This window comes from Pseudomonas sp. PDM09 (assembly GCF_014852305.1).
Lineage (GTDB): Bacteria > Pseudomonadota > Gammaproteobacteria > Pseudomonadales > Pseudomonadaceae > Aquipseudomonas.
Window position 1 is genome coordinate 1 of sequence record NZ_JACVBI010000005.1, and the last position, 230,686, is coordinate 230,686.

Consider the following 230,686-nt stretch of genomic DNA (forward strand, 5'->3'; position numbering starts at 1 on the left):
TCCGCATTTGCTAGCGCAAGGGCCAGATCCATGCCTCGTTGCTTAGCGCTATATAGAGCTTCATGCACCAGTGAGATTGACGTTGTTCCTTTGTCCAGGATGTTCGTCATAAGTTCTCCGTGGATGTCTGACCGTTACTCACTGTATTGCTTGCGCAGTTATCTCGCCAGCGAGACGATTTTTTGGCCCAAACGCTCATGCAAGCTGATGGCTTTGACCATTGCTCGTCACGTACCAGAAAGCGTCAACTACTCGCTGGTGACTTTAAAATCAGAGGCAATGGGGTCGATGTAAGCCGACTGCAGGTCCCGCTCCGGGATCTCCCAGATGATTTGCTTTGGCGGCGTTTCTTTGTAGGCCGGGTTGTTGAGGTAGCTGTTTGCCGCGCCAGAGAACGCTCCGCCGTCTTTGGCGAAGTTACCCACGGGGGCGCCCAGTGCCTGCTGCAGAAACCCTGCGAAGTTGGAGTTGCGCGAGAATGAGGTGCCGATGAGCGCGGTGTTGGGGAGGTCGGCATTGCCAAAGAGGTCTACCTCTGTATCAGGGCTGTCGGCTGACGCAGCGGGACGTTCGTGGGTGCTGGTTTGGGCGACCATTTCGGGTGCGGGTTGCCATTTGAGCGGCAGCCAGTCGATGCCCGCCAGATGGACCAGATCGCCAGGTCGCACCGCGAGCGGGGCATGACTTTCGTTGAACGACCTGCGTGGCGTTGCGCTGATGCCCAGGGTCTTCAGGCGCTGGGTGATGGCATCGGCCGCCGCCTTCGCGCCGGATTCGCTCCAGTGCGTATCGGTGCGCAACCAGGCACTGGCCCCCAGTGGCATTAGCGCACCGGTGAGGTCCAGATTCGGCACGCCGCCCACATCTAATTTCGAGGCCCAGGTCTGTATGCGCCCTTCGAGAACGGCTGGACGGTGCAGTGCGCAACGCTGCTCAGAAGCGATGCGGCTCTTGTCTGGAACGATGACCACCAGCAGGCTGATGTCACGTCGGGAGAGCTGCTGCTTCAGATCAATCACTGCCTGGACTTTGGCATCGGCATTGCGCTGCGCTTGATCATTGACCTTGAGCTCATCGGCCAAAAACAACCAGTCAGGACAACCCGAGCGAACCCTCGGCCCGGTGTCACCGAGGAGCAGCCAACTGGCACCGCGCTCCAGCTCGGCGAAGGTCGTGGGGAGTTGAGCGTTCGACAGTTCCTTGGCGATCCGATGCGTGATATCGCCGTCAAGAATCTGCGGGGTCAGCACTTTATCGGGTAACAGCGAGATCTGCCCTGAAACGATCAGACGACCAGAGGACAGCAGTCCGACGAACAGGAATATCAGCAGCGCCACGCCTGCCAACCGACTGCTGCGTGTCGCCAGATCATCTGGCGGAGTGGGGGGCAGGGTGTGCTTTAGGTTCGTCATCAGAATTGGAAGTACAGGAAGGGGACGGTTTCGCGACTGGCGATCAGTGCGAACGACAGCATTAAACCGGCGATGGGCCAAAGGGCGGCGGTGTAAAACGCAATGCCGCCCAGTTGTTTCTCACAGTAAGGGCGCAGCAGCGGTGCGACGATTCCGAACACACCCAGCAAGCCAGCAAGGCCGTGTACCGGGCGCAGGGTCGCGGACAGTTCATCACCGAGGGCGATGCCCTGCAGGCCGAATTGCCCGGCATACAGGCTCAGCGCGCTGTGAAAGTCGGGGGCACGGAACAGTGTCCAGGCGAGGCAGACGAACAGCAGTGTCAGCCCATGGGAAAGCACCGGCGGTACCGGGGGTAGGGTAGAGCTGTTCCAGGCACGATTTACACACAACGCAACGCCATGGGCGCTGCCCCACAGCAGATAATTCCAGCTATCGCCACCGTGCCAGAGGCCGGCGATGGCCATGATCAGGAACAGGTTGCGATAGGTTTTCCAAGTGCCGTTGCGATTGCCACCCAGCGAAATATACAAATAGTCACGTAACCAGCTGGACAGCGACAGGTGCCAACGACGCCAGAAGTCCTGGATGCTGTTGGCCAGATACGGACGGTCGAAGTTCTCGGGAAAGTGAAATCCCAGCATCAGTCCTAGCCCAATCGCCATGGCACTGTAGCCGGCGAAGTCGAAGAACAGTTGCAGGGAGTAGGCAAGGCAGCCAACCCAGGCGTCGGAGAAGCTGGGGTTTGGCAAACTGAACGCCACATCGACCACCGGCGACAGGGTGTCGGCCACCAGCACCTTCATGCTCATCCCGACCATGAACCGGCGTGCGCCCAGCGAGAAATTCTGCAAGTTGAAGTGACGCTGATTCAGCTCACGCCGAACCCAGTCATAGCGAATGATAGGGCCGGCGACCGAATGGCCGAACATCGAGATATAGGTGGCGTAATTGATGAAGCTGCGTTCGACCGGCACGGTGCGGCGGTGGACATCCACCAGATAGGAAATCGCCTGCAATACGATAAACGATAGCCCGGCCGGCATGATGACCCGCTGCCAGTCCAGCGGCATGGCGCCATACCAGGTGACGGCATCGATCAACGTGCCGGCGACGATGTTGGCGTACTTGTACCAGCACAGCACCGCCGTGTTGAGCACGATCAGCATCACGAGTAGCCGCACGCGGCCCGTGCCTTTTTCCCGCGAGGCGTCAATCAGCAAACCGCCGGCCCACGCCGTGATCGTCAGCACCACATGCACGGCGAGGAACCGGGGGCTCAACCAGCCATAAAACAGCCAGCTGCCGATCAGTAGCGTGACGTTGCGCCAGGCGGCTGGGCACACTGCATAAGTGCACAAGAACAGCGGCAGGAACAACGTCAGAAACTCGAGAGAGGCAAAAACCATGGTGTTGGCGCGATCCGATCAGTGGGCCAGGACGTCAGTCGCGAGCAACAGGTGCGGACCCGTTGCGCCAGGTAGCAGCACAACGCTGTAGCGCTCGCCGGCCTTGAGCTGGCCCAGGTCAAGCGGGGCACCGACGTTGGTTTGGGCGCAGACCAATTGAACCGACAGGCTGACCGGGTTGATCGCACGACGTTGTACGCTGCCGTCGGCCACCTCCTTGAACAGGTCGGCGTTCTTCCCCGTAGCGCGCAAACCAGCCTGGGCGCACGCTGGGTCGGCGCTGATAAACGCCAGCGAGGCTCTCAGGCTATTGAAGTCGTCGGGTTGCTCACGGATGACGACCTGACGGATACCTTGAGCGTTGTCTGGCAAAGCGATCACGCTGGCGAATTCGCCTGCTGCCACCTGGATGTCCAGCGGCTGGCTTTTGCCGTTGCGTTCCAGGGTGCCCTTGATCGGCTGGTTGGCGGGGACGGGCAGATAGTCAGACACGGCATTCGAACCCTCGAGTCTTAGGCTGGCCTGTGAGCCTTCGGCCAGCAGCTGCAACGGTTGGTCAGCAGCGTTGATAAAGCGCAGGAAGGCTGAGTCCTGATCCGGGCCCGTCGGGTACAGGGCAATGTCGGCGGCCTGGGCGTGCAGGCTCAGCATCAAGGGCGCCAACAACGCCCAGCCATATGCGGATCGGTTCATTTTCCGGCTCCTGTACTGCTGACGGTGTTGGCGGGCAGTTTGGCCAACGCACCGCCAATCGCAGTGCCCCATGCTTGATAACCGGCGACGGTGAAGTGCTGCCCGTCGGTGGTGATCCATTGCCCGGGTTTGGAGAGCGTCAGCGAATCGATGTAGGTGCAAGGCGCCACGTTCGCGGCCAAAAACTGCGACATCAACTGGGTGCGGGCATCATTCTTCTGGTACATGCCACCGGCTTTGCCCCAGGCCGGGCCCACCCAGGCGCAACGGGTCCCGGTGGCCGCGATGGCCTTGGCCAGGCCGGTGACGCTTTGCCATGCCCAGGCCTTCGGAAACACTGGTTTGTCATAGGACGCCATGGTGTCGCCGATGACCAGTACCACCAGATCGGGTTTGTCGGCGGCGATCAGGTCCTGGATCGGTGTGGTGGTTGCCTCGCGTCCTTTGATCACGATCTTGTCGTTGCCTTTGCGCTCGGCGCCGCAGTCGACCTTTTTGCTGATCAGCCAGTCGCCGGCGCTGGCACCGCAGGCACCGATGGAATGAACCTGGGCGCCTTGGCGAGTCAGGTTGTCATGCAGCGGCTCCAGCAAATGGTCCGCGAGGCTCATATGGCTCTCCCCAAGAACAAGGAGGGACAGGCCGGCAAGGGCAGAAGTGGGCATCGAAAGCTCCAGAATGATCAGTTGGAATAAGGCGAGGTGTACGGGCTGACCGGCAGGCTCATGGGGGCGCTGATGTCTTCGAACTGGTAGCGCAAAGACAGGGCACCGCTGAGTTGTTGGTAATCGTGGGCATTGTCCAGGCCCAGATTGGCGCCCAGCAGGAAGTTCGAAGCGACCTTGTATTCAGCCGCCGCGGCGACGCTGTAGCCGATCCCGGTTTTGTTTTGCCCTTCGTAGCGCAGCCCCGAGGCCGCTTGCAGGGCTTTGTCGTTGGGGAAATAGTCGGCGCTGTCCTGCTCGAAATGCTGCACGCCGACCGAGCCCTTGACTTGATACGTCAAGCGCCCGGTGCGTTGTGCCCAGGTCACCGGAATGCCCAGGGCAAAGAACGTCTGCGGGCTGAAATAGCCGCCGTGGCCATAGGTGAAATAGTCCTGATTGTTGGCGTAGCTGATGCCGGTCATGCTCAGGCCGACGGTCAGCTTGCTGTCCGTTGCATTTTGCAGGTACCAGTAGACGCCGCTGCCCAGTTCACTGCGGCTGTTGGACTCGACATGGTTGCCCAACAGCTGGTGCCAGGAGGCGTAGCCATAGGCGCCGACTTCGTTGTCGTCAAAGCTCAACTGGCCACGCCCGCCATTGGCGGTCACGCCGCCCCAGGACTGCCCGCTGCGTTTGTCCGTGGTGCCGGCAAACGAGGTGACGCTGTCAGTCACCGGACGCCGGGAAACGCTCACGCCGTAACGGACATTAGAGGAGTCGCTCACGGGGCGATCAATGCTGATGCCGCCAGTGGCGGTGGTGTATTTGAAGCCGAGCGGGGTGGTGCCCAGATCAGCTTTGAACCCATCCGCGGGCCGTTGAATAGCGACGGAAAGGCCGACACCCTCGGCTTTTTGCGAGCCGACACCGTCGCTCTGCGCACCGCTGCCAAAGCGCGACAGTGCATTGCCGCTGACACTGCCGGCGTTCAGCGAGACCGGCGTCACGCGCAGGGCGACGCGGCTTTCATCCAGCGGGATATTGATTTCCAACGGTGTTTCAATATCGGTCAGTTTGCTCAACCCCGACTCACTGTTGTTGCTGCGAATGCTCACCCCCTGGGTGACGTAGGCACTGCGCTCCTGAAGGATTTTATTCAGCGCCAGTTGCGCGGGGCTGATGTCCTCGCTCACCAGTGCTGCGCGCGGCAGCTGCGACTCGAATCGATTGCTTGCCTGCTGTGGCCGTGGCGGGGCGTCGATGCCAAAAGGGGTGTGAGACCTCACGCTGCCCGGCATCTCCTGAACCGGTGGCGGGATCGCCGCCAGCAAGGTGTCGCGACTGACCTCGTTACGCGGACCTGACACCCCGGCAAAAGGGTTGGGCGCCACCGTCGAGCCGGCCAGTTGGCCTCCCTGGTTCCTGCGTTTCTCGCTCTGTTCAATGGCCACCGCTTTGCGCAGCAGATCGGTCGCCGTGCCGGTCTGGCCCATGTTCTGGTAGCGGCGGGCGGCCTCTGTCAGCGTTTGAGGGTTGCCGGATTCAGTCTTGAGCAGCTGTTGCAGTGCCTGTTCGGCAAAGGCCGTGTCCTGTGCCAACACCGCCGCGTCGGCGGCACCCAACAGCAGTTGTGGGTCGTTTGGCTGACGTTGTAATAGCGGTTTGTAGAGTTCGAGGGCTTTTGCCGTGTCACCGTTGGCCGAGTACATCCGCGCCAGGGCCGCGACGGCAGCGCTATCACCGGGACGTTGCGCCAGTGCGGGCGCTAGCGTGTCATAAGCGCTGGCCAGATTGCCTCGTTCACGCAGTTGGTCAGCCTGGCGGATGCGATAGAGATAGAGCAGGTCGTCGAAACGCTTGCGAGCCGGTGCGTTCAAGGGCCTGTTCTGAAGGTCGCGCAGAATCTCGTTGACCTGTGCGTCTTCTCCGGTTTTAAGCAGGACCGCCGCGTATTGCAGGATGAAGTCCGCCGAGGGCGCCGTGGTGTTTTGCAACTGGCCGCGCATGAGGGCCAGCGCACGGGTTGGCTCGCCGATGTCGACATACGCCGAGGCCAGGCTCGCCATGCGATCGGGACTGTTGTTGGCCGTCGGCAGAATACGATCGAGCAAGGTCAGGGCTTCCTGGCGCTGTCCGCGCTTGCCCAACTCGATCGCCTGGCGCAGTTGCAGGTTGAGGCTGACATCAGCGGCCAGCGCGTCCATGTCCGGGGTGCGCTGGTCAGGGCGCAAGCGTCCCAATGTTGTCTGGGCGGCTTTCCACTCACCCATCTGCACCGACAGCAAGGCGCTGACGTAAAGCGCATCGGCATTGTCGGGGCGGGCCTGGAGCATGGCGTTGATCAGGTCCCGAGCCTTTTGCGGTTCGCCCATCGCCAGGTTCAGGCGGGCCAGGGCGAAACGTGTCCAGATGTTGTCCGGCTCAACGCGCAGCGCGTCTTGCAAGGCATTGCGCGCAGCGGGCAGGTCGTTGCGTTGTTCGGCGAGGGCGGCCAGTTGCGTCGCGCGCAAGGCTTGCAGGCGCGCGGACTGGCCGATCTTTGCCTGTCCGGTGGCGGGCAGGCTGTTGATCAGTTGCAGGGCTTCATCGTTCTTGCCGCTCTTGAGCAGCACATTGACCAGTCCTTCCTGTGCTTGAGGGTCGTCGCGGCGCTGGTTCAAAATCTGCCGATAGTTGCGCTGAGCGTCATCGAACTGGCCCGCGCTGGCCTGAATATCTGCCAGGGCGAGGCGAGCATCTACCCCGTTTGGATTGAGCCGCAGTGCCTGGTTGACCAAGACCTGTGCCTGGGCTGTCTGGCCTTTGGCCTGGGCGTCGCGGGCCTGCTGCAATGCTGACCAGTAGCGCACTTCGTTCAGCGCAACTTGCCAGCGGCTGCCGTCGTTTTGTCGTGTGGCCTGACTCAAGAGCTTTTCCGCTTCGGCCAGTCGGTGTTGCTGCTGGCGAATAACCCCAAGGCCACCCAGTGCGTCAGCATCATCGGGCCGGGTTTTCAAGCGTGCTTGAAAAGCCTGTTCGGCGGAGGCCTGATCGCCTTCTTTGAGCGCCTTCAGGCCGCGCGCGACTTCGGCAGGCGGTTGCCATTCCTTGCTGGCCGTCGTTGCCACCTGTTGCTTGCTCTTGTTCATCTGCGCCCGGATTTCCACGTCATCCGGATGCGTCTTGAGGTACGCCTCGAACAACGGCACTTGTGTCGGATTGGGCGGACCGATCCAGGTTAGCGCCAGGCGCCAGCTTTCGTCGGCATCACCGGCAATGTCGGCACGCTGGGTCAGCGCGGCCAGGGCGCGAATACCCTCGGCACGGCTGTCTTCACGGCGCACCAGATGCTTGGCGTAAAACAGCGCGACGATCGAGTCGTTGGGCATCTCACGTTGCAGGCGCTCAAGTCCGCTGCGTGCCTCAGCCCAGTCAGCCTGATTGAAGGCAAGGTTGTTGTAATACTCGCGGCCGATCGTACCTTGAGGTGGACGGCCATCGAACAGCGAGCGAAACACGACGGTCGCCTTGTCACGCTCACCGGCATCGACGAGGCGCCGAGCCTCTTCCAGACGCTGCTGGTTCTGCGGTTGGGCCACGCTGATGTCCTGCGCCAATTGCAGTGCCTGCCGAGGCGGTGGCTGGATGGCCTGCAAGCGGGCGAGGTATTGCTGCGCCTGTTGTGGCTTGCCCTGTTGCACGCCAATCAAGCCCAGGCCATACAGTGCGTCAACCTGGGCCGGGTCCAACAGCAGGACTTTCAGCCAGACTTCCGCCGCGCGTTGAGGGTTTTTGTGCAACTGCCAGTACTGCCCTTGCTCGACGAGTAATGCCTGTGGTGTCGGACTTTGAGCGTGTGCAGCAGCCGTCCATGCGCTCATGACGGCGATGGCTAGCGTGCGGTGGTGCGCGTGCATGCGGTCTCCCAGGAGAGTTTCAGCGTTCCGTCTTCCCGGAATCGGTAATGTTTATCTGCCCATCCGAGGGCGAACAGGCTGAGCATGAAGTTGTAGTAACGCGGTGGACCGGCTTCGCCATCAGGCCTGGCCAGTGCCTCGTGCAAGGCGAGCTCCACGCGGCGTCGTTGCTGATCGGCCAACCCGGGTTGGCCCTTGGCCTCAAGGTAGGGAATCAGTGCCGCCCAGAATCCGAACGGGCTCTGACCCTGAACAGTGCCGTGGAGAACCTGGACTGTTTCCGGGGGAGAACCCGTTGCGACAGTGCTGCGGGCCATGCCGTCCAGCCGTTTGAGCAGGCGCGCTGCCAGCGGTCCAGAGGTATCGCTCATGCCCAGCCAGAGGTACACGCGAATGGCATCGTAGCTGCCCGTGTCGCCGTGGATCGGGTCGCTTGTGAAGGCACCCGATTGCGCTGAAGTGCCTTGATAACCGACCCAGTCAGCGACGAAACCGTGGCGGCTTGATTGGGCAATCATCGTCGCGGTGTTGTTGGCAATCGCTTGCCAGGGCCCGGAGGGGGCTTCCTTGGCCAGCCGTCGTAACAGTGGCAGTGGCAGGTAGCTGGGATTCAAGCGCCAGAGAGCGTCCGGCTGGACGAAGCCCTGTGGTCCAGGCAACACCATCGGGCCCAGACCGGGGAGCTTGACAACCAATTGCGCTTCAATCGTCGCCATCAGGTGCAGGGCGTTCTGGTGATAGTCCGGCCGATGCCACAGGCGTGCGGCTTCGAGCAAGGCGTAGGCGATCCACAGGTCGGCGTCGGCGGCCGAATTGGCGTCTTGCAGGCGCCACTGACCGTCCGTGCCTTGCCCCCATAACCAGCCCGGCAGGCGTGTGGCGGTGGCGGAGCCTACGAGGTTGGCTGAGGTCCAGCGCCAGAGTTTGTCAAAGCGTGGCTGATCGTTGCCGATCAGTGCGAAGAGCATGCCGTAGGACTGCCCTTCAGAGGTGCTGTGATTGTTCTCCTGGCTCGATTCCAGAACCCGGCCGTCGGCCTGGACGAAGCGCGCTGCATAGGTTTGCCACAGTGGCCAGGCTGGCGACTCACAGGATTTCCCGGCCGCTATCGCAGGCGCCAGCAGGGCAAGCGCAAGCACGGCGCCCAACCTGCGCGTGTTACCGCGCAGGCACTGGCGAAGTGAAATACCCCCGCTGCTCATGGACGACACAGGCATGCGCGGCTCATTGACCAAGACGACGTTTGGCCCGTAAGCGCAGGGCCAGGTAGGCCATCGAAGCAAGCAGCAGGATCCCGAGGAGCGTGAACAGCATGAGCGCCATTACGTTTTGCGAGAGGTACCACTGCAGATAGCGCAATGGGCCCAAGCTCCCGACGTAGTAATCCTGCTCGGCGACCAGTGACTCGACATGCTTGCCCCTGACCACCACCAGACTGCCTTGCAACTCGCGGGCGTTTTCTTCGCTGCTGAGCAGGGCGTTGGTTACGTCGGCCAAGCCGTTGGGCCTTGCGCTGGCGATAAACACCACACTGCGGCCACTCTTGAGCGGCGATTCGAATCCAGTCAGATAAGCACTGCCGTCGTCAGCGGTGAACCTGAAGCTGCTGCGCGCTTCACGCAGATTGGTTTTCGTATCCGGGCTGATCCAGTTGCGCAGACGCAAGGGCAGGTCAGACAGTTCAAAGTACTGCGCAGCCTCTTCGCCCTTGGCTGGCAGCAGGTTTTGCCATTGCGCAAGCAGCGGCTGATTGTTGCCCGAGGCGAGCACCAGCAAATCCCGCTCGCTTTGCTCGGCCACCTGGTCGGCGTGGACCACCTTCACGCCGGTGGCCGGATAACCGGTGGAGTCGCCGAAGCGGCCCAGCAGGGTCAGATAGGCGCTCAGATCGGCCGGGCCTGGGTCGTTGGGCAGGATCACCGAGGTTTCAGAAAGGTCGGCCATGCGAGTGAACGGGAAGCCACTGTCCTTGAACACCCCAAGGTTGGGCATAGCCATGAAATGTTCGTATTGGCTGAGGTCCAGGGTCGAGTCCGGGTCGATCACACCGCGCATGTTGTCGATGATGATGTCGCGGCATTCGCCCTGTTTGATGTAGTCATACATGAAGCGAAATTGCAGGCGTGATTGCAGCGCTACGGAATTGAGCGGCAACAGCATGCGTGACGTACGGGCCAGACTGTCATCGGTTTTGAGCATCGCAAGCAGGCTGTCGCTGTTGCCGAGTTTCTCGATAGAAGGCAGATCGATCGACTTGATGAAGGTGTCGTTGAAGTTGACCAGCAACGAGGAATTGGTGGAGACCGGTTGCGGCGTATAGCGGTATTTCAGGTCAAGTTGCGCACCGGGCTCACGCCAGTTGAACAGGTCGGGCGGCAAGCGCAGCGCAACCGTCATTTGTCCCGGGTTATAACCCGACACATTGAGCTCTGCGGGCGTCGCCAGTTCACCCAGGCGAACCGGCCGATCGGAGGGCAGCCAGTTAGGCGCGTCATACGGTCGGCGTGGCTTGAGCGAGTCGATCCGGTCGATCACTACGCTCTGCCCGGAAAAGGCCGAGCTACCGAGGGCCAGCGCTGTGGCGGCGACCTTGAGATCGGCGCCATCGCGCCCGGAGACAATCAGCAGTTTGCCCTGAGCATCATTGGGGTTGCTAACGAGTGTCAATGTCGGCCCCGTGGTCTCTTTGATCGGTAAGCCACTCATGGTCGTTGATTCGCTGCCGCTGACGAACACCACGGCGTTGCCGTTGGCCGGCAGGCTGGTGAGGCTGGCGGGGAAGGTGGCGCCGCGGTAGCTGGCCAGGGCGCCAAACCAGGACGACAGGATACCGGCGGCCTCAAGCTCAGGGCCGCCCGGGCGCGCGGCGAACACGAAGGGCAACTTCAGGGGCGAGGCGTCTCGACGATCGAACAAGGGCAGCGGCAGGGCGGACAGGTCGTTGGGCTGTTTAATCGAGGACACCTGGAGGCTCAGCTGGCTCTCGTTGCCGATCCTGGCCCACAGACTGGAGTGCAAAGGGTCTTCACATTGCATCGTGTAATGACCGATGAACTGCAGGCTGAGCCGGTTGAATTCGGTGATGGTCTGCGGCGGAATCTGCACGGTCCGGGTCTGCAATTTACCGGCCTCTTCCTTCGGCAGAGGCAGGCTGGCGGCCACTTGATCGTTGACCAGCACATTGATCTGCGAAAGGTCGGCCAGCAGCGCCGGTGAGTAGCTGTACTGCAGCGTGACCTGCGCCGCCGTGACGACTTCATCGGCGCGCACATCGAAGTTCACACTGTCGGTAGCCTCCACGCCTTTAAGGGTCATCGAATAGCTTTTGCCCAGCTCCTTGAGGGTGCGGGTGTAGCTGTTGCTCGGGGCATCGGGCCCGGGCAACGCTGTGACCGGCATCATCGCCGGCTCTGTGGCGTTGATTTGGGCGGCAGCACTCAATGCCCAGCTGCTCCAGCCCACTAGCGAGCAGGTGATCAGCATGAGTGAGCGACGAGGAAGAAAGGTCCGGCGAGTGGAAGGCTTCAAGATCGTTGCGTGTCCGCGGTGGAGTCGATAGGTGATGGAGTGTCCGGGCGTTTGCGTAGCAGCGCCTGGCCGTCCTTTAGGGTTGCAATGAACAAGCGCAGGATGGCGCGCAAGCCAATGCTGCTGACCTCGCGCAACGCCGACATGGGCGCGTCGAGGCGGCCGTTACCCCACGTATTGGCCCAGGTGTCGGCCCGTGAAAAGGTCAGTCGCACCAGCTCACTTTGCTGGCGCAGGGTCAAACCCTCGAATTTCACGCCTGCCACGTTGTCGTTGCTGAAGATCGTTGTTGCGGGAAAGAGGCTTGAGGGAGGTGTGCGCAGAATGCAGAGCCGCAGCTTCTCTTTGGCGCTGAGCTGAACCTGCGGTGGCAGTGTCAGACCCACGCCGTTTTGTGAGAAGTCCCGGGTTATGCAATCGAACGATGTGCCGTCTTCGCGATAGACGCGCACGGGCAGATCCGCGGGCACCCTGGGCTCGTTGCGCACCTGAGAGGACTCAGTGGCCACCGCCACGGCGGTGCTGACGATGATGATGTTGTACACGGTCCAGGCCAGGTTGATCAGCAGGGTAGTGACCTCGGCCGAATCACTTCCGACCAGTTTCACCACGCCGATCGCCAGACCGATCATGTTCAAGGTCAGCAGGACGATGTAAGGCCGCGCGAGCTTCCAGTTGAAATAGTCCTTTTCGACGGTGCCGCCCTTGTCGGTTACGTTGAATTTGCCCAGCGAAGGGCTGATCAGGGCCAACAGTACCGGTCGCATAATGTGCCAGGCCAACACCGACTCATACACTTCGTTCCAGAAGGAATGGCGGAAGCGCCCCTGGATGCTGGAGTTGGTCAGGCTGGAGTGGAAAATATGCGGCAGTACATAGACCGTGACCATCAACGCCGAGGCATGGAAAATCTGCGCGTCGAAAAACAGGTAGGCCAAGGGTGCGGTCAAGAACACCAGACGGGGCAGGCTGTAGAAAAAGTGCATCATGGCGTTGAGGTAGCAGATGCGCTGCCCCAGGTTCAGTCCTTTGCCAAATAACGGATTGTCGGTCCGAAAAATCTGCACCATGCCCCGCGCCCAGCGTATGCGCTGGCTGATGTGTCGGGAAAGGCTTTCGGTGGCCAGTCCCGCCGCTTGTGGAATGGCGAGGTAAGCAGTGTTGAAACCGCGGCGATTGAGCTTGAGTGCCGTGTGCGCATCCTCCGTCACGGTTTCGGTGGCGATGCCGCCGACTTCCAGCAAATGAGTCCGCCGGATGACCGCGCAGGAGCCACAGAAGAATGCTGCGTTCCACAGGTCGTTGCCGTCCTGCACCAGGCCGTAGAACAGCTCACCTTCATTGGGTACCGAGCGAAAGGTATCGAGGTTTTTTTCGAATGGATCGGGTGAATAGAAAAAGTGCGGCGTTTGCAGCAACGCCAGGTTCGGGTCCTTTAAAAACCAGCCCATGGTGATCTGCAGGAAGGAGCGGGTGGGCACGTGGTCGGCGTCGAATATGGCAATGAACTCGCCATCGGTGACTTTGAGTGCCTCGTTGAGGTTGCCGGCCTTGGCATGTTGATTGTTGTCGCGGGTGATGTAGTTGACACCAATCTGCTGACAGAAAACCTTGAATTCCTCGCGGCGTCCGTCATCGAGCATGTGCACCCGCAATTTGCCCTCGGGCCAGTCCATGGCTTGAGCGGCGAGCACCACCAGTTTGACGATACCCAATGCTTCGTTATAGGTGGGAATGAAGACATCTACTGTCGGCCATTCAGCGGGCGGCTGTTGCAGAAACTGCGGTTTGCGGTGCAGCGGCCAGGCGGTCTGTACATAGCCGAAGACCAGGACGAGCAGGGCATACAGTTCGGCCAGCACCAGCCCGTAGCCAAATACGGCATCCTGCCAGTTGTCGAAATTCAGGGTGTCGGACAGGCGCCAGTACATGTAACGCAACGAAGCGATCAGCGAGAGGGTGATCAGGGTCAGGATCGCCAGACGCCCGGCTTGCTTGCGGATGACCAGGCTGGCGGCAAAACAGACGGCGGCAAACGCAGCCTGGGAATACAGATTCAGCGGCGCAGTGAGGATGCCCAGCACCAACAATGCCGCGATCAGCCCGGCTGAGATCTTCAGGCTTTGGCGCCAACGCACGGGCCATCGACTGACGCGATCCTGGAAAGTATCCAGTAGCTCCTGCAACCGCCACGTCTTTGGAGGTAGCTGATTCAGCTGGGCGGTCATGGCGTGCCCTGCTGGCTGGTAGCATCCGCGAAAAGCAGGGCATGGACCGCGCCTGACAGCGAAAGAATGTCCTGACAGCCAATGCTCAAAGGCGCGTACTGGAGGAGGTCCCGACCATAGGCCAGCGACTCGTTGAACTGGTGATCGAGATGAATCGTCCCGATCAGTTCAGCGCCGAGCCGCCGCACAAACAGCACGCCCATGTCCCTGCTGAACGAACGTGAGTCATCCCGTTGGTTGAGCACATACCGGTGCCGTTGCGCGCGTCGTCGGGTGGTTTCCAGCCACTGGGTCATGGTGTCCAGTGCCAGGTAGGAAGCCGCGTCGGCCACCGTCATCACCAGCACCAGGTCCGCAGCGTCGAGTGCCTGTTGCGAATAGACGGTCGCACCCGAAGGCGTGTCCAGGATCACGGTATCGTTTTCGCTGAGGTCCATTGACGCAAGGTGCTGATTCAACCAGTCAGAATCTTCAAGCATCAACTGCCTGAGCAAGCGCCGATCGTTCATCTCGCCAGTGCCGAAGGGCAGGCACTCACTCTCGCTAAAGCCCGGCAGGCGATGAGCGCCCCAGTTTGCGCCTTGCTCTTTGAGCTGGATCAGCCCGGGAACCTGCCTGGTGATACCCAAGTGGCTGGACAGCGCGTTCTGAGGGTCCAGATCAATCGCGATGGTGCGCCCGCCGGGGTGCCGAAGTGTTTTCGCGAGGCCAGCGGCGACGGTGCTTTTACCCACCCCACCGTTCGCCGAAACAATAGCAATGACCTTCGCCTTGGTCCGCTTGCGAGTCGTTTCTGGCAGACCGTCTCGACGAAACTGATTGAGTTCACGCAACAGGTCGCTCAATCGCTGACGGTCACCCGTAGCAGAACTCGCAGGTGGCTCGGTCAGGGGATAGGACTTGGGCGCGCCAATCAATAAAGAAGGCTGTGGCTCGTCCAGTAAAAACACAGGGGGCGTTGGCGTTGATGTTGGGAGAGGCAAGGCTACCGACGGTTCTGGCTCAGCCAGTACAGGTGTAACCGGGTCGTCTTTGAAATCTTTATAGTTCGGTTGTATTTCCTGGTAACTTTGCGCAGTGGCGCCAAAACGTGTGAAGAGTTTCGTAATATCGTCAACATATTTCATGCGTTGTACCAGGAATGAAATAACTCAGAAACTCAGCATTCCATTAACTTAACAAAGTTTATGCGTCGTCTTGGCGTTGGCAGAGTGCCATTAATCTAGGATGCCGGCGTCTGGGTGTCAATGATTGTTATAAAAAGTCAGCGATGCCTGTTAATGTTAATTTGAGTGTTATTAAGATGTTATGTTATTCGTGGGAAGTGTGGAATGTTAGATTGCGCCTGATAATTACGGTTCGTTGGCTGTGTGATGTGGTGATGGGTAATGGGCGTGTTTGTTCGGGGGCGGCGCGATGGAGTGTTGACTTCCTTCAATGATTTGATGCAGGGTTATGCGTTAAATAAGTTGGCTGATGTATTTGAAAGGGGTAGTGACGATTTCAATAATCTTTATATACCTTGAAAACAAATCCATTCTGCTTCAGGAATAAAAGAAGCCCTTGGGTTTCAATATGTCGGACGCTAGATGGGAGTTTCGTTTCCCGCTCCAGGCATTAAAAAATGGATCTCTGAAAAGAGGTCAGTGGAAAGCTTGGCAGTGGGAATGGCTGACAACAAAAAGCCCGCGCATGGCGGGCTCTCTGTATGGGGTCAAATCCTTTTGTCCGTTCAATCTGCGCTCCGTAATGTGAGGACTTCGTGAAAAGCATGTCGCTGGAACGAAAAAAAACTCGCATCAATCTCCTCGCGATGGCGTTTCCTCCAGCGCAACGACCTCCAGCATCACGCCCGTGCGCGCCACTACCCGGACCTGCTGGCCCAGGTGCAGGGGCGAGCGGCTCTGTACTTGCCATCTTTCGCCCTGCAATTGCACCCAGCCGCTCATCGGCAGACCCGGCAGCAGTCCCGTCACCGTGGCCTGACTGCCGACCAAGCCCGCATCGCCGCTGACCAAGACACGGCGTCTGGCCTTGAGCGCCACGCCGACCAGCGTCATCAGCAACAGGGCGCTGATCAGTGCCATGCCGATGATCAGCGTCAACGGAATGCCGAAGCCCGGTACATCGGTGTCCATCAAAATCACCGCGCCCACTACAAAAGCAACCACCCCACCGAAGCCGATTACACCGAAACTCGGTAGAAACGCCTCGGCGATCATGAAGGCGATCCCTAGCAGGATCAGTCCGACCCCGGCGTAATTCACGGGCAACAATTGCAGGGCATACAGCCCCAGCAACAGGCAGATGCCACCGAGCACCCCACCAACACCCGACCCTGGGTTCATGAATTCGAAGATCAAGCCATAGACCCCGAACATGATCAGCAGCAACGCTACGCTGGGGTTAGTGATCACCGCCAGCAGTTGTGTGCGCCAATCAGGCGCATGGTCGATGAGTGCAGCCCCGGCGGTGTTCAGCTTCAAGTTTTGACCAGAGACATTCAGGCTCTTGCCGTCCAGTTGCTTGAGCAGGTCTGCCACGTCATTGGCCACATAATCGACCACCTTGAGTTTGAGCGCTTCGTGGGCCGACAGGCTAAGCGATTCACGTACCGCTTGTTCGGCCCAGTCGGCATTGCGTCCGCGGAGTTGCGCAAGGCCACGGATGTAAGCCGCCGCGTCGTTGATCTGTTTTCGAGTCAAGGCATCTTGCGGTTCACGCGCAGAATCCTTGTCGGTGGTGGGTGAGCCCGGCGATTCGGGCGCGGTCCCGGGCAGGCCGCCGATCTGCACCGGTGTAGCAGCGCCCAGGTTGGTGCCGGGGGTCATCGCGGCAATGTGGCTGGCATACAAAATATAGGTGCCGGCGCTGGCCGCACGTGCGCCACTGGGAGCGACGAAACTTGCCACTGGCAAGGGGCTGGCCAGAATCGCCTTAATGATCAAGCGCATCGAGGTATCCAGCCCCCCGGGGGTGTCGAGGCGGATGACCACCAACTGCGCGCCCTCGGTCACCGCACGCGCCAAGCCGCGCTCCACGTAGTCGGCACTGGCCGGACCGATAGCATCGTTGACGGTCAGTACCACGACACTGCCTGCCGCCATCGTCGAACCCGTCGGTAACCCCATCAGTATGATTAGCAAGAACAGGCGGCACCACCAGTGACTGTTCACGGGACCTCCAGTTGCGGGTATGACAGCCTACAATCCTCACTCAAAGCGTAGTTGAGTCAGTCATGGGTGATGCGGGCGCGGAGGTTAGTCCATTGCCTATGGAGATAGGGACGATTCTGAACATTTCGAACGTTTGGCGTTGAGTCGCGTATCAGGCCCGACCGTGTTGTCGGGCCTGAGCTTACGGTTGCCTGACAATATCGACCGAGATCTCCACCGCCGCAATCGTGCCTCTGTTCTCAAGCCAGTGTGTGGTGTTCCTATCCTCGGGCCAGCCCACTCCCGGCCCATAGTCCGTGGCGACTCCATTTCGATGGTCAGTGATCGTTCCTTGCAGTATGTAGACGGTGCCTGGTCTGTCTTTATGGTTGTGAATCGGCCCGAAGACGCCTCCAGGCTCGATGGTCACCATACGCATTCTAAGTTGGCGCCCTGCCATGCCCTCGATCTCAGGGCCGAGGTCTACCGTTGCAAGTAACTTCACCGCAACACCTTTGGTCTCAGGTGCCTCCTGTTCGTTGCTCATCGTGCTCTCCTCTCTGCCTGACTAGAAGTACACATCCTAAAAGGTGTAATCGGTTGCCTTTGACGTTGGCCAGGTTCGCGGTTGGTTGTTCGCCTTGGCCGAGGAGGTTGCCTACCGGGCCATGGACGAAGCTTTCCGGGGTGGTGCCACGGACGTTGATCAGGCGGTCGAGCGGATCGTAGTGATAGCTGCGGTTGCCTTTGCGGCTGTCGTCGATACCGGCAAGGTTGCCGTTGGCGTCGTAAGTATAGCGGCGCTGGGGGCTAATACCTTGAAGGCTCAAAGCGATCCCAGCTTGAGCGGGTACTCAATAACCACATAAACCCGATCGATGTCATCGCCGGCCTGAGCGTTATTTGCTCGATGCGTCACATGGGACAGCTGCACGGACAAGTCCTTGGCCGGGCCTGACTGCACGATGTAGCGCAGGTCTATATCGCGTTCCCAATGCCGGCCGCCATCCCCTTGTTGAGGTTGGTAATCGCCAGTGCGCGGGTCGAACGGGTTACAAGCGCCGCCCTTGGGTGCCTGGGTACCGTCGATGCCACGCCCGGTCACGTAGCGGGCCATGAATTTCAAGCCGGGCAGGCCGAAAGTGCCGAGGTCGAAGTCATAGCGCACCTGCCAGGAGCGTTCATGAGGGCCGTTGAAATCAGCGTACTTGATCGAGTTGGCCAGGTAGATGGAATCATCACCGACGAAGTCGAAGGGTGTGTCGCCGTTGATTTTTTGATAGGCGAGGGTGAAGGCTTGGGCTCCGGTGGTGTATTTGCCCGACAGGCTGTAGGCGCTGTTATTGATCGCTCCTGCTACGGCCTCGCCATAATCCTGAGTGTGGTAAAGATTGCCGTCGAGGCCAGGATGGTGCGAGAGGCTCGCAACTTCAGGGTTCCACCACCACTGGAGTAGTTGTCTTCGCTGCGTCCGTCATGATCCAGAGGCAACAACCCCGTTCCGGAATGCCCCTTGCCGCCGTCCAGTTTCAAGCCGAGAAATCCATGGGCGTCGATACCCACTCCAATCATGCCAGGGGCGAACCCGGATTCGAACGAGGTGACGAAACCCTGAGCCCATTCCTGTTTGTAACTCTTGTCTGCCGGCGAGGGCGATCGATAGTCATTGTTGAGGTAAAAGTTTCGGCTGAGCACCTCAAGCGTCGACCCTGCCAGCAAACCTTGTGCGGTGGGTGCGGGCTCAGCGGCTATCGCGGTTCCGGCTGTACTGGTGAGCAACATGCCCAACCATAAGGGCGCCCAAGGTCCGGTCGCGTTGAGATTTTTGGATGCATATATCTGCACTGCACACGGACCTTTATATGCAGGGCGGGAGTGGGAACTCCCGCGGTGAAGTCGGGTTATGTCCAGGGGGGATCACTGGATCAGCGGAACATTTTCGGTCGCTGGTAAGGACCGTATTCGACGGGCACCCAGGCGAAGGCTTTTTCGCGACCGCCGATATGCCCGATACCAGGGAAGGGCAAGTGAGCACCAGCAACCCAGGTACGGTCATGAGCGACCTGTTTGAACAGTTTTTCACGCGTCACGACGGCCTGTTTACCCTGGACATCGAAGCCGATGCTCACTTCTGGATGCTGGAACTGCACGGCGAAGCTGTGGACCAGGTCACCCATGAGCAGAATGCTCTGGCCGTTGGAGCTGAACGTGTAACCACTGCTGCCGGGTGTATGGCCGGGCAGGCTGACCGCGGTCACGCCGGGCACCAGCGACTGCTCGGGGGTGAAGGTTTTGAACCGGTGGACGGCGACATAGGGGGCCACCGATTTACGGGCGACCTCGAAGAAGCCACGGGCGTCTTTTGGGGCCTTGTCCAGATTTTCCTGGCTGAGCCAGTAATCGGCCTCCGGTTTCGCTGCATACACGGTGGCGTTGGCGAACACCGGCTCGTCCTTGGTATTGATCAGGCCGCAGACATGATCGACATGCATGTGGGTTAGCAACACGGTATCCACTTGCTCAGGTTGGTAACCGGCAGCGCGGATGTTGTCGGGCAGCCAGCCCGCGGTTCCGCCGAAACAAGCACCGGCACCGGCATCCACCAGCACCAGGTTTTTACCGGTGTTGATCAGGAATGCGTTGAACGCGGTCGGCATGCCTGGGGTAAAAATGAACTTGCGTTCGAGCATGGCGCGAATGTCTTTCTGCGAAAGGCCTTTGAGCAGCGTCGGCCCGAGGTCGCTGTAGCCATCGAACAACGCGGTAACTTCGTATTCACCCACCGCCAGGCGCTGATAGCCGGGGGCCTGGGTTTGCAGTGGCGGCGGTGGCGCCGCCTGGGCTTGATTGCCTGCAAACGTGAGACCCAGGGCCATCAGTGAGCCCTTGAAGTAGGAGGGGAGGTGTTTGAGAAGACTCATGGCTTGCGTCCTGGTTGCAATGAGAAAGGCGTGAAAAAGCGGCTACGCCTGTGCGCAGCCGCTGTCATTGCTCAATGGCCTTCAGAGGCCTGGAACATGGTTTTGGCGTAGATCAGCCCCAGGCCGTAGGCGCCGCCATTGGCGATCGAAGTCTTGACGGTTTCCTCGTAGGTTTCGCTGCGAGCCCAGTCACGTTGCAGCTCCAGCAGATATTGCAGTGCTGTCATTGGGCGGGCGCCGATTTGGATCATGCGTTGCACGGCCATTTCATGGGCTTCAATGGAGACATCGCCACAGGCATCGGCGATGAAGTACACCTCAAAGCCTTGATCGATAGCTGACAGCGCCGGGCCGACGATGCACACGGAGGTCCACAGACCGGCGAGGACGATTTTCTGTTTGCCGAAGGCGTTGACTTCTACGGCGATGCGTTCGTCTTCCCAGGTGTTCATGCTGGTGCGGTCGATCACTTTATGGTCCGGAAACACTGACTTGATTTCGTCGAAGATCGGGCCGGAAAAGCTTTTTTCGGCAACGGTGGTGAGGATGGTCGACACTTCGAAGCCCCGGGCGGCCTTGGCTACCAGCGCGGCGTTGTTACGCAGGGTCACAGCATCAATCGACTTGGTCGCGAAGGACATTTGCGACTGATGGTCGATCATGATCAAGGTATGGTCAGTTGGGGTAAGAAGGGTTTTGCCTGGAGCTGCTTTTGCTAGGGCCATGATATTTTTCCTTAAGTATTGGCGAGGGTTTTTTGGGTTGCTCGACGACAAGTGCCGTTGAGCTGATGAAAAAGTCATCGGGTCTTTCGTGGGGAGATGGTCACACATTCCACAAGACCGAGATTGAACAGGTGTGCTGTGGTTTGGGATGTTTGTGCGCGTGCGGTTTCTTGATAAGACAGCGGAACGCTTATCGGGTGACGGCAGCGATGGGCATCACTTGACGACTGCAGGTGAGGGGAAATGATTCACGCCCAGAGATGTGAACCTGTAGCGGCCTGAATGGCGGTGCTGTCGAGTGGTTCCGGCACAGGTGAGGGCGCGAGCACTGGCGGTGTTTATCCTGATGACTCTAGTGCCGGGGTTGAAGCGCCATCTTTCATGGCTTGCACCGACATTGGGATGGTGCCGAAACCGGTCATGAAAATGACCGGCCACGGATGCCCGCATTGTCCGAGCGTCGATTGCAGTTCCAGCCCTGTCGCCTCGGGCAGGCTTATGTCCAGCAACAGGTAAGCGGGGCCGATGTTGAGATCAGCGTCAAGCAACTCCTATCTCGGCGCTCACCCCTTCAGAATTTCCTGCCGGTGACGACAAACTCCGCACATTCCTTTGGGTCGTGAGTTGTTCATGAAGAAGATTGCTGTCCTGATGTTTGCCGTTCTTTTCCTTGCCGGATGTGCCAACCAGAAATTCAAGCCCGAATACCGTACCCAGATCCACACGGTAAAGATTCTCCCGGTTGCATGGAAGCCCAAGGAAATGAGTTACATGGGACGTGAACAGGCATGGGGCGCTGCATTGGGCGCAGGTGTCGGTGCTGGCGTAGGGATGGCAGCTGGTGCATCGAACCTGACCAAGGCTGCTTTGGGAGGGGCTGGATTTGCCGCAGGTCTGAAGGCAGGTGACCTGGCTTCGATGTCGACGGTTGATGCGATTCTGTACAACATGGAAACAGCGGATATCGATCTGGGCGAGTTGGTCAAAAAGAGTTTCGAGGAGCAATTGACCGCCACCGGCCGTTTCAAGATCGTGGGTGAAAACGAACCGGCCGATGCGCAGATCGAATTGACCGTCCTGAACTGGGGTTTCGCACTGACTCAAGGCTTCAGCAGTGTGGTCTACCCGACGATTGCCGTGAGCGCTGTCATGAAACGCGGCGAGGAACTAATCTGGCAGCGCAATGAACCGATCACCGCATTCAACGGCGCCAATACCTATGGCTATACGCCGTTGCGCTATCGCACTGAACCGGAGTTGCTGCGTACTGCGTTGACGGGCGTTTCGCAAATCGTAGATAGCTATCTGGTCAAAAACTTGAACGAGTGATCGCCGGTCTGATTGCATCCATGTTCAAGTGTTTTATCGCCTGACGGAATATCGGCAGCTTTAATCGCGTGGAGATAGGGAAGAACCAGTTCGCTCTGAGATACGGATAGCCGTTGCAGGTCAGCCAGTGTCATCGGGATATCCTTGTGTCATGCGTTCATTGTTGCGTGTGGAGCCTGAGTAGTTCATGAGGTAAAGGCCTACTCGACTGAGCGCGCATACAGGCTATCAATGCATCACAGTCTGGCCGAATGCTGCCGCTCACAATCTTTAATGCATCGATGCGGGCAGCTAGCATCTACTCTGGACTGTCAGACAGTACTTCCTGTGTAACCCTGTGGAGCATTGCAATGTTCAAAAACTGGAGTGGTCAGGTCGCATTGGTCAGTGGAGCTGGCAGCGAACATGGGGTTGGTCTCGCCATCGCGCGACGGCTTGGGGACTCGGGCGCAAAGCTGATCATCACCGGCAGCAGTGCCCGTATCCATGATCGCGTCGCGCAACTGACCGCGGCAGGTTACGAGGTGCAAGGACGCGCTGCAGATCTCACTCAGCCGGCTCAGGTCGTCGAACTAGTGACTTGGGCTGAGTCGCTATGGGGGCGAATCGATGTACTCGTGAACAACGCCGGTATGGCGATTCAGGGTGAAGCCGAAACATTTTCTGAAGTGGCCAATATGAGCGTCGATGTGTGGAACACTTCGATTTGCCCGTAATCTGACCACTGTATTTTTGCTGACCCGCGCTGTGTTGCCGGGTATGCAGAATCGTCGTTACGGACGCATCGTCCATATCAGTTCTACGACCGGCACCCGCGTCAGCAACCCTGGCGAGGCCGCGTATGCGGCGGCGAAAGCGGGGATTGTGGGGATGAACATGAGCTTGGCGCTGGAAGTCGCACCATACGGCATCACCGTGAACTCTGTTGCCCCTGGGTGGATCGCAACGCAGTCAAGCACACCTGAGGAAGTGATCGCAGCGCAGTATGTTCCCGTCGGGCGTGCCGGTAGACCAGAGGAGGTCGCTGCGGCGGTAGCTTTTCTTGCTTCTTCAGAGTCCAGCTACATTACGGGCGAGCTTCTCGTGGTCGACGGGGGCAACTGCCTCTCTGAGAACAAAAGCCCCCGTGAGGGCAGGGGAGCTTAAGTCTTTGCAGTTTGAGGAAGCGATATTTGAATACCGGCGCCGCCAAGGAAAGAGACGTGAAAGGCTAGTGTTCCCCCTGGGTATTCAATGGCGCGACGACACCTCGAAGAATTGGTTTCCACGTTTTTCTTCGAGAACAAGGAAGGCGCTGACGCGCCTATACGCTTTGAAAATGAAAATTTTCCGCCTTTATCGGCACGAGTAGCCATTACGGTTTCAAAGCTCGCTGCGTTTGAAGGCTTAGAGCTTATCCCGATATAGGGGGAACGCCATCATATTGGCTTCGACTGACCACTCCTGGCCGATTCTGTTGAAAAAGTCGATCCCTCAAGACTGCCTGCATACGGACTGCTGAAAACGCCTTTATTGCGCGCAGCTACGCGAAATCTGAGCCCGGAGTCCTGTGCTCAAGGCAAAGATTTCAATCTCAAGCACATACTTTTCAGCCGTGGAAACCATGATCGACTTTTTCAACAGAATCGGCCGATTTCTGCCTCTGACGTGGGGCAGCGTGCGACCCAATACGGTCGTTTCGTTGCTTGCTAAGTCATGTCATAGCTCAACGAGCTGCAAACATCCCTGTTGACAGGCTGTGAGAATCTCTTGCGCCAACTGGTCATCGGCCACAGCTCGAGCTAGCGCCAAGCCACCAATCATCCCTACGGCAATTTGCACAGCATGCTGGCGTGTATCCGTCTCTGTCGTCGATTTCAGTCCGGATTCCAGGCGTGTAATGAAAGCTGCGAGCACTTGGGTGTAGCTCTCCTGGATGGTTCCGTCCTGCTGAGCAGCATCATTGACCATGAAAGCTAACGGACAGTGCATACGGCTTGCATCCCGATGGTCCATGCGCAGATAGTCTTTCACTACCTGTTGTAAACCGTCTTTACCAGCCTCTTCCAGTATCGCGCCCCCCGCGTTCGCGGCATTTCTAATAGCTTCGGTGTAAAGCTCCGTTTTGGATGCGAAGTGACTATAGAAGGCCCCCCGGGTCAATCCGGCACTCTCCATAATTGAGTCGATAGTGACTTTTTCGAAACCTTCCAGTGCGAAGAGTCGCGCTGCGCTATCCAGAATCATCTGTCGAGTGGTTGCGCGCTGTGTAGCAGGCCAGGGCATACATCTTCTCCTCAGTAAAGCGTGAGATGGAGTATGACAAAACGGGACTTTATGTTCTTGAACATAAAGTCATACCGACCAGAATTGCCGACTCTTCCCTCAAGGAGCTACTCATGAGATTGCACATACTGGGACCTGGATTTAGCACCTTCGTACGCAGTGTCAGACTTTACTGCGAAGAGAAAGCGCTGGATTACACACACGGGATGCACGTGGATGGTAAAACAATCACGCTCCACAGCCCTGAACACAAAGCACTGCATCCTTTTGGAAAGGTCCCGGTATTGCTGCATGGAGAGCGGAACGTAATCGAAACAACCACCATTTGCCGCTACCTGGATGAAGCCTTTGCGCATACTTCTCTAAGACCCGCAGACTTGGCCCAGAAGGTAAAGGTCGATCAGTGGTCCGCTGCCCTGGCGATGTATGCCGATGATCGACTGATACGTCGTTATCTTTTATTGCTGGTTTCACCTGCGCAGCCGTCGCGCCCTATCGATAGAGAAGCTGTGGCTACCGCCGAGCCAATGGCGATCCAGACACTTGGGCTGCTGGCGAAGCATTTGGACGGGCAGCCATTTTTCTGCGGGGCGGACTACAGCATGGCGGACGCCATCCTGACGCCTATGCTCGATTATTTGGAACGCGTGCCCGAAAGTGCGCAGTGGCTGAAAAAAACATCAAATCTTCGTGATTATCTTTTTCGCATGCGATTGCGCCAGTCAGGGCGCAATGTGTTGACCGAACCGAACTTTAGTTAATGCAGAAAATGATGGACTTATCGTTCGCCCAAGGGCCGCTTCTGGCCCAGAGTGTGTAAAAACGCTCATGGAGCTCATCGTCGTGGAGCAGTGATGTTCGTTCGTTCGTTGGCTGAGCGATCGCACGGTCATGCCGCGGGCCGCATCAGTCGCAGCTTGGAACACGCCAACGCTGTTTTTACAGCCTCTGGGATGGGCCAAAATCAGCCTTTTTCAGGCCGTCAGCGCTTTCATCAAACCGTTGGCACCGATGATTTTCATAACCCGTTTCAAGTTGTAGGCGAGCACATTCAAGCTCATCTCCGCGCTCACCCCCGGCCAGCTTTCGCGTCAGGAAGTGCGTCGCACCCATCCATTGTTTGAGCGTCCCGAAGGGATGCTCAACCGTCCGTTTTCGGACTCGCATCATCTCCGGGGCTTTGCTCAGCCGAAACTGCATCTCCTCCAATACGGCTTCATGCTCCCAGCGTCGAACCCGCCGTTGTGTGCTCGGTGTGCACTGCGGCTTCATTGCGCAGCCCCGGCATTTCGAACTCCAGTAACGATGCAATTTCAGGCCTTTTTCAACGTAGGAGTAGTGCCAGATCAGCGACTCTCCAGCCGGGCAAATGTATTCGTTTTTTCCCGCGTCATAGAGGAAGGCATCGTTATTGAAACGCCCGTCAGCCTTGGCTCCAGAGGTCATCGGCTTGGGCACATAAGCGGTGATGCCGGCATCGTGACAAGCGAGGATCTGTTCGCTTTTGAAGTAACCTCGGTCAGCCACTACCGACAACGTATCTGACGCCATCGCCTCGCGGGCTTGCTTGGCCACCGAGCTGAGTTGATCGCGGTCGGAGCCGACATTGGTCACCTCATGTGCAACGATCAAATGGTGCTGGGTATCGACCGCTGTCTGCACGTTGTACCCGACGATTCCCGTGCCACGAGTCATCATGGAACGGGCGTCTGGATCGGTCAGTGAGACCTGTTTATCCGGTGATTCCTTGAGCTGGATTTCGATCGCCTGAAGCTCTTTCATTTGAGTTTTGAGCTTGGCGATTTTCTCTTCCAGCCGAACGGCACTGGGCTCGGTAGCTGTTGGTTCTTGCCGATCGGCAGCATTGAGTGCCGCCAGATAACGGCTGATGCTCGATTCAATTTCTTCCATTCGCCGCTTCAGTTTGGCGCTGGTGAAGTTGCGGTCGCGGTTGTTGACTGCTTTGAATTTACTGCCATCAATGGCGACCAGATTTTCTCCAAACAATCCCAACTGCTGACACAGCACAACGAACTGGCGACTGACGCCTCGGATGGCCTTGCTGTTGTCTTTTCGGAAGTTGGCGATGGTCTTGAAATCGGGCATCAAACGCCCGGTCAGCCACATCAGCTCGATGTTGCGTTGGGCTTCTCGTTCCAGCTGTCGGCTCGACTGAATGCGGTTGAGATAGCCGTAGATATAGATCTTCAGCAGGATCGCCGGGTGGTAAGCAGGACGGCCTGTGTCAGCGGGAATAGCGTCGTCAAAACCCAAGGAGACCAAGTCGAGTTCGTCGACGAAAACGTCGACTACACGCACTGGATTGGTGTCGCTGACGTAATCGTCGAGGCTCTCGGGAAGCAAGGTGCCTTGACCCCGATGTTCACCTTGAATAAAGCGCTTTATGGGCGATCCTTGCGATGAAATCCTCGGAAATCATAGCAAGGGTTTTCGGGCTGGATAGATACTCAATCATAGACTTATTGAACTAGCTGCCGGATCCCTAGAGACAAAATCAAACCACCGCATAATCGATCAATAGCTTTTTTCCTCCTTCGATACGCTGAAGCGATCTCAGGTTGCGAAAGAGCGATTGCGACCACTCCATACCAAGTCATCGAAACCACCACTACGACTGCCAGCATCGATAAAAACGTGCTTGGTGAAACGTGGATGGGGGCTGCCGCTGAGAAAATAGCGGCATAGAAGGCCATGGATTTAGGGTTGCCAATGTTCGTAACGACCCCCTGAATGAATGACTGCCGAAAGTTTCCAACGACAGCATTATTACAGGGGGAAAGCGCGCTCTTCCCAGCCTTGAGCAGCAGTCGGAATCCAAACCACATCAGATAGGCTGCCCCCAGAACTTTTACGATCAGCGCCGCCCAAGGGAACGCAGCAAATACAACGCCGATACCTGCAATTGCACAGGTGGCCCAGAATAAATTGACCAATACGATGCCTGCTACCAAGGCCAAAGCTTCTGACCGCGTAGCAGCTACCGCTTTGTGGACTACGGCAACGAAATTTGGCCCTGGAATAACGACACCGGCCAGGTAAACCAAAAAGACTGTCAAAACGGCGGGACCATCGATCATGTGCATTCCTTTGCGAGTATTGTGGCCGGGGACGGTCATCATTCAGTTCAGGGCCGCCCGCGGCTTCAACGTACAACGAAATAAAAATTTGATACAGGGCTTTGAGCGTAGTTGTGTTTTTACACACTCTGGGCCGTTTTCTGCCTGTCACAGTCGGCAGAGAACGACCCATAGCAGGTGGTCAACGAGGTGCGAAATCACATGTCATAGAGTCAATGTTGGTTCGTGCACTTTTGATTATGCTTTGATTTTTTTTCATCTCTACGCGGTTTGCGCAGAGTATCCGGCGAGGTTAGAGCGATATGCCTCCGGTTGTCTGTCCACCAGGTCTTGAAACGCACGGTGTCGCACAATCAGTCCGACGCGGTGGCAACAAGTGTTCCGCTTACCAGCAGGCCAGATGTCTCTCGATCAACCTCGCCACTTCGGCTGCGTGAGTAAAGCCCAGATTGTGATCGGCGCCAGGGAAAACGTGTAGTTCAGCACGAGGTAACAGTTGAGAAAGGCGCTGGCCGACGCGAACGGGGCTGATCGGATCAGAATCTCCCCAGAGGAGCAGGACTGGCATGCGCAACTCGATCAACCGGAGCGTGAGGTCGGTGCGGTCGTCGAGAAACCAACTCGGCAGTGTCGGGTTGGTGGCAGCAAAATCCGGGCGCCAGTCATGCGCGCCCAGAGCAGACATATCCACCCCGCCAGAGGTGACGGTCAGCATCAGGTGCGTGATCAGCTCAGGGCGTTCAAGCGCTGCAAGCACAGCGACTATGCCGCCCATGGACTGTGCCACCAGCGCTGTGGGCCGGTCGATCTCGGCCAGCACGCGAGCCACCAGATCATGCATGCCAGTCACGCTAGGCAACGGCGGAGTGTCTCCAAAGCCGGGCCAGCCGATGTGGACCTGCTGCGCCGGGTGGGCCAAGCGCTCAGCAACCGGATGCCAAAACCGGGTGTTACCAGAGGCTCCGGGCAGGAAGAGGAGTTTGGCGGGGGATGCGATCACAGGTTCGGTCCTTGAAAGTGGGATTGAAAGAGTCAGCAGGAGGAAAAAATGGATGCCACGAGGTTCGATGATCACTTCGGAACGAGAGCCGTCGGTAGTGAAGGGCAACCCGCGATCCAAAGGAGACATCATGTGTCTAGCAAATCTGGAGCAATTCACTGATGTGAAAATCAAATCCGGTCATGGGCTTTTGGGCGTTCAAACTGGCTATTCGCCGGCTCCTTACGCAGCGGCAAACGAGCGGCGGCGATCATGAGCTTGATCCAGTCTGCGCGGCTGAATGGTCATGATCCGTACACGTATCTGAAGGATGTTCTCACGCGCCTGCCGACGCAGCGGGCGAATGAGATTACCGACCTACTGCCGCACAGGGGTATGCCCATCTAACGGTACAACCTCTGACGGGGCACCGTATCAAGATTTGCCTAGTCGCCCAAATTAACGGAATTACCGTTAATCCGGACATAATAATTATCGAATTCACCGCTTTCGACGAACACAAAGCCATGGCGAGTGTAAAAACGATTTGAAGCGCTTTCCTTGAGAGCACCAACCTTGATGGGACGCCCGATCTCATCAGCCTCTCTGAAAATCTGAGTAAGAACTTCAGAACCGATTCCTGCTCCTTGAGCACTGGGTATCACATACAAGTGGTCAAGCAGAAGCTCGCTCTGATGGTCTTTGATAACGACAAAACCGACCAGATCACCTGATACTTCTATGCGGCGTGTGCTGTTAGCGTCGAACCCACCAAGAAATCGTTCGCGCGCACGATCTGGGTTAAATCGTCCAAGCCGCTCAAGGCTCTCGCGCATGGCCTCAATCCTGATGGCTACCAGATCTTCCAGGTCGTTATTGGAAGCTGCGCATAAAACGACAGCGGATTTTTGATCAGCGGAGGCTGGCATAACAAGCACCCTAAACATGGCCGGTCAGTCATTATAGAAAACAGAATCCGCATAACCACTACTGCCTCGGTTCAATGGAGGCGAAGGCTCCATATCAGCTTCAGGGGATGTGTTCGCCGGAGGCTTACTGCGTATTTAAGGGGCGTGTTCACGCGACTGCCGATGCGGCGGCCGAGCGAGATTATCGAGTAGCTGCCACGTAGACGGGCGCCCGTTTAACCACGCAAGGTCTTTTGGGCGGACGCTTACTGTCAAGGGCCAGGCCAGAAGGTTTTAGAAAATGCGTAAGGGGGGGCTTGAAACTGGAAGCAGGCTGCAGCTTCCGTTTCCCAGATGCTGACAGTTCAGTTTGAAGAGTTGTTCAGCTGCTGAAGCTCAAGTTGCTTGGCAGCACTGGCTTCGAGGTTTGCACGCTCTTCATCCAGATACCGATAAATGCTTTGGAGGTTGGCGATTTTCTGTTTGATCTCTGCCATCTTCTTTTCAATTAGCTTGGCGCCGTCAGCACAATCGATCAGCTTGCTCCGCTGCGCATCCAGAATCTCGCCTATTTCCCCCAGGGAAAACCCCATGCTTTGCGCACGCTGGATAAAGTCCAGATCCTGCAGAGTTTGCGCTGTGTAAACGCGATAATTGTTAATTTGCCGCAGCGGTGAGATCAGGCCGATTTGCTCGTAGTAACGCAGCGTATGGCGGCTGGCGCCGCTGCGGGCCTCGAGTTCGCCGATTTTCATGAAAACACCGCTTGACTATAGAGTTGGGTCGATAGTTTACGCTTGATTTCTCACCTTAAACAAGGAGCAGGGAAATGAGCGTGGAGTGCTTTGTCACGGGGGGTACCGGCTTCATCGGTCAGCATTTGGTGGCGTACCTGAGTGCAAAAGGTCACACCATTCGGGTGTTGATGCGTCGCCCAGAGCGACTAGCTGCACTGCGGGAGCAAGTCGATAATTTGGGAGGGTGCGCAACCCGGGTATTTGCCGTAGCTGGCGATCTGGAACGGGACAACCTCGGGCTGAGTCATGCTGACCGAGAAGTGCTAAGGCACGCCAGAGTCATATTCCATCTGGGCGCCCACTTCGCATGGGGGCTTTCAGTGGAGCATTCTCGTGCGGTGAATGTGGAAGGGGCAAAGCGCGTGGCGCTGTTGGCGGCTGAGCAAAAAAGCCGTTTAGTGATGATCGGCGGCTACATGCTGAAAAATCATGAACATCTGCAACGCATCGGAATTGATCCTCGTCATCCAGAGTTGACGAATTGGCCTGCCGTCTACCGACAGGTCGGTAGTTATGAGGGAAGCAAGCTGGAGGCGCATTTTGCGACCCTGGAGGTCATGTCCGCCAAGGGCGGGGAGATTACCGTTGTCCACCCTGCGACTGTCTGCGGCCACAGCCGCACGGGGCATATCCTTGACGGTCAGCCGCTGGTGGAGCTGATACGCAACCTTGTGCAGGGAAAGCTGACTGCAGTGCCCGGTACCGCCGAACACTGGCTGCCACTGGTCACCGTGGATTACCTGGTTGAGCTGGTGGCAGTTTGTGCTTTTGATCCTGCCATGTTGGGCCAGGAACTGCTGGCGCTTGATGACCAAACTCCAAACTTGCGAGAACTCCTGATACAGGTGGCACAACCTTTGGGCTTAAAGTCTCCCAAGCATCACATTTCACTCCGATTGCTGAAGTTGCTACTGAGTATTCCTCCCGTTGCGTGGTTTTTGAATACAAAACCCGAAGCCTTGGACTTTATCCAGACCACTCGTTTTGATACAGCGGCGGGCGAGCAATTTGCCAACAGGCATGGAATAGCCAAACCGGATATACGTCAGTCTTTGCAGCACACTGCAACGTTCGTCAACTCATATTGCATAGCCAAGGGCTAGGCCCTCTGACTTCTCCCTTGGCGGCGACAAGACGGCGAATAGCATCCTACTGGGCGATCCAGCTTATGCCACAATAAATACTGGGGTTGGTGAGATCTTCGTATCCTCAAACTTTGCGCCGTCGATACAGGGCGGCATTCTATCGAACGACAATTCAGCGACAGGGATCGTCATCAATGCAATCTACTTTCAGCAAAGGCGTCATATTTGCACTCTCCGCTGCGGCACTGAACGCAACGATCGGTGTACTCAGCAAAATACTCATGAGTAATGGTTTCACCGCTAGCAGTGTCGCTGTCATCAAGACCGTACTTGGTTGCGTGCTGCTCTCGATCTTATTGTTTTTCCTCAAGCGCCCGGCGGCGTCGACCAAATGGACTCAGGCGGCTATCTGCGCATTCCTTGGCATCTTTGTGCTGTTCCATTTCGAAACGTCCGCCTATCGACACTACGCTGCGGCAGGTGTGGTGGTGGTGCTGATGGCCAGTGCCTCAATTTCCTCGATCATTCTGGGGCGCATTTTCCTCAAGGATGCCATCACCGCGAACGCTACCGTTGGTGCCGCACTGGCTATCGCTGGGATCTCGGTGATCTTCGGGGGCGACCTGCAGCAGGGCTTTACCCTGCAAGGTGCTGCGCTCGCCTCCATGGCCGGCTGCGGCTATGGGGCCTTTTCGGTTGCCATGAAGCGTATGCGGGTGTCGGGGGGGCTGCACTTCACCCGACAATTGTTGTTCTTTGGCAGCCTGTACTTGCTGATGCCGGCTGCGGCCGATGGTTTCGCGATGGGCGAGCTATCGCCGCTGGCGATCGCCGCGCTGCTGGCGCTGGCCACGCTGCCGACAATCCTGGGCTTCTTCTGCACCACCAAGGCCATCGAGTATCTCAAGCCATCCCAAGTGCAAGCGCTGGAACTGACCGAGCCACTGTTCGCCGCGCTGCTGGCGTTTGTGGCGCTCAACGAAGTACCGCGCGAAAGCCTGTACGCGGGAGCGGCACTGATCATCGTCGGCCTGTGTTTCTCCAATGAACTAATCCGCTTGGGCAGCAAAGCATCTGTCCCTTCGACCGAGTGAGCTATTTTCCACCACCGGGAGCTATGGGATGAAAGTCACCTCTGACGACTCGACTGCGTCGGCCAAAACCAATTGCTTGCGGCACGGAACCTCTCATCTTTGGCATGACGCATACGTCCATGTTTCAAATGTTTAGCTTCGAAGCAGGAAAGGCGTCACTCTCGCGTCTCGACACGGCGAGACGTGTGAACTGCGGCAAGCGACGTTCCAATAGGCCATTCGTCTCACCAGGGGCTGTTGACGTTTCGCTGCGAACCGTCGCGATCAGGGAAATGCGACCGCCGCCGCGAGATACAGCAGTAACGCCAGCAGCAACACCACGGTGAAGCCCAGGTGGATCGCCAGCAGGGTCGCCAGCACGGCCGCCACCACCGATACGCTGGCGTTGACGCCCCAGGCGATCGGCACCAGTGCTTCGGCGCGCGCGGAGATGCGCGCGAGTCCGAGCGGAAACGGCATGCCCATGGCGAACGCCAGCGGCGCTACCAGCGCGGCGCAGATGCCGAACCTGGCGAGGGTCCGCACCGGCGCCAGCAGCTGGAACAACGGGGGCAGGGCGATCAGGTAGAGCAGGGCGATCACGCAGATCGCCAGGACTGGCCGCGCGAGCGGATGACGGGGCCCCACACCCGTTCCAATGTCCCCCCGCCGGCGGCCGGAGTAACGGCTGCCGAGGCCAGCGAAGATCAGGAAGGCGCTGAGCGTTACCGCCACCGAATACAACGGGTGGCTGAGGAAAAGGGTGAACTTCTGGATGAAGGCGATTTCCACGAACATGAAGGCGAAGCCAATGGCGGCGAAGTAGGACACGACCCTAAGTTCGAACCTGGCCAAAGCCGCATTCTGAGAGCGCCGCTGCGCCACCCATAGCGGCGCCAGGATCAGCAGCACGGCGGCCACGCTGGATTGCAGCAGCGTGGCGATCAGCACCGGATAGCCCCACTCCAGCATTGACAGGCCGCCCTGCTCCTTCAGCGCCAGCAGTTCCTGCAGCGAGCGCCACTTGAAGAAATGGAAGAAATACGGCCGGTCATCCATGGTCGGACGCACGTCGAACTTGTAGCGTGCCAGGAACTCCGCGCGCTCGCCGGACAGCAGGGCCTGCGCCGCTTCGAAGAACCAGGGCCGGTCGAGCAGGTTGTAGCGGTTCGCCTCGGCCACGGTCATCCCGGGGTAGTAGGCCAGGTCGAAGGAGCGCGCTCGGCAGAATTCCCTCAGCACGGCGATGCGAGCGTCGTCGAAATCCCTGTTGCTGACCAGCAGCGTCGCGGTCTTCCAGCCGCGGATCATGACGATGCGGCGCGCCGCGCTGGCCTGCCCGTCGCGCTCGATGGCTGCGGCCGCGGTGGCCAGCAGCCTGGGAACATCGCGGGGCGGCAGGGTGACCCAGCGAGTGATGGCCAACAGGCCACCGGGCGCGAGATGGCGCAGGTACTCGGCGAAGGCGTCCACCGTGTACAGGTAGTTCTCGGACAGCGCATGCAGGCCGCCCGAGGCGGTGCCGAAGGAGTCCAGCAGGGCGATCTGGATCAGCTCGTAGGGTTCGCTGCGCGAAGCAACCAGGCCGCGCGCCTCGCCGATCAGCACACGGACGTTGGGCGCGCTGTACGGCTTGCCGGAGAAGTCGGCGAAGCGGCGCTGGACCAGATCGATCACCTGCGGGTTCAGTTCGATGGCATCCACCGCGCTGGCGCCGTGGTAGATCGCCTGCAGCACATCGGCACCGGCGCCGCTGCCCAGCACCAGCACGCGGGGTTGCCGCAGCAGGTGATAGGGCAGAGCCGAGGTCAGGTAGTCCAAGTAGGCGAGCGGTTCGCGGCGTCCGTCATAGCGGTTCAGCACGGAAAGGCCGTCGCCGTCGGTGAAGATGGCCAGTTGTGCGGGCGGTTCCTGCGTCGCGTTGAGGCTCAGACCCGGCGCGTGGTGCAGGGGAATGGTCGGGCTGTCGACGACCGTGAGCAGGCCCAGCGGACTCCAGGTCTGGGCGATTGCGTACGCATCCTTAATACGCAGCGTCTGGCTCAGTTCCTTGTACTCGGAGGGCGACAGGGCGATCCAGCGCTCTGGCACGCCGGCAGGCACCGCTACTGCCGCCGCCAGCAGCAACGGCGCGAGCCAGTGCCTATGCCCCGTGCAAGCCATGCCGGCCAGCGCCCCGGCGGCGATGCCGGTGCCGCCCAGCAGCCGCAGCGCATCGACGGGCGTCAAGGCGAACAGCGCGGCGACGATTGCCAGGCTGCCCACGCCGGCGCCGAGAATATCGAAGGCGTAGATCCGATGAATATGTTCCTGAAAGCAGGTGAAGGTCAGGCAGATGCACACCGCCGCGCAGAAGAACGGCACGAACAGCAGCAGGTAGATCATCAGCAGGCGCGCCGACTGCCGCGCGTCCCAGAGGATCTCGAGGGGATTGAACGGAACCTGCTGGGCCAGGCTGAAGCAGGCGATGGCGCTCAGCCCGAACAGCACCGCGCCACCAATGAACACTCCGTGGAAGCGCGGCGCCAGGACAGGCCGCGCCAGCGCCACGGCGGTGCCAGCGGCGCCGTAGCCGAGCAGCGTGACGCTGATCATCATGTAGGCGAAATGGTGCCACTGGATGATCGAAAGCAGCCGCAGCAGCAGCACCTCATAGCCGAGCGCGGAGGCAGACAGCAGCGCCAGGGCGAGCAATGGCGGCGAATGCATGCTCAATCGCCTCCGACCAGAGGCACGAAGTGCACAGGCAGCACCTGCCGGGTGGACAAGCTGCCATCGCCGGCCTTCTCGATCAGCAGCAGGTACTGGATCATGAACGGCGCGCCGACCGGGATTACCATTCGTCCGCCGGCCTTGAGCTGGGCGATCAGTGGCGGCGGCACATGGCTGGCGGCGGCAGTGACGAGGATGGCGTCATAAGGTCCGTGCTCGGGCCAGCCGTGGTATCCATCACCCAGCCGGGTCTGCACCTTCGCATATCCCAGCCGGCCCAGGCGCTCACCGGCCTGCACTGCCAGCGGCTCGATGATCTCCATCGTGTAGACCGCCTGCGCCAGCTCGGCGAGGATCGCCGCCTGATAGCCCGAGCCAGTGCCGATCTCGAGTACCACGTCGCCGGGCCCGACCTGCGTCAGGTCGGTCATCAGGGCGACGATGTAAGGCTGGGAGATGGTCTGGCCGTAGCCGATCGGCAGCGGGCGATTCTCGTAGGCGTAGGGCACCTCGTCGGGCGGGACGAACTTATGTCGTGGCACCTTGGCCATCGCGGCCATCACCGGCGCGGCAAACTCGACCCTGCCGGTTTCGTCGCGGGTGACGGACGACATGTTGGTGATCTCCCGCACCATGGCGTCGCGCAACGGCGCGAACGGATCGTCGGCATGCAGGCCGGCGGATGCCAGCGCCAGAGCGATGGCAGGCGCCAGGATGCGCGTCAGGAGCATCACCGGCTTCACAATGACTCCTCCGCCTGAGGAATAGTCGAATCGTATGGCCGGCGGGCTGGCTCGGCAAGCCTGGGGGCGCTGATACAACAGGGTCGATTCAAGTCATACAGCCGCCAATCATCCGCCCCGTGAAAGGCTTCGTTGGAAACCTTTTCTGATAGCGCTGAAGGACGCACGTGTCAGTAAGACGCGTGCACGGGCTTTCCCTTATGGTTTTAAAATGACGTCCGGGCGACCAGCGTCATATTCGTCGAAGATCAGCGCCATCGGCCGGCAGTGCCCAGGGCTGGATGCCTTCCCAGAATTCACAAGTTCGGTATGTGCTGCGGGCAAGATGAGGGCTTAGTTAGCCATCACCTCGTCCAGTGCCTGCTCGAGGGTGCTGACCGTGCGCTCGATATTGTGCAGCTTTTCGAGTCCGAACAGACCGATGCGGAAGGTCTGGAAGTCGGCCGGCTCGTCGCATTGCAACGGCACTCCGGCGGCGATCTGTAGGCCGTGGTTGGCAAATTTCTTACCGCTCTTGATGTCGGCATCATCGGTGTAGCTCACCACTACGCCAGGGGCCTGAAAGCCGGCTGCGGCCACGCTTTTGATGCCTTTGCCGGTCAACATTGCGCGCACCCGATCGCCCAGAGCCTGTTGTTCGCCGCGGACCTTGTCGAAACCGTAGGCTTGCGTCTCTTTCATCACGTCGTTAAATCGTGCGAGGGAATCGCTAGGCATGGTCGCATGGTAGGCATGTCCGCCCTGTTCGTAGGCCTGCATGATCTGAAGCCACTTTTTCAGGTCGCAGGCGAAGCTGCTGCTATGCGTCTGTTCGATGCGCTCGAGGGCCAAAGAACTGAGCATCACCAGGGCGCAGCAAGGGGAGGCGCTCCAGCCTTTCTGCGGTGCGCTGATCAGCAGGTCGACTGCGCATTTCTGCATATCAACCCAAAGCGTGCCTGAGGCGATGCAGTCCAGCACGAACAGGCCACCCACCGCATGCACGGCGTCGCCGACGGCCCGCAGGTACTCGTCGGGCAGGATAATCCCTGATGAGGTTTCAACGTGGGGGGCGAAGACAATCTGCGGCTTCTGCGCGTGAATGGCTGCCAGCACTTCGTCCAGAGGGGGTGGGGCGTAGGCAGCCTGGCGACCCGTGTCGACCGGTCGGGCTTTCAGCACCGTGGTGGCCGCCGGGATGTTGCCCATCTCAAGGATCTGGCTCCAGCGATAACTGAACCAGCCGTTGCGTATCACCAGGCATTGCTGGTCGGTGGCAAACTGTCGCGCCACCGCTTCCATGCCGAATGTGCCGCTGCCCGGGACCACCGCAACAGCCTGGGCGTTGTAGACCTGTTTCAGGGTCCTGGAAATGTTCTTCATCACGCCTTGAAATGACTGCGACATGTGGTTGAGCGAGCGGTCGGTGTAGACCACTGAGTACTCGAGCAACCCCTCGGGATCGATACTGGGATATAGCTTTGACATGGGGTGACTCCTTTGGCAGAGATCTCAGTGGTATCGACCCTGCCCTAAGCCTTGGCAAATGACAAGATTGCTCGGGATTGTATTGCGACTTCTGTCGAGCGGGTTTTTACACACTCTGGGCCGATCGCTGCCTGTCACGACCGGCCAGAAATGATCCAAAGAAACCATTCGCAATCAACAGGGCACTTATCCTGGAATGCCAATGGCAGTCCGCTTGTTCTAGATCAATGGCGACTCAGACATCTCCACCAGCAGTTGTCCAAATGCATTGGCCGCGGGCGTCTTTCCCGTAACACTCCATATAAGTCTGAAATCAGCATTCAGCAGCGGTGGCAGGCCATATTGACCGTCAATCACCACCATACCGGGCTCTAGATCGCCTAGCGGTAGAGCTGTGACGGCAAGCCCCGCCAGTACCGCCGCCCGTAGTCCTTGTTGACTTGGAGAGGTAAAGGCGACCCGCCAATCCACGGTGGAACTCTCCAACGCTTCTACGGCCACCTGGCGGTGCAAGCAGGGCGCTGGTGCAAACGCCAGCGGCAAAGAGGCATCGCCGGTAAAGTCGAAACTTTGCGCAGCGGCCCAGACAAACCGGGTTTCGCGCAGCACGGTACCGCCGGCCTGGCTGCCCGGCAATGCCATGACCACGGCCAGATCGAGCCCATCGGCATCGACCTGCGCGCGCAGATCGAGGTAGGTGCCGACGGTTACATCCAGACGTACGGCGGGAAATTGTCTGGCGAACCGAGTCAGTAACGGTGGCAGGCCGTCGCCGATAAAGTTTTCTGGCACACCGAAACGCACGGCCCCGGATACCGGCGACGCTTCGAAACGCCGGGAGAGGGCGTCTTGTGCTCTGAGGATTTGTTCGGCATGACGCAGAAAATCTTCGCCATCTTCTGTCAGCGTCAAACGTCGAGTGGTGCGTATCAGCAGCGCGGTACCGGCCTGTTCTTCCAAACGCCGGATCTGATGACTGATCGCTGATTGGCTCAAGTGCAGCCGCTCTGCGGCACGAGTGAAACTACCGGTCTCCTTGATCGCGACAAAAGCACGCAATAGAGCTGGGTCGAAGTCCATTAAGTCAACTCATGACGAATATTAATAAAACTTACGAAATTAAATCATTTCTGTCATTTTTTAATTACTTCCAGAATGCGGCCGGTCACTTGGAGTTATGTCTGGTGACGCTGGCGAGGCTATCGGGTCTCCCCCCTGACGATGTTCAGAGCGGTCTTGCCAGTGCCCATCAACTTGATCTGGAAGATCACGATGCAGTTCTCTTCTTCGCAAAAAGATGCTTTCACAATAGCCGCTGTTTGCCTGGCCTCGCTGATGTTCGGCCTGGAAATCTCGAGCGTACCGGCAATCCTGCCCACTCTTGAATCGGTTCTGCGCAGCGATTTCAAAGATATGCAGTGGATCATGAATGCCTACACTATCGCCTGCACCACGGTGCTGATGGCCACCGGCACATTGGCGGATCGGTATGGGCGCAAGCGGGTGTTTGTCATCAGCCTGGTGCTTTTCGGCATTACCTCACTGGGCTGTGGATGGGCGCAAAGCGCTAGCGTGTTGATCGCAAGCCGATTCCTGCAAGGTATGTCCGGTGGTGCCATGCTGATCTGTCAGGCGGCAGTGCTGTCTCACCGATTCCAGTCGGGAGCTGCGCGCGGCAAAGCTTTCAGTGCCTGGGGGATCGTGTTCGGCATCGGTTTGGGGTTCGGTCCGATTATTGGCGCAGTTATCGTGGCGTTGTCGAGTTGGGAATGGGTGTTCCTGGTGCATGCACCCATTGCGGTGCTTGCGCTGGTGCTGGTAATCGCCGGTGTCGACGAATCACGCGATCCGCAGCGTCGCAGGCTGGATGTGTTGGGCATTATTTCGTTATCGCTGGCAGTGTTAGGTCTTTCCTGGTTCATCACTCAGGGAGCGGGCGTGGGTTTCTCCAGCGGTTCGGCCATTGCCAGCCTGGTTGTGGCGATGGTCAGCTTCATCGTCTTTGTCGTCGCGCAGCAACGCTATGTCGATCCGATGTTCGACTTCTCTGTATTCCGGATCCGCCGCTTCTCGGGTGCCTTGCTAGGGTCGGCAGGCATGAACTTCAGCTTCTGGCCATTCATGATTTACCTGCCTCTGTACTTTCAAAATAGCCTGGGCTACGCCAGTGTCGGCACCGGCCTGGCACTGCTGGCCTATACGCTGCCGACGCTGGTTGTCCCCCCGTTAGGCGAACGGCTGGCGCTGCGCTATCGACCTGACGTGGTGATTCCCTCAGGCTTGTTCACCATAGGTCTGGGGTTCCTGCTGATGAAATGGGGCAGCAGTGTCACGCATGCCAGCTGGTTGACAATGCTTCCAGGCTGCCTGATTGCCGGGATCGGACTGGGGTTGACCAATACGCCGGTTACCAATACCACCACCGGATCGGTGCCCAGTGAGCGTGCTGGCATGGCATCGGGCATCGATATCAGCGCTCGTATGATCAGTCTTGCCATCAACATCGCGCTTATGGGATTCATCTTGGTGGAAGGCATCCTGTCTTCCCTGCGCAATCAGTTAAATGGCTCGCCCGATGATGTGCAACTACGGTTGCTGGCGGAGAATATTTCGGCCGGCAACACTGCTGTGTTGGCGCAGACTGGCCAGGGGACTACGATTTCGGTCGATGTCGCCAACGCAGCTTTGGCGCACGGGTTTGGCTGGGTGATGCTGTATGGCGGTATTGCTGCGTGGGTGCTAGTGGCGGCGAGTTGCCTGGTCTTTCGTTCGAGCAAAGCCGTTCATTCTCAGCAGTGACTGTAATTGGAAGGACCGCTTTTGGCCGATTCTGTTGAAAAAGTCGGTTTGCCCAAAATGTTCGAATATTGATGGCTGAAAACACCTCTTTTGCACGCGCTGCTACGTGAAATCCGAGATCTGAAGCCTCTGCTAAAAGCAAGGGTTTCAATCTCAGGCGCGTACATTTCTGCCGTGGAAACCAAGCCGGACTTTTTCAACAGAATCGGCCGTTTGTTGCCTGTCGCGACCGGCTGAAAACGGCCAGAAGCGGTCGGTGATCCAAATCAATAAATCTGCCCCCGTTTTCTTAACCGCATGAGATGAGCGTTGCACCTTTGATTTAGAGATGTATCGAATCGGCGTTGGCAATAAATCAGGACACTTTTGAGAAGCAAGTTCTGCAGTCCGGTGTGACTACTTAAAGCCCCGTTGACGAGCAAGAATGGTGAGTGTGCAGCGATTTTCGCCCAAGGGGCCGCCATGCTGATGGTTCTCCGTTCGCACCCTGGGCGTGGGCTAGGAGGCTATTTAGGGCGCTCATGGAATGCAGCAAAAACATCCGCCATAAAATCCATGAAAACGATGGCTCGCTGGGGCAGCAGCCGATTCGCTAAGTATACGACTTGGATCGGGACGGGTGGCGCCACGTATTCGTTAAGCAGCAATTGAAGATTGCCACTTCTCAGCCCTTCCTCATAAAGCCATTGAGGCCCCTGCGCGATTCCCAATCCTGCATTGACGTACTCACGTATCGCCTCAGGCGAGTTGACACGCAGTCGTCCGGAGATCGGGACATCAGTATCCTTAAACCGCCAGTTGGTTCCAGTGGATAGGAGGGTATAAATGAGGCAGTCGTGTTCCTTCAGGTCATCAGGCGAAGAGGGAGATCCACGTTTCTCTAGGTACGCACGGCTGGCAACGCACACACGCTCGAACCTCGCTAGTGGCCGGGCTCGCATTGCACTGTCCTCAAGGTGGCCAATACGAATCGCGAGTTCTGCCCCCTCGTCGACTAAATTGACGTAGCGATCATTGATTTGAAGATCGAGCGACAGTTCGGGATAGCGCCCTAGAAAGCTCGCGACGTGCGGTACGATGAAGGTGTGAGCCAATGCGGTCGGGCAAGCGACGCGCAGTAACCCAGACGGCGCTACGTTCCCTCTCAGTGAGGACTCTGACTGTTCCACTGAGTCCAGAATACGCCGCGCATCTGCGTAGTACCGTTCACCCTCGGGCGTGAGCATCAGCTTTCGTGTGGATCGGTGAAGCAGCCTGGTTTGCAAATGGTCTTCAAGAGCAGCGACGTAACGACTGACGTTCGGTTGCCCTAGTCCTAGATCACGTCCCGCAGCAGAAAAACTACCTGTCTCGACAGCGCGTACAAAACAGCTCATCAGTAACAACCGGTCCATCACGCCCCTTTTCATGCAGATTTTGCATGAGATCTATTCTATTTGCCCATCTTATCAGCGCGCTGGCATGAATACATAGTTGCTCTCAGAAGGTCAGTCGTCCGGCTGGCCGCCCCAAAAGAGAGGAAATTTACATGTCCCGTTTACAAGGCAAGCGTACCCTCATCACTGGCGGTACAAGCGGCATCGGTCTGGAGACCGCCAAGCAATTTCTCGCCGAAGGCGCACGCGTGATCGTCACAGGTGTTAATCCTGAGTCCATGGCAAATGCTCAAGCTATTTTAGGTAGCGAAGTCCTGGTGCTGCGAGCCGACTCAGCTAGTGTCGCAGCCCAGAAGGAGCTGGCGCAGGCTGTTCAGTCTCATTACGGGCAGCTCGACGTTGCCTTCCTCAATGCTGGCGTATCCGTCTGGATGCCAATCGAAGACTGGAACGAGGAGATGTTTGATCGCTCCTTTGACATCAATGTCAAAGGCCCTTACTTCCTCCTGCAAGCACTGCTGCCGGTCTTCTCCAACCCTGCATCGGTGGTTCTTAACACCTCGGTCAGTGCGCACCTGGGCGCCGCGCGTTCATCCATTTACGCCGCAACAAAGGCGGCGTTTCTGAACATGTCGAAAACGCTCTCTAGCGAGCTTCTCCCGCGTGGTGTTCGAGTAAATGCGGTCAGCCCTGGTCCGATCGACACGCCGCTGTACGACAAGGCGGGTATCCCCGATGCCTACCGCGAGCAGGTCAACAAAGATATTGCTGCGACTATACCCTTTGGCCGTTTTGGCACGCCTGAAGAAGTAGCTAAGGCGGTGCTGTACCTCGCGTCGGACGAGTCTCGTTGGACGGTCGGAACGGAAATTATTGTTGATGGTGGGCGCTCGCTTTAATGGGCTAGTCACAACTTCACTTCTATACAGCCCGCTTCCCGCTCGGAAGCGGGTGTTGTCGAAATAACAGTGGGTATTCAAATGTCGCAATCACGGCTCACGCTTGTTAGCCACGGGCTTTGTCCGTTTGTTCAGCGAGTAGCAATTTTACTCCTCGAAAAAGAGGCTCCATTTCAACGGGTTGATGTGGATTTGAAGGACAGGCCCAACTGGTTTCGGGACATGTCGCCAACGGGCAAAGTCCCGCTTCTAATGGTGCAAAAAGGCGATGAGGAAGCGACCGTACTTTTCGAGAGCGTGGCTATCTGTGAATACATCGAACAGGTGTATCCGGAGCCCGCTTTGCACCCGAAAGATGCAATTTCCCGTGCTCAACACCGTGCTTGGATCGAATTCGCCACTGGCATGCTTGCTGATGCATGGGGATATTTGAACGCAACGGATCAGCAGACAGCGCTTGGTAAGTCTTCAGCGCTGAGGGGAAGGCTGGAGAGACTTGGCGGTAAAAAGATGGAGGGGCCGTACTTCGCTGGCGAGACGTTCAGTATGGTGGATATTGCTGTAGCCCCAGTTTTTCGCTACTTCGACATACTGGGATTCGAACCAAGTCATTCATTGTTTGATGGACTTGGTCGCATTGCCGAGTGGCGTCATGCACTGGCCAATCGCGCTAGCGTTCAGGCTGCTGTCGCCGAGGATTATGCAGACCGGTTACGCAAACATCTGCTGGAGGTGAAGGCCATTTTAGTCAGATGAGTCATAAATATCAGTCCAGTGTCTCGTATGGCGGGACTTAGCCTGGTGTGATCGTGGAGCTGGGTCTCCTTTGCGAATTTGCAGGAGGCCCGCTTTCCTATTCTTCAGGAAAGTGCCTATACAACGGATAGCGATACTGAGCTTTCGTTGGCGCTCCATGTCCGCTTGTGGCCGTTTTCTGCCTAATGCGATGGGCAGCTCTGGGTCGAAAGTAGCCGGTGACAGCTTCATCAATTGACCATACCCCAATCAACCTATTGCAGGTTCCAATTGGGGGCACTGTCGCTGCTATGCTTGGGCTTTCTCGAAAGGAATCGACACCATGCCAAGCGATTATTCACTGTCGGATGTGCTGGAAAGGTTGTTCGAAAATCAGCAGGCCCTGGAGGCGGCCATTATGGAGTTGACCCTGCTGATTGAGGAACAAGGGGCACAGGAAGTGGGCGGAAATGTCCGTGGTGCACTGTAGACCACGGGTGAAAACGCCGGTCATATCAAACAAGGCCTGGCTCGATTGAAGAAATTGGACATCGGCTAGGTGCAACACCTTTGCCGAGGCTGCCTGAATCCGACTCCAAAGTGCCTGGGCGCATCGTTCGAGGGGGCTGACGAGGATCAACGCTTGATGCCAAAAAGAGGCGGAGAGTTGATTCTGGCAAGCGATTAGCAGACATTTTTTTGCGATTTACTCTGATACGCTGCTGAAACACTCGTTTACAGGAGTTGTTCGTATGATTGGCAAGTTAATTTCGACGGGTTTCAGTTTGGCCACCTTGCCCGCCCGCCTGACTTTTCGCAGCGTCCGCGCCTTGGCCATGACGCCTGCCGAAGCCAGCCGCCTGCTGGCGGACATGCGTCAGGCATCGGATCAGGCGGTGCAGGAACTCCAGGGGCTGTTGGCCAACGTCGATGCGGACATGACCCACAAAACGGCGCACCTCAGTGCTGCCGACAAACGCCTGGCAGCCGAACTGGCCCTGCACGCCGCCGAACAACACCTGAACATGGCCGCGATCAACATTCTGCGGGCCGTCTGGCTGACGCTTCACTCGACGCCGAACTTGCCGCCAAGCGAGCTTGATAAGCGGCTTGAACAGAGACGTAACGACTAACAGACCGTCCGGCGGATCGGTCGATCCGAGCGAGAAATGGGAGCTCAGCATCCTTGAATCGGCGCTTCATGTGCAGGTGGGGTTTATGGAGCGCTTACAATTCGGTTAGTCAGTCCGGTTCACCTCACTGGCAGCCATTGGCCACAGTTTAGTTGCGACCATCGCCGAGGAATTACACCTCCGTCTGTTCAGCCATTTCTAGGGCATCATCGACCTCGATACCCAGGTATCTGACAGTGCTTTCAAGCTTCGTATGACCAAGCAGGAGTTGCACAGCTCTCAGGTTCTTCGTCCTGCGATAGATCAGCGATGCCTTGGTTCGTCGGAGCGTGTGAGTACCGTACATGGTTGGGTCAAGGCCAATGGTTGTCACCCATGCTTTGACTATTCGAGCGTATTGCCTGGTGGATAGATGGTCTGAGCCGTGCAACCGGGTCGGAAACAAGAAGTCCTCGCTGCGGGGATGCGCCTGATGCATCCACGCCTCCAAAACCGTTCGAGTTTGCTCAGTGATTTCAAATTGCACAGGGTGCTGAGTTTTCTGCTGCATCACGATGGCACGTGACGATACATGCTCCCCATGGGCGATGTCTCGAACTCGCAGCTTGGTTAAGTCACAAGTACGTAGCTTGCTGTCGATGGCCAAGTTGAAGAGCGCCAAATCACGTGTCTTCTCCGCGAGCTGGAGTCTGACCCGAATAGCCCAGATATCTCTGACTCGGAGCGGGGCTTTCTGCCCGACAAGCTTTCCCTTGTTCCATGGCTGATGACTGTTCTAGCAATAGTGTTCATGGCTCGTCCTCCACGTTGAGGGAGGACAAGGGTGAATCAGTCACGGTGCGTGGTGGTCGCTAACCGACCCATAGCTGCCCGTCGCGGAATGAGCAATCGGCCAGAATCAGACGTTTAGAGTAGGGTAAATAAATCCGTTCCTTTTCTTCCTTTGGTCTCGTTTTTTGCCACCAGATTTCAGGTTGCCCACCGATCACGCCGATAGGATTAGGCAATACTCAAATCCAATCCGGCATAGTCCCCCAGTACTCTCCACCCTAGCATGGCCTCACCTTGTATCTTCAGGAGTGCGCCCCATGAGTGCAGAAAAAACCCTCTTTATCACCGGTGTTAGTAGTGGATTTGGCCAGGCCCTGGCTAAGGAAGCCCTTGCCCTGGGCCATCGAGTGATCGGCACTGTTCGCAGCGAATTCTCTCTGGCAACCTTCGAGGCACTCTCGCCTGAGCGGGCCCATGGTGTGGTGCTGGACGTTACCCACTTTAATGCCATCGACGCGGTGGTCGCCGCTGTTGAGGACAAGCATGGCCCGGTGGATGTGCTGGTAAACAACGCGGGTTATGGCCACGAGGGGATTTTCGAGGAGTCGTCGTTGGCGGAAATGCGTCGCCAGTTCGACGTAAATGTATTCGGTGCGGTGGCAATGACCAAGGCGTTTGTGCCGTATTTTCGCCAGCGGCGGGCGGGGCATATCCTCAATATCACGTCCATGGGCGGCTATATCACCATGCCAGGCATTGCCTATTACTGCGGCAGCAAATTTGCGCTGGAGGGCATCTCTGACACGTTGAGCAAGGAGCTTGCACCCTTCGATATATTTGTCACGGCCGTGGCACCGGGGTCGTTTCGCACGGACTGGGCAGGCCGTTCGATGCAGCGTACGCCGCGCAGTATCAGTGACTACGATGCGAGTTTCGACCCGGTGCGCAAAGCCCGTGAGGAAAAAAGCGGCCATCAACCGGGCGACCCGCAGAAAGCCGCACGCGCCATGCTGACGATTATCGCCAGTCCCAGCCCGCCGGCTCACCTGCTGCTGGGCAGCGACGCCCTGGCTCTGGTGCGTGACAAGCTGCACCGGACGGCGGAGAGTATTAAGCAATGGGAGGCGCTTAGCTGTTCTACGGATGGCTGAGCATAAATGTGGAGAGCGTGCAGTCGATGCCGAAACCCAAGGACCCGAGCACATCGCGTATGGTGCAGTTGATGGGCCAGCTTGCGCCGCTGGAGGGTTACAACCTGAGCCCGCTGGATGATGTGCGTTTTCTGCGTTCCAACCGGCCACTGACGCGCACGCCGGTTTTGTATGAACCGGGCATCGTTATCCTCTGTCAGGGGCAGAAACGCGGCTATTTGGGTGATGAAGTTTACGTTTATGACGCCCTGCATTATCTGGTGGTGTCGGTGCCAGTGCCCTTTACGATGGAGACCGACGCCAGCGAGGCGCAGCCAATGCTGGCGGTGTACCTGCGTCTGGACTTCACCCTGGCCGGCGAGCTGATTGAGCAGGTGGATGAGGTATGGAACTTCCGCTCGGCTCAGCCTATGGGCATGTACGCCTCGCCCATGGATGAACCGCTGCGCCAATCGACCCTGCGTTTTCTGGAAGTCATGGCCGACCGCACCGACGCGCAAATCCTCGGCCCGGCGATGCTGCGCGAACTCTACTACCGCATCCTCACCGGCGAACAAGGCGGCACCCTACGCGCCGCCATCGCCCAGCAGGGCCAGTTCGGCAAGGTGACGCGCGCCATTCACAAAATCCACAGCTGTTACCACGAGCATCTGGATGTAGAAGTCCTGGCCCAGGAAGCGCAGATGAGCGTGCCCAACTTTCATCTGCATTTTCGCAAAGTGACCGATTCCTCGCCTATGCAGTACCTCAAGTCGACACGGTTGCATCAAGCTCGATTACTGATGCTGCGTAACGACCTGACAGCAGCCAAATCGGCATTTCTGGTGGGCTATGAAAGTGCTTCGCAATTTAGCCGCGACTTCAAGCGCCTCTTCGGTCGCACACCGATAGCGGAGGTGGCGTGGATGAAACGGACCTATGCGTTGCCGGCACCGACAACCCCGTCGCCCTTCGTGTCATCACACTGACCTTTAATCAGTCCTGTCTTGCCCGGCGCCAGTAGGCTTCGATCGGCATGCGTGCGGCGGGAACGCCGCGAAGTGCAGCAAATACTCATGCTTAGACGTTGGGCAGGTAAAAAATGATGCTGGTTGCGACGGCCGTTGTTGCAGGAACTTCAGGGTATTGGCCAGGTCAATAGCGGCCCGGTATTGGATTGCCGAGCAGCACTGTGGTCTGTTTTACGGCAGTGCCGTCCGAATTCACTCGAGTCCGCCCCCTGATGCCAACCAAGAGTTTTCTGCCGGGTCTCATTCTGGTGTTCTGCGCCGTCGCGTCGTTTTGTTCGTTTGCTGCCGAGCGAAGAGCGCCCGCGCAAAGCAACAGCGCATCAACGACCCTGATCGAAACCGCCTCGCGGCAGTATGAAAATGGCCAACTGGATCAGGCCGCTGCCACGCTGGAGCGTGCCCTGCATATCCAGCCGAACAATCCCGCGACGCTGCATTACCTCGGTGTGTTGCGTCTTCAGCAGGGGCAGTACCAGCAGGCTGAAACCTTGGCGGTGCGCTCGAACATGGGGGTGGGTCGCAACGTCGAGTTGCGCAACCGCAACTTCCAATTGATCCAGGCGGCGCAGCAGGCCCAGTCTTCGGGTACCCCACCCACTGCCCAAAAGGATCTGGTCGCAGCGCAGAAGGGGTTAACAGAGGAGACCCAAAGGCGCCGCGAAGCGGAAATGGCGGTTGTTGAGCAATCCACTCAGAACACTGGGTATGACGTTGACAACTTCGCTCGCGCAGAGGCAAATGGGGTTTCGAATGCTCCGACGGTTGGCAGAGCCGGGCCCGAAGGACAATTGCAAATGGTTAATGTCGAGCCAGAGCCTACATACGATGAGGTTGAGATTCCCCGCGGCCATATGCCACCTCCGGGTAAATGCCGAATCTGGTTTCCTGATCGTCCGCCGGGGCATCAGCCTGCACCGGGCAAATGCAAGAAGCTGCGATATCGGGTTCCGTCAGGGGCCTACCTGGTGCGCGGTTGAGTTTCTGGTGTCTTCTTTTGGCCGATGCTGTTGAAAAAGTCGGTCATGGTTCCTACGCCAGAAAAGTCCGCGCTTGAGGTTGAAATTTTTACTGTAAGCAGAGGGTTCCGGACTCAGATTTCGCGTAGCAGCGCGCAAGGAAAGCCTTCTCAGCAGTCAGTATGACGGCAGTCTTGAAGAACCGACTTTTTCAACAGAATCGACCGAGAGCTACCAGTCATGCAGTTCTCAACCGTTATCAGGAACCGCGACAGCTACATTCATACAAATTTCGGCAACACTGTTTGTCCCACCGATCGATTTTTACAGGAGGCATCAACTCTTAATATCGTCTCGAAGCCGCCAGCAATTGGGCTGATGCGGTCAACTCTACGAGACGGTAAAAAATATGAACATGAAAAAAATGGCAGTTGTTTTAGTGCTCGGCAGCTTGGGCTCACACGCTTACGCCGACACGGCGGAGACTAAAAATATCCCGGTCGAAACCTACGGATACTCGACGAAGCTCGACATCGAACACGTGATCTCGATCACCGAACCCGCGAATGAATGCGCACCGGTTCCGGTTCAGATGACGTATGAAGACTCTCATGGCGAGCGGCATGTTCTGCAGTATCAGACGATGGGTACTGGCTGTTCCAATTGAGTCCGGTGCAGACGATGGAGGGTCGACACTCCATATCTGCTGCACTCAGGCGTTTTTTGCTCCGACGATGTCTTCATCCGCTGCCAGCAAGTCCGGGATCGAGTGTTTGAGAAATTCCACCCAGGTTTTGATTTTCGCATCGACGAACTTGCGTGACGGATAGATCGCGAACAGGTTCAACTCCTCCAGCCGGTGCTCCGGCAACACCCGCACCAATGTTCCCGCCCTCAGGCCGTTCACGGCCGATGCTATTGGCTGAATGCCGATTCCCATGCCTTTTTTGATCGCGATGGTCATGCCGTCGGCGGTGTTGATGTGAAAGGGCGACACGGGAATTGTGATGGTTTCCATGCCTTGCGGACCTTCGAAGGTCCAGTTCTCGACCGGCATGACTGTGTTGACGATCCGCAAGCATTCATGCTCGCAGAGCGCGCCGGGTGTTTGCGGGAGGCCGCGTTTTTCCAGGTAGGCCGGCGATGCGCAGAGGATGCTGTAGGTGATGCCGAGTCGCTGGGCGACGAAGCCGGAATCCGGGAGATCGCGGGCCAGCACGATGGACATGTCGTAGCCTTCTTCCAGCAGATCCGGGATGCGGTTGGTCAGAGTCAGGTCGAACATTACTGTCGGATGAATTTCCCGGTAGCGGGCGATGGCGTCGATTACGTAATGGTTACCGATGGCCGACATGGCATGGATCTTCAAGCGGCCGACGGGCAAGGTCTGGGCGGTTCCGGCTTCCTCGTCGGCTTCGCGTACGTCGTCGAGGATTTTTTCGCAGCGTTGCAAGTAGCGTATGCCGGCTTCGGTGAGGGCAAGGCGGCGAGTGGTGCGGTTGATCAGGCGCGTGTGCAAGCGGCCTTCGAGGGCTGAAACGGCTTTGGAGACGTTGGTTGTGGTGGTGTCGAGCAGTTGCGCGGCGGCGGTGAAACTGCCGCTTTGGGCGACGGCGATGAAAATGCGCATGCTCTGGAAGACGTCCATCTTTTCGTCTCAGGAATCAGGTGGGAAAAGTATAGGGGGCGGCCTCGGGTAGACCGCCCCTTTTTTCGTTGTCACTTTTTACGCGGAATAAAGCCAGGTACGCCGGTCTCGACCACCGAATTAAATCGAATCCGGGTTGTGATTTCTTCCTTGATCTCACGCATCGCCCGGTGCGGCAGTGTCGCAATATCGAAGTTCTCCTGAATATGGCTCGGCGTCGCCGAAGTCGTCAGGAAAGCTGTGCCGCGTTGTACCGCCCACGCCAGCGCCACTTGCGCCGGGGTTTGTTGCACATGCCGGGCGATGCTAGTGATCACCGAGTCTTCCAGCACATTCGGCTCCATCCCATGTCCCAGCGGTGCAAAAGCCAGAACAATGATCCCGTGCTGTTTGCAGAACTCCAACATCTCCCATTCCGGCAAATACGGGTGCGATTCGATTTGCACCACGGAAGGTTTGATCCGTGCAGCAGCAACGATCTCCTTGAGCGCCTCCAGCGTGATGTCCGAGAGACCGATGGACTTGCAGCGGCCTTCATCCACCAGGCTTTCAAGGGCGCGCCAAGTGTCGAGCAATGTGATTTTGCCATCGTAGATGACATGCCCGAGAACGTCCCGTGGGTCCTGATCGTCACCGGGCTGGAAGGCGAACGGAGTGTGGATCAGGTAGCAATCGATGTAGTCGGCCTGCAGCCGTTGGCAGCTCGCTTCGAACGCCGGTTTGACCCGCTCGGGGCGGTGGTTGGTGTTCCACAGTTTGGTGGTGATGAATACGTCCTCGCGGCGGATGCTGCCGGCGGCGAAAACCTGCTGGAACGCAACGCCGATCTTGTCTTCGTTGCGATAACGCTCGGCGCAGTCGAAGTGGCGGAAGCCCACTTCGAGAGCGCATTTGACTGCTTCGGTGGTGGTGCTCAGGTCGCGGAACAGCGTGCCGAATCCCACGGCGGGCATCGAACCCGCACCGTTGTTCAGCGGCAAGCGTGTGTCGCGAAGTTCATCGTGAAAGGCTTCGTAGGTCATGTCAGTTTTCCAATGTGGGTCGTTACAGCGGCTGTTGATCAGTGCGATCGCGCGCGGCGAGTTTTTGCTCGAAGACGCCCACGGCGTTGCCGCCCAGCGCCACGAATAGCTGCACCGTGTCGAGATAGCGCGCAGTCTTCGCGCGGATCTGCCCGAGCAGCGCTTGCTCGTAGGCACGTTCGGCTTCGAGCACTTGCAGAATGCTGTTTTCGCCTTGGGCGTAAGCCTGTTGATTCAAGCGAAAGCTGGTGTCGGCGGCGCGCAAGGCGTCGTCCTGCGCCAGGTTTTGCTCAGCGCCATGGTTGATCGCCTGCAAGGTGTCCGCGACTTGGCCGAACGACTGAATCACCGTTTGCTGGTACCGGGCGAGAGTGGCGTTGTAGCCGTCAATGGCGGACTGGCGCTGCGCCTTGAGCGTACCGCCATTGAAGATCGGCGCGGTCAACCCGGCAGCGAAACCCCAGAGTGCGGTGCCGCCATTACCCGACGCGGCTTGCGCCAGCGAAGCGGATAGTTCGATGCGGGGATAGAGATTGGCCGTCGCCACGCCCACTGCCGCGCTGGCGATGTGCAGTTCGGATTCGGCTTGCAGGATGTCTGGCCGGGTGCGGGCCATCTCGGAGGGCAGGCTGACCGGGATGCTCGACGGCTGGGCGAATTCGTCGAGGGTGAAGTCCGGTGCGATCCAGTCTGCCGGGCCTTTGCCGGCCAGGATCGACAACGCATGCCGCGCCGCATCACGTTGCTGGGCGAGTGGCGGCAGCAGCGTGCGGTCCTGCGCGAGGCGGGTTTCGGCCAGCGACACATCGATCTGGGTCGTAGAGCCGCTCTGACGCGCCCTCTGTACCAGATCGAGGTTTTTCGCGTCGTTGGCCAGCAGCTCCTGCACGGCCTGGATTTGCGCGTTGGCGGACGCGAGCAGCAACGCCTGGCGGGTGACGTCGCCGGTCAGGGTCAGATACGCCGCTTCATAGCGATGCTTTTGCAGATCGGTCAGCGCTTGTTGCCCTTCGACCACGCGTCTGTTTCCGCCGAACGCATCCAGATCGAACGCGACCCGTGGGCCGATGGCGTAGAAGTTCGAGACGCTCGGTTCAGGCCCGGTGTGGGTACGTTGGCGACCGCCTGTAGCGCCGAAGTCTACCTGCGGATACAGCGCACCTTCCGCCGCCGCGACGGCAGAAGCAGCCTGGCGGATGGTCGCATCGGCGGCCACCAGTTCGAGGTTGCCATCGATGGCACGGTGCATAACCTGATCGAGTTTTGGCGAACGGAACGCCGACCACCAGTCGCCGTTGATCCGTTTGCCAATATCAAAGCGCTGGTTGCCAGATCGCCGCTCGGCCTGTTGATCGTAGTGCTGTGACGAACTCGCGGCGGGCCGTTCAAATTCGGGGCCGACAGTGCAGGCGGACAGCATCACAACCATCGCCAGCGCAATGAAGGTGCCCGGGAGCGCAGAGCGGGTGAAGCGCGTAGACATTTTCATTTTCCAGACTCCCGAATATCAGTTGGCCGCAACAGGCTTGCGAAGGAACAACACCAGCGGACTCACCACGAGCATCGCCATCATCAGAATCTTGAACTGCCCCATGACCGCGATGAACGCCGCCTGGTGCGTGACCAGATGGTTGAGTCCCTCAAGCGCCGGCAGCGAGGTCGGCAGCGTCATGCGATACGGCGTCAGGTGGCTGACCAGCGCGGAATGCATCGCCTGGGTGTTGTTGAAGAAATAGATCTGCACTACCGCCACGCCGAGGGTGCTGCCGTAGACCCGCATCAGATTGAAGAATCCGCTGGCTTCCGGGCGTAACTTCGGGTCAATCGTGCTGAACGCGACCTTGCTCAGCGCCGGCATCAAAATGCCGAGGCCGACACCCTGGATGAATCCGGTCACCGCCACGGGTGTCCAGTCCATCAGCGGCGAGTAACCGAGCATCAGCCAGTTGGCGTACACCACCAGGGCAATGCCGGCGGCGATGAACACGCGGGTGTCGATCCAGGCAGGCGTACGGCCCATCAGCAGGAACGCGCCCACCAGTCCGATGCCGCGCGGAATGGTCAGCAAACCGGTGGTGTCCGGTGGGTAGCCGAGAATTTCATCGAGCATCGGCGAGGTCAGCGCCATGGTCGACAGCAGCACGAAACCGAGGGCGAAGAACATCACCGTCGACAGCGTGAAGTTACGGTCGCCGATCAACCCCTTGCTGAGAAAATGCACCTTGGCGGTCAGTACATGGACGACGAACAGGTACAGCCCCAGCGCACAGGCCAGCGCTTCGATCCAGATTTCCGGCGAGTCGAACCAGTCCAGGCGCTCGCCACGGTCGAGGAGCATTTGCAGGGCGATCATGCCGAGGGTGAAGGTGCCGAAGCCGAAGAAGTCGAACGAGGGGCGCTGATCGGCCTTCTTCTCGGCGAGCAGCAACGTCACCACCATGAAGATGTACGCCGTCAGCGGCAGGCTGAGGTAGAACATCGGGCGCCAGTCGAAATACTCACTGATCCAGCCGCCGATGCTCGGCCCGCTGACGATGCCGAGCAGCACCAGCGCCGTCCATTTCGGGCCGAACGCCGGGCGCCGTTCGGCGGGCAGCGTCTCCAGCGCAATGGCCATCGACAGCGGCGCCAGCACGCCACTGGCCAAGCCTTGAAGGATGCGTGCACCGATAAATTCCAGCGGTGTGCCGGCCAGCGTTGCGAGCCACAGACCGAGTGCGAACAACGCAAGCGCGCTCTGATAAACACGCTTCAAACCGAAGCGTCCGGCCAGCCATTGCGCGATGGGTAGCGTGATAGCGCTGGAGGCCAGGTAAGCAGTGAAGATCCAGCCGGCCTGATCGTCGGTCATGGAAATGCTGCCCTGAATCAGACGCAGCGCTGCATTCGGCAACGGCAGATTCACCGATTGCATGTACGTCGCGAGCAGGGCAACGAACCTTAGCGAGCGCGCGTTGGTTGCCTGGGGGTGAGCGGTGGCGTTCATCACGAATTACCTGCGGTCAACAACGACTTGAGCGGATGCCACCATGGCGTGCGGTGCCCGGTATCGACCTTGACCGTGGCGCTGGTGCCGGAGAACAGCGGCAGGGCAGGATCGGCCTCGTCCAGTTCAAGGCGAACTGGAACCCGCTGCACCACCTTCACCCAGTTGCCGGTCGCGTTCTCCGGCGGCAGCAGGGCAAAGTCAGCGCCGGCACCGGGGCTCATGCTGATCACGTGTGCTTTGAACTGCCGATCCGGGTAGGTATCGAGGGTGATGGTCGCTGGCTGACCGGGGCGCATGTGCGTGATTTGCGTCTCGCGGAAGTTGGCCTCGACCCAGATCTCCCGATCGGAGATCAGCGTGAACGCGGCGGCGCCATTGTTGACGTAGTTGCCGACCTGCAGATCGTCGACCTTGGCGACGATGCCGTTATCTGGCGCGGTCACTGTCGTGTAGGAAAGGTAGAGCAGCGCTTCGTCGAGCAGTGCCTGGGCCTCGCGCACCGCGGGGTGACTGTCGATGGCGATATCCGGGTTGCCGTTGAGGGCGGCGATGGCGCTGGCGATCTGTTGTTCGATTGAGGCGATGCGTTGCTGCGAGACCTTCAGGTCGGTTTCGGCACGCTCGTAAAGGGCCCGGGATACGAACTCGGTAGCCATCAACGCTTTTTTGCGGGTGAACTCTTTCTGATCGTAATCGGCCGACGCCTTGGCCGATTGCAGTTCGGCCTGTTGCTGGCGGTAGTTGGCCTTGAGTCCGTCGATGCTCAGGCGTGCGGTGCCCAACCGGGCTTGGGCACGGTCAACGGCGATCTGGAGCGGTTTGGGGTCGATGCGGAACAGGATCTGGCCCTTGCGCACCTGTTGATTGTCATCGACAGCGATCTCGATCACTTGCCCGGAAATCCGCGCATTGATTGAGGCCTTGGCCACGCGGGCATAGGCGTTGTCAGTGGACACGAACGGCGCGTTCGCCACGTATTGGCTGTAGCCGATGACGGCGAAGAGGGCGGGGACGCCTGCCATGAGCAGCGGCCGGAGCTTGTGCTTAAGGGTTTTTTTTGGCGGTGCGTCAGCCAAGTCAGGGGCTGGGTGTGCGTTAGCTGGTATTGCTGAGAGATCGAATTGCTTGGTCATGATCGAATCCACCCTTAACCGGGAAATCGGGCCGACCTGTGCGCGATCGCCTGCGGCCCCGACGTCATTAATTGCTGTGAGTAATCAAATCCGTGCGCGGTGGGGGAGGATCGCTCCGTACCGCTGTTTCGTCGTTGTCAGTCCCGATTGAGCTGCGCTGCCGATCAAGGAATTTCTGGTTCCTTAATTTTGTGCGATGGTGTAAGAATATGAGCGACCCCATCTTCATGCAAGGAATTTGTACGACATGGCACAAAATAAAACGACAGAAGGAAAAGGCCGCGGCCGTCCTCGCGCGTATGATCCGCAGACAGCGCTGCAACAGGCGCTCGGGGTGTTCTGGAACACCGGATACTCCGGCGCTTCGCTGGACAGTATTGCCAGTGCGGCGGGAATGAATCGCCCGAGCCTGTACGCTGCGTTCGGCGATAAACACGCTCTCTATATCAAGGCGCTCGACCAGTATTGGGAAACGGCTCACAGTGCCATGCGGTCCGCGTTAACCGACAGCAGCCTGACACTGGAGCAAGCGCTGACCCATTTTTATGAAGGGCAACTAGCGATCTATTTCTCGGGGGATGGGCAGCCGCGTGGCTGTTTTGCGATTGGCACAGCGACCACTGAGGCCGTCGAGGATCCGGAAATCCGCAATGTGCTGTCTGCGCGGCTCGGCCAGCTCGATGCCGATCTCGAAGCGCGCCTGCAAACCGCGATTGATGCCGGCGAACTGAAGCCCGGTACCGATCTGGCAGCACTTGCAGTACTCGCTTCCTCGCTGCTGCATAGCATTTCAATTCGCGCGCGGGCGGGTAAATCCCGCGAAGAGTTGAGCGGCCTTGCGCGCAATGCCGTCAACGTCATTTGCGGTTGAGATGGGTCATGGAAGGGCTTGAAGACATTCTGGCTGAAGGTCTGTCAGTGGTTTTTTGCGGGATCAATCCCGGCCTGCTGGCTGCGGCCCGGGGGCATCATTTTGCGGGACGGGGAAATCGCTTCTGGCGGACGCTGCATCTGGCAGGGTTCACTCCCGAAGAAGTGCGGCCTGAAAACGACCGGTCAATCCTTGAGTACCAATGTGGATTGACCGCCGTGGTCGCACGACCGACAGCGCGGGCTGATCAATTGTCCGCCCAGGAATTCACCGACGCCGCTGTGAGTTTTGAGCAGAAGATTGCCCGCTATGCACCGCTCCATGTGGCGTTTCTCGGAAAAGCGGCCTATGTCGGATTGTCCGGGCAGAAGGTTAATCAGTGGGGGCGTCAGGCCCAGACGCTCTGCGGTGCAGCCGTCTGGGTGCTGCCCAACCCCAGTGGGCGAAATCTTGCGTTTACACTGGAGCAATTGGTGGCGGCGTATCGACAGCTATATCGGGCTGCATGTCTGCGAACGAATCCAGACATTGACCTAACGCTGTAGGCTTTGTGGCCTCTGCGTGTGCCGATGGATCCTCGCTGTGGCACTCGGTAGAAAAGGGCCAAAGATGGACGGTGGACACGGTACCTCTTTCAAAAATCATCGATTTTTCGAAATCACACCACCCATGTATTGATTTATATCGCGCAGATCTTCAATCCTCCATGAGTACGGCGATAGCTTTACACCATTCTCTCGCAAAGTTTTTGGAATCAAGTCTCCATTTGGACGAAGTATTATCGATGACACAATTACGCCCGGATAATCATTTAATCGTTTTTTGAAAGCGGATGTTGTTAGATCAGGTGTAGGAGGATTGCTTTTATTAGCCAATGGTCCTGTTGCTTTGAGATCTATTCCGTGGCACATGGTGCATCGCTGTAAATAGAGATTTTTTCCATTAACATTATCCGCGAAGGATAGGGATGTTTGAATTAGCGATAAAATTCCTAGCGAAGCGATGAATAATATTTTCATTGTTTTATCTTCCTTGATGGGATCAGTGTCGACTGGACACGATTTGGTGCGCGGGAAAGATATCAGCCGTCGTGTCGGCACACACGGTCATTTCTGATGCTGAATCAACTCGTTTTCCAGGCGCATCCCGGTGACCGCTTCTTGCCGGACAGCGACCGCCACTCATTGTGACTGATCCACCGTTGTCCTCCCTCAATGTGGAGGACAACGGCGTGGCCCCGATGCTGGCACAGTCGCCCGAACTCTGTGTGGGAGTGTCGGGCGATATCGTTTTAGCCATGCGCAGCAGGTGCGTTACTTCAATCGGAGGAGCAATGCCTTGCCGACCTCGGTGGCCGAGGCTGGATTCTGGCCCGTGATCAACTCGCGATCCAAGACTACATTGGGCGCCCAGTTTGCCGTGTTACTGCTGTACAACCCACCGGCTTTCTCCAGCGCGGTTTGCGGGTAGAACTTCATCTCGCCACCGTTGAGCAGACCTTTGGCTGCTTCCTCTTCCTTGTTGCTGATAACGGTCATCTTGTAGCCCGCATAGATCCAGTCGGCGCTGGCGTTCACCGGCTTCGCGGTCAGGAGTTGTCGGGTGAAGTTCTGCGCGTCGGGCAGGGTCGACAGCAAGGCGATCGGGCCGTGGCAGACGAGGGCAGTGGTCTTGCCTCGAGCATGGAAGTCCATCAGCAAGCGACCCAGCGCACGGCTATGCAGCAGATCCTGCATCGGCGCATGGCCACCAGGAATGTAGACAGCATCGAAATGCGCGTAGCCGATCTGCTCCACGCGAGCGAGGCTGATGACCGGTGATTGTTCCGGCACGGTCAGTTTCAATTGGCCGAGCAAATGCTTGTAGGTCTCAAGCGTGGCCTCATCGTTGTTGAAGTACAGTTTGTCGATAGACGTCTTGTCCACAGTCGGGACCTTACCTTTCGGGGTAGCGAAAGTGACATCATGGCCAGCGTCGAGCAGCATCTTCACGGGTTGCAACAGCTCGTTCAGGTAGAAACCGGTCGAGAAGACCTTGCCCTCCTTAAGATCGAGGGTCGCCGAATCGGATAGCACCACCAGCACGTTGCCAGCACTCGCCGTCAGGCTGGTGCCGACCAAGGCTGTAATCAGGGCAATACGGGTCATTGTCTTCATGTCGAGTCCGCAAACAGTTAGGCGAACGGTTGTCGCCTCTTCGCAGGACACTCTATTGGTGTGTTATATGGCGAAAAACCACCTAAAATGGAAATCATTTGGTCCTGGAAAGCAATAATGCCGCGTAAATTCGACCATCTTGGCGATGTGGAGGTTTTCATGCGTGTGGTGGAGCAGGGCACTGTCAGCGCTGCTGCCGTCTCACTGGCGACCACACCTTCGGTTCTCAGCCGCGCGTTGACCAGGCTTGAGTCGCGCCTTGGCGTGCAATTGTTGCGACGTACCACCCGCAGGCTCAGTCTCACAAACGCCGGCAGGTTGTATCTGGAGCAGACCCGTCTGGCATTTACCCAGATCGAAGAGGCGGAGCGAGCCATTCGCGGCCAGGAAGGCGAGTTGAGTGGACGCGTGCGCATGAGCGTACCGACAACATATGGGCATCACCGTCTGCCGCCGCTGCTCAGCGCATTTGCCAGGCAGTATCCTGCTGTTCAGGTGGAGCTCAGTATCACCAATCGCAACGTTGACCTGATTGCTGAGGGCTATGATCTGGCGATTCGCTTGGGACAGTTGCCTGACAGTGGCCTGGTCGGACGCAAGCTGGAAGATGCTCGATTGACTCTGGTCGCCTCACCCGAGTACCTGGCTCGCGCCGGTGTCCCTGCGACACTGGATATGTTGAGTGAACACGTTTGCTTGCCGTTCATCATGCCCAGCAGCGGCAAGATCGGGCCTTGGTTGTTCTGTCTTGACGGGGAAAACCTGGAGTGGATACCGCATGCCAATGTCGTGGTATCCGATGATGTCCTCGGAATCGTTTCATTAGCACAAAGCGGTCTGGGAATCTGTCAGACCTATGACTTCATCATCCGCGACAGGGTGCAGCGCGCAGAGTTGGTGGAGGTCCTTGTAGAGTTGGGTGGGCGCAGCAGGCCATTCTCGATTATCTATCCGCCTCACCGGCAGTTGTCAGCCGCATCCAGAGCGCTGATCGACTTCATCTTAGCCAAGACTCATCCCTGAGCTTCATCGACCCAAATCACCGGTCGCTAACCATCAGTGGCCGCATTACGACCACCACGACAACGCGCACCTCGCCTGAAGCAGACTGTCGTGAATCACCTCATCCACAGTGAATCAACGTCTCCCAGTCCGGGTGCTCACATCGACCCACACGGCCAACACCAGAATGCTGCCCTTGACGATCATCTGCCAGTAGCTGTCGACGTCGAGCATGGACATACCGTTGTCCAGGCTGGTGATGACCAGAGCGCCGAGGAGGGCGCCGTAGACGGTGCCGGAACCGCCGCGCATGGAGGTGCCGCCGATGAAGCACGCGGCGATGGCGTCGAGTTCGCCCATGCTGCCGGCCGAGGGCGAACCGGCGGCCAGTCGTGCGGTGTTGACCACGCCGGCGAGGGCGCACATCACGCCCATGATCCCGAAAATCCACAGCTTCACGGCCTGCACATTGATACCGGACAGGCGTGTCGCTTCCATATTGCTGCCCACGGAGTAGACGCGTCGGCCGAAGACGGTCTGGCTGGTCACGTAGCTGAACCCGCCCAGCAGAACCAGCAGAAGCAGGACCGGCACGGGAATGCCGTCATAGCTGTTGAGGGTCTGGACGAAGCCGGCCAGCACCGCGCCGATCAACAGCACGCGTATGGCGTCACGCACCAGTGAGTGTGCGGCCAGGCCGTGAAGGGCGCGATTGTGCCGTTGTTTCCAGGTCAGGAACAACGTCAGTGCGAACAGCAGTACGCCCAGGCCCGTGCCGATCGTGTGGGGCAAATAACCCTGGCCGATATAGACGAGCTCCGGCGATACCGGGGCGATGGTCGTGCCGCCGGTAATCCCCAGCAAAATGCCGCGGAAAGCCAGCATGCCCCCCAGCCCGACGATGAACGACGGTATGCGCAGGTAGGCGGCCATGTAGCCGTTGGCGAGGCCGATCAGCAGTCCGCATAGGGCGACAAGGCCCAGGTTCGCCAGCAGCGGCAGGTGGTAGATCACGTCGAGAATGGCCGCGATGCCACCGAGCAGGCCCAGCAATGAGCCCACCGATAAATCGATCTCGCCGCTGATGATGACCAGCACCATGCCGCAGGCGAGAATCCCGGTAATGGACATCTGGCGCAGCAAGTTGGAGAGGTTGCGCGGTGTCAGGAATCCACCCTCGGTCTGCCAGCTGAAGAACAGCCAGATAAACGCCACGGCAAACATCAGTGCGAGCATCTTGTAGCGAGTGAAGAGCTGTTTGACCTGATTCATTTACGCGGATTTCCGATCATTATTGTTATGGCCATCAGGCTGGCTGAGTGCGGCGGCGAGCAGCTGTTCCTGGGTGAGTCCGTGATTGATGAAGTCACCCCGCAACCGGCCTTCGCCGATCACCAGTACGCGGTCGGAAACGCCGAGCACTTCGGCGAGCTCCGAAGACACCATGATGATCGACACGCCTTCGGCCGCCAGCGCCCCCATCAGCTTATAGATCTCGTACTTGGCACCGACATCCACACCGCGGGTGGGCTCATCGAGAATCAGGACTCGGGGTTTGGTCAGCAGCATCTTCGCCAATACGGCTTTTTGTTGATTGCCGCCGGACAGGCTGGTGATCGGCAGGAACGGGCTCGCGGTCTTGAGATGCAGGCGCGAAATTTCCCGATCGATGCTGCTCAGTTCGGCTTCTGCATCGATGCGGGTCAGTTTCGAGTAACTGTCGAGCACGGCCAGGGTGATGTTCTGGCCGACGCCCAGGTCTGGAATGATGCCCTGGCGCTTGCGGTCCTCGGGCACCAGGCATAGGCCGGCACGGATTGACTTGAGCGGCGTGCGGGTGTCAATGAGTTGGCCGTCCAGCCAGACTTCGCCTTCGTGGCGACCGGGGTAGGCGCCGAACAGCGCTGTCACCAGTTCGGTGCGGCCTGCACCGACCAGCCCGGCGATGCCGAGGATTTCCCCGCGTTTGAGGCTGAAGGAAATATCGTCGACCCGTTTGCGCCTGGGGTTGTCGACGTCGTAGCAGGTGATGTGACGGGCCTCGAAAATCACCTCGCCAATGTCGTGTGGCTCGGTGGGGTAGAGGTTGCTCATTTCCCGTCCGACCATCTGGGTGATGATCTGTGGAATATCCATGTCCGCCATGGCGGTCGTCGCGATGTGTTTACCGTCACGGATCACCGAAATGGTGTCGCACACGGCAGCCACTTCATCGAGCTTGTGGGAGATGTAGACACAGGCGACACCCTTGGCCTTGAGGTCGCGGATGATGTCCAGCAGCACCTCGATTTCCGAACGGGTCAGGGCCGATGAAGGCTCGTCGAGGATCAGCAGACGCGCGTGCTTGTTCAGGGCCTTGGCGATTTCCACCAGTTGCTGATAGCCGCCGCCGTACTGCGAAACCGGCAGCGATACGTTCATGTCCGGCACTTTCAATTCACGCATCAGGGCTTCGGCGCGGTGGATCATCGCCGGGTAATTCATCCGCCCACCGGGCAGCGTCAGTTCATGGCCCATGAAAATGTTCTCGGCCACCGACAGGTCGGGAACCAGCGTCAGTTCCTGGTGAATGATGACGATGCCGGCGGCTTCCGTTTCGCTGATCGATTGCGCCTCGAGCGGTTGACCGTCCCAGAGGATTTCCCCGTCCCAGGTGCCATGGGGGTAGACCGCGGAAAGGATTTTCATCAGCGTGGACTTGCCGGCGCCATTCTCGCCGCACAGCCCGACGCACTCACCGGGCTTGACCGTGATGTCGATGCCATTGAGCGCTTTGACACCGCCGAAGGTTTTGACGATACCGTTCATTTGCAGCAGATAGTCGGACATGGCAGAGACTCATAAGCGGCAGGTACGAGGCGGGGCCCGCAGGAGCGAGCTGGCTCCTGCAGGGTGCATCACGAGGTGATGATTACTGCCCGGCAATCTGCGCCTTGGTGTAAAACCCGTCCTGTTCCAGCAGGTCGATGTTGTCCTTGGTCAACGGAGTCGGAGTGAGCAGGATGGTGTCGACTTTTTTGCTGCCGTTGTCGTACTGCGAGCTGTAAGCGGGTTTCTCATTACGCGCCAGTTGTACCGAGAGCTTGGCGGCTTCGGTGGCGATGAGTTTCAGCGGTTTGTACACGGTCATGGTTTGCGTGCCGGCGATCACTCGCTTGACCGCCGCGAGGTCTGCATCCTGCCCTGAAATCGGCACCTTGCCGGCTAGCTGCTGAGCGGCCAGTGCCTGGATGGCGCCGCCCGCCGTGGCGTCGTTGGAGGCGACGATGCCGTCGATTTTGTTGTCGTTGCGGGTCAAGGCGTTTTCAACAATGCTCAGCGCTTCGGTAGGATTCCATTCCTTCACCCATTGTTGGCCGACGATCTTGATATCCCCCTTGTCGATGGCCGGTTGCAGCACTTTCATCTGACCTTCGCGCAGGACTTTTGCATTGTTGTCGGTGGGCGCACCACCGAGCAGAAAGTAATTGCCCTTGGGCGCCGCGTGCAACACGCCGCTGGCCTGCATCTCGCCGACCTTTTCGTTATCGAAGGAAATGTAGGCGTCAATATCCGCGTTGAGTATCAGGCGGTCATAGGACACGACCTTGATCCCGGCTTTCTTCGCTTCGGCCACTGCGTTGGTCAGCACCGTGGCGTTGAACGGCACGATGACGATGACATCAACGCCACGGGAAATGAGGTTTTCGATTTGCGAAATCTGCTTTTGCTCGTTGGCATCGGCCGACTGTACGAAGACCTTGGCGTCCATTTTCTCCGCCGCCGCAACGAAGTAATCGCGGTCACGCGACCAGCGTTCCAGCCGCAGATCATCAATGGAGAAACCGATTTTCGGATGGGCAGCATCGGCCATTACCGGTAGCGACAGCAGCGCCAGGGCGCTGGCCAATAGCGCGCGTTTTACATTCTTCATGGTGGTGCGTCCTTTTATTTTTGTTTGAAAGACACTGCCTGACGATGAGTCTCGGGCTGGTAGAACTGTAGAGAATCGGCAGACGCAGCGGACACAGATTTGTCGTGCGAATGTCACAGCGTTGTTGCGCTCGTAGACTCCGTTGGCGATCAGCGATAGATAAACCGGTTGACGACGTTTTCGAGCATTTCCTGTCTGCCGCTGACGGCTTGCGGATTCAGTTCGTTGGCAAATGCATGTTCGGCCAATGACTGGAGGTTGAACTCACCTGTCAGCACCGCCTTCCCGAACGGCTGCTGCCAGCCGGCGTAGCGCTGATCCTTGAGCAACTGAAGCTGGTCGTTCAGCACCATGGCGGCAGCCCGCTCCAGAGACTGGGCGAGGACGTCCATTGCGCCGACGTGGCCATGGAACAGATCGATCTCATCGAGGCTCTGGCGGCGAACCTTGGAGTCGAAGTTGTACCCGCCATTCTTGAACCCGCCGGCCTTGAGAATTTCATAGGTGGCCAGGGTCATTTCTTCGACGCTATTGGGGAATTGATCGGTGTCCCAGCCGTTTTGCGGATCACCGCGGTTGGCGTCGATGCTGCCGAAAATCCCCAGCGAGACGGCCGTCGCAATCTCGTGATGAAAGCTATGACCTGCCAGGGTCGCGTGGTTGGCTTCGATGTTGACCTTGATTTCCTTTTCCAGGCCGAACTGCTGGAGAAAGCCAAACACGGTGGCGCTGTCGTAATCGTATTGGTGCTTGGCCGGCTCCTGCGGCTTGGGTTCGATCAGCAGGTCGCCTTTGAAACCGATCTTGTGCTTGTGCTCGACCACCATGCGCATGAAGCGGCCCAATTGTTCGCGTTCACGCTTCAAGTCGGTATTGAGCAGGGTTTCGTAGCCTTCGCGACCGCCCCACAACACGTAATTGGACCCTTTCAGGCGTTGGGTCGCGTTCATGGCGCTGAAGACCTGGGCAGCGGCGAAGGCAAACACTTCGGGGTCCGGGTTGCTGGCGGCGCCTGCGGCAAAGCGCGGGTTGCTGAAGCAGTTGGCGGTGCCCCACAGCAGCTTGATCCCGCTTTCTTCTTGGTGTCGCTCCAGGTGATCAATCATTTGCGCGAAGTGGTTGCGGTACTCCTTCAGTGAGTTGCCTTCCGGGGCGACATCCGTGTCGTGGAAGCAGTAATAGTCGATACCCAGTTTGGAGAAGAACTCGAACGCGGCTTCCGCCTTGCCAACGGCCAGCTCCATCGGGTCGCCGGCGTGTTGCCAAGGGCGCTTGAAAGTACCTGCACCGAACACGTCGGAACCCGGCCAGACGAAGGTGTGCCAATAACAGGCGGCCATGCGCAGGTGTTCGCGCATGGGTTTGCCGAGGATGATTTTGTCGGCGTCGTAGTGACGGAAGGCGAGGGGAGAATCGCTGGCAGGGCCTTCGTAGCGAATCTTGTCGACATCGGGGAAGTACAGCATTGGCAATGTCCTTGTTGTTCTTGGCGGTGTCTCGATACTAGCAACGGCCCCTTGCCTGCTGATTATGAAAATCACCAACACAGGGTGCGATTTTGCGTATTGAGATTCGTCGTCTGCGCGCCTAGTCTGTGCAAACCGCCTCCGTGACAAGGGGCCCCGGAACAAACATAAAAACAATGAAAACAGTACCGCCTGTTCACCGCATCGCACTGTTGTTCAACGGGAGCAAGATCTATGACCGGGGCATCATTAGCGGCATCGGTAACTACCTGAGCAGCACCCGCGCGTCCTGGGACCTGTTCCTGGAAGAGGATTTTCTCTGCCGGTTGAAAGGAATCGAGCGCTGGCAAGGTGACGGGATCATTGCTGACTTCGATGATCCGCTGATTGGCGAGGCGCTGGCCGACATCAAGTTGCCGGTGGTGGCGGTGGGTGGTTCTTATCAGGATGAGCGGGCCTACCCGAAAGGGATCCCGTACGTCGCCACCGACAATAGCGCACTGATTACCCTGGCTTACGCGCACTTGATCGAGGCCGGGCTGCAGCGTTTTGCCTGCTTCAGCCTGCCTGAAGCGCAGGCCAATCGTTGGGCCCAGGAGCGGGAAAAATCCTTTCAACGACTGATGCAACGTGACGGCTTGCACGCCGAGGTCTATCGCGGCATGGGAACCAGCGCACCGCTCTGGGACAGCGCCGTCGAACAACTGATCGCCTGGCTGCAAAGCCTGCCCAAGCCCATCGGTATCATCGCCGTCAGTGACGCCCGCGCCCGGCAGTTGCTGCAAGCCTGCCTGACCGCCGGAATCGCCGTACCGGAGCAGGTGGCGTTGATCGGTATCGACAACGACCCACTCACACGCAGCCTGACCCGGGTTCCCCTGAGCTCGGTTATCCAGGGCACCGAAACCATGGGCCGCACCGCCGCGCAATTACTCCACCAGATGCTGCACGGCATGCCGTCCACGGGCACGCACATCCTGATTCCGCCTGATGCGATCAACGTGCAGGTGTCGAGTTTGCACCAACCTTTGGGCAACCCCTACGTCATGCAAGCGCTGCTGTTTATCCGCCAATATGCCTGTCAGGGCATCAAGACGGCACAGGTGGCGGCTTATGTCGGCGTGTCGCGCTCATCGCTGGAATCGCACTTTCGCATCGTGCGAGGCTGCAGCGTGCACGACGAGATTTTGCGTTTCAAATTGGCGGCGGCCACCAGCAGGCTGGAAAATACCGACACCGCGATTGCGGACGTTGCCCGCACTTGCGGTTTCAAATCCGCACAATATCTATACACGGTTTTCCGTCGCGAGTTTGGATGTACGCCTCGTGAATATCAGCAGGGGGCTAGATAGTGATGCGGGGTGCGATTGGTCGATTGTTGTGGGGGGGGGAGGGATGGTTTCGGCCAAATGCAGTCCTTCTGACGCTCCTGGGCAAACCGACATGACCTGATTTAGGTACCAACGCTGCTACTAGTTAGATAAGCGGATCGCTGGGATTGATCAGGCCGCTTTGCTGATTGCGGATATTACCGATAGCGCGGTCGACCTTGAACCACTCGAAAGCCTCCGGCGGTTCCCACTGTAATAGCATTATTTGCTCCGCGCGCTTTTCCGATGTAGCTGGATTCAGCCATTCCCGCGCCAGTTCGGGATTGAGCGTCACTGGCTGCCAGTCGTGTATATCCACCACGCCGCCCTTGCTGTCGGCGCTGATGAACACGAAGCCGTCATGCGCTTCCGGTGCATGCTCGGCGGTGGGGTACTGGCCTATCGCGGTGCAGAAGATTGGGGCGCGATCCTTGCGCCGGATCAGATAAGGCTGTGTTTTCGCTCCACCTTCGTCCACCCATTCAAACCAGTTGTCGATCGCGATGATCGCCCGATGCGGCCATATCGTTCTGAAGAATGGATTATGGGCAACTCCGTCTACTCGGACCTTGATCGGCGCGGCATGCTGCTCCATTGCCCAGCGTGGCCGCCATCCCCAGCGCACCATATCGGCTCGCATAAACTGACCTTCCTGGTGGAAGAGGGCGAGCTGAGCGGATGGCGCGACGTTGTAGAGCTCTAAAGGCTGGTCTCCTGCATAGTTGATCAATGCGTTTGGAATGTTGAGCGCCGCGACAAAGTCATGAATGCCTCGGTACTGGGAAAGACGTCCGCACATAGTTGGAAGCCTCCGGTTGTGTTTTCAGCGTAGTCCAGAACCTGGCGGCTTGATGAGGAAACCTTGTCTCAGTGTCGACCCGAACATCGGTTTGGGGTGTGGCGCGCACTGAGCCATAGGCCGATTTCTATATTGCTGAGTGGCAATGGCCAGCTTCGGTCTCTTTTTTTCGGGTAATGCACCACACGCGATACGCGCAACGCGTGTCGAAATCAGACTCGTAAGTGGCGCACTCGGGCTACTGGCTTCCAAGTCAAGACGCGTAAGGTGGCGCGTCACTTCATGGTCGGGTGCGGCTGTGATGCTTGATTTAGAAACTCCGGAGCGTTGAGGTGCGCCGCGTTCGAGACGCGGCAACAGGGAAAAATGATGATCGCCTGACCCTCAGTCAGTACGCCTAACGTCGATCACCAGAGAACAAAAAAAACAATGAATAACCTGAACTCCAGAGATTCGAACGGTCAGTTGGCGCAGGGTTTCAAACCGCGTCACGTCACAATGCTTTCTATCGCGGGGATTATCGGCGCAGGTCTGTTTGTTGGCTCCGGACATGCCATCGCTGCGGCGGGGCCGGCGGTATTGCTGGCTTATCTGTTTTCCGGCCTTTTGGTCGTTCTGGTCATGCGCATGCTGGGCGAAATGGCGGTTGCCAACCCGGACACCGGATCGTTCTCTACCTACGCCGACCAGGCAATCGGACGTTGGGCAGGCTTCACTATCGGCTGGCTCTATTGGTGGTTCTGGGTGCTGGTGATACCCATCGAGGCGCTCGCGGCCGGGCATGTATTGAACCAATGGTTCCCGCAGATCGATACCTGGTTGTTTGCCTTGACGTCGATCATCCTGTTAGTCGTGACTAACCTGTTCAGCGTGTCCAAATACGGCGAGTTCGAATTCTGGTTTGCGATGGCCAAGGTCGTGGCGATCATCGGCTTTATCGGCCTTGGTTTTGCGGTGTTGATGGGTTGGATTCCCGAGCGCGAAGCCAGCGGGTTGAGTCGACTCATGGAGGAACATGGCGGTTTCGCGCCCAACGGTTTGTCTGCGGTTGTCGGGGCTTTCATCACTATCATGTTCAGCTTCATCGGTACAGAAGCGGTGACCATTGCCGCTGCCGAATCCAGCAACCCGGCGCAGAACATCGCCAAAGCCACACGCTCGGTGATCTGGCGGATCGGGGTGTTCTACCTGCTGTCCATTTTCGTGGTCATTTCCGTGGTGCCCTGGAATGATCCGTTGCTGGCGTCGGTGGGCTCTTACCAGCGAGCGCTGGAGCTGATGAACATTCCCCACGCCAAGTTAATGGTAGATGTGGTGGTGCTGATTGCCGTGGCCAGCTGCATGAACTCGTCGATCTATATTGCCTCGCGCATGTTGTTTTCGCTGGGCAAGCGCGGTGATGCACCGAAGCCGCTGAAGGTGACGTCGTCGTGTGGCGTGCCGAGGGCAGCGGTGATCGCCAGCACCGTACTGGGAGCCGGCGTGACCTTGTTCAGCTACTTCATGCCCGCCGGACTGTTTCAGTTTCTGCTCGCCAGCTCCGGCGCCATCGCCTTGCTGGTCTACTTGGCTATTGCAGTGTCGCAACTGCGCATGCGCAAGATTCTGCGTCGGCAGAATGTCACGCTGACCTTCAAAATGTGGTTGTTCCCCTGGCTCACCTGGTTTGTCATCGCCTTCATCTGCGCAGCGTTGGCGGTGATGATGGTGACGCCCGAGCACCGTATGGAAGTTTCTTCGACCATCGGTCTGGCGCTGGTGATTTCCTTTATCGGCCTTGTGACCGCGCGTCAGCATGGGCAGCCGCGCAGTGCAGTGTCGGCGGAAAGTGCATAGCAGCTCTATTAGCGTAAACCTGCTTGCGATCTTTTCAGTGCGCCAGCAGTGGCGGGGCGGTTAACGCCGCCAGCGCCACGGGCCATTGCCGCTCACTGCGAGAAAAAACTTCGATGGCATACGACACCTCCAAGGCCGTTCCTCTGCAAACCATTGGTTTTTTGCTGCTGGACCAGTTCACGCTGATCTCTTTGGCATCTGCCATTGAGCCTCTGCGAATGGCCAATCAGTTGACCGGACAAGAGCTGTACCGCTGGCACACCTTCAGCTTGGGGGGCGAGCGAGTGTGGGCGAGCGATGGCATGCCGATCACCCCGGATGCGGCGATCAATAACGCACCGATACTCGATACCGTGATCGTCTGCGGTGGCATTGGCATTCAAAGCGCGGTGACCCGAGAGCACGTTACCTGGTTGCGAGCCCAGGCGCGGCGCGCGAAGCGGATAGGGGGCGTGTGCACAGGGAGTTGGGCCTTGGCCCAGGCAGGCTTGCTCGATGGCTTCGATTGCAGCGTGCACTGGGAGTTTCTGGCGGCCATGCAGGAAGCATTTCCGCGAGTGAACCTCAGCTCCAGTCTATTCACCCTTGACCGAGACCGCTTCACCAGTTCCGGTGGCACCGCGCCAATGGACATGATGCTGCACCTGATCAGTCGCGATCATGGTCATGAACTGTCAGCGGCCATCTCCGACATGTTCGTCTACGAGCGAATCCGCAACGAACAGGATCATCAACGGGTGCCCCTTAAACACATGCTTGGTACCCACCAACCGAAATTGCAGGAAATCGTCGCCTTGATGGAGGCCAATCTGGAAGAGCCGATCGACCTCGACGAACTGGCGAACTATGTCAGTTTGTCCCGTCGACAGCTGGAGCGGTTATTCCAGAAATACCTGCATTCCTCCCCATCACGCTACTACCTCAAGCTGCGTCTGATCCGCGCTCGTCAGTTACTCAAGCAAACGCCGATTTCGATAGTAGAGTTGTCGGTGGTGTGTGGCTTTGTGTCCACACCCCATTTTTCAAAGTGCTATCGCGAGTATTTCGGCATTCCACCCAGCGATGAGCGCTTGGCGACGCAAACGCAACCGCAAGTGACATCAAGGCCGGTTGTACAGGCGTTGCCAATGGCAAGGCCGATGAGTTTGCTGGATCAGGCTCGTGATGAATCAACGTTCGCCAGTATCAAAATTCTGAAGCCCTGAACGATCCGGTACGCGATAAAGTCAGCATCTGAAACCGAAATAGCGTCGATACTTCCCGAGCGATGAAGTACTGCATTGTGTTCGAGAAAGCAGCCGCCGTTTGAGCTGCCGCTGACGCTGGCTTCTGGATCCAATCAAGGACGGCTCGGCAAACTGCGCTCTCTGCTCTTTCGATAAGTTGCCAGTGAAGGCACAATGCGCATCCTTTTTTTGGCTGGCCTTGCCGGAGGCCTCGAAATGATCAAGACGCCGTACTACCTCATCGACAAACAAAAGCTGCTGGCGAACATGCAGAAGATCGCTTATGTGCGCGAACAGTCCGGGGCCAAGGCCCTGCTGGCACTCAAGTGCTTCGCCACCTGGTCGGTGTTCGACCTGATGCAGCAATACATGGACGGCACTACGTCGTCGTCGCTCTACGAGCTCAAGCTCGGTCGACAGAAGTTCGCTGGCGAGACCCATGCCTACAGCGTGGCCTGGGCCGACGACGAGATCGAGGAGATGCTCGACAACTGCGACAAGATCATCTTCAACTCCATCGGCCAGCTGCAGCGCTACGCCGAGGCTTCAGCCGGCAAGGTGCGCGGTCTGCGGGTCAATCCGCAGGTGAGCAGCTCGGATTACCTGCTGGCCGATCCGGCGCGGCCGTTCAGCCGTCTGGGTGAGTGGGATCCGGTGAAGATCGAGCAAGTCATCGAGCAGATCTCGGGCTTCATGTTCCACAACAACTGCGAGAACGCCGACTTCGGCCTGTTCGACCAAATGTTGAGCACCATCGAAGAGCGGTTCGGCCATCTGCTGCACAAGGTCGAATGGGTCAGCCTGGGCGGCGGCATTCACTTCACCGGTGAAGGCTACGCGATCGACGAATTCTGCGCGCGGCTCAAGGCCTTCTCGCAGAAATACGGCGTGCAGGTCTACCTGGAGCCGGGCGAAGCCGCCATCACCCAGAGCGCTTCGCTGGAAGTCACCGTGCTCGACACTCTCTACAACGGCAAGCACCTGGCCGTCGTGGACAGCTCCATCGAGGCGCATATGCTCGATCTGCTGATCTATCGCCTGAATGCCAAGCTGGCGCCCAGCGAGGGCGAACACACCTACATGGTGTGCGGCAAATCCTGCCTGGCCGGCGACATTTTCGGCGAGTATCAATTTGATCGTCCCTTGGCTATCGGTGATCGGCTGTCGTTCGTCGACGCGGCGGGTTACACCATGGTCAAGAAGAACTGGTTCAACGGCCTGAAAATGCCGTCCATCGTAGTGAAACAACTCGACGGTAGTGTCGAGATGGTTCGTGAGTTTGGTTTCAACGACTACATGTCCAGCCTTTCGTAAGCTGGCAGAGAAGGAGAGAGAGAAAAATTGAAGAAGAACGTGCTTATCATTGGTGCAGGAGGTGTCGCCAAGGTGGTGGCCCACAAGTGCGCGCAGCACAACGATGAACTCGGTCGTATTGCTATCGCGTCGCGCAACATCTCCAAATGCCAGGCCATCATCGACAGCGTCAAGGCCAAGGGCAGCCTCAAAGAGCCCGCTGACATCAAAGCCTTCTCGCTGAACGCTATGGATGTCGAGGCGACCAAGGCGCTGATCCGCGAAACCGGATCGCAGATCGTCATCAACGTTGGTTCTGCCTTCCTCAACATGTCGGTGCTGCGTGCCTGCATCGATACCGGCGTGGCCTACCTGGACACCGCCATTCACGAAGAACCGGGCAAAATCTGCGAGACGCCGCCCTGGTACGGCAACTACGAGTGGAAGCACCTCGAGGAATGCAAAGAGAAGAACATCACCGCCATCCTCGGTGTGGGCTTCGACCCGGGTGTGGTCAACGCCTATGCAGCGTTGGCGCAACAACAGTATTTCGACCGTATTGATTCGATCGACATTCTCGACGTCAATGCCGGCTCCCATGGCAAGTATTTCGCCACCAATTTCGATCCGGAAATCAACTTCCGCGAATTCACCGGACAAGTGTGGAGCTGGCAGAACAGTCAGTGGACCAGCAACACAATGTTCGAAGTCAAACGCACCGACGACCTGCCAGTCGTAGGGGCGCAGAACCTGTACCTGACCGGCCACGATGAAGTGCACTCCCTGTCCAAGAACCTCGGCGTGCCCAACGTGCGTTTCTGGATGAGCTTTGGCGAGCACTACATCAATGTGTTCACCGTACTCAAGAACCTCGGCCTGCTCTCCGAGCAACCGGTCAAAACCGCTGAAGGCCTGGAAGTCGTGCCGCTGAAAGTAGTCAAGGCCGTGCTCCCTGATCCGAGCTCGCTGGCGCCTGGCTACACCGGCAAGACCTGCATCGGCGACCTGGTAAAAGGCACCAAGGATGGCCAGCCGCGCGAAGTGTTCATCTACAACGTCGCCGACCACGAAGAAGCCTTTGCCGAAACCGACAGCCAGGGCATTTCCTATACCGCTGGGGTGCCACCTGTGGCGGCCGCCCTGTTGGTCGCCCGTGGCGAATGGGATGTGCAACGCATGGCCAACGTCGAGGAGCTACCGGCCGAGCCGTTCCTCAAGGCGCTGGATGTGATGGGTCTGCCGACCCGCATCAAGGACGAGAATGGAGACCGTCCCTGGAGCTGAAACGCCTGAGGCGTGCGAAATACAGGTGAATCTTGTATTTCGCTCCAAACACAAAAACGCCGCTCATTGAGCGGCGTTTTTGTTTGTGTGTCATCTGTTGTGCCAATCCCGGTGCGGGATTTTATTGCATGGGGTCTTGCGACCGTGGATACACGTCCTGTTTTTTGATCACACTGGCCAGGCGCGGCTTATCACCTGGCGCCAGCAATCGCTCGATGGCGCCACTCACCATGTTTTCCAGCAGATTATCGCGCTCTTGTTCATCCAGCGAATAGTGCGTCAGCCAACTGGGCGCGCTGTTGAGCAGGGCGGCAATGGCATGACCGACGGCCAACACGCCCTGTTCACTGAACCGGGGGCGGATGCGCAGTATCAGCAGCAACTTGCGTTCGTACTGCTCGCGCAGTTGCCGGACCCGTTCTTGTTGCTCTTCATTCAGGCAACCGCTGTCACGCTCCACCAGACGAAAATGCCAGGGCATTTCCTGATGCAGATTCAGGTGCGCGCGAATCAATTGGTTGAGTCTGTCGCGTTTTGCCGGGGCCGTTTGTTCGATGCGCCCCAACGTGGCCAGCAGCTCTTCGTAAAACTCCTCGATCAGGTCGAGCAGCAGGTGCTGCTTGCTGGGGTAATGGTGATACAGCGAGCCTGGGGCGAGCCCCAGGCAGGTCGCGAGCTCCCGCATACCGACTTGACCGAAACCCTTGCTGGCAAAGAGCTCCAGCACCTTGTCCCGGTATTCGGCGAAGCGTGAGCACCGCTCAGGCATAGGCATGGAAGCCACGCCCCGTTTTGCGTCCCAGGTAACCAGCGGCGACCATTTCCTTGAGCAGTGGAGCGGGGCGGTATTTGCTGTCGTTGAAGCCGTCGTAGAAGGCTTCAAGGATTGCCAGCACGGTGTCCAGGCCAATCAGGTCCGCCAACGCCAGCGGGCCGATCGGCTGGTTGCAGCCCAGGCGCATGCCGGCGTCGATGTCGTCGACGCTGGCCAGGCCTTCCTGAAACACCAGGATCGCTTCATTGATCATCGGCACCAGAATCCGGTTGACCACGAAACCCGGACGGTTGCCGGCGGTGATCGCGGTTTTGCCGAGTGTGGTCGCCATGTCCAGCGCCAGGGCGTGGGTGGCATCGCTGGTTTGCAGGCCACGAATCACTTCGATCAGGCCCATCACCGGCACAGGATTGAAAAAGTGCAGACCGATGAAACGTTCAGGCTGGCTCACACTGGCGGCGAGCTGCGTAATGGACAGCGACGACGTGTTGGAGGCGATCACGCAGTCAGCGCTGACCTGCGCGGCGATTTGTTGTAGCAAGCGCAGTTTCAGGTCGAGGTTTTCGGTGGCGGCTTCAATCACCAGCTGCACGTTTTGCAGGCTGTTGTAATCGGTGCTGGTGCGAATCTTGTCGAGGGCAGCGAGCTTTTGCTCATGCGTCAGCGTGTTTTTGGCGACCTGCCGATCAAGGTTTTTATCGACGGTCGCGATTGCCTTTTGCAAGGCACTCTCGGCAATGTCGATCAAAGTCACGTTGAAGCCGGCCAGAGCGCAGACTTGCGCGATGCCATTGCCCATGGTGCCGGCGCCGATGACGCCGATGTTCTGAAGAATCATGCGCATGTCCTTATCAAACCCGCTCGAACAACACGGCGATGCCTTGGCCGCCGCCGATGCACATGGTCGCCAGGGCATAACGGCCTTGGCAGCGATGCAGTTCGTGAATGGCTTTGGTGGCGATGATCGCGCCAGTGGCGCCCACCGGATGGCCCAACGAGATGCCCGAACCGTTGGGGTTGACCTTCTGTGGATCGAAGCCCAGTTCTTGCGCTACGGCACAGGCTTGGGCCGCGAAGGCTTCGTTGGACTCGATCACATCAAGGTCGGCAACGGTCAGGCCGGCGCGCTTGAGCACCAGGCGGGTGGCGGGAATCGGACCCAGTCCCATCATCGACGGTTCAACGCCTGCATGGGCATAACCCACCAGTCGAGCCATAGGCTTGAGGCCTTGTTCCTGAACAGTCTGGCCCGTGGCCATGATCAGTGCGCCGGCACCATCATTGAGGCCGGACGCGTTGCCGGCGGTGACGCTACCGTCTTTCTTGAAGGCGGGTTTCATTCGGCTCAATTGCTCGGCGTTAACCTCGGCCCGAACATGCTCATCCGTCGCAAACGTAACCGTCCCTTTGCGGGTTTCAATTTCGATCGGCACGATCTGCCCGGCAAAACGCCCTTCGGCAATCGCCCGGGCAGCACGCTGCTGGCTGAGCAGCGCCAATTCGTCCTGGGCCTGACGCGTGATGCCATAGTGTTCGGCGATATTTTCAGCGGTGATACCCATGTGGAAACCGGCAAACGGGTCTTGCAGTGCCCCAAGCATGTAGTCGACGGCCTGCATGTCGCCCATGCGTGCGCCCCAGCGCGCCTGCGGCAACAAGTACGCGCCTCGGCTCATGGACTCGACGCCGCCTGCCAGTGCAGCGCCCGCATCCCCCAGCATCAAACTTTGCGCGGCACTGACAATCGCCTGCAAACCCGAACCGCACAGGCGGTTGACGTTGAAGGCGGGCGTTTCTTTCGTCAGGCCGGCATTCATCGCGACCACCCGAGAGATGTAGGCATCGCGTGCCTCGGTCGGGATCACATGTCCCATCACTGCATGACCGATGTGCTCGGGCGCCAGGCCTGAACGTTCGATGGCGGCGCGGCAAACGTCGGTTGCCAACTGAATAGGCGGCACATCCTTGAGTGAACCGCCAAAACTGCCAATGGCAGAACGAACGGCGCTCACTACAAAAATATCGGAATGGTTCATGTTGGCTCTCTGAATAGGTCTTTTTTGTTGGGCACGAGTCTAGAATCAGCAGCGCCACTGGCCTATGCCAAAACTGTTCAAGGGTGATGGCGTTTTTTGCCATATTCAGATGTGACGAGAGAGGCATTCAAATGCGGGAAACGGATTCGGTGGCGGTTTACTTCATGTACCCCATGATCCATGCACTACGTGAAGAACCGCAGCGTCTGCGGTCAGTGCTTGAGCAAGTGGGAATTGATCCGGCACTGATGGACCAGCCGACGGCACGGGTGCCGGCCACGGCTTTCGCCGCGTTGTGGCTGGTGCAGATTCGAGAGTTGAACGACGAATTTTTCCAGCTGGATTCCCACGGAATGCCACCGGGCAGTTTTGCCTTGATCTGTCGGGCATTGATTCAGGAGCCGACGCTGGAAAAAGCCATGCGTCAGTGTCTGGCCAATTTCGCCCTGTTCCTGAGTGATTTTCGCGGCACGTTGAGTGTGCGTGGCAAGCGTGCGGTCATCAGCTTGCAGACCCGTGCGCAGAACAGCGAGGTCAGCCGGTTGGGCGAAGAAACGTTTCTGGTATTGATGATCAGCCTGCTGTGCTGGCTGGGTGGGCGGCGCATTCCGATCGATCGTGCGGACTTTCGTCATCAGCGTTTGTCGCTGCGTGATGATGCCATGCTCTGGGGGCCCAACCTGACCTTTGGCACCGAACGCACCGAAATCGAGTTCGCCAGTCACTACCTGCGTCTGCCGGTGATTCAAGACCTTGCTTCGTTGAAAGTGTTTTTACGCACCGCACCGCAATGGCTGGTGATCCGCTTCCGCAACCAGCATGGGCTGACCTCGCAGGTTCATCAGCGCCTGCGCCACAGCCATTACAGCGAATGGCCGACCTTGCAGGCCTTCGCCCTGGAACAGCACCTGAGCCCCAGCACCTTTCGCCGCAAACTGGGACGTGAAGGCTGTTCGTATCAGGAGATCAAGGATGAAGTGCGGCGCGCGGTGGCGTTTGACCGGTTGCGCCAGAGCAAGGCGAGCATCAGCGATATTGCCGAGCAGTTGGGGTTTCAGGAGCCGAGTGCGTTCCATCGCGCGTTCAAGAAGTGGACAGGGGAGAGCCCGGGGCGGTATCGGGCGCGGTTTCAGGCATCGGAGGCAATTGATTCATGAATTGCGCTTGCTCGCGATGCGCAGACCCGCGAGCAGTTCCTCCGTGCAATGACGCTGAACACCGGGCCTGTAACGCCTCAATCACTTACTGCTGCGTTGCCACTTCTGAGGCCCGCCGTTGCGCCATCACAAACAAAGTCAATAAACGCTCGTAACTTTGGCGTCAGGTAGCGGCTCGACGGCCATACCACCTGGATGTTCAGTGTGCGCAGCACTTTGTCGTCCAGTATCGACACCAGCGCTCCGGCCGCCAGTGCCTCGCGTACCGCAAACTCCGGGACGCAGGCGATGCCCAGTCCTTGGCGGGCCATGTGGATCAGCATTTCAAGATTATTGCAGACCATCGTGGCCGGTACTTTCAACTCAGTACCTTCGGCAAGCCCCGACAGTGGCCATTTTTCCAGTTTGCCCGTGGAGGGCAGTTTGTAATGCAGACAGTGGTGCTCCTGCAGTTGCTCGACATTCTGCGGGTAGCCGTGGCTGGCAAAGTAACTGGGGGCGCCGACCAGATAGAAGCTGAAGCTGTCGAGTTTCCTGGCCATTAACCGGGAGTCGTGCAACTGGCCAGTGCGCACCACGGCGTCGAAACCTTCCTCGACCACATCCACCAGCCGATCGGTGAAGTCCAGTTCCAGCTGGATGTCTGGATAGTGCTGCATGAATCGTGAGAGCTGCATGAACAGAACGTTGCCCAGCAGCGGCAGGCTGATGCGCAGTTTACCTCGCGGTGTCTCGCTGAAACTGGAGAGTTCCTGCTCGGCGGCTTCCAGTTCGCTGAGCACCCGGCGGCAGCGCTCCAGAAACAACGAGCCTTCACTGGTCAGGTTGATGCTGCGGGTATTGCGATGGAACAGGCGTGCGCCGAGTTTCTCTTCCATGCGCGCGATGCTCTTGCCCACCGCCGAGGCGGAGATCCCCAACAAACGACTGGCTCCAACAAAACTGCGGCTTTCGGCGACCTGCACAAACACCGTGATGCCATTGAGCTTATCCAACACTCACTCCTTTGATTGCGGACAAAAAGGTCCGTAGACCTCGGAATTGTAGCCTCTGTTTCCTGACAACGGCCCCCTCTACTCTCGAGACATCGAGTCATTCATCCAACTATTCAGGCCCGCCAATGTCAGTCAACGAACCGCTCCGCCCATCACAGTCTCTACGCTCGCGCATCGACGCGGTGCTGGAGCAGACCTTGCACGATCAGCGCCTGGTAGGCGCAGTGGTGCTGGTGGCTCACCGCGGCAAGCTCATTTACCAGCGCGCGGCAGGGTTGGCCGACCGCGAGGCGCAGTTACCGATGCGCGAGGATGCCTTGTTTCGGCTGTCTTCGGTATCCAAGCCAATCGTTTCGGTGGCGGCACTGGCGCTGATCGGCCAGGGCAAACTCAATCTGGATGACGACATCAGCCGCTGGCTGCCTTACTTCAAGCCGACCCTGAGCGACGGCCAGCCAGCGACGATCACGGTGCGTCAATTGCTGAGCCATACCGCCGGCTTCACGTATGGTTTTCTGGAAAGCGATCAGGGTGGTCCTTATCGTGACGCCGGTGTGTCCGATGGCATGGAGCGCAGTAACCTGACGCTGGAAGAAAATCTGCGTCGTCTGAGCCACGCGCCCTTGTTGTACAAACCGGGCAGTTCGTGGGGTTATTCGATTGCGACCGATGTCTTGGGCGGCGTGATTGCTGCGGTCACCGGCACCTCGCTGGCCGCCGCAATCGACGCGCTGATCGCCAAGCCATTGGGTTTGCGCGATATCGGTTTCAGCGTGTCCGACGCTAGCCGCCTGAGCCCGGCGTACCTCAACGATCAACCACAGCCGCGGCGCATGAAAGAGCTGGAAGTGGTGCCGGTTTTCGAAGGCACCGCCGGCATCAAGCTGGAGCCGAGCCGGGCCCTCGACCCACAGGCTTTCAACTCCGGTGGTTCGGGACTGATCGGCAGTGCCGGTGAGTTCCTCCAGTTGCTCGAAACCCTGCGCAAAGGCGGGGCGCCGTTGTTGCCTGAAGCGCTGGTGGAAGAAATGGCCACCAACCAGACCGGCGAGCTCGAACTGGAAAACTGGCCCGGTCGCGGTTTCGGTCTGGGCTTTACCGTGCTCAAGGACCCGGCCGCCGCCCAGACGGCCGAGTCGGTGGGCAGCTGGCGATTGGGCGGTGCCTATGGACACTCCTGGTTTGTCGACCCGACCGAGCAACTGACGGTCGTTGCGTTCACCAATACCGCCTTCGAAGGCATGTTCGGACAATTTACCGTCGACCTGTGCAACGCCGTTTATGGGGCGATTAACAGTGACCGCAACAAAGTCGCGGTCCCGCTGGAGTCAGACTCATGAACATGCTCCATCCGATCTACTTTCTCGCTCTGGGTCTGTTTGGCGTTTACACCATTGAGTTTGGCGTGGTCGGAATTCTTCCGGTGATCATCGAGCGCTTCGCGATCAGTGCGTCCCAGGCCGGCCTGTTGGTGGGGCTGTTTGCGCTGATCATTGCGGTTTTCGGCCCGGTTATGGTCTTGCTGCTGTCGCGCTTCAATCGCAAGAAGATCCTGACGATTGCATTGTTCATTTTTGCCGGCACCAGCGTGCTATCGGCCTACGCACCCAACTTTGAATCGCTGATGGTGCTGCGGATCATCCCTGCGTTGTTTCACCCCGTGTACTTTTCCCTGGCCTTTGTCGCGGCCGTTTCGCTGTACCCGCCGCAGGAGTCGACCCGCGCCGCCGCCAAGGCCTTTGTCGGCACCAGCATGGGCATGGTGTTGGGCGTGCCGTTGACGACGCTGATCGCGGCGCAGTTTTCCTATGAAGCGTCGTTTCTATTCTGCGCCGTGGTCAACTGCATTGCCGGTCTGGGGATCATTGCCAAGCTGCCGGACGCGCCCGACAAACAGCGGGTTTCCTATAAAGAGCAACTGGCCATTCTGCGCAAGTTCCCGCTCTGGCTGAACATCACCGCCTCGACGCTGATTTTTGCCGCAATGTTTTCCGTCTACAGCTACTCAGCCGAGTATCTGGCCAAGGAAGCGGGCATGAGCGCGCAGATGATCAGCATCCTGCTGGTGATCTTCGGTATTGGCGGCGTCGCGGGCAATTTGTATGCCGGCAAGCTGATCGGGCGGAACATGGTTCGGACAACCATCCTGCACCCGATCCTGCTGGCCAGTGCCTATGGGCTGTTGTACCTGTTCGCCGGCCCGTCCCTGATGACCATGCTGGTTATCGTGGTGATCTGGGGCGCGACCCATACCAGCGGGCTGATTGTCACGCAGATATGGCTAACCTCCGAAGCGCCGGAAGCACCCGAATTCGCCACCGGCATTTATATCTCGTTCATCAACCTGGGTGTGACCATTGGATCAACGACGGGTGGGTGGTTCCTGGCATGCATGGGCTTGCAGGGCACCCTTTACAGCGGTTTGTTATTTGCCGCGCTGGCCGTGTTGGTGATCGTGGTTAAAGTCCTGTTTTTCAGTGCCGAGCCGCGCAAGGAAGGCGCGCAGATCGCCACGGATTGAGTTGAACTCGTCGTGCGGCTCAGGCGAGCGCATGCGATTGGCTTTGCATCGCTCGTTCAAGAAAATCGATGAACGCGCGCACCTTTGCATTCAAAGCCGATCGCTCGGTGACGCAGGCATAGATGTGCATCGGCTCAGGCTCCGCGCAAGATGTGTTGCGACTGCCCGGCTCGAACAACGGTAGAAGTCGGCCGTTGTCGATCAGTGGCTGAGCGATAAAGCTCGCCAGACGTGCGATCCCGCCGCTGTTTACAGCAATCTGCGCGATAGTATCGATGTCATCGCAGATGAAGCCCGGGTTGACTTTGGCCTCGAAGCGGCTGCCGTTGAGTACAAAGGTCCAGGGCAGAAAACGACCATCCGTTGGATAGCGAAAGACAAGGCAAGTGTGTTGCTTCAGCTCCTCAGGTGTTGTCGGTATGCCCGCGCGGTCGAGATACGCGGGCGCCGCGCAGAATACGAAAGGAAACGAAGCGATATGCCGGACAATGAGCTGATCGTTCAGTTGCGCTTCGATGCGGATACTGACGTCGACGCCCTCCAGCCGATGATCAACGCTGCGATCCGTATTGATCAGTTCGATGTCGATGCGCGGATAGGCGTCCTTGAACGCGGGCATTAATGGCGCGAGTACATGCCGACCAAATGCCGCGGTGGTGGCGATGCAAAGCGGCCCCTGCGGTTTGGTGGCGACCGTGGCAGCTTGCGAGGCGAGATCGATATCGCCCGGGATGTGGCGCACTTTCTCGAAATAGCGAGTGCCGCTTTCGGTGAGCGCCATACTTCGGGTTGTACGAGAGAGCAGGCGCACGCCCAAGTGGGCTTCGAGTCGCGTGATGCTCTGGCTGACCGCTGCGGCGCTCATGCCTTGGGCACGGGCCGCCGCCGCGATGCTGCCGTTTTCTACCACACGGATATAGGTATTGATCAAACCAAGAATATCCATCGGGCCCTCATTCTCGATTCGTTGATTTTGCTTAAGAAAGATTCAAGCGCAACGCGTCTACCGACGCGTTTGGCAGCTTGCTAGGTTAGCCGCTCTTTCGCCACTCAAGATTGACAAGGCTTAAATCGATGTCCGATAGAACAGCTAAAAATACCGTGCGTTTTCGCTTGCCTAAACATGCCACGCCTTACGTCTTTGCTCTTTACATGGCAACGATCATGGCGTTTCTCATGTGTCTCGTCATCACCCTAGCGGAATTCGGAATAGGTGAACATTACATGGAAAATGTGATGAATGCGTACCGGGTGGCAATGCCTTCGGCATTCATCTGCGTGCTCGTCGTGCGCCCATTGGTTGCTCGACTTGTGGCGTGGACCGTGCAGGGCCACTGAGGGAAAGTCACTGCCATAAGGAGGTGGAGCGCAAGTGATCGTATGACTATGGTTGAACCCGGTAGCTTGCCGTCATACCGGGAAATTGAAGGTCCATCGGCCAGCGCTCCGTGGGTTCTCTTGATTTAATCCTGATAATGGCCGGTGTCTCTTTGAGACAGACGGCCATTTTTTCAGATTGACAGCGGGGTAGGGGTATCGATATAAAAAGCACAGTTGTACGACGACAGACGATTAATCGGCTGCTCAACCCTTAACAATAAAAAAAGTGTCGGCCCCCATCATGAACTCAGCCTGTTTTCTCACCTCCCTAAACGCCCCTTCCAAAGATGCAATCCTGGCTGCTGGCATCTGCGCGCAGCACTCCGATTGCATGCGCATCGTTGCACCTGATGATTACTCAAGTTAATCGCAACACCCAGGAGTCTGAATGGCCTTGGCGCGGACCCATCGCGTTGTGGCGATGCTCTACGACAATTGATCTCGCTTAAAACCGAGACTTCATCACCCTAATCCAACAATAAAGTGATGCCATGAATCTGAACGAGCCCCTCAATGCTCAGCGAATCGGCCAGGCTGTCGGCAACTATCGCTGGACTATCTGCGCGCTGTTGTTTTTTGCCACTACCGTCAATTACCTCGACCGCCAGGTATTGAGCCTGTTGGCGCCGGATCTATCGACGCAATTTGGCTGGAGCAATAGCGATTACGCCAACATTGCCTCTGTTTTCCAGTTTGTGTACGCGATTTCCATGCTGTTCGCCGGTCGCGTGGTCGACAAGATCGGCACCAAGACCGCCTATGTGGTAGCGATCTGCATCTGGTCGACCGGCGCGATCATGCACGCCTTTGCGGTGCCGATGGGTGAGGGGATAGGTGCTGTGAGCAGTGCGCTCGGCATTGCCATGATTCCGGTTTCGATCGCAGGCTTCATGGTGTCGCGCGCCGTGCTGGCGATAGGCGAAGCGGGCAACTTCCCGATCGCAATCAAGGCCACCGCAGAATACTTTCCGAAGAAAGAGCGTTCCTTCGCCACCGGCATTTTCAATTCCGGTGCCAATGTGGGCGCGATCCTGGCGCCGATCTGCGTGCCGCTGATCGCCGGTCTGTGGGGCTGGGAAGCGGCTTTCATCGTGATCGGTATGTTGGGCTTCGTTTGGGTGGGCGTCTGGATTGCGCTGTACGAGAAGCCGGAGCAGCAAAAACGCCTCTCGGCGCAGGAACTGGCCTACATCCGCAGCGACCAGGTCGTGCAGGCGGTTACTCGCCCGGTACCGGGTGTTGCCGACAAAAAAGTATCCTGGTTCAAATTGCTGACCTACCGCCAGACGTGGGCTTTTGCTTTCGGTAAATTCATGACCGACGGCGTGTGGTGGTTCTTCCTGTTTTGGCTTCCCACCTATTTGTCGGCGCAATACGGCATGAAAGGCCAGGCCATCGTGATGCCGCTGGCCGTGCTGTACAGCATGACCATGATCGGCAGTATCGGCGGCGGCTGGTTCCCCAGCTATTTCATGTCACGCGGCGACGCGCCGTATGACGGTCGCATGAAAGCCATGCTGGTGATCGCATTCTTTCCATTGCTGGTGTTACTGGCGCAGCCATTGGGTTACATCAGTTTCTGGGTGCCGGTGCTGCTGATTGGCGTGGGCGCGTCGGCGCACCAGGCATGGTCGTGCAACATTTTCACCACGGTGTCTGACATGTTTCCGCAAAAATCCATCGCTTCGGTGGTCGGTATCGGCGGTTTGGCAGGTGGCTTGGGCGGCGTAGTGATGACCAAGATCGGCGGTTGGGTGATCGATCACTACAAACTGATCGGCGATATTCATACCGGCTACATGATCATGTTTGCCATTTGTGCGTTGGCCTATCTGGTGGCATGGAGCGTCATGAAGGCGCTGGTACCACGCCATAAGGAAATCACCGATCTGTAAACGGCTGGCACCCGTCAGCCAGCGAGGGCTACGCACTGCGACGCATTTTGTAGCAGTGCGTGACTTGACCGCCTTCCTCTGAGCCTCAGCCACCCATGTGGTCGACGAAGTCCGGCCTGTCGGTGCCGACTATCGGATTGCCATAAGCGAAGCAAGGCGCACGACGCGCTTGCCCGGCAATCCGCTATTTGGCCAATAACCTGCACCAGAAACCTCTCTCCAGCCCGTGATAAGGGCGACAGCACGTTATAGAGCATCCTGGCTTCGTCGCCGATCGCTTGCGCTCCTCACTGCCGGGTCGTTGTGGGGGAGGAGGCGATCCGGCCAATTGCTGCACACAGTCGTTCGGCATGATCTAAGCTCCAGAAGATGGTTTTTGCGAGCAGGGGTTTCAATGCGGAGCACACCTGAAAACAGCCTGAAAAATGCGTTGAAAGCCTGTAGAGACAGCTTTATTTCTGTTGGTTTTTTCAGCCTTTTCATCAACGCGCTCATGCTCGTTCCCACCTTCTATATGCTTCAGGTGTATGGGCGAGTGATGACCAGCGGAAGCCTGACAACCCTGGCAATGCTGACGCTGATCATGACCGGGCTGATCATCACGCTCGGCTCCCTGGAGTGGATCCGTTCGCGCATCATGGTTCGGGTCAGTACCCGACTGGATGTGTTGCTGAGTCGCCAGGTCTATAAGGCCAGTTTCAAGCGGGCGCTGGACAGCGGTGGTATGGATGCCTCGGCCCAGTCGCTCAACGACCTGACGGGTTTGAGACAGTTTCTCTCCGGTAATGGTTTGTTCGCCTTTTTCGATGCGCCCTGGCTGCCTATCTACATCGCCGTGATGTTCATGTTTCACCCTTGGTTTGGCTGGGTAGCGACGGGCAGTGCGCTGCTGTTGTTAATGCTCGCGTTTATCAATGAGAGGCTGACGGGGCCGACGCTGGCCCAGGCTAACAAGGAACATATCGGCGCGACGCTCTACACCACGAAAAATCTGCGCAACGCTGAAGTCATCGAGTCCATGGGCATGCTTGAAACCCTGATGGACCGTTGGGGGCATCGTCAAAGAAACGTCCTGTTGCTGCAGGCCCAGGCGAGCGACAGAGGTGCCATAATCAGCACGCTTTCCAAGACCTTCCGGATCCTGGTGCAATCACTGATCCTTGGCCTGGGGGCATACCTGGCCGTGGACCATCAAGTGGGGGCAGGCCTGGTGTTTGCCGGGGCCGTGCTGCTAGGGCGTGCATTGGCCCCCATCGATCTGATCATCGGCAGTTGGAGGGGCTTTATTGCGGCTCGCTCGCAATATGGCCGTCTCAACGACATTCTCGACAAACAACAGGCCCAGCCCGAGCGTATGTCATTGCCTGCGCCTCAGGGGCACGTGCAGGTGGAGAACCTGGTCGTCGCGGCCCCTGGTTCGAGAACCCCGATCATCAACAACATGAGTTTCAGCGTACCTGCCGGCTGTGTTGTCGGCATCATCGGTCCCAGCGCCGCGGGTAAATCGACCCTGGCCAGGGCATTGATGGGGGTATGGGCACCGCTGCATGGCGTGGTCCGGCTCGATGGCGCGGACATCAGCGCGTGGGATAAAGATGAACTTGGACCGTATATAGGTTACTTGCCCCAGGACATTGAGCTGTTCGAAGGCAGCATCAGCGAGAACATTGCCCGCTTCGCCGAGGTCGACTCGGTAAAAGTCATTCAGGCTGCCAGGACCGCTGGCGTTCACGAAATGATTTTGCAATTGCCCGATGGCTACGACACCGTCATCGGCAGTGAAGGCCTCACGCTGTCGGGAGGGCAGCGCCAGCGCATCGGACTGGCCCGCGCCCTGTATGGCAGCCCGCGACTGATTATTCTCGACGAGCCCAACTCCAATCTTGACGAAGTCGGCGATCGCGCCTTGGTGGCAGCCATCCAGCAGATCAAGCAGAGCGGCGCGACCCTGTTTGTCATTACCCACCGAACCAACATCGTGTCGCAACTGGACCGGCTCATGGTGATGAACGCAGGGGCTATCAGTCTTTATGGACCACGCGAGCAAGTGCTCGCCGAACTCGCGCAGAAACAGCAGGCACAAAAGCACGCCATGTCGGCAGGCGCCACCATGGCTTCGGTCAAAACCAGCAAGGGCGATGCCGATGAACCCTACGATGCCCAGTCGTCAAATTGAAAGCTTCGCCGGCCTGCCGATATCTGATCGTAAAGCACGCCGCCTGGGCATTGGTATTGTAGGGGTGACCTTCGGCCTGTTCGGCACCTGGGCGGCGCTTGCACCCCTGGACGGTGCCGCTTACGCGCCGGGGGTGGTCACCGTGCAGACTTACCGCAAAACGGTCCAGCATCCTGAAGGCGGCATCGTCAAAGCGGTACTGGTCCATGACGGTGACATCGTCAAGCGTGGTGATCCGCTGATCATTCTTGATGATGCCCAGTTGCGCTTCGAATACGAGATGACCCGAGGCCAGCTGGTCGCCACCAGAGCCATGGAGGCAAGACTCAGGGCCGAGCGCGACACACAGTCGGCGATCAGTTTTGGGGAGATAGCCGATCCCGCCAGTCTGCGAGGCGTGGAGGCGCGTCAGGGCGAGACCCAGGTATTCAACGCCCGGCAAGGCTCGCGGCTGGGTCAGATCTCGGTGTTGCGCGAACGCATTGGCCAGTTGAGTCAACAGATCAAGGGACTGGAATCGATGATTGCTGCCAAGGTTCATCTGGAGAAATCCTACAGCGGTGAAATCGTTGAATTGACCGACCTGCTCAAGCAAGGGTTCGTTGACAAACAACGTCTGCTCGATCAGGAACGCAAGCTGGGGATGCTCAGGTCGGAGGTGGCTGATCACCGGTCCGCTATTAACAAGACTCGTCTGCAGATCAACGAAACACAGTTGCAGATTCTGCAAATCGACAAGGATTTCAATACCGAGGTGGTCAAGGAGCTGGCCGAGGTTCAGACGAAGATGTACGACCTGCAAGAGAAAACCTCGTCCCTGGAAGACCGGCTCAGTCGTATCGTCATCCGCGCACCCGACGCGGGCATGGTGATTGGCATGACCGTGCACACCATCGGTGGTGTGGTAAGCCCCGCGACGCCGCTGCTGGATATCGTTCCATCGGTTTCCGAGCTGGTCATAGAGGCCCAGGTGGCGCCGGTGGATATTGATCGTATCGGCATCGGCAAACGGGCCGATATCCGTTTCGGCGCGTTCAAAAGCTCGACCACGCCGGTGATCGAAGGCGAGGTCAGCAGCGTATCGGCTGACCGGCTGGTCAACGAAAAGGCCGGGACGGCCTATTACCTGGCGCGGGTCCGGGTAACAGAGGAGGGCGTGCGCACCTTGGGTGAGCGCAAATTGTTGCCGGGGATGCCGGCGGACGTATTAATCATCACCGGGCAACGCACGTTGTTGCAGTACTTGATGCAGCCTGCTCGCGATGCCATGGCTCAATCGATGATCGAGGAATGACCATGAGCGCGTCGGCAGTTCTGCTGGGCGGTGTGTTCATGCTTGCGGGGGGGGCCGCTCTGGCGCAAACCATTGCGGCCACGCCGACCGGTGTCAGTGCCTCGACATTTTCCACCGACCTCATGCAGTTGTACCGTGAGTCGAGGCTGGAAGATCCGCGGGTATTGGCCTCCTATGCGCAAGCGCAGGCGGGTAAGGAGCATCAGCGCGAGGCTATGGGGGCGCTGTTCCCGCAGGTCTCGCTCAATGCCGGGACGAATCGGATTCATCAGGAGAGCGATCTGGTGCAGCGCAGTTACGATAGCGAAAACTACAGCTTGGTGCTGCGTCAGTACCTCTACAACAAGGCCGCGTGGGAGAACTACCAAAAATTCAAAAGCCTGGCCAAGCAGTCCGAATCGCAAGCGCTGGATGCTCAGGCCGAGGCCACAGTGGACCTGGCACAGCGTTACTTCACCGCGCTGGCCGCCGAAGATGAACTGGAGTTGGTGAGGGCGGAGCGTCGAACCACGCAAAAGAGTCTGGACCGAGTCAATGCGTTGTATGAGAAGCAGCTGGCAATGATTACTGATCAGCTCGACCTCAAGGCCCGGGTCGATTTGCTGGCGGCGCAGGAACTGGATGCCCAGAACCAGGCCAGTATCAGTCGCGAGGCACTGGCGGAGATCGTCGGCCGGCCGGTCAAGGAGAAGCTCAACCGGATTCGCGATGACGTGCAACTACGGGTTTCGGCGCAGAGCCTGGAAACCTGGGTGCGCGAGGGTATAGCGCTAAACCCGGCGCTCAAGGCCAACGAAAGCGGTGTGGAAGCCGCGGGCGCTGCGTTGCGCAGCGGCAAGGGCGGGCACTATCCGACCCTGAGCCTCACGCTCAGCGCGCAGCAGACCAACGAGGGCTATAACAATACCCTGGCGCCACGCACCGACAGCTATGTCGCCGGGATTGGCGTTCAGGTGCCGCTGTATAGCGGCGGCTCGACCTCAGCGCGGGTCCGTGGGCTCTACCAGGATCAGATTACCGCCGAGCAGGAACTGGAAGCGATCCGGCGCCGGGTGGTCAAGGAGATCACCAGCGCTTACCTGACCGCCAATTCGAGCGGAGAAAAGATCAGCGCGAGCCGAAACGCCCTGGCCTCGGCACAGCTGTCCAGAGTGGCCGCAGAGAAAGCGCTCGATTACGGAATGGTCAATGCCGTCGATGTACTGACCAGCGTACGCAACGAATTCCGGGCGCGTCGTGACCTGCTCAAGACGCAATACGAATTCATCACGAATGTCCTCACGCTCAATCGTTGGGCGGGCAAGCTGCCTGCCGAAAGTGTCGAAAGCGTTAATGGCTGGTTGAGCTCCGGCAGCTCCAGCCAAAACTTCACATCCCCCTGATCCTGCCGCAACACCCACTGTGTCGCCGATAAATTGACGCCAATATCGCGGTTACGCCTGCGTGCAAACCATTTGTCGGTTAATTGACGATTTCGATCGAGGTCAGACTTGATCGCAGGTCGGCCAAGGTAAGCCTAAGATATTAATTATAAAGGGATAAATGAGCGCTTTTGACAGCGGCCGGGCTACCCGCATGAGGCGTGAGTCGACGACTGGCGAATGGGCGTGCTGGCAGTGTGCTGGTCTGGCCTAGACTCAGTTGAACAGATCGAGGGAGCACGTCATCACGCGCAAGTGATTGATGATTATTCCTATTTATGTTGCCTCGATGGCTTTGCCCGGCTTTCGGAAACGCCCGCAACCCCTGCTTGTCGAACCAGTGGAAGGGGCCAAAAAAAATGAATACCCGGGCAGGCACCGTTAAGGCCTGTCGGCGTTCGCATCTGTCCTTCGATCACGATGGGCAGGTGAGCGAGCTGCTGATTCAGGAAGGCCAAGGGAGGGAGGTCATTAATTCTTCAAGGGAGTCAGGAAAATATGACGACCCACAAAAAAACAATACGCGTGATGCTGATCGATTGTCGTCCCCTCGTTCTCATGGGTCTTCAAGACTTGATCAATGCCAGGAAGCCTCAGATGGAAGTGAGCGGCCAGGCCACCACCTATACCAATGCGCTGGATCTTGCCGATCAGTTGCGCCCCAATGTGATTTTTTTCAGTTTTTTTCCAGATGCGTTGAACCCTTTGGAGGTCGTTGCGGGACTCACCCGCAACGCCGAAATGAAAGTGCTGGTGCTCAAGGGTTTGTACGAAGCCATCCCCGTTGCCCAGGCAATAGAGGCGGGCGCACGGGGCATCGTGCTGGCGGAAGACCCGACAGAATCGATCATCCAGGCCATTATCACAGTCCATCATCGCGACACCGGACTGGATAGAGCCTGGGCCGGTGGGCTTTCCGGCTATGCCGCGACCGGGAATATCCATTTGAAATGCAATCTGGAGCAGGCAAAACAGGCGCGGCTGACGCTACGCGAGAGGGAATTGATTCGCGCCATTGTCGGGGATCCGTCCGCCAAATACATGAGCATCGCCGGGCGTCTGGGCATCAGTGAACACACCGTGCACAACCACCTCAGCAACATCTATCAAAAGCTTAATCTGATCAACCGTATCGATTTGCTGATGTATGCGCTGAAGCACGGGCTCACCAACAACGAAAAACCACCCGAGTCCACGTGGGTGGAGCTGGATTTGGTTTCACGTCAAAAAAAGACGTTTTGACACCCTCTGGCGTGCCTGGGTCGACACTGTATCGCCGTCCTTGTCGGTGGCCTGCCACAGGGTACCCAGTTTGATGCGAACGTGCGGATCGCCCATTGGAAGTGCAAAAAAATGCGAGGACGGCTTGCGCCACCCTCGCATCTTTTTACAAGCGTTTCTCAGACGCTGCCGTAAACAATGTCGCTACTCAGAAGATCGACCCCGACCAAGGTGATGGTCGTGACTTGTCCGCCCGTTTCGGCAACCGTCACGATGCTGTCTGCGCCGGTGTTGTCGATCGATTGGACAACCGCGCTCTGGTCGCCGTTGAGTACCAGTGTGTCTCGCAGGCTTGCGTTCGCATCGAAGCCGGTAACCTGGTACAGGTTCTCATCGACTGACAAGTCGATGTTGAAGGCATCACGTTCACCGCCCGTGCCCGCCAGCGAGAAGTCGAAGGTGCCGGACAAGTCGTTGGCGAACAGGTTGGCGTCGAACGTACTCGTCGCCGAGTCCCCATCCTTGTCGGTCAGCGTCGCGTTGAACGTCAGCTGGACATCGCTGGCCAGGCTCTCGGTCTCGTGGATGAACTGGATCGTCGGGATCTTGATCTCGCCTCGGGCCATCGTGAGCTGAACAGCGTCGATCAGATTCGTGCCATCGCTCTCAATGAGGAAGGATACCTGTCCGCCTGCCTCCGGAGTCAGGGAGTTCACTTCGATGAGATTCGAGAACGTGCCATCCTCGTAGAAGGCCCTGTAGTACAGGTCCTCTGTCGCCGTGTTGTAACCTCCCACGGAGTTGTCGATGAAGACCCTCATGCCCGTCAGCAAGCTTTCCGGATTGACGACGAAACTTTCATCGGCAGCGCCGATTGCCGCCAGGTTGTCTCCCTGGAACAGGTTATTGGCGACGCCGATGCCGGCGGTGCTGACGTTCATGGCCCTCGGGTCGATGTACGAGGGCAGGGGGTTGGTCTGTAGCGTTGTTTCGGTGGGGTCGGGTTCTCCAAGCCCGATTCCGCTCAGGATGTCCGAAGTCGACGCAAGCGCCTTCGCGGTAAAGAACACAATCTCCTCAGATGGCGAAGGAATAGTCGGTGGATCCTGCTCTGGAATTAACAATGTGCGCACTGGATCCGGGCCACCGGCACCGAGCGCGCCGTCGGCAGTGCTGAGCACGATCTCTGAACTGAAGCCTTGCACCAGATCCAGTGCATAGCGGCCATCGGCATAGGCGGTCAGCGTGTAGTCGACGCTGGTATCCGCCGTGGCGGCGTTGTTGTCGAAATCACCGGTTAACGTCCCGGCGAATTGGTACGCACCACTGCCGTCCGGTGAGGGCGACTGCTCGGTGAGCGTGGCGGTCCCGGTCGTGGTCGTGTTGTCTGGTCTGACGAGGGTGAACGAGCTATTCACCGAAATATCCAGACCGGCCGCACCCAGCCCGTCGGCGCCCGCCGAATTGTCCCAGAAGCCGAATTGCGGCAGGACGCTACCGGTGCCGATCAGGTTCCCGAATGCAAGTGATGGGCCGTCGTCTTCGAACACCAGGTTCTGGCCGATGTTGAGGGTTGCCTGAGCACTATCACCGTCTTTGTCAGTTGCGGTCCCTATCAGCGTCACCAGATTGTCCGCCGACAGCGTCGTCGAATCATCGGGATTGGTGGCGTCGGGATGCACCACGGCGCGCAGCTGGTCGAGGGTGACGTCACCGTTGGCGGCGACGCTGACCGTGAACACCAGCAGGTTGGTGGTGGCCGTACGGCCTTCCACCACGGTGCCATTGAGCGACAGGTTCACTGCCTCGCCGGTGGCCGTGTCGGTCAGCCCGGAAGCCCCCGCCGTCATGCCCAACGCATAGGTCAGCGTGCCCGCGCCATCAGCGCCAAACGCGGAGCTGAAGTTGGCGGTAAAGCTCTGGGTGGCGTTGGTCGCCAGTACCGTTTCGTCGACCGTCAGTATTGGCTCGGTGCCGGTGGTGTGGATGCTCGGTCCATCGTCCTCGAACACCAGGTTCTGGCCGATGTTGAGGGTCGCCTGGGCACTGTCACCGTCCTTGTCGGTGATGGTTGCGGTCAGGGTTACCAGATCGTCCGAGCTCAGGCTCGTCGCATCATCAGGGTTGGTGGCATCGGGATGCACCACGGCGCGCAGCTGGTCGAGGGTGACGTCACCGTTGGCGGCGACGCTGACCGTGAACACCAGCAGGTTGGTGGTGGCCGTGCGGCCTTCGACTACACCGCCGTTGAGCGACAGGTTGACTGCCTCGCCGGTGGCCGTGTCGGTCAGCCCCGAAGCACCGGCCGTCATGCCCAGCGCATAGGTCAGCGTACCAGCGCCATCAGCGCCAAACGCCGAGCTGAAGTTGGCGGTAAAGCTCTGGGTGGCGTCGGTCGTCAACACCGTTTCGTCTACCGTCAGTATTGGCTCGGTGCCGGTGGTGTGGATGCTCGGTCCGTCGTCCTCGAACACCAGGTTCTGGCCGATGTTGAGGGTTGCCTGGGCACTGTCGCCGTCCTTGTCGGTGATGGTGGCCGTCAGCGTTACCAGATCGTCCGAGCTCAGGCTCGTCGCATCATCGGGATCAGTGGCATCGGGATGCACCACGGCGCGCAGCTGGTCGAGGGTGACGTCACCGTTGGCGGCGACGCTGACCGTGAATACCAGCAGGTTGGTGGTGGCCGTGCGGCCTTCGACTACACCGCCGTTGAGCGACAGGTTGACTGCCTCGCCGGTGGCCGTGTCGGTCAGCCCCGAAGCACCGGCCGTCATGCCCAACGCATAGGTCAGCGTGCCGGCGCCATCAGCGCCGAACGCCGAGCTGAAGTTGGCGGTAAAGCTCTGGGTGGCGTCGGTCGCCAGCACCGTTTCGTCGACCGTCAGCGTAGGCTCGGTGCCGGTGGTGTGGATGCTCGGTCCATCGTCCTCGAACACCAGATTCTGGCCGATGTTAAGCGTCGCCTGGGCACTGTCACCGTCCTTGTCGGTGATGGTTGCGGTCAGGGTTACCAGATCGTCCGAGCTCAGGCTCGTTGCATCATCGGGATCGGTGGCATCGGGATGCACCACGGCGCGCAGCTGGTCGAGGGTGACGTCACCGTTGGCGGCGACGCTGACCGTGAACACCAGCAGGTTGGTGGTGGCCGTGCGGCCTTCGACCACGGCGCCGTTGAGCGACAGGTTCACCGCCTCGCCGGTGGCCGTATCAGTCAGTCCTGAGCCGCCCGCGACCACGTCCAGCGCATAGGTCAGCGTACCGGCGCCATCAGCGCCAAACGCGGAGCTGAAGTTGGCAGTAAAGCTCTGGGTGTCGTTGGTCGCCAGCACCGTTTCGTCGACCGTCAGCGTAGGCTCGGTGCCGGTGGTGCTGATGCTCGGTCCATCGTCCTCGAACACCAGATTCTGGCCGATGTTAAGCGTCGCCTGGGCACTGTCACCGTCCTTGTCGGTGATGGTTGCGGTCAGGGTGACCAGATCGTCCGAGCTCAGGCTCGTCGCATCATCGGGATCAGTGGCGTCGGGATGCACCACGGCGCGCAGCTGATCGAGGGTGACGTCACCGTTGGCGGCGACGCTGACCGTGAACACCAGCAGGTTGGTGGTGGCCGTGCGTCCTTCGACCACGGCGCCGTTGAGCGACAGGTTGACTGCCTCGCCGGTGGCCGTATCGGTCAGCCCCGAAGCCCCCGCCGTCACGCCCAGCGCATAGGTCAGCGTGCCGGCGCCATCAGCGCCAAACGCCGAGCTGAAGTTGGCGGTAAAGCTCTGGGTGGCGTCGGTCGCCAGTACCGTTTCGTCGACCGTCAGCGTCGGTTCGTCGCCGGTGGTGTGGATGCTTGGTCCGTCGTCCTCGAACACCAGGTTCTGGCCGATGTTGAGGGTTGCCTGGGCACTGTCACCGTCCTTGTCGGTGATGGTCGCCGTCAGCGTTACCAGATCGTCCGAGCTCAGGCTCGTTGCATCATCGGGATCGGTGGCATCGGGATGCACCACGGCGCGCAGCTGGTCGAGGGTGACGTCACCGTTGGCGGCGACGCTGACCGTGAACACCAGCAGGTTGGTGGTGGCCGTGCGGCCTTCGACCACGGTGCCGTTGAGCGACAGGTTGACTGCTTCGCCGGTGGCGGTGTCGGTCAGTCCGGAAGGGCCGGCCGTCGCGCCCAGTGCATAGGTCAGCGTACCGGCGCCATCAGCGCCAAACGCCGAGCTGAAGTTGGCGGTAAAGCTCTGGGTGGCGTCGGTTGTCAGCACCGTTTCGTCTACCGTCAGCGTCGGTTCGTCGCCGGTGGTGTGGATGCTTGGTCCGTCGTCCTCGAACACCAGGTTCTGGCCGATGTTGAGGGTCGCCTGGGCACTGTCGCCGTCCTTGTCGGTGATGGTGGCCGTCAGCGTTACCAGATCGTCCGAGCTCAGGCTCGTCGCATCATCGGGATCAGTGGCATCGGGATGCACCACGGCGCGCAGCTGGTCGAGCGTGACGTCACCGTTGGCGGCGACGCTGACCGTGAATACCAGCAGGTTGGTGGTGGCCGTGCGGCCTTCGACTACACCGCCGTTGAGCGACAGGTTGACTGCCTCGCCGGTGGCCGTATCGGTCAGCCCGGAAGCCCCCGCCGTCATGCCCAGCGCATAGGTCAGCGTGCCGGCGCCATCAGCGCCAAACGCCGAGCTGAAGTTGGCGGTAAAGCTCTGGGTGGCGTCAGTTGTCAGGACCGTTTCGTCTACTGTCAGTATTGGCTCCGTGCCGGTGGCGCTGACGCTTGGTCCGTCGTCTTCGAAGATCATCTTGGAGCCGATTTCGGCGATCGTAGTAGAGGTATCGCGCAGCGTGAAGCCACCGATATCAAAATCGGCGTGGTCATTGCCCCTGGCATCGACGGCCGCCCCGTTCTCGATGAGTACGCGGTTGTGATCCGCCGTTGTGGTGTACTCAATCTGGTAGCCGGCCAGAACGCCGGTGATGGTTGCAACCCCACCAGAAAAGCTGATGTTAATGGCCGGATCATTCACCGAACCGTCTGAATTCTCGATCACCTGCCCGGTGCTGATGTTGGTGACGAGCACATTGGTGATAGCAACCGCCGTATCACCTGTATAGCCGTTGACGAAGTTCACGCCAGGTTCAGCAGCGGTGTTGAATGCGCTGATTTTGACCACCGCACTCTTGCCGCCTTGCAACTGCACGACGTCGAAACTGGCCGACGTCGAATTGAAGACGCCGGTAAAGTCGATGTTGGATTCAACATCGGCTTCGGTCTGACTCAGGTTGGGAACAGTCACATCCTGCCTGGCGCCCGTGACGAACGAAAAGCGGATGCCTTCCTGTTCCGTAATCATCTGGTTGTTGGTGCCGATGGTGGTCGGGCCACCACCCTGGCTGGTATTGATTGTGTCGCCAGTGTTGATATTGGCGCCGCTCGACTGGTCAGCGGGGTTCTTGCCGGTGGCGATGATGGTGGTATCCGTGATCCGTACGACACCATCGACCGTTTCAGTTGTCGGGTCCGCTTTCGTGAACATCAAAAAGAGGTTCTGACCGGAGGGCGCACCGGCGAGACTGAATCCCTGGTCCTGGGTAGCTCCGATGAACACCTTATCCAGCAGATTGAGCGAATCATCGGGGTTTGTAGCATCTGGATGCTTGAGCGGTTGGTATTCCACGGTCCAGATCTTGCCGCCGGTGACCGGCGATCCGGTTTCTTCAATGTAGGCCGCGAACACGATCGCGCCATCGGCGCCCCCGGCTCGGCCCACAAGGATGTTGTTGTTCGTATCGGTATAGAGAAGGATGCTGGTGCCATCAAGGGTGTCCAGTCCGCTGTCCACGCCATTGAGGGGGGCGCCAGCGCTGTCGACGAAGCGGATATCGGTAATGCTTCCTCCGCCGGTGAAGGTGAACGCATTGGTGCCCGTGTTGCCCGCGGCACCGGTATAGCCACTCAAGGCCGCACCCGTTGCGGTACCGGCTCCAAGTGCGGTCAAACGGGTAGAGAAGGAAGCGGGCAGGGATGCCACCAGAATGTCGTTGTCGTCAGCGTCTCCTGCAGGGGTTGGCGTGGCGGTGGCGTTCTGTAACCCGGCCGTTTCGTCTAGCACAACGTCCTCGCCGGTGATTGCAATAGCCATGATATTTCTCCCGAGCAATTGCGGTCATGAGGTCTGACCATTGACCTCTACAACTATGACCAAGCGCCGGGAATTGCGCATCGGCCGATACTCCCAAGCGGGGTGGGAGTTTCGGCCTAGTGGTCCTCGTTGGTGGTCTGCTGCAGGGTGCCCAGGGTGATGCGAGCGTGCGGATCTCCTATTGGAACTGCAAAAAAACAATGCGAGGGTAGTTTGCGCCACCCTCGCATCCTTTCACGCGCGCGACGCCTCAGACGCTGCCCATAACGATGTCGTTGCTAGTCAGAAGATCAACCCCGACCAAGGTGATGGTCGTGACTTGTCCGCCCGTTTCGGTGACCGACACAATGCTGTCTGAGCCGCTGTTGTCAATCTGGACAACCGCGTTCTGGTCGCCGTTGAGCACCAGCGTATCTCGCAGGTCTGCGCCCGCATCGAAGCCGGTGACCTGGTACAGGTTCTCGGTGAATGACAAGTCGACGTTGAAGGCATCACGCTCACCGCCCGTACCCACCAGCGTGTAGTCGAAGGAACCGCCCAAGTCGTTGGCGAACAGGTTGGCGTCAAACGTACTTGATGCCGAGTCCCCATCTCTGTCCGTCACCGTCGCATTGAACGACAGCTGGATATCGCTGGCCAGACTCGCGGTTTCCTGAATGAACTGGATCACCGGGATCTTGATAGTGCCTCGGCCCATCGTGAGCTGAACAGCGTCGATCAGCGTCGTGCCGTCTTGCTCAATGAGGAAGGACACCTGTCCACCGGGCTCTGGAGTCAGGGTATTCACCTCGATGAGGTTCGAAGTCGTGCCATCCTCATAGTAGATCTTGTAGTACAGGTCCTCGGTCGCGGTGTTGTAACCCGCTACAGAGTTGTCGATGAAGACCTTCATGGCCGTCACCAGGCTCTCCGGATTGACGACGAAACTTTCATCGGCGGCGCTGATTGCCGCCAGGTTGTCTCCCTGGAAAACGTTATTGGCGACGCCGATGCCGGACGTGCTGACGTTCATGGCCCTTGAGTCGATGTACGAGGGCAGGGGGTTGGTCTGTATCTGGGCTTCGGTGGGGTCGGGTGCTCCAAGCCCGATACCGGTCAGGATGTCCGAAGTCGACGCAAGCGCCTTCGCGGAAAAGAACACAACCTCCTCGGATGCCGAAGGAATGGTCGGGTCACTCGTCTTCGGAATTAACAAGGTGCGCACTGGATCCGGGCCGCCGGCACTGAGCGAGCCATCGGCAGTGCTGAGCACGACCGTCGAACTGAAGCCTTGCACCAGATCCAGTACATAGCTGCCATCGGCCAAGGCACTCAGCGTGTAGTCGATGGTGGTATCGTCCGTTCCGGCGTTGTTGTCGAAATCGCCGGTCAACGTCCCGGCGAACTGGTACGCGCCATTGCCGTCCGGTGAGGGCGATAGCTCGTCAAGTGTGGCGGTCCCGGTCGTGGTGGTGTTGTCTGGCCTGACGAGGGTGAACGAGCTATCCACCGAAATATCCAGACCGTTCGCATCCAGCCCGTCGGCGCCGGCCGAATGACTCCAGTACCCGGTTTGTGGCAGGACGCTGCCGGTGCCGATCAGGTTGCCAAAGGCGAGTGCAGGGCCGTCATCTTCGAAAAGCATCTTGGAGCCGATTTCGGCAGTCGAAACTGCGGTTTGGAGCAGCGTGAAACCACCGATATCAAAGTCGGCGTGGGTATTGCCCCTGGCGTCGAGGGCCGCGCCGTTCTCGACGAGCACTCGGTTGTGATCCGACGCTGTGGTGTATTCAATCTGGTAGCCGGCTTTAACGCCAGTGATGGTTGCAACCCCGTCAGTAATGCTGATGACAAGGGCCGGATCAGTCACCAATACGCCTGAATTGAAGACGCGCACATTTGTGATGGCAACCGGCGTATCGTTCGCATAGCCGTTGATGAAATCCTCGCCAGGTTCAGCAGCGGTGGTGAATGCGCTGATTGTTACCACGGCACTCTTGCCGCTTTGCAACTGCACGACCTCGAAGCTGGCCATCTTCGCGTTGAAGACGGCGGTAAAGTCGATGTTGGATTCAACATCTGCTTCGGTCGGACTCAGGTTGGGAATGGTCACATCCTGCCTGGCACCGGTGACGAACGAAAAGCGGATGCCATCCTGTTCCGTAATCATCTGACTGTTGGTGCCGAAGGTGGTCGGGTTAGCCGCCTGGCTGGTAATGATCGTGTCGCCAGTGTTGATATTGGCGCCGCTTGACTCGTCTGCGGGGTCTTTACCGGTGGCGATGATGGTGGGATCCGTGATCCGCAAGACACCACCGTCGTCGACAACTGTCGGGTTCGTCTTCGTGAACATCAGGAAGAGGTTCGCACCGGAAGGCACACCGGCCAGGCTGAATTCCAGGTCCTGACTGGTTCCGACGAATACCTTATCCAGCAGATTGAGTGAATCATCGGGGTTCGTATCATCTGGATGCTGGAGCGGTTGGTACTCCACGGTCCAGATCTTGCCGCCCGAGACCGGCGATCCGGTTTCTTCGATATAGGCGGCGAACACGATCGCGCCGGTAGCGCTCCCGGCGCGGCCCAGAAGGATGTTGTTGTTCGTATCCGTATAGAGAAGGATGCTGGCGCCATCGAGGGTAAACAGTCCGCTGTCCGCGCCATCAAGCGGTGCGCCATCGCTGTCGACGAAGCTGATGTCGGTAATGCTGGCTCCACCGGTGACGGTGAACGCATCGCTGCCCGTGTCGCCCACGTCACCGGTATAGCCACTCAAGGCCGCACCCGTTGCGGTACCGGCATTCAGTTCGGTCAAACGGGTTGAGAAGTCCGAGGGCAGGGACGCCACCAGAATGTCGTTGTCGTTAGCGTCCTCCGCAGGGGTTGGAGTGGCGGTAGCGTTCTGTAACCCGGCCGTTTCGTCCAGCGTAACGTCCACGCCGGTGATTCCAATAGCCATGATCTTTCTCCAGAGCAATTGCGGTCATCGAGGCCTGACCGTTGACCTATCGCTGCAACTATGGCTAAGCGCCGGGGATCGCGCATCGGCCAATACTCCCAAGCGGGATGGGAGTTTCAGACTACTTGGATGGGGGAACAGCACGAGGGCGTGAAGGAACGGTGCCGCCTATTCCGTTTGTGAATGAGGACATGCCGCAAGGCTCGTCTGGCCTTGGCTCAGGGACCGCAGTGGCCCAATAAAAAACGGCCTGGCCCCTTGCGGGAGCCAGGCCGTGTACCTGCAGCGGTTTTCAGACAATGTCAGTGCTTGCGATGTCGGTCACCGAATCAAAGCACCAAATCTGTCGGTGCCAAGTTAGTCACTCCCACCAGTTCGACCACCACAGGATTTTCGATATCAATCGTCTGGACAGCGGTGAAATCGCTATCCCTATCGACGACCTTGAAATCCAGCGTTAGATCAAGGGTAGCGGGTGTAGTCGTGGTGGTGGAGAAACCAGCATCGATGATCTTCAGCGGATTCGTACTCGTATCCTCCGCAATCGTGTTTCCAGGCCCGACCAGACCACTGACCGGCTGTGCGGCAGTGCTGCTTGCGCCATCGGCACCGACATTGCGATTCAGATTTATCGCGCTGCCCGTAAGGCCCGCATCATTCGAAAGAATCTGAATACCCTTGATGAGCCAGTTATCACCGGTCTGAATGTTGAAATCATTACTTTCAACAATCAATAGCGCATCATTATTGTCCAGGAACGGGTCGTTCGGATCGGCTGGGTCGTTGGCGATAAGGGCCTCGTACTTGGTTCCAACAAGATCGGCGTTGTTTGTATCGTTCTCGTACACATCGCCTTGGTCGACGTAGATGGCACGTGTTGTAGTGAGGGAGGAATTATTTGCATCAGCAAGACTGACTATAAGCAAAAGATCATCGCTTTCAGTCTCATAGCCATCGAACTTGATAAAGAAATCGGTCGCGTAACTAAAATTGGTCGCGCCCAGATTTCCTTTCGGATCAGTCTGGAAGAAATTGATGTTGGCCGCTTCACCTGCCTGGATCGTATTTCCGGAGACGCCCAGAGCAGTGCTGGACAAGGTTACAGGGGCCTGCGTGCCGCTCACCAGCTCATTCGCCGTCACAACAGAATTGCCGCCGGCACTAAGTGGTGCCTCGAAGCCCGTGATCTGGATGAAGAAACCTTCACCAAGCTTCCCGGTAGCCACAGGTGATGGGCCACTGGAAGGGCTCGTGCCACCCACGTCATACGTTTCGTATCCAGTGCCTTCGCCCAGCGTGACGTCTTGCGTCGTTTGCAGCGCATCCATCTCGAAGGTGTAGGTGTCATTGACTTTGTCAAACACCAGCGTGCCTTCCACCAGTTCAGTCGCGGTGGCAGCATTCCGATCGTGATCGTATTCGAACGACACGTTAAACGTGGCAGCGTTGAGGTCCTCTGAATCCCAGGTGACCGTTGGATCAACGATCGCAACATCGTTCGCCGTACCAGAGAGGGCGAGTTCGGCAAAATCACTGTCCGCTGCCGAAGAGTAGGTCGGCCCGCGCTGGTCCGCACCTAACGAGTAGGCGAAGTCACCCGAAAAGGTCCAGGACGTTGCACCCAAAGTGGGATCGCCATCTTGCACAGGGGCTGTCTGTATAACGGGCGTATCGTCGTCGACGGTGATGACCAGTTTGTCGGCCGCGGCCGTCACCGTGTCGCCATCGTAGTCGGTGGCCTGCAGCAGCGTGCCCAGGTTGATGGTGATGTCGTTCTCGTCGTTGCCAGCCGCGTGATCCAGCTGCTTGAGCAGCGTGAAGCTGTACACACCCGCTGCGGTGAGGCTGAACGTGAACACGTCGGCACCGGCTACGCCGGCCTTGGCGGTGAGCGTGTTGCCCACGACGCTGTACACCAACGCCACCCCGGCCGAGCTCAGCGCCGGCAAGCCGCTGGTGTTACTCGACAAGGCATAGCTTAGCGGTGTGTCGGCGCCCGACTGGAAGATGCCAGTTACGCTGCCGCCGGCTGTGGTCGCCTCGCCAGCCACGTCGCCCGTACCACCGGCATTGCCATTGGTCAGGCCATCCTCGTCGACGGTTCCCGTTGCGGCAGTGCCGGTCGCGGTCGGCGTGTCGTCGTCGACAGTGATGACCAGTTTCTCGGCCGCGGCTGTCACCGTGTCACCGTCCTTGTCGGTGGCTTGCAGCAGCGAGCCCAGGTTGATGGTGATGTCGTTCTCGTTGTTACCTGCCGCGTGATCCAGTGGCTTGAGCAGCGTGAAGGTGTAGGCACCCGCAGCGGTGAGGTTGAAGGTGAACACGTCGGCACCGGCTACGCCGGCCTTGGCGGTGAGTGTGCCGCCCGCGACGCTGTACACCAGCGCCACTCCGCCCGAGTTCAGCGCCGGTACGCCGCTGGTATCACTCAACAAGGCATAGGTCAGCGGCGTATCGGCGCCGGACTGGAAGATGCCGGTCACGCTGCCGCTGGCCGTGGTCGCCACGCCAGCCACATCGCCCACACCACCGGCAATGCCATTGGCCAGGCCGTCCTCGTCGACGGTTCCCGTTGCGGCAGTGCCGGTCGCAGTCGGCGTGTCGTCATCGACGGTGATGACCAGTTTCTCGGCCGCGGCTGTCACCGTGTCACCATCCTTGTCGGTGGCTTGCAGCAGCGAGCCCAGGTTGATGGTGATGTCGTTCTCGTTGTTACCTGCCGCGTGATCCAGCGGCTTGAGCAGTGTGAAGGTGTAGGCACCCGCTGCGGTGAGGCTGAACGTGAACACGTCGGCACCGGCTACGCCGGCCTTGGCGGTGAGTGTGCCACCCGCGACGCTGTACACCAGCGCCACTCCGCCCGAGCTCAGCGCCGGCAAGCCGCTGGTGTCACTCGACAAGGCATAGGTCAGCGGCGTGTCGGCGCCGGACTGGAAGATGCCGGTCACACTTCCGCTGGCTGTGGTCGCCTCGCCAGCCACGTCGCCTGTACCACCGGCAATGCCATTGGCCAGGCCGTCCTCGTCGACGGTTCCCGCCACGGCGGTCCCGGCTGCCGCCGGCCCGTCGTCTTCGAAGTTCATCCGGGAACCGATTTCGGTGCTCGTAATAGAGGCTTGGAACAGGTGGAGGCCATCGATATCAAAATCGGCGTGGTTATTACCCTTGGCGTCGAGGGCCGCCCCGTTCTCGATGAGCACGCGGTTGTGATCCGCCGTTGTGGTGTATTCAATCAGGTAGCCGGCTTTAACGCCGATGATGGTTGCAACCCCACCAGTAATGCTGATGACAAGGGCCGGATCAGTCACCAATACGCCTGAATTGAAGACGCGCACATTGGTGATGGCAACCGGCGCATCGTTCGCATATCCGTCGATGAATTGCGTGCCAGATTCAACAGCGGTGCTGAATGCGCTGATTTTTACGACAGCGCTCTTGCCGCTTTGCAACTGCACGACGTCGAAACTGACCGTCTTCACATTGACGACGCCGGTAAAGTCGATGTTGGATTCAACATCTGCTTCGCCCTGGCTAAGGTTGGGAATGGTCATATCCTGCCGGGCACCCGTGACGAACGAAAAGCGGATGCCTTCCTGTTCCGTAATCATCTGGTTGTTGGTGCCGAAGGTGGTCGGCCCACCCGCCTGGCTGGTATTGATCGTGTCGCCGGTCGTTATATTGATGTCGTCGGCTGTGCTGTTGGGGTCAAGCCCGGACTGATTCGCCGGTAACTTGCCGGTGGCGATGATGGCGGGATCGGTGATCCGCACGACACCATTGACCGTTTCAGTTGCCGGGTTCAATTTCGTGAACATCAGGAAGAGGTTCTGACCGGAGGGCGCACCGGCCAGACTGAATTCCAGGTTCTGACTGGCTCCGATGAAAACCTTGCCCGTCAGATCGACCGAGTCATCGGGGTTCGTCGTACCTGGATGCTTGAGTGGTTGGTACTCCACGGTCCAGATCTTGCCGCCTGTGACCGTTTCTTCAATATAGGCAGCGAACACGATCGCGCCGGTTGCGCCCCCGGCTCGGCCCAGAACGATGTTGTTGTTCGTATCGGTATAGAGAAGGATGCTGGTGCCATCGAGGGTATCCAGTCCGCTGTCAAAACCATTGAGCGGTGCGCCATCGCTGCCGACGAAGCTGATATCGGTACCGCTTGTTCCGCCGCTGATGGTGAACGCATCGCTGCCCGCGTTGCCCACGGCACCGGTGTAGCCACTCAAGGCCGCACCCGTTGCAGTACCTGCCCCAAGGGCGGTCAGACGGGTAGAGAAGGCCGAGGGCAGGGATGTCGCCGTGTCGTTGTCGTTAGCGTCTTCGGCAGGGGTTAGAGTGGCGGTGGCGTTCTGCAGTCCGGCCGTTTCGTCCAGCGTAACGTCCACGCCGGTCGCCGCGATGCTCAACGAATTTTGCTCAATAGTCATGACTTTTTCCTGGGGCAGTTGCGGTCATCTAGGCCTGACCGTTGACCTTTGGTCGCAACTATGGATAAACGCCAGGGATTGCGCATCGGCGGATACTCCCAGACGGGCTGGGAGTTTCGGACTACTCGGAGAGGAACGGGAAGAGGCGAGAGGGCGCGGCGTGGCAGCGATCATGAACAAAGGTCATCATGCTGGGGGAAATTGGCGGTGAATCGAATGCCGGGATAACTTCGTTCCACCCAAGTAATCACTCAGCCCTTTACCGAGAGGCTTGCCCCCTCGGTAAAGGGTTTTGATGGCTCATAACGACGTTCTGACCACCAATGGACAATCAACGGGCTGGGCACCCTCTACCTCAAGGGCCTCGATCAGGTGCCGGGCGGCATTGCGACCGATCTCGTAGTACGGCAGTTGCACCGTGGTCAGCGGCGGGATGAACAGTTCGGCGATGCCGATCATGTTGTCGTAGCCGAGCACGGCGACATCGGCGGGAATTTTCAGGCCTCGGCCCAACAACAGCTGATAGGCACAAAAGGCAATCCGGTCGTTGCCACAAATCAGAATGTCGAATTCCGGGCGTCCTTCAATAATGTGCCGGTCGAGGATGGCTGCGGTTTCACCATAGGCATCATGATCGGAAAGGTCGTATTGCAGCAGTGCCTCAGGCGCAAGGCCAAATGCCTGACAGGCACGCTGCAGGCCTTTTTGTCGCAAGCCCCAGGCCAGGCTCTGTTTGGGCAGATTGATGCACAAAGGGCGCCGATAGCCTTGGCTCAACGCGTGATGTACGGCTCGATACTGCCCCGTTTCGTCATCTGGCACATAACTGACCAGGCGACTGTCATCTGCCAGGCAATTGGCAAGCACCAGAGGTTTGCTCTTCAAGCGCTCGGGAATGCTCACCTGGCGAAACCCCATGGCGCTGAAGATCAACCCGTCGGGACGGTGCGACAGCATCAGGTCAATGTTCTGGTCGGTTGGCGGGTTGCTCAGCAGGTTGAGGATGAACACATTCCAGCCCGCCTGCTGCGCGGTCTGTTCGATGGACAGCAGCAACTCGACCGCGAACGGTGTGGTCGCGGTGTCCAGTGCGAACACTCCGATGGTGCGTGACTGGAGGTTGTCGCCGCGCATCTTGCGCGCCGACAGGCTCGGTACGAATTGCAGTTCGTCAATGGCGCGACGCACCCGCTGAAGGGTTTCGGGGCTCAGTTTTTCCGGATTATTGAGCGCTCGAGAAACCGTCATCAGGGACACGCCGGCCAGCTGTGCAACGTCTTTCACTGAAGTCATGCGAGGCGAGGCCGGTCAGGTTGACGCAGGATCATGACACAGGGCCCGGGTTTCCCGCGACTCGAATGACGCCGCTCACAGCCATCCCGAGGCCAGAGGCCACGCCTTGGGAATCGAGACACGGCCGCCACTCCCATTGGCAAACAGCTTCACGCCCAGGCTGTCGGGTAGCGGATAGAGCCGACTGCTGAGGCTGAAGCGCCCGTTCTCGTCGAACACCTCGATGGACGAGCGATCGAGGAACACTCGCAGTTCCAGTCGCTCTTGTGTCGGGTCTATCGACACGCTGCGCTGACCGGTGACTTGCGCACCCGAGCGGCTGCGGTCAAGCACCAGACGCTGCAGCGACGCATCGTAGTAGAGCAGGGTTTCTTCGTGGTCATCGTCGCTGCAACGCAAGGCGATTCCGAGGTGGCCGTTGGTGCAGCCACGCAAATCCAGATGCACATGGATTTCGAGCATCTCGCCATTCACTTCCGGCACGCACCGGGTTCCCGAACCCTCCCACCAAGGCACGCCCGGCAATGGCGCCTGGCGCAGAGCGGTGAGCTCCCGTGCGGGATACACGCAAAGGCGATCGGCGTGCAGTTCAAGTTCGCGCGGCACACCGAGCATGCCGCACCAGTGATGAGCCTGGCTCGGCATCGGGCTTTCCCACATGTCGAGCCACGCCCATACAAGGCGGCGGCCATCGGCGGCCAGAAGCGTTTGCGCGGCATAGAAATCGTGGCCGTTATCCAGCTCGATAAAAGGCCCGCCGGTGAAGTGCCATTGACTGTCGAGTCGGCCCACTCGATAACCGGTCTGGTACTTGTTGAGCCGTTCGTAACCCTCGGGTTGCATGCCCTGAGGGGAGTACAGCAGCACATCGCGCCCGTTCAGCTGGAACAGGTCCGGGCACTCCCACATATAGCCATCGCCCTCGCTGCCGCTAGACACATAGTCGAGGAACTCCCAGGTGTGCAGATCGGTGGAACGGTACAGCGGCAGCAGCGGTTTATCGCCCAGACGTGCGCCGGCAATCAGGTACCAGCCGTCATCCTCCTGCCATACCTTGGGATCGCGAAAGTGCATGATCGTGTCTTGCGGCGCGGTGTCGATGACGGCGCCATGCTTGACGAACCGGATGCCGTCGCTGCTGGTGGCCAGGCACTGGACTTGACGGATCGAGCGCTCGTCACCCACGTCCCCCAGCCAGGTGTGCCCGGTGTAGATCAGTGCCAGGGTATCGCCACACACCACGGCGCTACCGGAAAAACAACCGTCACGGTCGAAGTCATCGCCGGGCGCCAGCGCAATGGGCAGATGCTGCCAATGGACCAGATCGGCGCTCTTGGCATGCCCCCAATACATCGGGCCCCATTTCGCGTCGAAGGGGTGATGTTGATAGAACACGTGGTATTCGCCACGAAAGTACACCACCCCGTTAGGGTCATTCATCCAGCCCACCGGGGGGGCAAGATGATAACCGGGACGATAATCATCGATGACGCGAGACAGGCCATCACTCAGCGCATGTTGCGCAATCTCAAGGGCAGCGGACATTGGAACACTCATGGAATTCAAAGACACAGTCATAGGGCGCTTGCTCGTGCCGAGCGCTGAGGGACGCCAGCCGGCAGGGTTTCAATGGCGTGTGGATGACGGCTCAAGGCCGCGCCGTCGGCGTCGAACAGGTGCAGGTTGTCGATGTCCAGTTGCAGCTCAACCCGATCGCCCGCTTGCCATCCGGCGCTGACCTCGCAACGACAGATCAGTGGCTCGTCCTGACCTGTCTCGAGGTGCACATAGGTTTCGCTGCCCAGGTATTCGACCGCGGTCACCACGACGCCGGCGGTTCCATCCGCCGCCTTGAGCGACACGTGTTCCGGGCGAATCCCCAGGCTCAGCTGCGTACCTGCCGCCAGCTTCGAGCTGTCGAAGGGCAGGGAGGTGATCCCCCAAACGAGGGTGTCGACCAGGCTGGTTTCGCCTGGCGTCTGCAGGCGCGCCGACAGAAAATTCATTCTGGGCGAACCGAGAAAACCGGCGACAAAGCGGCTGGCCGGGCGCTCATAGAGTTCACGCGGTGAGCCGACCTGTTCTACGCGACCGCCATTGAGCACGACAATTTTGTCGGCCAGGGTCATCGCTTCAACCTGATCGTGGGTGACGTAGATCATGGTCGAGCCGAGCCGATCATGCAGTCGGGCGATTTCGTTGCGCATCTGCACCCGCAAGGATGCATCCAGGTTGGAAAGCGGTTCGTCGAACAACAGAATGTCCGGTTCCCGCGCCATGGCTCTGCCCATGGCCACGCGCTGACGCTGCCCACCGGACAGTTCCTTTGGCTTGCGTTGCAGCAGTTTGTCCAACTGCAGGATTTGCGCGGTTTTCAACACGCGCTCGCGCAGGCTGGTCTTTTCCGTCTTGGCCAGTTTGAGGCCAAAACTGATGTTGTCGTAGACGCTCATGTGCGGATACAGCGCATAAGACTGAAACACCATGCCGACGCCACGCTCGCGCGGCTCCAGGTCGTTGACTCGACGCCCGTCGATCAGCAGGTCGCCGCCGCAGATCGAATCCAGGCCGGCGATCAGTCGCAGCAGGGTCGACTTTCCGCAGCCCGAAGGGCCAACGAATACCACGAATTCACCCGCTGCGATTTCCAGGCTGACGTCGCGAAGAATCCGCGCGCCGCCCAATTGTTTGTTTACGTTGTCCAGTTTCAATTTGATCACGATGCTGTTCCTTGTCTTTGTTGGGCATCAACCCTTTAACGCGCCGGCAGTGAGACCGGAAACGATTCGGCGCTGGAAGATCAGCACCAGAATCACCAGTGGGACGGTGACCACCACCGATGCAGCCATCAACAACCCCCAAGGCAACTCATGGGGGCTGCCGCCGGAAATCAGGGCGATGGCGACCGGCACCGTGCGTTGGGTGTCGGTAAGGGTGAAGGTCAGGGCAAACAGGAACTCGTTCCACGCGGCGATGAAAGCCAATAAGCCAGTGGTGACCAGTGCGGGCCAGAGCAGCGGCAACAGCACGCGGGTCAGCGTGACCCAGGGTGAGGCGCCATCCATGATTGCCGCTTCTTCCAGTTCATGGGGCAGTTGCCCCATGAACGTGGTCAGCACCCAGACGGTGAAGGGCAGGGTGAAAATCGTATAGCTCAGGATCAACGCCCAGGATGTGTTGTACAGGCCCAGCGCGCGGATCACTTCGAACAGCCCCGACAGCACCGCGACCTGAGGAAACATCGACACGCCAAGGACCATCATCAAGACCGTGCCACGCCCCCGAAACTTCACCCGGCCCAAGGCATAGGCGGCGGTCAGGCTGAGGAACAGCGCCAGTGTCACCACGCACAGCGCAACCACCAGCGAGTTGCCGATCGCCCGCAGGAATGAGGCTTGATTGAGTACCGCCGCGTAGTTGGAGAAGTCGGGGTTGTCGATCCAGTAACTCACCTCGAACAAGGCGCTGGACGGCTTCAGCGACGTCACGATGGCGTAGTAGAAAGGGAAGACCGCATACAGCAGCAACACCCCGATCAGACACCAGAATCCGAGGCGCAACAGGGCTTTTTTCAGTAGGCGCAGGTTCATGACCGGACCTCCAGTTGACGGCGTCCGAGGTAGAGATAAAGCAGGGCGATGACCGCAACCACCAGAAACAACAGCGTCGAGGCCGCGCTGCCGTAACCGACGTCCTGGAATTCCACGAGATGCTGGCGGGCATACACCGACATGCTCATGGTGCTCGACGAGTTTGAGGTCAGCACATAGATCACATCGAACACCCGCAGCGAGTCGAGGATGCGGAAGATTGCCGCCACCAGCAGTGCGGGCATCAGCAGGGGCAGCGTGACACGCCAGAACACCTTCAGCGGATGAATGCCATCGACCCTGGCAGCTTCGTAGCAATCGCTCGGCAACATCTGCAACGCGGCCAGCATCAGCAGCGTGACAAACGGGACGGTTTTCCAGACATCGACGATGATCACCGCCCACATCGAGAGATCCGCATCGGCCGTCCAGGCCAGAGGGGCGTCAATCAGGCCCAGGCTGAGCATCAGGTGATTGATGATGCCGAACTGGTCGTTAAGCATCCATGACCAGATCTTCGCCGAGACAATGGTCGGAATCGCCCAGGGAATCAGAATCAACGCACGCACCAGAGCACGTCCGGTGAACTTGATGTTCAGCAGCAACGCCACCAGCAGCCCCAGTACGACTTCCAGTCCCACCGACACCACGGTGAAATACAAGGTGTTGCGCACCGCGTTCCACCATTGCGGATCGACCAGAATGCCCGACCAGCTGGAACCGTTGTGGAACAGATAATTGCCAAAGCCTATGAAGGCTCCGCCACCGGTGTCCGCCAGGTTGGCGTCGGTCAGGCTGAACCAGAATGTGCGCAGTAGCGGCCAGGCTGCCACCAGGGCCAGACACAGCAACATCGGTGTCAGAAACAGCCAGGCGGCGCGCACTCGGCGACGTTGTACGGGCGTTTCCCTGGTGAGCAGCAGCTCATCACAGGGGGCATGGGTAGAAGAGACAGACATGGTGATTTCCTTCCTTGTGGCTTACCAGTTCCGGCGTTTGATGCGCGTGAGTTCGCTTTCCAGTTCTGCCAGCGCCTGATCGACAGGCAACTCGCCCGCCAGCACGCCATGCACTCGATCGAAGAACGCATTGGAGACCCGTGGATAGCGATCGGCGGTGATGGAGGCGGGACGCATGACCCCATCGTTGAGAATGCTGTGCAGTTGGGCGTAATAAGGCATGGCCGCGAGCAGTTCGGGGTCTTGATACAGCGACTCGATAACCGGGTTATAGGCGCCTATCAGGGCACGATGTTTTTGCTCTTGGGCACTGGTCAGGTAGCTCACCAGTTCGGCGGCCAGTTTTGGGTGGGCGCTGTAACGCGATACCGCCAGGCCCCAGCCACCGAGGGTGGATGCATGGCTGCCGGTCTCGCCGCCGCGGGGCAGGGGAGCGACCCCGACCTTGTCTTTTACGGCACTGTCCTGACCTTGGACCAGGGCCCAGACATACGGCCAGTTACGCATGAACAGCGCATTGCCCGACTGGAATACGCCCCGGCCTTCCTCCTCGGTGTAATTGAGTACGCCGCGCGGGGAGATGTCGCCTACCCAGCTTTTGGCCAGGGTCAACGCCGTTCTTGAAGCCTGACTGTTGACCACGATATCGCCTCGTGAATTGACCAGTCCGCCTTCCGGTTGGCTGCTGATCCACTCCAGCGCATTACACGTCAGGCCCTCGTAGGCGCGCCCCTGAAAAATGTAACCCCAGGCATTGGGGTTCCCGGCGGTGCGTTCAGCCTGTTGAATAGTTCTGGCGGTAGCGGTCATTTCCTCCCAGGTCCGGGGAACCTGCTGGTTGTACTTCTCGAGCAAGTCCTTGCGGTAATACAGCAGGCCCGAGTCGGTGAACCACGGCATCGTCACCAGCCGTCCGTTCACCGTGGCGTTGTCCACCTGTGCCTGGAAATAGCCTTGGGTCGCGTTGGCAGGAAGCACCTCGCGCAGATCCAGCAAATGTTTGGCCAACATCCCCGGCCACACCATATCGATTTGAATGATGTCGATGTCGCTGGACTGCGCACTGAGGATCTGTTGGTAGAACGACAATCGCTCGGTGGCCGAGTTAGGCGTGGAAACCACCTCGACGTTGTTGCCGGTCTGTTTCGACCACGCCTGGACAGCCTCTTTGCAGAGTTGTAACTCCGCACCTACCGCCCCACACGAGATCGTCAAATCGGCAGCGCTCGAGAGGGATGGAAGCCCGGCGCAGAGGGTAAGCAGTGCTGCTGGAAGAAGAGATTTGAGGTGTTTCATAAAGCCCTCTTTATTTTTGTTTTTAGAAAAGTTAACGTTAACATCGCCAAATGTAGCAGTGTATTTGCGATGAGGCATCCTTTTTTTCGTCGATTTTGACAATTAACAATTCACGAAAAAAAGGCCGGTCGCAGGACAGAAAAATAAAAACAAAACAGGAAATCCCCCATGCAGAAAGCATCAAGCTGGCTACTCGCAGGCGTACTCGGCACCTCGGCGGCGACCACTCAGGCCGCGACTCTGGAACAACGAATGGCCGCGTTTGAAGCGCGTGCCGCCGCTGCGGAAAAACGCGCCGCCGCAGCCGAGCAGCAAACCCAGGCACTTGCCAGAGAATTGCAGCAGATCAAACTGGCGACTCCCGCCTTGCAACCGGCGGCGTCCACTGCAGCCGCTACTGCGGCGCCTACTTTGGACACTCGACTGGCAAAACTCGAAGCCCGTCAGCAAAGCATGGAAAAGCAGGACAGTAGCGGACACCTGACTGACGGTTTCAGCTTCAAGGGTTACGCCCGCTCCGGATTGCTGATCAACGATGGGCTGGGTGGTGGTCGTGGCGGCCCTTATACAACGCCTGCCGGTTCAGTCGGTGGTGCCGTCGGGCGACTCGGTAACGAAGACGACACCTACATGCGCATAGACCTGTCGAAAGAAATCTATGCGCAGAACGGCACCCGTTCCAAATTCACGGTGTCCATCGCCGACGGTGTGGAAAGCTCCAACGACTGGACCGCCGACGAGAGCAATCTGAACGTGCGTCAGGTGTTTACCGAGCTCGATCATCTCGCTGCCTTCAAGGGCAATTCAGTGTTCGAGAACTCCACCCTGTGGGCTGGCAAACGATTCGACAGAGACAACTTCGATATCCACTGGCTGGACTCGGACGTGGTCTTTCTGGCCGGCACCGGGGGTGGTATCTACGATGTGCAGATGAACAAGGACTGGCGCTCGAATTACTCCTTGATCGGGCGTAACTATGGGGATTTCAGTGAGGGCGGTGTCAATGCCGATGTGGAAAGCTACATCCTGACCTCCAACCAGTTCTTCGATAATGGTCAGTGGCAGTGGATGTTCAATGGCATTGGCTCAAAGAAAAACGACTTTGCCACTCGCACCAATGAAGCGGGCCTGACGCCTGCGGATTCCGGCTTGCACAGCATGCTGGCCAATCATCAGAAAAACTTTTTCGGCCGCGAAGGCTTCTTTAAAACAGCGCTGCTCTACGGGCAAGGTCTGGGGGCAGAGGTCAAAAACATCGGTTCGGATGGCGAACTGATCGACGACGCCCGGGCTCTGCGTCTGGCGCTTTACGGCGAGACGCCCATTGCCCCCGGCTGGCGCATCGGCCCCAGCTTGTTGGCCGAACAAAGCAAGGACAGATACGTCAAGGGTGACGACTACCGCTGGATGACTTTGAACGTGCGGTTGGCCAATGAAATCAACAGCAATTTCGAGATGGCCTACGAGATGAGCTGGCAAACCATGGACCTCGACCCCAAGGGCTACCTGCAACGTAATGCGGTCGACGGTAACTTCTGGAAATTCACGATTGCTCCGACATTCAAACCTGACGTTGGAGACCTGCTCACACGCCCTGAATTGCGAGTATTCGCAAGCCTGATGAACTGGTCTTCGGATCTGGACGGATACAGTTCCACAGACAACTTCGGCAAGTCGGACTTCAACGCCGGCGGTGTATGGCAGTACGGCATACAGATGGAAACCTGGTTTTGATATCTGCTTCATCTGTGTAGGCGCCAGGCTTGCCGGCGAAGGCATCTTTGAAAGCGCCTTCGCCGGCAAGCCTGACTCCTACGAAGCGTTCATGAGGCGGTTCTTCCACGCAGAATTTCGATGGGCGGCTCGATCAGTTGCAGTTCGAGCTCACCCGAGGCTGGCACGAATCGCGGGCCAGTGCTTTCAGGCGTTGCCCGCAACCTCCAGGTGCGCTGTACCTTCGCCAGTTTGGCGACTCCCGATCCCAGGGACCAGCGCCGGCAGACCTTCTCCAGCTTGAGTGGGTAAATGGTCAGTTGGTCGCCTTTGAAGTGCATGCGCAGGAAACACTTGTGGTCGGCGATGCACTGCGAGGAAAAAACCGCCTCGCTGTGTAGCCCCCAGAAGGTATTGCCCATCACCATCCAGGCACCGAACAACAGGCCTCCCAAACTGCCGCCGAGCACCAGCGTCTCCGCCAGGAACAACACAACCTGGTGCAGGTTTTCAACCTCCAACTGCAGGTAGTGGATGTTGACACGGCCCATCAGCCACAGCAGTCCGATAGCCAGTCCCAGATGAAGGACCCCGTGAACAGCTCCAATGGCATAGGCGAGCTTTCGGGTGCGCTTGACCCCGGCGGCTGAGAACACGGCGCAACCCAGCACAATGATCACGGCGAACATCACCGACGAAGGACTGTGTGACAAGACCAGGAGCAGATGTCGCCAAACTTCGCTGATGTTGGGAATAGACGCCTGGAGGTCAGACAACACGTCCATCAGGCTGCGGTTGCCTCGTGCCGGGTGGGGCACCGTGCTGGCGCTTTGCACCATCCAGTCAAACAGCAGGTACAAGATGGCCAGCATGGCGCAGAACGAGAGATTGCGGGTAGGTAGCCGCCATGCCCGATTACGCAGTTGCTCGGAGGTCTTTTTGGCCGGGTAGACCGCCGCCAGCTCGTAATGCTGGCGGGTTCCGCCAACGTTGATCGGCTTGGGCGGATCGGGAAGGTGATGGGTGGCATTCAAGAAGGCGCCACCGCCTCCGCAGGTGATGCGCTGCGGCGCCTGGGTGCCCGCTTGTGGCTGGTAGCGCGCGTAGTGGTGTGAGTCTCCGGCCAAGACTACCGCGAGGTGGTCACCCAAGAGTTCCTCGATCTCGCGCAGGCTGCGAAAGCGCGGCGTCTGGGTTTCGATCGAGGGCAAGGCCTTGCTCTCCTCCCGTGCCAGCCGTTCGGCCTCGTCCACCCAACTCGGCTCGGGTGTACAGAGGATCACGCGATCGCCTGGCTGCAATTTGGCGTGCATCTGTTGGAAGTATTGCTTCTGCTGGCGGTCGATCATGGATTCAAACTGCAGATCCAGGCCCCAGACCCACCAGCCATTGGGCAACTGCAGCACGTAGTAACCGGTGCGCTGGCGGGTGTCCCAGGCGCCGATGGGCTTCTGCTCGCAAAACAGTTGGGAGAAACCGCGCAGACCGTCATACCAATCATGGTTGCCAGGCGTCGCCAATATCCACGGCGCACCCGGCTGTCGTACGGGCTGGGCCTGGTCACCCGGGCGCTCCTTGGGTACCGGCGCGGGAAATGCGGCGCGGAAGGGATCAAGGAAACGGGTGCGATACCCGTTGCCGGCCGGTGTGGGATAGACCTGATCGCCGCCGAGCAGCAGCACGTCGCCGCGCGGCAGTGAGAGCTGGTGTTCCGGCAACTCGACAGCATGGCTGACACACAGCGCCATCGAGTAGGTAGAGTCCCAGCCATCGCCGGTATCGGCCAGATAATCGACCCACACGTCACCGTCGGCAACCACCTGGATAGGCGGGTTAGAGTCCCGGGGGTTGAGCATCGCCAGCACTTCGCGCGGGTCTGCGAAGGCTCCCATCGTGGTGGCGACAGCCGTTTGTAAGCCCGTGCGCATCAGCTGCAACGGGCCTAGCCAGTTGACCATCGCCTCCTGGGTGTAAAGCTCGATGCGGCTATTGAGCTTGGGAGATTGGGTGGAACGGGTCATGGCGAGGGGCGAAGTGTGCGGCGTGGGCGCCTCTCCAGCGCGAAACTCAATCGAATGCTCCTTCATCATCCAGCCTCCATTGCTGTAACGAGTTCAGGTACCTCAAAAGGGTGATCTTTTGTCGGTCGATTCAGAATAGGTCAGTTACGCGATGGTTGCCGATTCATAGCCTGAGGCTGTCGTGAACGGTTCCCGAAAACGTTGTCTCTACCGGCCCGATGAGAAAGACAGGTCCCACGCCATCCCATTGAACCGTTACGGTGCCGCCATCACATTCAACCTCAACGCAATGATCTAACAAACCACGACGAATGCCGTTAACAGCGGCGCCACAAGAGCAGGAGCCTGAGCCGAGTGGAATCCCGCCCCCGCGCTCCCAAATGCGCAATCGAATGTGCTTTCGATTAATGATCTGGACGAAATGCACATTCGTCTTGAGGGGGAATAGAGGGTTGGTTTCAATGATCGGTCCGAGGGTCGCTATATCGACGGCGGTGAGATCATCGACGAAATAGGTGCAGTGCGGATTGCCCATACTGGTCGCTGCTGGGTCACCCGCCAGTGGTAAAACAGCCGTATCCAGTTCCAGCGCCAGGGGAATTTCCGACCAGCCGAAAAGCGGTTCCCCCATGTTGACGGAAATCTCACCGCTTGAGGTTCGCTCACAGGTGAGTAGGCCACGGTTGGTTCGCAGTGTTATCGACGTAGTATTTGATTCGCGCATCAGCATATCCGCGGCCCCCCGCGTTGCGCTGCCACACGCATCCAGGTTGGAACCATCGGCATTCCAGAACATCAGGCGCGCAACGGCATCATCGCAATTGAGCACCACCGCGAGTTGATTGAATCCGATTCCACGGTGCCAATCACCCATTCGCCGGGCCATGGCGCTTGTCACTGGATTGGCCGAATTTCGCGAGTCCACGATGACGAAGTCATCGCCGTTGGCGTGCATTTTATGAAAACTTAGCGACATAAATTGATCCCACTGAATTCCAGGCAATCTCTGCCGCGACGCACTCGATGTAGCAGCTGCCGAGCCTGCGAGGCTGCGCAGCAGTCGTGAGTCCGGCAGGCAAGGTCTGCCTGATATATAACTATTGCTGATTTGCGGCTGCTTCGCAGCCGAACGCAGCCTCGCAGGCTCGGCAGCTGCTACGGATAACATTATGTCTTGACTGACTGACAGACCCGCCAGAATAGCGGGTCCGAAAGGAGGGATCAGAGTTTTGGCATCTGCCCGATGCGCCCGAACATTTCGGTCACGATCTGCAGGTCCAGCAGGAACTGGTCGACAGTCTTGAACTCGTTGTCGTTGTGGCCGGTGTACTTGACCTCGGGCCTGGCCAGGCCGAACTGCACGCCATTAGGCAACTCATGGACCGAAGTGGCGCCGGCAGAGGTGCCGAATTTGTGTTCCATGCCGAGGTTTTCGCTGGCCACGGCCAGCAGGGCCTTGACCCATTCACCCTCCGGGTTGCGGTGCATCGGCTCGGCGATCGAGTAGTCAAAGGCCGCCGCAATGTGGGTCTTCTTGCTCCAGACGCCAAGCTTGTCGGCGATTTCGGTCTTGAGCACTTCCGGGGATTTGCCCTTGGGCACCCGCAGGTTGACCGCGAGTTTGAAGGTTTTTTCATCCATCCCGACGTAGGTCAGGGATGCGGTCAGCGGTCCCATGAAGTCATTGGAAAAGCCGACCCCCAATTTGCCACCCAGGTAGTCCAGTCCCCAGTTGTCGGCGGCGTAGCGGGCGGCGTCGGTGATGTGGTTGTGCTTGAGCGCGACCTTCCCGTCGAGGCTGTTGATGAAGTCCAGCATCCTTGCCACCGGGTTGACGCCTGACTCGGGCTCGGAGGAGTGGGCGGAAACGCCGGTGACCGTCAGTTTGACGTCCTTGCCGACGACCTTGGCGCTCACCTCGAAGTTGCCGCCATTATGCTTGGCATAATCGCTACCTGCTTTCTGCAGGCTGGCAGCCAATTCGGCGGGCTTGGCAGTCACCAGGGTGGCGACCGAAGTCGATGGAATCTGGTTGGTTGCCAAGCCGCCCGTCATTGCAGTGATTTCGGCGCCTTTGCCCTCTGCGGCGCGCCGAGGAAAACTGGCCATGACGGTGCCGTAGCCTTTCTCGGCAATCACCACCGGATAGCCGCCATCCAGCGCCAGGTTGTAGTTGGGCGTCGGGTTGTGTTCGAAGTAATAGGGGATGGCGTCGCCGGTGGTTTCTTCGGTGGTGTCTACCAGCAGCTTGAAATTCCTCGCCAGCGGCAGCTTCTCTTCCTTGATGATCTTCATGGCGTAGAGCGCCACCACGATACCGTTCTTGTCATCCTCGGTGCCCCGGCCATACAGGCGGTCGCCGACCAGAGTGACCTTGAACGGATCGAGTCGGGTGCCGTCTTTCAGGACCCAGTTCTCCGGCGTTACGGGCACCACATCGGCATGCGCGTGAATGCCTACGACTTCGTCGCCATTGCCTGCGAGGGAGATTTCATAGACGCGGTTGTCGATGTTGCGAAAATTCAGGTTGAACGCTTGGGCGAGGCCCTTGAGCTTGTCGGCGATCTTGATGAATTCGGGATTGTCGTGCTGAGCAACGCCGTCCACGCGGAAGGTCGGGATTGCCACCAGCTCGCGCAGGGTCTCGGTGGCAGCGCTGCCGTATTTCACCCGTGCATAGAGGCCAAGCAGGCGATGGATCTCGTTCTGTTGTTCAGCGGTAAGCGGCTTGTTGCCCTGGAAGGCACTGATTGCCGGGCCGAGATCGCTGGTGTGGGCAAGGTCGCTCTTGGCCAGGCGTCCCAGGAATTGCCTGAAATCGGTGACCGATGTGTTACTGAAGGTCTTGAGGATGGTCGCGCTCTGTTGCGCGGTGATGTTGGCGTGCGCTGACGTGGTGAACGACGAAAGGCTGGCCAGCATCAGGGTTGTAGCGGCCAGGTGCTTGAGTGAGAAATCCATTGTTGGGGGCATTCCTTTGCAGGCAGGTTGTAAGAAATATCTGGTCGATGAGTCAGAAACGTTTCCAAACTAACACCACAAGGGAGTGGTACGGGAGTCCCTGGAGGGGGATCTGTCGCACAAAAATGCAAAAGCGACGCAGAAACGAAAAAAACCGGGAAGGTTGCTTAGTGCCAGTCAGTTAAGCCGTAATGTTATCCGTAGCAGCTGCCGAGCCTGCGAGGCTGCGAGGCTGCGTTCGGCTGCGAAGCAGTCGTAAAATCAGAAATTGTGGTGTGTCAGGCAGGCTGCATCTGTCGGACTCACGACTGCTACGCAGCCGAACGCAGCCTCGGCAGCTGCTACATGGATTGCGTCGTGGCTGAAATTGCTAGCTGACTGGCATTGGAGGGTTCCCTGGGCTTTCACATGTCCAGAGGCTCTTACCAACGCAACTCGAAGGCATTTTTCGCACCCGGCTGGATGCCGCTGCCCAAGCGCGCGCACTCGCGAGAAAGGGTGTCGTGCAGCCATTGACGGTCATCCCCTTCGGCGCGACAGATGCGAAAGCCACGCAGGTGAGTGGGGACCAGATCCAGCGACTGCAGGTGCCCGTTCGGGTCCAGCGAGGCAAAATACAGAAGCCCCAAGTCGCCGCGAAAGGCTGTGTGACCCTCGATGCCTTCGTAATCGTTCAGCAAATCACCGCAGCCGTAGAGAATCAGGCGTTCGCGGTACACCTCGATGCCCTTGATGTGGTGTGAGGAATGCCCGTGCACCAGGTCAACTCCGGCTTCGTCGATCAAGGCATGGGCGAACCGGACCTGCTCGCGCGGGATATCGAACCCCCAGTTGCCGCCCCAGTGAATGGAGGCGACCACCAGGTCCCGCGGTTTTTTGCCCTGGAGAATCCGTTCGGCCACAGGGCGCAGGCTGTGCATCGACAGATCCTCAAGGCGCGCAACGCCTGCGCGCCTGTCCGTGGCGGCCCAGTCCGAGGGTATGCCACTGTCTGGTGCGCCGAGGCCAAACACCAGCAAGCGCCGCCCGCCAGGCTGCGGCAGCACGGCGGGCGCTTCGGCAAATTGCCGGTTGTGCCCGGCGCCGGCACTGCACACGCCGTTGCTCGACAAGGTATCCAGCGTATCGGCCAGGCCGGCAGCTCCCCAGTCCAGCACATGGTTGTTGGCCAGCACGCAGCAGTCGATGCCGGCTGCGCTGATGGCCGGGAAATTCTCCGGGCTCATGCGGTAATTGATGCCTTTTGGCGCCGGTCGTCCGCGGCGCGACACCGCTGTTTCCAGATTGATGATGCGTGCGTGTGGCTGGCGACGTTCAAACTCATCCAATGCAGCGCCCCAGACATAGGTGAAATCGACGGGGAGGGGAATCGGGCCATTGAGTCTTTCTGCCAGCCGGACGTAAACGCCGGCATTCTTGACGTAGTCTTCGTAAAGCTGCGGATCGCCAGGATGTGGCAGTACTGAGTCGATGCCGCGGGCGGTCATGACATCGCCGGCGAGAAACAGCTTCAGTGTATCGGTAACAGCCGCCATGGCACCCTCCAGCATCAAGAGTAAGCATCTGTTTTAAAACAAATATATTTTTGTGCTGGCCTTCCCAGATGAAGAGAAAGTTGATAAATTGCCGCCCGTTCTTGCAGCGGCCCTTACAGGGTTTGTCGCGCAAGGGCACTCGCTACAGATACAGGGGCGTCGCCAAGCGGTAAGGCAGCAGGTTTTGATCCTGCCATGCGTTGGTTCGAATCCAGCCGCCCCTGCCATTTTCCTGATACTCATCCAAGTATGGCCCCGCCGGCAGGCAGTGCGGGAGTCTTGGAGAGTCGTCATACAGAAAACGCCAACGCCGATCCGGCCTGGCGTTTTTTTATGCCTGTAAATCCCTTTAGGTGACGTCTTTGACGTTCAGCCGTCTTGCGAGTGCAGCGAGCGCGGCGCCGTAGCGGCGCGCTCGCCAGTCTCTCAGTGGGGCGCGCGAGGGATGGTCTTGAGCAGCTCTTCAGGGCTGATGTGGCCGACGACCTGCTGGACCACGCTGCCCGGTTGCGGCAGGTCAAGGATGTGCCCCTTCATCTTGCCGATCACGTGCATCTCGCAAGGCTTGCAGTCGAACTTCAGCGTCAGCACCTCATCGCCATGCACCAGTTGCATCGGCGCGACCTTGGTACGCACGCCGGTGACGCCCTTGGCCTGCTTGGGGCAGAGGTTGAAGGAGAAACGCAGGCAGTGCTTGGTGATCATCACCGGCACCTCGCCGGTCTCCTCGTGAGCCTCATAGGCCGCGTCGATCAGCTTGACGCCGTGACGGTGATAGAAGTCGCGGGCTTTCTGGTTGTAGACGTTGGCCAGGAACGACAGGTGCGACTCCGGGTACACCGGTGGCGGCTCGGTCTCGGCCTTGCGACCACCACGAGGGTGGGCTTTGATGCGGGCCGCGGTCAGCGCTTCGATGACTTCGCGGCGCAAGGCCTTGAGCTGCGAGTTGGGGATGAAATACGCCTGCGGTGCATCCAGCTCGATCGCCGTGGCGTGGTACTGAGTAGTGCCCAGTTGGCCGAGCAGGTCGTGCAATTGCTCCAGGGCCTGTTCCGGCTTGTTGGCCAGACCGAATGGACCGTCCAGGGCGACACTGGCGCTGACACCTTCCTCGCTGGTGGCGGTCAGCTCCAGGCGATCCTCACGCAGGCGAGCGATCCAGGCAACACCGATCCGGCGCTCGGCGGAGGTCTTGAGCAGGGCCTGGTGCCAGTTGTGGTCGAGGTTGCGGCTCAGCGGGTGATTCGGTCGCAGCTGATGCAGCCCCTTAGGCATCTCATTGGGCTCCACACGATAGCGGTAGCGCTTTTCCCCGTCCTCTTCGAACTCGCCCTTCGGCTCGGCGATGTTGGTACGCCAGCCCACGACTTCACGCTTGACCAGCACATTGAGGCCGTCGCCGTTGGACAGCGGTTCGTGGGTGACCACCAGCAGATCGCGCTTGCCGACTTTCTCCACCACGCCCACTGGCAGGCCGGTGAAGGTCGGTGTGTCGAAGGCGCCAATGTCGATCTTGCGGTCGCTGACGAAGTAGTCGGTGCTGCCACGGTGGAAGGTTTTGTCCGGATCGGGCACGAAGAAGTGCGCGGTGCGGCCGCTGGACGCGCGGGCCAGGTCCGGGCGGTCTTCGAGGACATCGTCCAGGCGCTGGCGATACCAGGCAGTGATGTTCTTCACATAACCCATGTCTTTGTAGCGACCCTCGATCTTGAACGAGCGCACGCCGGCTTCCACCAGCGCGCGGATGTTGGCGCTCTGGTTGTTGTCCTTCATCGACAGCAGGTGTTTTTCGTAAGCGATGACACCGCCTTTTTCGTCCTTGAGGGTGTAGGGCAGGCGGCAAGCCTGGGAGCAGTCGCCTCGGTTGGCGCTGCGGCCGGTCTGCGCATGGGAAATATTGCACTGGCCGGAGAACGCCACGCACAGCGCGCCGTGGATGAAGAATTCGATCGCCGCATCGGTTTCGTCGGCGATGGCGCGGATCTCCTGGAGGTTCAGCTCGCGGGCCAGTACCAGTTGGGAGAAGCCGGCCTGGTCGAGGAACTTCGCCCGCGCCAGGGTGCGGATGTCGGTCTGGGTGCTGGCGTGCAGCTCGATCGGCGGAATGTCCAGTTCCATCACGCCCAGGTCCTGGACGATCAGCGCGTCGACGCCGGCGTCGTACAACTGGTGGATCAGCTTGCGGGCCGGCTCCAGCTCGTTGTCGTGCAGGATCGTGTTGATGGTGGTGAACACCCGGGCGTGGTAGCGACGGGCGAATTCCACCAATTGGGCGATATCGCTCACCTCGTTACAGGCGTTGTGGCGGGCGCCGAAACTCGGGCCCCCGATGTATACGGCGTCGGCGCCATGCAGGATGGCCTCGCGGGCGATGGCCACGTCGCGGGCGGGGCTGAGCAGTTCCAGATGATGTTTGGGCAGGGACATATTTTTTTAGTCGGGCTTGTCACGGTCGAGGTGCGCATTGTAGCGGCGAAATGTTTGATCGGCACCCATAGGCCCCTCCGGCGACGAGCGGGGCGGCCGGATGAAGCTGTGGTTAGCCTCTGCCAGGCATGTCGATGTCATGTTGATGCACCCGTCGATACAGCGTTGCCCGTGAGATGCCCAAGGCCTTGGCCGCGGCGGTGGGTTTCCAGCGATGACGCACGAGGGCATCGATGAGTGCCTGGCGTTCCGGACTGGCGCAGCGTTCCACGATGTCAGCTGAAGCCGGATCATTGGGTCGATGGCCGAGCAGTTGCTCAGGCAAGTCACTCAACAGAATCAAATGGGTCTCGCACACCGCACAGGCATAACGCAGCACGTGCCGCAGTTCGCGCACATTTCCCGGCCAGCGATAGCCGAGCAGGCATTCCAGCGCGGCGCTTCCCAGTTGCACTGCTATCCCACAGGCCGACGATTCTTCTTCGAGTATCCGGTTGATCAAGGCCAGCCGATCGCTGCGCTCGCGCAACGGCGGTAACTGGAATCGCGCACCTCTGAGGCGAAAGTACAGGTCCTCGCGAAACTCCCCAGAGGTCACCAGCGCTTCCAGATCGCGGTGGCTCGCGCAGACGACCTGAATGTCTATCGCTTTGCTTCGTGACGCTCCCAGGGGCGCCACTTCGCCCTCGGCTAAAACCCGCAACAGGCGGGTTTGCAGGGGCAGGGGCATGTCACCGATTTCATCGAGAAACAGAGTGCCGCCATCGGCCTGTTCCAGCAGCCCTTGCATGCCTTTGCTCGAGGCACCGGTGAAAGCGCCGGCCACATAACCAAACAGCTCACTTTCGATCAGGTTTTCGGGAATCGCTGCGCAGTTCACCGCGATAAAAGGTCGCTCACGGCGCAGGCTGGCCTGGTGCAGCTGGCGGGCGAAGACTTCTTTGCCAGAACCGGTTTCCCCCTGGATCAGCACCGGTAGATTGCGGTCTTTGACCCGCACCGCAAGGCGCAGGCTTTCTTCCAGTCGCGGGTCGAGTTCGGCGGGTGACAGCACCCGGCGCGCCGGGGTGCGTTTGACCCGCCGTGGTGCGTTGAGTCGTCCATGCAAGGCGTGGCGGCCACCCTGGCAGTGAAACAGGCAAAGCGATTCGTCCCTGGCCCGATGCAATAACTGCTGATCGAACACTTGGTCGATGTGTTCCGGCAGTTGACCAAAGCGGTGCGACAGCCACTGCCGCGCCGCTGGGTTCAGCGCCTGCAGTCGCCCGTCATCGTCCCAGGCGAGCAGGTAATCGGGTTGGCTGTCGACGTAGCCCGGGCTGTTGTGAGCCCGCAGCACCCAGTAGCCCTGGGCACTGCTCATGAAAAACGCCTGTTCTATTTCCCGCGCGCTCTGCACCACCATCTGCCGGATCAGGTGTTGCGAACGGCGGTCGTCCGCAGAGCGCACCGCGGACACATCAAGCACTCCGAGCAGTTCGCCCCGAGGGTCGAAGACGGGAGCAGCAGAGCAGGTGAGCCCGATAAAAGCGGCGCGGAAGTGATCTCGCTTATGCACCGTGACTGGTGTGCGTGCGGTCAGCACCGCGGCCACGCCACAGGTGCCTTCCTCACCTTCTGACCAGCAGGTGCCCAGGTACAGGCCGGCTTTGCGGCAGTCATTTCGGATAGTGCTTTCCACGCGGTAGTCGATGGTCTGGCCCTGGGCATCGGTCAGCAATACGCAGTAATCGGCATCGCGCACGCGACCATGGAGGCGGGCGACTTCTTCGCTGGCGATGCGCAGGAACAGTTCGGAGCGTTCTTGACACTCCTGCAGCACGTTCTGCGAAAGGATCCGTGGCCCTTGTAATGAGCCGGGGTCCAGGTGGTGTTGCTCCATGGAGCGGCGCCAGGAGTCCAATATCAAGTCCGGCACAGGCAGTTGCGGCAGGTGCGCTGCGTTCTTCAAAACACGGCTGACGCAATCCACGTGCGCCTTCGAGTGGGCGGAAAGCATTTAAGGTCTCCGGTTCGATGTTCTTTTAGTTGTGCGGCCATTAAGCGCCGTTCACGGACGCTCGACAAGCATCGGTTCACTCATGGCGACGGTGAGACGCAACGTCTCAAGGTCTCACCACAAGCCCGCGCTGGCTGACATGGGACGTCTCAATCGAGCGTGATCCCAACCCTCATGGACTCAAGTCGGAGCCGCTCTGGAACAGGCATCCTGGCGCTTTTTTGCAAATCTGGCACCGGCCTTGCTCTAGTCCCTGAAACGTAGCCCCTGCAACCTAGTCCCAGCAACCAGTGCGCTGGCAACCCAATAATAAAAAGAGGTGCCCTATGTCCTCCTGCCGAGACCTTTTCCCTGTTCTACCTGTGGTGCTGGCATGAGTCGCTTGCCATTGACCGTCGGCATCATTGCCAACCCGGCGTCCGGCCGGGATGTACGGCGCCTGACGGCGAATGCCGGGTTGTTTTCCAGCACCGACAAGGTCTCGGTGATCCAGCGGCTGCTGGCAGCTTTTGGTGCCACCGGTGTCGAGCGGGTGCTGATGCCCACCGACATGACCGGTATCGCCGCTGCGGTGTTGAAGAACAGTCATGGCCGCCAGGCGCGTGACAGCCACTGGCCCACCCTGGAGTTCCTCGACCTTACCTTGCGCCAGAGCGTGGCAGACACTCGCCAGGCTGCGCGCTGGATGGCTGAACGCGGCGTGTCGCTGATCGCCGTACTCGGCGGTGACGGTACCCACAAAGCGGTGGCTGCAGAAGTCGGCGACATTCCACTGCTGACGCTGTCGACAGGGACTAACAATGCCTTCCCGGAACTGCGTGAGGCCACCAGTGCCGGGCTGGCCGGCGGGTTATTCGCCAGCGGGCGGATTCCACCCGAAATCGCTTTGCGCCGCAATAAACGTCTGCTGGTGCGGATTGCGAACCGCGACCTGTGCGAAGTGGCCTTGGTGGACGTGGCGGTGTCCTCGCTGCCGTTTATCGGCGCCCGCGCCATCAGCCGTGGGATCGATCTGGCGGAGGTGTTTGTAACCTTCGCCGAACCTCAGTCCATTGGCATTTCGGCGCTCTGTGGCTTGTGGTTTCCGGTATCGCGCCAAGCCCCCAATGGCGCCTGGATGCGCCTTGATCCGCACTCTTGCGAAGCGTTGCTGGTGCCACTGGCGCCCGGCCTGTTGCAAGGCTGCGGCGTACTCGCCGCCGCCAGCCTTGAACCCGGCGTTGCCCATCGTCTGTGCCTGACCAGCGGCACCCTGGCCCTGGATGGCGAGCGGGAAATCGAATTCAACGCCCCTGACTTACCCACCGTTACCCTCGATGCCGGCGGTCCGCTGAGCATCGATGTCAATGCGGCGCTGGCCTATGCAGCGCGAGAGCGGCTGCTGGCCATCGGCCGTGAACATCCGCAACACCCTTTGAACCTTGCACCTTGAAACCTGAGCCTCAAGACACCCTGGAGAATAAAAATGTCGACACAGCTGACCGCTGATCAATTGCTGCATGCCTATCGGGTGATGCGCACCATCCGCGTTTTTGAAGAGCGCTTGCACGTGGAGTTCGCCACCGGCGAGATTCCCGGTTTCGTCCATCTTTATGCCGGTGAAGAGGCCTCGGCCGCCGGTGTCATGGCTCACCTGGGGGATGATGATTGCATCGCCTCCAATCACCGTGGCCACGGTCATTGCATCGCCAAGGGCGTTGATGTGTACGGGATGATGGCCGAGATCTACGGCAAGAAAACCGGGGTTTGTCAGGGCAAGGGCGGCTCCATGCACATTGCCGATTTCGAGAAGGGCATGCTCGGCGCCAACGGCATCGTCGGCGCCGGCGCACCGCTGGTTGTGGGCGCGGCTCTGGCCGCCCGACTCAAAGGTACCGACAGCGTCGCGGTGGTGTTCTTCGGCGACGGCGGCTCCAATGAAGGTGCGGTGTTCGAAGCGATGAACATGGCTTCGGTGTGGAACCTGCCGTGCCTGTTCGTTGCCGAGAACAATGGTTATGCCGAGGCCACCGCCTCCAACTGGTCTGTGGCGTGCGATCACATCGCCGACCGCGCGGCCGGCTTCGGCATGCCCGGGGTCACCGTCGACGGCTTCGATTTTTTCGCTGTTCATGAAGCCGCCGGCGCCGCCGTGGAACGGGCTCGAGCGGGTGAAGGACCGTCGCTGATCGAGGTCAAGCTCACCCGCTATTACGGTCACTTCGAGGGCGACGCCCAGACCTACCGGGCACCGGACGAGGTCAAGTATTTCCGCGAGCATAACGACTGCCTGATGCAGTTTCGCGAACGCACCACTCGGACCGGTTTGATTGATGCCGGCCAGTTGGATCAGATCGATAGCGAAGTGGACCTGCTGATCGAAAATGCCGTGCGCAAGGCCAAGTCCGACCCCAAGCCGAGTGCGGCCGACCTGCTGACCGACGTCTACGTTTCCTATCCCTGAACGCCCCCTATAACAAGAATCGAGACCTTCATCATGGCGAGAAAAATCAGTTATCAGCAGGCAATCAATGAAGCTCTGGCCCAGGAAATGCGCCGCGATCCCACCGTGTTCATCATGGGGGAAGACGTCGCTGGCGGCGCCGGTGCTCCCGGTGAAAACGACGCCTGGGGCGGGGTGCTGGGCGTGACCAAGGGCCTCTATCACCAATTCCCCGGACGCGTGCTGGACACGCCGCTGTCGGAGTTGGGTTATGTCGGTGCTGCGGTAGGCGCAGCGACCTGCGGCGTACGCCCGGTGTGTGAATTGATGTTTGTCGACTTTGCCGGTTGCTGCCTGGACCAGATCCTCAATCAGGCGGCCAAGTTTCGCTACATGTTCGGTGGCAAGGCCTCCACCCCGTTGGTGATTCGCACCATGGTCGGCGCGGGCCTGCGGGCAGCGGCCCAACACTCGCAAATGCTCACATCGCTGTGGACCCACATCCCCGGGCTGAAAGTCGTCTGCCCGTCGTCCCCTTACGACGCCAAGGGCCTGTTGATCCAGGCTATCCGCGATAACGACCCGGTGATCTTCTGTGAGCACAAACTGCTCTACAGCATGCAGGGTGAGGTACCGGAAGAGCTCTATACCATCCCGTTCGGAGAAGCCAACTTCCTGCGCGATGGCAAGGACGTGACGCTGGTCTCCTATGGGCGCACGGTCAATACGGCGATGGACGCAGCCCGCAGCCTGGCCGCGCGAGGCATTGACTGCGAGGTCATCGACCTGCGTACCACCAGCCCGCTGGACGAAGACAGCATTCTCGAAAGCGTGGAAAAGACCGGGCGCCTGGTGGTGATCGACGAAGCCAACCCGCGCTGTTCCATGGCCACTGACATCTCGGCCCTGGTGGCGCAAAAAGCGTTCGCCTCGCTCAAGGCGCCCATCGAGATGGTGACTGCGCCGCACACACCGGTGCCATTCTCCGATGCCCTGGAAGACCTCTATATCCCTGATGCGGCGAAGATCGAAAACGCCGTGCTCAAGTTGATCGAGTGGAGCAAGCGTTCATGAGCCAGATTCATACCCTGACGATGCCCAAGTGGGGCTTGTCGATGACAGAAGGCCGGGTCGATGTCTGGCTCAAGGAGGAGGGCCAGGCGATCGCCAAGGGCGATGAAGTGCTCGATGTGGAAACCGACAAAATTTCCAGCAGCGTCGAGGCGCCGTTTTCCGGTGTATTGCGTCGGCAGATCGCGCGCCAGGATGAAACCCTTGCAGTCGGTGCGTTGCTCGGCATTGTGGTCGACGGCGAAGCCAGCGAGGCCGAAATCGATGCGGTGATCGAGCAGTTTCAGGCCGCGTTCGTACCGGGTGACGGAGCCGAGGAAGACAGTGGACCGAAGCCGCAGAAGGTCGAACTGGACGGGCGGCTGATCCGTTACTTCGAGCGCGGCGAAGGCGGGGTGCCTCTGGTGCTGGTGCACGGGTTTGGCGGTGATCTGAACAATTGGATGTTCAATCATGAAGCACTGGCTGCCGAGCAACGGGTGATTGCTCTGGATCTGCCGGGCCATGGCGAATCAACCAAACAGCTGGAGCACGGAAACCTGGATGAACTGAGCGGCGTGGTGCTGGCATTGCTCGATCACCTGGACATTCCCGCAGCGCATCTGGTGGGTCATTCCATGGGCGGTGCGGTATCGCTGAACACCGCGCGTCTGGCTCCACAACGGGTACGTTCCCTGACCTTGATCGGCAGCGCCGGTCTGGGCGCGGACATCAACGGCGATTACCTGCAAGGTTTTGTCGAGGCGGCCAGCCGCAATGCCCTCAAGCCACAGCTGGTGCAACTGTTCTCCGACCCCGAACTGGTCAATCGGCAGATGCTCGAAGACATGCTCAAGTACAAGCGCCTGGAAGGGGTGGACGCGGCCCTGCGCCAGCTGGTTTCGGGATTGTTCAAAGAAGGACGGCAACAGTTCGATCTGCGCGACGTGGTGCAAGAAAGCCGGCAGCCGGTGTTGCTGATCTGGGGCGGTGACGACGCGATCATTCCTGCGGCCCACAGTGCCGGCCTGACAGCCCGGATCGAAATCCTGCCGGGCCAGGCGCACATGGTGCAGATGGAAGCGGCCGAGCAGGTCAACCGGCTGATTCTGGACTTTGTGCAACAACACTGATGCTCCCATGGCGACCTTTTTGCGGGTCGCCAAGGCCAACGACTTCAAGGAGATTCCAACATGAGCCTTTCAATTGATCCGACCCGCCGCATGCGTGCCGCTGTCTGGCATGGCCGTCACGATATCCGTGTCGAAGACGTTCCGCTGCCCGTGTCGCCACCAGCGGGTTGGGTCCAGATTCGCGTGCAATGGTGCGGTATTTGCGGCTCCGACCTGCACGAATACGTGGCCGGGCCGGTGTTCATCCCGGTGGATGCGCCACACCCGCTGACCGGAATCAAGGGGCAGTGCATTCTCGGTCATGAGTTCTGTGGCGAGATCGTCGAAATCGGAGCCGGTGTTGAAGGATTCAGTGTGGGCGAGCCGGTGGCAGCCGATGCCTGTCAGCACTGTGGCACCTGTTATTACTGCACCCATGGCTTGTACAACATTTGCGAGAACCTGGCCTTCACCGGGCTGATGAACAATGGTGCATTCGCCGAGTTGGTCAACGTGCCGGCCAATCTGCTGTACAAGTTGCCGGCCAACTTTCCCGCCGAGGCCGGGGCGCTGATCGAACCGCTGGCCGTGGGCATGCACGCGGTGAAAAAAGCCGGGAGTGTGCTGGGGAAAAATGTGGTGGTGGTTGGCGCGGGAACCATCGGCCTGTGCACCATCATGTGCGCCAAGGCTGCTGGTGCGGCCCAGGTCATCGCCCTGGAAATGTCAGGAACGCGCAAGGCCAAGGCTCTGGAGGTGGGGGCGAGCCATGTGCTAGACCCCAATGAATGTGACGCTCTGGCGGAGGTGCGGCGGTTGACCGGCGGACTTGGGGCGGATGTCAGCTTCGAATGCATCGGCAACAAACACACGGCCAAGCTCGCTATCGACCTCATTCGCAAGGCCGGCATGTGTGTGTTGGTGGGCATCTTCGAAGAACCCAGCGAGTTCAATTTCTTCGAGTTGGTCTCCACCGAAAAACAGGTGCTGGGTGCGCTCGCCTACAACGGCGAGTTCGCCGATGTGATCGCCTTTATTGCCGACGGCCGGCTGGACATCACACCGTTGGTAACCGGGCGCATTCAGCTGGAACAGATCGTCGGGCAGGGCTTTGAGGAATTGGTCAATAACAAGGAACACAACGTGAAAATCATCGTTTCACCCGCTCGAGTCTGAGGCCACCTGAAGCGTGCGGCCACGAAACATCCGTGAGAGGCCCACTCTGAACTACGCTTTGGAATCCAGGCTGGACGATCAGGTTCTTTCAGAACACTGAAAAAACCTGATCGTTCGCCAAGTACTACAGGGAGTTATCGCCATGACGTTTTTGCATTGCACGCAATCCTCCTCACATCCCCGTTGGAAGACTCGGATGCACCGCGACAGGGGCATTCTCGCCCGTATCGGCATCCTGAGCGTTTTTACCCTCAGCCTCCTGCCCACTCTGGCCATTTCAGCGACCTCCACTGCGACCTTCACCGTCTCCGCAAGCATTGTGGCCGGCTGCGGGATCTCCGCCTCTCCTTTGGCTTTCGGCGCCTATACAGGTGTGCAAGCCGATGCCGAGTCCAGCCTGTCGGTCAACTGCACCAACACAACTGCCTATAGTGTGGGCCTCGGTGCCGGGACGAGCGGCGGCACCGCGACCGCCCGGCAGATGTCCGGCACTCCCGCAGGCATCCTGTTCTATGCGCTGTACTCGGACGCCACGCGGGCGATCAACTGGGGCGACACCGGTGGCACTGGTCTCATCACTGGAACTGGCAGTGGCGCCGCCCAGGTAATCCCGGTCTATGGTCGGGTGGCGGCGGGGCAGCTTCTTCCGCCGGGCACCTATGCCGACACAATGACGGCCACCATTACCTTTTGACCTTGAAGACGGTGGTCAAGCACGGTTTTTTCCTTCAAAAATCCTATCGATACCCTGATACACACGAAACATGCCCCTTCGTCGCAAAGGTGCGGATTTGACGTGTTGTTTCCCACTTGGATGCTAACCTCAGCCTGCGAATAACCCCTTAAAGGGAATGGGAATTTGAATGGGCTAGGGGTTTTGGCGGTCATGAGCACGATGCTCAGTACGACAGCATTGGCGGCGCAGCTTCAGGTTGAGGTCCGGGTCAATGTGCAGCGCGGTTGCCAGTTGGTTGGCCAACAGCGTGAAGCGGGTATCGAGCAATTGGGTGTCCTCGACTTCGGCACTACCGCCCGCCTGGACGATCCTTCAGGGCCATTGAGTGCAGCATTGCTTGACACACGGCTGCCACGCCTGGAATGCAATCCCGATACCCCTTACCAATTACAGGTCGACGGCGGACTGCATGGCGGCGTCGGCGAGGTCCGTTATCTGGCGGGCAGTGCAGAGCACAGCAAACCCATTCCTTATCGCCTCTATCAAGACGCTGCACGGCAGATTCCGCTGCCGGTGAATGTGCTCTTGAGTGGGCGGGTACCGGATTCAGGTACGGTGGATTTGCCTCTGTACGGCCGTATCGAACGGCTGGCCGAGATCCCGCGCGTCAGCCGTTATTCCGATCTCTTGAAAGTGACCGTGAGCTGGTAGCAGGCATTGAGTGACACCTGTCCGATGGATTCGGGCAGTACAAGGAAAGGTCGTTCGCAAATGGACGCCCACTGTTTGAATCCTGATGGAACTGGGATCGGTGCAAGACGATGAAAAGTTGGGTGGTGATGCCCCTTGGCACAGTTTTACTACTGGCCGAGGAGGCGCAAGTGGCGATCAGCGGGCAGATTGATGCGCGGCTGATCATCATCGCCAGTTGTGCAGTGACCAATGACATAACCAGTAGCGACGGCAGTCCGATCGGTGATGTAGGCCTGTTGGATTTCGGCTCGCAAGGTCCGACCTGGACCAAGCCGATCAATGCCAACCTGAGCGATGCCGGCAACGGCACGCTGCAAGTCTCCTGCAACTCTTCGGTGACCGGTTTCACGGTGACCATCGACGGCGGCACCCATGGCGACGGCACCACGCGGCGCCTGGACAATGCTACCCAGACCATCCCTTATCAATTGTTCCTCGATGCTTCCGGTGGCGACAGCCCGAAGTCCAGCGTACCGAAGTTCACCCCGCTGGTTCCGCCAGCACTGACTTTCTAGTGCGATGCAGTCCTGCCGCGCTGATCCTGATCGGCGCGACTGGTTTGCCTCTGCCGCTGGCGGCGGACACCAGTCAGAGTTTTCAGGTCAGCGCGACCGTGACGGGGGCATGTCTGGTGATGGGCGGGGTTTCCACTTACGGAAAACTCGATTTCGGCACTCAATCGGCGCTAGCGACCAACATTGTGCAAGTGCAATTGAGCGACGGCGTGCAGTTGCAATGCACGCCGGGCGTGAGCCTGAACATGAGCGTCGATGGCGGCCAGTACAACAGCAACGGGCGACATCTGCAGCTTGATGACGGCAGTGCCCGTATGGCCTATCAATTATTCAGTGACGCGGCCTTCAGTGAGAGCCTGGGCATCGGTCAGAGCGTGGCCGTGGCCTACAGCGATGCGAACAACATCCGATTGCCTATCTACGCACAAGTACAGTTACCGGGTGATCAGCCCGGAGGAATTTATAGCGACGTGCTGCAGGTGCAGCTGTCGTGGTAGCTCGGTAGTTCGGGCATAAGGAGCAGGCATATGTATTCACCTTTGCGCAGGTTACCGGCCGCGCGTTGCGCTGTGCTGGCAATGGCATTGCTGGGCGGGGTCAAGGTGCAGGCGGCCAGTTCGGTGTTGATCTGGCCGATCGATCCGGTGCTGGAGGCCGATCAACAAGCGAGTGCGTTGTGGCTGGAAAATCGCGGCAACGAGACGGCAAATCTGCAGATCCGCGTGTTTGCCTGGAGCCAGAGTGGTTTCAGCGATCAGTATCAAAACCAGCGCGATGTCATTGGCAGCCCGCCGGTCGCGAAAATCGAACCCGGGCAGAAGCAACTCGTACGCCTGACCCGTACCCGCGATGTACCGCCGGGGCAGGAGTTGGCCTATCGCATCATTATCGATGAAATTCCCGCGGCCAGACCCGTGACGGCTGAAGACGGCAAAACCGCTGCCGCCATCCGGTTTCAAATGCGTTATTCGGTGCCGCTGTTTGCCTACGGTGCCGGTCTGTGGAGCAAGGAAGACATGAACCGTAAACGCGATCCCAAAGGCGCCGGGGCGCCTGATCTGAGCTGGCGCAAAGTGGCGGTCGATGGCCGTTCCTACGTGGAAGTGCGCAATCAGGGCGCGGTGCATGCTCGGTTGACCGATGTCGCGTTCAAGCAGGGTGGTCAGACACGGCCGCTGGTTGAGGGACTGCTCGGTTATGTGCTGCCGGGGGCGATCATGCGGTGGCCGACACCGGAGCCGATCAGTGCGGACCAGGCCTTGCAAGTGCGGGTCAATGGCGCGCCGCAGGTTCAGAATATTGCACCGGGACGGTGATAGCCCGGTGATAGGAACAGTGTGGCGAGGGCGCTTGCTCCCGCTCGGCTGCGAAGCAGTCGTAAAATCTGCAGCCGCGTTCTACCTGATAAAACGATGTCGCTGATTTTAGGGCCGCTCCGCGACCCAGCGGGAGCAAGCCCCCTCATTACAAGTGTTGTGCGCATCTCTTGATCGCCACAGTAAGGAAATGTCCATTGACGGACGCAAAACGGTGATGAGCCAGGATTGGGCTCGCAGTATCAAGCGTCCGCTGTGGGCCGCGATTGGCCTCTACTGTCTGGTATTCGCCCACCCCGGCCTTGGGGCAGAGCTGCCGCCAGCGCCCAGCGGCATGGAGGCGATTGCCGACGCGCAATTGTTTCTGGAACTGATCGTCAATCAAATGGAGACCGGGCGTGTGGTGGCAGTGGAGCAGCGCGGCGGGCGATTCTTTGTGCCGGTCGCGGCGTTACGCGAAATCGGTATGAAATTGCCGCAAGAACTCAACGCTGAGGTCGCCCTCGACAGTCTGCAAGGTTTGACAAGTGACTATGACAGTCAGGGGCAGCGGCTTTTGTTGACCGTCCCGCCGGACTGGTTGCCGGAGCAATTTGTCGGCAGCCAAGAGGCGTATCCGCGCACCGCGGCGTTGAGCAGTTTTGGTGCCTTGCTCAACTACGACTTGTACCTCAATGACACCGACGACAGCGGCACCTACCTTGCGGCCTGGAACGAAGTGCGGCTGTTTGACAGTTGGGGTACGCTGTCCAACACCGGGCAATACCGGCGCACGATTTCCGGAATCAGTAACGACACACTGAACAATGGTTATCGGCGTTACGACACCACCTGGCGTTATTCCGATGATGAACGCCTGCTGACTTACGAGGCGGGCGACCTGATCAGTGGTGCCTTGCCCTGGAGCAGTTCGGTGCGCCTGGGCGGTGTGCAAGTGTCGCGCGATTTCGGCGTGCGCCCGGACCTTGTGACCTACCCGTTGCCGCAGTTCGCCGGGGAGGCGGCGGTACCTTCATCGGTCGACCTGTTCATCAACGGCTACAAGTCCAGCAGCGCCGAGTTGCAGCCCGGTCCCTACACGCTGACCAACGTTCCGTTCATCAACGGTGCGGGCGAAGCAGTGGTGGTCACGACCGATGCCCTCGGTCGACAGGTCTCGACCACTGTGCCGTTCTATGTCACCAGCAACCTGCTGCAAAAAGGCCTGATGGATTTCTCGGTGGCCGCCGGTACCCTGCGCCGTGACTTCGGGATCCGCGATTTCGGTTACGGTCCGGGTGTGACCTCCGGCAGTCTGCGTTACGGTCTGAACGACAGTCTGACCCTCGAAACCCATGCCGAAGCCTCGGACGCGCTGGCCCTTGGTGGCGTTGGCGGCAACCTGCGCGTGGGCAATTTCGGCGTGCTCAACACGGCGATCAGTCAAAGCCGGTTCGACGGCAATAGCGGTCAGCAAGTCAGCCTCGGTTATCAATACAGCAGTCAGCACTACAGCGTTGCCTATCAGCGTATGCAGCGCCGCGACCAGTACGCCGACCTGACCGTGGTCGACAGCCCCTATGTCAGCCTCAGCCAGCGCAGCGAGCAGTTGACCCTGAGCGTCAGTCTCAACGGCTGGGGCAGCCTTGGCGCAGGCTATTTCGATGTGCGAGCGGCGGATGATTCGCGCACCCGGTTACTCAATCTGACCTGGAGCAAGCCACTGTGGCGCAATACCAGTTTTTACGTGTCGGCCAATCGTGAGATCGGCGATAGCGACTGGGCGATGCAGGCGCAACTAGTTATCCCGTTCGACCTGCGTGGCACTCTGAGCATGAGTGGCGAGCGCAGCAAGACCGGCATAAACCGCCAGCGCGTCAATTACAGTCGCGCGGTGCCTAGTGCAGGCGGCGTGGGCTTCAACCTCGGTTATGCCCACGACGAAGGCCCGGATTATCGTCAGGCCGACCTGACCTGGCGTCTGCAGTCGGTGCAATTGCAGGCAGGGATTTACGGCAGCAGTGACGCCGAGACTCGCTGGGCCGATGCCAGCGGCTCGCTGGTGTGGATGGACCATCAAGTGTTCGTTGCCAATCGTATCGATGATGCTTTCGTCGTGGTCAGCACGGGTGGCTTTGCCGATATCCCGGTGCGTTACGAAAATCAACGGGTGGGCCAGACGGATAAGAACGGTCATCTGCTGGTGCCATGGAGCAGCGCCTATTACCGCGGCAAATATGAAATCGACCCACTGAATTTGCCGACCAATGTGCAGAGTTCGAATGTTGAACAACGAGTCGCGGTGCGCCGTGGCAGTGGTTACCTTCTGGAGTTTCCACTGAGCCGGATCATTGCCGCGAGTGTTGTGTTGGTGGACGCGCAGCAGCACCCATTGCCCTTGGGCAGCGGCGTGCGGCACGAGCAGAGCGGGACGCACGCCGTGGTCGGTTGGGACGGGCTGGTTTATCTGGAAAACCTGGAAGAGCACAACAGTTTGCAGGTGACCTTGGACGATGGCCGGACTTGCCAGGCGCAGTTCACGCTGGACATGCAACAGGATCAGGTGCCGTTGATCGGGCCGCTGCTGTGTCAATGAAAACCGCATTGAATAGAACAGGGAGGTGGGTGTGCAACTTTTTGACCGATGGCCGGGTAGAGTGATCAGGCTGATGGCGATTTTTCTGCCGTGTCAGGCCTATGCCTTGTGCGAGGTGGCCAGTACTTCACCGGCGGGTTTTGGCTCGCTCAGTTCGATCGCGGTGCGTACCACTTTGCAAACCAGTTCCACCACCCATGCCGGTTTGAGTTGCACCGGTTCGTTGGTATCGCCGTTGGCCAGCGATGATCATTTTTACGCCACCATCACGTCTGCAACCGCAGGGGTGGTCGGGCCAACCAGTGATGTGATTGGCTACACACTGTTTGCCAACAACAGCAGCAGCTATCCGATCACTCGCGGCGTAGCGTTCGACTTCGCCCGACACTCGATCATCGATGACCTCGGCCTGCTTTCCAATCCAACGGTTGCCAAGGCTGTACCGATCTATCTGAATACGATCATCGGCAGCAACGTGGCGGCCGGGATCTACTCTGAAACCCTCAACATTTTCTGGAGTTGGGATTATTGCCATGACTATGGTGGCGGTGGCAGCTGTCAGGGGCGAGACATCAACAGCGGTTCCACGAGTCTGACTATCAATATGACCGTGGACAACGATTGCACGATCACTGCGCCGAACATCAGCTTTGGCAGCGCCTCGGCAATCAGCTCCTTCTCAACCGTCACTGGCCAGACGATCAACCTGGCCTGTACCAAGGGCAGTGCCTACACGGTGGGGCTGGATGATGGTCAGCATGCTGTCGGCGTGGGCGGGCGCAGGCGGATGATCTCAGGCAGCAATTACTTGGATTACGACATTTTCAAGAGTGCCGGAAGCACTCGTTGGGGCAGTGTCAGCACGGCGCGTCGCACAAGTTCCGATGCCGAGGTCAACCCCGGCAACGGCTTGGGCACTGGCAGTCAGATCTTCAACTACAACGCCAAAATCTACCTAGACCAGAACACGCCGCCACCGGGAACCTACATGGACAGTGTGGTGCTGGATGTGGGGTTCTAGTACGAGCTTCCAGGTATAAAAAAAGGACCTCTGAAAAGAGGTCCTTTTGTTTTTCCATGCTTGAGCGCAACGATTACTCAGTTCTTCACCGTTTCCTCAAGAGAGAAGCGCCCCAGTGGATTCTGCTGGAAGTTTTCAATGTTCTTGCGCGAAATGTTGATGTAAGGGCTGTAGTAAAGGTCGATCCAGTTGACGTCATTTTTGGCGATCTTCTGCAGGTCGACGTACATCTGTTCACGTTTGGCCGGGGCCGCTTCAATGCGGGCAGCCGATACCAGATCCTTGACCTTGTCGTTCTTGTAGCGGGTCATGTAGTTCATGTTGGTGTCGTGGCCCAGAACGAACGTGGTCTTCTGGTCCGGGTCGAGGATGTCGTTGGTCCAGTACATCACGGACAGGTCGTAGTCACCGTCGACCAGCATCTGCCAGCTCTGGGTGGGGTCAACTTTTTGCAGGGTGGCGGTCACACCGACAGCCGCCAGTTGCTGTTGAACCAGCACGGCAATCTGCTCATCGGCTTCGTTGCCGGCGTTGACCACGTAATTCAGCTTCATGCCCGTTGCGCCGGCATCGCTCAGCATCTGCTTGGCTTTGGCCGGGTCGAATGGACGCTTCAAGTTGTCGGCGTAGTGGTAAAGCGAGCCTTTGGGAATGTAGGAGTAAGCCTCCTGGCCATGGCCGAAGGTCACGGTATCGACCACCGATTTTTTGTTGATGGCCATATCCAGTGCCTGACGTACTTCAGGCTTGGCCAGCAGCCCATGCTCGTGGTTGATCAACAAGTGATCTTCCCGAGTGGAAGGGTCGGAGTGGATGGTCAGGTTGGGGTCCTTGCTCAGCGCATCGACTCGCGAAAACGGTACGAAGATCGCGGTGTCCAGCTCACCGGCCTGCACCTTGAGCATCCGGGTGTTGTCGTCGGGAATGGAAATCCACTCCACGCCATCCAGGCTGACCTTGTCGGCCTGCCAGAAATGCGGGTTCTTCGCCAGCTTCACGCGATCGCCGCGCAGCCATTCCTTGACAAAAAATGCCCCTGACACCACGGGCTCCTGGGCATAGGCATCTTCGCCCATGCGGGTCATGGCCTTCTGCGAGAGCACCGACACGGTCGGCGAGGCCAATTGCGAGAGGAACGGTACCGACGGGGTAGTCAGGGTGACCACCAGGGTCTGCGGATCGGCTGCTTTCGCCGTGTCGATCAGTTTGTAGGCATCGCTCCACAGCGAAGCCTTGTTATCACGAGTACGCAACAGACTGAATGCCGCATCATCGGCCGTGATCGGCGAGCCGTCGGAGAATTTTGCCGCGCGCATTTTGAACGTGTAGGTCAGGCCATCGTCGGAGACTTTCCAGCTTTCAGCCAGGCCGGGTTCCATCTTGCTGCCGGCCTTGTCGACCCGGATCAGCGTGTCGTAGACATTGGAAAACACCCAGGTATCGCGGTTTTGCGCGCTTTTGATCGGGTCGAACGTGGTGCTTTCTTCACGGCAACCGATGGTGAGTACACCCGCCGCCTGGGCAATGCCGCTGGCAAGGGTGCAAGCGGTCAATGTGGCTGCGGCGAGCAATTTCAAATGCCTGGATCTCATGGTCAAACTCCTTCTTGATGAGTACGTGGTTTTTTAAAACACAGGCTCCTCGAGCACGCAGTCGTAACGGCGAGCGTCGAGTTGACGGGTAGGGGGCGCCACCTGGCTACAAGTGGCACGAGCGTAGCGACAGCGTGGGTGAAAGGCGCAGCCGGATGGCAACTGCAAAGGGCTGGGCGGTTCACCGGGCAAAGGGTCGGTGGGTAGCGCACGGGCCGGGTCGATTTCTGGAATCGACTGGATCAGCGCGGCGGTATAGGGATGTCGCGGGGAACGAAATACGTCCTCCACGGAGCCTTCTTCGACGATCTTGCCCAGGTACATCACCGCCACCCGATCACAGAGCCGGCGAACGATCGCCAGATCATGGGCAATGAACACAATCGCCAGGTTCATGCGCTGACGCAGCTCCAGCAGCAGGTTGATGATCTGCCCCTGGATGGACACGTCCAGCGCGGCCACGCATTCATCGGCGACGATCAGGCGCGGTTCCACAGCCAGCGCGCGGGCGATCCCGACACGCTGGCATTGGCCGCCGCTCAAGGCGTGCGGTTTGCGGGCGGCCAATTCGGGGCGCAGACCGACCAGCGTCAGCAGTTCATCGACACGGGCGGCAATCAGCGAGTCCGGCACCTTGCGTTGTACCCGGAGCACTTCTGCCAGGGTCTGGCCGATGCTCAGGCGTGGATTGAGGGCGGCATAAGGGTCTTGGAAAACCATCGCTGTCTCATGACGCAGTCTCTCGATATCGATCTTCCCGGCATGGGCCATGTCGATGCCATCGAACAGCACCTGCCCGGCGTAAATCTCGTTAAGGTGCAGGATCGCTCGCCCCAGGCTGCTTTTGCCACTGCCCGACTCGCCGACCAGGCCGAGCGTCTCTCCGGCTGAGAGGGTCAGCGAAACGCCGTTGACCGCCGTCAGCCATTGCCGGTTCATGCCCAGCAGACCAGTGCCCGGCGCGGCGAAGCGCACATGCAAATCCTTGACCTTGAGCAGGGTCATGAGCGGTCTCCGGCGGCCAAGGGGTAATGGCATGCGATGCGGTGTCCATGGCTGACCGGCTGCAAACCCGGCATCAGTGTTGTGCATCGGTTACCGATTTGCTGGCAACGCGGATTGAAGCGGCAACCCTGGGGCAGGGCGTCGAGCAGGGGCGGTTGCCCGGCGATGGTTTGGAGCAATGCGTGACCGTGACTGGTGGCCGGCTGACAGTCGATCAACCCCGCGGTGTAAGGGTGGCGTGGATGGGCCAGCACCTCGTGCTTGTTGCCGTGCTCGCACAAGCGTCCGGCGTACATCACCGCAATCGAGTCGCAGGTCTGCGCAACGACCCCCAGGTCATGGGTGATCATGATGATCGACAGGCCACGCTGGTCACGCAGATCGAGCAGCAGGCGCAGGATCTGCGCTTGCACCGTGACGTCGAGGGCGGTGGTCGGTTCGTCGGCGATCAGCACGTTCGGGTTGCAGCCCAGTGCCACGGCGATCATCGCTCGCTGGCGCATGCCGCCGGAAAATTCGTGAGGGTAACTGTCGACTCGTCGCTGCGGATCGGGAATGCCCACTTGCCGGAGTACGTCGATGGCTTGAGCGCGGGCTTCACGCTTGCTGGCGCCTTGGTGTAGACGAATACCTTCGCCAATCTGCTCGCCGATGCGCATCAACGGGTCGAGATGGCTGCTGGGGTTCTGGAAAATCATCCCCAATTGACGTCCACGCATGCGGCGCATGCCGGCCTCGTCCAGGTGCAATAGATTTTCCCCGGCCAACTGCACGGTTGTGCCTTCGACTCGCAGGTTTGGCGACGGCAGCAGCCTCATTAAACCGCGACAGGCCATGGTTTTGCCGGAGCCGCTTTCCCCCACCAGTCCGAGCACTTCACCCTCGGCCAGGTCAAAGGACAAGCGATCCACCAGCGTCACCTCGTGCTCACCCTTACGGGCGATAACGCTGAGCTCCTCGACCTTCAGCACAGGCGCACTCACGAGCGTTCACCCAAGTGTTCGGCAACAGCGTCGGCCAGCAGGCTGAAGCCCATGGCCAGGGTGACGATCGCCAATCCCGGAAAGGTGCAGATCCACCAGGCGGAGGTAATGAAACTCTGACCTTCGGCGACCATCGTGCCCCACTCGGCGGTCGGTGGTTGAACCCCGAGGCCGAGGTAACTGACCGCCGCGCCGTTGAGCAATACCAGTACCGCATCGGACATGGAAAACACGATCGAGCCGAACATCGCGTTCGGCAGCAGGTGCCTGAACAGAATGCGCCCATGACCGAAGCCGAGGCTTTTGGCGGCCAGGGCAAAATCGCTTTCCTTGAGGATCAGGATCTGCGAGCGGATCAATCGTGCGTAGGACACCCAGCCCACCAGGGCCATGGCGATATAAAAACTCATCAGGCCGGGACCGAGAATCGCCATGATCGCCAGCATCAACACCAGGAACGGGAAGGCCAGGATGATATCGATCAGGCGCATACAGAACGTGTCGAAACGTCCGCCGATGTAGCCGGACAAAGCCCCGACACACGTGCCGATCAGAAACGGGAAAATCACCCCGATGACCGCCAATTGCAAGTCGATGCGGGCCGACCAGATCACTCGGGACAAGACGTCGCGGCCAAAATTGTCGGTGCCGAACGGATGGGCCAGATGGGGCGCCAGCAAGCGAATATCAGTGTTCTGGGCGATTGGATCGAAGGGCGCGATCCAGGGCGCGAAGATCGCCAGCACCAGCCAACCGAACAGGATTGCCAGGCCCAATCCCATTGCCAGTCGAGGGTTGCGCAAACCCAGGCGCAGGTTCAGTCGGGGGACCGTCGTTGCCTGGCTGCTCATCGGATTTTCACCCGTGGATCGATGGCTACTGTCACCACATCGGCGAGAAAGTTTACCGCCACAGTGGCGCAGGCCAGCACCATCGCCACGCCCTGGACCACCATATAGTCACGGGTGAAGATGCCTCGGACCAATAACTGGCCGATCCCGGGAATGGCGAACAGACTTTCGATGACCACCGTGCCGCTGATCAGCCAGCCGATATTCACCGCCAGCAGGTTGACGGCGGGTACGAGCGAGTTGGGCAGTACATGGCGACGAAACACCGCGTTTTCGGGCAGGCCGCGAGCCCGGGCTGCCGTGACATGGTCGGCTTGCAACTCCATCAGCATGCTTGCCCTCAGGTTACGTATCAATACCGCCGATAACGCCAGGGCAATGGTCAGGCAGGGCAGGGCCATGTGGTGCAGTTTGTCCGGCCAGGAACGGCCGTAGCCGGAAACCGGAAACCAGCCCAGTTGTACGCTGAAGAGCAGGATCAACATGATCCCCAGCCAAAATGCCGGCATGCCGAGGCCGGCGGTGGTGAACAGGCGGATCAGGTTGTCGCCCCAACCGCCCTTGTTACGGGCCGCAACGGTGGCCAGCGGCACCGCGATCAACATGGCCAGCAGCACGCTGCCAAGCACCAGAAACAGCGTGGGTTCGATGCGCGTACTGATCAGCTTCAGGGCGTCGACCTTGTACAGCAATGACTGGCCGAGGTCGCCATTGAACAGGTTTTTCAGGAAGTAGAAGTACTGCATCCACAGCGGCTGATCGAGGCCGAACTGAGCCCGTACCCTGAGCAGCCCCTCCGGCGTACTGCGCGAGCCGAGCAGGGCGCGCGCCGGGTCGCCGGGAATCGAGCGCACCAGCACAAACGTGATGAGACTGATGCCGAACAGCACCGGCAGCAGCTGCAGGGGGCGTGACAGGATGAAACGATAACGCGACAGATTCATCGACTAACCTCGGTGCCGCTGGAGGAAGTCCAGTAACACCGGAAAGTAGGCGTGGGGTTCTTCGTAGAAGGGCATGTGGCTGCTGTTGGGGAACACATGCAGTGCCGCATCCTTGAGCGCCATTTTCATGCGCATGGCACAGGCCGGCGTCAGTTCGTCGTGCTGGCCGGTGGTAATCAATACCGGCATGGTGAAGTCGGCCATTTCCTGGAGACGGTTCCAGTTTTTCAGGTTGCCGACGTAGAGAAACTCATTGGGCCCCTGCATGGTTGTGTAGGGCCCCATGTTCCAGTCGCCCAGAGAGCGCGTGACCGGCGCCGGCCACTCGTCCAGGCGGCAGACGTGGCGATAGTTGAGGAGGGTGATTGCCGCTTGGTATTGAGGGTGATCGAGGGTGCCCATGGCTTCATGGCGCTGCATCATGGCCACGGTTTCGCTGCCCAGCGCACCCCGCAGACGCTCCAGTTCCTGAGACAGGTGCGGGATATCGCCTACGGTATTTTCCAGAATCAGGGTTTTGAGTGCATGAGGGTGGTAAATGGCATATTCGATCGCCAGCCAGCCACCCCAGGAGTGCCCCAGCAAATGCACCCGGCCCAGGTCGAGGGCCTGCCGGACGGTTTCCACCTCAGCGACATAACGGGAAATATCCCACAGGGATGGGTCTTGAGGTCTATCAGATGCGCCGGTGCCGAGTTGGTCGAAGGCGACCACGCGCAACCCCTTGTCCTTGAGCCAGCCATGGGCGTCACGCAGATAATCGCAGGGAAGCCCCGGGCCTCCATTGAGGCACAGCAGGACCTCATCGCCCTCGCCAAAGCTATAAACCACCAGATTGTGGCCATCGACCTCGACGTTATAGTGCTGGTCCGGCTCGATTTCACGCCACATCGCAATTCTCCCTTTATGATGCTGACCGGTTCGGAGGCTAACTAAATGGCCTACCTTACTGAGTAAGTCTTGCGCCCAAAAGCTAGTATTTCTAATAGGTTTTGTCTGGCAGTCCCTCGCCGAGGCGTGGCATTCTACGTGCTGAATTTCAGGATTGAAATTAATTAGGAAGGGCAATGGATGCAGACGAAGCTATCAGACCTCAATCCCCGTCTGTTGTCGGGCAAGAGCCTGGATGAGCAGATGGACAACGCCTTGCTGTTGGCCCAGGAGCTGGGCTTCGATGCGTTGGTGTACGACTACAGCCCGGTGCCGCTGGACCATGAAGGCAAGTTGATCACGCCCTCGGTGCTCAAACTGCGCAACACGCCAGCCGATTGGCATGCGCGTTGGTGTGCAGAGGGTTACTACCAGATCGACCCTGTCCAGCAGGTAGCACTCAATTGTGTTTCACCCTTTGTCTGGTCTTACAAACCCGGGACTGACACCCTGCTGGAGCCGGTCATCAGTCAGTGCCATGCGCCAGTGGTGAATTATCTGGAAGACGCGCAGATGACCTGTGGTGTGTCGGTCCCGATTCATCTGCCCAGAGGCGGCTTTGCCTCCTTGACCGGGCTGCGTACCAGCAGCAGCAGTGTCCTGTGCGATGCCCGGCGGACCCTCGCCGATTTCAGCCTGATTTCCCATGCCTTGCAGGAAGCGGCCTATCCGTTGCTTGGCAAGGAGGCTCACACGCCTCCCGTTCATCTGACCAAACGTGAACGCGAGTGCCTTAAATGGGCGGCTGAGGGGCTGACCGCCGCCGAGATTGCCAACCAACTGAATCGTTCATTGGCCACCATCAGCCTCCATCTGACCTCGGCCATGCATAAACTCGGGGCCAAGAATCGGGTCCAGGCCGTGGTGCGGGCCACCCACTATCGATTGCTCGATAGCTGAAACAGGGCAAAAACCTATCTATTTCTCTAGTTATTTTGACGGTCTGATCCCGCTATCGTGTGCCGTACGGTTTTTCAGGGGCGGCACGAAGAAATGGAATCTATCGGAATACGCGAAGGCTTCGCACCTTTTGGTCCTTATCAGACCTGGTATCGCGTCACAGGTCACTTTGACGGCAAGAACACGCCGCTGGTGATTCTGCATGGCGGCCCGGGCTGCACGCATGATTACGTCGATGCTTATAAGGACATCGCCGCGAGTGGGCGGGCGGTGGTGCATTACGATCAATTGGGTAACGGTCGCTCGACCCACCTGCCGGAAAAAGACACCTCGTTCTGGAACGTAGCGCTGTTTCTCGAGGAGCTGGACAACCTGCTGGATCATCTCGGTATCAGCGACAATTACGCACTCCTGGGGCAATCCTGGGGCGGCATGCTCGCCAGCGAGCACGCGGTACGCCAACCTGCGGGACTACGGGCCTTGATCCTCGCTAATTCCCCGTCGGACATGCGCGTCTGGGTTCAGGAAGCCAACCGTTTACGTCAACTGCTGCCTGCCGGTGTCCATGAAACTTTGCTTGAGTACGAACGGGCAGGGGATTTTCAAGCGGTCGCCTATCAGGACGCTTCGAGGGTTTTTTACGACAACCATGTGTGTCGCGTCATTCCCTGGCCCGAAGAAGTCGCGCGTACGTTTGCCCAGGTCGATGCCGATCCCACCGTTTACCATGCGATGAGCGGGCCGACGGAGTTTCATGTGATAGGTAGCCTGAAAGACTGGACCATCGTCGACCGTTTGCCGCAGGTCAACGTGCCGACGCTGGTGATCTCCGGTCGCTACGATGAAGCAACACCGACCGTGGTCAGACCCTTTCTGCAGCAGATCCCGAATGTTCGTTGGGCGTTGTTCGAGAACTCCAGCCATATGCCCCATGTCGAGGAGCGGGTCGGCTGCATGGGGACGGTGGTGAGGTTTCTGGATGAGTGCTTGAACGGGGCTATGGCTGGCGATCGCAAGCTTGAAGAGCTCCCACTCTGACCCGTGTCTTTCCTGTTCCGTGGCATGAAGAATCCACCGTCGCTGACGAGCACACCTCGACCGTTGGATTCCGCTGCCAGGGTCATATCGGTCACGGCCACCCCCAAACTTGTTTCGTTTTCAAGCCGCCGGCATTTGCTGGCGGTGGTAGAGAAACTCCAGGACCGTCGTGCGATAGCGGTGGTACTCGGGGTCGTTGGCCAGTACCAAGCGATTGCGCGGTTTTGCCAGGCCAACGCTAAGGATCTCACCGACGGTGGCCGCCGGCCCGTTGGTCATCATCACGATGCGGTCGGAGAGCAATACGGCCTCATCGACATCATGGGTGACCATCACCACGGTGCTCTGAGTGGCGGCAACGATACGCAGCAGCTCGTCCTGAAGGTGCGCGCGGGTGAGGGCGTCGAGCGCGCCGAAGGGTTCGTCCATCAGCAGTATTTTCGGCTCCATGGCCAGCGCGCGAGCGATGCCGACACGCTGCTTCATGCCCCCGGAAATCTCGCTGGGATGCTTGTGCATGGCATGCTCAAGACCGACCATTGCCAGCGCCGCCTCGGTACGCGCCTTCAGCGCGGCCTTGTTTTCGCGTTTGCCGAATACCTTCTCCACGGCCAGGTGCACGTTACCGAAGCAAGTCAGCCAGGGCAGCAGGCTGTGGTTTTGAAACACCACTGCGCGCTCAGGGCCGGGACCGTCGATCTCGCGACCGTTGCATATCAAGCCGCCGCCATTGGCTTCAAGCAGACCGGCGATCAGGTTCAGCACCGTGGATTTGCCACAGCCTGAATGGCCGATCAACGAGACGAACTCGCCACGAGCGATGCTCAGGTTGACGTTGCTGAGGGCCTGGAAGCGGCCTTTTTTGGTGTCGAAGTGCTTGCTGACCTGGGTCAGCTCGACGAATTTAGTCATCTCGGTTCTCCTGCATCGGATAAGCGTCAGGTGCGGGCAACCCAAACACCCGCGCGGGCGTCGGTTCAGTTGGTGTAGTCGAAGCGTTTGGCGATCCACAACAGGCCCTGCTCAAGCAGCAGACCGACCAGACCGACGATGATGATGGCGATGAGAATGTGCTCGACGTTGAGGTTGTTCCATTCGTCCCATACCCAGAAACCCAGGCCGACACCGCCGGTGAGCATTTCTGCGGCGACGATCACCAGCCACGCCACGCCGATGGACAGGCGAATGCCGGTCATCAGATGCGGCAGCACCGAAGGAAACAGGATGTGGGTGAACACCTTCCATTCGCTGAGCTTGAGCACCCGCGCGACGTTCAAGTAGTCCTGCGGCACGCTGGCGACCCCCGCAGCGGTGTTGAGGATGATCGGCCAGATCGAGCTGATGAAAATCACCCAGATCGATGCCGGGCCGGCGGCCTTGAACACCAGCAGGCCGATCGGCAACCACGCCAGCGGCGAGACTGGACGTAGCAGGCTGATGATCGGCGCGAACATACCGCCTAGGAAGGCGAAGCGGCCAATGGCGAAGCCCAGCGGAATACCGAGCAGGGCGGCGAGGCCGAAGCCGATGCCGACCCGGCCAAGGGAGGCCAGTACGTTCCAGCCAATGCCCATGTCGTTCGGACCGTTGTCGTAGAAGGGGGCGCTGAACAGCTCCAGGGCTGAATACCAAGTAGCGAGCGGGCCGGGCAGGCCCTCACTGCGTGCGGCTATAAACGCCCAGACGGCGAGAAACAGGGCGATACCCAATGCTGGGGCAATGCCATCCCTGGCGCGTTGACGCAACCCGCTCAGGAGGGGAGAGCGACGCTCTGGCTGGGTACTCGCCGTAGTGGTGGGCGGCGCTGGCAACTTGAGGGGTGCGTTCATGGCGGGTTACTCCGGTCAGGCTTTGATGGTGAAGGAGTTGGCATAGGCGGCCGGATTGGAGCCGTCCCAGACCTTGCCGTCGATCAGGGTGCTACTGCGCAGCGGACTGCCCGGTACAGTCAGGCCAAGCTGGCTGGCGGCTTCGCCGTAGAGTTTTGTCTGGTTGATAGACTTGGCCACACCGGCGTAGTCCACATCCTCCTTGAGCAGGCCCCAGCGACGGAACTGAGTGAGGAACCACATACCGTCCGACAGGTAGGGGTAGTTGACGCTGCCATCCTTGCAGAAGGACATCGCATGCTCGTCCGTCCATTGGTTGCCTGCCCCGTCGTCATAGTGGCCGAGGAAGCGTTGTTCGATCACTTCGACGGGCGCATTCACGTAGGCCTTGCCGGCAATCAGTTGGGCGGTGCTTTTTTTGTTCTCTACGCTGGCCTCGATGAACCGGCTGGCGTCGAGCACCGCCATGGTCAGCGCCCGGGCGGTGTTGGGGTATTGCTCGACGAAGGCACGGGTGGTGCCAAGGATTTTCTCCGGGTGATCGGGCCAGAGTTTCTGGGTGGTAACGGCGGTGAAGCCGATGTTGTCGGCAATCGCCCGGGCTCCCCAAGGCTCGCCGACACAGAAGCCGTCCATGTTGCCCACGCGCATGTTGGCGACCATCTGTGGCGGTGGCACCACGATGGTCTTCACATCGGTCAGCGGGTTGATGCCGAGGCTGGCGAGCCAGTAATTGAGCCACATGGCATGGGTGCCGGTGGGGAACGTCTGGGCGAAGGTCAGTGGCGTACCACCTTGCTTGACCTTGGCGGCCAGTTGCTCGCCATTGGTCACGCCCGCTTGCTGCAGCTGTTTGGAGAGGGTGATCGCCTGGCCGTTCTGGTTCAGTCCCATGAGCATGGCCATATCTCTCTGCGGCCCGCCGATGCCCAGTTGCACGCCATAGATCAGGCCGTAGAGCACATGGGCAGCATCCAGTTCGCCGTTGAGCAGTTTGTCGCGCACGCCGGCCCAGGACGCCTCTTTGCTCGGCGTGATAGTAAGACCGTATTTTTCGCCGAAACCCTGGGTTGCCGCCACCACGACTGATGCGCAGTCGGTGAGGGGAATGAAACCGACCTTCAGTGCAGCTTTCTCCGGCGCGTCGCTGCCGGCAGCCCAGACTGCGCTACGCAGAAAGCCTGGCACGACAACATCGAGGGCGGCGATCCCGGCGACAGTACCTGCCGTCACCAGGGATTGCTTCAGAAAGGTGCGCCGGCCGGGGTGTACCGGATGTTGCGAGTCACGCTCATCAGTCATAACCACATCCTTTTTTTAGGGGCAAAAAAAACGGCGTGCGCCAGGCTCCCTCGATAGAGGGACCTGACGGACGCCGTTGTCCGGAAAGTGCAGCACGCCGCCATTGGCGTGCCGCATAAGTCTGTTAGTCAGTAGTAGCAAAGGGCTTGCCAAGTTTATGTCCGAGTTTTTTTATGCAAAAAAAATCAATTGGTACAAAGGCTTGAAGTAGTTTTGTGATGTTTTCTAAAAAGATATCGAAGGGGGCGTAGAGCCGGGGGAGAGCGAAGCACTGATCGCTTTTTGGGCAGCTTGGGTGCGAGGTGAACTAAAACAGCTCTCCTGCGCACCGTTGCGAAGTCGAATGGAGGTAAGCCTTAGCCCAGATCCCGGCGGATGGCGTCGAGGCGCTCGTCGAGCAATGGGGTGAGCAGGGCGTAGCACTGCGCTGGGGAGATGGACACTGTCGTTGTACCGATCAGGCAGCGTTGCAGTCGTTCGAGAGCGTTGTGCAGCGAGCGGGGGGCATGCCTGAGCAAGCGCTCGTGCAGGTACTGCAATTGAACAAGCATTTGCAGTGGGCAATTCTGATGGGCGGCGGCGCGCACCGACAGGCCGCGCAGCCGCCCCAGGTCTTCCAGCTCCCAACAGCGCTCGGCGATGCTCGGGGGCTGCAGATTAAGCGCGCAGCGCCGCAGTTCGAGGTTCTGGATGGCGCCGAGCAGGTCTTGCAGCAACCGGCAATGGCCCTCGAAATCCGCAGGTTCGCGGCGTAATGCGTTCCAGGCCTGGCACTGTGCGCTATACGGCCATTCTTTCCAGCGTTGGTCGAGCGAATGACCCAGTGCCTGGCAACGTTGTTGTGCCTCGCGGGTGGTCTGTCCGCCGAGACCGCGATGCTGCTGCAGACCTTGCAACAGGTCGAGACCCAGCAAAAGCATCTGTCTGAGTCCCGCGTCGTTGTGTGGCAGACGGGTTCGTCGGGATTGCCCACCATCGAGTGCGGCGGCGAATTGTAGGTTCATGGGCGGTTTCCGACGGTGAGCTGGTTGAGATAATGGGTCAGGTCGTGCAGCGCATGGGTCCGCGTACGCTGCTCTTGCACCGTGGCATTGACCTGTTGCAACTGTTCGCTGAGGTCATGATTGGCTTGCTGATGCTCGCTGAGCGCCTGCTGCATGGCGCCGAGGTGTTGCAGATTGATCTGGCTATGTTGAGCCAGGTCGTCGAGGTTGGCGGCGAGTTGCTCGCTCTGTTGGCTACCGGCTGCCAGCAGGCCGCGGTGTTCCTTGACCTCGCCATCCACTTGGCGCACGGCCATGGCGATCGCCGTCGCGGCTGTGGTGATTTCATGGGTAGCCCGGTCCGTGGCTTGGGCCAGGCTGCGGACCTCATCGGCGACCACGGCGAAACCGCGACCGTGCTCGCCGGCACGGGCCGCTTCGATGGAGGCATTGAGTGCCAACAACTGGGTCTGTTTGGCCAGTGCCTGAATGCTATTGACGGTGCTTTCTACTGCGCTAGTGCGCTGCAGCAATGCTTCCACGGCGTGTGCGGTATTGCCCAGGCTATGCTGAATGGCGCGCATGCTGTCACCCACTGAGCGCGCCTCCAGACAACCGGTTTCGCTCATGGTATGGGCGTTGGCGAAGGCTGCCAGCGCGCCCTGGGCCAAGGCATCAATGCTGTGTAAGGTCTGATCGATTTGCTCGCTGGCGGCGGCGATCATGGCGATTCGTTGGCTCTGTTCCTCACCTTGGTCGCGGGCCTGTTGAGACATTTGCTCCAGCGCATGACTGGCGAACTGTACTTCGCTGCGCAAGCGTTCGTTGTTGCGCAGTTGCATGCTGGCGGCCACCAGTAGCGTCGCTGGGTCGGCATCCCGGGAGCTGCGCAGCAGTTGTGCAAGTTCAGTGTCCCAGAATATCTGTAGATGGCGTTGATGACGCTCACGAAGATGCCACGCGCACCCCAGATAGAGGACGCCAGGTATCAGGGCTAGTGCGCTTGCTGGCTGTTCGGCCAGTGCGAGACCGCAGGCGCCGAGGGCCAGCCCGAGTGGTAACCAGAGGCCGATCCTGCTGCGTTCGAGCAGGGCCATGCCAGGGTCGAACAATGACCGCAGTGCAATGCCAGCAGGGCGTAACTTGCCAACACCGCTGTGTGCAGGCGCGATGGCGTGACCCTGGGGGAGCATTCCTTGAGCAGGCATGAGGATTTCCTTTTATGCCGGGGTGAAAGCAAAAACGGCGCACGCCCACCTGTCGCAATGCGCAGGGGAGCGGACGCCGTTGTCCGTGATGTTTGCGAAGCCATCGTCGTTGATGGCTCAAGCCTGATCAGACCTAAGCAAGTTGTTTGCCAGCCGTGCCATCGACAACTTGTCAGCCTGTCGCTCGCGCAGTGGGAGGGGGTCCATTCGATGGCTATAGGGCTGCGAAGGCAGAAAAGGTGATCAACGCACCAGTCGCGGGAATTTCCGAGCCGCAGTGCTCTGTTCTGGTTCGCGCAGGGCGTTACAGCATGTTGGCCAGAACGGTCGATCCGGCATCCCTGACAGATCAGATTTCGTCGTCATCCCTCAGCTGAAACTGTGGCTCATGTATTGAGTTCTGCGCAGAGAAGAGATGGACAGGGTATTCAGCCATGATTAATCGCAAGTGCTCGATAGCTTCCAGGTATTTAAGATCGGCCTGCCGTCTTTTCCTCTGATACTGGGTGAACTTTTCCGCGTCCATGTGGGGCTGATCGAGAAGATCAAGGGCGGCGTGGCTCAAGTGATAGGCGTCGCTGAACAGTTGTTTGTTACGTTCAAGCGCCAGATTCAGGCAGGCAATCGCTTGATCGGAAGTCATCGTACCGTTCATTGCTGCGACCTCTTTTATAGGTGTGTCCCTGGATTTGGGTTAATGCCTGGCTCCTGTGAAAAGCGCTTGGGGCCTTTCAAGAAAACCTGGCCGAGTTGCGACTATCTACCGCGACGCCACACCTTGAGGTAGTCCACGCTGAAGGTGGAGGGCAGGTCGGCATCGTCGACAACACCGAACCAATTCCACATGGCCTCGCTGTCAAAGTTGATCTGCATCGGGAAAAACCAGTGGGTGTTCTTTGCCTCGCGTACAAGGACGCCATCGACGTACCAGCGCAACGTATCGGGCTGCCAGTCAAAACCGTAGACATGGAAGTCGCTGGCGAGCCGCCAAGGGCTGATCCAGTTGCTGCCATCGCTCAAATGCTCGGTGCTGTGCGGCGTGGCCCAAACGTGGGCGTTCATGTTGTACATGCGGTCGAAAGAGGCGTTTTTGGTTTTGCCACCGATTTCGAAGATGTCGATTTCCGTGGCATTGTCGGCAAGCCCCGTCCACGCGAGCCAGAAGGCGCTGGAGCCGGCCGAGTCCATCGGTTTGGCGCGGGCTTCGTAGTAGCCGTAAAAACTGCGCTCAATCGTGCGCACCATAGCCGAGCTATAACCTTCAAAGCCGAGTCGTACGTACTTTTGCGGCAAGGTTTGCTTGCGGAAAACGATGTTCAGATGGCCATCGCTCAGGTAAGCGTTGTCCGGCATGAACAGCGCCGGTTTGCGCCCGAGCGAGTCGGTGCCCGTGGCGTTGTTGACGTGCCAGCGGCTGGGGTCAAGGATCGCACCATCGAAATCGTCGGACAATTGTGTGTCCAGCCTCCATTGTCCGGCATTGCCCTGATCGGACAGCGGCAATCCGGTGTGGGTCCGTTCCGGTATCGTTCCCAGCGGGCCGACGCGGGTCCAGGAATTGGCAGCCTTGGGAAGGTCGACGGACCACTTGTTCGCCAGGTACTGAAATACGCGCTGCCGTTCCTCCAGGGATGCCAGGTGCCGGTCGTACATCAGTATTTCGGCGATGTCGCCGCGCAAATGTTCGACGCTGCCGACTACGTTGCGCCCCACCGCATACGGGCCGATGGGCACGTCGTTGAGTTCCAGGACGAAGAGGGTCGGATCGTAGGCGGTGCGCTGTTGCACGCTGATCGCGAAGTTCGGTGGCACGTTGTCGTTATCGGCGATTATCGGGCGCGAACTGAATAGTCGCTGCCAGGTCTCGCCGCCGCTTTGCTCGTTTAGTCTGCGTGACACGATCAATAGGGTAACAGGGCCTTTTGCCGTACGAATGGCCTTGCCAAGGAAGGCTGAAGTACCACTCAAGCGCACCACCGGATGGCCATTCATGGCGTTCTCCACACGCTGCGGGAGCGCGGCGTCTGCGCCATTGTCTACGGTAACGTCATTGGCTTCGCCGGACTTGTCGTGCCACCGCAGGAGGTGGTTCTGGGCATCGAGGGTCATTGTCGACGCGTCGGCGGCGTCGAGCCACAGCACCAGGCCGTTGGCCAGCGGCGGGGGAGTGCCACCCGACGCGTTGCAAACGATCGACAGCAGGGTCGCCAAAAGAATGAACCTGCTCATATCCATTGCTTTAACGCAGTCGATGCCGCCAATCCGGGTTGGGAGTGGTACCCATGCGGATTACACAATTGCCATCGCCAGGTGTCGATGATCATTTGCATCAGGTCGCGCTGTGCATACCAGCCTAGATCTCGCCCGGCCTTGGTGGGGTCGGCCCAGCATTCGGCGATATCGCCATCGCGGCGCGGTGCGAACCGGAAGGGGATGGTAATACCGGTAATGTTCTCGAAGCTGTGGATGATCTGCAGCACGCTATGGCCAATGCCTGTTCCCAGGTTCCAGACGTGGATGCCGTTTGTGTTCTGCAACGCCCGCAACGCTTTGAGATGGCCATCGGCAACGTCGAGCACATGGACGTAATCGCGCACGCACGTTCCGTCGACAGTGGGGTAGTCGCTGCCGTACACCATGAGTTCGGGCACTTGCCTCATCGCGACCCGTGTCAGGCAAGGCAGCAGGTTGTTGGGTCTGCCATTGGGGTTTTCTCCGATCAGCCCGCTTGCGTGAGCACCAATCGGGTTGAAGTAGCGCAACACCGCAATGCTCCATTGCGGATCGGACAGGCACAGGTCGGTGAGCAACTCTTCGATCAGCAGCTTGGTGCGGCCGTAGGGATTGATCGGTTTGCCGGCGCCCATGTCTTCGATGAGCGGTATCTGTCGGGGGGCGCCATACACGGTGGCCGACGAGCTGAACACCAGTTTGAAGACCTCAGACCGGGCCATCGCATGGCAGAGGTTGAGCGTGCCAACCACGTTGTTGGCGTAATAATCCAGCGGCTTGCGAACGCTTTCCTCGACGGATTTGAGGCCGGCAAAATGCACCACGGCATCGATGTCGTAGCGGCTGAAAATATCGTCGAGCAGCTGACTATCGCGAATATCACCTTCAATGAAATCGACTCGCTTGCGAGTCAGATACTCCAGGCGCGTGAGCGATTCGCGGCAGCTGTTACACAGGTTATCGAGGACCAGCACCTGTCGACCGGCGTCAATCAGGGTCAGGGTGGTATGGGAGCCGATGTATCCGGCCCCGCCGGTAATCAACGTGGTTTTGTGCATGATGAGGCGTTCCTGTCACAAGGAAATTGCACGAGTCAGGAGAATGGGGTCCGGGAAGGGAAAAGGTTGTCGGGTGCGTCCTCTCAGCGGATGGTGAAAACCGATTTGAATTCTTGCGGCCAGCGCGGATGCATCACGCTATACGCCACGGCATAACTCAGCGCGCCAACCACGATGCTGCAGATCAGGTGCAAGTAGCCCTGAACACCCAGGCGGGGAGAAACCATCAGGACGATCGCTGCCATGACGAACGAAGCAATCACGCTGCGATAGTTGGTTTCGAAAAATCGCCGCCAGCCATAGCCGATTGCACTGTTCAACCCGCGGATTTGCAGTGGCGTGATGATCGCCATCCGGACCAGCAGGGCGAGGGCGGCGGCCAAGCCGCCATAGAGGCTGCCGAAGCCATAGACCAGCGCCAGTGCCAATACGGTGGTTGCCACTTCGGCCTTGATGGTCAGGTGGCTGCAATTGACTGCGACCAGTGCGGTCGTGGCGTACATGGCGGTATTACCGATGGCTGCCGTGCACGCAAGCACTTGCAGCAGCACAATGGCCTCGGTCCATTTGGCGCCGAAGATCAACAGGATCAGGTCGTGCGCCGTGAGTGCGATGCCGATGAACAGGGGCGTCAGCAGGAAACAGCTGACGGCGGTCGAGTCGCTGATGATCGCGCGCAACCGCGATGGATCGGCGCTGCGTCGGGCAAACACCGGCAGCGCATAGCTGATCAGGCCGTGATAGATCGCCGTGCGCGGCAGATCGATGATGCGCATCGCCATGTTGAACATGCCAACCGCGTTGGTGCCGGCCGTCATGCCCAGGATGACGGTGACCCCGCGCTGTAGCGTTTGCGAACTCAGCGCGTTGACGGCAACCGGTGCGCCGGCCCTCAACAGTTCGCGCAAGAGCGGGCCGTCAATGTAAAAGGCAATGCGGCGCGGGTCTGCGCGCATCAATACGATAATGGACACGAACTCCATGATCAGTGCCTGAGCAATGACCGCCCAGGCGCCCAACCCCCAGAGGGCGACAGCGATGCCGCCCACGCCACCACACACCTTGCCCAGCAGCGTGCGCGACGCCAGCATCCTGAAGTTGCCGCTACGGCGCATTTGCGCCACATAGACCCGCGCCATCATGGTGAACAGGATTTTTACCGAGGCCACCGCCGTCATCCATTGCAGCATCGGGTGAGGCGTGTACAGCATCGCCGCACCCGAGATGACGACGATGGACGCCAGGCTGACGAGTACCGACGCCCAGAAGGCTGTGGCGATGTGTTTGTCTTCCAGCCGCTCGAGTCGTACCAGCGGGTCTTCCAGAACCGAGGAATACATCATGCCGATCAACTCGACGATGGCAATGATGACCGTGCCCACACCCAACTCTGTGGGCGACAGCAGCCTGGCATACGCGACAAAGGTAATCATCGACAGGAAAACCAGGCCGAATTTCTCGGTGAAAATCCAGATCAATTTAACCAGACGATGATTGGCCATGGCGGATACCGGCTCAATGAGCGGTGGTTGACGCAACTGCCTTGCGCAATGACTGGACGCATGCATAGAGCAAGCGCAATGTCGGTTTGCCGTTCCTGAAGATCAGCGTTTGCCAGGAGTACTCCAGCATTCGCCGGTACACATCGATCACCTGGGCATGCTCGCCTCTGCGGGAAAACAGTTCGAGAAAGTCGGAGTGGCTGCCCAGAGCGAAATCGATCCGTTGCTGCTTGCTCAGCTGCGGGCCAAAGTGGGCGAGGAACGCTTCGATGAACCTGATCTTGTACGGGTAGTACCTTGTCGGTTGCGCGGTCATGTTGCCGCTGTTGACCATGCGCTGCATCAGCACCTCTGGCACGGTGTGAACCTCCCAGTGTTCGGCGATCCGGGTCCACATGAAGCGGTCTTCGGAGTAACGCAGGCTGGGATTGAAGCCGCCGAGTTGCATGATCACATCACGTCTGGCCATCGCGGAGGACACGCCATTGAGGACGTTGGCGCGAATGAAATCATCGAAATGCCTACCGTTTTTTTGCCGGTTTTCCAGTATTCGCGTACCGTCGCTGTAGTCGTTGTTCACGTAGCAATCTATCAGGGCCACCGGCCGTCCCTGACGACTCAGTTCCTCAAACAGTGCCAGTTGTCGCTCCAGCTTTTGCGGATACCATCTGTCATCGGCATCGAGAAACGCCACATAAGTCTCTTCAGTGTGCTGCAGTCCGTGGTTGCGGGCACTGGCCTGACCTTCGTTGGCTTGATGCAACAGCGTCAGGCGAAACGGCGCCGCGAAGTCCTTGACGCGTTGTGGTCCATCATCGGTGGAACCATCGTCGATGACGATGACGTGATCGGGCAGTCGGGTTTGCCCGGCCACGGACGCCAGTGTTTGCTCGATGCTGTCGGCGCCGTTGTACATCGCGATCACGACGCATACTGAATGGGGTGAAGGGGGGGCTTGGTCTGGCATGGTTATTTCTCCTTTTGTTACGCATTGGCTGAGTCGCGTGGTAATGCCTTGCCAGGCGGACGCTGACCCAGGGTTGGCCGTGACAACTCGGGGTATGTCGCGTGGTGATGCCGCAAGGACAGGGCGAGGACGCAGAACACCAGAAACTCTGCGCAGCGGTAGTTGGGAACGACATACGCCACATAGTTGGTGAGCATGAACGCTGCGATGATGACCATTGCGCTGGCGTGAAACCGCGCCGACTGATCCGCTACCACGGCCCGGTAGTGTTTGATCAACGCCTCGATCAGCATCAGGATCAGCGCTGTCAGCTGGATGACACCGCCGTTGAGCAAGGTTTCTATATAGCCGCTGTGAGCATTGCCGATGTAACCCCAGCGGTTGATGAATGCCTCGGCGCCCGGGCTGGACCAGAAAGCGCCGAAGCCGTAACCCTTGAGGAATTCGGCGTCGATCAGCGGTGTGAGCAAATCCCAGATCAGCGTGCGGTCGGTGAGTGATGCGTCACGCCCCATCAACTCCAGCAGCAGGGTGTAATTGCCGTATAGAAACAGGCAGATCAGCACATAGATGAATGTGGTAGCGAGGAATGCTGTCAGTGAGCGGTTGATGTGCAAGCGAATCAGCGTGAGGAAGTACCAATAGCTCACGGTGCCGGCAATGATCAGTGCGATTGCCGTGGCAGATTGGGCCAGCGCAATCGCGATCAGCGAGAATAATGAGAAGACGATGGCCCAGGGATTGCGCTGACGGATCATCGGCAGCAGTAACAGAATGGCGATCGCGTTTATCCGGGCAGCGGCATTTTTCTCCGGGAAAATGCCCTTGAACGCACCGTCACGAATGCCGCCATCAATGAAGACGATGTCGGGCTTTACCAGCGCGAATATCAAACCGAACAGCGCTATTGCGCCGATGGTGCAGCCGAGCATGAAAGCGATTTTCTCGAGGCTGTAGTTGTAGGCAATGAAACCGGCAAAGAACACCACGCTGATCAGCGCCACAAACCGTTTGAAACTCAACATCGGGTCGTAGGACCAACTGATCGATACGGCCAGGCTAAGCATGAATATCAGCAGGAAGGTGTTGTTCCTGTAAAAGCTTTTGCTGATGAAGACCTTGTTGCGGATGAAGAAGAACAGCGGAACCAGCAGGGTGATCAGACCGCAGATCTGGTTGACCACGTTGCCTTCGAGGTCTTTTTCGGCGGCACCCAGATTCGACGTATCGGCCAACCCGAAAAAAAATCCGATGACCTGGGTATAGAACAGCACGCCGAACAATGTGAAAGCGTCGCGCAGGGTGGTGTACCTGACTTCCAGTTTGTTCATCACGATTGATTCCCTAGCAAGGCATCGAGATAGGTCTTCGCCGCGCAGGCACTCGCAAAACGGGCAGCGGCATCGATGCGTGCCTGACGGTTTGCATCACGAGACAACGTCAGTTCCACGGTGATCGCCTGTGCCAGTGCGTCAGGGTCGTCGACCGCCACCAGCGGGGCGATCGCGCCATTGTCGAGAATCTCTTGCGGGCCATAGGGGCAGTGGGTCGATACCACTGGGGTGCCCGTGGACAGGGCCTCGACCAGCGCGTTGGGACTGCCCTCGAAACGCGACGACAGCACAAAGCAATCGGCCGCTGCCACCTCGGCCAATGGATCGTTGGTATAGCCCGGCAGATCGAAGCGGTCGGCCACGCCCAGGGCAATGGCCTGCTCGAGCAACTCGGCTCTGAGCGCGCCTTCGCCGAAAATGATCAATCGAACACTGGGATCGGCTAATCGGGCAAAGGCATCGAGTAATACGTCAAAGCCTTTTTGCTGTGCCAAGCGACCTACAGCGACAATCACCGGGGCGGTTTTTTTCGACAGCCAGCGGTGGTTTGGACGTCCCGGCGTCTTGTCGCGAAAATCGTTGTCGAGCACCGGGTTGTCAGCGATGGTGACATCCTGCGGGCGCGTGATGGTGGTGTCGACCAGGTCCTGAGCAACACCGCGCGAGACGCAGATCACCGGATTGGGAATGAGCCGATACAGCAGTGGTGCCAACAGATAGGCGATACGCACCATCAGCGCGGGATTGACGTGCCTGTCATGGGAAAACGCGTTGCGTTCGCTGACATGCAGGCGCGCCAGCGTACCTGACAGCGCAGCCGCGGCGATGGCTACGACATTGACATGGGTAAGGGCGGCCAGTTGTGCGTCAAAGCGATTGTGGCGAAGAAAGCGTGCCAGCGCCGGCACTGCTCTGGAGCTGCGCGCACTGTGCAACTGCACCTGTTTGACCCGAGGGTCGAGGCACACCGAGTTCACACCCGTGCCGGTGAGCATCAACAAGGTCACGTCATTGCCTGCATCAGTCAGCGCGCCGGCGAGCCGCGCCATCATTTTTTCGGCGCCGCCGCCACTCAAGTCCTGCAGAATAATCAGCAGCCTTTTCATTGATTCCAAACCTGGTAATACGCTTGCGCGGCATGTTGACTGGTGTACTGTCGGACGGCTTCAGCGGCCACTTCCCGGCTTGGCGTCGCCTGGCTGTGCAAGATCAGGCTGCGCAGCATCCCTTCGGCCAGCGCCGGTACATCATTGACCTTGACCAGGTCGCCAAGGCGGCCGTTATCAAGCAGTTCCCGGGGCCCGGTTTCACAGTCGCAGGCCAACACAGGGGTGCCCAGCGCCAGGGCTTCGATCAGCACGGTTGGCAAGCCCTCATGAAACGAACTCAGGATCAGCAGTCTCGCCTGTCTGATAAAAGGGTAGGGATTGCTCAGGAAACCGGTGAAATGCACACGGTCCTGGATGCCCAGGCGGCTGGCCTGTGAGGTCAGCGCGGCGAGTTGCGGGCCATCGCCGATGATCACCAAATCCGGCAGCGCAGCGCTGCGCAAGGCCATGGCATAGGCATCGAGCAGCAGGTGGAAACCTTTCGGTTCTATCAGCCGTCCCACTGCCAGCCAGAACTGCGCCGGCAAACCGGTGGACATGGGCGTCTGTGCGGCACTGAGCAGTTGTTCGGTGACCACAGCATTGGGGCAATAACGAATGCGTTCGCGACCCCAGGGCACCAGGTCAGAGAGGGACTGGCGCAAGCCGTTGGAAACCGTCACTACCTGGCCGTTGCCGCAGAGGTACAACGCATAGAGCAGGCGCAGGGTGGCGGGGCTGATTTTTTGTTCACCGCAATCCAGTGCTGCATGACGGCTATAGATGACCTTGCAGGGGCTACCCAAGGTGGCAAACCAGGTGCAGAGGTTGGCTTGTTCTTTGGCGGCAATGAGGTGAGTCACTTGTTCGCGACGAATGATCCGGCGCAGCAATACGATGGACTTGAACAGGCCGACAATTCCATTGCCGCCGCCATTGAGCGTGGCCGTTCCTTCATCGTCTGGCGTGTCGCCATTCATGACGAAATAACTGACACGCTGACCATCTTTCAGAAACTGTCTGGCCAGGCGCTGCTGGACACGCTCGAGGCCACCATCGGGCTTGAAGTCCTTGAGGGTGAACAGGATATGCATGGTCGTGGCTCGGTACTGGATGTTCAGGGATAAGTGATATTGATGGTCACTTTTCGCCGGATGATCATCACCAACAGATGAACAAAATTGGTCGGGTAATCGATCAGGTAGCGTTTGATGGTGTGCGGTTCGCGGTACATCCGATAGAACGCGCGCAGATGCAGGCGGTTGATCAGTTCAGGGTAATAATCATGCGTTGCCGTGGCCTCTTGGCGAATGAAACCGCCACAGGTGAATGCCACACCGTTGAAGCCGGCACGCAGGGCATCCTGCTCGAACTGTTCCTGAAGCCCGGCGCCCAGGCCTACGATCAGGATGTTCGCTTCGCTGCGGCAGATGTCTGCCAGGATGCACGCAGCCTGCGCTGCATCGAAATAGCCATTGTGATGACCGGCAATAATCAGCGTGGGATAGCGAGCCCTGATCTTATCGAGGAACAGGTCCAGTTCGGCTTGCCGGGCACCGACAAAATAGAGGCGCTTGCCGTGTTTCTCGGCATAACTGAACACAGAATCGGCGATGGACGTGAAGTCGAAGCTGACCCGGCCGATCGTGCGCCCGGTGATGCGCGACATGAAAGTCGACATCAGCATGCCGTCGCAAAAATAGGCGATGGAAGTCGGGGGGCGGTCGAGCAGACCGCCGACGGACGCAAAATTGATGAAGGAAAATGCCTTGTTGGCGTCCAGCAGATTGGGGGCGTAATGCCCGATTAATTCCAGGTCGATCATTGGCTGAGCCTCAGGGTCAACCGACCCTATTAATAGATGTCTTTTGAGAACAACGTAAAAGGCGTCTTGACTAGAATCTTGATGTCCAGCCACAGCGACCATTGGTTGATGTAGTTGAGGTCCTGGGCGACGCGCTGCTGCATTTTTTCCAGCGTCTGGGTTTCACCTCTATGCCCGGTGATCTGGGCCAGACCGGTGATGCCCGGCTTGAGGCGATGACGGGCCATGTAGGCGCGAACTTTGCCGGTGTAATAAATGTTGTGCGTGACGGCGTGCGGTCGCGGGCCGACCAGGGCCATTTCGCCGAAGAGAACGTTGAACAGTTGTGGTAGTTCATCGATGGAACTACGGCGCAAAAAACGCCCAAGCGCAGTGATGCGCTCATCATCGCGGGTAGCCTGACGCACTTCGTTGTCGTCGTGCACACGCATCGTCCGGAACTTCCAGACCTTGATCACCTCAGCGTTGCAGCCGTATCGATTTTGTTTGAACAGCACCGGGCCGGGCGAAGACAGCTTCACGGCGGCCGCCACGATCAGCAGCAAGGGGCTGAGCACGATAATGGACACGGCGGCCAGGCTACGTTCGAACAGTTCTTTGCAGAGCAGGCTGCCGGGGTGCGAACTGATCAGGCTTTCATTGAGGTAGATGGCGGGCATTCGCTCTATTTCCGAGATCGAATGATTGAGCAGCACCATGCTGCCGAAATCCGGGATCCAGACCACGTCGACATTCACGTCCAGAAGATCGATGTACAGCGCCTCGATGATGGCGGCTTGTGCCATCGGCAAAACGATATAGACGCGGCGTACGTGCAGGCGGGTGATGATTTCGCGAACCTCGTCGATACGCCCCAGCAGCGGCAGAATGCTCGGGGCCGGGCCGGTATGGTCGGCGGTTGCGATAAAACCCAGCAGCGGTACGCGATTGCGCCTGGACAGTTTTCTCGCCAGCGTATGTGCGGTCGGACAGGTCCCGATGATCACCGCGCGGCGCTCGTTGCAGAGCTTGTGTGAATGCAGGCGGGCCAGGTAATGCAGGGGCAAAAAGCTCGCCGCCTGGATCAGGTAACCCAATACGGCCCAGACGATGATCACCTGACGGGAGAAAATCACGCTGGTCTGGGTGAGGAAGGCAATGCTGATCAGCACGGCCAGCAAGATCATCCAGGCCGCCAGCAACCGTGCGAGCCCTGACAACCATTCATGACGCTTGTGATAAACCTGCATGACGCTGTAGATCGGCACCGAACCGAGCACAGTGAGAATCATCAGCACACGGTATTCACTGGTCAGGCTGCCAACGCGCCAATACACCAGCAACATCAGCAGCAGGTTGACCAGAGTGAGCGCGCACAGCCATTGGCCCCAGAACGTCAGACCTCGGCGTCGCGTCATTTGAGCGGTGTAGAGCGATGTCATCGGCGTAACCTCCGGGCATGGGTTGGACATCGGCGCCAAAAATTGCACGCCCTCGTTCCCGCACGCTGGTATAGCTCGACTGGGATGAAGCAGTTTTTAGTAGATGTTTGAAGGGGACTACGGGTGAGACAGACGCAAGGTGCTACCTGGACAGGTAGTCATAGTTCTGGAACGTATCGGAATGGCTGTAGCCTTGTTTTCGGGCCTTGCTCAGGTCAACCTGGTTAAGCACCACACCGAACACCGGTGCATGGCTCTGCTGCAGGTTCGCAAGGCACTTTTGTACTTCGCTGACAGGCGTGCTTTCGGCCTTGATTACGTAGATCACCGCGTCCGAATGCTTGGCCAGCAACAGTGCATCGCTGACCATTTGTGCCGGCGGGGAATCGATGATGATGCGTTGATACCGCGACTTCAGCGCCTCAAGCATGGGGGCCAGGCGCGTCGAACCCAGCAGATCCAGCGGTGGCGGCGACAGTTTTCCAGCCGGTAGCATGTCGAGGTTGCCGACAGAACGGATACAGTCCTCCAGGCGCGCAGTGCCCGCCAGGACGTTGGCCAATCCCGGGCTGTCTGCCGGGAAATCGAAGTTGAGCGAAAGGCTGGGTCTGCGCATATCGGCATCGATCAACAGGACCCGTTCCAGCTTGGCAAGGGAGTAGGCCAGGTTATTGGCGATGGTGCTTTTGCCTTCTTCGGCCATGGTCGAGGCAACAAGTACCACCTGTGACGGCATGTCGCCGCCGTGCAACATCAACCAGGTGCGCAGGTTGCGAATGGTCTCGCAAAAACGAGGATGGTCGTTGTCGTCGAACAGTCGCGCGAGTTGCCGGCGGCTTTTCCTCGTGACCAGCGGCACTACGCTGAGCAAGGGAACGTCAAGCGTACTTTCAATGGCTTCGTCACTCTTGAAGGTTTTGTTCAGGGTTTCGGACAGCAATGCCAGCGCTACCCCGATCAACGCAGCCACGACAGCGACAATCGCCAGAATCAGTTTTTTACGCGGCTTGCTGGGTTCCAGAGGAACAATTGCAGGGTCGACGATGCGTGCCTTGGTGGAGTCCATGTCTGAGGTGGCCGCGGTTTCTTTCAAACGGGTGATAAAGGTCTCATACAGCGCGCGGCTGCTGTCGACTTCACGCTGGAACTCACGCAGTTGAAACTCCTTGCGCGAAATATCCTGTAGCTGCGCCTTGTTGCTGTTGAAGGATTTGCGCAGTGAGTTTTCATTGGCTTGTGATAGCTGATATTCACGCTCGATACCGGCAACCACCTGCTGAACCTGCAAGCGCAAACTGTCGGTAGCCGTCCGCAACTCGGCACGGGCGCCAGCAAGGGTCGGATGTTTTGGACCATAGCGCCCGGACAGCTCCTCGACCTTGGCTTGGGCCTTGGCCTGTTGCGCCTGGAATTTCTGCACCAAAGGGTTACTCAAGACAGCCGGAACACTGGAAAGCTTGCTCAGGTCACCATTGCTCAGGGCCTGTACCTGGCGGAACTGGCTCTCGGCCTCTGCCAGATTACGACGGGCATCGATCATGCGGTTGCCGGTCATTTCCAGTTCATTGGCGCTAATGGTGGCGACACCACCGACGTCGACCAGGCCTTGTGCTTCCCGGTAACCCTGAAGTTTGTCTTCGGCCCTGCGCAGGTTATTGCGCAACTCGATCAGGCGTGAGTTCATCCAGCTGGTGTTGGTCAGCGAGGACTTCAGGCTGTTATCGAGCTGGCTATCGATGAAGCCTTGAGCAATTGCATTGGCAGTAGCGGCTGCCAAACCAGGGTCGGGCTGCTCCACCTCTATTTTGATCAACTGGCTCTTGCCGACGAACTTGACGGTGGTGTGCCGCATGAGGTTCTGCGTGACTTCATTGAAGATCTCGGCTTCGGAGGGCATCACCTGCACGGGGGTCAAACGGCCCAGTACTGGCAGCCATTGACCAAGCTCAAGCGTTGCCAACCATTTGCGCGGCGCAAACCATGACTGCGGTTGCTGGCGTGGATCAGTCACCGGGTGCGTGGTCAGGTTGAGCTTTCTGACTGCGCGTTCAGCGAGATCGCGCGATTGCAGGAGCGCCAATTGTGTCTGCAAATAATCGACGGTACCGGCACTCGAATCCGTGACTTGCTGGAAGGCCAACAGCGGTGGCGTTTTCTCTTTGATCAGCAACGTGGTGCTGCCGATGTACTGCGAGGGAATGAACGACAGCGTAACCATCGCCAACACACAGCCAAACAGGACCCACCAGCAGATTTTCCAATGGGCGCGCCAGATCACCCTCCAGTATTTGAGCAGGTCAATGGTGTCCTTTTCCTCGCTGTACTGCTGATGTTGCGGCACATGCGGCTGGAGTGGACGTTCGACATAGAGGCTAGGGCTGTTGTCCATGATTAGAAAAAGCCTTGTGCTATGGATATGGTGTCACCGGGGCCGATGGCAGTGCTGCGCGTGATCTTGTCGGTCAGTGGTGGGGAGCCATCACCGCGCACGATGGTCACTCGCTTGATCGAGGCTCGTTCGGTCAGGCCGCCGCCCAGGGCGATGGCTTTCTCCAGCGTCAGCCCGGGTTCGAACGGATAGCTGCCGGGTTTCTGGACCTCTCCATTGATGTAGAACGAGCGGTAGGCGATCAGGTTGAGGCTGACCTTGGGGTCGACCAGATAACCTTGCTTGAGCCCGTCGACGATGAGTTTTTCTACCTGCTGGGGCGTGAGTCCCTTGGCGGCAATGTCACCCAGAAATGGATAGGAAAACATTCCGGCATCGTTGAGGCGGATTTTTTCGAAGCTCAGGTCCCGCTCACCGAACACAGTGATACGCAATACATCGCCGGCTGCCAGTTTGTACTGGGCGCCGGTGTCTGCTGCAAACGTCACGGGCAACAGCCACGGCACGAACAACAAGCCAAGCATTCGCGAGTTCATGGGGAAAACCTCTTCTCTTAGAGACTTACGTTGAAGCTGAGCAAGAAGATGTTGCGTTCAAAACTCTGATTGTCGACATCGGAGTCATCGTTGCGGTAGCGATAGCCCAGCTCGATATCCAGCCAGCGGCGCATTGCGTATTCCACGCCGAGGTTGTAGTCACGAAGGTCGTCGGTGCGGTTCTGCCCTTCGTACTCGTAACGGCCAAGGCCGACTTCGGCCACTGTGGTGATGCGTTCGGTCCAGCCATGACGCCAGCCGACCAGCGCCGTGGTGGTCTTGACGGCATCAGCACCGTCGTCGCCCTCGGCCATGGCCTGGCGGGCAACAAAGAAGAAGGTCGAATAGGTGCGTGGTTTCCAGCGCAGATCCACTTGCCAGGTCGGGTTGCTGAGGTCATCGACATCGCTGTCGTCGAAGTTCTTGCGCTCATAACCAACACGGACTTTGCCGGTGGTGCGTGCGGTGAAATCCCATTCGGCACCGGCGAGGACCGCATCGGATGTGCTGTTGAGACGGCTGTTGGACTCGTAATCAAAGACGGTATGGTCGTATTCCAGTAATCCACGTGTATTGCTGCCAATGCGGTGGTACCACGTGGTGGTCAGGCCAGTGGTATCGCGCTCTTTGTCGTCGTTGATGCCACCTGAATTGTCGTAGCGAAGTTGGGCGTAACTGGCGCCCAGATCAATCTGATTGGCAGCGCTCCTGGCACCGTAGGTATAGAGACCGTTAACGCGATTAGTGCGAATCTTGTCATTGACGCCATCGACAGCGGTCGACGTCGTACGCTCGTATTTACGTGTTTCCGCATCGAGTTTCAGTCGATGGCGGTCGGTGAATTCCATGATGCTATTGAGGCGCAAGCGTTGCGCCGTATTCGAGGCATCCGAGTCGTCATGATAAATGTACCGGGTAGGCTGCCAGATGAGTCGGGTAGCACTGTTGCGGTCTTCAGCCTTGAGTTCGAAGGTGGGCGCCACTTTTGTCACCAGGGAAGACTGCGCCCGCTCCAGTTCGCGGAAGTTGTCATCATAACTTTCTGAAAACAGCAGGGTAGGGGTGAAGTCGAACCCATAAATATCAATGGACTGGGGATCAAGACTCCAGGCCGTTCCGGGACACAAATAGATCATGAACAGTGCGAAAGGGCCGCGGGTCTTGAGAGTCATATCATTGCTCCAAGGGGTGAGTTCAATGACTATAGACCGGAAAAACAGTGAGTAAATAGGGCTGTGCAATGCCGGCAGCAATCAATAATTCATTGGTCGGGCAGGAGTTTTCAGGTTTAATCGGGGTGGGGTTAAATAGTTAATACTGGTGCTGGCAATAACAGACTCTAATTTGAGTTGCGCAGCTTGTTGTAAGATACAAAAGTTAAAAAGGGCAATGATATATTTATAGACAAGGCCGAGATCGCGCAATGTCAGTTAATGGCACGCGGACCTGATGCTCTCTATTCAAAAAGTGAAGAAGGATCATGACTCGTTCATCACCTAACATGCTCAGGAAAATACCTTCCAGTGTCGACAGTGGTCCTCGGGTTATTTGCAGCGTTTCCCCAGGTTTGAACGGTTGAGAGGCCTGCATTACGGGTGGCTTAAAACACCGGGTACGCAGATGCTCGATGACATCGTCCGGGACGATTGCCGGGCCGTGGTTGAAGTCGACGAGGCGGCTGACACCGCGGGTAGAACGCAGGGGCGCCCATTTGTCGTCATGGCTCAGCTGAATGAAAAGATACCCCGGGAAGAGAGGTTCGAGCGATTGATGGGGTTTGCCATGAATCAGGCGCTCGCTAATAATTTGCGGACAAAATATAACGTAGTTTTGTCGCAATAGATTGATTTGTGCCCGTTCATCCTGGCGCGGCTTGCATTGCAAAAGATACCAGTTGGAACCTTGGGTACTCGTCAGCATTCTGGCAAGCTCCGGAATATGGGTTAAGCATGCCTGTTCACGCCTCAGCAATGCCACTGCCCCTCCAATGAACGCTTTAGAGTAGGTGGAATTGCGAAAGTGTTAAGTCACTGGAACAGGTGTGTCAATAATGAAACATGTAATGGGCAAGTAACGATAGAACACCCAAGTCAATAATTTGGCGTGAGCGCCGTGCAGCTAGTTTGCTTTGTTGGACGGCGCTCAAATAGAACTTTTGATCGAAAAGTGTAAAGGTTACTTAACGCTATCAGTGATATCGATGTGTCATCAGATCGTTGCGATGGGCAAAGCTACCGCAGGGTCCGAACTCTCGGTCCTATGAAAAATAAACACTGTCTATCGTGAACTTAATCGCTGGGGGCTGACGTATATCTATTAAAGGAATTACATCTTTTTATACGTCGACCCTGTTAGGTATCGACCACTCCAGACGGCCTGTCAAATGTCACTAGTCAAAAATATAGCCTTCTGTCCAATAATCTATTAAAAGCCCTCAAGCCATTGTTTTAACGGGCCATTTTTTTTGACGCACACAGAGTACTTGCTGAAACCGACCGGCAGACAACACACAAAACCCTCCTAAATCAAAAGCGGGCAGATGGCGGTCAAGGGTATTTACTGAAAATAGATCGCACAATACAATGAGAATCGTTACTACTAACTCATCGAGTGCGACGTCTTGAGCCAGCCCCACCCCTTCGCCCGCCGCAAGATCTTCATGAAACACGCGTTGCCGACGCTCTCCTGCGTTATGTTTGCCAGTCCTCTGTGGGCACAGGCACCCCTCGAACTGCCGACCACGGATATTCAGGCAAGCCGCGTGAGCCAGGACACGAGCTACACCACCTCTCAAGCCAGCACCGCGAGCAAAAGCAATGTGCCGATCAAGGAAGAGGCGCAATCGGTCAATGTGGTCACCCAACAGACCCTGGCTGACTATCAGGTGCGCTCGCTGGACGACGCCATGAAGTTTGTCAGTGGTGTCAGCCAGGGCAATACCTTGGGCAACTCGCGGGACTCCCTGGTCAAGCGCGGTTTTGGCACCAACGACGACGGCTCGATCCTGCGCGATGGCGTGCGTTCCAATATGGGCCACAACTTCAGCGCCACCACGGATCGTGTGGAAGTGCTCAAAGGGCCTGCTTCAATGCTGTACGGCGCGCTGGAGCCTGGCGGATTGATCAACGTGATCAGCAAGAAACCTGAATACACCCAGAGCACGACGCTCAGCGGCTCGGCCTATAGCGAAGGCGGCGGCACCCTGGCCGTGGACACCACCGGGCCTTTGGGAGACACGGGCCTGGCCTATCGCCTGATTGCCGAACGCGGCCATGAGGATTATTGGCGCAACTATGGTGTGAACGAGAGCACCCTGGTCGCGCCATCGCTGAGCTGGACCGGTGACCGCGCCAGTCTGACCCTGAGCTACGAATACAACGATTATTCCAGCCCCTTCGACCGCGGCACCGTGTTCACCAACGGTCATCCGGCGGACATCGACTACGACAAGCGCCTCGACGAACGCTGGGCGAAAAGCGTCGGTATCCGTGAAGTGGCCACCGCGCGTTTCGAGTATCAGTTGAGTGACGATTGGAAAACCCGCGTCACCTACGGCTGGAACAACGACCGCTACAGCCTCTCGATTGCCCAGCCGAATGCGTTGACCGGCAACAATCTGCGACGTGCTGCCAACGGTGCTCACTACGACGATGAAACCCGTTACGCCAGTTGGGATTTCATCGGCCAGCAGGAGCTGTTCGGCCAACGCCATGACCTGCTGATCGGCGCGGATACTGAAGCGTCCGACCAATTCCGTGGCAAAACCTACCGTAATACCCCGCGGTCAGGCTTCGACATCACCGCGCCAATTTATGGGCGTTTGGCTGAGCCCAGTCTGGTCAGTGCCACGCAAAGTGATCTGAGCAATCAGCTGACCTCAAGCTCCGTGTACTTCAAGGATAACTGGCACCTCGATGACCGCTGGATCCTGGTCCTCGGCGGTCGTCAGCAGCATTACGATCAGTACAGCGATCAGGGCCGAGGCAGCAGCTATACCGTCAACCGCGACGATAATGGCGATGCCTTCGTGCCATTTTTGGGCCTGGTCTACAAAGCCACCGATACCTTGTCGCTGTATGGCAACTACAGCCGTTCGTTCAAGCCCAATACCGAAGTCGACGATGCCGGCCACACCTTCGATCCGGAGGAGGGCCGCAGCTACGAGGTCGGTGCGAAGTACGATCCGCTGCCGGGGCTGAACATCAACCTTGCGCTGTTCGACATCGTCAAGAATAACGTGGTGACCAGCCAGTCGATCGGTGGCGTCAGTCTTTCGGAGGCGGCGGGCAAGGTCGGTTCACAGGGCCTGGAACTGGACATCACCGGGCGTGTGGCCGAGCGCTGGGACCTGATCGGTACCTACGCTTACACCCACACGGAAATCCTCGACGATCCGGATGACGAAGGTCATCGCCTTGCCGATGCGCCCAAGCACACCGCGAGCCTGTACCTCACCCATCACCTGAACATTCCTGCGGAATTCGGGGCCTGGCATACCGGCGCTGGCGCACGTTACATCGGCGAGCGCGCGGCCAACAACGCCAACGATTTCTGGCTGAGCAGCTACACCGTGGCCGATGCCTTCGTGCGTTGGGAAGCGCCGATGTTCGGCTACAAGACTTCGCTGCAATTCAACGTCGACAACCTGTTCGACAAACAGTACTACCCGTCCTCTACCGGCACCCAACTGGCAGTCAATGTCGGCGAACCGCGTACGGCACGCCTGAGCGCCAGTGTGACGTTCTGATCTTTTGCATTGAGACGCCCCCGTTTCGCTGGTTTTGTACCGGTCGGAACGGGGGGCGCCTCACTCTTTATTCGCCGGGCTCCTGATGTGCCCGGCATCTTCTTAAGGTTGTATGTCGATGCGTCGAACTCTCGTTTCTCTGTGTGTGATCCAAGCCATTTCCCAGACCACCTGGGCTGACCAGGCACCGACTGATCCTGCGTCAATAGAGTTACAAGCGATCGACATCAACGGCACATTCGAAGAGCCGGCCCAGGGCCCGGTCCAGGGGTATCGAGCGACTCGTTCGGCCAGTGCGACGCGCACCGACACTCCGATTCATGAAACCCCACAATCCATCAGCGTGGTCACCCGGGATGTCGTGGAAGACCTCGGCGCCACCCGCCTGCAAGACGCTCTCGATTACGCCGGTGGCGTGGGCCGTGCGAACAATTTCGGTGGCCAGGGCCTGACCACTTTTACCGTGCGTGGCTTTACCACCGGGGAGTTCTACCGCAACGGCTTCCCGATCAACCGCGGTTATCCGAATATGCCCGACGCCAATACCATCGAGCGCCTGGAGGTCCTGCGCGGGCCAGCCACCACGCTCTATGGCCGTGGCGACCCGGGCGGCACCTTCAACGTGGTGTCCAAACAACCCCTGGCCGAGCGCACCGTCACCCTGGGCAGTCAGCTCAATGATCAGGGCATGCGTCGCGCAACGATGGATGCCACAGGTCCGCTGGACGATGAAGGGCGACTGGCCTACCGGCTGAACGTGATAGGCGAGGGTGGCGACACCTTCCGTGATCACGTTGAAAACGAGCGTTACGGTGTGGCGCCGGTCCTCGGGTGGCAGGTCAACGACACTACCCGTATCACCTTCGAAGGCGATTTCATGCGCAATAACGCGCCGCTCGATCGAGGTGTGACCCGCTATCGCAATCAGATCGGTGTCGCGTCGCGGGATACTTTTTTCGGTGAAAAGGATATCGGCAAGCTGCACAACGACAACAACATGGCGCAACTGCGTTTCGAACATTTCCTGAACGACAACTGGACTTTTGGCGGTGGCACGCAATTTCTCGACGGCAGTCTGCAAGGCAATGCCATTGAAGGCAATGGGGTCGCTGCCGACGGCCGAACGTTGGGACGCAACTTCAATTACCGCAAACTGGAATGGCGTGACCGCGATGTGCAGTTGAACCTGACCGGGCATTTATCCACGGCCGGATTCGACCACACGTTGCTCACGGGCATCGAGTATGAGGATTACGATTACAAGTCGATCATCCGTCGTTCCAGTGGGGCGGTGAGTGCCTACCCGATCGATATTTTTGATCCGGTCTATGGCCAGCCGCGTCCAGCGCTGACCCGCACCACCACCAATGATCAGGAAAACCTCAAGACCTATGCCGCTTTCGTGCAAGATCAGGTAACGCTGACCGAGCGCTTGAAAGTCTTGGCAGGCGTACGTTTCGAACGCTTCGAACATGATTACGACAACAACCTCGTCAACGGTGTGAGCTGGACCAACAGCGACAACGCTGTCACCCCGCGCCTGGGGCTGATCTACGATCTGACCCCGACCGTGGCGATCTATGCCGACACGGCGCGGTCCTTCAAGCCCAACAGCGGTGCCAGTCGAACGGGCGGCGGCTTCAAACCTGAAGAAGGCAAATCCTACGAGGTGGGCGTCAAGTGGCAGGCCCTTGATCGTCAGCTAAGCGTGGATGCCGCGGTGTATCAGATCGAAAAACGCAATGTCCTGACGACAGACCCGGTGGACTCGACCTTCAGCGTTGCGGCGGGTGAAGTTCGTAGCCGTGGCTTTGATCTGAACGTGGCCGGCAACCTCACGCCAGAGTGGCGCATGATCGGTGGCTACGCCTACGTGGATGCCGAAGTCACCCAGGACAACGTGCTGAAGTCAGGCACCCGCCTGGTGAACATTCCGCGCAACAGTTTCAGCCTGCTGAACGTCTACGAGTTTCAGGACGGTGGCCTCAAAGGACTGGGCCTGGGGCTGGGTGCCAAGTATGTCGACGAGCGCGCCGGCCAGACCGCGGCCAATGCCTTCTCCATGGATAGCTACGAGGTGTTTGACCTGCTCAGCTTTTACAAAGTCAACGAGCACCTGCGGCTTAACCTCGACCTGAAGAATGTGTTCGACAGTCACTACGATGAAGGCGCCTTTGGCAACGTTTACGCTTATCCGGGCGCGCCGAGAACCGTGCAGATGGGAATTTCATACACCTTGTAGAGAGCGCTTTTCCGGGCTGTTGCCTGGAGGGCGCACTTTTATACGCGCCACATGAACAACCTGCACCAGTCGGAGGCGGCGTAATCAACGTTCGCCTCCGATCGTTTTCAGTGTCGGAAATGGTTGCCCTGATCATCCGCTTTTCCAGCGACGTTGGCTCACCACTGTCTGCATTCGCAGCCCTCGGTCAATGACGATCGATTGGGAAATGAACTGTGGCGAGGGGGCTTGCCCCCGTTTGAGTGCGTAGCGCTCACAAAATCTTTGGTACACAAGAGATTCCAGGGCTGCTTAGCAGCCCAACGGGGGCATTACTCAAAACGCCCACCGACTCATTCCTCGATAACAAACACTCCTGCCAGTTGGATCCCACTGAGCAGTGATTGCCCGTTCCTCCAGTTCGCATGTTAAAAAATGTTATTTTAAAAAAATACTTCACATAATCCGTTCATTGGGGGATTATCTGCTCAACCTGTATGACAACCTGATAACAAGACAAAAACAGGATGGCTACGATGTTCGACAAGGTCCCGACTCGCGTGCTGAGTGACAGCGTCGCTCAGCAGTTGCTGGACAAGATTGACAGCGGTGTGTTCGCCACCGGCAGCAAACTGCCCAGTGAAGCCATGCTCTCGGAAGCCTTCGGTGTCAGTCGCACCGTGGTCCGCGAAGCCATCTCCCGTCTCAAGAACGAAGGCGTGCTGCAGCCTCAACAAGGGCGCGGCATCTTCGTTACCGCCAACGCCAATATCCGCCCGCTGCGTATCGATTACGCCGAAGCCAATCTGCCCGGCAGTGTCTTTCACCTGTTGGCGCTGCGACGTGCCATCGAGGCGGAAATCGCCAGCGAGGCGGCGCTCAATCGCAGCGAGGCGGATCTGGTGCAGATTGACGAGGCGCTGGCACACATTGATGAAGAGGTTGATGAAGGGCAGGACGGTGTGCGTGCCGACGTGGCTTTTCACCGCGCCATCGCTCAAGCCACGGGCAATCCCTACTTTCTCAAGACCCTGGAATTCGTCAGTCAGTACCTGGAGGCCGCGACTCGCATCACCCGCACCAACGAGGCGGGCAGGGCGGATTTCTCCCGTCAGGTGCATGAAGAACACCAGGCGATCGTCGCGGCCATTCGGCTGCGCGATCCACTTGCCGCCGGGCATGCCGCCCGTGCCCATATCTATAACGCGGCCCGCCGCCTGCGCCTTGCTGGCGTGGAATAGGCCGCTGTTTTCCTCGTAAGCCGGTAACTAAGGAGTACCCCATGAATAACAAGAATGTCGGTGTTGTCGGTCTGGGCGCGATGGGCCTGGGCATTGCCCGCTCACTGTTGCGCAGCGGCTTTAATGTGCTTGCCTGCGATGTGCGTGCCGCGGTGACGGAACAGTTTGCCAGCGAGGGTGGCGTGGCGTGTGCTTCGCCCGCGCACATGGCTGCAGAATGCGACGTGATCATTACCGTGGTGGTGAATGCCGAGCAGACCGAAACCGTGTTGTTTGGCGAGGGTGGTGCCGTCGCTGCGTTGCGCCCTGGCAGCCTGGTGATCGGTTGCGCCACCGTCGCGCCGACCTACGCCGTGGACCTGGGCCAGCGCCTGACCGAGCAAGGCTTGCTGTATCTGGATGCGCCGATTTCCGGTGGCGCGGCCAAGGCGGCTGCCGGTGAAATGACCATGATGACGTCTGGCCCGGCCGATGCTTATGCCATGGCCGACGCGGTCCTCGCAGGCATGGCCGGCAAGGTCTATCGCCTGGGTGACACCCATGGGCTGGGCTCGAAGGTGAAGATCATCAACCAGCTGCTCGCCGGGGTACACATCGCTGCGTCGGCCGAAGCCATGGCGCTGGGTCTGCGTGAAGGTGTCGATGCCGATGCGCTGTACGAAGTGATCACCCACAGCGCTGGCAATTCCTGGATGTTCGAAAACCGTGTGCCGCACATTCTCAAGGCCGATTACACACCGTTGTCCGCGGTGGATATTTTCGTCAAGGACCTGGGCCTGGTGCTGGATACCGCACGGGCCAGCAAATTCCCGCTGCCGTTGTCGGCCACCGCCCACCAGATGTTCATGCAGGCTTCCAGCGCCGGTTTCGGTCGTGAAGACGACTCGGCGGTGATCAAGATTTTCCCCGGCATCGAGTTGCCGGCTGCCAAGACTGAGCCGGTTTGAGGAACGCCCAATGAACACCACCACTGCACGTCCATTGCTGGGCTGCATCGCCGACGATTTCACCGGTGCCACGGACCTTGCCAACATGCTGGTACGCGGCGGTATGCGCACCGTGCAAAGCATCGGCATTCCGAGCCGCGAAGTGGCTGCCGGGCTTGATGCCGATGCGATTGTCATCGCGCTGAAGTCGCGCACCATTCCCGTCGCCGAAGCGGTCGAGCAGTCCCTCGCGGCGCTGGCCTGGCTGCGTGAGCAAGGCTGCGAACAGATCTTTTTCAAATATTGCTCGACGTTTGATTCCACCGCAGCCGGCAACATCGGCCAGGTCAGCGAAGCGCTGCTGGCGGCGTTGGGCAGCGATTTCACCTTGGCGTGCCCGGCGTTTCCGGAAAATGGCCGGACGATCTTTCGCGGCCACCTGTTTGTGCAGGATCAACTGCTCAACGAGTCGGGCATGCAGCATCACCCGCTGACGCCGATGACCGACGCCAATCTGGTTCGGGTCTTGCAGTCGCAGACCGGTCTGAACGTCGGCTTGTTGCGTTACGACACCATTGCCCAAGGGGCCGAGCAGGTGCGTGAGCGCATCAACGAGCTGCGGGCTCAAGGTGTCGGCATGGCGATTGCCGATGCCTTGTCGGACCGCGATCTGTACACCCTCGGGGCCGCTTGCGCTGATTTGCCGTTGTTGACTGGCGGTTCGGGGCTTGCATTGGGCTTGCCGGAAAATTTCCGTCACGCCGGCAAACTGCGTGACCTCGACGCCTCGAAACTCCCGGCAGTATCAGGCGGTGAAGTGGTGTTGGCCGGCAGCGCTTCGATCGCTACCAATGGGCAAGTGGCCGCCTGGCTCGAAGCCGGTCGGCCAGCACTGCGGATTGATCCGTTGGCCCTGGCTGCCGGGGAACCGGTGGTCGCCCAGGCTTTGGCCTTTGCCCGTGATAACGAACAAACCGTATTGATCTACGCCACCAGCACCCCGGACGAAGTGAAGGCGGTGCAACAGCAACTCGGCGTCGAACGGGCCGGTACCTTGGTGGAGAATGCGTTGGGGGAGATCGCTCAGGGCCTTCGCCAGAGCGGCGTACGACGCTTCGTGATCGCTGGCGGTGAAACCTCGGGCGCCGTGGTTCAGGCGCTGGGTGTGCAACTGCTGCAGATCGGCGCACAAATTGATCCGGGCGTGCCGGCCACCGTCAGTAGCACCGATGAGCCTCTGGCCCTGGCACTCAAATCGGGCAACTTCGGTGGCCGGGATTTCTTCAGCAAAGCCTTGAAGCAATTGGCCGGGGATGTGCAATGAAGGGTGCAATGAACGGTGCAGTGAGTAATGAAAATGCCCTGCGCGAAGAAATCTGCCAGGTTGGTCGCAGCCTTTATGAGCGTGGTTACACGGTCGGCAGCGCCGGCAATATCAGCGCGCGTCTGGATGACGGCTGGTTGATCACACCGACCGATGTCTGCCTCGGCCGCCTCGACCCGGCGACCATCGCCAAGGTCAATCTGGCCGGCGAATGGGTGTCCGGTGACAAGCCGTCAAAGACACTGGCGCTGCATCGCCAGGTCTACGACCGCAACCCGAGCGTCGGTGGCGTGGTGCATACCCATTCCACCCATCTGGTGGCGTTGACGCTGGCCGGTGTCTGGCAGCCGGACAACATCCTGCCGCCGCTGACGCCGTATCAGGTGATGAAAGTCGGGCCTGTCCCGTTGATTGGTTACCAGCGGCCCGGCTCGCCGAAGGTGGCCGAACAGGTCGCGCAATGGGCCAACCGCGTTCGCGGCGTGATGCTCGAGCGCCTGGGGCCGGTGGTCTGGGAGAGTTCGGTCTCCAGAGCCAGCTACGCCCTGGAAGAACTCGAGGAAACCGCGCGGCTGTGGCTGATGAGCAATCCCAAGCCCGAACCGCTCGATCAGGCAGCACTGGACGAGCTGCGAGTGACTTTCGGCGCGCACTGGTAGAGCCCTGATTTTTTAACACGATAGATCGATAAGGCAGGCCCTGATCGGGAGACGCACAGCGGCTCCCCACGCCCCCGGCTTGCCTGAAAAATACAATAACAAGAGGACATCCAGGCATGACTCACCTTCACTGCGACATTTTCAGAACAACCCTTTCGTTCACCCGATGTGGAGGGCTTCTGAAATGAGCCCGTTAATCTTGATGGTTACCGCGGGGCTAGGGATCGCTCTGTTGTTGTTTCTGGTGCTCAAGTACAAGTTCCAGCCCTTCGTGGCCTTGATGCTGGTGAGCATTCTGGTGGCGCTGGTGGCCGGGGTGAAACCGGCGGATCTGGTTGCCACCATCGAAGGCGGCATGGGCAAGACCCTGGGCCATATCGCGATCATCATTGCCCTGGGCGCGATGATCGGGCGGATCATCGAACTTTCCGGCGGTGCCGAGGCGCTGGCCAAAACGTTGATTACCCGATTCGGCAACCGCCGCACGCCACTGGCACTGACGATTGCCGGGTTCATGGTCGGGGTGCCGGTGTTTTTCGAGGTCGGCGTGATCATCCTGATGCCGCTGGCCTATGGCGTCGCTCGCAGTGCGCGTAAGCCGCTGTTGGTGTTCGCGCTGCCGATGTGCGCTGCATTGTTGACCGTCCACGCCTTTCTGCCGCCACATCCGGGTGCGGTGGCCGCTGCCAGCCAATTGGGTGCCGACCTCGGTCGCGTGTTGATGTTCGGTCTGCCGATCACGGCGTTCCTCTGCTATGTCGGCTACCGCGTGGCCGGGCGCATGACCCGTCGGGTGTACCCGATGACCGACGATATTCGTGCCGAGGTCTATGGCCCACATGTCACCAACGAGGATCTGGCTGCCTGGTCCAATGGTAACGACAAGAGCCCTGAACGAGCGGCCGTGGCCGCGTCTCACATGGGTCTGGAAGAAGCCACCAGCAGCATCGTCTCCAAACTGCCATCGGCACCGCCACCGGGTTTTGGCCTGATCGTCAGCCTGATTGTGTTGCCGATCATTCTGATCCTGCTGGGAACGCTGTCCACCTCGTTGCTGCCTGCCGACTCGGTCCTGCGCGGCATCATGACCGTGCTCGGCGCGCCGCTGGTGGCGCTGCTGATCGATACTTTGCTGTGTGCCTGGTTGCTGGGTTCGCGTCGGGGCTGGAGTCGTACTCAGGTGTCTGACGTGATCGGTTCGGCCTTGCCTGGCGTGGCCATGGTGATCCTGATTGCCGGTGCTGGCGGTGTGTTCGGCAAGGTGTTGGTCGATACCGGAATCGGCGCGGTGGTCTCCGATATGCTGCGCACCACCGGTCTGCCGGTACTCGCGCTGGGCTTTCTGCTGACCATGCTGTTGCGTGCGGTTCAGGGTTCGACCACGGTGGCGCTGGTGACCACCGCCGGCATTATCAGCCCGCTGATCGCTACCCTCGATCTCACGGCAAACCACATGGCACTGTTGTGCCTGGCCATGGGCGGTGGCGGGTTGGCCATGTCCCACATCAATGATGCCGGTTACTGGATATTCACCAAATTGTCCGGGCTGAACGTGGCCGACGGCTTGCGCACCTGGACGGTGTTGACCACCTTGCTCGGCACGTTGGGTTTCGGTATTACCTTGTTGATCTGGCCGTTTGTCTAACGAAAATTGTCGACGCGATCGACACCTGTAGGAGCACGGCTTGCCGGCGAAAGCGTCCTTGAGATCGCCTTCGCCGGCAAGCCTGGCTCCTACAAAAACATAGATAGGAGCTACCATGCCTCGTTTTGCCGCCAACCTCAGCATGCTCTATCCGGAACATGAATTTCTGGACCGCTTCGCCGCCGCTGCCACCGATGGTTTCGAAGCCGTGGAATACCTGTTTCCCTACGACTACAGCGCCCAGGAACTCAAACAGCGTTTGAACGATAACGGCCTGGTTCAGGCCCTGTTCAACGCACCGCCCGGCGATTGGGCGGCGGGCGAGCGGGGCACGGTGTCGTTGCCCGGGCGGGAGAGTGAATTTCGTAGCGGTTTCGATCGCTCGCTGGAGTACGCCGCGGTGCTGGGCAACTCGCGCATCCATGTGATGGCCGGGTTGCTGCCGTCGGAAAGCGATCGCCCACGGCATCACGGCGTGTACCTGGAGAACCTGGCGTACGCCACTGCGCAGGCCGCCAAGGCTGGCATCACGGTGCTGCTGGAACCGATCAATACGCGGGACATGCCGGGCTTTTTTCTCAACCGCCAGGATCAGGCCCAGGCCATCTGCAAGGAAGTGGGCGCCACTAACCTGAAGGTTCAGTTCGACTGCTACCACTGCCAGATCGTCGAAGGGGACCTGGCCACTAAACTGCGTCGGGATTTCGATGGCATCGGCCATATCCAGATCGCCGGTGTGCCGGATCGACATGAGCCGGACTTGGGAGAAGTCAACTATCCCTACCTGTTCGAGCTGATCGACCAGTTGGGTTATGACGGCTGGGTAGGGTGCGAATACCGGCCGCGTGGTAACACATCGGCCGGCTTGCAATGGCTGCGTGACTGGAAGGCGCGCTAACGCCTTACACGTTGTTATCGCCGGGCAATAGCAGTTCCACACCCTGCTTGCGGATGCTGTCGGCCGCGGCAGGGGTCAGCGCGTCGTCGCTGAGGATGATGTCGAACTGCTCGAGCCCGGCGATCCTGTACATGCTGAATGTGCCGTACTTCGAACTGCTGGCCACCAGCACCACTTGCGAGGCCGATTGCATCGCGACCTGCTTGACCTCCACCTTCAGCGCCGAAGGTGTGGTAAGGCCGCGACGCAAATCCCAGGAACTGGTGGAGATGAACGCGATATCGGTGACGATCTGACGCAACGTGGCCACCGCCAGACCGCCCACGCACGATTGATTGGAGTGATCCAGTTGCCCGCCAGTGTGAATCACCGTGACATGGGGCGCATCGATCAACGCCTGGACAATCCCGAAATCGTTGGTTACCACAGTCATGCCCGACAGCGCCTTGATATACGGGACGATCTCCAGCGTACTCGTCCCCGCATCCAGATAGATCGTCATATCGGCATGCAGTAACCGTGCGGCGAGCTTGGCCATCGCCTGCTTCTGCGGCAACTCGACCACCGCCTTGAACTGATGGCTGGGCTCGCTATGGAGCTGGCTGGCGATTCGCACGCCACCGGTGACCGAGTAAGCACGGCCTTCCTGTTCCAGCAGCGCGATATCGCGGCGAATGGTCATGTGCGAACAGTCGAACATTTCCATCAACTGATGAACGCTCAGCACCTGATGCTTGCGCAACTGGCGCAGCATCAATTCACGGCGCTGTTCAGGGATCATCGGTGCGCCGCTTTCGGCGGCGATGTCCTTTTGACTAGGCATTCGGGCTCCAGAATGAAGAAAACCGCAGACAAGGAAAGCGGGGGCAAACATAGTAGCGAATCTACGGTGAAGGGACGAGGTGTTGCGGATCACTGTTCCCACGAGGAAACCCGCCAGCGTTAGTTTATGAATTTCTGAACTAACTATTTGCTGCAGCCTATTCAATCATTTGCCGACATGATCTTAGGATCCTCCCCACGGGACTGACGCCATCAGAGCAGCAGCCCGCAGCAACCCTTTCGACTGCCCAGTAACGCCACCAGCCCAATCCGCTAGTGGCCCGACGCAGCCGGGAGGAATGCATGAAGCTAGAGATTTTCCGCACGTTGTGGGGCTATACCGCCAGCAAGGCACAGGCCCTGGATGAATTGCTCGCCGCCGGCTTCGATGGCATCGAAGCACGCCTGCCACTTCAGGCCGATGAACGTGGCGAGTTCGGCGCTTTCCTGCGCAGTAATCAGGTTCCCTATATCTGCACATTGTTCAGTGCTTACGATGTATTGCCCGACCAGAACGCCACACCCGCCCAACACTTGGCCGACATTGATCGCAAGCTGGGCTGGGCCACGGAGCTGACCCCACGTTTCGTCAATCTGCTGGCAGGTAACGACCGCTGGCCGCAAGCATTGCAGGTCGAGTTCTTCGGCCAGGCGATGGAATTGGCCGCCAGGCATGGGGTGTTCTGCAGTTTCGAGACTCACCGCGCCCGTTCCCTATACAGCCCTTGGGTAACCCTGGAACTGATCCGCCAACTGCCGGGACTGCGTTTCACCAGTGACATCAGTCATTGGGTGGTCTGCTGTGAGCGATTGCTGGACGACCCGGCCGACGATCTTTCGACCTTCGTCGAGCGTGTGCATCACCTTCAGGCCCGGGTCGGCTATGACCAGGGCCCGCAAGTCCCTCATCCAGCCGCCCCGGAATATGCCGGTGAACTGGCGTTTCATCAGCGCCACTGGGAGGCCGTCTGGGCCTCTCAGCTTCAGCGCGGCTATTCGGTCAGCACCCTGACGCCGGAGTTCGGTGCCGACGGTTATCTGCATCACTTGCCCTTCACCAACATGCCGGTGGCCGACCTCTGGACCTTGAACCAGTGGATGGCCCGGACCGAGCGCGAACACTTCGACCGTTTCACCCGTGAAGGAACCCGCCATGAGTAATACCTCATCAACCCAGGCCAACTTCAGCAGCATCCCGGTGGTGAACATCGCGGGACTCTTCAGTATCGAGCTGGAGCACCGCCTTGCAGTGGCCGAGCAACTGGGCCGCGCCGCCAGCGATGTGGGCTTTCTGTACATCACCGGGCATGGCATCGATCCGGCGCTGATCGAGGGCCTGCGCCAGGCGGCCAGGGATTATTTTGCACAACCGCTGGAAGCCAAGATGCGCCACTACATCGGCGCCTCGCAAAGCCATAAGGGTTTCGTGCCCGAAGGTGAGGAGGTGTATTCCAAGGGCAAGCCGGATCATAAAGAGGCCTTCGATATCGGCTTCGAAGTGTCAGTGGATGACCCGCTGTTCCTCAACCGTACGCCGCTGCTGGGGCCGAACCACTGGCCCGACGTGCCGGGCTTCCAGGGCGCGGTACAAAACTACTATCAGGCGGTGTTTGCCCTTGGCCGCCGGCTGTTTGATGGCTTCGCGTTGGCCCTGGGGCTGAAGGAGGGCTATTTCGATGCGCTGGTGACTCGCCCGCCCTCCAAGCTGCGACTGATCCATTACCCCTTCGACGCCGAAGCCGTGGATGCCCCGGGTATTGGCGCGCATACCGACTACGAGTGCTTCACCATCCTGCACGCCGATCAGCCGGGGTTGGAGGTGCTTAACGATCAGGATCAGTGGATCGATGCACCGCCAATGCCCGGGGCGTTCGTGGTGAACATCGGCGACATGCTGGAAGTCATGACCGCAGGTGCCTTTGTCGCCACCGCCCACCGGGTGCGCAAGGTCGCTCAGGAGCGCTACAGCTTCCCGCTGTTCTACGCCTGCGACTATCACACGCTGATCAAACCGCTGCCGGCTTTCGCCAAGGATGCCGGGGATTACGAGGCATTGGCGATTGGCGAGCACATGTGGAGCCAAGCGCTGCAGACCTACCAGTATCTGCGCAAACGCGTGGAAAACGGCGAGCTTGAGCTGCCGTCCCGGGCTCGAAAGCCATCGAGCTTCGGCCGCCTGAAAAACACCATCACTCATTCCTAAAAAAACAACCAACGGAGCTTCCCACGATGAAAAGCCACTACGCCCTGAGCAAACTGAGCCTGCTCGCCGCCGGCCTGTTCTGCGCCAACGCCGCCTTCGCCAGCACCGCGACCCCCGGTGTGTTGAAGGTCGGTATGGAAATCACCTACCCGCCGTTCGAGTCCTACGACGCTGACAAGAATGTGGTCGGCTCCGACCCTGAGTTGGCTCATTCCCTGGCCAAGGCGATGGACGTCAAGGCCAACTTCGTCGATACCAAGTTTCCCAATCTGATCAACGGCCTCAACGCCGGGCATTACGACGCGATCATTTCCGGCATGTACATCACTCCCGAACGCCAGCTCCAGGCCCGCACCATCGCCTATGCCAACACCGGCGCCGCGATCATGGTGCCCAAGGGCAGTGAATTGACCCCGCAGGTTCCCGAGGACTTGTGCGGCCTGAAGATCGGCCTGGAGCAGGGCACCACTTGGGTGGCCAAGTTCAACCAGTTGTCCAGCGACTACTGCGTGCCGAACAACAAAGGCGCCATCACCGTCAACGAGTACCCCTCGGCTCCCGAAGTGACGCAGGCGCTGCTCTCGAAGAACATTCAGGCGCAGGTGGAAATCGCCGGTGCCGCGCACATGATCGCCCAGCGCACCAACGGGCGGGTCGTGGTCAGTTCGCAGAAGCTGGTTTATCCGCAGACCTTGGGCATCTACGTGAAGAAAGACGCCGACGCTACCTATCAGGCGCTAGTCAAAGCCCTGGCCGACAGTAAAGCCAGCGGTGAGTACACCGCCATTCTCAAAAAATATGATCTGGAACCGGTCTCCGAGTAATGGCTGAAACCGCGCCCTCGGTCGAGGGCGCGGCTCGTACGAGGTGTCTATGCAATTCGACTGGTCTTACTTTATTTCGCTGTTCTCCAAGACTGACTTCTGGGCGGCGAGCCTGACCGTCATCGAACTGAGTGCCCTGGCCTGGTTCCTGGGGATGGTGCTGGGCTTCGTTCTGGCATCAGCCAAGTTGTCCAGCTTGCCCTGGCTGCGCATGCCGGCGTCACTCTATATCTGGTTCTTTCGCAGCATTCCGCTGCTGGTGCTGGTGGTCTTCATCTACAACCTGCCGCAGTTGCTACCCGGTGCCGGGCCGATCCTGTCAGTACCGTTCTATTCCGGCTTGTTGGCGCTGGTGGTCACTGAGGCCGCCTACATGGCCGAAATTCATCGTGGCGGACTGATCTCGGTCGCCAAGGGGCAGAAGGAAGCCGGCCGTGCTCTGGGTATCGGCCTGTTCGGCCTGCAACGGTTGATTGTGATTCCCCAGGCGTTTCGCATCTCACTGCCGACCTTGATCAATGAATACATTACGGTGGTCAAACTGACCTCGTTGATCTCGGTGATTTCACTGACCGAGCTGCTGACTGTGGGTCAGCGCCTGTATGCCCAGAACTTCCTGGTGATGGAAACCCTGGCGGCCGTGGGCGTGTACTACGTGCTGATCGTCACTGTGTTCGGCTTCGCCCTGCAGCGTCTGGAGCGCTACCTGGACCTCAACATGCGGACACCGCAAACCCTCGATAGCGCCTCTACAAAAGTACTGCATGACAGTCTGGCGCCTGTCGCAACGAGCACGTTCAACCCCCCGGCCAAAGGCGCCGCCCCAGCCCTGCAACTGCAGGGCGTGCACAAACGCTACGGCGATCATCATGTGCTCAAGGGCATCGACCTGAAGGTACAAAGTGGCCAGGTGATTTCTATTATCGGCCCGTCGGGCTCCGGCAAGACCTCACTGATTCGTACGATCAATGGCCTGGAGCACATCGATCAAGGCGAAATCCTGTTGTTCGGGGAAAGCTTCATCAATGCCGGGGACAAACCGGATGGCCGTCGGGTTCGTCAGGGCGTACGGCGCATCGGCATGGTGTTCCAGAACTTCAACCTGTTCCCTCACCGGACACTGCTGGACAACATCAGCCTCGCTCCCCGTTATCATGGCATCGGCCGCGCACTGAGCGAGCAACTCGCCTGCCAGTTGCTCGACAAGGTCGGCTTGTTGGCGCACGTCCACAAATATCCGCATCAACTGTCCGGGGGCCAGCAACAGCGCGTGGCTATTGCCCGGGCCATGGCCATGGACCCGGACATCCTGTTGTTCGACGAACCCACCTCGGCGCTGGATCCGGAGCTGGTCGGCGAGGTGCTTACGGTCATCAGCAATTTGGCCCGGGAAGGCATGACCCTGCTGATCGTCACCCATGAGATGGACTTTGCCCTGTCGATTTCCGACCGGGTGATCTTCATGGACAACGGCTACATACAGCTGGATGCCTCGCCACAGGCGATCCGCGAGGAGCCTGAGGCTCATCGAGTGCGGCGGTTCATGGGGTTGCAGGAGCCAGCGCAGGAGGTATGTCTGTCTTGAATGGGTTTAGCCGCCCCGGCAATACGCAGACTGCGCGGCGCTGGCGGTTCCGTTATTGCGACAAATAGCTCTGTTGTATACGCGCCAGGGTGCCGTCATCGCGAAGCTTTTCAACCGCCTTGCGCAGGTCTTGCACCAGTTGAGCAGAGCAAAGCCTGGAGCAAGCCAGGTAGAGCTCCGCGCTGCTCATGACCGGGCTCATGAACAGTTTGCGTTCAGACATCTTCGGCCAGATGTATCGACTCTCGGGAACACCGTTGAACCAGGCATCAATGCGACCTTTCAAGAGCATCTGCGCGGGGTTGTCGCCAATGGTCAGGGGGTAGATCTGATCGTCGCTGAAGCCTTGTGCACGCAGGATTTCCTCCTGCGCACTACCGAGGCCGACGCCGATCACCCGGTAGGTTTTTTTCGCTTGCGCGAAGCTGCTCACCGGCCGGTCGAGGCTGAAAAAAGCGCGCTCCATGGGCATGATCGACGCGATCCAGGTGAAGTGATCTTCGCGTTCAGACGTGCGAGACAAGGGGGCTATCAGAAGATCCTGCTTCTCGCTGACGTGTTTTTGTGATCGGGCCCAGGGAAGCACATGGACATGAGCGACATAGCCAGCGTTGGCAATGGCTGTCAGGACGGCTTCTCCGACCATTCCGTGACCCTTGGCGTCATCGACAAACGTCAGTGGCGGAGCGTCAGGGATATACAGTTCGAGCGGCAAGGGGGCGCCACACGCGTTATAGGCAATCAGCAGCGATCCCGACAGAAAAAATCTGCAAAGTGCTTTTGCGTAGGCATTTAATACCCATGAGCTTGCGCTCATGGTTGATAGTTCAGGCATTGAGCGTAGAAGGGCGCCACAAGTCACCAGTGGATCACAAGGGGGGGATGAGTCTACCGGCCGTTGTTCATTATTGGATACGGTATCGCCCCGCATTCTACGCAAACTTGAGGTCAGGTCACATCTTCCCCCAGGTGCCGAAGGAGGAAGGCGCTGATCTGGTCCAGTGCCCGGCGGGCTTCTTCGAGTTGATCGCTCATGGTCTGGAAGACATGAATCATTCCCGGCCAGACGTCCAGGTGTACCGCCACTTCGGCGCTGGCCAGGCGGCTGGCGAGCCGGGTTGAATCATCCAGCAGGCATTCCCGGCTGCCCACCTGGATCAGCACTGGCGGTAGACCCTGAAGGTCACCGTATAAGGGGGATGCCAACGGATTCAGTGGCTCGGCGCCCTGTAGATAGGTGTCGGGCATAATGGTCTTGCCAGCAAGCGGGCCGAGCAATGGATCTCGAGCCTTCTGCAAATTCCACGACTCTCCGGTCTGAGCCATGTCCACCCAAGGCGACATCACTGCCGCAGCCGCGGGCAGCGGCAAACCAGCGGCCTTGGCAGCCAGCATCAGAGCCATGCACAGACCGCCGCCGGCACTGTCGCCGGCCAGCACCAGATGCTCGGCGTTCACACCGTTTTCGAGGAGTGCACGGTAAACATCCAGAGCGTCCTCTACGGCGGCCGGGAAAGGGTGCTCCGGGGCCAGGCGGTAATCGATGCACAGGGTACGAATCCGGCTGCGGGCTGCCAATTGGCTGGTGAGCGGGCGATAGGCCTGGGCACTGCCGAATGAACTGATTCTGTTTGTTAACGATTTTATGGATCCATTGGCGTGGTTTTAGCCCTCTGACAAGCCAGCCGGATCCGTAGCGGATCATCCCGGATGTCAGCTTCGGAATCGGTCGATTCTGGTGCCGCGTATCAATGCTCTTTGGCTTTCCTGATCCTGATCAAAATAAACAGCAGGACGCAGAGCGCGAGCGGAGTCATGGCTAGCAAAGCGTCTCTCGCGGAAATGTCCGCGCCCATGACGTGCAGCCCCGAGTAGAACAGCTTGAACAGGCTTAACAAGTAATAGGTGATGGCGATAATCGACAAGCCTTCGACGGCGCGCTGGATTTTGATTTGAGTATCGGCGCGGGCGTTCAGGCTCTTCAGGATTTCCGAGTTCTGCTCTTCCATTTCGACCTGGACACGGGCCTGCAACAAGTCCCCGAGGTTGGCCACGCTTTCAGCCAGTTGCTCCAGGCGCTGTTCGGTGACGGCGCAGTATCTGACCGTGGGTTTGAAGCGCCTTTCGATGAAGATACCCAGTCGCTGGCAATCACCCACATGACTTTCGCGCAGTTCACCCAGGCGTTCGAAAACCAGCTGTGCATAGGCTTGGGTGGCGCTGAAGCGGTGTCGGGTTTTTGCGCTGCTGCTGACCACTTGCGCCGACAGGTTGGCAATGTCGGTCAGCAACGCTTTCGCATTTCCGGTATCGGGGCCGGCGTTACGTTCCGAAAGGTTGACCAGGGTCTTGTCGAAGACGTTGAGCTGAGTGCTCAAGGCTTTCGCGGTGATGAGTGAAAGCGAAGCCATCATTCGGTAGGTTTCGATTTCCAGCAGGCGGCGGATCATCCGTCCCAGGCGATAGGCATTCAGGCGTTTGTTAATGAAAAGAAAACGGTTGGTGCCATCCTCGCTCAGGCGAAAGTCGCTCCAGACCGTCGCATCGCCACCACCGATGCAAGAGCCGCTGGGATCCTTGAATCCATAAACGGACAGATCGCCGGAAAAAGACGTATCGGTGCGCACCACAATCTGCACAGCGTTGATCACGTGCTGCATGAAAGGCTCGACCCGGTCCATCAAGGCCCTGGGTGGCGGGCTCCAGCATGGCTCGTGACTGGAGGAGGGCACCACCAGCGTCAGCGTCAGGAACTCTGCGTGCCGTTCCCACTTCAAGGCATGGCCCTCCAACTCGGTGATGCCCTGGGCTGCATCCGGGTCGACGGGGCCGGGGCAGCAGTGACTCAGCAAGGTGTCGCACTGCCCGTCATTCGCCAGAAACGCCAGATGAAACACGTGGGCGGGCTCGTCGAAATACAGAGAAGGGCGCGCGTGCAACTCGTTGTGCAGGATCAGTCTTTGCGGGTGCATGCTGTTTGGGCCATGTTGGAGTTGTTTGTTCTTGGGACTGGATGATGAATACCCGAGTCACAAACAAAGCCTGGCGATTGCCCAATGCCCGTCAGCCAAGCGCAGTACATGTGGGAGCGGGCTTGCTCGCGAAGGCGGTGGCACAGTCAGCATTGATGTTGCCTGACACGCCGCTTTCGCGAGCAAGCCCGCTCCCACAGGTTTTAACGCAACGTTGTACAGAACGCCCGAATCGCCTCGCAGGCCTGGTGCAACGAAGCGTCATCCAGCGCATAGGCAATGCGAATGTAGGGGCCAAGACCAAATGCACTGCCATGCACCACCGCCACGTCCGCTTCGTCGAGCAGCGCATGGGCGACATCTTCGTCGGTGTGCAGTACTCGACCGACGGGCGAGGTTCGGCCGATCAGCCCCGCACAAGAGACGAACGCATAGAACGCACCCGCCGGGCTCACGCATTCCAGTCCCGGCGTGTCGTTCAGTAGCGTCACCATCAAATCGCGACGAGCCTGGAAAGCGGCACGGCTTTCGCGGATGAAGTCTTTCGACCCCTCCAGCGCGGCGAGTGCGGCTTGCTGCGAAACCGAGCTCGCGCCCGAGGTCTGCTGGCCCTGCAGCTTCTCCATGGCCTCCAGCAACCAGCGCGGCCCGGTGGCAAAACCGATGCGCCAACCGGTCATGGCGTAGGCCTTGGAGACACCGTTCATGGTCAGGGTTCGCGGCGCCAGTCGTGGCTCCACCTGGGCCAGGGTGTAGAACGCTTGATCGTCGAAGATCAGGTGTTCATAGATGTCATCGACCAGAATCAACACGTGGGGATGATCCAGCAACACAGCCGCCAGGGCACGAAGTTCCGTCTCGCTGTACACCGCGCCGGTCGGGTTGGACGGCGAATTTAGAATTAACCAACGGGTCTGCGGGGTGATCGCGGCAGCCAGTGCCCTGGGCGTCAGTTTGAAACCCGTACCGGCATCGCACATGACGATCCGCGCTTCACCGCCGCACAGTTGCACCATTTCCGGGTAACTGACCCAGTACGGCGCCGGCACGATGACCTGGTCGCCCTCGTTGAGGGTGGCGGCCAGGGCGTTGTAGATCACCTGTTTGCCACCGTTGCAAACCAGCGTGTCTTGCCAGCTCACGTCCAGACCATTTTCGCGGCGGAACTTGGCCGCCACCGCTTCTCGCAACGAGCGCACACCGGCCACCTGGGTGTAGCGGGTGTGGCCATGCTCGATGGCGTGAATGGCCGCTTCACGCACATGTTTGGGGGTATCGAAATCGGGCTCGCCGGCACACAGCGAAATGATCTTCGCCCCTTGTGCCCGGCGTTCCGCCACTCGATCCATGATCCGATAAGTCGCCGAGGGCTGTGCGCTGGCCAGGCGTTGGTTGAGGCGCTGAATGTCGATGCTCATGCCCGGGTTCTCCAGTCTGTCAGGTTCATCAGTTCCAGGGTCGAGCGGCCTTCGGTCAGCGCCTGCATCATCTGTGTTTCCTTGCTCGCGCGCGCTTCGCCTTCGGCGAGGGTACGTGCTGCATCGGCCTTGGGGATGATGATCACGCCGTCGTCGTCAGCCACCACCAGGTCGCCCTGTGCCACGAAAGCACCATTGAAATTGAACGGTTGTCCCACCGAGGGTGCGCTGGCCTTGACCGTGCCTTTCACCGAGATGCCACGGGCAAATACCGGGAACTGGCGTTTCTTCAACGCAGCGATATCGCGTACGCCGCCATCGATTACCAAACCGACCACGCCCGCCGCTTCGGCCGCGACGGTGAGCACCTCGCCCCAATAACCGGCGATGAAACCGCCCGTGCCCACGACCAGTACGCTGCCACGGGGTACCTGCTCCATCGCCAGATGCAGGGCCAGGTTATCGCCCGGCGAACATTCCAGCGGGTAGGCGGGGGCGGCGATAAAGGCGCCGTCCCAGATCGGGCGGATCGCACTGTCAACCGCGCAGGGCAGATGGGACGCTTCATACAGCGTCGAGGTGCCCAGTACTTTTGCCCGCGCGCGAAAATCCGGGGGGAAGGGGAGCGTGGTCATCAGATTTTCCTCTGCAGATTGTGGTAACCCAATGCAGCACGGGCTTCCTTGAGGGTTTTGCCTTGAGCGATCAGGGCGCGAATGTCGGCTTCGACCGATTCGATCTGGCGGGCACATGCCGCCACTTCAGCGGCACGGGCGCGAGGCACGATTACCACGCCGTTGGCATCGGCGACCACGATGTCACGGGAGCAGACCCGTGCCGTGCCGATGGACACCGGCTGGTTGACCGACTGCACTTGCACGCGGTCTTTGCCAGTACGCATGAAGCGACCTTTGCTGAAGATCGGGTAGCCATCCCCCAGCGCCTTGTTCACATCACGGCACACCCCGTCGATGACCGTGGCGGCGATCTGTCGAGTGCCGGCGTACTGGGTCATGATGTCGCCCCAAACGGTGCAGTCGGTACGGCCGCCGTTGTCGATCACCACCACGTCGCCGGGTGCGACATCTTCGATGAAATCACCCACCGTGCCCGGCGGAACACTGGCCGAGACGTACTGCACGGTGAACGCCGGTCCGACGATGACCTTGCGGTAATTGTCCAGCGGCGCCACGCCGAGGCATTGTCCGGGCAGGCCGAGCTTGTCCAGCGCATCGGAGACGCCAGGAGTGTCGAGGCCTTCAAACAAGGCGACCAGGGTTTGATCTTCAAGATTCATCGGGCGTGCTCCACGCGAATCGCTTCGAACCGGGTGTCGTGCATCACCTCGGCCACCGAGCGGCCGCTGCGCACGGCCTCGACCATGCCGTCTTGGCGGCGGGCGATGCGCTCGCCAAGGTCGATGACCTTTTCGATATAGATTTGGGGGACGAATACGGTTCCGCAGGTATCGGCAATGACATAGTCATCCTCGCTGACGTCGACACCGGCCACCTTGATCGTCACCGCGGCATCGATCTGCACCACCCGGTTGCGCGCACTGATCATGGTCACGCCACGGCCATAAACCGGGTAACCAATCGCTTCGCTGCCGTCGATGTCGCGGCTGAAACCGTCGATCACCGTGCCGCGTACGTGCTTGCCGGCCGCCGCGTTGGCGAGGATGTCGCCCCAGCAGGAGATACCTTCGATGCCGCCGGCGATCACCAATACACGATCGTCGCTGTCGATCTGTTCAACCACCGGGGTAATCAGGTGCACGGTCGGGACGGTGTCGGATTTGGGCGCCAGCAAGACGGTACTGGCGCGGCCGACGATCTTCGGGCAGTTCCACAGCGGGCGTAGCCCCACGGTGGCGCCCGGCAGGCCGAGGAAGTCGAGCGCATCGGAGACCGTGTTGGTATCCAGCGCCGCCAAGCGATCCAGCAAACTTTTATTGATCATGGGAAAGCCCCAGTGGTGACGGAGGCGCCCAGTGTCGGCGAGACTATTTGATAGGTATATTACTAATCACAGAAGCGTTACATACGTTAAACCTATGGATTAACCATGATCAATTTCCGCTTGATTCGTCACCTCTGGTTGTTCCTGGCCGTTGCCGAAGAACAGAATTTCGGCCGCGCCGCCAAACGCTTGGGAATGTCCCAGCCACCGTTAAGCGAGCAGATTCAGGTGCTGGAGCAGGCGCTCAAGGTCAAGCTGTTCGACCGCTCGCGGCGGGGAGCGAAACTGACCCCGGTAGGCGCCGCGATCCTGCCGGCGGTGCGCAAGTTCGCCGAGCAACTGGAGCGCCTGGAACTGGCCGTGGAAGAGGCGGTGGCGGGGCAGTCGGGGATGTTGACTGTCGGCGCGATTTCCACGGCGATGTTCGATGTGTTGCCCGGGTTGATCGAGCAGCTGAAGGTCGATTACCCGCACCTCACCGTGTCCGTGCGGGAGATCGACAGCGTCGAAGCCGTGCCTGCGCTGGAAGCCGGGGACATCGACCTGGCCTTCGCCCGTCTGGACGGCGACCTGGGCGCCTCGATCAAGTCACTGCCACTGACCGAGGATCGCCTGGTCGTGGCTTTGCCCAGCGATCACCCATTGGCTTCGCGCAAGCGCATCAGCCTGTCGAGCCTGGCCACCGAGCCCTTGGTGATGTTTTCCCGAAAGGTCAGCCCGGTGTACTTCGACAATCTGATCGCAACCTGCCGCGCCAGTGGATTTTCCCCGCGCGTGCTGCATGAAGTGCGCTCCGTCGCGTCGCAAATCGCTTTCGTCAGTTGTGGACAGGGCATCGCCCTGGTGCCGGCGTCGCTGAAAAAACTGGCCCCCGATAATGTGGTGTTGCGACCACTGAGCCAGCCGCTCAATGTGGTGACGACAGCGGTGGCCTGGAACGCCGATCGGCTCAATCCGCTGGTGGAGGAGGTGGTTGCTCGGCTCACCAAGCGTGTTTGATAGGTTTGACCTATGACGGTATTCCCGAATGAGGAATTTACAGAAGGACCGATCCCCGCGAAATTGACGGCCTGCTGTGGCGAGGGAGCTTGCTCCCGCTTGAGTGCGCACCACTCACAAAAAACAGGCAATGTTTGTCAGATTTCCGGGACCGCTATGCAGCCCGGCGGTCACCCTTTTCGCTCAAGGAATCCATCACGTGTCCAAACCTGAAACCTTCACTCAAGCGCACATCCCTCTGACGGTGGAGGGCGTCCGGCTGAACATCGCCACCCTTCACCGCGACGGTGTCCTGGCGCCGATTGTGTTCCTGCATGGGTTTGGCTCGACCAAGGAAGACTACGCCGACGTCGTGCAGCAGGCCGCCTTCGCCGGTCATCCTTTCGTCGCTTATGACGCACCGGGTTGCGGCGAAAGCCAGTGCGGCGACCTTTCGCGGATTTCCATCCCTTTTCTGCTGAAGACCGCCTTGCAGATGCTGGAGCATTTCGGTATCGAACGCTTTCATCTGGTCGGCCATTCCATGGGCGGACTGACCGCACTGATGCTGGCTCATCAATGCCCGGACCGGGTACTCAGCTTCGTCGACATCGAGGGCAACATCGCCCCGGAGGACTGCTTCCTCAGCCGGCAGATCGTCGATTACCCGACGGACGATCCCGAGGTGTTTTTCGCCGCCTTCATCGAACGCGCCCGACACGCCCCGGCTCATGCCAGTGCGCTTTATTCCGCAAGCTTGCGGCACAAGGTTCGTGCCGGAGCGGTACGCGGGATCTTCGAGTCGATGGTCGATCTTTCCGACAACGCCGACTTGATGAACAAGTTCCTCGGCCTGCCATGCCCGCGCATGTTCATGTACGGCGAGCAGAACGCTTCATTGTCCTATCTGCCGCATATCCAGGCCCAAGGCGTGCGGTTGGCGCCGATCGCGCAGTGCGGGCATTTCCCCATGTATTCCAACCCGATCGCGATGTGGCAGCAGATTGCCGATTTTCAGGCGAACGGCCATCGCGTATGAGTCTGCTATGGGATGCACAGCAGCGTTGTGAACTATTCTTCTCAAGTGGCCCTTTCAAATGCCTCATTCAAGGGAGTTGATATAAATCAACGCTTAAGAGGCTTTAAGGGACGAATCTGGGCCTGATGCTGGATTCTCGAGCCGGCGTCGAGAATCAACCTGTCTGGAGTCTGCCCATGAGCCAGTATCAACGGTTATTACTGATCATCAACCCGCTGCTGCGCCATTCTCCTGCGATAAACCATGGCGCTGCCCTGGCCAAGGCCAGCGGGGCGAGCTTGCACATCGCCGGCCTGATTCCCTCGTTGGACATTCTGTCGCTGCTCGAAGAAGGCGACCGCAAAATGGCTCGGGCGACCTACCTGCAGGAGCACCGCGACTGGCTCGATGAACAAGCGGAAAAGATGCGAGGCCGGGGGATTGAGGTGACAACCGACGTTGCATGGGCCGACAACATGCGTCAGGACATTCTTGAGCATGTCACGCAAATGCAACCCGATCTGTTGATCAAGCAAGTGCAGCATGAACCCGTGCTCAAGCGCGCGTTCTTCACGCCGCTGGATTGGCGTTTGTTGCGCCATTGTCCGGTCCCGGTTTATCTGGTGGGGGGTGAATGCCATGCCTTGCCGCAGAAGGTGGTGGCCGCGGTTGACGTGTCAGACACCGAGCCTTCGAACAGTGAACTCAATGACCGGATCATCTTGCAGGCGTCGGGCCTTGCGCTGCAGTGCAATGCCGAGTTGCATCTGCTGTACGCCTGTGACATTTCGGCGGCTTTTCTGGCGGATCTGGGCGGCGGTCTGACGCTCTCGGAGCTGACCAGGGAGTTGCGCAACGACCTGGAAGCGTCATTTCTCAAGCTGGCCGCCCGATTCGGTGTCCCCCCTGAGTGTCGGCATTTCATTATGGGGCAACCGGTCTCAGTGCTGAGTGAGTTCGCCCACGTGCATCAAGTGGATGTGGTAGTGATGGGCAGAGCTCAATACCGTGGTCTGGAGCGGCTGCTTGGCAGCACCACCGAACATATTCTGTATCAGGTGCCTTGCAGCATTCTGGCGGTCTAGGGGCGGGCGCCCTGATCGGAATGATGGCCGCCGTCAAACGAACGCCCGTTTTTGGGGCTCCCGCCCCAAGGAGGTTTTCAAATGACTAGTCCTTCATTGCAAACCATCTTGCATGACCGGGTGGATGCCGGCCGAGGCCTGGTGGAGCCGTTGCTCAAATACGCTAAAAGAGCCGATGTCATCGTTCTCGCCTTACCCCGTGGCGGCGTTCCGGTGGCCTATGAAGTCGCCACGGCCCTGGAGGTTCGCCTGGACCTGATGCTGGTGCGCAAGTTGGGAGTACCGACCCACCAGGAGTTCGCCATGGGCGCAATTGCCAGTGGCGGCATACAAATCGTCAACGAAGATGCGCTGCGGGCTAACGGTATTGATCAACGCACGCTCGATGCCGTGGTTGCAAAGGAAACGCAGGAGTTGTTGCGTCGCGAGCAGCTATACCGGGCATCACGTGCACCTGTTGCGCTCAAGGATCAAGTGGTGATTCTGATTGATGACGGCCTGGCGACAGGCGCCACGATGATGGCCGCGATACAGGCCGCGCGCCTGCAAGCGCCATCGCGCATCGTCGTTGCCGTGCCGGTGGCACCGGTTGAGACGGCAGAGGCGCTGCGCGATGAAGTGGACGAGCTGATTTGCCCGCTCATCCCCGACTGGATGATCTCGATCGGGCATTGGTACACGGATTTTTCGCAGACATCGGACGAAGAGGTCATCGATCTTCTGCACCGGGCCTGGCAACGAGAGTCCGGTTCGGGCGACTCATTTCAGAACGGTTCCGGTATTTGAGCCGTTGCCTGGCGTGGAGCAAACCACGTCAGGCTTTCAAGTGATCCTGACGTTCACGAATTGCCACGGATCGGATTCATCGGTCTGCTCGGGCATCAGTGAGTGACGTCCGGTAAGCGGCGTCCAGTCGGAATAAATGCCTTCTACCTTGCCAAGGTAAGGCATGCAGATCTGCAAAATCTCCCTGAAGGGCAATTCATCCGGTTCGACAATACCGCGTTGCGGATTGCGAATAGCCCAGATCACGCCGGCCAGCACTCCCGCCGTCACTTGCAGGCTGGTGGCGCTGTTATGGGGGCAGAGTGTCCGGGCTTGCTGGATCGATAAGCGCGAGCCATACCAATAACTGTTTCTGGCATGCCCCATCAGCAGCACGCCGAGTTCGTCACTGCCGTCGAGGATTTCGTCATCGAGCAGGCGCTGGCCGCTCTGGGGTTTCCAGTTGCGCTCGGCGAGTTCATGCACCGAGAGCAAGGCATCGTCACAGGGCCGATACGCGTAATGGACGGTCGGCCGGTAAGTCGGCTGCCTTCCCTGGCCAAGGGTCAGGTAGTCGGCAATCGACAGGGCTTCGTTGTGGGTCACGAGCAGCCCATGGGTTGGCCCCGTCGAGGGGGTCCAGGTTCGAACCGGCGTGGAGGCACCGGGACGTTGCAGATAGATACCGGCCTGGCACCCGAAGGCGTGGTAATAGCCATCCTCGGGCAGCGCTTTCTCATGGCTGCCCCAACCCAATTCCGCCGGCTGGCTGCCTTCACTGATGAAGCCGTCCACGGACCAGGTATTGACGAACTCATCGGCGATTTTGTGTTGCGATGAAAACTGCGAATCGCGTTCGGCAATGTGGATGCAGCGGATATTCAGTCGGCTGGCCAGCTGCGCCCATTCTTCGCGAGTAGTGGGCTGGGGCGTTGTGTCACCCAAATCCTCAGCGAGGTTGACCAGTGCCTGCTTGATCAGGTGGGACACCAGCCCCGGATTGGCCCCGTGAGTCAAGACAGCGGTGGACAAACCTTGTGCACTTTCCCTGCGAAGCTGAAGAGCCGCCTCCCTCAATGCATAGTTGGATCTTTCGGACAGGGATTTGTCGGGGTCGGTATAACCGCCTTCCCACGGCTCGATACAGGTGTCCAGATACAGCACGCCTTTACGCTGGGCGAACTGAATCAGCGACAGGCTCGAAACCCCCACCGAGAGGTTGAGCAGGAAATCGCCAGCGCTCAAAAGAGGGTCGAGCACCGCCTCGTAATTGTTCTGATCCAGTTGCTCGGCTTGGTGGGCAACGCCAAATTCCTGCGCGAGCAAGCGTCCATCGTCATCGGGGCTGAGGATCAACAGTCGCTGCGGTTCAAGTTCAAGATGGCGCAACAGTAGCGGGAGTACGCCTTTTCCGATACAGCCAGAGCCGATCATCACCAACCTGGCATCAAAGGGCTGAATGACATGCTCAAGATCTGACATCGATAGCCTCCACCGGCTGACCGCGCTCGCCGCAAATGACCTGTCGATAACCACGACGCCCTCAAACTAGAGACTGCAAGGCTCAGTTAAAGCTCAAAAAAGTTTCGGACACCGCCAAGGTGATTCTGCTATGCCAATCGAGACCAAAAAACAGATGAGAATGAGGCGAACTGCTGGCCCACCGATTTCTGTTTCGTTGTCAAACTTGCTTTCTTTTCAGAAGGTTAGGCATTGGCGATATGCGGACTTTGGTATGGATGGCTGTGACGTTTGCCCTGATGCTCTCGCTTGAGGCTCAGGCAAAGGACCTGAGCAAGAACAGTCGTTTCGTCTGCAGCTGGGGCTCGGACATAGCCGCAGACGCGCAAGCGGCGAAGCTTTCCGGTTTCACGCTTTACGGGGCACGCAAGAAACTGCAAACGCGAAAATTCCCCCGGCCGTGGATGCGCATGACGGCCATGGGGATTACCGAACAAACCTATAACAGTGCCTCACGTCTCAAGCCTGCTGCTATCAAGCAAACGTATTACGAGCAATGCATCCGGCATGAGTTGGCCCGACGCTAAAAGTTGATCGAGGCGCTCAGCCGGGCGGTCAGTGGGGCGCCCTGGAACAGGTAGCCATCGCCCATGTATTCACCGGCGTCGCGCCAGTAGCGTTTGTCGAACAGGTTGTCCACGGTCAGGCGAAAAACGGTGTCGTATCCGTCGATGCGAGTGCTGTAGCGGCTGCCGATGTTGAAGATGGCATAGGCACCAGTCTGCACTTCACCCTGGCGGTTGGCGTACTTGCTGGCGCTGTACTGCACTGAGCCGAGCAGCGCCAGGCCATCGAACCAGGGCAGGGCATAGTCGCCGTAGAGGTTGGCGCGCAGGGTCGGAACGTTGATTGCCTGGTGACCTTCATAAGCTGGCGTGCCGCTGTCGGTGACCCGCGCGCGGATCGCCGCGACACTGGCGGCGATCTGCAGGCGCTGGCTGGCCCAGCCATTGGCCGAGAGCTCCAGCCCGGTGTTCTTCTGTTCGCCCTGTTGGGTGAACGTGAACGTACCGTCGTCATTCGGTCGCGAGTACTGGTAGGCCTGGCGAATCTGGAACAGCGCCGCGGCCAGACTGATGCGCTGCCAGTCGTATTTGATCCCTGCCTCGATTTGTCGCGATACGGTGGGCGCGAGGATTTCATAGGCATTGGTGGTAAACCACGCTGCTTCGCCACCCAGGGACAGGCCCTTGCTATAGCGGGTGTACAGCGACAGGTTTTGCACCGGCTTGTAGATCAGCGCGGCCTGGGGCAGGAACTTATAGCGTTGGGTGTGCCGGGTAGTCTCGCCCTGGCTGTCGAAGGTCTCTTCATCCAGGCGCACTTCGCGCCCGCCCAGCACCGCCTGCCATTGCTCATTGAAGCTGATCCGGTCATTGAAGAACAGGCCGTACTGGCGGCTGTCCAGGCGCCGGTAGGAATCGTTGAGCGGGCCATCGTAAGGGGCAAAATCCGCCGGTTCGCTGTTGATGTTGGCGCTGCCGATCATTTGATTGATGGCATCGCGTTTGTCCACCACGCGGCGGAACGCGCTAGTCCCGACGCTGAGTTCGTGGCCCAGGCCACCGGTTTCGAAGTGGCCGCTGAGGGCTGCCTGCACTTCATCGTTGCGGCGGGTATCGTCGGGGCTGCGGAAATCGTAAATGTCGTAGTCGCCCTCCGGGCTGAAGTAGTTCGGCACCGCCGCGCCGGCGCAACTGGCGGAGCCGTAGCAGCCCCAGGCGAACGAGCTGTAGTCATCGATCACCACCCGGCTGCGCGAGGCGCTGAGGTTGCCTTTCCACTGGTCGCTGAAGCGGTATTCGAAATTACCGTTGAGGTTCAGCGCATCGGTGGTGACCGGGTTCGAACCGCTCTGGTGGGCCAACAGTTTCTTTGGCGAGGCGTGGTGCGGCAGGCTGGAACCGCCGAGCAATTGATAACCCGGTGCCGAGCGCTGCTCTTTGGTCTGGTACTCGGCGTCCAGCTGCAGCAGCGCATTGGGGCTGATGTTCCAGTCGAAGGCCAGCGAGGCGAAGTCGCGCTGGCCATTGGTGTGTTCGACGTAGGAATGCAGGTCTTCGTGGGCCAGGTTGGCGCGCAGGCCGAACTGCTGCTCGCTGCCGAACCAGCCACCGACGTCGGTCGCCAGGTAACCACTGCCGCGATCGTCGGTAGAGACGGTGACCGAACGCACGTCGCCAGGCCGTTTGGTCACGTAGTTGACCAATCCGCCGGGCTCGCTGACACCGCTTTGCAAACCGGAAAGGCCCTTGAGCAACTCCACCTGCTGTTTGTTCTCCAGCCCGACATTCTGCTCGCCAGTGATGGTGCGGCCGTTGATCTTGTAGCTGCTGGCGGAGTTGAGGGAGAAGCCACGCACGACGAAGTTTTCGTAGTAGCCGACCGGCGCGTAGCTTTCACCCACCGAGGCGTCGTTGCGCAGTACTTCGCTGAGCAGACGGGCCTGCTGATCCTTGATCATCGCCTCGTTGACCACCGAAATCGAGGCCGGCGTATCGAGCAATGGCGCCGCCTCGAAACCACCGACCGAAGCGCTGTCGGCCTGATAACCGGAAGTATCTTCGCCGGTGACGGTCACCGCCGGCAGTTCGGTCGCGGCGGCCCAGGTCGAAGGCACGGCGCTGGACAGCAGCAGGCCCAAGCCCAGGTTCAGGGGATTGAGCGCGAACCGCGGGGCGGCCACTCCCTGGCGGGAGGTCCGGTAAAGCCTATTCATGAAAAATCCTCGACGACTGCGGGCCCGGGTTTGGCGAGTCTTAGCCTGCGGCTCACGCTTGAAAGCGGGGCATCATACAAGAGCAGCGATCATGAAATGAAAGTGTCATCGCGACGATCGCCGGGTAACTGCGGCAGCTCCGGGGTTCCTCACAACCCCCAGCCATCCCTCACAGCCTTACGAATGCCCTCCAGCAACATCGCAAACGCCGGGTTGTCGTTGTTCTCACGCCAGATCAAATGCAGTTCACTCTGTACGCCTTCGCCCAGATCGATATCGCGAAACACCACGTTCTTGAACACAACACTGGTGGCGCAGCGAGGTACCAGGGCCAGGCCCATTCCGGCGTTGACCAGGGCCAGGATAGTCAGGGACGAGCCGAGCCACTGCACATATTCCGGGGCGACGCGGGCCGAGCGGAGCATGCCGGTCAGCAGTTCGTTGAACGGCGGGTACGCCGCATGGGAGTACATCAGGAAGGGTTGAGCGTCCAGATCTTTGACGGACACGGTGTTGGCGCTGGCCAGCCGATGGTTGTGGGGGACGGCCAATACGAAAGGTTCACGCACCAGGCATTCGGTGGCATAGCCTGGCTCAAGCAACGGTGCGCGAACGATGCCCAGATCGATACGGCGGGCGCGAAGGGCTTCGTGTTGCTGGTAGGTGTTCATCTCCGACAGATCGATTTTGACTTGAGGCTGTTTGAGCCGCGCTTCCGCGATGACCTTGGGCAGGAACTCGTAAACCGCGCTACCGACGAAGCTGATATTGACCGTACCGATGTCCCCTTCGGCGAAGCGCCGAGCGGTTACGGCGGCTTGCTGAGCGCGCTCCAGCAGGTTCTGTGCCTCGATAAAAAAGGCGCGGCCGGCGGCGGTCAAGGCGACGCTGCGCGTGCTGCGGGTGAACAACTCGACGCCCAGGTGATGTTCCAACAGTTGAATCTGGCGACTCAAAGGTGGTTGGGTCATGTTCAACCGTTCGGCAGCCCGGCGGAAGTTCAGTTCGGTGGCCACGGTGGTGAAACAGCGCAGTTGCGTCAGTTCGAACATTGATCTAATCCAGGTATCAATCGAGTGCCAAGTTAGATTAGACGGGATCAATAGGCACGTCCATGATCGGTTCTCCCTTAAAAAAACAATGAACGGGAGTCGCCCCTTGAATACCCATAAGAGTCCGCCGGACCCGACCGTCCTCGCCCGAGCAGCGACCAAGGTCAAGCGTCACGTACTGCCGCTGTTCGTGGTGATGTTCATCGTCAACTACATCGACCGGGTCAACATCGGCTTCGTGCGCAGCCACCTGGAAACCGACCTGGGCATTGGCGCCGCGGCCTATGGCTTGGGTGCCGGGCTGTTTTTCATCGGTTATGCCATCTTCGAAGTGCCTTCCAATATGCTGCTGCAACGCTACGGTGCCCGTGCCTGGCTGACGCGCATTATGTTCACCTGGGGCGCGGCGGCGATGGCCATGGCCTTCGTGCGCGGCGAAACCAGCTTTTATGTACTGCGCTTCATTCTCGGCGCCGCCGAAGCGGGTTTTTTCCCCGGCATCATCTATTACTTCACCCAATGGCTACCGTCGACCGAGCGGGGCAAGGCCATGGCAATCTTCCTCAGCGGTTCAGCCATTGCCTCGGTGATTTCCGGGCCGGTATCCGGCGCGCTGCTGCACGTCGGCGGTCTCAGCCTGCATGGCTGGCAGTGGATGTTCCTGATTGAAGGCTTTGCTTCTATCGTGCTCTGTGGGTTTGTCTGGTTCTGGCTGCAATCCCATCCACGTCAGGCGAATTGGCTGAGCGCTGAAGAAAAGGATGCACTGGTAAGCGCCATTGCCCTGGAACAGCAGGCTCGAGAAGCCGTGCAGGCAGTTAAACCTTCGATGTTCAAATTGCTCGCCGATCGGCAGATCGCCCTGTTCTGCTTTATCTATTTTTCCATCGCCCTGACGATTTATGGCGCCACGTTCTGGCTGCCCAGCATGATCAAGAAGATGGGCAACCTCGGCGACTTCCAGGTCGGCCTGTTCAACTCGATCCCGTGGATCATCTCCATTCTGGCGATGTATGGCTTCGCTGCCATGGCCAGTAAATGGAAATACCAACAGGCCTGGGTGGCCGTGACATTGGTGATTGCCGCGTTCGGCATGTTCATGTCAACCACCGGCGGGCCGATCTTTGCCTTCGTCGCCATCTGTTTTGCGGCCATTGGATTCAAGGCGGCTTCGGCTTTGTTCTGGCCAATTCCCCAGGGCTATCTGGATGCGCGTATCGCTGCGGCAGTGCTGGCTTTGATCAACTCCATCGGCAATCTCGGCGGTTTCGTGGCGCCGACCGCGTTCGGTTTCCTGGAGCAGACCACCGGCTCCATCGAAGGCGGTTTGTACGGCCTGGCGGCGACTTCGCTGGTCGCGGCCGTGGTGATCTTTTTTGCCCGTACTGCACCGCGTGGCGACACGCACAGCTCGCTCACCGGTAAACCGGTCGACGCCGCAGCCGCAAAAAATTCTGTCAGTCATCAAGCCTTGAATACCGAGCCAAAGGGAGCTGCCTCTTGAAAATCAAACGCGTTACCGTCACCCCCATCGCCTTTCGTGATCCGCCGCTGCTCAATGCCAGCGGTATTCACGAACCCTTCGCGCTGCGCTCGATCATCGAGATCGAGAGCGACAATGGCTACATCGGCCTGGGCGAAAGCTACGGCGACGCCCCGGCGCTGGCGATTCAACAGCAATTGCAACGTCAGCTGATCGGTCTCGACCCGTTCAACCTCAACCAGTTACGCGCCATCGTGCAGGCCACCGTGGCGGCAAACAAAACCCAGAGCATCGCCGGTGCAGAATTGGCGCCTGGCTCTCACGCCAGCAAAGCGGTAAGCAACGCGTATTCGGCGTTCGAAGTGGCGTTTCTCGATCTACAGGCGCATTCCCTGAACGTGCCGCTGGTGGACCTGCTGGGCGGGGCGATTCGTGATGAAGTGCCGTTTAGCGCCTATCTGTTCTTCAAGTACGCGCAACACATCGATTCACCGTACAAACCGGATAGCTGGGGCGAGGCGCTGAACGAAGAGCAGATCGTCGCCCAGGCCCGGCGCATGATCGAGGCCTACGGTTTCAAGAGCATCAAACTCAAGGCTGGGGCACTGCCGCCGGAGCACGAAGTGTCGTGCATCAAGGCGCTGAAAAAGGCCTTTCCCGGTTACCCGTTGCGCATCGATCCGAACGGCAACTGGTCGCTGGAAACTTCGATTCGCATGGCAGAGCTGCTGGGTGATGACCTGCAATATTACGAAGACCCGACACCGGGCCTCGACGGCATGGCCGAATTGCATAAACGTACCGGTCTGCCGCTGGCGACCAATATGGTGGTCACGGATTTTGATGAGTTTCGCCGCAGTGTGGCCCTGAACAGCGTGCAGATCGTGCTCGCCGACCATCATTACTGGGGTGGTCTGCGGGACACCCAGGCGTTGGCGAAAATGTGCGACACCTTCGGCCTTGGCGTGTCTATGCATTCCAATTCGCACCTGGGCATCAGCCTGATGGCCATGGCACATGTCGCCGCTTCAGTGCCCAATCTCGATTACGCCTGCGACACTCATTACCCCTGGCAGGAACCGGACGAAGAGGTGATCAAGGGCGGCAAGCTATCCATCGTCGATGGCTGCGTGAAAATCACCCGTGCGCCTGGGTTGGGTCTTGAGCTAGATCACGATCAACTGGGCAAGCTGCATGATCAATACCTGAGCTGCGGCATTCGTCAGCGCGATGACGTGAAACAGATGCAGCGTTACAAGCCGGAATGGAAGACGATCAAACCGCGTTTTTGATTTCGCATAGTCAGTTAAGTCATTTCGACCGCAACCCACTTCTTGTAGCAGCTGGCGAAGCCTGCGTTCGGCTGCGTAGCAGTCGTAAACCCTGAGTGCACAGTGTGCCTGATGGACCGCAATGCCTGATTTTGCGACTGCTTCGCAGCCGAACGCAGGCTTCGCCAGCTGCTACAAGGCCGAAGCAGGCTTTGGCAGTTGCTTCGGATCGCATTACAACCAATTGCTGGTCATGCATTGTCCGGCGCCTCACGAAACCGTTGCTCGATGGCCTCCGCAAACGGGTAGAACGAAAACCAGGGCCGGGCTTCGTCGATCACGCGCTGAAACGATGGTCTCTGTACCAACCTTTCGAAATAGGCACGCAAGTGGCCGTAGTCATCGGGAAATGGCACGAGCGTCCTGGCATAGAAAAGTGCCGGGGCAGCGGCGCAATCGGCCATGCTGAACGCCGGGCTGGCCACCCAGATCCTGGATGCCATCCGGCGTTCAAGCATGCCGTAGGCCGTTTTCAGCATGGATCGCTCTTTGGTCAAATCACCGTTGGTCGCCTGTAGCCGATCGCTGACAATCTGTTGCATCGGCACTTGTACATAATGGTCGAAAAAGCGATCCCATAATCGGACTTCCAGCGCAGTCTCCCAATCGTCTGGAACCAGATTGCGCGTGCCTGGAAATCGTCTATCCAGGTACTCGATGATGATGCTGGACTCCGGCAGATTCAGCTGATGAACAGAGTCAAAAATTACTGGGAACTTTCCGATTGGCCACAATGCCTGAAGTTCGGCGCTGTCGGCAGGGTCACCGAGATCGATGATTCTTCTCTCGAATTCGATGCCGTTTTCGTAGAGCGCGATGAGGACTTTGTGACAGAACGACGCCAGTGGATGGTAGTAAAGCGTCAGCGACATCTTTCAACTCCTCATTGGATGGGAGGGGTGGGAAGAGCAAGGCCCTGATATGAAGAGACGGTGGCAATGCACAAGCATAGGCGGATGTCAGCAGTGCGTCAGGGCAGTCAATTTCGAATTTGCATACTTGCAAACGGAAGAAAGCCTGCTTGACTGAGCCACTGGTCGGTTTGTGACTTATTGGTCATGGCGTTCATCTCAGCGCCCTTGTACCGTTGTCGCTGGTTTGTGCTGTCAGGCTTGCCCGGAGGAAGCCGGACGGTCAATCAAGCTGTGTGTCTGATCCAATTTGTTCAAGGAATAGAATGAAATGACGTTGAAAACTGCGATCGTCCAGATTGGTAAGAAGTACAGGGTTTATACCGAGCATTACCTCAACGCCACCGCCGACAAGACCATTATTCTGGTCAACGGCTCGCTGGCAACGACCGCATCTTTTGCCCAAACGGTGCGCTACCTGCGGCCACGCTTCAATGTAGTCCTCTACGATCAGCCCTACGCCGGTCAATCGAAACAACACAACCAGCATGACCAGCCGATCCGCAAGGAAGACGAGGCCGAAATATTGCTGGAGTTGATCGAGCACTTTCGGGCGCAGCATGTGCTGTCCTTTTCCTGGGGCGGCGCAGCGACTTTGCTGGCGCTGGCCCAGCACCCACAACGAATCGAAAAAGCGGTGATCAGTTCATTCGCGGCGCGAATCAATACGCCGATGCGCGATTATCTGGAGAGTGGCCGGCACTTCCTCCAGGCCTGTGATCGGCGCAATGTGGGGCGCTTGATCAACAGCACGATCGGCAAGCATCTGCCGTCGCTGTTCAAGCGTTTCAACGAACGCCATGTCAGCAGCCTTGATGAACACGAATACCGGCAGATGCATTTTCACGTCAACGAAGTGCTGACTCAGGACACTCATTGCTACGTTTCCTGTGCCGATGCCATCGAAGTTCCGCTGCTGTTTATCAACGGCGAACGGGATGAGTACACCTCGGTGGAAGACGCCCGTCTTTTCGCAACTCATTCCCGTCAGGCTCAGTTTCAGACCATCAAGAACGCCGGGCACTTCCTCGATATGGAACACCCGACGGCCTGGAATGACACCCAGCAGGCCTTGTTGGGCTTTCTGCAGCCGGTCGCCAAAATACCGAGCCAGCCCCGTGACCTGACGTTCAGTAGCAAAGCGTCAGTGATTCCGCCCCTTCAGTCAGCTAACTGGGTGCGGCTTTAACTGGCGCAGCAACTCGATCTGATCCGCCGGGACCAAAGTACGCAAAGCTTTATACAGCGCGCGGGTTTCGAGCAGGTTCCAGACGCGCAGCATGGTTTCCAGGGCGTCCAGTGGCTTGCTGATAAAGTCTTTGGCGCCCAGGGCCAGCGCGCGCAGGCGGGTATCGCGGGTGGCGTCGGCGGTGAGCACGAGGATCGGCAGGTATTCGCCGCTCGGGATGCGCCGGTTGAGTTGTTCCAGTACGGCAAAGCCGTCGAACTCCGGCATGTGCAGGTCGAGAATCACCAGGTCAGGCTCGAAGCTGTTGAACAGGTCCAGGGTTCGCAGCGGCTGGGTACTGCTCAGTACATTGGTCAGCCCTTCGCGGACAAGCAACTGCTCCATCAAGTCGAGGTTGGGCCGCTGGTCGTCGATGATCAGAATGCGCAGGTCGGTGTTCACACGGGCTCCGGTAGATGCTGGTCAAGATGGGCGAGGAATGAAGGGATGTTAATCGGCTTGGTCAGCACCGCCGTCGCTCCCGCCTCCAGCAAGGCCAGATGCGTGAGGTCGCTGGCATCGGCGGTGATCATCAGCACGGGAATGGCACGGGTGATGGAAGACTGACGCAAGCGTTGCAGCACATTGAAACCATCCAGATCCGGCAGCGCCACGTCGAGCAATATCAGCTGCGGTGCATGTTGACGGGCCAGGTCCAGACCCATTTGCCCCTGCATGCTTGAGAGCAACTGGATGTGCGGCCGACGTTGCAGCAGGGTTTCGATCAGGGCCAGGCTTGAGAGATTGTCTTCGATGCACAGGACTTTGCCCTGGTAATCGGGAGCGGCGAGGGCGGCCGTGACCGTTGGGTGACTGATTCGTGCAACCGGTGGCTCGGTGATTGGCTGCAGGCGCACGAAGGGCAATTCCAGGGTGAAACTTGCGCCTTCGCCGGGCTGGCTTTTGACGGTCAGGCTGCCGTTCATCATTTCCAGCAGACTTTTGCTCAAGGCCAGGCCCAGGCCGGTGCCTTCCACGTTCGGATCGGTCTCCAGACGTTCGAATGGCTTGAACAGTTGCTCCAGGCGATCGGCCGCAATGCCCTTGCCGGTATCGCAGACTGACACGGCAATTCGCTGTTGAATAACCCTGACTTCGATGCGCACCTGGCCCTGGGGCCGGTTGTATTTGATCGCGTTGGACAATAGGTTCAGCAGCACCTGAACCAGACGTTGCCGATCGGCGACGATTCCGCTGTCGGCGGCCAGCATCGGCAACTCGACCAGTTGAATGCCAGCGTCGCAGGCCATGGGGGAAACCAGTGTCAGGGCTTCTTGCAGCACCACTGCCAAGGGCACGGCTTCAACATTCAGCGGCAGGCGCCCGGCTTCGATCTTGGCGATGTCCAACACCTCGTTGATCAGGGTCAGCAGGTGTTGTCCGGCCCGCAGGATATGACCGATCTGTGCCCGCTGCCCCTTGGGTGAGTCCATGTCCAACAGTTGTGCGAAGCCGAGAATGGAGTTGAGCGGGGTACGCAGTTCGTGGCTCATGCGCGACAGGAACTCGCTTTTGGCGCGGCTGGCGCGTTCGGCTTCTTCCCGTGCGGTGCTCAGGGCTATCTCGGCCACGCGGCGATCGGTGATGTCGCGGGTGATCTTGGAGAATCCGCGCAAGGCGCCACTGCTGTCGTATTGCGCGGTAATCACCACGCTGGCCCAGAAGCGGCTGCCATCCTTGCGGCAACGCCAGGCCTCTTCCATGTAATGACCGTCGCGAGTGGCCTCGCGCAGCGCCATGTCTGGATGCTGCGGGCATTCTTGCGACAGATAAAACACCGAAAAATGCTGGCCGACGATTTCCTGTTCGGTGTAGCCCTTGATCCGTTCGGCGCCCGCATTCCAACTGGTGACGAAGCCCTGTGTGTCGAGGGCGAAAATACCGTAGTCCTTCACCCCGTCGATGATCAGCCGCAGGCGCTCTTCGTTGTCGCGCAACGCCCGTTCACGTTCGGCCAGCAACAGCCCGGCTTCGACCAGGCGCGTGCCCAATTGACCAATCTCATCGTTCTCCGGCGGCTGCGGCAGTAACGGCTGACCGAGTGCCAGCCGTTGTGCGTTGCCCTGGACCTGTTTGACCCGGGCGACGATGCCCTTGGACAGAAACAGCACCGCCACGATGGCGCCAAACAACCCGCACGCCGCAGCCAGCAGGGTGGAGAACAACAACCGCTGTCGAGTGGAGGCAGCGGCCGCGGTACGCTCGGCCAGCAACGTATCCTCGAGGGTGCGCATGGCGCTGATGCGTTCGCGCAATTCGTCGAGGATGTGCTTGTTGCTGATCAGGATGGTGGTGATCGACTCGGGTGTGGCGCTGCGATCGTCGAGCAGTTCAACCAGCCCCTCGACCTTGGTCTCGATCAACGGGGTGATCGCCTCCAGATGTTTGCGCACCCGCTCATCGCGAACGTTGCTGTCGAGCCGTCGCAGGGCGGATTCGATCAAGGGCTTGGCTTGCCGATAACCCGGCAGGAAATCCTCACGACGGGTCAGCAGATAACCGCGCACGCTGGCGGCAGCCTCGGCGAGCAGGGTGTGCACGGCCTGAATGTCGCCTTGCACCAGCAGCACCCGGCGCACGTCCTCTTCCGCGCGTGCGGTCTGACGCTCGGTGATGTAGATCAGCACCAGTGAGAGCAACAGGATTACCAACGGCAGGGAAATCACCACGAGGGCTTTGCCGCGTAATGGCAGATCGGCCCAGCGTCGAGCATTTGAAACCTTCATGACTGGGTCACCAGCCCCAGGGCCATGCCACGAACTGCCGCCTGGGTTCGGTCGGCGGCGCCGAGTTTACCGATGACCCGTTCCACGTGGGCTTTGGCCGTACCCGTGGTGATACCGAGTTCTTCGCCGATTTCACGATTGCTGAAGCCGCTGGCTACCAACCCGAGGACCTGGCGTTCGCGGGCGGTCAAGGTTTCGGCAGGTGCGGCGCCACTGGCGTTGCGTTCGGTCATGCGCCGCAGCAGGCGGGCGCTGACGGCGCTATTGAGAGCTTCCTCGCCCGCGGCGACGCGTTGCAAGGCGTCAATCACTTCATTGCGGCTGGCGTCTTTGAGCAGGTAACCCACGGCACCGGCGTTCATCGCCGCTTCCAGGTGATCCGGGCTGTCGTCCATGGTGAAGATCACCACTTTCAGGGCCGGCAGGCGCTGCTGAAGAATCCGCGCCGCGCCCAACCCGTTGAGCACGGGCATGCGAATGTCGAGGATGACGATGTCGGGCAGCAAGCGCTCACAAACGTCCACCGCTTCCTGACCATCGCGGGCCTGGCCGACCACTTCGAATTGCGGATGGCCCGCCAGCAGCGCGACGAAACCGGTCCGGGTGACCTCATGATCGTCCGCCAGAACCAGACGTAAAACTTCAGTCATTGAGCTGTTCCATTGAGGTCGAAAGGTACGGTGGCGCGCAGTTGCGTCCCGCCATGCGCATGGCTGACGCAAGTGAAATCGCCGCCCAGCAGGCTTGCGCGTTCCTTCATCGCCGCGAGCCCCAAGTGCCGGGCGCCGCAGGTGTCGAGCCGTTGTTCCATGGCAAAACCTTTGCCGTTGTCGTTCAGCCGTAGCGAGGCCAGTCCTTCGTGCAGTTCCAGCGCGAGGACGACATGGCTGGCCTGCGCATGTTTGAGAATATTGTTAATGCCTTCCTGGGCGATCCGGAACAGGGCGATTTCCACCTGGCTGGGCAAGCGTGCTTCGCAACGCGCACTCCAGTTCACTTTGATCCCGGCGTCGCGCAGGCGATCCGCTTCTTTGTCGACCGCCTTCAGCAAGCCAAAGTCGTCGAGTACCGTCGGGCGCAGGCCGCTGATCAATTGCCGGCCTTCGCCGACACAATGCTGGGCCAATGCAAGAATCGTTTGTAAGTCTGCGCCGAGTTCGTCGGGCAGTGGCGGGCAGCGGCCGGCAAAACCTTGCAGGCGCTGATGCAGCCCGGCGAGGGTTTGCGCCAGGCCGTCGTGCAGGTCGTAAGCCATGCGCTTGCGTTCGTCTTCCTGTGCCCTGAACAATCGATGCACCAGGTCGGACATGGTGCGTTCGCGCGCGACCAGTGCATCCAGCAACCGCTGGTTTTCCAGGTGCGCGGCCAGCAGGGTGGCGAGCAATTGCAGGGATTCGAGGTCCTCGGTGTCCGGTGCACTGATGCTGACACTGTTGGCCAGCACCAACGCACCGAAGGCCGCGCCATCGCCGCCGCGCAACGGCACCCGCAGCACATTGGGCAGAACCGCGCTGGGCTGCTCCTGCCATTGCGGGGAGCACATCGCGGTATCGGCGAGACGCTCGAGGCTGTGTAAACGATCACGGCTACCGTGACTGGCGGTGGTCTTGACCTGCGCATCCACGTCCCATTCCAGCAGTAACGCGTGGTCCATCGCCAGGAACGCGCAGGCCCGTTGCAGCACCCGTTGACGCATGGCCTCAGGGGCCAGTTGCGTCAGTTCCTGGCCGGTATCCACCAGCAGCCGCAGCCGCGCGGCGCGACTTTGCGATTGCCGATACTGGGTGCGAATGGCCAAGGCGCTACCGGGGTCATGATCAGGGTTTTGCATGGGCATATTCCGGCGCAGGCTCGCCCGTTCGGGCTGGGGCGTCATTAAACCTTGTTGACGGGGCAGGGCGCTATCTGCCGAATGGCATAGGCAAATGACTCCGGTTGGCCGATGGCGGGCGACGTTCCGAGCGGCACAGTGTGGCCATCGACCACCATTGGAATCGCGCAATGAAATTCAAGACCTCAACCATCGCCCTGTTGTTCGCCCTGACCACCCCGTTGGCCCAGGCGTTGGAGGCAGTGCCTTACGTCTACAGCAGCGTGGCCGAACAGCCCGGTAACGTGAAGGATCGTGAAATCGCCGCGCTGTTTGATCAATGGAATAGCGCATTGAAGAGCGGCAATGTTCAGAGCGTGGTCGACCTGTACGCGCCGAACGCCGTGCTGCAGCCGACGGTTTCCAACAAGGTGCGCACCACGCCGGCACAAATCAAGGACTACTTCGATCACTTCATGGCGCTCAAGCCGGTGGGCCAGATCAACTTCCGTGAGATCCGTCCATTAGGCGCCAATGTGGCGATGGACAGTGGCGTCTACACCTTTACCTTGACCGAGGCCGATGGCAAGACTCGTCAGGTGCAGGCGCGCTACACCTTCGTCTATGAACAGGTTGGCGGGCAGTGGAAGATTCTCAACCATCACTCTTCGGCGATGCCGCAAGCACAGGTGCTGCACGCCGGGAAGTAACCGCGTTTTCGACGCTTCATGTGGTTAAGACACAATCCCTGTGGGAGCGGGCTTGCTCGCGAAGGCGTCAGCACATCCAACACTGATGTCGCCTGACACACCGCTTTCGCGAGCAAGCCCGCTCCCACAGGTTCCGCGCCTGACTGGCATTACCGACACGGCCCACTTTGAAGTGGGCCGTGTGCGTTGTGTCAGTTCAACGCCAAGTCATCTGCAGGCTGCTGCCCGCGGGCCTGTGCGGCGAGTTGCAACTGGCTGGCGATCAGGGTGTTTTTCAGCAGATAGGCAATGGTCATCGGCCCGACGCCACCCGGCACCGGGGTGATCGCCCGGGCGACGGTGCGGGCGCTGGCATAGTCGACATCGCCCACCAGACGATCGCCGGATTCGCTGGCGATGCGGTTGATGCCGACATCGATGACCACCGCACCGGGCTTGAGCCAACTGGCGTCGATCAACTCAGGCCGACCCACCGCTGCGACCACGATATCCGCCAGCCGGCACAACGCCGGGGCGTCGACGCTACGCGAATGCACCACGCTGACCGAGCAGTTGGCCTGCAACAACAAGGTCGCCATCGGTTTGCCGACAATGTTCGAACGGCCGATGACCACCGCGTGCAAGCCGCTCAGGTCATCACCGCAGGTCTCGTGCAGCAGGCGCATGCAGCCACTGGGCGTGCACGGGGTCAGGACCTCCATGCCTTGCACCAGCCCACCGACGTTTTCCCGATGAAAACCGTCCACGTCCTTGATCGGGTCGATGGCCTGAATCACCGCCTGTTCGTCGATAGTGGCAGGCAAGGGCAGTTGCACCAGGATGCCGGTCACCGAGGCATCGGCGTTGAGTTGCGCAATCAGTTCCAGCACCTGGGTCTGGCTGGCGGTTTCCGGCAGGCGGTATTCAAGGGAGCGGATACCGACTTCCTTGGCGCGCAGCAGTTTGTTGCGCACATAAACGTGGCTGGCCGGGTCGTCACCGACCAACAGGACCGCCAGGGCGGGATAGATTTGCTGGCCGGCAAGGGCCAGAACCTCTTCCCGGACCTCGTCGAGAACCTGGGCAGAAATGGCTTTGCCGTCGATATCGCGGGCCAGTGATGGGGTACTGCTGATCAAATGCGTCACCGTCGTCTTGATTGAAAGGGGTGAAGTGATCATCAAGGCGTCTTCGCGCGCCGATGATCCATCAGAGACATGCAGGCAGGGACGCACAGGCTACCAGTTGAGGGCAGGCCAATACCACCGCAACAGCGGCGATCAGACGGGCCGGGATTGAGCCTCTCAATGCATCTTGCTGTGATCCTGCATGCCGAGCGCCCGAGTCTCGGCGTCAACCTTGATCGTCTCTTTTTCGCCCTTGGCGTTTTCCACGGTCAGGGTCAGGGGCACGTTGTCGCCTTCCTTCACCTGAGTCGTCAGGTCCATCAGCATGATGTGGTAGCCATGGGGATCAAAGCTCACCGGTTTGCCGGCCGGCAGCGCGACGGACTCGACCTGGCTCATGCTCATCACATCGTCTTTCATGCTGGATTGGTGAATTTGCACGGTGTTCGCGACTGGCGACTGCACGCTGAGCAGTTTGCTGTCGCTGTCGGCCTGCAGGGTCATGAAGGCGCCGGTCGAATGCTGGCCGGCCACCGTCGCGCGGACCCAAGCGTCGTTCACCTGGGTTTGGGCGCACACCTGCCAGGCCGTGCCGATCAGGAAAAGGCCCAGGGTCAGCTGTTTAATACGTGGTGCGTAGATCGAAGTCATCAGCAGACCTCCATGACGGTGAGCAGGTCTTCTGCACACTCTTGAGCGGTAAGGGACGCGGACAGCCCCAGGCGCAAAGTGCCTCGGGAGTCGAATACGAAGCTGGTCGCGGTATGGGAGAGGGTATAGGTCGAGCCGCTCGGGATCTTTTCAAAGAACACACCGAACTCCTTGGCGGTGGCGGCGGTTTCTTCCAGCGAGCCGTGCAGCGCCTCGAAACTTGGATCGAAGGCTTTGACGTAGGCGTCGAGCATTTGCGGCGTATCGCGTTCGGGGTCCAGGGTGATGAAGATCACTTGCAGGCGTTCGCCATCGCGGCCCATCAGTTTTTTCGCTTGTGCCGCACGGGCCAGCGTCGTCGGGCAGACCGCCGGACATTGGGTGAAACCGAAAAAAACCATCGGCATCAGGCCACGGTAGCTGCCCAGCATCCGGGTTTCGCCCTGGGCGTCCTTGAGTTTGAAGGTGCGCCCCATGATCTTGTCGCTGAGGTCCTTGCCGTACTTGAACGACAGCTTGCTGCTGTCATCGCAGCCGGCGAGCAGGCCAAGGCTCAACAGGCTCATGCCTTGCAGGACCGTGCGACGGGTATACAACGTACTCATGGAAAAAAGCATCCTGTGTAGCGACCGGGAATCTACAGTGGCTGATCAATCAGACGAAAAAAAGCGCACGGATGTTAACAAACTGTTGCGCTATGGCGCTCAATCGATGGCCCGCCGGTCATGCGCCAAAAGGTCGCGGCTTCGGGACAACATGGCTTTTAAACACGCGCATTCCGGCAATGTTGCGAATCCCTGTGGGAGCGGGCTTGCTCGCGAAGACGGCGGCACAGTCAATATTGATGTCGCCTCACACACCGCTTTCGCGAGCAAGTCGAATCGTCGCACCGCCGCTCCCACAGGGATTCGCGCTTAGCTCACTGGCATTGCTCAAGCCCAAATAGAACGTAGCTGCATGCACTTTTAAAGAGCCATGCCTGACAATGTGCACCAGTGCGAAGCGGTTTCCTGAGCTATTCCTTCCTTCCGCTCCAATGTCCGCCCACACGCTCGCGGGGGCCTGCAAAGTTGAATCGCGCCTGATGAGACCCGCCTGGGCCGGTGTCTTTACCACATTCCCCCATCGTTCAGAGGTCGGTTTTCCAGAACTGAGGAAGTCATACGCCGCAGACTGGCACAAAGGCTGCATTGATACCTTCAGGTCCATCGAAAACAGATGGGCAGCCCACTCGGTCAACGATGATCGAGCGGCCGAGCAGGTCGTGGGCAACATCGGTGGATCCGGCGAAGGCGCCAGGTCGAACACCGCGAAGAACAGGCAAAGACGCCTGAAACCGAGAGGTTTCAGGCGTTTTTTTTTGCTTTTTTTAACCGTGATTGGCTTTGGCTGGGTGCTTACTATGAATTCCAATGTTGCCGCGTTGAACAAACTGCAAACACTGATCGTGATCGGCAATGGCATGGTCGGACATCATTGTGTCGAGCAGCTCATCGAGCGCGGTGCCCTCGACCATTACCGGCTGCATGTCTTCAGCGAAGAGCCGATGCGCGCCTACGACCGGGTGCATCTGTCCGAGTATTTCGGCGGTCGCGATGCCGAGTCGCTGGCCCTGGGCGAAGCCTCTCTGTACCAGACGCCGGGCGTCACTCTGCATTTGGGCGTGCCGGTGCTGGAAATCGACCGAGCGCGACGCCAGGTGATTACCGCACAAGGTTGCGTCGCGTACGACAAATTGGTTCTGGCCACCGGTTCCTATCCGTTTGTGCCGCCTATTGAAGGTGCGGAAGGTGACTCGCGCCTGGTCTATCGCACCCTCGAAGACCTCGACGCGATTCGTGCCGCGGCGGCCAATGCCCGGCGCGGCGTAGTAGTCGGCGGTGGCCTGCTCGGTCTGGAAGCGGCCAACGCCCTGAAAAGCCTGGGCCTGGAAGCGCATGTGGTGGAATTTGCCCCACGTCTGATGCCAGTGCAGCTGGACGAGCAGGGTGGCCTGGCGCTGAAGACGCAGATCGAGCGGCTCGGTGTGAGTGTGCACCTGTCCCGTGGCACGCAGTCGATCAGTGCCGGCGAGCAGTACCGCTACCGGATGAATTTTGCCAATGACGAATTCCTTGAAGCCGACCTGATCGTGTTCTCCGCCGGCATCCGCGCGCAAGACGCGCTGGCCCGCCAATGTGCGCTGGACATCGGTCCCCGTGGCGGCGTGGTGATTGATGACCAATGCCTGACCAGCGATCCGAACATCTACGCAATCGGCGAGTGTGCGGCCTGGAATGGCAGCCTCTTCGGTCTGGTCGCTCCGGGTTATCAAATGGCCCGTGGCGTCGCGACGCTGCTGTGCAATCAAGTGGCGGAGCCGTTCCAGGGAGCCGACATGTCGACCAAGCTCAAACTGCTCGGCGTGGATGTCGGCTCCATCGGCGATGCCCATGCGCAGACGCCGGGTGCGCGCAGTTATCAGTTCATCGATGAAGCCACGGCCAGCTACCGCCGCCTGGTGGTGGATGCTGACAGCAAGCGCGTGCTCGGCGCGGTGCTGGTCGGCGACAACAGCTACTACGACACCTTGCTGCAATACATGCAGAACGGCATTGCCTTGCCGTCGGAACCGGCCAGCCTGATTCTGCCATCGTCCACCGGTGCGCCAACCCTGGGCCCGGGCGCGTTGCCTGAGGCGGCGACGGTGTGCTCGTGCCATAACGTCACCAAGGGCTCGATCTGCTCGGCCATCGACGGTGGCTGCACAGACCTGGGCCTGCTCAAGTCGCAGACCAAGGCGTGCACCGGTTGCGGCGGTTGCGCAGGGCTGCTCAAGCAAGTGTTCGAGCATGAATTGATTGCCCGTGGCGTCAGTGTCGACAAGAGCCTGTGCGAACACTTCGCCTACACCCGTCAGGAGCTTTATGCGCTCGTGCGGGTAGAAGGGGTGATCACCTTCGAAGAACTGCTGGCCAAGCACGGTCGCGGCCACACCGGTTGCGACGTATGCAAACCGGCGGTGGGCTCGATCCTCGCCTCGTGCTGGAACCAGCCGATCATGGATGCCTCGCTGGTGCCGTTGCAGGACACCAACGACACTTTCATGGCCAACATGCAGAAAAACGGCACCTATTCGGTGGTGCCGCGCATCGCCGGGGGCGAGATCACAGCCGACAAGCTGATCGCGATTGGCGTGGTGGCAAAAAAATACGACCTCTACACGAAAATCACCGGCGGCCAGCGGATCGACCTGTTCGGCGCGCAGTTGCATCAGTTGCCGGACATCTGGTCCGAGTTGATTGAGGCCGGTTTCGAAACCGGGCATGCCTACGGCAAATCGACCCGCACGGTGAAGTCTTGCGTCGGCAGCACCTGGTGCCGTTACGGCGTGCAGGACAGCGTGAAAATGGCCCTGACCCTCGAGGATCGCTACAAAGGCCTGCGTTCGCCGCACAAGCTCAAGTTCGCGGTCTCCGGTTGTACCCGTGAATGTGCCGAGGCGCAGAGCAAAGACGTGGGCGTGATCGCCACCGAGAACGGCTGGAACCTCTATGTCGCCGGTAACGGTGGCATGCGCCCACGCCACGCCGAGCTGTTCGCCACTGACCTGGACGATGAAACCCTGATCCGTTACATCGACCGGTTCCTGATGTTCTACATCCGCACCGCCGATAAATTGCAGCGCACCTCGGTCTGGCGCGAAAGCCTGGAGGGCGGCCTGGATTACCTCAAGGACGTGGTCATCAACGACAGCCTGGGGCTCGGCGCAGAACTCGAATCGCAGATGCAACTGGTGGTCAACCGCTACGAATGCGAATGGGCCAACGCCCTCAAAGACCCGGAAAAACTCAAGCGCTTCCGCACCTTCGTCAACGATCAACGCCCGGACCCGGACATCCATTTTGTTCAGGAACGCGGTCAACGCCGGCCGATCATGGCCGCCGAACTCAACCTTATCCCTGTCACCGAGGAGAATGCCTGATGAGTCAGTCCAATACCCAGCGTGTCGAAGTCCCTGCAACCGCGGCCAATGCTCAGGCGTGGCAGGCGGTGTGCAGCCAGCAGGATCTGGTCAGCAACTCCGGCGTCGTGGTCTGGCTCGACGGCGCGCAGGTGGCGCTGTTCTACCTGCCGCAGGCCGAAGGTCGCACCCTCTACGCCATCGACAACCATGATCCGCAATCCGGCGCGAACGTCATCGGCCGCGGACTGATCGGCAGCCTCAAGGGTGACCTGGTGGTGGCGTCGCCGATCTACAAGCAGCATTTCCGTCTCGAAGACGGCAGTTGCCTGGAGTACCCGGAGCAGCGCCTGCGGGTGTGGCCGGTGCGCCTGAACGCCGGCGTCGTGGAAGTCGCGGCGGCTTGATCGCCGCTCTGAACCGTATCGGAGAACGTTGATGAAGACAGCCGCACAGTTGCTCAAACTGAAAGTCGTGCAAAACCAGCAGGTGCACAGCATCGCGCCGGATCAGATGGTCCTCGACGCCCTGAAAATGATGGCCGAGAAGAACGTCGGCGCGTTGCCCGTCATTGAAGACGGGCAGGTGGTCGGCGTCATCAGCGAGCGCGACTATGCGCGCAAGGTGGTTCTACAGGGCCGATCTTCGGTCGGTACACCGGTGCGCGAGATCATGAGCGCGCCGGTGGTGACCGCCGACAGTCAGCAGAGCATCGAGCGCTGCATGGCGGTCATGACCGACAGTCATTTGCGCCATCTGCCCGTGCTGGAGAGCGGTGAACTGATCGGGCTGTTGTCGATTGGCGATCTGGTCAAGGAAGCCATCGTCGAGCAGGCGGATTTGATTCGGCAACTGGAGCACTACATTCGCGGGCATTGAGGGCCGGACGGGAACGAGCAGGCCATGTCTACGGTGCAGTAGACATGGCCTGTTCGGTAGGGGCTTTAATTCGGGTTCGATACTCGTCAGCTCATCCAGTTGCCGCCATCGACGTTATAGGTTTGCGCCACGACATACTCACTCTCGTTTGATGCCAGGAAGATCGCCATGCCGACAAGATCGTCTGCAGTGCCCATGCGTCCGTAGGGCACTTCCTGACCCGCCAGCTTTTTCTTTTCCCCAAGCGGGCGGTTCTCATATTTGGCGAACAGCGCATCGACGCCATCCCAATGCTCACCGTCCACCACGCCCGGCGCGATGGCATTCACGTTGATGTTATGGGGAATGAGATTAAGACCGGACGATTGCGTGAGGCTGATCACTGCCGCTTTGGTCGCGCAATACACCGCGACAAGCGCTTCACCGCGTCGACCGGCCTGACTGGCCATATTGATGATTCTGCCGCCATGGCCCTGGCGGATCATCTGTTTGGCCGCGGCCTGCAGGGTGAACAGGGTGCCGGACACGTTGATCGAGAACAGCCGTTCGTAGCTCTCGCGAGAAATTTCCGTAATCGGTGCGAGATCAAACAGGGCCGCGTTGTTGATCAGGATATCGAGCTTGCCTGAGGTGGCGATGACCGCTGCGATAGCGCCGTCGATTGACTGCTGATCAGTCACGTCCATCTCGACCGCATAGGCATTCGGTCCCAGCTCGGCCGCAGTCACTTGCGCGCGTTCCAGGTTGATGTCTGCGATCGCGACCGTAGCGCCTTCGCGGATATAGGCTTGCGCGAACGTTCTTCCGATGCCTCTGGCAGAACCGGTGATAAGGGCGCTTTTTCCTTCCAAACGTTTCATTTTTCCCATCCATTCATTAGAGCTATAGAGAGATGCCCCCTTGAGGGCATGGCAAGTCAGCGGAGCACCTATGTGGGAGCGGGCTTGCTCGCGAAGAGGGCAGCACATCCAACATCGATGCCGTCTGACACGCCGCCTTCGCGAGCAAGCCCGCTCCCACACGGATTACCCCTACTTGGGATAACCAGCGCGCTTCATCTCGCGTTCGGTGGTTTGCTGGGCCGAGGCCAGAGCCTGCTCAACCGGCATCTGCCCGGTGAGCGCCGCAGACAGCAGCTTGCCGACCGACGTGCCGATGGCCTGGAATTCAGGAATGGTCACGTACTGGATACCGACATAAGGCACGGGTTGGACTGACGGGTGTGCAGGGTCGGCGTTCTGCATCATTTTCAGCGTGACACCGGCGAAGGGTGCAGCCTGCAAATAGGCGTCGCTGTAGGTGGACATACGAGTGCCCGGCGGTACGTTGGTGATGCCATCCTTATCGGCGACCAGTTGGATGTATTCCTTGGAGGTCGCCCACGTCACAAAGGCTTTGGCGGCTTCCTTGTGTTTGGACGTCGCAGGGATGGCCAGCGACCAGGCATAAAGCCAGGACGAACCCTTGTCGGTGACCTGCGTGGGCGCCGCGACGAAGCCGACCTTATCGGCGACCTTGCTTTGAGTTGTATCGGTAATGAAAGAGCCGGCGACGCTGGCATCGACCCAGATCGCGCATTTGCCGCTGTTGAACAGGGCCAGTGTCTCGTTGAAACCATTGCTCGACACACCCGGCGGGCCGTACTGCTTGAGGGTGTTGACGTAGAAGTTCGCGGCGGCGGTCCATTCCGGTCCAGTGAGTTGCGGCTGCCACTGCTCGTTGAACCAGCGCGCGCCAAAAGCGTTGGACATGGTGGTCAGCAGCGCCATGTTTTCACCCCAACCAGCCTTGCCGCGCAGGCACATTCCATACTGCTCTTTGTCCGGCTGGTGCAGCTTGCCGGCGACCTCACCGAGCTGCGTCCAGGTCGGGTGCTCGGGCATGCTCAAGCCGGCGTTCTTGAACAAGTCGGTTCGGTAATAGGTGATGGTACTTTCGCCATAAAACGGCAGGGCATAGAGCGTGTCGTTGACTGACAGTCCCTGACGAACCGAGGGGAAAATATCCTCGAGTTCATAGCTGGCGGGCAGATCCTTTATCGGTTCCAGCCAATGCTTGGCGCCCCACAGCGGTGTTTCGTACGTGCCGATGGTGAGCACGTCGAATTGACCGCCCTGAGTGGCAATGTCAGTGGTCAGGCGCTGACGCAACACGTTCTCTTCAAGCACCACCCAGTTGAGCTTCACGTCCGGATGCTGCTGTTCGAATGTTTTGGACAGCCGCTGCATGCGGATCATGTCGCTGTTGTTCACGGTGGCGATGGTCACCGTTTCGGCAGCCTGGCAGAGCAGGGCAGAGGACAGGCCGGCGGATAGAAAAAATGCGCTTGGGATGATCTTCATCGTGTTCTCCGCTCTGCGCCTTGGGCGGCAGAGGCACTTATTGTTGTTGTAATCCACGGTGCGAGTCATGGCCGCAACGGGATGAACACAGGATTACAGCAACCCAAGTGGTGAACAAATGAACGGCATACGCGTCACTGATACTTTTTTAACCACGTAGAGCCATGGAAAAAAAGTATCAGTGGCCGCCATATAGCACGCTAGGATTACTGTCTGTTTAGGGTGAGTCTGATAACAGCGCCGTAGAGTTTCGAATCAGCTTCGACTCCTCTCGGGCTTCGCGGTACCTTGATAAAACCAACAAAAATGGAATCGCCAGGGTGATGAACCATCACGTAACTGCAGACAAGCCACCCGCGCTTGAAGTCATTCTGAACGAGCCCCAGCACAGCTTTCGTTGGTACGAGCATGACTATCCCTTCGACCTTGCGCGTTGGAATCATCATCCGGAATTCGAGATCCACCTGATCCGCGAAGGCAGTGGTCGGCTATTGGCGGGTGACTACATCGGCCTGTTCGAGGCCGGCCACGTCGCCCTGATCGGTCCAGGCCTGCCTCACGACTGGATCAGCGACCTGGGCAAAGGGGAGGTGATTGCCGGCCGCGACGTCGTGTTGCAATTCGATGGTCAGATGCTGATGCAGCTGCGCGACAAGGTCCCTGAACTTAGCGAGTTGCAAAGCCTGTTTCGTCAGGCGGCCCGGGGCATCCAGTTCCATGGCGTGACCCGTAAAAAAGCGGCCCGACTGCTGGAAGAAATCGGTCAGTGCCAAGGATTGCAGAGGCTGTGCCTGTTCCTGTCGTTGCTGCAGTTGTTGGCATCGGCCCCCGACACCGAGCGGCAGACGCTCGCCAGCCTGCAATATGCGCCGATGCTCGACGCATTGACGGCCCGGCGCATGAGTATTGTCTTCGACTACATCCTCAACGATCTCGCGGATGAGCTGCGGATGTCCGTCATCGCCCAGCGCCTGGACATGAGCGAACCGGCCTTCTCCAAATTCTTCAAGCGCGCCACTGGCCATACCTTCGTCGACCTGACACGTAAACTGCGGGTCCAGCGTGCCTGCCGTTTGCTGGCGCAAAGCAGTTTCAGCGTTGCAGATATCTGCTTTGAAGTGGGTTATGCCAATTTGTCGAATTTCAATCGGCACTTCCGACATGAAATGCAGGAAACTCCCAGTCAGTATCGGCAGCGGTTGCAAAGGGTGGTGGCGGTCAGTCATTAAAGGGCACAAGATCAAAAGCCCGCAGCCTTCGGCAGCTCCTACGCGCCTGTGGGCGCCGCCGAAGTCTGCGATCTTTTAAGGCTGACGGGACGGACCTTGAATTATTTTTCTCCAGTTCTTGACATGCCTTTCGAACCAGTCCAGAATTGCGTCCATTCCTGCTTAGGGAACACGAAAACCCCTTAGATTTCAAAGGGTTGGATACTAGATTAGAATCTTGTTTCCAGATACGAGTTTACACGTTTGATGTTGTGCTACTGACATCAGATGTTTGAGGCCGAATAGCAAAATGGTTATGCAGTGGATTGCAAATCCACCTACGCCGGTTCGATTCCGACTTCGGCCTCCACTTTAAACGAGCTCCGTAGATCCATGATCTACGGAGCTTTTTTATTTTCGCAGTCCTGCAAGATTTAGTCTTGAAAAGGATCTTTGCGAACTTGCTTCACCGGGGCGGGATGTATATATTTCCCCCTCTGCTGCACAAGCGTCAGAACTGCCAGATCGTTATTGGTCAGTCTTCAGACTGCTTTATCGCGCTACCGCCCGAATGGCGAAACTGGTAGACGCATGGGACTTAAAATCCCCCGCTCGTAAGGGCGTGCCGGTTCGATTCCGGCTTCGGGCACCATATTTATCAAAGGCCTGCATGAGGTTTCTCATGCAGGCCTTTGTCGTTTCTGCCTCTCAATTTTTGACAGGCCTATCGTTAACACCCATCACTTAAGAAATTCAGCCGCGATGCTCGCTATCTCGCCTGTATCGACCCTGAGTACCTTCAGCTCATAAAGCAGCTACTTCTGCGTCCATTTCCCACCACCGGTTTCGCAATCGATCTTGGCCTGCGGCAGGTTCTCGACGCTGTAGTAATACGTGATGACCTGGGCATTGTCGGGAATGTTCAGCGGTTTGCTGTTCTTGTCCTTGCTTATCGACTGAGGGTTGGCCAGCCCCTCTGCAGTCAATGTGCCCAGGCAGGTGGCCCGATAGTGATCGCCGCACTGTGCGACTTTTTTCTTGGTGCTGGTCAGCATTTCCTTGCTCTCGTTGCTGCAGGACCAATCGATGGAGTCCACCGGCATACCTTCGTACTCATAGCAGGAGTGTGTTTCGATCACCGGAACTGAAGGGCTTTGGGATCGGGTCTTGACGTCGCATCCTTGGGCCATCACCCACGTGGGGCACAGGCAGACGATCAGAAGCAGAACCAGTCTAGTGTTCATCGGTGTTTCCTCTCCTATTGCGCCCCATGCGGGGATCAGGGAGTCGCTACACGAATGGCTGGCCGGTGAAACCGCGCGGCAGTCTTTGCAAACCGGGCATTTCGATCAGCCGCTGGGTCCAGGCTGCGCGCCAGTCATTGGCGGTGTGGGTTGCTTTGGCCTTGCGTGCAGCGCGACGGGCAGCGTTGCGTTCGGCTTTGCGTGCTTCTTTGAACGCATCGGTGTTTCGGCAGCTTCGGCATTTCACCCGGGTCAGTATGCTGCTTGACGTCAGGTTGCTGCCTTTGTGTCCGCAGGCCAGGTGCCCGCCGACTTTGAAGTGAGTGACCATGGGGTATCTCCTTCGTGATGTGTAATCGTTCGACAGACAGGCGAGGGCGTTCGTTCGTTATATAACAGGCAAAAAAAGGCCCGCATGCGGGCGGGCCAGGGGGATTTCTTGAAAGGAGTGGATGCACTGTAGGGGATGAGTTGTGAAGGCCATGTGAAATGGGAAAAGACACAAACAAAAAAATCCCGGCAAATTTGGCCGGGTGGGTGTGTAGCGCATGATGGGCAGGCAGGTATAAGCCTGGTGACGATTGTCACCGTTCAGGTGCCCTGAAGGGGGCTTTGTGCTTGGCTCAAGTACTGGGGTCGACTCATCTGAACCGAGGCAGCGGCGGCTCTACAGGTTTGAGTGAAGACAGCGCGCTGCGAATCTGCGGCGTGTCTTTCTCGATGTCGTTCAGACGATCGCGAATCCTGAGGGCTGTCGGATGCCCCCCTTGATTATCAACCCAGTCGGCGATTTCCTTGCAGGCAGCGGCAAGGCGCGCCTGACGGGAGTCAAGCAGGGTAAGCAGGGTGGTGATGGACTCTTTCTCGGACATGACATACACCTCCGTTCAAAGAAATCGGGTAAAGGGCAACAAAAAGCCCGCGGGGAGCGAGCTTTCTGCCGATGGGTCGCTGATCCTTCAGCACCTCTAAGTATAGACCCGGAAATAAAACAGGTCAGCTTCAGGCTTGCCGGGACTTCGGCGAGCTGACCGCGTTAAGCCGCCGACATTCGCGCGCGGCGTCCTCTTCAAGATCGAAGCCGTCACCGATGAAGCCGCGAGTGCGGGTATCGGTAATGCGATACCAGACGGCAGCATCGGGTGGCGGGTGATCGGGTTCTCCGGCCCGGCGGCCATGAATGATGATCTTGTTGCAGCGTTTCACAACGAAAATGTCTTCCATGGCGTCACCGAAGCTATTCGTATTCAGATCAAGCATAGAAGCCCTTTGCAATCACGCAAAAAAAGGACAGGTCAGTTCGTCGGTTTGGTTCGCCTCGAAAGAGGTCTTAGGGTGTTTCAGCCGTCTCGATCAGCTTCTCCAGAAGCACAGCCAACGCGACTTCTTCGGCCCTCAATCTTTTACGTCCTCTTGATCGCGGCAGTTTGGATAATGCGCCCTGCATGAAACCATCGACGACCGCCGGATGGATGTAGCACTTGCGGCAAACCGCCGGAGTGTTGCCCAACTGCCGGGCGACGTTCTTGACCATTTCCACCACATGCCGCTTCGCGTCGGCTTCCGATTCCCACTGCAACTCGCGCAGCACCGCCAATGCCAACGCACTGCCGGCCCAAGTGCGGTAGTCCTTGGCGGTGAAATCGGCACCGGTCAGCGTCTGCAAGTAGGCGTTGACGTCGGAGGAACTGATGGTGTGCCGCTCGCCGTTTTCGTCCAGATACTGAAAGAGGTTTTGCCCGGGGATTTCCAGGCAGCGCTTGATGATTCGCGCCAGGCGCCGGTCTTTTATGGTGATCTGGTGCTCGATGCCGCTCTTGCCGCGAAACTGGAACACAATCGCGCTGCCGTTGACCTCGACGTGACGGTTGCGCAGGGTCGTCAGGCCGTAGGAGCGGTTGTCTCGGGCGTACTGCGTGTTGCCGACCCGGATCAGTGTCGCATCGAGCAAGGTAATCACCGTGGCCATGACCTTGTCGCGGCTGAAGCCGGGGGCCGCCAGCAGCGCTTCCAGTTGTTTGCGCAGTTTCGGCAGGGCCAGGCCGAAGTCCCGCAAGCGCGAGTATTTGTCGGCATCGCGCACTTCTCGCCAGCGTGGGTGATAACGGTATTGCTTGCGACCGCGGGCGTCGCGGCCGGTGGCTTGCAGATGGCCGCGCGGGTCGGGGCAAATCCACACATCGGTGTAGGCGGGCGGCACCGCGAGTGCATTGATGCGTTTGATTTCATCCGGATCGGTAATGCGTTGTCCCGCCGGGTCGAAGTAGCAAAACTTGCCGCGCAGGAGTTTGCGGGTGATGCCGGGCTGGCTGTCATCGACGTAATGCAGGTCGGGCGGCAGAACATCGGGCAACGCGGTATCTGGCATGGCGGGCAATCCTGGGCGACGAATCATGGGGCGTTAAGCCATTGACCGCGCGCCATCGTCGGGGTGCCGACGGATTCAGGCCAGCACCGCCACCGCTTTGATTTGCGCCCAGAGTTGCTGTCCGGGGTGCAGGCTCAATTGATCCCGGGAATAGCGGGTGATTCGCGCCAGTAGCGGTGTGCCGGCCGCGTTCAGGCGGATCAGTACGTGAGCGGCGTTATCGGCACCGATTTCACTGATCACCGTGACCGGCAGGCGATTGAGAATGCTGCTTTGCTCGACGCCTTGCAGGCTCAGGCTGACATCCCGCGCCTGGACCTTGCAGCGCAGTGCCTGGCCCTCGGCCATCGGTGAATGGGTGACCCGAATGCTCAGGTCCGTGTTGGGCAGCTGCAAGGTCAACAACTGATAGTCAGCGTCATAGGCGCTGACATGCCCTTCGATCACCACGCCGGCATCGTCGCCCAGCGCCAGCGGCAGATCGAGCCGGGCCAGGGTTTCGCCGATGGCGCCGCTGGCCAAAGCCTTGCCGTTGCTGAGCAGAACGAGGTGGTCGGCGAGCCGCGCGACTTCATCCTGGGAATGGCTGACGTACAGCACGGGAATATCCAGTTCGTCATGCAGCCGTTGCAGATACGGCAGGATTTCGTTTTTACGCTGGGTATCGAGTGCCGCCAGCGGTTCGTCCATCAGCAGTAGTTTCGGGCTGGTGAGCAGGGCGCGAGCGATGCCGATCCGCTGGCGCTCGCCGCCAGAAAGGTTCTGCGGATCGCGATCCAGCAAATGGCTGATCCCCAGTAACTCAGTGGCATGGGCCATGTCGACCCGGCGCTGTTGGCGAGGGATGCGCTTGAGGCCGAACTCAAGATTGCCCCGCACCGACAAATGTGGAAACAGGCTGGCTTCCTGGAAAACGTAACCCAGGGCGCGTTTATGCGGCGGTACGAATATCCCTTTGTCGCTGTCTTCCCAGACTTCATCATTGACCTGAATAAAACCCTGCTCGGCCCGCTCCAGGCCGGCGATGCAGCGCAGGCACGTGGTCTTGCCCGAGCCGGAATGGCCGTAAAGCGCCGTCACTCCGCGGCCGGGCAGTTGCAGGTCCACATCCAGGGAGAAGCCCGAATAATTCAGTTTCAAGCGCGCATGAATCATCGATCAGCTCCAGACCGCTTTGGTTTTACGGCTGGAGTAGAGCGCCAGCAATACTGCAAACGAGAACACCAGCATCGCCCCGGCCAGCCAATGAGCCTGGGCGTATTCCATGGCTTCGACGTGATCGTAGATCTGCACCGAGACCACGCGGGTCTTGTCGGGAATGTTGCCGCCGATCATCAGTACAACGCCGAACTCGCCAACGGTATGGGCAAAACCAAGAATGGCCGCGGTGATGAAACCGGGGCGGGCCAGCGGCACAATCACGCTGAAGAACGTGTCCCAGGGATTGGCGCGCAAGGTTGCAGCCACTTCCAGTGGGCGAGTGCCGATGGCGGAAAAAGCATTTTGCAGCGGCTGGACCACGAACGGCATCGAGTACAGCACCGAGCCGATCACCAACCCCGCAAAACTGAAGGTCAAGGTGCCGAGCCCCAGCGATTGGGTGAAGTGGCCGACCCACCCGTTAGGGCCGAGCACCAGCAACAAGTAAAAGCCGATCACCGTCGGCGGTAGCACCAGGGGCAGGGCGACGATCGCCCCGATCGGACCGCGCAGCCAGGACCGGGTGCGCGACAGCCATAAAGCAATCGGAGTGCCGATGACCAGCAGGATCACGGTCGTCAGGGACGCCAGTTTGAGAGTCAGCCAGATGGCGGAATAATCGGCACTCGATAGCGTCATTTAGAGTTGGTAACCGTAGGATTTGATGACAGCGGCGGCTTTCGGACCTTTGAGGTAGTCAACCAGCGCCTTGGCGGCCGGGTTGTCCTTGCCCTTATTGAGGATCACCGCGTCTTGTTTGATCGGGTCATGCAGATCGGCCGGCACGATCCAGGCCGAACCGCTGGTGACTTTGCCGTCTTTGTAGATCTGCGACAAGGCCACAAAACCGAGTTCGGCGTTGCCGGTGGAGACGAACTGGTACGCCTGGGTGATGTTCTGGCCTTCGACGATCTTGTCTTTGACCTTGTCGGTCAGCCCCTGTTTGGCCAGCACTTGAGTGGCAGCCAGGCCATACGGGGCAGCTTTCGGGTTGGCGATGGACAGATGCTGATACTGATTGTCGCTCAGCACCTTGCCCTTGGCGTCAACATAACCGTCCTTGGCCGACCACAGCGCCAGAGTGCCGATGGCGTAGGTGAAGCGCGAGCCTTTGACCGTGTCGCCTTCGGTTTCAAGTTTTTTCGGGGTGGTGTCGTCTGCCGAGAGGAGCACTTCGAACGGCGCGCCGTTCTTGATCTGGGTATAGAACTGGCCGGTTGCACCAAAGGAGGTGACCAGTTTGTGCCCGGTGCCTTTCTCGAAATCGGCCGCGATGGCCTGGATCGGCGCGGTGAAGTTGGCAGCAACGGCGACTTGGACTTCATCCGCCTGGGCGGACCCGAAAGTGAACACGGTGAACAGGCACGCGGGGGCAATACGTGAGGCACGAATGATCATGAAACGGCTCCGTGGTAGGCGAGTGAAACGCTATATAGCGGAATATATAGCGAAATACCTGTAAACGGAACTTGCCGGATGCAAAGTGGAGGTTGGCACTGAATGCCGTTGGAACCTGTGGGAGCGGGCTTGCTCGCGAAGACGACGGTACAGTCAACATTGATGTCGCCTGACACACCGCTTTCGCGAGCAAGCCCGCTCCCACAGGTTCTGTGTCTAGCGGTGAGTTAGTTTCGCCAACGCCTCATCCGCCAACCACCGGGTCAGCTCTGCCGAAGTCATTTCAACCCCCAACGTAAACGCCTGCCCAGCCCAAAGATTGCTGAAGTCCGCTTCCCCTTTGGCCCGCAACGGCATCAGCGCACCGCCCGCCAATGGGAAGGCCGGCGCTTTGTCACACATGGGGCCCAGTTCTCGCATCACCCGATTGAGAATCCCGCGCGCCGGGCGCCCGGTGAAAATGTTGGTCACCGCCGTCTCGCTTTCCTTGGCCGTGCGCAACGCCTTGTGGTGAGACGCGCTGACCTTGGCCTCCGGCGTGAACAAATAAGCCGTACCCACCTGGACCGCCGAAGCGCCCAGCAGAAAAGCCGCCGCCACGCCCCGTGCATCTCCAATCCCGCCCGCCGCAATCACCGGCACATTCACCGCATCGACGATTTGTGGCACCAGGGCAAAGGTCCCTACCTGGCTGCTCAGGTCATCACTGAGGAACATCCCCCGGTGACCGCCGGCCTCGTAACCCATGGCGATGATCGCGTCGCAACCATGTTGTTCCAGCCAGATGGCCTCTTCGACGGTAGTCGCCGAAGAGAGAATTTTCGCCCCGGTAGCTTTTACCCGATCCAGCAGGGACTTTTCCGGCAGGCCGAAGTGAAAACTCACCACTTCAGGACGAAATTCTTCGATCACTTCGCAGGCTGCATGATCGAACGGTGCGCGATTGGACACTGGCGTCGGCGCGTCGAAGTCGACACCCAATTCCCGGTAATACGGTTCCAGCAGATTCTTCCAGTCGCGGGCGCGTTGCTCATCGGGTGGCGGAGGTTGATGGCAAAAGAAATTGACGTTGAGCGGGCGCCGGGTGTGTTGGCGAATCGTTTTCAGCTCCTCGCGCAATTGCTCGATGCTCAGCATTGCCGCGGGCATCGAGCCCAGGCCGCCAGCGTTACTCACCGCAATCACCATGGCCGACGTCGTCGCGCCGGCCAAGGGGCCCTGGATGATCGGCAGTTCTATCCCGAGCAGGTCGAGAATGCGGGTGTCTGGCCATTGACTCATGTGCAGTGTTCTCCGACGTCGGTAGAAGCGAATTTGTATCAGTAATGACTGACGCAAGGCCAGTCGAGTTTGAGGATTGGCTTAAAGTCGGCTACGGCGATGTGTTTTCATGTGTTATTTCAACAGCACGACAACTGAGCGATTCCATCGGGAGGCAGTGATGTTCAAAGGCATTTTGATCGACAAGGACGACAACGGTTACCGGGCCACGCTGCAAGAGATCAGTGATGATCAATTGCCTGAAGGCGATGTGACCGTGCGCGTGGCGTACAGCACGCTGAACTTCAAGGATGGCCTGGCGATCACGGGCAGCAGCCCGGTGGTGCGAAAATTCCCGATGGTGCCGGGGATCGATCTCGCGGGCACTGTCGAAGCCAGCAGTCATCCGGACTACAAGGTTGGTGATCAAGTCCTGCTCAATGGCTGGGGTGTGGGCGAAGGACACTGGGGCGGATTGGCGCAGAAAGCTCGCCTGAATGGCGACTGGCTGATCCCGTTGCCCAAAGCCTTCACCGCCGCGCAAGCGATGGCCATCGGCACGGCCGGTTACACGGCGATGCTGAGCATCCTGGCGCTGGAGCACAACGGCGTGAACCCCGATCAAGGCGAAGTGCTGGTGACAGGCGCCAACGGTGGCGTAGGCAGTTTCGCCATCGCGTTGCTGAGTAAGCTTGGCTATCGCGTGGTGGCATCCACCGGTCGTACCTCCGAGCACGACTATCTCAAGCAATTGGGCGCCAGCGAAATCATCGATCGCGCCACGTTGTCGGAGCCGGGCAAACCGTTGGCCAAGGAGCGTTGGGCGGCGGTGATCGATTCAGTCGGCAGCCACACGCTGGCCAACGCTTGCGCCAGCACTCGGGCCAACGGCATCGTCGCTGCTTGCGGACTGGCCCAGGGCATGGACTTCCCGGCCTCCGTTGCGCCGTTCATTTTGCGCGGTGTGACCCTGGCCGGCATCAACAGCGTGACCCAACCCAAAGCCAAGCGGATACTGGCCTGGAATCGCCTGGCCAAGGATCTGGATTTCACCTTGCTGCCGCTGATCAGTCACGAAATCGGCTTGAGTGAAGCCATCGACGCGGCCCAGCGCCTGCTTGCCGGCCAGTTGCGCGGTCGGGTGGTGGTCGACGTCAATCGTTGATCGTCTCGGCGCCAATCAAACAGACAAATTGTAGAAACAAGGAAATAGCGACAATGGATGTAAAGCTGCGTGAAGTGCTGCCCTTTAGTGTCTCGGGGTTGCAGGTGCGAACGCTTAATGCCGCAGAACAGCAGCCAGATACCGCGCGTATCGGCCCTATGTGGGAACAGTTTTTCGTTGAGGACGTTTTCGACAAGATCGCCCACAAACAGCCGGACTCGTTTATGTACGGCGTCTATTCCAACTACGAATCCGATGCTTCGGGCTACTTCGATGTAACCGCGGGTGCGGCGGTTACCGCGCCCTCCGAGGACTTTGCGCAGATTCAGGTTGAGGGCGGCGATTACCTGGTGTTCAGCGCCAAAGGGCCGATGCCCGACAGCGTCATCCAGACGTGGGGCCTGGTCTGGGCCTACTTCGAGGATAACCCGCAGGTTCGCCGCAAGTTCGCCACGGACTTCGAGGTCTACACCGGTCCGGAGACCGTGGCGGTCTATATCGGCATTCAGGACTCAGCCGCGTTTTCGCGTTCCAGCAACTGACGCTTGCGCTCCACACCCCAGCGATAGCCCGACAGGTTGCCGTCGCTGCGCACCACGCGATGGCAAGGGATTGCCACCGCCAGGCTGTTCGCGCCGCAGGCCTGGGCCACGGCGCGTACGGCCTTGGGGGCGCCGATGCGCTGAGCGATATCGGCGTAACTGGCGGTGCTGCCGGCGGGAATCTCCCGCAGCGCTTGCCACACCCGTTCCTGAAACGCCGTGCCGCGTACATCCAGCGGCAAGTCCAGGCCGAGCGCCGGGGCTTCGATAAAACCCACCACTTTGGCGATCAACTGCTCGAACTCATGATCGGCGCCAATCAGGTTGGCGCGCCGAAACTTGTCCTGCAGGTCACAGACCAATTGATGCGGGTCGTCCCCCAACAGAATCGCGCAGACGCCGCGCTCACTTTGCGCCACCAGAATCGCCCCGAGGGAACACTGGCCGACGGCAAAACGAATGTCGTTGTTCTGCCCGGCCGCACGGTAATCGCCGGGCTTCATGCCCAGCACTTGATCGGCGGCCTCATAGAATCGGCTGTTGGAGTTGAATCCGGCGTCATACAGCGCGTCGGTGACCGTGCCGCCGTCCGCCAGGCGCTCGCGAACCTTGCGTGAACGATGGGCGGTGGCGTAGCCCTTGGGCGTCAGGCCGGTGATGGCCTTGAACACGCGATGGAAGTGGAAACTGCTCAGGCCGGCTGCGTCCGCCAGTTCATTCAGCGCCGGCAACGTCTCGGCGGATTCGATGTGACGGCATGCGGCGGCCACGGTCGTGGCGTGTTGTGCGGCGACATCGCTTTGATCTTTCGCAGCCCGTTTGCTGGGACGATAACCTGCCGCCTGAGCTTGCTCGGCGGTGTCGAAGAATTCAACATTCTGCGGCTTTGGCAAGCGCGCCAGGCTGCTGGGGCGGCAGTAGATGCCGGTGGTTTTCACCGCATACACAAACTGCCCGTCGGCGCGGGGATCGCGTGCGACCACAGCAGCCCAGCGAGGATCGTTTTCGGTGGCGATATTTTTCGAATGAGTTGTCATGGCTTCATGTCCGTTGACCCGTTTCATGCAGATTAACCAGCCGGCAGAGGTGCCACACTCCGGGTCTTGCGGTCGAATTCAACGGTTTCATCCCGCGGTACGGAAGGTGAAGTTGATCCGTTGTTCGCCCAATTGAGGGTGATAACCCTCCTTGATCGGCAATACGCCGTGATAACGCAAACGGTCGACGCCGCCCCAGACCACAATATCGCCGTGCAACAGCGGCACGCGTTGGCTTTTGGCGCTGCGTTCGAAGCCACCGAACAGGAACGTCGCCGGCAACCCCAAGGACACCGACACAATGGGCGCCGCGTAGGAATCTTCGTTTTTGTCCTGATGCAACGACATTCTGGCACCGGGAATATAGCGGTTGATCAGGCAGGAATCCGGTACGAAATCCATAAAGCCTGCCTCTCGCGCCGCCGCTTGCGCCAGCTCGAAAAACACCTCAGGCATTTCAGGCCATGGCGCGCCGGTCTGCGGATCGTTACGGGTGTACTTGTAGCCGCTGCGGTCGGTGGTCCAGCCCCAGATGCCGCAACTGCTCAGCGCCACTGACATGGTAAAGCCGCCAGGCGTGACCATCTGCCGAAAAGGGGCGGCTGCCAGAACCGCCTCCAGTGCCGGCAGCAACCGGTCGAGCCAGGGCAGGGCGAAGCCTCTAAGAACGAAGGATTGTTCGCCAATCTGCTCCCGCCTGGACGGCTGCTCGGGTTCTGTATCGGCAAACAGATCAAAAGTGATCGGGCTCATGGGGTCATAACGCATCGTGAAAGATGATTCCAAGGGTATGCCGTTTTCCACTGTGCAGGCGACTCACGCCATGACGCATGGTTACTCGGTAATAGCCGCGAACACCTTTTACTGGACGCTGATTCACGGCAAAAATCAACGCGTCGCCTTTCTTCAGACCGATGACTTGCGGGCGCGACTGCATCCTCGGACGTTGTTCAGTCAGCACAAACTCACCGCCGGTAAAGTCTTCTCCCGGTTCTGACAGAAGAATCGCCACTTGCAGCGGAAAGACGTGTTCGCCGTACAGATCCTGATGCAAACAGTTGTAGTCCTGTGGCCCATATTGCAGCAACAAAGGTGTCGGGCGTTCCTGACCAGCAGCATGACAGCGCTGCAAAAATGCTTCGTGGGATTCGGGGAAACGGGTCGGCAGGTCCATCGATTCGTACCAGCGATTGGCGATTGGAACCAGTCGAGGGTAGAGCGCGCTACGCAACCGGGCCACCGGATCCGGCAACGGGTACTTGAAATACTTGTACTCGCCCCGGCCAAAACCGTGGCGAGCCATCACCACTTTGGAGCGAAAGGGCTCGGGCCGGTCGTACAGGGCGCTTATTTCATCGCAGGTCGGATGGCCTAAAAACGACCGGATTAGCGCGCAGCCATCCTGATCGAGTTGCTGCGCAAGCGTGATCCAGTCGAGGGCATCGTGATGAATCGGGTCGGTAAACAAGGTTCTGACTCCTTGACCAGAAGGTCGAGGCGGCCAGTTTAGTGAGCGTGGCGGGAGTGGGCACTCCGGCGCTTGCGGTCGAATTCGAAAGGGGAGCAGACGTCCATGTTGTCGCTCCAGATCGCTTTACAGCGCTTTGCTCACGCTGATCTCGCTGATGACATCTTCAGTCTGGCCATGAATGACGTCGAGTGCAGCCTTGGCTTCTTCTTCCGTGCCATTTTCCAGCTGGGCGAATTCGAAGCGGCGCTCGCCGTTGAGTTTGTATTTGATGACGTATTTGGTCGTCTGGGCCACGGTCATACCTGCCTGTTTTGGTTTGGGCTCAGCTCAGTTTCGAGCTGGAGCGGCGGATGATCTTGATCGAGTGCGTCAGGGTCGGTTTGCGGGTCACGCTGATCGGCCGGCGATTGACCGTGTCGATGGTGATGTTCCAGAAACCGGTGCTTGGCGCTGTGATGCGGGCCGGGAAGGTGTCGAATGCGCCGCCGTGGTAAGTATGACGGCCGCCATTCTTGAAACTGCGAAAGTTGGCGTCGTTCATCAAGCGGATGTTGCACATTTGGGAGCACTGGATGACGACGATGTCGTCTTCGTTGAGGTGCTCGCGCTGGTGGATAAATTTCATGAGGCGCCTCCAGAAGGGCTTTTTCTACAAAATCAAAACGATAGCATGGGCGATTGGCGCAGTTTATCAGCCCGAACAGGTTATTATCCGGCTCTCGGGGTGCGCTTTGGCAATTAAAAACAGTTATACGGAATTCTATGAGCGATAAACGCAGTGAGCCTCGGAGAAAACCAGCATTTGTGCTGTCGGAAGGTCTTTATCGGAGGTTCTGTATGAAGTGGGGAGTTCTGGTCGGGCCGTTGGCGTTGGCAGTGGGTGGATGTGCGAGTGTCTCGGACATCAATGAGACACTGCCCACCATGAGCGTGATATCAGGCAAGAATCCCCATGAGTACGCCCAATGCCTGGTCGAAAAGCTCGCCGATAGCCGTGGAGCCCTGCAAGTCGAACCGCACAAGGAAGGCGTGCGAGTTATCGTGCCGCAAAAGTTCTCGTCGGGGCCGGCCGCCGTATTTGAAATTGAAGACCGCTCTGGCGGCAGCAGCATCAAGCTGCATGAGCGCATCTCCAATGTGCCATTGCGCCCATGGGATGTACGCAATGCCGCCACCGCATGCATATCTGGCTGATAAACTACCCCCAGTCAGCATCGATGCCGTCAAAGTCGCGCTTTGACGGCATTGTCATTTCTGGAGTTGAGCATGAAGCGAGAGCAGGTGCGGGAGCGCCATGCAGAGGGTCATATCTCTGCCACCCATGTGATTCAGAACCCGGCGAATCCGGGGGAGTGGATCGTGTTTTTCAAGAAAAGCGCCGGGCGCAGTTTTTTCCTGGTGGATGACAACGATGAAGTCGAATCCTTCAGTCGCCTCGACGATTTGATCGAGACCGTGCGCGGGCTCGGGATCAAATTCGCCGAAA

192 protein-coding genes, 3 tRNA genes and 7 pseudogenes (1 of these 202 cut by a window edge) are annotated in these 230,686 nt (G+C 59.0%); 80 read left to right on the forward strand and 122 right to left on the reverse strand.

The features are described 5' to 3' along the window. Positions 1–248: 248 nt before the first annotated feature. The 16 genes and pseudogenes from IB250_RS13585 to IB250_RS13660 form a co-directional block, all read right to left on the reverse strand. Positions 249–1,412: an alginate O-acetyltransferase AlgX-related protein gene (locus tag IB250_RS13585; protein WP_192344452.1), complete on the reverse strand. Its 1,164-nt coding sequence runs from the start codon at positions 1,410–1,412 to the stop codon at positions 249–251. Further along, entirely contained in the window at positions 1,412–2,821 is a 1,410-nt protein-coding gene (locus IB250_RS13590) for an MBOAT family O-acyltransferase (protein WP_192344453.1), read from the reverse strand. The genes IB250_RS13585 and IB250_RS13590 overlap by 1 nt, the downstream gene beginning before the upstream one ends. Positions 2,822–2,839: 18 nt before the next feature. Then, positions 2,840–3,514: an alginate O-acetyltransferase AlgF gene (locus IB250_RS13595; RefSeq protein WP_192344454.1), complete on the reverse strand. Its 675-nt coding sequence runs from the start codon at positions 3,512–3,514 to the stop codon at positions 2,840–2,842. Beyond that, a complete protein-coding gene (locus IB250_RS13600; RefSeq protein WP_192344455.1) occupies positions 3,511–4,179 on the reverse strand; it encodes an SGNH/GDSL hydrolase family protein in 669 nt (222 codons plus the stop codon). Before IB250_RS13600 ends, IB250_RS13595 begins: the two co-directional genes overlap by 4 nt. A gap of 17 nt (positions 4,180–4,196) precedes the next feature. After that, positions 4,197–8,057 (reverse strand): cellulose biosynthesis protein BcsC, encoded by a 3,861-nt coding sequence (locus IB250_RS13605; protein WP_192344456.1) that lies wholly within the window; start codon positions 8,055–8,057, stop codon positions 4,197–4,199. Beyond that, entirely contained in the window at positions 8,033–9,274 is a 1,242-nt protein-coding gene (bcsZ, locus tag IB250_RS13610; RefSeq protein ID WP_192344457.1) for a cellulose synthase complex periplasmic endoglucanase BcsZ, read from the reverse strand. The genes IB250_RS13605 and bcsZ overlap by 25 nt, the downstream gene beginning before the upstream one ends. A 7-nt stretch (positions 9,275–9,281) precedes the next feature. Next, complete coding sequence (gene bcsB, locus IB250_RS13615; protein ID WP_225603493.1) at positions 9,282–11,585, reverse strand: cellulose biosynthesis cyclic di-GMP-binding regulatory protein BcsB; 2,304 nt, start codon at positions 11,583–11,585, stop codon at positions 9,282–9,284. Continuing rightward, a complete protein-coding gene (bcsA, locus tag IB250_RS13620) occupies positions 11,582–13,813 on the reverse strand; it encodes a UDP-forming cellulose synthase catalytic subunit (RefSeq protein WP_192344459.1) in 2,232 nt (743 codons plus the stop codon). Before bcsA ends, bcsB begins: the two co-directional genes overlap by 4 nt. Beyond that, entirely contained in the window at positions 13,810–14,940 is a 1,131-nt protein-coding gene (gene bcsQ / locus IB250_RS13625) for a cellulose biosynthesis protein BcsQ (RefSeq protein WP_192344460.1), read from the reverse strand. Before bcsQ ends, bcsA begins: the two co-directional genes overlap by 4 nt. Before the next feature lie 672 nt (positions 14,941–15,612). Next, entirely contained in the window at positions 15,613–16,989 is a 1,377-nt protein-coding gene (locus IB250_RS13630) for an NfeD family protein (RefSeq protein WP_192344461.1), read from the reverse strand. A gap of 181 nt (positions 16,990–17,170) precedes the next feature. After that, complete coding sequence (locus IB250_RS13635; protein ID WP_192344462.1) at positions 17,171–17,515, reverse strand: cupin domain-containing protein; 345 nt, start codon at positions 17,513–17,515, stop codon at positions 17,171–17,173. Positions 17,516–17,549: 34 nt separating this feature from the next. Continuing rightward, positions 17,550–17,774: pseudogene (locus IB250_RS13640) on the reverse strand (Rhs family protein); the annotation flags it as partial. A 20-nt stretch (positions 17,775–17,794) separates the two neighbouring features. Next, positions 17,795–18,750, reverse strand: a pseudogene (locus IB250_RS13645) (OprD family outer membrane porin). Positions 18,751–18,885: 135 nt separating this feature from the next. After that, positions 18,886–19,889: pseudogene (locus IB250_RS13650) on the reverse strand (MBL fold metallo-hydrolase). Between the two features lie 71 nt (positions 19,890–19,960). Next, the gene (locus tag IB250_RS13655) at positions 19,961–20,614 is read right to left on the reverse strand and encodes a hydrolase (RefSeq protein WP_008075462.1); all 654 of its coding nucleotides are present in this window, start codon (positions 20,612–20,614) and stop codon (positions 19,961–19,963) included. Positions 20,615–20,952: 338 nt separating this feature from the next. Next, complete coding sequence (locus IB250_RS13660; protein ID WP_192344464.1) at positions 20,953–21,162, reverse strand: response regulator; 210 nt, start codon at positions 21,160–21,162, stop codon at positions 20,953–20,955. An 82-nt stretch (positions 21,163–21,244) separates the two neighbouring features. Here IB250_RS13660 and IB250_RS13665 point away from each other — a divergent pair, with 82 nt between their 5' ends. Further along, positions 21,245–21,943: a hypothetical protein gene (locus IB250_RS13665; RefSeq protein ID WP_192344465.1), complete on the forward strand. Its 699-nt coding sequence runs from the start codon at positions 21,245–21,247 to the stop codon at positions 21,941–21,943. Positions 21,944–22,293: 350 nt separating this feature from the next. Beyond that, a pseudogene (locus IB250_RS13670) lies at positions 22,294–23,089 on the forward strand (SDR family NAD(P)-dependent oxidoreductase). Between the two features lie 552 nt (positions 23,090–23,641). On the opposite strand, the gene IB250_RS13675 reads toward IB250_RS13670, so the two are convergent. Continuing rightward, positions 23,642–24,208 carry a TetR/AcrR family transcriptional regulator gene (locus IB250_RS13675; RefSeq protein ID WP_192344466.1) on the reverse strand — a complete coding sequence of 189 codons (567 nt, stop codon included), beginning with the start codon at positions 24,206–24,208 and terminating at the stop codon, positions 23,642–23,644. Positions 24,209–24,321: 113 nt separating this feature from the next. On the opposite strand from IB250_RS13675, the gene IB250_RS13680 reads away from it, so the two are divergent. Continuing rightward, positions 24,322–24,969 (forward strand): glutathione S-transferase family protein, encoded by a 648-nt coding sequence (locus IB250_RS13680; RefSeq protein ID WP_225603497.1) that lies wholly within the window; start codon positions 24,322–24,324, stop codon positions 24,967–24,969. Between the two features lie 213 nt (positions 24,970–25,182). On the opposite strand, the pseudogene IB250_RS13685 reads toward IB250_RS13680, so the two are convergent. The 3 genes and pseudogenes from IB250_RS13685 to IB250_RS13695 all read right to left on the reverse strand — a co-directional run bounded on the left by IB250_RS13685 (position 25,183) and on the right by IB250_RS13695 (position 28,306). Next, positions 25,183–26,614 (reverse strand): annotated as a pseudogene (locus IB250_RS13685) (IS1182 family transposase). Between the two features lie 74 nt (positions 26,615–26,688). Next, complete coding sequence (locus IB250_RS13690) at positions 26,689–27,306, reverse strand: LysE family translocator (RefSeq protein ID WP_192344467.1); 618 nt, start codon at positions 27,304–27,306, stop codon at positions 26,689–26,691. Positions 27,307–27,691: 385 nt separating this feature from the next. Continuing rightward, on the reverse strand, positions 27,692–28,306 hold the full coding sequence (locus IB250_RS13695; protein ID WP_192344750.1) for an alpha/beta fold hydrolase: 615 nt from the start codon (positions 28,304–28,306) through the stop codon (positions 27,692–27,694). A 165-nt stretch (positions 28,307–28,471) separates the two neighbouring features. Here IB250_RS13695 and IB250_RS13700 point away from each other — a divergent pair. Further along, positions 28,472–28,693, forward strand: a pseudogene (locus IB250_RS13700) (transposase domain-containing protein); the annotation flags it as partial. A gap of 38 nt (positions 28,694–28,731) precedes the next feature. Here IB250_RS13700 and IB250_RS13705 read toward each other — a convergent pair. Continuing rightward, positions 28,732–29,214 (reverse strand): GNAT family N-acetyltransferase, encoded by a 483-nt coding sequence (locus tag IB250_RS13705; protein WP_192344468.1) that lies wholly within the window; start codon positions 29,212–29,214, stop codon positions 28,732–28,734. A 344-nt stretch (positions 29,215–29,558) separates the two neighbouring features. Beyond that, a complete protein-coding gene (locus tag IB250_RS13710) occupies positions 29,559–29,948 on the reverse strand; it encodes a MerR family transcriptional regulator (RefSeq protein ID WP_192344469.1) in 390 nt (129 codons plus the stop codon). A gap of 74 nt (positions 29,949–30,022) precedes the next feature. Here IB250_RS13710 and IB250_RS13715 point away from each other — a divergent pair, with 74 nt between their 5' ends. Together IB250_RS13715 and IB250_RS13720 are read left to right on the forward strand one after the other, a co-directional pair. Further along, positions 30,023–31,093: an SDR family oxidoreductase gene (locus IB250_RS13715; RefSeq protein WP_192344470.1), complete on the forward strand. Its 1,071-nt coding sequence runs from the start codon at positions 30,023–30,025 to the stop codon at positions 31,091–31,093. 176 nt (positions 31,094–31,269) lie between these two features. Beyond that, complete coding sequence (locus IB250_RS13720; protein WP_192344471.1) at positions 31,270–32,169, forward strand: DMT family transporter; 900 nt, start codon at positions 31,270–31,272, stop codon at positions 32,167–32,169. Between the two features lie 264 nt (positions 32,170–32,433). On the opposite strand, the gene IB250_RS13725 is transcribed toward IB250_RS13720, so the two are convergent. From IB250_RS13725 to IB250_RS13740, 4 genes are all read right to left on the reverse strand, one after another. Beyond that, positions 32,434–34,857, reverse strand: coding sequence for an SAM-dependent methyltransferase (locus IB250_RS13725; RefSeq protein WP_192344472.1), 2,424 nt, complete (start codon positions 34,855–34,857; stop codon positions 32,434–32,436). A gap of 2 nt (positions 34,858–34,859) precedes the next feature. Beyond that, positions 34,860–35,603 carry a protein-L-isoaspartate(D-aspartate) O-methyltransferase gene (locus tag IB250_RS13730; protein WP_318652670.1) on the reverse strand — a complete coding sequence of 248 codons (744 nt, stop codon included), beginning with the start codon at positions 35,601–35,603 and terminating at the stop codon, positions 34,860–34,862. Positions 35,604–35,936: 333 nt separating this feature from the next. Next, complete coding sequence (locus IB250_RS13735) at positions 35,937–37,070, reverse strand: aminotransferase class V-fold PLP-dependent enzyme (protein WP_192344473.1); 1,134 nt, start codon at positions 37,068–37,070, stop codon at positions 35,937–35,939. Positions 37,071–37,289: 219 nt separating this feature from the next. Continuing rightward, a complete protein-coding gene (locus IB250_RS13740; protein ID WP_192344474.1) occupies positions 37,290–38,150 on the reverse strand; it encodes a LysR family transcriptional regulator in 861 nt (286 codons plus the stop codon). A gap of 192 nt (positions 38,151–38,342) precedes the next feature. Between IB250_RS13740 and IB250_RS13745 the strand changes: the two genes are divergently transcribed. Continuing rightward, positions 38,343–39,869: an MFS transporter gene (locus IB250_RS13745; protein ID WP_192344475.1), complete on the forward strand. Its 1,527-nt coding sequence runs from the start codon at positions 38,343–38,345 to the stop codon at positions 39,867–39,869. A 506-nt stretch (positions 39,870–40,375) separates the two neighbouring features. Here the strand turns inward: IB250_RS13745 and IB250_RS13750 are convergent. Further along, positions 40,376–41,263 (reverse strand): LysR family transcriptional regulator, encoded by an 888-nt coding sequence (locus tag IB250_RS13750; protein ID WP_192344476.1) that lies wholly within the window; start codon positions 41,261–41,263, stop codon positions 40,376–40,378. 134 nt (positions 41,264–41,397) lie between these two features. Between IB250_RS13750 and IB250_RS13755 the strand changes: the two genes are divergently transcribed. The 4 genes from IB250_RS13755 (at position 41,398) to IB250_RS13770 (ending at position 44,012) form a co-directional block, all read left to right on the forward strand. Continuing rightward, positions 41,398–42,144, forward strand: a complete 747-nt coding sequence (locus IB250_RS13755) for an SDR family oxidoreductase (RefSeq protein WP_008072177.1) — start codon at positions 41,398–41,400, stop codon at positions 42,142–42,144. Between the two features lie 69 nt (positions 42,145–42,213). Next, positions 42,214–42,900 carry a glutathione S-transferase family protein gene (locus IB250_RS13760; protein WP_318652671.1) on the forward strand — a complete coding sequence of 229 codons (687 nt, stop codon included), beginning with the start codon at positions 42,214–42,216 and terminating at the stop codon, positions 42,898–42,900. 322 nt (positions 42,901–43,222) lie between these two features. Next, positions 43,223–43,369: a hypothetical protein gene (locus IB250_RS13765; protein WP_225603557.1), complete on the forward strand. Its 147-nt coding sequence runs from the start codon at positions 43,223–43,225 to the stop codon at positions 43,367–43,369. A gap of 262 nt (positions 43,370–43,631) precedes the next feature. Next, positions 43,632–44,012 (forward strand): hypothetical protein, encoded by a 381-nt coding sequence (locus IB250_RS13770; RefSeq protein ID WP_008075478.1) that lies wholly within the window; start codon positions 43,632–43,634, stop codon positions 44,010–44,012. A 172-nt stretch (positions 44,013–44,184) separates the two neighbouring features. Here IB250_RS13770 and IB250_RS13775 read toward each other — a convergent pair whose 3' ends face one another. Further along, positions 44,185–44,721: a tyrosine-type recombinase/integrase gene (locus IB250_RS13775; protein WP_318652690.1), complete on the reverse strand. Its 537-nt coding sequence runs from the start codon at positions 44,719–44,721 to the stop codon at positions 44,185–44,187. Positions 44,722–45,100: 379 nt separating this feature from the next. On the opposite strand from IB250_RS13775, the gene IB250_RS13780 reads away from it, so the two are divergent. From IB250_RS13780 to IB250_RS13795, 4 genes are all read left to right on the forward strand, one after another. Continuing rightward, on the forward strand, positions 45,101–45,934 hold the full coding sequence (locus IB250_RS13780; protein ID WP_192344477.1) for an oxidoreductase: 834 nt from the start codon (positions 45,101–45,103) through the stop codon (positions 45,932–45,934). 26 nt (positions 45,935–45,960) lie between these two features. Next, on the forward strand, positions 45,961–46,902 hold the full coding sequence (locus tag IB250_RS13785; protein WP_192344478.1) for an AraC family transcriptional regulator: 942 nt from the start codon (positions 45,961–45,963) through the stop codon (positions 46,900–46,902). A gap of 254 nt (positions 46,903–47,156) precedes the next feature. Continuing rightward, positions 47,157–47,921 carry a tetratricopeptide repeat protein gene (locus IB250_RS13790; protein ID WP_192344479.1) on the forward strand — a complete coding sequence of 255 codons (765 nt, stop codon included), beginning with the start codon at positions 47,157–47,159 and terminating at the stop codon, positions 47,919–47,921. 388 nt (positions 47,922–48,309) lie between these two features. Beyond that, positions 48,310–48,567 (forward strand): DUF2790 domain-containing protein, encoded by a 258-nt coding sequence (locus tag IB250_RS13795; RefSeq protein WP_192344480.1) that lies wholly within the window; start codon positions 48,310–48,312, stop codon positions 48,565–48,567. A gap of 45 nt (positions 48,568–48,612) precedes the next feature. Here IB250_RS13795 and IB250_RS13800 read toward each other — a convergent pair whose 3' ends face one another. The 5 genes from IB250_RS13800 to IB250_RS13820 form a co-directional block, all read right to left on the reverse strand. Next, positions 48,613–49,548: a LysR family transcriptional regulator gene (locus IB250_RS13800; RefSeq protein ID WP_192344481.1), complete on the reverse strand. Its 936-nt coding sequence runs from the start codon at positions 49,546–49,548 to the stop codon at positions 48,613–48,615. Positions 49,549–49,619: 71 nt separating this feature from the next. Continuing rightward, positions 49,620–50,570, reverse strand: coding sequence for an aldo/keto reductase (locus IB250_RS13805; protein ID WP_192344482.1), 951 nt, complete (start codon positions 50,568–50,570; stop codon positions 49,620–49,622). Positions 50,571–50,592: 22 nt separating this feature from the next. Continuing rightward, positions 50,593–52,059: an efflux transporter outer membrane subunit gene (locus IB250_RS13810; protein ID WP_192344483.1), complete on the reverse strand. Its 1,467-nt coding sequence runs from the start codon at positions 52,057–52,059 to the stop codon at positions 50,593–50,595. Positions 52,060–52,077: 18 nt separating this feature from the next. Beyond that, positions 52,078–53,556: a DHA2 family efflux MFS transporter permease subunit gene (locus IB250_RS13815; RefSeq protein ID WP_192344484.1), complete on the reverse strand. Its 1,479-nt coding sequence runs from the start codon at positions 53,554–53,556 to the stop codon at positions 52,078–52,080. Then, positions 53,556–54,692 carry an HlyD family secretion protein gene (locus tag IB250_RS13820; protein WP_192344485.1) on the reverse strand — a complete coding sequence of 379 codons (1,137 nt, stop codon included), beginning with the start codon at positions 54,690–54,692 and terminating at the stop codon, positions 53,556–53,558. The genes IB250_RS13815 and IB250_RS13820 overlap by 1 nt, the downstream gene beginning before the upstream one ends. Before the next feature lie 247 nt (positions 54,693–54,939). On the opposite strand from IB250_RS13820, the gene IB250_RS13825 reads away from it, so the two are divergent. Beyond that, on the forward strand, positions 54,940–55,563 hold the full coding sequence (locus tag IB250_RS13825; protein WP_192344486.1) for a TetR/AcrR family transcriptional regulator: 624 nt from the start codon (positions 54,940–54,942) through the stop codon (positions 55,561–55,563). Positions 55,564–55,571: 8 nt separating this feature from the next. After that, a complete protein-coding gene (gene mug, locus IB250_RS13830; protein WP_192344487.1) occupies positions 55,572–56,108 on the forward strand; it encodes a G/U mismatch-specific DNA glycosylase in 537 nt (178 codons plus the stop codon). 96 nt (positions 56,109–56,204) lie between these two features. On the opposite strand, the gene IB250_RS13835 is transcribed toward mug, so the two are convergent. Together IB250_RS13835 and IB250_RS13840 are read right to left on the reverse strand one after the other, a co-directional pair. After that, complete coding sequence (locus IB250_RS13835) at positions 56,205–56,582, reverse strand: c-type cytochrome (protein WP_192344488.1); 378 nt, start codon at positions 56,580–56,582, stop codon at positions 56,205–56,207. A gap of 294 nt (positions 56,583–56,876) precedes the next feature. Then, positions 56,877–57,719: a type 1 glutamine amidotransferase domain-containing protein gene (locus IB250_RS13840; RefSeq protein ID WP_192344489.1), complete on the reverse strand. Its 843-nt coding sequence runs from the start codon at positions 57,717–57,719 to the stop codon at positions 56,877–56,879. A gap of 117 nt (positions 57,720–57,836) precedes the next feature. Here IB250_RS13840 and IB250_RS13845 point away from each other — a divergent pair, with 117 nt between their 5' ends. Further along, complete coding sequence (locus IB250_RS13845) at positions 57,837–58,742, forward strand: LysR family transcriptional regulator (RefSeq protein WP_192344490.1); 906 nt, start codon at positions 57,837–57,839, stop codon at positions 58,740–58,742. A gap of 114 nt (positions 58,743–58,856) precedes the next feature. Here the strand turns inward: IB250_RS13845 and IB250_RS13850 are convergent, their stop codons facing one another. From IB250_RS13850 to xylA, 4 genes are all read right to left on the reverse strand, one after another. After that, positions 58,857–59,993 (reverse strand): sugar ABC transporter permease, encoded by a 1,137-nt coding sequence (locus tag IB250_RS13850; protein WP_192344491.1) that lies wholly within the window; start codon positions 59,991–59,993, stop codon positions 58,857–58,859. Then, entirely contained in the window at positions 59,994–61,550 is a 1,557-nt protein-coding gene (gene xylG, locus IB250_RS13855) for a D-xylose ABC transporter ATP-binding protein (protein WP_192344492.1), read from the reverse strand. Positions 61,551–61,632: 82 nt separating this feature from the next. Further along, positions 61,633–62,634: a D-xylose ABC transporter substrate-binding protein gene (gene xylF, locus IB250_RS13860; RefSeq protein ID WP_192344493.1), complete on the reverse strand. Its 1,002-nt coding sequence runs from the start codon at positions 62,632–62,634 to the stop codon at positions 61,633–61,635. A 149-nt stretch (positions 62,635–62,783) separates the two neighbouring features. After that, positions 62,784–64,100 carry a xylose isomerase gene (gene xylA, locus IB250_RS13865; RefSeq protein ID WP_192344494.1) on the reverse strand — a complete coding sequence of 439 codons (1,317 nt, stop codon included), beginning with the start codon at positions 64,098–64,100 and terminating at the stop codon, positions 62,784–62,786. A 176-nt stretch (positions 64,101–64,276) separates the two neighbouring features. Between xylA and IB250_RS13870 the strand changes: the two genes are divergently transcribed. Further along, positions 64,277–65,452 carry a XylR family transcriptional regulator gene (locus tag IB250_RS13870; protein WP_192344495.1) on the forward strand — a complete coding sequence of 392 codons (1,176 nt, stop codon included), beginning with the start codon at positions 64,277–64,279 and terminating at the stop codon, positions 65,450–65,452. Positions 65,453–65,576: 124 nt separating this feature from the next. Here IB250_RS13870 and IB250_RS13875 read toward each other — a convergent pair whose 3' ends face one another. After that, complete coding sequence (locus IB250_RS13875; protein WP_192344496.1) at positions 65,577–66,269, reverse strand: SOS response-associated peptidase family protein; 693 nt, start codon at positions 66,267–66,269, stop codon at positions 65,577–65,579. A gap of 429 nt (positions 66,270–66,698) precedes the next feature. Between IB250_RS13875 and gabP the strand changes: the two genes are divergently transcribed. From gabP to IB250_RS13895, 4 genes are all read left to right on the forward strand, one after another. Next, complete coding sequence (gene gabP / locus IB250_RS13880) at positions 66,699–68,105, forward strand: GABA permease (protein WP_192344497.1); 1,407 nt, start codon at positions 66,699–66,701, stop codon at positions 68,103–68,105. A 113-nt stretch (positions 68,106–68,218) separates the two neighbouring features. Beyond that, a complete protein-coding gene (locus tag IB250_RS13885; RefSeq protein ID WP_192344498.1) occupies positions 68,219–69,310 on the forward strand; it encodes a GlxA family transcriptional regulator in 1,092 nt (363 codons plus the stop codon). A 237-nt stretch (positions 69,311–69,547) separates the two neighbouring features. Beyond that, entirely contained in the window at positions 69,548–70,645 is a 1,098-nt protein-coding gene (gene nspC / locus IB250_RS13890) for a carboxynorspermidine decarboxylase (RefSeq protein ID WP_192344499.1), read from the forward strand. A gap of 27 nt (positions 70,646–70,672) precedes the next feature. After that, complete coding sequence (locus IB250_RS13895; protein ID WP_033036557.1) at positions 70,673–71,908, forward strand: saccharopine dehydrogenase family protein; 1,236 nt, start codon at positions 70,673–70,675, stop codon at positions 71,906–71,908. Between the two features lie 121 nt (positions 71,909–72,029). Here IB250_RS13895 and IB250_RS13900 read toward each other — a convergent pair whose 3' ends face one another. The 3 genes from IB250_RS13900 to IB250_RS13910 are packed head-to-tail and all read right to left on the reverse strand — an operon-like array spanning position 72,030 to position 74,719. After that, on the reverse strand, positions 72,030–72,683 hold the full coding sequence (locus IB250_RS13900) for a TetR/AcrR family transcriptional regulator (RefSeq protein ID WP_192344500.1): 654 nt from the start codon (positions 72,681–72,683) through the stop codon (positions 72,030–72,032). Next, entirely contained in the window at positions 72,670–73,521 is an 852-nt protein-coding gene (locus IB250_RS13905) for a 3-hydroxybutyryl-CoA dehydrogenase (protein WP_192344501.1), read from the reverse strand. Before IB250_RS13905 ends, IB250_RS13900 begins: the two co-directional genes overlap by 14 nt. A gap of 13 nt (positions 73,522–73,534) precedes the next feature. Further along, positions 73,535–74,719: an acetyl-CoA C-acyltransferase family protein gene (locus IB250_RS13910; RefSeq protein WP_192344502.1), complete on the reverse strand. Its 1,185-nt coding sequence runs from the start codon at positions 74,717–74,719 to the stop codon at positions 73,535–73,537. A gap of 131 nt (positions 74,720–74,850) precedes the next feature. On the opposite strand from IB250_RS13910, the gene IB250_RS13915 reads away from it, so the two are divergent. After that, positions 74,851–75,876, forward strand: coding sequence for an AraC family transcriptional regulator (locus IB250_RS13915; protein ID WP_192344503.1), 1,026 nt, complete (start codon positions 74,851–74,853; stop codon positions 75,874–75,876). Positions 75,877–75,953: 77 nt separating this feature from the next. Here the strand turns inward: IB250_RS13915 and IB250_RS13920 are convergent, their stop codons facing one another. Then, a complete protein-coding gene (locus IB250_RS13920) occupies positions 75,954–76,871 on the reverse strand; it encodes a LysR family transcriptional regulator (protein WP_192344504.1) in 918 nt (305 codons plus the stop codon). A gap of 125 nt (positions 76,872–76,996) precedes the next feature. Between IB250_RS13920 and IB250_RS13925 the strand changes: the two genes are divergently transcribed. Continuing rightward, positions 76,997–78,211 (forward strand): serine hydrolase domain-containing protein, encoded by a 1,215-nt coding sequence (locus IB250_RS13925; protein ID WP_192344505.1) that lies wholly within the window; start codon positions 76,997–76,999, stop codon positions 78,209–78,211. After that, a complete protein-coding gene (locus IB250_RS13930) occupies positions 78,208–79,392 on the forward strand; it encodes an MFS transporter (protein WP_192344506.1) in 1,185 nt (394 codons plus the stop codon). The genes IB250_RS13925 and IB250_RS13930 overlap by 4 nt, the downstream gene beginning before the upstream one ends. 19 nt (positions 79,393–79,411) lie before the next feature. On the opposite strand, the gene IB250_RS13935 is transcribed toward IB250_RS13930, so the two are convergent. After that, positions 79,412–80,338 carry a LysR family transcriptional regulator gene (locus IB250_RS13935; protein WP_192344507.1) on the reverse strand — a complete coding sequence of 309 codons (927 nt, stop codon included), beginning with the start codon at positions 80,336–80,338 and terminating at the stop codon, positions 79,412–79,414. 128 nt (positions 80,339–80,466) lie between these two features. Between IB250_RS13935 and IB250_RS13940 the strand changes: the two genes are divergently transcribed. The 6 genes from IB250_RS13940 to IB250_RS13965 all read left to right on the forward strand — a co-directional run bounded on the left by IB250_RS13940 (position 80,467) and on the right by IB250_RS13965 (position 88,800). After that, complete coding sequence (locus tag IB250_RS13940) at positions 80,467–80,730, forward strand: DUF2798 domain-containing protein (RefSeq protein ID WP_123494915.1); 264 nt, start codon at positions 80,467–80,469, stop codon at positions 80,728–80,730. Positions 80,731–81,263: 533 nt separating this feature from the next. After that, on the forward strand, positions 81,264–82,667 hold the full coding sequence (locus IB250_RS13945; protein WP_192344508.1) for an MFS transporter: 1,404 nt from the start codon (positions 81,264–81,266) through the stop codon (positions 82,665–82,667). A 394-nt stretch (positions 82,668–83,061) separates the two neighbouring features. Beyond that, a complete protein-coding gene (locus tag IB250_RS13950; protein WP_192344753.1) occupies positions 83,062–84,843 on the forward strand; it encodes a type I secretion system permease/ATPase in 1,782 nt (593 codons plus the stop codon). Next, positions 84,824–86,137, forward strand: a complete 1,314-nt coding sequence (locus IB250_RS13955; RefSeq protein ID WP_192344509.1) for an HlyD family type I secretion periplasmic adaptor subunit — start codon at positions 84,824–84,826, stop codon at positions 86,135–86,137. The genes IB250_RS13950 and IB250_RS13955 overlap by 20 nt, the downstream gene beginning before the upstream one ends. 2 nt (positions 86,138–86,139) lie before the next feature. Then, the gene (locus IB250_RS13960; protein ID WP_192344510.1) at positions 86,140–87,519 is read left to right on the forward strand and encodes a TolC family outer membrane protein; all 1,380 of its coding nucleotides are present in this window, start codon (positions 86,140–86,142) and stop codon (positions 87,517–87,519) included. Positions 87,520–88,056: 537 nt separating this feature from the next. After that, positions 88,057–88,800 (forward strand): response regulator transcription factor, encoded by a 744-nt coding sequence (locus tag IB250_RS13965; RefSeq protein ID WP_192344511.1) that lies wholly within the window; start codon positions 88,057–88,059, stop codon positions 88,798–88,800. A 158-nt stretch (positions 88,801–88,958) separates the two neighbouring features. Here the strand turns inward: IB250_RS13965 and IB250_RS28700 are convergent, their stop codons facing one another. From IB250_RS28700 to IB250_RS14015, 9 genes are all read right to left on the reverse strand, one after another. Next, positions 88,959–94,907, reverse strand: coding sequence for a DUF5801 repeats-in-toxin domain-containing protein (locus tag IB250_RS28700; RefSeq protein ID WP_225603502.1), 5,949 nt, complete (start codon positions 94,905–94,907; stop codon positions 88,959–88,961). 250 nt (positions 94,908–95,157) lie between these two features. Beyond that, positions 95,158–97,845, reverse strand: a complete 2,688-nt coding sequence (locus IB250_RS13980) for a DUF5801 repeats-in-toxin domain-containing protein (protein WP_192344512.1) — start codon at positions 97,843–97,845, stop codon at positions 95,158–95,160. Positions 97,846–98,174: 329 nt separating this feature from the next. Beyond that, positions 98,175–102,275 (reverse strand): hypothetical protein, encoded by a 4,101-nt coding sequence (locus IB250_RS13985; RefSeq protein ID WP_225603504.1) that lies wholly within the window; start codon positions 102,273–102,275, stop codon positions 98,175–98,177. A gap of 300 nt (positions 102,276–102,575) precedes the next feature. Then, complete coding sequence (locus tag IB250_RS13990; protein WP_192344513.1) at positions 102,576–103,568, reverse strand: LacI family DNA-binding transcriptional regulator; 993 nt, start codon at positions 103,566–103,568, stop codon at positions 102,576–102,578. A 75-nt stretch (positions 103,569–103,643) separates the two neighbouring features. Then, positions 103,644–105,146 (reverse strand): glycoside hydrolase family 32 protein, encoded by a 1,503-nt coding sequence (locus IB250_RS13995; RefSeq protein ID WP_192344514.1) that lies wholly within the window; start codon positions 105,144–105,146, stop codon positions 103,644–103,646. Continuing rightward, on the reverse strand, positions 105,143–106,288 hold the full coding sequence (locus tag IB250_RS14000; protein WP_192344515.1) for an ABC transporter ATP-binding protein: 1,146 nt from the start codon (positions 106,286–106,288) through the stop codon (positions 105,143–105,145). The genes IB250_RS13995 and IB250_RS14000 overlap by 4 nt, the downstream gene beginning before the upstream one ends. A gap of 27 nt (positions 106,289–106,315) precedes the next feature. Further along, on the reverse strand, positions 106,316–107,158 hold the full coding sequence (locus tag IB250_RS14005; RefSeq protein ID WP_123494902.1) for a carbohydrate ABC transporter permease: 843 nt from the start codon (positions 107,156–107,158) through the stop codon (positions 106,316–106,318). Further along, positions 107,155–108,117, reverse strand: a complete 963-nt coding sequence (locus IB250_RS14010; protein WP_192344516.1) for a carbohydrate ABC transporter permease — start codon at positions 108,115–108,117, stop codon at positions 107,155–107,157. Before IB250_RS14010 ends, IB250_RS14005 begins: the two co-directional genes overlap by 4 nt. 21 nt (positions 108,118–108,138) lie before the next feature. Next, complete coding sequence (locus tag IB250_RS14015) at positions 108,139–109,413, reverse strand: ABC transporter substrate-binding protein (RefSeq protein ID WP_192344517.1); 1,275 nt, start codon at positions 109,411–109,413, stop codon at positions 108,139–108,141. 168 nt (positions 109,414–109,581) lie between these two features. Between IB250_RS14015 and IB250_RS14020 the strand changes: the two genes are divergently transcribed. After that, complete coding sequence (locus IB250_RS14020; RefSeq protein ID WP_192344518.1) at positions 109,582–111,147, forward strand: carbohydrate porin; 1,566 nt, start codon at positions 109,582–109,584, stop codon at positions 111,145–111,147. Between the two features lie 89 nt (positions 111,148–111,236). On the opposite strand, the gene IB250_RS14025 is transcribed toward IB250_RS14020, so the two are convergent. From IB250_RS14025 to IB250_RS14040, 4 genes are all read right to left on the reverse strand, one after another. Continuing rightward, on the reverse strand, positions 111,237–113,213 hold the full coding sequence (locus IB250_RS14025) for a metallophosphoesterase (RefSeq protein WP_192344755.1): 1,977 nt from the start codon (positions 113,211–113,213) through the stop codon (positions 111,237–111,239). A 97-nt stretch (positions 113,214–113,310) separates the two neighbouring features. Next, the gene (dapF, locus tag IB250_RS14030) at positions 113,311–114,123 is read right to left on the reverse strand and encodes a diaminopimelate epimerase (RefSeq protein ID WP_192344519.1); all 813 of its coding nucleotides are present in this window, start codon (positions 114,121–114,123) and stop codon (positions 113,311–113,313) included. A 245-nt stretch (positions 114,124–114,368) separates the two neighbouring features. Further along, positions 114,369–116,108: a dipeptidase gene (locus IB250_RS14035; protein ID WP_192344520.1), complete on the reverse strand. Its 1,740-nt coding sequence runs from the start codon at positions 116,106–116,108 to the stop codon at positions 114,369–114,371. 422 nt (positions 116,109–116,530) lie between these two features. Next, positions 116,531–117,643, reverse strand: a complete 1,113-nt coding sequence (locus tag IB250_RS14040; RefSeq protein ID WP_192344521.1) for a CapA family protein — start codon at positions 117,641–117,643, stop codon at positions 116,531–116,533. Positions 117,644–117,795: 152 nt separating this feature from the next. Here IB250_RS14040 and IB250_RS14045 point away from each other — a divergent pair. Further along, positions 117,796–117,870, forward strand: a tRNA-Gln gene (locus IB250_RS14045). A gap of 199 nt (positions 117,871–118,069) precedes the next feature. Here IB250_RS14045 and IB250_RS14050 read toward each other — a convergent pair. Together IB250_RS14050 and IB250_RS14055 are read right to left on the reverse strand one after the other, a co-directional pair. Then, the gene (locus IB250_RS14050; protein WP_192344522.1) at positions 118,070–120,070 is read right to left on the reverse strand and encodes a peptidase U32 family protein; all 2,001 of its coding nucleotides are present in this window, start codon (positions 120,068–120,070) and stop codon (positions 118,070–118,072) included. Between the two features lie 112 nt (positions 120,071–120,182). Continuing rightward, positions 120,183–122,069: a sigma-54-dependent Fis family transcriptional regulator gene (locus IB250_RS14055; protein ID WP_192344523.1), complete on the reverse strand. Its 1,887-nt coding sequence runs from the start codon at positions 122,067–122,069 to the stop codon at positions 120,183–120,185. 373 nt (positions 122,070–122,442) lie between these two features. Here IB250_RS14055 and IB250_RS14060 point away from each other — a divergent pair, with 373 nt between their 5' ends. The 12 genes from IB250_RS14060 to IB250_RS14115 all read left to right on the forward strand — a co-directional run bounded on the left by IB250_RS14060 (position 122,443) and on the right by IB250_RS14115 (position 134,685). Further along, positions 122,443–123,501 carry an ATP-NAD kinase family protein gene (locus tag IB250_RS14060; RefSeq protein WP_192344524.1) on the forward strand — a complete coding sequence of 353 codons (1,059 nt, stop codon included), beginning with the start codon at positions 122,443–122,445 and terminating at the stop codon, positions 123,499–123,501. A gap of 33 nt (positions 123,502–123,534) precedes the next feature. Continuing rightward, positions 123,535–124,512, forward strand: a complete 978-nt coding sequence (locus IB250_RS14065) for a thiamine pyrophosphate-dependent dehydrogenase E1 component subunit alpha (protein ID WP_192344525.1) — start codon at positions 123,535–123,537, stop codon at positions 124,510–124,512. 33 nt (positions 124,513–124,545) lie between these two features. After that, on the forward strand, positions 124,546–125,565 hold the full coding sequence (locus IB250_RS14070; protein WP_192344526.1) for an alpha-ketoacid dehydrogenase subunit beta: 1,020 nt from the start codon (positions 124,546–124,548) through the stop codon (positions 125,563–125,565). Next, a complete protein-coding gene (locus tag IB250_RS14075; RefSeq protein ID WP_192344527.1) occupies positions 125,562–126,674 on the forward strand; it encodes an acetoin dehydrogenase dihydrolipoyllysine-residue acetyltransferase subunit in 1,113 nt (370 codons plus the stop codon). The genes IB250_RS14070 and IB250_RS14075 overlap by 4 nt, the downstream gene beginning before the upstream one ends. A gap of 90 nt (positions 126,675–126,764) precedes the next feature. After that, positions 126,765–127,829: a 2,3-butanediol dehydrogenase gene (locus IB250_RS14080; RefSeq protein WP_225603523.1), complete on the forward strand. Its 1,065-nt coding sequence runs from the start codon at positions 126,765–126,767 to the stop codon at positions 127,827–127,829. A 142-nt stretch (positions 127,830–127,971) separates the two neighbouring features. Continuing rightward, positions 127,972–128,523 carry a spore coat U domain-containing protein gene (locus IB250_RS14085; RefSeq protein ID WP_192344529.1) on the forward strand — a complete coding sequence of 184 codons (552 nt, stop codon included), beginning with the start codon at positions 127,972–127,974 and terminating at the stop codon, positions 128,521–128,523. Positions 128,524–128,715: 192 nt separating this feature from the next. Beyond that, entirely contained in the window at positions 128,716–129,216 is a 501-nt protein-coding gene (locus IB250_RS14090) for a spore coat U domain-containing protein (protein WP_192344530.1), read from the forward strand. A 110-nt stretch (positions 129,217–129,326) separates the two neighbouring features. Next, positions 129,327–129,773, forward strand: a complete 447-nt coding sequence (locus tag IB250_RS14095; RefSeq protein WP_192344531.1) for a spore coat protein U domain-containing protein — start codon at positions 129,327–129,329, stop codon at positions 129,771–129,773. After that, positions 129,773–130,270 (forward strand): spore coat U domain-containing protein, encoded by a 498-nt coding sequence (locus tag IB250_RS14100; RefSeq protein ID WP_318652675.1) that lies wholly within the window; start codon positions 129,773–129,775, stop codon positions 130,268–130,270. Before IB250_RS14095 ends, IB250_RS14100 begins: the two co-directional genes overlap by 1 nt. A gap of 30 nt (positions 130,271–130,300) precedes the next feature. Next, on the forward strand, positions 130,301–131,089 hold the full coding sequence (locus IB250_RS14105; RefSeq protein ID WP_192344532.1) for a molecular chaperone: 789 nt from the start codon (positions 130,301–130,303) through the stop codon (positions 131,087–131,089). 217 nt (positions 131,090–131,306) lie between these two features. Continuing rightward, entirely contained in the window at positions 131,307–133,664 is a 2,358-nt protein-coding gene (locus IB250_RS14110; RefSeq protein ID WP_192344757.1) for a fimbria/pilus outer membrane usher protein, read from the forward strand. A 73-nt stretch (positions 133,665–133,737) separates the two neighbouring features. Continuing rightward, positions 133,738–134,685 (forward strand): spore coat protein U domain-containing protein, encoded by a 948-nt coding sequence (locus tag IB250_RS14115; RefSeq protein ID WP_192344533.1) that lies wholly within the window; start codon positions 133,738–133,740, stop codon positions 134,683–134,685. Positions 134,686–134,762: 77 nt separating this feature from the next. Here the strand turns inward: IB250_RS14115 and IB250_RS14120 are convergent, their stop codons facing one another. The 6 genes from IB250_RS14120 to IB250_RS14145 are packed head-to-tail and all read right to left on the reverse strand — an operon-like array spanning position 134,763 to position 140,951. Next, complete coding sequence (locus tag IB250_RS14120; protein WP_192344534.1) at positions 134,763–136,277, reverse strand: ABC transporter substrate-binding protein; 1,515 nt, start codon at positions 136,275–136,277, stop codon at positions 134,763–134,765. A gap of 33 nt (positions 136,278–136,310) precedes the next feature. Next, on the reverse strand, positions 136,311–137,282 hold the full coding sequence (locus IB250_RS14125; protein WP_192344535.1) for an ABC transporter ATP-binding protein: 972 nt from the start codon (positions 137,280–137,282) through the stop codon (positions 136,311–136,313). Beyond that, the gene (locus IB250_RS14130) at positions 137,279–138,265 is read right to left on the reverse strand and encodes an ABC transporter ATP-binding protein (protein WP_192344536.1); all 987 of its coding nucleotides are present in this window, start codon (positions 138,263–138,265) and stop codon (positions 137,279–137,281) included. Before IB250_RS14130 ends, IB250_RS14125 begins: the two co-directional genes overlap by 4 nt. Beyond that, a complete protein-coding gene (locus tag IB250_RS14135) occupies positions 138,262–139,116 on the reverse strand; it encodes an ABC transporter permease (protein ID WP_192344537.1) in 855 nt (284 codons plus the stop codon). The genes IB250_RS14130 and IB250_RS14135 overlap by 4 nt, the downstream gene beginning before the upstream one ends. Beyond that, positions 139,113–140,060 (reverse strand): ABC transporter permease, encoded by a 948-nt coding sequence (locus IB250_RS14140; RefSeq protein WP_192344538.1) that lies wholly within the window; start codon positions 140,058–140,060, stop codon positions 139,113–139,115. Before IB250_RS14140 ends, IB250_RS14135 begins: the two co-directional genes overlap by 4 nt. Positions 140,061–140,063: 3 nt before the next feature. Beyond that, the gene (locus IB250_RS14145) at positions 140,064–140,951 is read right to left on the reverse strand and encodes a proline iminopeptidase-family hydrolase (protein WP_008074303.1); all 888 of its coding nucleotides are present in this window, start codon (positions 140,949–140,951) and stop codon (positions 140,064–140,066) included. A gap of 180 nt (positions 140,952–141,131) precedes the next feature. Between IB250_RS14145 and IB250_RS14150 the strand changes: the two genes are divergently transcribed. Together IB250_RS14150 and IB250_RS14155 are read left to right on the forward strand one after the other, a co-directional pair. Continuing rightward, entirely contained in the window at positions 141,132–141,890 is a 759-nt protein-coding gene (locus IB250_RS14150) for a LuxR family transcriptional regulator (RefSeq protein ID WP_123494874.1), read from the forward strand. Positions 141,891–141,983: 93 nt separating this feature from the next. After that, positions 141,984–142,928 (forward strand): proline iminopeptidase-family hydrolase, encoded by a 945-nt coding sequence (locus tag IB250_RS14155; protein ID WP_192344539.1) that lies wholly within the window; start codon positions 141,984–141,986, stop codon positions 142,926–142,928. Positions 142,929–143,048: 120 nt separating this feature from the next. Here the strand turns inward: IB250_RS14155 and IB250_RS14160 are convergent, their stop codons facing one another. The 20 genes from IB250_RS14160 to IB250_RS14255 all read right to left on the reverse strand — a co-directional run bounded on the left by IB250_RS14160 (position 143,049) and on the right by IB250_RS14255 (position 165,270). Then, a complete protein-coding gene (locus tag IB250_RS14160; protein WP_008074309.1) occupies positions 143,049–143,840 on the reverse strand; it encodes an ABC transporter ATP-binding protein in 792 nt (263 codons plus the stop codon). A 65-nt stretch (positions 143,841–143,905) separates the two neighbouring features. Then, on the reverse strand, positions 143,906–144,757 hold the full coding sequence (gene ntrB, locus IB250_RS14165; protein ID WP_123494872.1) for a nitrate ABC transporter permease: 852 nt from the start codon (positions 144,755–144,757) through the stop codon (positions 143,906–143,908). 15 nt (positions 144,758–144,772) lie between these two features. Next, on the reverse strand, positions 144,773–146,059 hold the full coding sequence (locus tag IB250_RS14170; RefSeq protein ID WP_192344540.1) for a CmpA/NrtA family ABC transporter substrate-binding protein: 1,287 nt from the start codon (positions 146,057–146,059) through the stop codon (positions 144,773–144,775). A 356-nt stretch (positions 146,060–146,415) separates the two neighbouring features. Then, positions 146,416–147,063 (reverse strand): hypothetical protein, encoded by a 648-nt coding sequence (locus tag IB250_RS14175; protein ID WP_192344541.1) that lies wholly within the window; start codon positions 147,061–147,063, stop codon positions 146,416–146,418. After that, complete coding sequence (locus tag IB250_RS14180) at positions 147,060–148,250, reverse strand: methyl-accepting chemotaxis protein (RefSeq protein WP_192344542.1); 1,191 nt, start codon at positions 148,248–148,250, stop codon at positions 147,060–147,062. Before IB250_RS14180 ends, IB250_RS14175 begins: the two co-directional genes overlap by 4 nt. A gap of 349 nt (positions 148,251–148,599) precedes the next feature. Then, a complete protein-coding gene (locus IB250_RS14185) occupies positions 148,600–148,905 on the reverse strand; it encodes a hypothetical protein (RefSeq protein WP_192344543.1) in 306 nt (101 codons plus the stop codon). Between the two features lie 101 nt (positions 148,906–149,006). Beyond that, positions 149,007–150,479, reverse strand: a complete 1,473-nt coding sequence (locus IB250_RS14190; protein ID WP_192344544.1) for a family 16 glycosylhydrolase — start codon at positions 150,477–150,479, stop codon at positions 149,007–149,009. After that, positions 150,476–151,540: a UDP-glucose 4-epimerase GalE gene (galE, locus tag IB250_RS14195; protein ID WP_192344545.1), complete on the reverse strand. Its 1,065-nt coding sequence runs from the start codon at positions 151,538–151,540 to the stop codon at positions 150,476–150,478. The genes IB250_RS14190 and galE overlap by 4 nt, the downstream gene beginning before the upstream one ends. An 83-nt stretch (positions 151,541–151,623) precedes the next feature. Next, positions 151,624–153,042, reverse strand: coding sequence for an oligosaccharide flippase family protein (locus IB250_RS14200; RefSeq protein ID WP_192344546.1), 1,419 nt, complete (start codon positions 153,040–153,042; stop codon positions 151,624–151,626). Positions 153,043–153,055: 13 nt separating this feature from the next. Continuing rightward, positions 153,056–154,009 carry a glycosyltransferase family 2 protein gene (locus IB250_RS14205; RefSeq protein WP_192344547.1) on the reverse strand — a complete coding sequence of 318 codons (954 nt, stop codon included), beginning with the start codon at positions 154,007–154,009 and terminating at the stop codon, positions 153,056–153,058. A gap of 17 nt (positions 154,010–154,026) precedes the next feature. Next, positions 154,027–155,340: an O-antigen ligase family protein gene (locus tag IB250_RS14210; RefSeq protein WP_192344548.1), complete on the reverse strand. Its 1,314-nt coding sequence runs from the start codon at positions 155,338–155,340 to the stop codon at positions 154,027–154,029. Next, positions 155,340–156,449, reverse strand: coding sequence for a glycosyltransferase (locus IB250_RS14215; RefSeq protein ID WP_192344549.1), 1,110 nt, complete (start codon positions 156,447–156,449; stop codon positions 155,340–155,342). The genes IB250_RS14210 and IB250_RS14215 overlap by 1 nt, the downstream gene beginning before the upstream one ends. Beyond that, a complete protein-coding gene (locus IB250_RS14220; RefSeq protein WP_192344550.1) occupies positions 156,446–157,525 on the reverse strand; it encodes a glycosyltransferase in 1,080 nt (359 codons plus the stop codon). Before IB250_RS14220 ends, IB250_RS14215 begins: the two co-directional genes overlap by 4 nt. Positions 157,526–157,548: 23 nt before the next feature. Then, a complete protein-coding gene (locus tag IB250_RS14225) occupies positions 157,549–158,256 on the reverse strand; it encodes a WecB/TagA/CpsF family glycosyltransferase (protein WP_192344551.1) in 708 nt (235 codons plus the stop codon). A 29-nt stretch (positions 158,257–158,285) separates the two neighbouring features. After that, complete coding sequence (locus IB250_RS14230) at positions 158,286–159,677, reverse strand: undecaprenyl-phosphate glucose phosphotransferase (RefSeq protein ID WP_192344552.1); 1,392 nt, start codon at positions 159,675–159,677, stop codon at positions 158,286–158,288. A 142-nt stretch (positions 159,678–159,819) separates the two neighbouring features. After that, on the reverse strand, positions 159,820–162,066 hold the full coding sequence (locus tag IB250_RS14235) for a GumC family protein (protein WP_192344553.1): 2,247 nt from the start codon (positions 162,064–162,066) through the stop codon (positions 159,820–159,822). Between the two features lie 2 nt (positions 162,067–162,068). After that, a complete protein-coding gene (locus IB250_RS14240; protein ID WP_008074817.1) occupies positions 162,069–162,602 on the reverse strand; it encodes a polysaccharide biosynthesis/export family protein in 534 nt (177 codons plus the stop codon). A gap of 17 nt (positions 162,603–162,619) precedes the next feature. After that, positions 162,620–163,774 (reverse strand): outer membrane beta-barrel protein, encoded by a 1,155-nt coding sequence (locus tag IB250_RS14245; RefSeq protein WP_192344554.1) that lies wholly within the window; start codon positions 163,772–163,774, stop codon positions 162,620–162,622. Positions 163,775–164,000: 226 nt separating this feature from the next. After that, positions 164,001–164,522 (reverse strand): transcription/translation regulatory transformer protein RfaH, encoded by a 522-nt coding sequence (gene rfaH / locus IB250_RS14250; protein ID WP_192344555.1) that lies wholly within the window; start codon positions 164,520–164,522, stop codon positions 164,001–164,003. 514 nt (positions 164,523–165,036) lie between these two features. Beyond that, entirely contained in the window at positions 165,037–165,270 is a 234-nt protein-coding gene (locus IB250_RS14255) for a hypothetical protein (protein ID WP_192344766.1), read from the reverse strand. On the opposite strand from IB250_RS14255, the gene IB250_RS14260 reads away from it, so the two are divergent. The 8 genes from IB250_RS14260 (at position 165,262) to otnI (ending at position 176,263) form a co-directional block, all read left to right on the forward strand. Continuing rightward, the gene (locus IB250_RS14260; RefSeq protein ID WP_412548344.1) at positions 165,262–167,349 is read left to right on the forward strand and encodes a TonB-dependent siderophore receptor; all 2,088 of its coding nucleotides are present in this window, start codon (positions 165,262–165,264) and stop codon (positions 167,347–167,349) included. The genes IB250_RS14255 and IB250_RS14260 overlap by 9 nt on opposite strands. A 118-nt stretch (positions 167,350–167,467) precedes the next feature. Next, positions 167,468–169,591 carry a TonB-dependent siderophore receptor gene (locus IB250_RS14265; RefSeq protein WP_192344557.1) on the forward strand — a complete coding sequence of 708 codons (2,124 nt, stop codon included), beginning with the start codon at positions 167,468–167,470 and terminating at the stop codon, positions 169,589–169,591. 515 nt (positions 169,592–170,106) lie between these two features. Further along, positions 170,107–170,811: a FadR/GntR family transcriptional regulator gene (locus IB250_RS14270; protein ID WP_192344558.1), complete on the forward strand. Its 705-nt coding sequence runs from the start codon at positions 170,107–170,109 to the stop codon at positions 170,809–170,811. A 41-nt stretch (positions 170,812–170,852) separates the two neighbouring features. Beyond that, positions 170,853–171,758 (forward strand): L-threonate dehydrogenase, encoded by a 906-nt coding sequence (gene ltnD, locus IB250_RS14275; protein ID WP_192344559.1) that lies wholly within the window; start codon positions 170,853–170,855, stop codon positions 171,756–171,758. Positions 171,759–171,768: 10 nt separating this feature from the next. After that, a complete protein-coding gene (gene otnK, locus IB250_RS14280) occupies positions 171,769–173,061 on the forward strand; it encodes a 3-oxo-tetronate kinase (RefSeq protein WP_192344560.1) in 1,293 nt (430 codons plus the stop codon). A 20-nt stretch (positions 173,062–173,081) separates the two neighbouring features. Beyond that, positions 173,082–173,720: an aldolase gene (locus tag IB250_RS14285; RefSeq protein WP_185022088.1), complete on the forward strand. Its 639-nt coding sequence runs from the start codon at positions 173,082–173,084 to the stop codon at positions 173,718–173,720. Between the two features lie 184 nt (positions 173,721–173,904). After that, the gene (locus tag IB250_RS14290; RefSeq protein WP_192344561.1) at positions 173,905–175,365 is read left to right on the forward strand and encodes an SLC13 family permease; all 1,461 of its coding nucleotides are present in this window, start codon (positions 173,905–173,907) and stop codon (positions 175,363–175,365) included. A 115-nt stretch (positions 175,366–175,480) separates the two neighbouring features. Next, positions 175,481–176,263: a 2-oxo-tetronate isomerase gene (gene otnI / locus IB250_RS14295; protein ID WP_192344562.1), complete on the forward strand. Its 783-nt coding sequence runs from the start codon at positions 175,481–175,483 to the stop codon at positions 176,261–176,263. A 4-nt stretch (positions 176,264–176,267) separates the two neighbouring features. On the opposite strand, the gene IB250_RS14300 is transcribed toward otnI, so the two are convergent. Further along, positions 176,268–177,086: a DeoR/GlpR family DNA-binding transcription regulator gene (locus IB250_RS14300; protein WP_063343788.1), complete on the reverse strand. Its 819-nt coding sequence runs from the start codon at positions 177,084–177,086 to the stop codon at positions 176,268–176,270. A gap of 302 nt (positions 177,087–177,388) precedes the next feature. Here IB250_RS14300 and IB250_RS14305 point away from each other — a divergent pair, with 302 nt between their 5' ends. The 5 genes and pseudogenes from IB250_RS14305 (at position 177,389) to IB250_RS29060 (ending at position 181,697) form a co-directional block, all read left to right on the forward strand. Next, complete coding sequence (locus IB250_RS14305) at positions 177,389–178,246, forward strand: sugar phosphate isomerase/epimerase family protein (RefSeq protein WP_192344563.1); 858 nt, start codon at positions 177,389–177,391, stop codon at positions 178,244–178,246. Then, positions 178,239–179,288 (forward strand): isopenicillin N synthase family dioxygenase, encoded by a 1,050-nt coding sequence (locus IB250_RS14310; protein WP_192344564.1) that lies wholly within the window; start codon positions 178,239–178,241, stop codon positions 179,286–179,288. Before IB250_RS14305 ends, IB250_RS14310 begins: the two co-directional genes overlap by 8 nt. Positions 179,289–179,314: 26 nt before the next feature. Beyond that, positions 179,315–180,112: a transporter substrate-binding domain-containing protein gene (locus IB250_RS14315; protein ID WP_192344565.1), complete on the forward strand. Its 798-nt coding sequence runs from the start codon at positions 179,315–179,317 to the stop codon at positions 180,110–180,112. Between the two features lie 154 nt (positions 180,113–180,266). Next, positions 180,267–180,764: pseudogene (locus tag IB250_RS29055) on the forward strand (amino acid ABC transporter permease); the annotation flags it as partial. A gap of 66 nt (positions 180,765–180,830) precedes the next feature. Beyond that, entirely contained in the window at positions 180,831–181,697 is an 867-nt protein-coding gene (locus IB250_RS29060) for an amino acid ABC transporter ATP-binding protein (RefSeq protein WP_412548345.1), read from the forward strand. 52 nt (positions 181,698–181,749) lie between these two features. Here IB250_RS29060 and IB250_RS14325 read toward each other — a convergent pair whose 3' ends face one another. From IB250_RS14325 to IB250_RS14355, 7 genes are all read right to left on the reverse strand, one after another. After that, positions 181,750–182,514 carry a substrate-binding periplasmic protein gene (locus IB250_RS14325; RefSeq protein ID WP_192344758.1) on the reverse strand — a complete coding sequence of 255 codons (765 nt, stop codon included), beginning with the start codon at positions 182,512–182,514 and terminating at the stop codon, positions 181,750–181,752. A gap of 131 nt (positions 182,515–182,645) precedes the next feature. Further along, entirely contained in the window at positions 182,646–183,344 is a 699-nt protein-coding gene (locus IB250_RS14330; protein ID WP_318652692.1) for an alpha/beta hydrolase, read from the reverse strand. A gap of 101 nt (positions 183,345–183,445) precedes the next feature. Next, positions 183,446–184,669 (reverse strand): DUF3422 domain-containing protein, encoded by a 1,224-nt coding sequence (locus IB250_RS14335; protein WP_192344567.1) that lies wholly within the window; start codon positions 184,667–184,669, stop codon positions 183,446–183,448. A gap of 203 nt (positions 184,670–184,872) precedes the next feature. Further along, positions 184,873–186,087 carry a pyridoxal phosphate-dependent aminotransferase gene (locus IB250_RS14340; RefSeq protein WP_192344568.1) on the reverse strand — a complete coding sequence of 405 codons (1,215 nt, stop codon included), beginning with the start codon at positions 186,085–186,087 and terminating at the stop codon, positions 184,873–184,875. After that, on the reverse strand, positions 186,084–186,722 hold the full coding sequence (locus IB250_RS14345; protein WP_192344569.1) for an RraA family protein: 639 nt from the start codon (positions 186,720–186,722) through the stop codon (positions 186,084–186,086). Before IB250_RS14345 ends, IB250_RS14340 begins: the two co-directional genes overlap by 4 nt. Continuing rightward, positions 186,722–187,384 (reverse strand): RraA family protein, encoded by a 663-nt coding sequence (locus tag IB250_RS14350; protein ID WP_192344570.1) that lies wholly within the window; start codon positions 187,382–187,384, stop codon positions 186,722–186,724. Before IB250_RS14350 ends, IB250_RS14345 begins: the two co-directional genes overlap by 1 nt. Next, a complete protein-coding gene (locus IB250_RS14355) occupies positions 187,381–188,049 on the reverse strand; it encodes an RraA family protein (RefSeq protein ID WP_192344571.1) in 669 nt (222 codons plus the stop codon). Before IB250_RS14355 ends, IB250_RS14350 begins: the two co-directional genes overlap by 4 nt. Before the next feature lie 105 nt (positions 188,050–188,154). Between IB250_RS14355 and IB250_RS14360 the strand changes: the two genes are divergently transcribed. From IB250_RS14360 to IB250_RS14375, 4 genes are all read left to right on the forward strand, one after another. Further along, complete coding sequence (locus IB250_RS14360; RefSeq protein WP_192344572.1) at positions 188,155–189,048, forward strand: LysR family transcriptional regulator; 894 nt, start codon at positions 188,155–188,157, stop codon at positions 189,046–189,048. A gap of 199 nt (positions 189,049–189,247) precedes the next feature. Further along, positions 189,248–190,066, forward strand: coding sequence for an alpha/beta fold hydrolase (locus tag IB250_RS14365; protein WP_192344573.1), 819 nt, complete (start codon positions 189,248–189,250; stop codon positions 190,064–190,066). Positions 190,067–190,242: 176 nt separating this feature from the next. Further along, positions 190,243–191,130, forward strand: coding sequence for a universal stress protein (locus tag IB250_RS14370; protein ID WP_192344574.1), 888 nt, complete (start codon positions 190,243–190,245; stop codon positions 191,128–191,130). Between the two features lie 81 nt (positions 191,131–191,211). Further along, the gene (locus IB250_RS14375) at positions 191,212–191,916 is read left to right on the forward strand and encodes a phosphoribosyltransferase (RefSeq protein ID WP_192344575.1); all 705 of its coding nucleotides are present in this window, start codon (positions 191,212–191,214) and stop codon (positions 191,914–191,916) included. A 36-nt stretch (positions 191,917–191,952) separates the two neighbouring features. On the opposite strand, the gene IB250_RS14380 is transcribed toward IB250_RS14375, so the two are convergent. After that, the gene (locus IB250_RS14380) at positions 191,953–193,377 is read right to left on the reverse strand and encodes a homospermidine synthase (RefSeq protein WP_192344576.1); all 1,425 of its coding nucleotides are present in this window, start codon (positions 193,375–193,377) and stop codon (positions 191,953–191,955) included. 239 nt (positions 193,378–193,616) lie between these two features. On the opposite strand from IB250_RS14380, the gene IB250_RS14385 reads away from it, so the two are divergent. Further along, positions 193,617–193,943 (forward strand): hypothetical protein, encoded by a 327-nt coding sequence (locus IB250_RS14385; RefSeq protein ID WP_192344577.1) that lies wholly within the window; start codon positions 193,617–193,619, stop codon positions 193,941–193,943. On the opposite strand, the gene IB250_RS14390 is transcribed toward IB250_RS14385, so the two are convergent. Beyond that, a complete protein-coding gene (locus IB250_RS14390) occupies positions 193,940–196,135 on the reverse strand; it encodes a TonB-dependent siderophore receptor (RefSeq protein WP_192344578.1) in 2,196 nt (731 codons plus the stop codon). The genes IB250_RS14385 and IB250_RS14390 overlap by 4 nt on opposite strands. Positions 196,136–196,284: 149 nt before the next feature. Next, positions 196,285–197,187 (reverse strand): LysR substrate-binding domain-containing protein, encoded by a 903-nt coding sequence (locus tag IB250_RS14395; RefSeq protein WP_063343779.1) that lies wholly within the window; start codon positions 197,185–197,187, stop codon positions 196,285–196,287. Positions 197,188–197,293: 106 nt separating this feature from the next. Between IB250_RS14395 and IB250_RS14400 the strand changes: the two genes are divergently transcribed. Then, positions 197,294–198,691, forward strand: a complete 1,398-nt coding sequence (locus IB250_RS14400; protein ID WP_192344579.1) for an MFS transporter — start codon at positions 197,294–197,296, stop codon at positions 198,689–198,691. Then, a complete protein-coding gene (locus IB250_RS14405) occupies positions 198,688–199,962 on the forward strand; it encodes a glucarate dehydratase family protein (protein ID WP_192344580.1) in 1,275 nt (424 codons plus the stop codon). Before IB250_RS14400 ends, IB250_RS14405 begins: the two co-directional genes overlap by 4 nt. 230 nt (positions 199,963–200,192) lie before the next feature. On the opposite strand, the gene IB250_RS14410 is transcribed toward IB250_RS14405, so the two are convergent. Beyond that, positions 200,193–200,873: a glutathione S-transferase family protein gene (locus tag IB250_RS14410; RefSeq protein WP_192344581.1), complete on the reverse strand. Its 681-nt coding sequence runs from the start codon at positions 200,871–200,873 to the stop codon at positions 200,193–200,195. 310 nt (positions 200,874–201,183) lie between these two features. On the opposite strand from IB250_RS14410, the gene IB250_RS14415 reads away from it, so the two are divergent. After that, positions 201,184–202,101 carry an alpha/beta fold hydrolase gene (locus IB250_RS14415; RefSeq protein ID WP_192344582.1) on the forward strand — a complete coding sequence of 306 codons (918 nt, stop codon included), beginning with the start codon at positions 201,184–201,186 and terminating at the stop codon, positions 202,099–202,101. Here IB250_RS14415 and IB250_RS14420 read toward each other — a convergent pair. From IB250_RS14420 to IB250_RS14435, 4 genes are read right to left on the reverse strand one after another with little or no spacing between them, the layout of a single operon-like run. Next, the gene (locus tag IB250_RS14420) at positions 202,078–202,542 is read right to left on the reverse strand and encodes a response regulator (protein ID WP_123494785.1); all 465 of its coding nucleotides are present in this window, start codon (positions 202,540–202,542) and stop codon (positions 202,078–202,080) included. The two genes, IB250_RS14415 and IB250_RS14420, sit on opposite strands and share 24 nt — an antisense overlap. Beyond that, positions 202,539–204,866 carry an ATP-binding protein gene (locus IB250_RS14425; RefSeq protein WP_192344583.1) on the reverse strand — a complete coding sequence of 776 codons (2,328 nt, stop codon included), beginning with the start codon at positions 204,864–204,866 and terminating at the stop codon, positions 202,539–202,541. Before IB250_RS14425 ends, IB250_RS14420 begins: the two co-directional genes overlap by 4 nt. Further along, positions 204,863–205,516, reverse strand: a complete 654-nt coding sequence (locus IB250_RS14430; RefSeq protein ID WP_192344584.1) for a response regulator — start codon at positions 205,514–205,516, stop codon at positions 204,863–204,865. Before IB250_RS14430 ends, IB250_RS14425 begins: the two co-directional genes overlap by 4 nt. After that, positions 205,513–206,697 carry a sensor histidine kinase gene (locus IB250_RS14435; protein WP_192344585.1) on the reverse strand — a complete coding sequence of 395 codons (1,185 nt, stop codon included), beginning with the start codon at positions 206,695–206,697 and terminating at the stop codon, positions 205,513–205,515. The genes IB250_RS14430 and IB250_RS14435 overlap by 4 nt, the downstream gene beginning before the upstream one ends. Positions 206,698–206,867: 170 nt before the next feature. Between IB250_RS14435 and IB250_RS14440 the strand changes: the two genes are divergently transcribed. Then, positions 206,868–207,386 (forward strand): SgcJ/EcaC family oxidoreductase, encoded by a 519-nt coding sequence (locus tag IB250_RS14440; RefSeq protein WP_192344586.1) that lies wholly within the window; start codon positions 206,868–206,870, stop codon positions 207,384–207,386. A 191-nt stretch (positions 207,387–207,577) separates the two neighbouring features. Here IB250_RS14440 and IB250_RS14445 read toward each other — a convergent pair whose 3' ends face one another. The 4 genes from IB250_RS14445 to IB250_RS14460 all read right to left on the reverse strand — a co-directional run bounded on the left by IB250_RS14445 (position 207,578) and on the right by IB250_RS14460 (position 210,607). Continuing rightward, complete coding sequence (locus tag IB250_RS14445) at positions 207,578–208,546, reverse strand: bifunctional 5,10-methylenetetrahydrofolate dehydrogenase/5,10-methenyltetrahydrofolate cyclohydrolase (protein WP_225603509.1); 969 nt, start codon at positions 208,544–208,546, stop codon at positions 207,578–207,580. Between the two features lie 123 nt (positions 208,547–208,669). Further along, positions 208,670–209,143, reverse strand: coding sequence for a copper chaperone PCu(A)C (locus tag IB250_RS14450; protein ID WP_192344587.1), 474 nt, complete (start codon positions 209,141–209,143; stop codon positions 208,670–208,672). Then, positions 209,143–209,748, reverse strand: coding sequence for an SCO family protein (locus IB250_RS14455; RefSeq protein WP_192344588.1), 606 nt, complete (start codon positions 209,746–209,748; stop codon positions 209,143–209,145). Before IB250_RS14455 ends, IB250_RS14450 begins: the two co-directional genes overlap by 1 nt. A 247-nt stretch (positions 209,749–209,995) precedes the next feature. Beyond that, positions 209,996–210,607, reverse strand: a complete 612-nt coding sequence (locus tag IB250_RS14460) for a hypothetical protein (protein WP_192344589.1) — start codon at positions 210,605–210,607, stop codon at positions 209,996–209,998. Between IB250_RS14460 and nirB the strand changes: the two genes are divergently transcribed. From nirB to IB250_RS14475, 3 genes are read left to right on the forward strand one after another with little or no spacing between them, the layout of a single operon-like run. After that, positions 210,546–213,107 carry a nitrite reductase large subunit NirB gene (gene nirB / locus IB250_RS14465; protein ID WP_192344590.1) on the forward strand — a complete coding sequence of 854 codons (2,562 nt, stop codon included), beginning with the start codon at positions 210,546–210,548 and terminating at the stop codon, positions 213,105–213,107. The genes IB250_RS14460 and nirB overlap by 62 nt on opposite strands. Beyond that, positions 213,107–213,493: a nitrite reductase small subunit NirD gene (gene nirD, locus IB250_RS14470; protein WP_095631088.1), complete on the forward strand. Its 387-nt coding sequence runs from the start codon at positions 213,107–213,109 to the stop codon at positions 213,491–213,493. Before nirB ends, nirD begins: the two co-directional genes overlap by 1 nt. Positions 213,494–213,524: 31 nt before the next feature. After that, complete coding sequence (locus IB250_RS14475) at positions 213,525–213,965, forward strand: CBS domain-containing protein (protein WP_008071340.1); 441 nt, start codon at positions 213,525–213,527, stop codon at positions 213,963–213,965. A gap of 86 nt (positions 213,966–214,051) precedes the next feature. Here the strand turns inward: IB250_RS14475 and IB250_RS14480 are convergent, their stop codons facing one another. Both IB250_RS14480 and IB250_RS14485 read right to left on the reverse strand, forming a co-directional pair. Next, positions 214,052–214,825, reverse strand: coding sequence for an L-iditol 2-dehydrogenase (locus IB250_RS14480; RefSeq protein WP_192344591.1), 774 nt, complete (start codon positions 214,823–214,825; stop codon positions 214,052–214,054). A 171-nt stretch (positions 214,826–214,996) separates the two neighbouring features. Beyond that, the gene (locus IB250_RS14485) at positions 214,997–216,307 is read right to left on the reverse strand and encodes an ABC transporter substrate-binding protein (RefSeq protein WP_192344592.1); all 1,311 of its coding nucleotides are present in this window, start codon (positions 216,305–216,307) and stop codon (positions 214,997–214,999) included. A 323-nt stretch (positions 216,308–216,630) separates the two neighbouring features. Here IB250_RS14485 and IB250_RS14490 point away from each other — a divergent pair, with 323 nt between their 5' ends. The 3 genes from IB250_RS14490 to IB250_RS14500 all read left to right on the forward strand — a co-directional run bounded on the left by IB250_RS14490 (position 216,631) and on the right by IB250_RS14500 (position 218,167). Further along, positions 216,631–217,536, forward strand: coding sequence for a helix-turn-helix domain-containing protein (locus IB250_RS14490; RefSeq protein ID WP_192344593.1), 906 nt, complete (start codon positions 216,631–216,633; stop codon positions 217,534–217,536). Positions 217,537–217,811: 275 nt separating this feature from the next. Beyond that, a tRNA-Cys gene (locus IB250_RS14495) sits at positions 217,812–217,885 on the forward strand. Between the two features lie 195 nt (positions 217,886–218,080). Continuing rightward, a tRNA-Leu gene (locus IB250_RS14500) sits at positions 218,081–218,167 on the forward strand. A gap of 163 nt (positions 218,168–218,330) precedes the next feature. Here IB250_RS14500 and IB250_RS14505 read toward each other — a convergent pair. The 9 genes from IB250_RS14505 to IB250_RS14545 form a co-directional block, all read right to left on the reverse strand. Continuing rightward, the gene (locus tag IB250_RS14505) at positions 218,331–218,759 is read right to left on the reverse strand and encodes a hypothetical protein (protein WP_192344594.1); all 429 of its coding nucleotides are present in this window, start codon (positions 218,757–218,759) and stop codon (positions 218,331–218,333) included. Between the two features lie 46 nt (positions 218,760–218,805). Beyond that, a complete protein-coding gene (locus tag IB250_RS14510; RefSeq protein WP_008012834.1) occupies positions 218,806–219,090 on the reverse strand; it encodes a hypothetical protein in 285 nt (94 codons plus the stop codon). Positions 219,091–219,400: 310 nt separating this feature from the next. Further along, complete coding sequence (locus IB250_RS14515; protein ID WP_008012835.1) at positions 219,401–219,631, reverse strand: hypothetical protein; 231 nt, start codon at positions 219,629–219,631, stop codon at positions 219,401–219,403. 130 nt (positions 219,632–219,761) lie between these two features. After that, positions 219,762–220,019 (reverse strand): hypothetical protein, encoded by a 258-nt coding sequence (locus IB250_RS14520; protein ID WP_007900018.1) that lies wholly within the window; start codon positions 220,017–220,019, stop codon positions 219,762–219,764. Positions 220,020–220,089: 70 nt separating this feature from the next. Beyond that, positions 220,090–221,127 (reverse strand): DNA topoisomerase IB, encoded by a 1,038-nt coding sequence (locus IB250_RS14525; RefSeq protein WP_192344595.1) that lies wholly within the window; start codon positions 221,125–221,127, stop codon positions 220,090–220,092. 75 nt (positions 221,128–221,202) lie between these two features. Then, the gene (modC, locus tag IB250_RS14530) at positions 221,203–222,282 is read right to left on the reverse strand and encodes a molybdenum ABC transporter ATP-binding protein (protein ID WP_192344596.1); all 1,080 of its coding nucleotides are present in this window, start codon (positions 222,280–222,282) and stop codon (positions 221,203–221,205) included. Between the two features lie 3 nt (positions 222,283–222,285). Then, positions 222,286–222,966 (reverse strand): molybdate ABC transporter permease subunit, encoded by a 681-nt coding sequence (gene modB, locus IB250_RS14535; protein WP_192344597.1) that lies wholly within the window; start codon positions 222,964–222,966, stop codon positions 222,286–222,288. Beyond that, on the reverse strand, positions 222,967–223,725 hold the full coding sequence (modA, locus tag IB250_RS14540) for a molybdate ABC transporter substrate-binding protein (RefSeq protein ID WP_192344598.1): 759 nt from the start codon (positions 223,723–223,725) through the stop codon (positions 222,967–222,969). A 216-nt stretch (positions 223,726–223,941) separates the two neighbouring features. Beyond that, entirely contained in the window at positions 223,942–225,006 is a 1,065-nt protein-coding gene (locus IB250_RS14545; protein WP_192344599.1) for an NAD(P)H-dependent flavin oxidoreductase, read from the reverse strand. Positions 225,007–225,166: 160 nt separating this feature from the next. Here IB250_RS14545 and IB250_RS14550 point away from each other — a divergent pair, with 160 nt between their 5' ends. Both IB250_RS14550 and IB250_RS14555 read left to right on the forward strand, forming a co-directional pair. Further along, positions 225,167–226,150 carry an MDR family oxidoreductase gene (locus IB250_RS14550; protein WP_192344600.1) on the forward strand — a complete coding sequence of 328 codons (984 nt, stop codon included), beginning with the start codon at positions 225,167–225,169 and terminating at the stop codon, positions 226,148–226,150. Between the two features lie 53 nt (positions 226,151–226,203). Further along, positions 226,204–226,692 (forward strand): GyrI-like domain-containing protein, encoded by a 489-nt coding sequence (locus IB250_RS14555; RefSeq protein WP_123494761.1) that lies wholly within the window; start codon positions 226,204–226,206, stop codon positions 226,690–226,692. Here IB250_RS14555 and ada read toward each other — a convergent pair. The 5 genes from ada to IB250_RS14580 all read right to left on the reverse strand — a co-directional run bounded on the left by ada (position 226,656) and on the right by IB250_RS14580 (position 229,825). Further along, complete coding sequence (ada, locus tag IB250_RS14560) at positions 226,656–227,729, reverse strand: bifunctional DNA-binding transcriptional regulator/O6-methylguanine-DNA methyltransferase Ada (protein ID WP_063343970.1); 1,074 nt, start codon at positions 227,727–227,729, stop codon at positions 226,656–226,658. The genes IB250_RS14555 and ada overlap by 37 nt on opposite strands. 87 nt (positions 227,730–227,816) lie before the next feature. Next, on the reverse strand, positions 227,817–228,497 hold the full coding sequence (alkB, locus tag IB250_RS14565; RefSeq protein WP_192344601.1) for a DNA oxidative demethylase AlkB: 681 nt from the start codon (positions 228,495–228,497) through the stop codon (positions 227,817–227,819). Further along, a complete protein-coding gene (locus IB250_RS14570) occupies positions 228,487–229,197 on the reverse strand; it encodes a 2OG-Fe(II) oxygenase (protein ID WP_192344602.1) in 711 nt (236 codons plus the stop codon). The genes alkB and IB250_RS14570 overlap by 11 nt, the downstream gene beginning before the upstream one ends. Positions 229,198–229,323: 126 nt before the next feature. Continuing rightward, the gene (locus IB250_RS14575; protein WP_162232616.1) at positions 229,324–229,494 is read right to left on the reverse strand and encodes a hypothetical protein; all 171 of its coding nucleotides are present in this window, start codon (positions 229,492–229,494) and stop codon (positions 229,324–229,326) included. A gap of 28 nt (positions 229,495–229,522) precedes the next feature. After that, positions 229,523–229,825 carry a DUF1883 domain-containing protein gene (locus tag IB250_RS14580; RefSeq protein WP_007900033.1) on the reverse strand — a complete coding sequence of 101 codons (303 nt, stop codon included), beginning with the start codon at positions 229,823–229,825 and terminating at the stop codon, positions 229,523–229,525. A 212-nt stretch (positions 229,826–230,037) separates the two neighbouring features. Between IB250_RS14580 and IB250_RS14585 the strand changes: the two genes are divergently transcribed. Both IB250_RS14585 and IB250_RS14590 read left to right on the forward strand, forming a co-directional pair. After that, positions 230,038–230,394 carry a hypothetical protein gene (locus IB250_RS14585; RefSeq protein ID WP_123494758.1) on the forward strand — a complete coding sequence of 119 codons (357 nt, stop codon included), beginning with the start codon at positions 230,038–230,040 and terminating at the stop codon, positions 230,392–230,394. 72 nt (positions 230,395–230,466) lie between these two features. Then, positions 230,467–230,686, forward strand: the 5' portion of a protein-coding gene (locus IB250_RS14590; protein WP_007935641.1) for a hypothetical protein. 11 nt of this gene lie beyond the right edge of the window; 220 of the gene's 231 nt are visible here — the first part of the coding sequence; it begins with the start codon at positions 230,467–230,469; the stop codon falls past the right edge of the window.

Bases quoted from the DNA above. Each gene is read 5' to 3' on its own strand.
- IB250_RS13585 (WP_192344452.1), bottom strand. From the start codon at position 1,412: ATGACGAACCTAAAGCACACCCTGCCCCCCACTCCGCCAGATGATCTG.
- IB250_RS13590 (WP_192344453.1), bottom strand. From the start codon at position 2,821: ATGGTTTTTGCCTCTCTCGAGTTTCTGACGTTGTTCCTGCCGCTGTTC.
- IB250_RS13595 (WP_192344454.1), bottom strand. From the start codon at position 3,514: ATGAACCGATCCGCATATGGCTGGGCGTTGTTGGCGCCCTTGATGCTG.
- IB250_RS13600 (WP_192344455.1), bottom strand. From the start codon at position 4,179: ATGCCCACTTCTGCCCTTGCCGGCCTGTCCCTCCTTGTTCTTGGGGAG.
- IB250_RS13605 (WP_192344456.1), bottom strand. From the start codon at position 8,057: ATGCACGCGCACCACCGCACGCTAGCCATCGCCGTCATGAGCGCATGG.
- bcsZ (WP_192344457.1), bottom strand. From the start codon at position 9,274: ATGCCTGTGTCGTCCATGAGCAGCGGGGGTATTTCACTTCGCCAGTGC.
- bcsA (WP_192344459.1), bottom strand. From the start codon at position 13,813: ATGACCGCCCAGCTGAATCAGCTACCTCCAAAGACGTGGCGGTTGCAG.
- bcsQ (WP_192344460.1), bottom strand. From the start codon at position 14,940: ATGAAATATGTTGACGATATTACGAAACTCTTCACACGTTTTGGCGCC.
- IB250_RS13635 (WP_192344462.1), bottom strand. From the start codon at position 17,515: ATGAGCAACGAACAGGAGGCACCTGAGACCAAAGGTGTTGCGGTGAAG.
- IB250_RS13655 (WP_008075462.1), bottom strand. From the start codon at position 20,614: ATGGCCCTAGCAAAAGCAGCTCCAGGCAAAACCCTTCTTACCCCAACT.
- IB250_RS13665 (WP_192344465.1), top strand. From the start codon at position 21,245: ATGAAGAAGATTGCTGTCCTGATGTTTGCCGTTCTTTTCCTTGCCGGA.
- IB250_RS13675 (WP_192344466.1), bottom strand. From the start codon at position 24,208: ATGCCCTGGCCTGCTACACAGCGCGCAACCACTCGACAGATGATTCTG.
- IB250_RS13680 (WP_225603497.1), top strand. From the start codon at position 24,322: ATGAGATTGCACATACTGGGACCTGGATTTAGCACCTTCGTACGCAGT.
- IB250_RS13690 (WP_192344467.1), bottom strand. From the start codon at position 27,306: ATGATCGATGGTCCCGCCGTTTTGACAGTCTTTTTGGTTTACCTGGCC.
- IB250_RS13705 (WP_192344468.1), bottom strand. From the start codon at position 29,214: ATGCCAGCCTCCGCTGATCAAAAATCCGCTGTCGTTTTATGCGCAGCT.
- IB250_RS13710 (WP_192344469.1), bottom strand. From the start codon at position 29,948: ATGAAAATCGGCGAACTCGAGGCCCGCAGCGGCGCCAGCCGCCATACG.
- IB250_RS13715 (WP_192344470.1), top strand. From the start codon at position 30,023: ATGAGCGTGGAGTGCTTTGTCACGGGGGGTACCGGCTTCATCGGTCAG.
- IB250_RS13720 (WP_192344471.1), top strand. From the start codon at position 31,270: ATGCAATCTACTTTCAGCAAAGGCGTCATATTTGCACTCTCCGCTGCG.
- IB250_RS13725 (WP_192344472.1), bottom strand. From the start codon at position 34,857: ATGCATTCGCCGCCATTGCTCGCCCTGGCGCTGCTGTCTGCCTCCGCG.
- IB250_RS13735 (WP_192344473.1), bottom strand. From the start codon at position 37,070: ATGTCAAAGCTATATCCCAGTATCGATCCCGAGGGGTTGCTCGAGTAC.
- IB250_RS13740 (WP_192344474.1), bottom strand. From the start codon at position 38,150: ATGGACTTCGACCCAGCTCTATTGCGTGCTTTTGTCGCGATCAAGGAG.
- IB250_RS13745 (WP_192344475.1), top strand. From the start codon at position 38,343: ATGCAGTTCTCTTCTTCGCAAAAAGATGCTTTCACAATAGCCGCTGTT.
- IB250_RS13750 (WP_192344476.1), bottom strand. From the start codon at position 41,263: ATGGACCGGTTGTTACTGATGAGCTGTTTTGTACGCGCTGTCGAGACA.
- IB250_RS13755 (WP_008072177.1), top strand. From the start codon at position 41,398: ATGTCCCGTTTACAAGGCAAGCGTACCCTCATCACTGGCGGTACAAGC.
- IB250_RS13765 (WP_225603557.1), top strand. From the start codon at position 43,223: ATGCCAAGCGATTATTCACTGTCGGATGTGCTGGAAAGGTTGTTCGAA.
- IB250_RS13770 (WP_008075478.1), top strand. From the start codon at position 43,632: ATGATTGGCAAGTTAATTTCGACGGGTTTCAGTTTGGCCACCTTGCCC.
- IB250_RS13780 (WP_192344477.1), top strand. From the start codon at position 45,101: ATGAGTGCAGAAAAAACCCTCTTTATCACCGGTGTTAGTAGTGGATTT.
- IB250_RS13785 (WP_192344478.1), top strand. From the start codon at position 45,961: ATGCCGAAACCCAAGGACCCGAGCACATCGCGTATGGTGCAGTTGATG.
- IB250_RS13790 (WP_192344479.1), top strand. From the start codon at position 47,157: ATGCCAACCAAGAGTTTTCTGCCGGGTCTCATTCTGGTGTTCTGCGCC.
- IB250_RS13795 (WP_192344480.1), top strand. From the start codon at position 48,310: ATGAACATGAAAAAAATGGCAGTTGTTTTAGTGCTCGGCAGCTTGGGC.
- IB250_RS13800 (WP_192344481.1), bottom strand. From the start codon at position 49,548: ATGGACGTCTTCCAGAGCATGCGCATTTTCATCGCCGTCGCCCAAAGC.
- IB250_RS13805 (WP_192344482.1), bottom strand. From the start codon at position 50,570: ATGACCTACGAAGCCTTTCACGATGAACTTCGCGACACACGCTTGCCG.
- IB250_RS13810 (WP_192344483.1), bottom strand. From the start codon at position 52,059: ATGAAAATGTCTACGCGCTTCACCCGCTCTGCGCTCCCGGGCACCTTC.
- IB250_RS13815 (WP_192344484.1), bottom strand. From the start codon at position 53,556: ATGAACGCCACCGCTCACCCCCAGGCAACCAACGCGCGCTCGCTAAGG.
- IB250_RS13820 (WP_192344485.1), bottom strand. From the start codon at position 54,692: ATGACCAAGCAATTCGATCTCTCAGCAATACCAGCTAACGCACACCCA.
- IB250_RS13825 (WP_192344486.1), top strand. From the start codon at position 54,940: ATGGCACAAAATAAAACGACAGAAGGAAAAGGCCGCGGCCGTCCTCGC.
- mug (WP_192344487.1), top strand. From the start codon at position 55,572: ATGGAAGGGCTTGAAGACATTCTGGCTGAAGGTCTGTCAGTGGTTTTT.
- IB250_RS13835 (WP_192344488.1), bottom strand. From the start codon at position 56,582: ATGAAAATATTATTCATCGCTTCGCTAGGAATTTTATCGCTAATTCAA.
- IB250_RS13840 (WP_192344489.1), bottom strand. From the start codon at position 57,719: ATGAAGACAATGACCCGTATTGCCCTGATTACAGCCTTGGTCGGCACC.
- IB250_RS13845 (WP_192344490.1), top strand. From the start codon at position 57,837: ATGCCGCGTAAATTCGACCATCTTGGCGATGTGGAGGTTTTCATGCGT.
- IB250_RS13850 (WP_192344491.1), bottom strand. From the start codon at position 59,993: ATGAATCAGGTCAAACAGCTCTTCACTCGCTACAAGATGCTCGCACTG.
- xylG (WP_192344492.1), bottom strand. From the start codon at position 61,550: ATGTCCGACTATCTGCTGCAAATGAACGGTATCGTCAAAACCTTCGGC.
- xylF (WP_192344493.1), bottom strand. From the start codon at position 62,634: ATGAAGAATGTAAAACGCGCGCTATTGGCCAGCGCCCTGGCGCTGCTG.
- xylA (WP_192344494.1), bottom strand. From the start codon at position 64,100: ATGCTGTACTTCCCCGATGTCGACAAGATTCGCTACGAAGGCCCTGCC.
- IB250_RS13870 (WP_192344495.1), top strand. From the start codon at position 64,277: ATGAAAACAGTACCGCCTGTTCACCGCATCGCACTGTTGTTCAACGGG.
- IB250_RS13875 (WP_192344496.1), bottom strand. From the start codon at position 66,269: ATGTGCGGACGTCTTTCCCAGTACCGAGGCATTCATGACTTTGTCGCG.
- gabP (WP_192344497.1), top strand. From the start codon at position 66,699: ATGAATAACCTGAACTCCAGAGATTCGAACGGTCAGTTGGCGCAGGGT.
- IB250_RS13885 (WP_192344498.1), top strand. From the start codon at position 68,219: ATGGCATACGACACCTCCAAGGCCGTTCCTCTGCAAACCATTGGTTTT.
- nspC (WP_192344499.1), top strand. From the start codon at position 69,548: ATGATCAAGACGCCGTACTACCTCATCGACAAACAAAAGCTGCTGGCG.
- IB250_RS13900 (WP_192344500.1), bottom strand. From the start codon at position 72,683: ATGCCTATGCCTGAGCGGTGCTCACGCTTCGCCGAATACCGGGACAAG.
- IB250_RS13905 (WP_192344501.1), bottom strand. From the start codon at position 73,521: ATGATTCTTCAGAACATCGGCGTCATCGGCGCCGGCACCATGGGCAAT.
- IB250_RS13910 (WP_192344502.1), bottom strand. From the start codon at position 74,719: ATGAACCATTCCGATATTTTTGTAGTGAGCGCCGTTCGTTCTGCCATT.
- IB250_RS13915 (WP_192344503.1), top strand. From the start codon at position 74,851: ATGCGGGAAACGGATTCGGTGGCGGTTTACTTCATGTACCCCATGATC.
- IB250_RS13925 (WP_192344505.1), top strand. From the start codon at position 76,997: ATGTCAGTCAACGAACCGCTCCGCCCATCACAGTCTCTACGCTCGCGC.
- IB250_RS13930 (WP_192344506.1), top strand. From the start codon at position 78,208: ATGAACATGCTCCATCCGATCTACTTTCTCGCTCTGGGTCTGTTTGGC.
- IB250_RS13935 (WP_192344507.1), bottom strand. From the start codon at position 80,338: ATGGATATTCTTGGTTTGATCAATACCTATATCCGTGTGGTAGAAAAC.
- IB250_RS13940 (WP_123494915.1), top strand. From the start codon at position 80,467: ATGTCCGATAGAACAGCTAAAAATACCGTGCGTTTTCGCTTGCCTAAA.
- IB250_RS13945 (WP_192344508.1), top strand. From the start codon at position 81,264: ATGAATCTGAACGAGCCCCTCAATGCTCAGCGAATCGGCCAGGCTGTC.
- IB250_RS13950 (WP_192344753.1), top strand. From the start codon at position 83,062: ATGCGGAGCACACCTGAAAACAGCCTGAAAAATGCGTTGAAAGCCTGT.
- IB250_RS13955 (WP_192344509.1), top strand. From the start codon at position 84,824: ATGCCCAGTCGTCAAATTGAAAGCTTCGCCGGCCTGCCGATATCTGAT.
- IB250_RS13960 (WP_192344510.1), top strand. From the start codon at position 86,140: ATGAGCGCGTCGGCAGTTCTGCTGGGCGGTGTGTTCATGCTTGCGGGG.
- IB250_RS13965 (WP_192344511.1), top strand. From the start codon at position 88,057: ATGACGACCCACAAAAAAACAATACGCGTGATGCTGATCGATTGTCGT.
- IB250_RS28700 (WP_225603502.1), bottom strand. From the start codon at position 94,907: ATGGCTATTGCAATCACCGGCGAGGACGTTGTGCTAGACGAAACGGCC.
- IB250_RS13980 (WP_192344512.1), bottom strand. From the start codon at position 97,845: ATGGCTATTGGAATCACCGGCGTGGACGTTACGCTGGACGAAACGGCC.
- IB250_RS13985 (WP_225603504.1), bottom strand. From the start codon at position 102,275: ATGACTATTGAGCAAAATTCGTTGAGCATCGCGGCGACCGGCGTGGAC.
- IB250_RS13990 (WP_192344513.1), bottom strand. From the start codon at position 103,568: ATGACTTCAGTGAAAGACGTTGCACAGCTGGCCGGCGTGTCCCTGATG.
- IB250_RS13995 (WP_192344514.1), bottom strand. From the start codon at position 105,146: ATGACTGTGTCTTTGAATTCCATGAGTGTTCCAATGTCCGCTGCCCTT.
- IB250_RS14005 (WP_123494902.1), bottom strand. From the start codon at position 107,158: ATGAACCTGCGCCTACTGAAAAAAGCCCTGTTGCGCCTCGGATTCTGG.
- IB250_RS14010 (WP_192344516.1), bottom strand. From the start codon at position 108,117: ATGTCTGTCTCTTCTACCCATGCCCCCTGTGATGAGCTGCTGCTCACC.
- IB250_RS14015 (WP_192344517.1), bottom strand. From the start codon at position 109,413: ATGAAACACCTCAAATCTCTTCTTCCAGCAGCACTGCTTACCCTCTGC.
- IB250_RS14020 (WP_192344518.1), top strand. From the start codon at position 109,582: ATGCAGAAAGCATCAAGCTGGCTACTCGCAGGCGTACTCGGCACCTCG.
- IB250_RS14025 (WP_192344755.1), bottom strand. From the start codon at position 113,213: ATGAAGGAGCATTCGATTGAGTTTCGCGCTGGAGAGGCGCCCACGCCG.
- dapF (WP_192344519.1), bottom strand. From the start codon at position 114,123: ATGTCGCTAAGTTTTCATAAAATGCACGCCAACGGCGATGACTTCGTC.
- IB250_RS14035 (WP_192344520.1), bottom strand. From the start codon at position 116,108: ATGGATTTCTCACTCAAGCACCTGGCCGCTACAACCCTGATGCTGGCC.
- IB250_RS14040 (WP_192344521.1), bottom strand. From the start codon at position 117,643: ATGGCGGCTGTTACCGATACACTGAAGCTGTTTCTCGCCGGCGATGTC.
- IB250_RS14050 (WP_192344522.1), bottom strand. From the start codon at position 120,070: ATGTCCCTGCCCAAACATCATCTGGAACTGCTCAGCCCCGCCCGCGAC.
- IB250_RS14055 (WP_192344523.1), bottom strand. From the start codon at position 122,069: ATGCTTTCCGCCCACTCGAAGGCGCACGTGGATTGCGTCAGCCGTGTT.
- IB250_RS14060 (WP_192344524.1), top strand. From the start codon at position 122,443: ATGAGTCGCTTGCCATTGACCGTCGGCATCATTGCCAACCCGGCGTCC.
- IB250_RS14065 (WP_192344525.1), top strand. From the start codon at position 123,535: ATGTCGACACAGCTGACCGCTGATCAATTGCTGCATGCCTATCGGGTG.
- IB250_RS14070 (WP_192344526.1), top strand. From the start codon at position 124,546: ATGGCGAGAAAAATCAGTTATCAGCAGGCAATCAATGAAGCTCTGGCC.
- IB250_RS14075 (WP_192344527.1), top strand. From the start codon at position 125,562: ATGAGCCAGATTCATACCCTGACGATGCCCAAGTGGGGCTTGTCGATG.
- IB250_RS14080 (WP_225603523.1), top strand. From the start codon at position 126,765: ATGCGTGCCGCTGTCTGGCATGGCCGTCACGATATCCGTGTCGAAGAC.
- IB250_RS14085 (WP_192344529.1), top strand. From the start codon at position 127,972: ATGACGTTTTTGCATTGCACGCAATCCTCCTCACATCCCCGTTGGAAG.
- IB250_RS14090 (WP_192344530.1), top strand. From the start codon at position 128,716: ATGAGCACGATGCTCAGTACGACAGCATTGGCGGCGCAGCTTCAGGTT.
- IB250_RS14095 (WP_192344531.1), top strand. From the start codon at position 129,327: ATGAAAAGTTGGGTGGTGATGCCCCTTGGCACAGTTTTACTACTGGCC.
- IB250_RS14105 (WP_192344532.1), top strand. From the start codon at position 130,301: ATGTATTCACCTTTGCGCAGGTTACCGGCCGCGCGTTGCGCTGTGCTG.
- IB250_RS14110 (WP_192344757.1), top strand. From the start codon at position 131,307: ATGAGCCAGGATTGGGCTCGCAGTATCAAGCGTCCGCTGTGGGCCGCG.
- IB250_RS14115 (WP_192344533.1), top strand. From the start codon at position 133,738: ATGGCGATTTTTCTGCCGTGTCAGGCCTATGCCTTGTGCGAGGTGGCC.
- IB250_RS14120 (WP_192344534.1), bottom strand. From the start codon at position 136,277: ATGAGATCCAGGCATTTGAAATTGCTCGCCGCAGCCACATTGACCGCT.
- IB250_RS14125 (WP_192344535.1), bottom strand. From the start codon at position 137,282: ATGACCCTGCTCAAGGTCAAGGATTTGCATGTGCGCTTCGCCGCGCCG.
- IB250_RS14135 (WP_192344537.1), bottom strand. From the start codon at position 139,116: ATGAGCAGCCAGGCAACGACGGTCCCCCGACTGAACCTGCGCCTGGGT.
- IB250_RS14140 (WP_192344538.1), bottom strand. From the start codon at position 140,060: ATGAATCTGTCGCGTTATCGTTTCATCCTGTCACGCCCCCTGCAGCTG.
- IB250_RS14145 (WP_008074303.1), bottom strand. From the start codon at position 140,951: ATGTGGCGTGAAATCGAGCCGGACCAGCACTATAACGTCGAGGTCGAT.
- IB250_RS14150 (WP_123494874.1), top strand. From the start codon at position 141,132: ATGCAGACGAAGCTATCAGACCTCAATCCCCGTCTGTTGTCGGGCAAG.
- IB250_RS14155 (WP_192344539.1), top strand. From the start codon at position 141,984: ATGGAATCTATCGGAATACGCGAAGGCTTCGCACCTTTTGGTCCTTAT.
- IB250_RS14160 (WP_008074309.1), bottom strand. From the start codon at position 143,840: ATGACTAAATTCGTCGAGCTGACCCAGGTCAGCAAGCACTTCGACACC.
- ntrB (WP_123494872.1), bottom strand. From the start codon at position 144,757: ATGAACGCACCCCTCAAGTTGCCAGCGCCGCCCACCACTACGGCGAGT.
- IB250_RS14170 (WP_192344540.1), bottom strand. From the start codon at position 146,059: ATGACTGATGAGCGTGACTCGCAACATCCGGTACACCCCGGCCGGCGC.
- IB250_RS14175 (WP_192344541.1), bottom strand. From the start codon at position 147,063: ATGAACCTACAATTCGCCGCCGCACTCGATGGTGGGCAATCCCGACGA.
- IB250_RS14180 (WP_192344542.1), bottom strand. From the start codon at position 148,250: ATGCCTGCTCAAGGAATGCTCCCCCAGGGTCACGCCATCGCGCCTGCA.
- IB250_RS14185 (WP_192344543.1), bottom strand. From the start codon at position 148,905: ATGAACGGTACGATGACTTCCGATCAAGCGATTGCCTGCCTGAATCTG.
- IB250_RS14190 (WP_192344544.1), bottom strand. From the start codon at position 150,479: ATGAGCAGGTTCATTCTTTTGGCGACCCTGCTGTCGATCGTTTGCAAC.
- galE (WP_192344545.1), bottom strand. From the start codon at position 151,540: ATGCACAAAACCACGTTGATTACCGGCGGGGCCGGATACATCGGCTCC.
- IB250_RS14200 (WP_192344546.1), bottom strand. From the start codon at position 153,042: ATGGCCAATCATCGTCTGGTTAAATTGATCTGGATTTTCACCGAGAAA.
- IB250_RS14205 (WP_192344547.1), bottom strand. From the start codon at position 154,009: ATGCCAGACCAAGCCCCCCCTTCACCCCATTCAGTATGCGTCGTGATC.
- IB250_RS14210 (WP_192344548.1), bottom strand. From the start codon at position 155,340: ATGAACAAACTGGAAGTCAGGTACACCACCCTGCGCGACGCTTTCACA.
- IB250_RS14215 (WP_192344549.1), bottom strand. From the start codon at position 156,449: ATGAAAAGGCTGCTGATTATTCTGCAGGACTTGAGTGGCGGCGGCGCC.
- IB250_RS14220 (WP_192344550.1), bottom strand. From the start codon at position 157,525: ATGCATATCCTGTTCACCCTCAAGGACTTCAAGCCCGATGGTGGCCTC.
- IB250_RS14225 (WP_192344551.1), bottom strand. From the start codon at position 158,256: ATGATCGACCTGGAATTAATCGGGCATTACGCCCCCAATCTGCTGGAC.
- IB250_RS14230 (WP_192344552.1), bottom strand. From the start codon at position 159,677: ATGACATCGCTCTACACCGCTCAAATGACGCGACGCCGAGGTCTGACG.
- IB250_RS14235 (WP_192344553.1), bottom strand. From the start codon at position 162,066: ATGGACAACAGCCCTAGCCTCTATGTCGAACGTCCACTCCAGCCGCAT.
- IB250_RS14240 (WP_008074817.1), bottom strand. From the start codon at position 162,602: ATGAACTCGCGAATGCTTGGCTTGTTGTTCGTGCCGTGGCTGTTGCCC.
- IB250_RS14245 (WP_192344554.1), bottom strand. From the start codon at position 163,774: ATGACTCTCAAGACCCGCGGCCCTTTCGCACTGTTCATGATCTATTTG.
- rfaH (WP_192344555.1), bottom strand. From the start codon at position 164,522: ATGCTGACGAGTACCCAAGGTTCCAACTGGTATCTTTTGCAATGCAAG.
- IB250_RS14260 (WP_412548344.1), top strand. From the start codon at position 165,262: ATGAAACACGCGTTGCCGACGCTCTCCTGCGTTATGTTTGCCAGTCCT.
- IB250_RS14265 (WP_192344557.1), top strand. From the start codon at position 167,468: ATGCGTCGAACTCTCGTTTCTCTGTGTGTGATCCAAGCCATTTCCCAG.
- IB250_RS14270 (WP_192344558.1), top strand. From the start codon at position 170,107: ATGTTCGACAAGGTCCCGACTCGCGTGCTGAGTGACAGCGTCGCTCAG.
- ltnD (WP_192344559.1), top strand. From the start codon at position 170,853: ATGAATAACAAGAATGTCGGTGTTGTCGGTCTGGGCGCGATGGGCCTG.
- otnK (WP_192344560.1), top strand. From the start codon at position 171,769: ATGAACACCACCACTGCACGTCCATTGCTGGGCTGCATCGCCGACGAT.
- IB250_RS14290 (WP_192344561.1), top strand. From the start codon at position 173,905: ATGAGCCCGTTAATCTTGATGGTTACCGCGGGGCTAGGGATCGCTCTG.
- otnI (WP_192344562.1), top strand. From the start codon at position 175,481: ATGCCTCGTTTTGCCGCCAACCTCAGCATGCTCTATCCGGAACATGAA.
- IB250_RS14300 (WP_063343788.1), bottom strand. From the start codon at position 177,086: ATGCCTAGTCAAAAGGACATCGCCGCCGAAAGCGGCGCACCGATGATC.
- IB250_RS14305 (WP_192344563.1), top strand. From the start codon at position 177,389: ATGAAGCTAGAGATTTTCCGCACGTTGTGGGGCTATACCGCCAGCAAG.
- IB250_RS14310 (WP_192344564.1), top strand. From the start codon at position 178,239: ATGAGTAATACCTCATCAACCCAGGCCAACTTCAGCAGCATCCCGGTG.
- IB250_RS14315 (WP_192344565.1), top strand. From the start codon at position 179,315: ATGAAAAGCCACTACGCCCTGAGCAAACTGAGCCTGCTCGCCGCCGGC.
- IB250_RS29060 (WP_412548345.1), top strand. From the start codon at position 180,831: ATGCGGACACCGCAAACCCTCGATAGCGCCTCTACAAAAGTACTGCAT.
- IB250_RS14325 (WP_192344758.1), bottom strand. From the start codon at position 182,514: ATGAGCGCAAGCTCATGGGTATTAAATGCCTACGCAAAAGCACTTTGC.
- IB250_RS14335 (WP_192344567.1), bottom strand. From the start codon at position 184,669: ATGCACCCGCAAAGACTGATCCTGCACAACGAGTTGCACGCGCGCCCT.
- IB250_RS14340 (WP_192344568.1), bottom strand. From the start codon at position 186,087: ATGAGCATCGACATTCAGCGCCTCAACCAACGCCTGGCCAGCGCACAG.
- IB250_RS14345 (WP_192344569.1), bottom strand. From the start codon at position 186,722: ATGACCACGCTCCCCTTCCCCCCGGATTTTCGCGCGCGGGCAAAAGTA.
- IB250_RS14350 (WP_192344570.1), bottom strand. From the start codon at position 187,384: ATGAATCTTGAAGATCAAACCCTGGTCGCCTTGTTTGAAGGCCTCGAC.
- IB250_RS14355 (WP_192344571.1), bottom strand. From the start codon at position 188,049: ATGATCAATAAAAGTTTGCTGGATCGCTTGGCGGCGCTGGATACCAAC.
- IB250_RS14360 (WP_192344572.1), top strand. From the start codon at position 188,155: ATGATCAATTTCCGCTTGATTCGTCACCTCTGGTTGTTCCTGGCCGTT.
- IB250_RS14370 (WP_192344574.1), top strand. From the start codon at position 190,243: ATGAGCCAGTATCAACGGTTATTACTGATCATCAACCCGCTGCTGCGC.
- IB250_RS14375 (WP_192344575.1), top strand. From the start codon at position 191,212: ATGACTAGTCCTTCATTGCAAACCATCTTGCATGACCGGGTGGATGCC.
- IB250_RS14380 (WP_192344576.1), bottom strand. From the start codon at position 193,377: ATGTCAGATCTTGAGCATGTCATTCAGCCCTTTGATGCCAGGTTGGTG.
- IB250_RS14385 (WP_192344577.1), top strand. From the start codon at position 193,617: ATGCGGACTTTGGTATGGATGGCTGTGACGTTTGCCCTGATGCTCTCG.
- IB250_RS14390 (WP_192344578.1), bottom strand. From the start codon at position 196,135: ATGAATAGGCTTTACCGGACCTCCCGCCAGGGAGTGGCCGCCCCGCGG.
- IB250_RS14395 (WP_063343779.1), bottom strand. From the start codon at position 197,187: ATGTTCGAACTGACGCAACTGCGCTGTTTCACCACCGTGGCCACCGAA.
- IB250_RS14410 (WP_192344581.1), bottom strand. From the start codon at position 200,873: ATGTCGCTGACGCTTTACTACCATCCACTGGCGTCGTTCTGTCACAAA.
- IB250_RS14415 (WP_192344582.1), top strand. From the start codon at position 201,184: ATGACGTTGAAAACTGCGATCGTCCAGATTGGTAAGAAGTACAGGGTT.
- IB250_RS14425 (WP_192344583.1), bottom strand. From the start codon at position 204,866: ATGAAGGTTTCAAATGCTCGACGCTGGGCCGATCTGCCATTACGCGGC.
- IB250_RS14430 (WP_192344584.1), bottom strand. From the start codon at position 205,516: ATGACTGAAGTTTTACGTCTGGTTCTGGCGGACGATCATGAGGTCACC.
- IB250_RS14435 (WP_192344585.1), bottom strand. From the start codon at position 206,697: ATGCAAAACCCTGATCATGACCCCGGTAGCGCCTTGGCCATTCGCACC.
- IB250_RS14440 (WP_192344586.1), top strand. From the start codon at position 206,868: ATGAAATTCAAGACCTCAACCATCGCCCTGTTGTTCGCCCTGACCACC.
- IB250_RS14445 (WP_225603509.1), bottom strand. From the start codon at position 208,546: ATGATCACTTCACCCCTTTCAATCAAGACGACGGTGACGCATTTGATC.
- IB250_RS14450 (WP_192344587.1), bottom strand. From the start codon at position 209,143: ATGACTTCGATCTACGCACCACGTATTAAACAGCTGACCCTGGGCCTT.
- IB250_RS14455 (WP_192344588.1), bottom strand. From the start codon at position 209,748: ATGAGTACGTTGTATACCCGTCGCACGGTCCTGCAAGGCATGAGCCTG.
- nirB (WP_192344590.1), top strand. From the start codon at position 210,546: ATGAATTCCAATGTTGCCGCGTTGAACAAACTGCAAACACTGATCGTG.
- IB250_RS14460 (WP_192344589.1), bottom strand. From the start codon at position 210,607: ATGCCATTGCCGATCACGATCAGTGTTTGCAGTTTGTTCAACGCGGCA.
- nirD (WP_095631088.1), top strand. From the start codon at position 213,107: ATGAGTCAGTCCAATACCCAGCGTGTCGAAGTCCCTGCAACCGCGGCC.
- IB250_RS14475 (WP_008071340.1), top strand. From the start codon at position 213,525: ATGAAGACAGCCGCACAGTTGCTCAAACTGAAAGTCGTGCAAAACCAG.
- IB250_RS14480 (WP_192344591.1), bottom strand. From the start codon at position 214,825: ATGAAACGTTTGGAAGGAAAAAGCGCCCTTATCACCGGTTCTGCCAGA.
- IB250_RS14485 (WP_192344592.1), bottom strand. From the start codon at position 216,307: ATGAAGATCATCCCAAGCGCATTTTTTCTATCCGCCGGCCTGTCCTCT.
- IB250_RS14490 (WP_192344593.1), top strand. From the start codon at position 216,631: ATGAACCATCACGTAACTGCAGACAAGCCACCCGCGCTTGAAGTCATT.
- IB250_RS14505 (WP_192344594.1), bottom strand. From the start codon at position 218,759: ATGAACACTAGACTGGTTCTGCTTCTGATCGTCTGCCTGTGCCCCACG.
- IB250_RS14510 (WP_008012834.1), bottom strand. From the start codon at position 219,090: ATGGTCACTCACTTCAAAGTCGGCGGGCACCTGGCCTGCGGACACAAA.
- IB250_RS14515 (WP_008012835.1), bottom strand. From the start codon at position 219,631: ATGTCCGAGAAAGAGTCCATCACCACCCTGCTTACCCTGCTTGACTCC.
- IB250_RS14520 (WP_007900018.1), bottom strand. From the start codon at position 220,019: ATGCTTGATCTGAATACGAATAGCTTCGGTGACGCCATGGAAGACATT.
- IB250_RS14525 (WP_192344595.1), bottom strand. From the start codon at position 221,127: ATGCCAGATACCGCGTTGCCCGATGTTCTGCCGCCCGACCTGCATTAC.
- modC (WP_192344596.1), bottom strand. From the start codon at position 222,282: ATGATTCATGCGCGCTTGAAACTGAATTATTCGGGCTTCTCCCTGGAT.
- modB (WP_192344597.1), bottom strand. From the start codon at position 222,966: ATGACGCTATCGAGTGCCGATTATTCCGCCATCTGGCTGACTCTCAAA.
- modA (WP_192344598.1), bottom strand. From the start codon at position 223,725: ATGATCATTCGTGCCTCACGTATTGCCCCCGCGTGCCTGTTCACCGTG.
- IB250_RS14545 (WP_192344599.1), bottom strand. From the start codon at position 225,006: ATGAGTCAATGGCCAGACACCCGCATTCTCGACCTGCTCGGGATAGAA.
- IB250_RS14550 (WP_192344600.1), top strand. From the start codon at position 225,167: ATGTTCAAAGGCATTTTGATCGACAAGGACGACAACGGTTACCGGGCC.
- IB250_RS14555 (WP_123494761.1), top strand. From the start codon at position 226,204: ATGGATGTAAAGCTGCGTGAAGTGCTGCCCTTTAGTGTCTCGGGGTTG.
- ada (WP_063343970.1), bottom strand. From the start codon at position 227,729: ATGACAACTCATTCGAAAAATATCGCCACCGAAAACGATCCTCGCTGG.
- alkB (WP_192344601.1), bottom strand. From the start codon at position 228,497: ATGCGTTATGACCCCATGAGCCCGATCACTTTTGATCTGTTTGCCGAT.
- IB250_RS14580 (WP_007900033.1), bottom strand. From the start codon at position 229,825: ATGAAATTTATCCACCAGCGCGAGCACCTCAACGAAGACGACATCGTC.
- IB250_RS14585 (WP_123494758.1), top strand. From the start codon at position 230,038: ATGAAGTGGGGAGTTCTGGTCGGGCCGTTGGCGTTGGCAGTGGGTGGA.